This window comes from uncultured Modestobacter sp., from assembly GCF_947486615.1.
Lineage (GTDB): Bacteria > Actinomycetota > Actinomycetes > Mycobacteriales > Geodermatophilaceae > Modestobacter.
On record NZ_CANKUD010000011.1, the window covers coordinates 1 to 162,092 of the forward strand.

Annotated in this window: 151 protein-coding genes, 3 tRNA genes and 1 pseudogene; 31 read left to right on the plus strand and 124 right to left on the minus strand. The window is 74.5% G+C overall.

The annotated features are described in order from the left end of the window. Positions 1-398 precede the first annotated feature (398 nt). The 8 genes from dapB to Q1A09_RS17970 all read right to left on the minus strand — a co-directional run bounded on the left by dapB (position 399) and on the right by Q1A09_RS17970 (position 8,764). Positions 399-1,208 (minus strand): 4-hydroxy-tetrahydrodipicolinate reductase, encoded by an 810-nt coding sequence (gene dapB / locus Q1A09_RS17935; RefSeq protein ID WP_299957991.1) that lies wholly within the window; start codon positions 1,206-1,208, stop codon positions 399-401. A 57-nt stretch (positions 1,209-1,265) separates the two neighbouring features. Further along, positions 1,266-1,646: a VanZ family protein gene (locus Q1A09_RS17940; protein WP_299957994.1), complete on the minus strand. Its 381-nt coding sequence runs from the start codon at positions 1,644-1,646 to the stop codon at positions 1,266-1,268. Between the two features lie 7 nt (positions 1,647-1,653). Next, positions 1,654-3,051, minus strand: coding sequence for a pitrilysin family protein (locus Q1A09_RS17945; protein WP_299957997.1), 1,398 nt, complete (start codon positions 3,049-3,051; stop codon positions 1,654-1,656). Beyond that, positions 3,048-5,306, minus strand: coding sequence for a polyribonucleotide nucleotidyltransferase (locus Q1A09_RS17950; RefSeq protein ID WP_299958000.1), 2,259 nt, complete (start codon positions 5,304-5,306; stop codon positions 3,048-3,050). Before Q1A09_RS17950 ends, Q1A09_RS17945 begins: the two co-directional genes overlap by 4 nt. Positions 5,307-5,564: 258 nt before the next feature. Beyond that, a complete protein-coding gene (gene rpsO, locus Q1A09_RS17955; RefSeq protein WP_029339129.1) occupies positions 5,565-5,834 on the minus strand; it encodes a 30S ribosomal protein S15 in 270 nt (89 codons plus the stop codon). Between the two features lie 248 nt (positions 5,835-6,082). Continuing rightward, on the minus strand, positions 6,083-7,054 hold the full coding sequence (locus Q1A09_RS17960) for a bifunctional riboflavin kinase/FAD synthetase (protein WP_299958007.1): 972 nt from the start codon (positions 7,052-7,054) through the stop codon (positions 6,083-6,085). Between the two features lie 37 nt (positions 7,055-7,091). After that, positions 7,092-8,240 (minus strand): branched-chain amino acid aminotransferase, encoded by a 1,149-nt coding sequence (locus Q1A09_RS17965; protein WP_299958010.1) that lies wholly within the window; start codon positions 8,238-8,240, stop codon positions 7,092-7,094. A 197-nt stretch (positions 8,241-8,437) separates the two neighbouring features. Continuing rightward, positions 8,438-8,764 (minus strand): antibiotic biosynthesis monooxygenase, encoded by a 327-nt coding sequence (locus tag Q1A09_RS17970; protein ID WP_299958013.1) that lies wholly within the window; start codon positions 8,762-8,764, stop codon positions 8,438-8,440. Positions 8,765-8,815: 51 nt separating this feature from the next. On the opposite strand from Q1A09_RS17970, the gene larB reads away from it, so the two are divergent. Continuing rightward, the gene (larB, locus tag Q1A09_RS17975; protein ID WP_299958016.1) at positions 8,816-9,493 is read left to right on the plus strand and encodes a nickel pincer cofactor biosynthesis protein LarB; all 678 of its coding nucleotides are present in this window, start codon (positions 8,816-8,818) and stop codon (positions 9,491-9,493) included. On the opposite strand, the gene Q1A09_RS17980 is transcribed toward larB, so the two are convergent. The 13 genes and pseudogenes from Q1A09_RS17980 to rimP form a co-directional block, all read right to left on the minus strand. Continuing rightward, entirely contained in the window at positions 9,479-10,033 is a 555-nt protein-coding gene (locus Q1A09_RS17980; RefSeq protein ID WP_299958019.1) for a GNAT family N-acetyltransferase, read from the minus strand. The two genes, larB and Q1A09_RS17980, sit on opposite strands and share 15 nt — an antisense overlap. Beyond that, positions 10,030-10,911 carry an ATP-dependent sacrificial sulfur transferase LarE gene (larE, locus tag Q1A09_RS17985; RefSeq protein WP_299958021.1) on the minus strand — a complete coding sequence of 294 codons (882 nt, stop codon included), beginning with the start codon at positions 10,909-10,911 and terminating at the stop codon, positions 10,030-10,032. The genes Q1A09_RS17980 and larE overlap by 4 nt, the downstream gene beginning before the upstream one ends. 21 nt (positions 10,912-10,932) lie before the next feature. Next, positions 10,933-11,853, minus strand: coding sequence for a tRNA pseudouridine(55) synthase TruB (gene truB / locus Q1A09_RS17990; protein ID WP_299958024.1), 921 nt, complete (start codon positions 11,851-11,853; stop codon positions 10,933-10,935). Between the two features lie 73 nt (positions 11,854-11,926). Then, a complete protein-coding gene (locus tag Q1A09_RS17995; protein ID WP_299958027.1) occupies positions 11,927-13,273 on the minus strand; it encodes an MATE family efflux transporter in 1,347 nt (448 codons plus the stop codon). Further along, entirely contained in the window at positions 13,270-14,316 is a 1,047-nt protein-coding gene (locus Q1A09_RS18000; protein ID WP_299958030.1) for a bifunctional oligoribonuclease/PAP phosphatase NrnA, read from the minus strand. Before Q1A09_RS18000 ends, Q1A09_RS17995 begins: the two co-directional genes overlap by 4 nt. Before the next feature lies 1 nt (position 14,317). Beyond that, positions 14,318-14,569, minus strand: a complete 252-nt coding sequence (locus Q1A09_RS18005; protein WP_299958033.1) for a hypothetical protein — start codon at positions 14,567-14,569, stop codon at positions 14,318-14,320. Further along, positions 14,566-15,093, minus strand: coding sequence for a 30S ribosome-binding factor RbfA (gene rbfA / locus Q1A09_RS18010; protein ID WP_299958035.1), 528 nt, complete (start codon positions 15,091-15,093; stop codon positions 14,566-14,568). Before rbfA ends, Q1A09_RS18005 begins: the two co-directional genes overlap by 4 nt. A gap of 90 nt (positions 15,094-15,183) precedes the next feature. Beyond that, a complete protein-coding gene (locus Q1A09_RS18015) occupies positions 15,184-15,564 on the minus strand; it encodes a DUF503 domain-containing protein (protein ID WP_366139806.1) in 381 nt (126 codons plus the stop codon). A 4-nt stretch (positions 15,565-15,568) separates the two neighbouring features. Then, complete coding sequence (infB, locus tag Q1A09_RS18020; RefSeq protein WP_299958452.1) at positions 15,569-17,407, minus strand: translation initiation factor IF-2; 1,839 nt, start codon at positions 17,405-17,407, stop codon at positions 15,569-15,571. Between the two features lie 1,080 nt (positions 17,408-18,487). Next, positions 18,488-18,631 (minus strand): annotated as a pseudogene (locus Q1A09_RS18025) (translation initiation factor IF-2 N-terminal domain-containing protein); the annotation flags it as partial. 74 nt (positions 18,632-18,705) lie between these two features. Beyond that, positions 18,706-19,086, minus strand: coding sequence for a YlxR family protein (locus tag Q1A09_RS18030; protein ID WP_299958045.1), 381 nt, complete (start codon positions 19,084-19,086; stop codon positions 18,706-18,708). Between the two features lie 8 nt (positions 19,087-19,094). Continuing rightward, complete coding sequence (gene nusA, locus Q1A09_RS18035) at positions 19,095-20,219, minus strand: transcription termination factor NusA (protein WP_299958047.1); 1,125 nt, start codon at positions 20,217-20,219, stop codon at positions 19,095-19,097. Next, positions 20,216-21,022, minus strand: coding sequence for a ribosome maturation factor RimP (rimP, locus tag Q1A09_RS18040; protein ID WP_299958050.1), 807 nt, complete (start codon positions 21,020-21,022; stop codon positions 20,216-20,218). The genes nusA and rimP overlap by 4 nt, the downstream gene beginning before the upstream one ends. A 204-nt stretch (positions 21,023-21,226) precedes the next feature. Here rimP and Q1A09_RS18045 point away from each other — a divergent pair, with 204 nt between their 5' ends. Then, positions 21,227-21,721, plus strand: coding sequence for a hypothetical protein (locus Q1A09_RS18045; RefSeq protein ID WP_299958053.1), 495 nt, complete (start codon positions 21,227-21,229; stop codon positions 21,719-21,721). After that, positions 21,718-22,239 carry a ferritin-like domain-containing protein gene (locus Q1A09_RS18050; protein ID WP_299958055.1) on the plus strand — a complete coding sequence of 174 codons (522 nt, stop codon included), beginning with the start codon at positions 21,718-21,720 and terminating at the stop codon, positions 22,237-22,239. The genes Q1A09_RS18045 and Q1A09_RS18050 overlap by 4 nt, the downstream gene beginning before the upstream one ends. A 33-nt stretch (positions 22,240-22,272) precedes the next feature. On the opposite strand, the gene Q1A09_RS18055 is transcribed toward Q1A09_RS18050, so the two are convergent. The 5 genes from Q1A09_RS18055 to dxr all read right to left on the minus strand — a co-directional run bounded on the left by Q1A09_RS18055 (position 22,273) and on the right by dxr (position 28,971). Beyond that, complete coding sequence (locus tag Q1A09_RS18055; RefSeq protein ID WP_299958058.1) at positions 22,273-24,201, minus strand: penicillin-binding transpeptidase domain-containing protein; 1,929 nt, start codon at positions 24,199-24,201, stop codon at positions 22,273-22,275. A gap of 109 nt (positions 24,202-24,310) precedes the next feature. Next, positions 24,311-25,162, minus strand: a complete 852-nt coding sequence (locus tag Q1A09_RS18060; RefSeq protein WP_299958061.1) for a GNAT family N-acetyltransferase — start codon at positions 25,160-25,162, stop codon at positions 24,311-24,313. Between the two features lie 27 nt (positions 25,163-25,189). After that, positions 25,190-26,344, minus strand: a complete 1,155-nt coding sequence (ispG, locus tag Q1A09_RS18065; RefSeq protein WP_299958064.1) for a flavodoxin-dependent (E)-4-hydroxy-3-methylbut-2-enyl-diphosphate synthase — start codon at positions 26,342-26,344, stop codon at positions 25,190-25,192. 18 nt (positions 26,345-26,362) lie between these two features. Beyond that, entirely contained in the window at positions 26,363-27,817 is a 1,455-nt protein-coding gene (locus Q1A09_RS18070; RefSeq protein WP_299958066.1) for an RIP metalloprotease, read from the minus strand. Continuing rightward, complete coding sequence (gene dxr, locus Q1A09_RS18075) at positions 27,754-28,971, minus strand: 1-deoxy-D-xylulose-5-phosphate reductoisomerase (RefSeq protein ID WP_299958069.1); 1,218 nt, start codon at positions 28,969-28,971, stop codon at positions 27,754-27,756. The genes Q1A09_RS18070 and dxr overlap by 64 nt, the downstream gene beginning before the upstream one ends. Before the next feature lie 121 nt (positions 28,972-29,092). On the opposite strand from dxr, the gene Q1A09_RS18080 reads away from it, so the two are divergent. Further along, a complete protein-coding gene (locus tag Q1A09_RS18080; RefSeq protein ID WP_299958072.1) occupies positions 29,093-29,413 on the plus strand; it encodes a DUF2631 domain-containing protein in 321 nt (106 codons plus the stop codon). A gap of 67 nt (positions 29,414-29,480) precedes the next feature. On the opposite strand, the gene Q1A09_RS18085 is transcribed toward Q1A09_RS18080, so the two are convergent. From Q1A09_RS18085 to rpsB, 9 genes are all read right to left on the minus strand, one after another. Next, a complete protein-coding gene (locus tag Q1A09_RS18085) occupies positions 29,481-30,188 on the minus strand; it encodes a VIT1/CCC1 transporter family protein (protein ID WP_299958075.1) in 708 nt (235 codons plus the stop codon). A gap of 5 nt (positions 30,189-30,193) precedes the next feature. Further along, positions 30,194-31,372 (minus strand): 23S rRNA (adenine(2503)-C(2))-methyltransferase RlmN, encoded by a 1,179-nt coding sequence (gene rlmN / locus Q1A09_RS18090; RefSeq protein ID WP_299958078.1) that lies wholly within the window; start codon positions 31,370-31,372, stop codon positions 30,194-30,196. A gap of 79 nt (positions 31,373-31,451) precedes the next feature. Continuing rightward, positions 31,452-33,221 carry a hypothetical protein gene (locus tag Q1A09_RS18095; protein WP_299958081.1) on the minus strand — a complete coding sequence of 590 codons (1,770 nt, stop codon included), beginning with the start codon at positions 33,219-33,221 and terminating at the stop codon, positions 31,452-31,454. 152 nt (positions 33,222-33,373) lie between these two features. Continuing rightward, entirely contained in the window at positions 33,374-34,033 is a 660-nt protein-coding gene (locus Q1A09_RS18100) for a TrmH family RNA methyltransferase (RefSeq protein WP_299958084.1), read from the minus strand. A 64-nt stretch (positions 34,034-34,097) separates the two neighbouring features. Then, a complete protein-coding gene (locus tag Q1A09_RS18105; RefSeq protein ID WP_299958086.1) occupies positions 34,098-35,213 on the minus strand; it encodes a phosphatidate cytidylyltransferase in 1,116 nt (371 codons plus the stop codon). A 150-nt stretch (positions 35,214-35,363) separates the two neighbouring features. Further along, positions 35,364-35,921 (minus strand): ribosome recycling factor, encoded by a 558-nt coding sequence (frr, locus tag Q1A09_RS18110; RefSeq protein ID WP_299958089.1) that lies wholly within the window; start codon positions 35,919-35,921, stop codon positions 35,364-35,366. A 101-nt stretch (positions 35,922-36,022) separates the two neighbouring features. Continuing rightward, positions 36,023-36,745: a UMP kinase gene (gene pyrH / locus Q1A09_RS18115; protein ID WP_299958455.1), complete on the minus strand. Its 723-nt coding sequence runs from the start codon at positions 36,743-36,745 to the stop codon at positions 36,023-36,025. A gap of 211 nt (positions 36,746-36,956) precedes the next feature. After that, positions 36,957-37,772, minus strand: a complete 816-nt coding sequence (tsf, locus tag Q1A09_RS18120; RefSeq protein ID WP_299958092.1) for a translation elongation factor Ts — start codon at positions 37,770-37,772, stop codon at positions 36,957-36,959. A gap of 159 nt (positions 37,773-37,931) precedes the next feature. Further along, positions 37,932-38,918 (minus strand): 30S ribosomal protein S2, encoded by a 987-nt coding sequence (gene rpsB, locus Q1A09_RS18125; RefSeq protein WP_299958095.1) that lies wholly within the window; start codon positions 38,916-38,918, stop codon positions 37,932-37,934. A gap of 334 nt (positions 38,919-39,252) precedes the next feature. Between rpsB and Q1A09_RS18130 the strand changes: the two genes are divergently transcribed. Continuing rightward, entirely contained in the window at positions 39,253-39,780 is a 528-nt protein-coding gene (locus Q1A09_RS18130) for a M23 family metallopeptidase (RefSeq protein ID WP_299958098.1), read from the plus strand. Between the two features lie 199 nt (positions 39,781-39,979). Continuing rightward, complete coding sequence (locus Q1A09_RS18135) at positions 39,980-40,606, plus strand: DUF4262 domain-containing protein (protein ID WP_299958101.1); 627 nt, start codon at positions 39,980-39,982, stop codon at positions 40,604-40,606. Between the two features lie 142 nt (positions 40,607-40,748). On the opposite strand, the gene whiG is transcribed toward Q1A09_RS18135, so the two are convergent. The 14 genes from whiG to rpsP form a co-directional block, all read right to left on the minus strand. Next, positions 40,749-41,546, minus strand: a complete 798-nt coding sequence (gene whiG, locus Q1A09_RS18140; RefSeq protein WP_299958104.1) for an RNA polymerase sigma factor WhiG — start codon at positions 41,544-41,546, stop codon at positions 40,749-40,751. Positions 41,547-41,594: 48 nt separating this feature from the next. Continuing rightward, positions 41,595-42,554: a tyrosine recombinase XerC gene (locus Q1A09_RS18145; RefSeq protein ID WP_299958106.1), complete on the minus strand. Its 960-nt coding sequence runs from the start codon at positions 42,552-42,554 to the stop codon at positions 41,595-41,597. 136 nt (positions 42,555-42,690) lie between these two features. Then, positions 42,691-43,881, minus strand: coding sequence for a DNA-processing protein DprA (gene dprA / locus Q1A09_RS18150; RefSeq protein WP_299958109.1), 1,191 nt, complete (start codon positions 43,879-43,881; stop codon positions 42,691-42,693). Continuing rightward, the gene (locus Q1A09_RS18155; protein ID WP_299958111.1) at positions 43,878-45,398 is read right to left on the minus strand and encodes a YifB family Mg chelatase-like AAA ATPase; all 1,521 of its coding nucleotides are present in this window, start codon (positions 45,396-45,398) and stop codon (positions 43,878-43,880) included. Before Q1A09_RS18155 ends, dprA begins: the two co-directional genes overlap by 4 nt. Then, the gene (locus Q1A09_RS18160; RefSeq protein WP_299958114.1) at positions 45,398-45,781 is read right to left on the minus strand and encodes a YraN family protein; all 384 of its coding nucleotides are present in this window, start codon (positions 45,779-45,781) and stop codon (positions 45,398-45,400) included. The genes Q1A09_RS18155 and Q1A09_RS18160 overlap by 1 nt, the downstream gene beginning before the upstream one ends. Positions 45,782-45,927: 146 nt before the next feature. Then, positions 45,928-46,248, minus strand: coding sequence for a DUF2469 domain-containing protein (locus Q1A09_RS18165; protein ID WP_163612132.1), 321 nt, complete (start codon positions 46,246-46,248; stop codon positions 45,928-45,930). Next, a complete protein-coding gene (locus Q1A09_RS18170) occupies positions 46,245-46,961 on the minus strand; it encodes a ribonuclease HII (RefSeq protein WP_299958121.1) in 717 nt (238 codons plus the stop codon). The genes Q1A09_RS18165 and Q1A09_RS18170 overlap by 4 nt, the downstream gene beginning before the upstream one ends. A gap of 162 nt (positions 46,962-47,123) precedes the next feature. Continuing rightward, positions 47,124-48,185 carry a signal peptidase I gene (lepB, locus tag Q1A09_RS18175; RefSeq protein ID WP_299958124.1) on the minus strand — a complete coding sequence of 354 codons (1,062 nt, stop codon included), beginning with the start codon at positions 48,183-48,185 and terminating at the stop codon, positions 47,124-47,126. Positions 48,186-48,318: 133 nt separating this feature from the next. After that, a complete protein-coding gene (gene rplS / locus Q1A09_RS18180; RefSeq protein WP_299958127.1) occupies positions 48,319-48,675 on the minus strand; it encodes a 50S ribosomal protein L19 in 357 nt (118 codons plus the stop codon). A gap of 159 nt (positions 48,676-48,834) precedes the next feature. After that, entirely contained in the window at positions 48,835-49,335 is a 501-nt protein-coding gene (locus Q1A09_RS18185) for an NUDIX hydrolase (protein ID WP_299958129.1), read from the minus strand. Continuing rightward, complete coding sequence (gene trmD / locus Q1A09_RS18190) at positions 49,332-50,078, minus strand: tRNA (guanosine(37)-N1)-methyltransferase TrmD (RefSeq protein ID WP_299958131.1); 747 nt, start codon at positions 50,076-50,078, stop codon at positions 49,332-49,334. The genes Q1A09_RS18185 and trmD overlap by 4 nt, the downstream gene beginning before the upstream one ends. Further along, on the minus strand, positions 50,075-50,590 hold the full coding sequence (rimM, locus tag Q1A09_RS18195; protein ID WP_299958133.1) for a ribosome maturation factor RimM: 516 nt from the start codon (positions 50,588-50,590) through the stop codon (positions 50,075-50,077). The genes trmD and rimM overlap by 4 nt, the downstream gene beginning before the upstream one ends. 44 nt (positions 50,591-50,634) lie before the next feature. Further along, positions 50,635-50,871 carry an RNA-binding protein gene (locus Q1A09_RS18200; RefSeq protein ID WP_299958160.1) on the minus strand — a complete coding sequence of 79 codons (237 nt, stop codon included), beginning with the start codon at positions 50,869-50,871 and terminating at the stop codon, positions 50,635-50,637. Positions 50,872-50,874: 3 nt separating this feature from the next. Then, the gene (gene rpsP / locus Q1A09_RS18205; protein ID WP_299958163.1) at positions 50,875-51,369 is read right to left on the minus strand and encodes a 30S ribosomal protein S16; all 495 of its coding nucleotides are present in this window, start codon (positions 51,367-51,369) and stop codon (positions 50,875-50,877) included. Between the two features lie 141 nt (positions 51,370-51,510). Between rpsP and Q1A09_RS18210 the strand changes: the two genes are divergently transcribed. After that, complete coding sequence (locus Q1A09_RS18210; RefSeq protein WP_299958166.1) at positions 51,511-51,927, plus strand: VOC family protein; 417 nt, start codon at positions 51,511-51,513, stop codon at positions 51,925-51,927. A 4-nt stretch (positions 51,928-51,931) separates the two neighbouring features. Here Q1A09_RS18210 and Q1A09_RS18215 read toward each other — a convergent pair whose 3' ends face one another. From Q1A09_RS18215 to Q1A09_RS18250, 8 genes are all read right to left on the minus strand, one after another. Beyond that, complete coding sequence (locus Q1A09_RS18215) at positions 51,932-52,303, minus strand: ribonuclease E inhibitor RraB (protein WP_299958169.1); 372 nt, start codon at positions 52,301-52,303, stop codon at positions 51,932-51,934. Positions 52,304-52,355: 52 nt separating this feature from the next. After that, the gene (locus Q1A09_RS18220; RefSeq protein ID WP_299958172.1) at positions 52,356-54,104 is read right to left on the minus strand and encodes a proline--tRNA ligase; all 1,749 of its coding nucleotides are present in this window, start codon (positions 54,102-54,104) and stop codon (positions 52,356-52,358) included. A gap of 46 nt (positions 54,105-54,150) precedes the next feature. Beyond that, positions 54,151-55,245, minus strand: a complete 1,095-nt coding sequence (locus Q1A09_RS18225) for an amidohydrolase family protein (protein WP_299958175.1) — start codon at positions 55,243-55,245, stop codon at positions 54,151-54,153. 4 nt (positions 55,246-55,249) lie between these two features. Continuing rightward, positions 55,250-56,824: a signal recognition particle protein gene (gene ffh / locus Q1A09_RS18230; RefSeq protein ID WP_299958177.1), complete on the minus strand. Its 1,575-nt coding sequence runs from the start codon at positions 56,822-56,824 to the stop codon at positions 55,250-55,252. Positions 56,825-57,022: 198 nt separating this feature from the next. After that, positions 57,023-57,214 carry a hypothetical protein gene (locus tag Q1A09_RS18235; protein WP_299958180.1) on the minus strand — a complete coding sequence of 64 codons (192 nt, stop codon included), beginning with the start codon at positions 57,212-57,214 and terminating at the stop codon, positions 57,023-57,025. Between the two features lie 95 nt (positions 57,215-57,309). Continuing rightward, a complete protein-coding gene (locus Q1A09_RS18240) occupies positions 57,310-59,706 on the minus strand; it encodes a [protein-PII] uridylyltransferase (RefSeq protein WP_299958183.1) in 2,397 nt (798 codons plus the stop codon). A 138-nt stretch (positions 59,707-59,844) separates the two neighbouring features. Continuing rightward, positions 59,845-60,183: a P-II family nitrogen regulator gene (locus Q1A09_RS18245; RefSeq protein WP_299958186.1), complete on the minus strand. Its 339-nt coding sequence runs from the start codon at positions 60,181-60,183 to the stop codon at positions 59,845-59,847. Further along, positions 60,180-61,529 carry an ammonium transporter gene (locus tag Q1A09_RS18250; RefSeq protein WP_299958189.1) on the minus strand — a complete coding sequence of 450 codons (1,350 nt, stop codon included), beginning with the start codon at positions 61,527-61,529 and terminating at the stop codon, positions 60,180-60,182. The genes Q1A09_RS18245 and Q1A09_RS18250 overlap by 4 nt, the downstream gene beginning before the upstream one ends. A gap of 365 nt (positions 61,530-61,894) precedes the next feature. Between Q1A09_RS18250 and Q1A09_RS18255 the strand changes: the two genes are divergently transcribed. The 6 genes from Q1A09_RS18255 to Q1A09_RS18280 all read left to right on the plus strand — a co-directional run bounded on the left by Q1A09_RS18255 (position 61,895) and on the right by Q1A09_RS18280 (position 67,625). Next, positions 61,895-62,617 carry an energy-coupling factor ABC transporter permease gene (locus Q1A09_RS18255; RefSeq protein ID WP_299958192.1) on the plus strand — a complete coding sequence of 241 codons (723 nt, stop codon included), beginning with the start codon at positions 61,895-61,897 and terminating at the stop codon, positions 62,615-62,617. Beyond that, positions 62,614-63,006: a PDGLE domain-containing protein gene (locus Q1A09_RS18260; RefSeq protein ID WP_299958195.1), complete on the plus strand. Its 393-nt coding sequence runs from the start codon at positions 62,614-62,616 to the stop codon at positions 63,004-63,006. Before Q1A09_RS18255 ends, Q1A09_RS18260 begins: the two co-directional genes overlap by 4 nt. 1 nt (position 63,007) lies before the next feature. Beyond that, positions 63,008-63,796 carry a cobalt ECF transporter T component CbiQ gene (gene cbiQ, locus Q1A09_RS18265; protein ID WP_299958198.1) on the plus strand — a complete coding sequence of 263 codons (789 nt, stop codon included), beginning with the start codon at positions 63,008-63,010 and terminating at the stop codon, positions 63,794-63,796. Further along, complete coding sequence (locus tag Q1A09_RS18270) at positions 63,793-64,542, plus strand: energy-coupling factor ABC transporter ATP-binding protein (protein ID WP_299958201.1); 750 nt, start codon at positions 63,793-63,795, stop codon at positions 64,540-64,542. The genes cbiQ and Q1A09_RS18270 overlap by 4 nt, the downstream gene beginning before the upstream one ends. A gap of 98 nt (positions 64,543-64,640) precedes the next feature. Then, on the plus strand, positions 64,641-66,455 hold the full coding sequence (locus Q1A09_RS18275; protein ID WP_299958204.1) for a SpoIIE family protein phosphatase: 1,815 nt from the start codon (positions 64,641-64,643) through the stop codon (positions 66,453-66,455). 321 nt (positions 66,456-66,776) lie between these two features. Continuing rightward, positions 66,777-67,625 carry a hypothetical protein gene (locus Q1A09_RS18280; protein WP_299958207.1) on the plus strand — a complete coding sequence of 283 codons (849 nt, stop codon included), beginning with the start codon at positions 66,777-66,779 and terminating at the stop codon, positions 67,623-67,625. Positions 67,626-67,631: 6 nt separating this feature from the next. Here Q1A09_RS18280 and ftsY read toward each other — a convergent pair whose 3' ends face one another. Further along, complete coding sequence (ftsY, locus tag Q1A09_RS18285; RefSeq protein WP_299958210.1) at positions 67,632-68,816, minus strand: signal recognition particle-docking protein FtsY; 1,185 nt, start codon at positions 68,814-68,816, stop codon at positions 67,632-67,634. A gap of 72 nt (positions 68,817-68,888) precedes the next feature. On the opposite strand from ftsY, the gene Q1A09_RS18290 reads away from it, so the two are divergent. Both Q1A09_RS18290 and Q1A09_RS18295 read left to right on the plus strand, forming a co-directional pair. After that, positions 68,889-70,550: an alkaline phosphatase D family protein gene (locus Q1A09_RS18290; protein WP_299958213.1), complete on the plus strand. Its 1,662-nt coding sequence runs from the start codon at positions 68,889-68,891 to the stop codon at positions 70,548-70,550. Continuing rightward, positions 70,547-71,353 carry an endonuclease/exonuclease/phosphatase family protein gene (locus Q1A09_RS18295; protein ID WP_299958215.1) on the plus strand — a complete coding sequence of 269 codons (807 nt, stop codon included), beginning with the start codon at positions 70,547-70,549 and terminating at the stop codon, positions 71,351-71,353. Before Q1A09_RS18290 ends, Q1A09_RS18295 begins: the two co-directional genes overlap by 4 nt. Here the strand turns inward: Q1A09_RS18295 and Q1A09_RS18300 are convergent. From Q1A09_RS18300 to Q1A09_RS18360, 13 genes are all read right to left on the minus strand, one after another. Further along, positions 71,350-72,222: a MerR family transcriptional regulator gene (locus Q1A09_RS18300; RefSeq protein ID WP_299958218.1), complete on the minus strand. Its 873-nt coding sequence runs from the start codon at positions 72,220-72,222 to the stop codon at positions 71,350-71,352. The two genes, Q1A09_RS18295 and Q1A09_RS18300, sit on opposite strands and share 4 nt — an antisense overlap. Positions 72,223-72,274: 52 nt before the next feature. Further along, positions 72,275-75,841 (minus strand): chromosome segregation protein SMC, encoded by a 3,567-nt coding sequence (gene smc, locus Q1A09_RS18305; RefSeq protein WP_299958221.1) that lies wholly within the window; start codon positions 75,839-75,841, stop codon positions 72,275-72,277. Between the two features lie 153 nt (positions 75,842-75,994). Beyond that, complete coding sequence (locus Q1A09_RS18310; protein ID WP_299958223.1) at positions 75,995-76,186, minus strand: hypothetical protein; 192 nt, start codon at positions 76,184-76,186, stop codon at positions 75,995-75,997. Between the two features lie 148 nt (positions 76,187-76,334). Continuing rightward, a complete protein-coding gene (locus Q1A09_RS18315; protein ID WP_299958226.1) occupies positions 76,335-76,610 on the minus strand; it encodes an acylphosphatase in 276 nt (91 codons plus the stop codon). Next, positions 76,607-77,485 carry a bifunctional DNA-formamidopyrimidine glycosylase/DNA-(apurinic or apyrimidinic site) lyase gene (gene mutM, locus Q1A09_RS18320; protein WP_299958229.1) on the minus strand — a complete coding sequence of 293 codons (879 nt, stop codon included), beginning with the start codon at positions 77,483-77,485 and terminating at the stop codon, positions 76,607-76,609. The genes Q1A09_RS18315 and mutM overlap by 4 nt, the downstream gene beginning before the upstream one ends. Before the next feature lie 3 nt (positions 77,486-77,488). Beyond that, positions 77,489-78,181 carry a ribonuclease III gene (rnc, locus tag Q1A09_RS18325; RefSeq protein ID WP_366139807.1) on the minus strand — a complete coding sequence of 231 codons (693 nt, stop codon included), beginning with the start codon at positions 78,179-78,181 and terminating at the stop codon, positions 77,489-77,491. 137 nt (positions 78,182-78,318) lie between these two features. After that, entirely contained in the window at positions 78,319-78,498 is a 180-nt protein-coding gene (rpmF, locus tag Q1A09_RS18330; protein WP_299958236.1) for a 50S ribosomal protein L32, read from the minus strand. Positions 78,499-78,500: 2 nt separating this feature from the next. Then, complete coding sequence (locus tag Q1A09_RS18335; RefSeq protein WP_299958242.1) at positions 78,501-79,181, minus strand: DUF177 domain-containing protein; 681 nt, start codon at positions 79,179-79,181, stop codon at positions 78,501-78,503. 218 nt (positions 79,182-79,399) lie between these two features. Further along, positions 79,400-80,089: a hypothetical protein gene (locus Q1A09_RS18340; protein WP_299958245.1), complete on the minus strand. Its 690-nt coding sequence runs from the start codon at positions 80,087-80,089 to the stop codon at positions 79,400-79,402. Beyond that, on the minus strand, positions 80,086-80,571 hold the full coding sequence (gene coaD, locus Q1A09_RS18345) for a pantetheine-phosphate adenylyltransferase (RefSeq protein ID WP_299958248.1): 486 nt from the start codon (positions 80,569-80,571) through the stop codon (positions 80,086-80,088). The genes Q1A09_RS18340 and coaD overlap by 4 nt, the downstream gene beginning before the upstream one ends. Then, positions 80,568-81,122, minus strand: coding sequence for a 16S rRNA (guanine(966)-N(2))-methyltransferase RsmD (gene rsmD / locus Q1A09_RS18350; protein WP_299958250.1), 555 nt, complete (start codon positions 81,120-81,122; stop codon positions 80,568-80,570). Before rsmD ends, coaD begins: the two co-directional genes overlap by 4 nt. Positions 81,123-81,255: 133 nt before the next feature. After that, on the minus strand, positions 81,256-83,457 hold the full coding sequence (gene recG / locus Q1A09_RS18355; protein ID WP_299958253.1) for an ATP-dependent DNA helicase RecG: 2,202 nt from the start codon (positions 83,455-83,457) through the stop codon (positions 81,256-81,258). Next, positions 83,457-85,127, minus strand: coding sequence for a DAK2 domain-containing protein (locus Q1A09_RS18360; protein WP_299958256.1), 1,671 nt, complete (start codon positions 85,125-85,127; stop codon positions 83,457-83,459). The genes recG and Q1A09_RS18360 overlap by 1 nt, the downstream gene beginning before the upstream one ends. Positions 85,128-85,355: 228 nt before the next feature. Between Q1A09_RS18360 and rpmB the strand changes: the two genes are divergently transcribed. Continuing rightward, the gene (gene rpmB / locus Q1A09_RS18365) at positions 85,356-85,547 is read left to right on the plus strand and encodes a 50S ribosomal protein L28 (protein ID WP_222193880.1); all 192 of its coding nucleotides are present in this window, start codon (positions 85,356-85,358) and stop codon (positions 85,545-85,547) included. A 135-nt stretch (positions 85,548-85,682) separates the two neighbouring features. Here the strand turns inward: rpmB and Q1A09_RS18370 are convergent, their stop codons facing one another. The 3 genes from Q1A09_RS18370 to Q1A09_RS18380 are packed head-to-tail and all read right to left on the minus strand — an operon-like array spanning position 85,683 to position 87,857. Next, the gene (locus Q1A09_RS18370) at positions 85,683-86,312 is read right to left on the minus strand and encodes an AAA family ATPase (protein ID WP_299958262.1); all 630 of its coding nucleotides are present in this window, start codon (positions 86,310-86,312) and stop codon (positions 85,683-85,685) included. Next, the gene (locus Q1A09_RS18375) at positions 86,300-86,833 is read right to left on the minus strand and encodes a GNAT family N-acetyltransferase (RefSeq protein ID WP_299958265.1); all 534 of its coding nucleotides are present in this window, start codon (positions 86,831-86,833) and stop codon (positions 86,300-86,302) included. Before Q1A09_RS18375 ends, Q1A09_RS18370 begins: the two co-directional genes overlap by 13 nt. Continuing rightward, on the minus strand, positions 86,817-87,857 hold the full coding sequence (locus Q1A09_RS18380; RefSeq protein ID WP_299958268.1) for a thiamine-phosphate kinase: 1,041 nt from the start codon (positions 87,855-87,857) through the stop codon (positions 86,817-86,819). Before Q1A09_RS18380 ends, Q1A09_RS18375 begins: the two co-directional genes overlap by 17 nt. Before the next feature lie 122 nt (positions 87,858-87,979). Here Q1A09_RS18380 and Q1A09_RS18385 point away from each other — a divergent pair, with 122 nt between their 5' ends. Both Q1A09_RS18385 and Q1A09_RS18390 read left to right on the plus strand, forming a co-directional pair. After that, positions 87,980-88,213: an Lrp/AsnC ligand binding domain-containing protein gene (locus Q1A09_RS18385; protein WP_299958271.1), complete on the plus strand. Its 234-nt coding sequence runs from the start codon at positions 87,980-87,982 to the stop codon at positions 88,211-88,213. Between the two features lie 85 nt (positions 88,214-88,298). Further along, positions 88,299-88,835, plus strand: a complete 537-nt coding sequence (locus tag Q1A09_RS18390; RefSeq protein WP_299958274.1) for a DUF3515 family protein — start codon at positions 88,299-88,301, stop codon at positions 88,833-88,835. Between the two features lie 94 nt (positions 88,836-88,929). Here Q1A09_RS18390 and Q1A09_RS18395 read toward each other — a convergent pair whose 3' ends face one another. From Q1A09_RS18395 to Q1A09_RS18455, 13 genes are all read right to left on the minus strand, one after another. Continuing rightward, positions 88,930-89,586 carry a hypothetical protein gene (locus tag Q1A09_RS18395; protein WP_299958277.1) on the minus strand — a complete coding sequence of 219 codons (657 nt, stop codon included), beginning with the start codon at positions 89,584-89,586 and terminating at the stop codon, positions 88,930-88,932. After that, on the minus strand, positions 89,583-90,773 hold the full coding sequence (locus Q1A09_RS18400) for a D-alanine--D-alanine ligase family protein (RefSeq protein WP_299958280.1): 1,191 nt from the start codon (positions 90,771-90,773) through the stop codon (positions 89,583-89,585). Before Q1A09_RS18400 ends, Q1A09_RS18395 begins: the two co-directional genes overlap by 4 nt. 11 nt (positions 90,774-90,784) lie before the next feature. Beyond that, positions 90,785-91,945, minus strand: a complete 1,161-nt coding sequence (locus Q1A09_RS18405; RefSeq protein ID WP_299958283.1) for a cystathionine gamma-lyase — start codon at positions 91,943-91,945, stop codon at positions 90,785-90,787. Between the two features lie 46 nt (positions 91,946-91,991). Next, positions 91,992-92,987 carry an NAD(P)H-dependent glycerol-3-phosphate dehydrogenase gene (locus Q1A09_RS18410; protein WP_299958286.1) on the minus strand — a complete coding sequence of 332 codons (996 nt, stop codon included), beginning with the start codon at positions 92,985-92,987 and terminating at the stop codon, positions 91,992-91,994. Continuing rightward, positions 92,984-93,772: a 1-acyl-sn-glycerol-3-phosphate acyltransferase gene (locus tag Q1A09_RS18415; RefSeq protein WP_299958289.1), complete on the minus strand. Its 789-nt coding sequence runs from the start codon at positions 93,770-93,772 to the stop codon at positions 92,984-92,986. Before Q1A09_RS18415 ends, Q1A09_RS18410 begins: the two co-directional genes overlap by 4 nt. Positions 93,773-93,978: 206 nt before the next feature. Continuing rightward, the gene (locus Q1A09_RS18420) at positions 93,979-95,511 is read right to left on the minus strand and encodes an amidohydrolase (protein ID WP_299958291.1); all 1,533 of its coding nucleotides are present in this window, start codon (positions 95,509-95,511) and stop codon (positions 93,979-93,981) included. Positions 95,512-95,540: 29 nt separating this feature from the next. Further along, positions 95,541-97,226: an ABC transporter ATP-binding protein gene (locus Q1A09_RS18425; protein WP_299958294.1), complete on the minus strand. Its 1,686-nt coding sequence runs from the start codon at positions 97,224-97,226 to the stop codon at positions 95,541-95,543. Further along, complete coding sequence (locus tag Q1A09_RS18430; RefSeq protein WP_299958297.1) at positions 97,223-97,786, minus strand: GbsR/MarR family transcriptional regulator; 564 nt, start codon at positions 97,784-97,786, stop codon at positions 97,223-97,225. Before Q1A09_RS18430 ends, Q1A09_RS18425 begins: the two co-directional genes overlap by 4 nt. Before the next feature lie 5 nt (positions 97,787-97,791). After that, entirely contained in the window at positions 97,792-99,225 is a 1,434-nt protein-coding gene (locus Q1A09_RS18435; protein ID WP_299958300.1) for a serine hydrolase, read from the minus strand. A gap of 37 nt (positions 99,226-99,262) precedes the next feature. Then, on the minus strand, positions 99,263-100,162 hold the full coding sequence (locus Q1A09_RS18440) for an ABC transporter permease (RefSeq protein ID WP_299958302.1): 900 nt from the start codon (positions 100,160-100,162) through the stop codon (positions 99,263-99,265). After that, complete coding sequence (locus tag Q1A09_RS18445; protein ID WP_299958305.1) at positions 100,159-101,097, minus strand: ABC transporter permease; 939 nt, start codon at positions 101,095-101,097, stop codon at positions 100,159-100,161. Before Q1A09_RS18445 ends, Q1A09_RS18440 begins: the two co-directional genes overlap by 4 nt. After that, the gene (locus Q1A09_RS18450; protein WP_299958308.1) at positions 101,094-102,491 is read right to left on the minus strand and encodes a M14 family zinc carboxypeptidase; all 1,398 of its coding nucleotides are present in this window, start codon (positions 102,489-102,491) and stop codon (positions 101,094-101,096) included. The genes Q1A09_RS18445 and Q1A09_RS18450 overlap by 4 nt, the downstream gene beginning before the upstream one ends. A 31-nt stretch (positions 102,492-102,522) precedes the next feature. Beyond that, positions 102,523-104,124 (minus strand): ABC transporter substrate-binding protein, encoded by a 1,602-nt coding sequence (locus Q1A09_RS18455; protein WP_299958311.1) that lies wholly within the window; start codon positions 104,122-104,124, stop codon positions 102,523-102,525. 195 nt (positions 104,125-104,319) lie between these two features. Between Q1A09_RS18455 and cofC the strand changes: the two genes are divergently transcribed. From cofC to Q1A09_RS18470, 3 genes are read left to right on the plus strand one after another with little or no spacing between them, the layout of a single operon-like run. Then, positions 104,320-104,970, plus strand: a complete 651-nt coding sequence (gene cofC / locus Q1A09_RS18460) for a 2-phospho-L-lactate guanylyltransferase (RefSeq protein ID WP_299958315.1) — start codon at positions 104,320-104,322, stop codon at positions 104,968-104,970. A 14-nt stretch (positions 104,971-104,984) separates the two neighbouring features. Next, the gene (locus Q1A09_RS18465; RefSeq protein WP_299958317.1) at positions 104,985-107,060 is read left to right on the plus strand and encodes an RNA degradosome polyphosphate kinase; all 2,076 of its coding nucleotides are present in this window, start codon (positions 104,985-104,987) and stop codon (positions 107,058-107,060) included. Beyond that, positions 107,044-108,009: an NUDIX hydrolase gene (locus Q1A09_RS18470; protein WP_299958320.1), complete on the plus strand. Its 966-nt coding sequence runs from the start codon at positions 107,044-107,046 to the stop codon at positions 108,007-108,009. The genes Q1A09_RS18465 and Q1A09_RS18470 overlap by 17 nt, the downstream gene beginning before the upstream one ends. Positions 108,010-108,036: 27 nt before the next feature. Here the strand turns inward: Q1A09_RS18470 and Q1A09_RS18475 are convergent, their stop codons facing one another. The 8 genes from Q1A09_RS18475 to leuC all read right to left on the minus strand — a co-directional run bounded on the left by Q1A09_RS18475 (position 108,037) and on the right by leuC (position 117,028). Further along, positions 108,037-109,176, minus strand: coding sequence for an MFS transporter (locus Q1A09_RS18475; RefSeq protein ID WP_299958323.1), 1,140 nt, complete (start codon positions 109,174-109,176; stop codon positions 108,037-108,039). Between the two features lie 53 nt (positions 109,177-109,229). Next, the gene (locus tag Q1A09_RS18480) at positions 109,230-110,741 is read right to left on the minus strand and encodes a tripartite tricarboxylate transporter permease (RefSeq protein WP_299958325.1); all 1,512 of its coding nucleotides are present in this window, start codon (positions 110,739-110,741) and stop codon (positions 109,230-109,232) included. Continuing rightward, entirely contained in the window at positions 110,741-111,301 is a 561-nt protein-coding gene (locus Q1A09_RS18485; protein WP_299958328.1) for a tripartite tricarboxylate transporter TctB family protein, read from the minus strand. The genes Q1A09_RS18480 and Q1A09_RS18485 overlap by 1 nt, the downstream gene beginning before the upstream one ends. Before the next feature lie 62 nt (positions 111,302-111,363). Next, positions 111,364-112,389, minus strand: coding sequence for a tripartite tricarboxylate transporter substrate binding protein (locus Q1A09_RS18490; RefSeq protein ID WP_299958331.1), 1,026 nt, complete (start codon positions 112,387-112,389; stop codon positions 111,364-111,366). A 214-nt stretch (positions 112,390-112,603) separates the two neighbouring features. After that, the gene (locus Q1A09_RS18495) at positions 112,604-113,275 is read right to left on the minus strand and encodes a GntR family transcriptional regulator (RefSeq protein ID WP_299958333.1); all 672 of its coding nucleotides are present in this window, start codon (positions 113,273-113,275) and stop codon (positions 112,604-112,606) included. Beyond that, a complete protein-coding gene (tcuA, locus tag Q1A09_RS18500) occupies positions 113,272-114,744 on the minus strand; it encodes an FAD-dependent tricarballylate dehydrogenase TcuA (RefSeq protein ID WP_299958336.1) in 1,473 nt (490 codons plus the stop codon). Before tcuA ends, Q1A09_RS18495 begins: the two co-directional genes overlap by 4 nt. Positions 114,745-114,981: 237 nt before the next feature. After that, complete coding sequence (gene leuD, locus Q1A09_RS18505; protein WP_299958339.1) at positions 114,982-115,587, minus strand: 3-isopropylmalate dehydratase small subunit; 606 nt, start codon at positions 115,585-115,587, stop codon at positions 114,982-114,984. Between the two features lie 19 nt (positions 115,588-115,606). Beyond that, on the minus strand, positions 115,607-117,028 hold the full coding sequence (gene leuC, locus Q1A09_RS18510; protein ID WP_299958342.1) for a 3-isopropylmalate dehydratase large subunit: 1,422 nt from the start codon (positions 117,026-117,028) through the stop codon (positions 115,607-115,609). A gap of 66 nt (positions 117,029-117,094) precedes the next feature. On the opposite strand from leuC, the gene Q1A09_RS18515 reads away from it, so the two are divergent. From Q1A09_RS18515 to Q1A09_RS18525, 3 genes are read left to right on the plus strand one after another with little or no spacing between them, the layout of a single operon-like run. Next, positions 117,095-117,796: an IclR family transcriptional regulator gene (locus Q1A09_RS18515; protein WP_299958345.1), complete on the plus strand. Its 702-nt coding sequence runs from the start codon at positions 117,095-117,097 to the stop codon at positions 117,794-117,796. A 41-nt stretch (positions 117,797-117,837) separates the two neighbouring features. Then, positions 117,838-118,353: a helix-turn-helix transcriptional regulator gene (locus Q1A09_RS18520; RefSeq protein WP_299958348.1), complete on the plus strand. Its 516-nt coding sequence runs from the start codon at positions 117,838-117,840 to the stop codon at positions 118,351-118,353. A 53-nt stretch (positions 118,354-118,406) separates the two neighbouring features. Continuing rightward, positions 118,407-119,399 carry a M23 family metallopeptidase gene (locus tag Q1A09_RS18525; protein WP_299958351.1) on the plus strand — a complete coding sequence of 331 codons (993 nt, stop codon included), beginning with the start codon at positions 118,407-118,409 and terminating at the stop codon, positions 119,397-119,399. Between the two features lie 99 nt (positions 119,400-119,498). On the opposite strand, the gene Q1A09_RS18530 is transcribed toward Q1A09_RS18525, so the two are convergent. The 8 genes from Q1A09_RS18530 to Q1A09_RS18565 form a co-directional block, all read right to left on the minus strand. Beyond that, a complete protein-coding gene (locus tag Q1A09_RS18530; protein ID WP_299958354.1) occupies positions 119,499-119,822 on the minus strand; it encodes a hypothetical protein in 324 nt (107 codons plus the stop codon). A 31-nt stretch (positions 119,823-119,853) separates the two neighbouring features. Beyond that, positions 119,854-121,530, minus strand: a complete 1,677-nt coding sequence (locus Q1A09_RS18535; RefSeq protein ID WP_299958357.1) for a sodium:solute symporter family protein — start codon at positions 121,528-121,530, stop codon at positions 119,854-119,856. Between the two features lie 278 nt (positions 121,531-121,808). Next, positions 121,809-121,881, minus strand: a tRNA-Glu gene (locus Q1A09_RS18540). A gap of 120 nt (positions 121,882-122,001) precedes the next feature. After that, a tRNA-Glu gene (locus tag Q1A09_RS18545) sits at positions 122,002-122,074 on the minus strand. 54 nt (positions 122,075-122,128) lie between these two features. After that, a tRNA-Gln gene (locus Q1A09_RS18550) sits at positions 122,129-122,200 on the minus strand. Positions 122,201-122,284: 84 nt separating this feature from the next. Continuing rightward, positions 122,285-123,412 (minus strand): CPBP family intramembrane glutamic endopeptidase, encoded by a 1,128-nt coding sequence (locus Q1A09_RS18555; protein ID WP_299958360.1) that lies wholly within the window; start codon positions 123,410-123,412, stop codon positions 122,285-122,287. A gap of 374 nt (positions 123,413-123,786) precedes the next feature. Next, positions 123,787-125,271 (minus strand): glutamate--tRNA ligase, encoded by a 1,485-nt coding sequence (gene gltX / locus Q1A09_RS18560; protein ID WP_299958363.1) that lies wholly within the window; start codon positions 125,269-125,271, stop codon positions 123,787-123,789. Continuing rightward, a complete protein-coding gene (locus Q1A09_RS18565; protein WP_299958366.1) occupies positions 125,268-126,077 on the minus strand; it encodes a fumarylacetoacetate hydrolase family protein in 810 nt (269 codons plus the stop codon). Before Q1A09_RS18565 ends, gltX begins: the two co-directional genes overlap by 4 nt. Positions 126,078-126,132: 55 nt before the next feature. Between Q1A09_RS18565 and Q1A09_RS18570 the strand changes: the two genes are divergently transcribed. Beyond that, positions 126,133-126,528 carry a VOC family protein gene (locus Q1A09_RS18570; protein WP_299958368.1) on the plus strand — a complete coding sequence of 132 codons (396 nt, stop codon included), beginning with the start codon at positions 126,133-126,135 and terminating at the stop codon, positions 126,526-126,528. A gap of 194 nt (positions 126,529-126,722) precedes the next feature. Here the strand turns inward: Q1A09_RS18570 and cimA are convergent, their stop codons facing one another. The 4 genes from cimA to serA form a co-directional block, all read right to left on the minus strand. Further along, on the minus strand, positions 126,723-128,345 hold the full coding sequence (cimA, locus tag Q1A09_RS18575) for a citramalate synthase (RefSeq protein WP_299958373.1): 1,623 nt from the start codon (positions 128,343-128,345) through the stop codon (positions 126,723-126,725). Positions 128,346-128,710: 365 nt separating this feature from the next. Next, the gene (locus Q1A09_RS18580) at positions 128,711-129,733 is read right to left on the minus strand and encodes a 3-isopropylmalate dehydrogenase (protein ID WP_299958376.1); all 1,023 of its coding nucleotides are present in this window, start codon (positions 129,731-129,733) and stop codon (positions 128,711-128,713) included. 155 nt (positions 129,734-129,888) lie between these two features. Next, positions 129,889-133,152 (minus strand): S8 family serine peptidase, encoded by a 3,264-nt coding sequence (locus Q1A09_RS18585; RefSeq protein ID WP_299958379.1) that lies wholly within the window; start codon positions 133,150-133,152, stop codon positions 129,889-129,891. A gap of 500 nt (positions 133,153-133,652) precedes the next feature. After that, positions 133,653-135,254 carry a phosphoglycerate dehydrogenase gene (gene serA / locus Q1A09_RS18590; RefSeq protein ID WP_299958382.1) on the minus strand — a complete coding sequence of 534 codons (1,602 nt, stop codon included), beginning with the start codon at positions 135,252-135,254 and terminating at the stop codon, positions 133,653-133,655. A 161-nt stretch (positions 135,255-135,415) separates the two neighbouring features. On the opposite strand from serA, the gene Q1A09_RS18595 reads away from it, so the two are divergent. Then, positions 135,416-136,534, plus strand: a complete 1,119-nt coding sequence (locus tag Q1A09_RS18595) for a hypothetical protein (protein WP_299958385.1) — start codon at positions 135,416-135,418, stop codon at positions 136,532-136,534. 92 nt (positions 136,535-136,626) lie between these two features. On the opposite strand, the gene ilvC is transcribed toward Q1A09_RS18595, so the two are convergent. From ilvC to Q1A09_RS18630, 7 genes are all read right to left on the minus strand, one after another. Next, a complete protein-coding gene (gene ilvC, locus Q1A09_RS18600; protein ID WP_299958388.1) occupies positions 136,627-137,652 on the minus strand; it encodes a ketol-acid reductoisomerase in 1,026 nt (341 codons plus the stop codon). Positions 137,653-137,749: 97 nt separating this feature from the next. Beyond that, positions 137,750-138,274, minus strand: a complete 525-nt coding sequence (gene ilvN / locus Q1A09_RS18605) for an acetolactate synthase small subunit (RefSeq protein ID WP_299958391.1) — start codon at positions 138,272-138,274, stop codon at positions 137,750-137,752. An 84-nt stretch (positions 138,275-138,358) separates the two neighbouring features. After that, positions 138,359-140,305 carry an acetolactate synthase large subunit gene (locus Q1A09_RS18610; protein ID WP_299958393.1) on the minus strand — a complete coding sequence of 649 codons (1,947 nt, stop codon included), beginning with the start codon at positions 140,303-140,305 and terminating at the stop codon, positions 138,359-138,361. A 238-nt stretch (positions 140,306-140,543) separates the two neighbouring features. Beyond that, positions 140,544-143,324, minus strand: a complete 2,781-nt coding sequence (locus Q1A09_RS18615) for a bifunctional diguanylate cyclase/phosphodiesterase (protein WP_299958395.1) — start codon at positions 143,322-143,324, stop codon at positions 140,544-140,546. Then, positions 143,321-145,984: a bifunctional diguanylate cyclase/phosphodiesterase gene (locus tag Q1A09_RS18620; RefSeq protein WP_299958398.1), complete on the minus strand. Its 2,664-nt coding sequence runs from the start codon at positions 145,982-145,984 to the stop codon at positions 143,321-143,323. The genes Q1A09_RS18615 and Q1A09_RS18620 overlap by 4 nt, the downstream gene beginning before the upstream one ends. Before the next feature lie 78 nt (positions 145,985-146,062). After that, positions 146,063-147,772, minus strand: coding sequence for a dihydroxy-acid dehydratase (gene ilvD, locus Q1A09_RS18625; RefSeq protein WP_299958401.1), 1,710 nt, complete (start codon positions 147,770-147,772; stop codon positions 146,063-146,065). Between the two features lie 67 nt (positions 147,773-147,839). After that, entirely contained in the window at positions 147,840-148,811 is a 972-nt protein-coding gene (locus tag Q1A09_RS18630) for a bile acid:sodium symporter family protein (RefSeq protein ID WP_299958404.1), read from the minus strand. A gap of 103 nt (positions 148,812-148,914) precedes the next feature. Here Q1A09_RS18630 and Q1A09_RS18635 point away from each other — a divergent pair, with 103 nt between their 5' ends. Then, entirely contained in the window at positions 148,915-149,742 is an 828-nt protein-coding gene (locus tag Q1A09_RS18635; protein WP_299958406.1) for a helix-turn-helix transcriptional regulator, read from the plus strand. A gap of 29 nt (positions 149,743-149,771) precedes the next feature. Continuing rightward, on the plus strand, positions 149,772-150,134 hold the full coding sequence (locus Q1A09_RS18640) for a PH domain-containing protein (protein ID WP_299958409.1): 363 nt from the start codon (positions 149,772-149,774) through the stop codon (positions 150,132-150,134). A 16-nt stretch (positions 150,135-150,150) separates the two neighbouring features. Here the strand turns inward: Q1A09_RS18640 and Q1A09_RS18645 are convergent, their stop codons facing one another. Both Q1A09_RS18645 and Q1A09_RS18650 read right to left on the minus strand, forming a co-directional pair. Further along, positions 150,151-150,315 (minus strand): hypothetical protein, encoded by a 165-nt coding sequence (locus Q1A09_RS18645; RefSeq protein ID WP_299958411.1) that lies wholly within the window; start codon positions 150,313-150,315, stop codon positions 150,151-150,153. Between the two features lie 392 nt (positions 150,316-150,707). Next, positions 150,708-151,673: a 2-hydroxyacid dehydrogenase gene (locus Q1A09_RS18650; protein WP_299958414.1), complete on the minus strand. Its 966-nt coding sequence runs from the start codon at positions 151,671-151,673 to the stop codon at positions 150,708-150,710. A gap of 81 nt (positions 151,674-151,754) precedes the next feature. On the opposite strand from Q1A09_RS18650, the gene Q1A09_RS18655 reads away from it, so the two are divergent. Continuing rightward, on the plus strand, positions 151,755-152,924 hold the full coding sequence (locus Q1A09_RS18655; protein ID WP_299958417.1) for a sorbosone dehydrogenase family protein: 1,170 nt from the start codon (positions 151,755-151,757) through the stop codon (positions 152,922-152,924). 136 nt (positions 152,925-153,060) lie between these two features. Here the strand turns inward: Q1A09_RS18655 and Q1A09_RS18660 are convergent, their stop codons facing one another. From Q1A09_RS18660 to gatC, 6 genes are all read right to left on the minus strand, one after another. Next, complete coding sequence (locus Q1A09_RS18660) at positions 153,061-153,525, minus strand: hypothetical protein (protein ID WP_299958421.1); 465 nt, start codon at positions 153,523-153,525, stop codon at positions 153,061-153,063. A 591-nt stretch (positions 153,526-154,116) separates the two neighbouring features. Next, positions 154,117-154,671, minus strand: coding sequence for a GNAT family N-acetyltransferase (locus tag Q1A09_RS18665; protein WP_299958424.1), 555 nt, complete (start codon positions 154,669-154,671; stop codon positions 154,117-154,119). A gap of 9 nt (positions 154,672-154,680) precedes the next feature. Beyond that, on the minus strand, positions 154,681-156,180 hold the full coding sequence (gatB, locus tag Q1A09_RS18670) for an Asp-tRNA(Asn)/Glu-tRNA(Gln) amidotransferase subunit GatB (protein WP_366139808.1): 1,500 nt from the start codon (positions 156,178-156,180) through the stop codon (positions 154,681-154,683). A gap of 8 nt (positions 156,181-156,188) precedes the next feature. Then, entirely contained in the window at positions 156,189-156,404 is a 216-nt protein-coding gene (locus tag Q1A09_RS18675) for a hypothetical protein (RefSeq protein ID WP_299958431.1), read from the minus strand. Next, complete coding sequence (gene gatA, locus Q1A09_RS18680) at positions 156,401-157,930, minus strand: Asp-tRNA(Asn)/Glu-tRNA(Gln) amidotransferase subunit GatA (RefSeq protein WP_299958434.1); 1,530 nt, start codon at positions 157,928-157,930, stop codon at positions 156,401-156,403. Before gatA ends, Q1A09_RS18675 begins: the two co-directional genes overlap by 4 nt. Next, on the minus strand, positions 157,927-158,226 hold the full coding sequence (gatC, locus tag Q1A09_RS18685; protein ID WP_299958437.1) for an Asp-tRNA(Asn)/Glu-tRNA(Gln) amidotransferase subunit GatC: 300 nt from the start codon (positions 158,224-158,226) through the stop codon (positions 157,927-157,929). Before gatC ends, gatA begins: the two co-directional genes overlap by 4 nt. Before the next feature lie 190 nt (positions 158,227-158,416). On the opposite strand from gatC, the gene Q1A09_RS18690 reads away from it, so the two are divergent. Beyond that, positions 158,417-159,079 (plus strand): ACT domain-containing protein, encoded by a 663-nt coding sequence (locus tag Q1A09_RS18690; RefSeq protein ID WP_299958440.1) that lies wholly within the window; start codon positions 158,417-158,419, stop codon positions 159,077-159,079. On the opposite strand, the gene ligA is transcribed toward Q1A09_RS18690, so the two are convergent. Further along, the gene (gene ligA / locus Q1A09_RS18695) at positions 159,076-161,259 is read right to left on the minus strand and encodes an NAD-dependent DNA ligase LigA (RefSeq protein WP_299958443.1); all 2,184 of its coding nucleotides are present in this window, start codon (positions 161,257-161,259) and stop codon (positions 159,076-159,078) included. The genes Q1A09_RS18690 and ligA overlap by 4 nt on opposite strands. A gap of 170 nt (positions 161,260-161,429) precedes the next feature. On the opposite strand from ligA, the gene Q1A09_RS18700 reads away from it, so the two are divergent. After that, positions 161,430-161,597: a hypothetical protein gene (locus Q1A09_RS18700; protein ID WP_299958446.1), complete on the plus strand. Its 168-nt coding sequence runs from the start codon at positions 161,430-161,432 to the stop codon at positions 161,595-161,597. Positions 161,598-161,600: 3 nt separating this feature from the next. Here the strand turns inward: Q1A09_RS18700 and Q1A09_RS18705 are convergent. Then, a partial coding sequence (locus Q1A09_RS18705) for an HNH endonuclease signature motif containing protein (protein ID WP_299958449.1) occupies positions 161,601-162,092 on the minus strand: 492 nt, incomplete at its 5' end.

Genomic DNA, 162,092 nt, shown 5'->3' on the forward strand with positions numbered 1-162,092 from the left:
AAGACCGCAGTGCCCAGGGATTTGTTACTTGGCACTGACTTTCGGCACGCTGTTGAGTTCTCAAGGAGCGGACGCGCACGAAACCCGGACCAATTTCTTGGCCTTCGTTCGAGGCGGCTTGTCCTACAGTACGCCGTGCACGGCTCGCTGTCACACCCTGGGGGTCTGACCTCGCGGCTCCCGGCCCTTCCGGCCCGGTCTCGCTCGGCGCAAAGAGAAAGTTACGTGGCTGGAGCGGCCTCGTCAAACCGCCTCGGGGCCATCTCGGGCTTCAGCCGCCCCCACGGGACCGTTGCCACGGAGAAACCGCAGGTCAGCGCCGTCCGATCTGCGCCCGAATGTGAGGCAGGTCGCTGCTGGTGGGTGCCCGGTGGGGCTGCCACGCACCCACCGGCCGCCTAGAGGCCCAGCAGGGACTCGATGCCCACCGTCAGGCCGGGGCGCTTCCCGATCTCCCGGACGGCGAGCAGCACTCCGGGCATGAAGGACGCACGGTCGTAGGAGTCGTGCCGGAGGGTGAGGGTCTCCCCCGCCGCCCCCATGAGCACCTCCTGGTGCGCGACCAGTCCGGCGAGCCGGACCGCGTGCACGGGGACGCCCTCGACGTCGGCGCCCCGGGCCCCCGGCAGCGAGTCGTCCTCCCGGGTGGCGTCCGGGGCGGCGGGCACGCCGGCAGCCCGGCGGGCGGCGGCGACGAGGCGGGCGGTCCGGGCCGCGGTGCCCGAGGGCGCGTCCACCTTGCCGGGGTGGTGCAGCTCCACGATCTCCACGGAGGGGAAGAAGCGCGCGGCCTCCTGGGCGAAGCGCATCAGGAGCACGGCACCGATCCCGAAGTTCGGCGCGATCAGCACGCCCACCTCCGGCTTGGGCTCCAGCCACTCCGCGATCGTGGCCAGCCGCGCCTCGTCGAAGCCCGTCGTCCCGACGACGCAGTGGATGTTCTGGTCGATGCAGAAGCGGATGTTGTCCATGACCGAGTCCGGTCGGGTGAAGTCCACGACCACCTGGGCGCCGGCGTCGGCGACGTTGAACAGCCAGTCGCGCTCGTCGACCATGGCCACGAGCTCCAGGTCGTCGGCGGCGTCCACCGCGCGGCAGACCTCGGTGCCCATCCGGCCACGGGCGCCGAGCACCCCCACCGAGACGAGGGGTGCGTCGCCGGAGGAGGCGGAGGTGGGCTGGAGGTCACTGGCCGGCGGAGTGCTCATGCGGCGATGCTCACCAACCGGGGGCCCGGACGCAAGACGGCCCCCGGCCGCTGCCGGTCAGCGGCCGCGCAGCTCGCGGCGGCGGGCCAGCAGGTCCCACACCAGCAGACCGAGCACCACGCCGGCCACGTCGGCGAGCCAGTCCGCCACCGACGTGGAGCGGTTGAGCACGTCCAGCGACTGGAGCAGTTCACTGAGGGCGGCGTAGACGACCAGCAGCACCGCCAGCACCCCGCGCCGCACCCCCGCCCACCGGCCGGTGAGCGAGAGCGCGGCGAAGAGCGTCAGGTGCACGACCTTGTCCACCCCCGGTGGCGCCGACGGCACGTCGGACGCGGGGGCGAAGAGCACCGCCAGCGACACGAGCACCATGACGGCGAACGCGCCGCGCGCCAGGGCGCCGTGCTCGGCGAAGGTCGAGGTCGTGCGGTCGGTCATGCGGCGCTCAGGCGGCCAGGAGCCGGTCGAGGTCGCGCTCGCGGTAGGGACCGACCACGGCGAGGCACGTCGGGCGGGTGAGCAGGTCGGCCGCGACGGCGCGCACCTGCTGTTCGTCCACCCCGTCCAGCCGGTCGAGCACGGTGCGCACCGGCAGGTACTCCCCGTAGGACAGCTCGCTCTTGCCGAGCCGGCTCATCCGGGAGCCGGTGTCCTCCAGGCCGAGCACCATGCCGCCCTTGAGCTGGCCCCGCGCGCGGGCCACCTCCTCGGCGGTGAGCCCATCCACGGCGACCTCGGACAAGCCGGCGCGGACCAGGCGGAGCACCTCGGGCACCCGCTTGGGCGAGCACCCGGCGTAGACCGAGAAACTGCCGGTGCCGGCGTAGTGCGTCAACGACGACCCCACGCTGTAGACCAGCCCACGCTTCTCCCGGATCTCCTGGAACAGCCGGGAGCTCATCCCCCCGCCGACCGCCGCGTCCAGCACGGCGGCGGCGTACCGGCGCTCGTCGAGCCGGCCCATGCCGAGGCTGCCCAGCAGCAGGTGGGTCTGCTCGGTGCGCCGGTGGATCAGCCCCGAGGGGCGCGCCGGCTCGATCAGGTCGACGTCCTCCCCGCGCCGTAGCGGGTCGGGCCGGGCCGCGCCGGCGAGCCGGTCGCCGAAGGCCGCCGTGACCAGGTCGAGCACCTGCTGGTGGTCGACCCTGCCCGCGGCCGAGACGACGATCGAGGGGACGGCGTAGCGGTCGCGGTACCAGCCGTCGACGTCGTCCCGGGTCAGGGACTCGATCGACTCCACGGTGCCCAGGACCGAGCGTCCGAGCGGGGTGTCCCCGAACAGCGTCTCGGCGTACAGGTCGTGGACCGCGTCGGCGGGCTCGTCGTCGCGCATGGCGATCTCCTCGAGCACCACCGTGCGCTCGGACTCCAGGTCCGGGGCGGTGTTGAGCGCCTCGGTGACCAGGTCACCGAGCAACGTGACGGCGAGCGGGAGGTCGCTGGCGAGCACGTTCGCGTAGTAGCAGGTGTGCTCCTTGGCGGTGAAGGCGTTCATCTCACCGCCGACGGCGTCCATCGCGGTGGCGATCTGCAGCGCCGTGCGGCTCCGCGTGCCCTTGAACAGCAGGTGCTCGAGGAAGTGCGACGAGCCGCCGAGCTCCGGGCTCTCGTCGCGGGAGCCGACGCCGACCCAGATGCCCAGCGTCGCCGACAGCACCCCGGGCATCGTCTCGGTGAGCACCCGCAGCCCACCGGGCAGTTCGGTGCGCTCGACACGGCCGCCGACCTCGTCGACGTCCAGCACGACCGTCTCACCCACCCGGCCCGACCCCGCACCGGCCGGGGCCGGGACGGACGCCGCAGCGCCCGTCCCGGCCCCGGTCAGGTCGTTCGACGTGGTCACGCCTCCGCGGGGGCGGCGTCGTCGGCCGGAGCCGCGTCGCCGGCGGCAGCGGCGTCGCCCTCGGCGACCGGCACCAGGCTGATCTTGCCGCGGGCGTCGATGTCGGTGATCTCCACCTGGAGCTTGTCACCGACGTTCGCGACGTCCTCGACCTTGGCGATCCGCTTGCCGCCACCGAGCTTGCTGATGTGCACCAGGCCGTCGCGGCCGGGCAGCAGCGAGACGAACGCGCCGAAGGCGGTCGTCTTCACCACGGTGCCGAGGAACCGCTCGCCGACCTTGGGCAGCGTCGGGTTGGCGATGGCGTTGATCCGGTCGACCGCGGCCTGGGCCGAGGGGCCGTCGGAGGCGCCGACGTAGATCGTGCCGTCGTCCTCGATGGTGATGTCGGCGCCGGTCTCGTCCTGGATCGCGTTGATCATCTGGCCCTTCGGGCCGATGACCGCGCCGATCTTGTCGACCGGGATGCGCACCGTGGTCACCCGGGGGGCGTACGGGCTCATCTCGTCCGGGCCGTCGATCGCCTCGAGCATGACGTCGAGGATGTGCAGCCGGGCCGCGCGGGCCTGGGTCAGCGCACCGGCGAGGACGTCGGAGGGGATGCCGTCGAGCTTCGTGTCCAGCTGGAGGGCCGTGACGAAGTCCTTGGTGCCGGCGACCTTGAAGTCCATGTCACCGAAGGCGTCCTCGGCACCGAGGATGTCGGTCAGCGCGACGTACTCGGTCTTGCCGTCGACCTCGTCGGAGACCAGGCCCATGGCGATGCCGGCGACCGGGGCCTTCAGCGGCACACCGGCGTTGAGCAGGGCCAGCGTCGAGGCGCAGACCGAGCCCATCGAGGTGGAGCCGTTGGACCCGAGGGCCTCGGAGACCTGGCGGATCGCGTAGGGGAACTCCTCGCGGTCCGGCAGCACCGGCAGCAGCGCCCGCTCGGCCAGCGCGCCGTGGCCGATCTCGCGGCGCTTGGGCGAGCCCACCCGGCCGGTCTCACCGGTGGAGTACGGCGGGAAGTTGTAGTTGTGCATGTAGCGCTTGCGGGTGATCGGGTTCAGCGTGTCCAGCTGCTGCTCCATGCGGAGCATGTTCAGCGTGGTGACGCCCATGATCTGGGTCTCGCCGCGCTCGAACAGCGCCGAACCGTGCACCCGCGGGAGCACCTCGACCTCGGCCGACAGCGGCCGGATGTCGGTGAGGCCACGGCCGTCGATGCGGATCTTGTCGCGCAGGATGCGCTGGCGGACGACCTTCTTGGTCACCGCGCGGAAGGCCCCGGAGATCTCCTTCTCCCGGCCCTCGAACTGGCCGGCCAGTGCGGCCTTGACCTCGTCCTTGAGCGCGTCGGTGGCCTCCTCGCGCTCCTGCTTGCCGGCGATGGCCTGGGCCACGGCGAGCTTCTCGGCGGCCTGGGCCTCGACGGCGGCGTAGACGTCGTCCTGGTAGTCCAGGAAGCGGGGGAAGTGCGCCTCGGGCTTGGCGGCCTTGGCGGCGAGCTCGGACTGGGCCTGGCACAGCGCCTTGATGAACGGCTTGGCGGCCTCGAGGCCCTGGGCCACGACCTCCTCGGTCGGGGCGGTGGCCCCACCGGCGACCATCGCGACGGTCTTCTCGGTGGCCTCGGCCTCGACCATCATGATCGCGACGTCACCGTCGGGCAGCACGCGGCCGGCCACGACCATGTCGAAGACGGCGTCCTCGAGCTCGGCGTGGGTCGGGAAGCCCACCCACTGGCCGTTGATCAGCGCCACCCGGGTGCCACCGATCGGGCCGGAGAACGGCAGGCCGGAGAGCTGGGTGGAGGCCGACGCACCGTTGATGGCGAGCACGTCGTACAGGTGGTCGGGGTCCAGCGACAGCACGGTGATGACGACCTGGACCTCGTTGCGCAGTCCCTTGGCGAAGGTCGGGCGCAGCGGGCGGTCGATCAGCCGGCAGGTGAGGATCGCGTCCTCGGACGGGCGGCCCTCGCGGCGGAAGAACGAGCCGGGGATCTTGCCGATCGAGTACATGCGCTCTTCGACGTCGACCGTCAGCGGGAAGAAGTCGAACTGCTCCTTGGGCTGGCGGCCGGCCGTGGTGGCCGAGAGCAGCGTGGTGTCGCCCATGGTGGCGACGACGGAGCCGGCGGCCTGCTTGGCGAGGCGGCCGGTCTCGAAGGTGACGGTGCGGGAGCCGAGGGCCCCGTTGTCGATCACCGCGGTGGCGGTGAAGACGCCGTCCTCGAAGTCGTTGTCGGTGGTGGTGCTGGGTGCGGACATCGTGTCCTCTTCCTACGTCGCATACGGCGACGTCCTCTTCGCGGCGTTGCGCGCCGACTGCGTCCGGGGCGACCGGTCTTCGATCGAAGCCCTCGGGGGTGCGGGTTCCTGCGGTCAGGCTCGCTGCGTCCCGGGGGCCACTACCGAGGACCGGTCCACGCGGGGCGTGGCGGTGCGGTCAGCCGGTGGTCCCGTGCGGCGGGTGCCGCACGAGTGAGGGGACCGTCCCGGCGTGCCGGAGCGGTCCCCTCGGTGGTGCTAGCGGCGCAGGCCGAGCCGCTCGATGAGCGAGCGGTACCGGTTGATGTCGGTCTTCGCCAGGTAGTTCAGCAGCCGCCGGCGGCGGCCGACCAGCAGGAGCAGGCCCCGCCGGCTGTGGTGGTCGTGCTTGTGCATCTTGAGGTGCTCGGTCAGGTCGCTGATCCGTCGGGTCAGCATCGCGACCTGCACCTCGGGGGAACCGGTGTCGTTCTCGACCGTCGCGTACTCGGTCATGATCTGCTTCTTCGTCGCGCTCTCCAGCGCCATGGTGCCTCCAGGGCAGGTCACGTGTGGCCCCCGGTCTGTGTCACGGGGGCAGCATGCACACACGTCGGTCGCCCGACGTCAGGTCGAGGTTACACGCCTGTGCTGCCGGGCGATCACCCGAAGCCCGGACCTGCGCCGGTCCTGTCGTGAGGAGTGGGGCCCGGAGGGTCCCGCGACCGAGCGACCCAGCGGCTCCGCGAGACGGGGGGACGGCACCTGGCCGCGCTGCGGCCCGTCAGGGCCGCATGTCACAGCCCGAGGACGGCGCGGGTCCGGGTGACGTCGTCGGCCATGGCGACCAGCAGCTCCGGGATGCCGGGGAAGGAGACCATCGGCCGCAGCCGCTCGACGAACTCGACGCCCACGTGCTCGCCGTACAGGTCGCCGTCGAAGTCCAGCAGGTGCGCCTCCACCGTGCGGCGCGCACCGGCGAAGGTGGGGTTGCTGCCGACCGAGATCGCCGCCGGGTGGCTGGCCCGGCTGGCCCCGCTGGGGTCGCGCAGGACCAGGGCGCCGGCGTACACCCCGTCGGCCGGGACGGCGGTGTGGGCGGGGCTCTCCACGTTCGCGGTCGGGTAGCCCAGCTCACGGCCGCGCCGGTCACCGCGCACGACGATGCCGTCGACCCGGTGCGGCCGGCCCAGGGCGAGCGCGGCCGAGGCCATGTCACCGGCCGCCACGCAGGCGCGGATGTAGGTGGAGGAGATGGTGACCTCGCCGTCGCCGGTGAGGTCGGGGGCGGAGCCGACGCTGGTCAGGTCCACGCCCTCGACGCCGAAGCCGAACCGCCGCCCCTCGGCGGTCAGCGTCTCGACCGTGCCGGCCGCCTTGTGCCCGTAGGTGAAGTTGCGCCCGACCACGACCTGGGCGGCGTGCAGGTGCTCGACCAGGACGGTGTGGGTGAACTCCCCCGGCGCCAGCCGGCTGAACTCCGGGGTGAAGGGCAGCACGCACATCGCGTCGACCCCGAGCGCGGCGACCAGCTCGGCCTTGCGGTCGGGTGAGGTGAGGATCGCCGGGTGCGAGCCGGGCCGGACCACCTCGGAGGGGTGCGGGGCGAAGGTGAGCAGCAGCGCGGGCCGGCCCATGGCCCGGGCCCGCGCCACGGCGGCACCGATCAGGTGCTGGTGCCCGCGGTGCACGCCGTCGTACATGCCGACCGTGACCACGGTGCGTCCCAGGTCCGGTGGCGTCGCCTCCAGGCCGCGCCAGCGCAGCACGCCGCTCCCCTCCCCCGCCGACCGTCGCGAGCTGCGCTCAGGAACCGGACTCGACGCGGTGCAGCCAGCCGTGGCCGTCGGCCACCCGGCCGTGCTGCACGTCGAGCAGGTGCTCGCGCAGCTGCATCGTCAGCGGGCCCGGGGTGCCGTCGCCGACGACGAAGTCGCCGGTGCGGGCCTTGACGGTGCCCACCGGGGTGATGACGGCCGCGGTGCCGCAGGCGAAGGTCTCGGTGATCGAGCCGTCGGCCACGCCGGCGCGCCACTCGTCGACGGTGAACTTGCGCTCGGTGACCCGGTGGCCGAGCTCGCGGGCCACGGTGATCAGCGACTCGCGGGTGATGCCGGGCAGCAGGGTGCCGGTGAGCTCGGAGGTGACCAGCTCGGCGTCGGCGCCGGAGCCGAGGACGAAGAACAGGTTCATCCCGCCCATCTCCTCGACGTACCGCTTCTCGGTCGCGTCGAGCCAGACGACCTGGTCGCAGCCGGCGGCGATCGCCTGCTCCTGGGCCAGCAGGCTGGCGGCGTAGTTGCCGGCGCACTTGACGTCGCCGGTGCCACCGGGAGCGGCGCGGATGTAGTCCTCGGAGAGGTAGACCGAGACCGGCTGGACGCCGCGCGGGAAGTAGGCCCCGGCCGGGCTGGCGATCACGATGAACAGGTACTCGTGCGCCGGCCGGACACCCAGGAACGGCTCGACGGCCAGCATGTACGGCCGGACGTACAGCGTCTGGTCCGGGCCGGTGGGCACCCAGTCGCGGTCGGTGTCGACCAGCGCGTCGACGGCGGTGAGGAAGGCGTCGGCAGGCACCTGCGGCATGGCCAGCCGGGCGGCGCTGCGGGCGAAGCGGGCGGCGTTGGCCTCCGGGCGGAAGGTGGCCACGCTGCCGTCGGGCTGGGCGTAGGCCTTGAGGCCCTCGAAGATCGACTGCGCGTAGTGCAGGGCGGCGGCGCTGGGGTCCAGCTGCAGCGGTGCGTACCGGGTCAGCCGCGCGTCGACCCAGCCGGCGCCGACCTGGTACCGGGCCACGAACATCGAGTCGGTGAAGTACCGCCCGAAGCCGGGGTCGGCCAGCTGCTCGGTGCGCTCGGTGGCCGAGCGACGCGGCACGTCCTCCACGACCAGCGGCACGCCCTCGGTGAAGAACCGGGAGGAGGTACGGCTGGGGCTGAGCGTGTCGGTCATGGCTCCCACCTGCTGGTGCTGTGTGCTGGAGCGTCGCCCGGCGGTTGCCAGGCCCGCCGGGTCACCCTAGCCCGGCTACTGCCGGTCACCGGCACCTGCGGACCGGACGAGCGGGGAGCCCCGCGGTGGTGGGCGCGGACCGACCAGTGCCCGCGCCGTCGTCGCGGGGTGCGGCGACGACGGTGCGGGCCGATGGCTCAGCTCCCCTTCGGAGCTGCGGACTCGACGACCTCGTAGCTCCACACGTGCTGCTGGGAGCGCTCGGCGGCCGGGGCCAGGGTGTCGCCACCGCCGTCGTGCGCGCGGTCGAAGTCCTGGCTGGACTGCCAGGACTCGTAGGCCTCCTCGCTGGTCCACCGGGTGTAGACGAGGTAGGAGTCGGTGCCCGCCACCGGGCGCAGCAGCTCGAACCACTCGAAGCCCGGGGTCGTCTCCACCGCACCGGCCCGGCCCTTGAACCGCTCCTCGAACCGGGCGCGCTTGTCCTCGGGCATGGTCACCACGTTGATCTTCACGACGCTCATGCCCCGCATCCTGCCCCGGGAGAGGCCCGGCGACACGGCAGACTGGACGGCGTGAAGGAGCAGCCGCGCACCGCCGACGTCGGCTTCGCCCGGCTGGACCCCGACCGGGCGGCCCGCACCGGCACGCCGGAGGTGGTGTTCGCCGGCGGCAAGACCCCGGCCCACACGGTCGGCTGCCTGGCCGGCCTGGTGGACGCCGGGGTGCCGCTGGCCTGGGCCACCCACGTCGACGAGCCCACCGCCGCCGCGGTGCGCGAACGCTGGCCGGACGCCCACCTCGACCCGGTCGCGCGGGTGGCCTGGGTGGGCACTCCCCCGCCGCCGGTCGGGCAGGTGCTCGTGCTCACCGCCGGCACCTCCGACGACGCCGTCGCCGCCGAGGTCGCCGCCACCCTGACCGCCAGCGGCGTGGGCTGCCGCCGGATCGACGACGTCGGCGTGGCCGGCGTGCACCGGGTGCTGGCCGTGGCACCGGACCTCGCCGCCGCCGACGCCGTGGTCGTGGTCGCCGGGATGGACGGCGCACTGCCCAGCGTCGTCGCCGGGCTCACCGACCGGCTGGTCGTCGCCGTGCCCACCTCGGTCGGCTACGGCGCCGCCTTCGAGGGCCTGGCCGCCCTGCTCACCATGCTCACCGCCTGCGCCCCCGGCGTGCTGGTGGTCAACATCGACAACGGCTTCGGCGCCGGCGTCGCCGCCGCCCGCATCGTCCGCTCAGCTCGTCCCTGACCGCGCGTCGACATCTCGAGACAGGAACACTGCGACCTCACCGTCGTGCCGCGAGGCGTAACGGGACACGTCGACACCGGTCACCCGGAAGCCCAACCGCCGGTAGGCCCGGATGGCCGGCAGGTTGACGTGCTGGGTCTCCACCCAGATCTCGCGCGCCTGGTTCTGGACGGCCTCCTCGTGCACCTGACCGACCAGTGCACCCCCGAGTCCCGATCCCCGGTGCGCCGGCGCCACGTGCAGCTCGTCGAGTCGCTGCCGGCCGTTCCATCCGAGGTGCGTCGTAGCGGCGACCGCGACGATCGCCCCCTTCCTCCGTGCGACGAACAGCTGGCCCCACGGAGGTTGTGCGCCGACCTGCAAGTCGGCGCTCAGCCGGTATCTCTTCTGATATGGCGGATGCACGGCCTCCTCACGGAGCCGGAAGCCCGCACTGTCCTGGTCGACCTTCAGCACGGTGTCGGTGATGAACGACGCGTCTAGACCGCGCAGCTGGGCGACGTCGGCTTCGGTGAGTCGCTCGACCCGCGAGATCGTCACCGCCCGCCGGCCACGGAGCCACCCAGGTCGTCACGCCGCACCGGCCCGTTGTAGCGCACCGGGTCGGGCAGCAGCTCGTTCATCGAACCGGAGCGGAAGCCCCGCGGGTCGACCTCGACCCGGGTGAAGCCACGCACCGCGGCCAGTAGCTCGGGCCCGACGTGCGGCACCAGTGCGGCGTCCACCTCGACCCGGGCGACGTCGTCCCCCAGGTCCCGGACGCGCAGGTCGCGCACGCCGTGCCCGGCCGCGGTGAGCGCCGCGCGCAGCGCCGCCTCGGCTGCCTCGACCCGGGCCAGGCCCTCCGCCGACACCGGCACGCCGTAGGCGATCCGGCTCGCCAGACACGCCGCAGCCGGCTTGTCCGCCAGCGAGAGCCCCCACTGCCGCGCCGCGGCCCGGACGTCGGCCTTGGTCATCCCGGCACGGGCCAACGGCGCCCACGCACCCCGCTCGGCCGCAGCCCGGATCCCCGGCCGGAAACCCGCCCGCAGGTCATCGGCGTTGGTGCCGGTAACCACGTCGGCGATGCCCAGCTCGGCGGCCAGCGGCGTCAGCACGTCGACCAGCTCGCTCTTGCAGAACGCGCACCGGTCACCGGCATTCGCCACGTAACCGGGACGGGACAGCTCCTCGGTGCGCGGCTGCTCGTGCCGCACCCCCAGACCCACCGCGAACTCGTGCGCCGCCACCCGCTCGGCGGCCGGCAGGCTCGCCGACACCGCCGTCGCCGCCACCACCCGGCCGGCCCCCAGCGCCCGCACCGCCGCGGCCAGCACCACCCCCGAGTCGACCCCACCGGAGAAGGCCACCAGCACCCCCGGCAGCGCGGCCAGCTCGGCGTCCAGCACGGCCAGCCGCTGCTCCAGTGCGCTCACCCCCCGCAGGGTGCCACCGGGTCAGCCGGCCGGGAAGCCGACGACGACCTTGGCCAGCGGACCGGCGTCCTCGACCAGCGCGACCAGCCGGCCGTCCGGGGCGATCGCGGCGTGCAGGCCGGGGGCGCCGGTGGCCGGGACCCGCTGGCCGTACCCGAGCGCCACCGCCTCCTCCGCGGTGAGCTCGCGGGCCGGGAAGACCGCCCGCGCCGCCTCGGTCAGGCCCAGCACGCCGGGCCCGGCACCCGCGGCGGAGAGCGCGCCGGCGGCCTCCTCGACCGGCCGGGCCGCGTCGGTGGCGAACGGGCCGGACGAGGTGCGCCGCAGGGCGACCAGGTGGCCGCCGACGCCGAGGGCCGCGCCGACGTCCCGGGCGATCGCCCGGATGTAGGTCCCGGTGCTGCAGCGGACGGTGACGTCCACGTCGACGAGGTCGGCGGTGGGCCGGGTGACCCGGTGCACGTCGATCGAGTGCACGGTCACCGACCGGGCCGCCAGCTCGAACTCCTCACCGGCCCGCACCCGGTCGTAGGAACGGCGGCCGTCGACCTTGACCGCGCTCACCGACGAGGGCACCTGCTGCAGCGGGCCGACCTGGCCGGCCAGCGTCGCCCGCACGGCCTCGTCGGTCACTGCGGCGGCCGAGGCGGTGGCGGTGACGTCGCCCTCCCGGTCGTCGGTGACCGTGGTCTGGCCCAGCCGGACCGTGGCGTCGTAGGTCTTGTCCGACCCCGACAGGTGGCCGAGCAGCCGGGTGGCGGCACCGACACCGAGCACCAGCAGCCCGGTGGCCATCGGGTCCAGCGTCCCGGCATGGCCGACCTTGCGCACCGACAGCACGCGGCGGGCCCGCGCCACGACGTCGTGGGAGGTCATCCCGCCGGGCTTGTCGACCAGCAGCAGGGACGGCGGGACGTCGGCGTCGGGCTTCTTCGGACTCATCCGACCTCCTCGCCGGCGCTCGTCGGGCGGCTTCGCCGGACTGCTGTGCACATCGTTCCGCTCGCAGGCTCGCTCACGCGGACACGCTCTCACCCAGCCACGCGCTCCCCCGCACCCGCACGCCCACGGCGACCAGGCGCAGCACGATGAACAGGGTGAGACCGGTCCAGACGCCGGCCAGCCCCCAGTCCAGCCAGCCGGACAGCAGGGACAGCGGCACGAACCCCAGCAGCGCCGCTCCGACGGTGACGGTGCGCAGGTAGGCGACGTCGCCGGCACCCATGAGCACCCCGTCCAGGGCGAACACCACCCCGGCCAGCGGCTGCATCAGGGCCAGGAACCACCAGACGACCCCGGCCTGGGCGAGCACCGCGGGGTCGTCGGTGAACAGCGCGGGCAGCACCGGGCGCAGCGCCAGCAGAAGCACCGCGACCAGCACCCCGGTGCCCAGCCCCCACCGGATGACCCGCGCCCCGGTGGCCCGGGCGTCGTCCGGCCGGCCGGCGCCCAGCGCGGTGCCGACCAGGGTCTGCGCGGCGATCGCGTAGGCGTCCAGCACCAGGGCGAGGAACAGCCACAGCTGCAGGGCGATCTGGTGGGCGCCCAGCTGTGCGGTGCCCGACCGCGCCACCACCGCGGCCGCAGCGGCGAAGGCCAGTTGGAGGACGGCGGCACGCAGCAGCAGGTCCCGGCCGAGCACCAGCTGCGCGCGCAGCGCGGCCGGCCGGGGCCGCCAGGGCACGTCCGTGCGCGCCAGCTCGCGGGCCAGGGCCCGGACGAACAACGACGCCGAGACGCCCTGCCCGATGACGTTGGCCACCGCGGAACCGACCAGCCCGAGCCCCGCGACGTGCACCAGCAGCGGGCAGAGGACCAGGCTGACCAGGCTGCCGGCGAGCACGTACGCCATCGGACGGCGCAGCTCCTGGACCCCGCGCAGCCACCCGTTGCCGGCCAGCGCGACCAGCAGCAGCGGCAGCCCGGTGCTGGCCACCCGCAGCCACTGCTCGGCGGCCTCGGCGACCGGCCCGGCGCCACCGGCCAGCAGCCGGGTGAGCGGACCGGCCAACAGCTGGAAGGCGACGGCCAACAGCCCGCCGAGGGCCAGCGCCAGCCAGGTGGCCTGCACCCCCTCGCTGACCGCACCGGCCCGGTCGCCGGCTCCTGCCCGGCGGGCGGCGCGGGCGGTGGTGCCGTAGGCGAGGAAGTTCAGCAGCGCGGCGACGTAGGCCAGCAGCCCGCCACCGACGGCGAGGCCGCCGAGGCTGACGGTGCCCAGGTTGCCGACCACCGCGGTGTCCACCAGCAGGTAGAGCGGCTCGGCGGCCAGCACCACGAGCGCCGGTGCCGCCAGCGCCGGGATCGTCGACCGCGCGGGCACGGCCTCGTCACCGCCCTGCCGGCCGCCGGGCGGCGTCACCGGGTGCGGGCCAGCTCCACGCGGAGCTCGTCCATCGTGCCCGGCAGGTCGTGGGCCGAGGTGTACCCGGCCGCGGCCCGGTGCCCGCCCCCACCCAGGGCCATGGCGACCCGGGCGACGTCGGTCGCCCCGCGCGAGCGCATCGAGACCACCCACGAGCCGTCGTCCTGGCCCTTCAGGACGCAGGCGACGTCGGCCTCGGCGGTGGCGCGGACGACGTCCACCAGCGCCTCGAGCTGGTCGGGGGCGAGTCCGTGCGCGCGGGCCTCCGCACCCGTGGACCAGGTCCAGACGACGCCGGCGCCGACCTCGGGTTCCAGCACCGCCCGCCCGGTCACGGCGGAGAGCAGCCCGAGCCACCCGAACGGCGCGGTGTCGAACAGCCGCCGGCTGATCGCAGCGTGGTCGATCCCGGTGCGCAGCAGCCGGGCGGCCAGCTCGTGGGTGCCGGGTGAGGTGTTGCCGAACCGGAAGGACCCGGTGTCGGCGGCCAGCCCGGCGTAGAGGCAGGTCGCCAGCTGCTGGTCCAGCTCGACGTCCAGCTGCTCGAGCAGGTCGGCGACCAGCACCACCGTCGCCGCCGCCTGCGGGTCGACCAGCCGGACGTCGCCGAACCCGGGGTTGCTGACGTGGTGGTCGACGACGATCGAACGGCCGGCGGAGGCCAGCAGCGGTGCCAGGGCACCCAGCCGACCGGTCGACGCGGCGTCCAGGCTGACGAACAGGTCCACCTGGGCCGGCAGGGAGGCGGGGGCGACCAGCTGACCGGCGCCGGGCAGCCAGCCCAGCGACGAGGGCAGCGTGAACGGCTCGGGGAACGTGGCCAGCACCTGGGCACCGCACCGGCGGAGCCCCTCGGCCAGGGCCAGGGTGCTGCCGAGTGCGTCGGCGTCGGGCTGCACGTGTCCGGACAGCACAACGGTGGACCCGGCACGCGCCGCACCGGCCAGCGCCCGCACCGCGTTGTCGCGGGCAGCCAGCAGCGAGCCGGTGGGCATCCGGGCGGTGGGCATGGAGGCGGTGGGCATGGAGGCGGTGGTCACCTCAGCTCGGGTCCTCGGGCCCGGGGGCCGCGTGCGGGACGGCGTTGCTCTCCTCGCCGACCGAGCCGCCGCCCACCGCGTAGTGCGAGCCGTCGTCGGGCTCGTCGGCGGCGATGCTGTCGGTCGTGCCGATGTCGCCGGTCTTGCCCCCGGCGGTGGGGTCGCCGTCGGCGGGCTCGTCGCGGCCGCCGAAGCCGACGCCCGGCTCGGCCGCGGGGTCGGCGTAGGGGTCGGGGTCGACGGCGCCGGTCACGAGGCGCTCCGCTCCGAGGTCGGCGCGTCGGCGGGATCGGTCAGCTCGGCGGCGTCGTCGTCCTCGTCGAGCTCCTCGGCGCCGTCCTCCAGCTGGTCCTCGTCGACGGCGGGCTTGCGGTACGGGTCGGCGTCCCCGGCGTACTGGGCGCCCTCCCGGTTGCGGGCCAGCTCGGCGTCGGCGTGCCGGACTCGTTCCAGCGCCTCCTCCAGCTCGCGGGCGGTGTCGGGCACGGCGTCGGCGACGAAGGTCAGCGTCGGTACGAACTTGATGCCGGTCTGCTTGCCCACGGTCGAGCGCAGCACGCCGGTGGCGCTGGCCAGGGCCCGTGCGGACTCCTCGACCTGCAGCGGGTCGCCGTAGACGGTGTAGAACACCGTTGCCTCCCGCAGGTCACTGGTGACCCGCGAGTCGGTGATGGTGACCATCCCGAGGCGGGGGTCCTTGATCTGCGTCTCGATCGTGGCGGAGACGATCTGACGGATGCGCACCGCCAGTCGGCGTGCGCGCGCCGGGTCGGCCATCGGACCTCCTGAGGTGAGCGGGTGGAACGGCCTCGTCGCAGGGTCCCGTCCCGCGCGGAGCGTGGGACGGGGCGGCGACGAGGTCCTTCATCAGTCTGTGTCGCTGATCAGCTGCCGGTGTGTCGACAGCAGGGTCACCTCCGGCCGCTCGGCCAGCAACCGCTCGCAGGCGTCGAGCACGTCGGTCACCTGGTCGGCCTGGCCCGCCACCGTGGCGACCCCGACCTGCGCACGACGGTGCAGGTCGGGGTCGCCCACCTCGGCGGCGGCCACGGCGAAGCGGCGCCGCAGCTCGGCCACGATCGGCCGCACCACGGAACGCTTCTCCTTGAGCGAGTGGACGTCACCCAGCAACAGGTCCGCGGTGAGCGTGCCCGTGAAGATGAGGACCCTCCTGCCTCCCGCCACTCGCGGGCTCGCGGCGGGCCCCTGCAGGAGAGCCGAAGGACTCTCCTGCAGGGGCCATGTCACCCGACTATGCGCGCGGCTTCTCGCGCAGCTCGAAGGTCTCGATCACGTCCTCGGCCTTGATGTCGTTGAACGACCCCAGGCCGATACCGCACTCGTAGCCCTCGCGGACCTCGGTCGCGTCGTCCTTGAAGCGACGCAGCGACTCGACGGTCAGGTTGTCCGCCACCACGGCGCCGTCCCGGATGAGACGGGCCTTGGAGTTGCGGACGATCGTGCCGCTGCGCACCAGGGAGCCGGCGACGTTGCCGATGCGGGGGACCCGGAAGACCTCGCGGACCTCCGCGGTGCCCAGCTGCACCTCTTCGTACTCGGGCTTGAGCATGCCCTTGAGCGCGGACTCGATCTCCTCGATGGCCTGGTAGATGACCGTGTAGTACCGGACGTCCACGCCCTCGCGGTTGGCGAGCTCGGTGGCCTGACCCTCGGCCCGGACGTTGAAGCCCAGGACGATGACGTCGTCGGCCAGCGCCAGGTCGATGTCGCTCTTGGTGATGCCACCGACGCCGCGGTGGATGACCCGCAGCGAGATGCCGTCGCTCACCTCGATCTTCATCAGCGCCTCTTCGAGCGCCTCGACGGTGCCCGAGTTGTCGCCCTTGATGATCAGGTTGAGCTGACGGTTCTCCTTGAGCGCCGCGTCCAGGTCCTCCAGGCTGATCCGCTTCCGCATCGACGCGTTCTGCGCGTTGCGGATCCGGGCCTGGCGGCGGTCGGCGATCTGGCGGGCGATCCGGTCCTCCTCGACGACGAGGAAGGTGTCCCCGGCGCGCGGCACCGAGGTCAGGCCGACGACCTGGACCGGACGGGCCGGCAGGGCCTCCTTGAGCTTCGTGCCGTGCTCGTCGAGCAGCGACCGGACGCGACCGTAGGCGTCACCGGCCACGATCGAGTCGCCGACGCGGAGCGTGCCGCGCTGGACCAGCACCGTGGCGACGGGGCCACGACCCTTGTCCAGCTTGCCCTCGATGACGACACCCTGGGGGTCCTGGCCGATGTTGGCGCGCAGGTCCAGCGAGGCGTCAGCGGTGAGCAGGACCGCCGCGAGCAGGTCGTCGAGACCCTGACGGGTGGTCGCGGAGACGTCGACGAACATCGTGTCGCCGCCGTACTCCTCGGCCACCAGCCCGTACTCGGTGAGCTGCTGACGGATCTTGGCGGGGTTGGCCCCCTCCTTGTCGATCTTGTTGACCGCGACCACGATCGGCACCTCGGCGGCCTGGGCGTGGTTGAGCGCCTCGACCGTCTGCGGCATGACGCCGTCGTCGGCGGCCACGACCAGGACGACGATGTCGGTGACCTTCGCGCCTCGGGCACGCATCGCGGTGAACGACTCGTGACCCGGGGTGTCGATGAAGGTGACCGGGCGCTCGTTGCCCTCGAGCTCGGTGACGATCTGGTAGGCGCCGATGTGCTGGGTGATCCCACCGGCCTCCTTGCCCGCCACGTTGGCGTGCCGGAGCGCGTCCAGGAGCTTGGTCTTCCCGTGGTCGACGTGACCCATGACGGTCACCACCGGCGGACGGATGTCCCAGTCCTCCTCGTCCCCGCTCTCCTCGTCACCGAAGGTGAGGTCGAAGGTGGAGAGGAGCTCGCGGTCCTCGTCCTCGGGGCTGACGACCTGGATGACCCAGCCGATCTCGGCACCCAGCAGCTGCAGGGTGTCGTCGTTGACCGACTGCGTCGCGGTGATCATCTCGCCCAGGTGGAACATCGCCGTGACCAGCGCGGCCGGCTCGGCGTTGATCCGCTCGGCGAGGTCGGTCAGCGAGGCGCCACGGGGCAGCCGGACGGTCTGCCCGTTGCCACGGGGCAGCGAGACACCGCCCATGCTCGGCGCCGCCATGGAGTCGAACTCCTGACGCCGCTGCTTCTTGCTCTTGCGCCCACGGACCGGACCGCGACCACCCGGACGCCCGAAGGCACCCGCGGTGCCGGCACCGGAACCGCCGCGACCGCGACCACGACCACCGCCGCCACCACCGGGACGGAAACCGCCGGCCGGCGCACCGCCGCCGCCACCGGGGCCACCGCCACCGGGACGGAAGCCACCGCCACCGCCGGGACCACCCGGACGGCCACGGCCGCCGGCGCCACCGGGACCACCGGCGCGACCGCCACCGGCGGGACGCGGCGGCATCATGCCGGGGCTCGGACGCTGCGGCATCATGCCCGGGTTGGGCCTAGGCCCACCGGGACCTGCGGCGGGACGGGGCCCACCGGGGCCGGAGGCCGGACGCGGGCCACCGGGACCGGCACCCGGACGGGCGCCGCCGGGAGCCGGCCGCGGACCACCGGGGCCGGCCTGGTTGCCCGGACCGGACTGGCCGGGGGCACCGCCGGGACGCGGACCGGGGGCACCGGGCCGCGGGGCGCTGCTGAAGGGGTTGTTGCCCGGACGCGGAGCCGGGCGGGGGCCGGGTCGCGGACCAGGCCCGGCCGGACGCGGGGCACCCGCGCCGCCCTGGGTGGGGGCACCACCGGGACGCGCGCCGGGCGCAGCCGGCTGCGCCGGGGTGGCCGGCGGCTGCTGGGTCGGGGCACCGGCCGCCGGGGCCTGCGGAGCACCGGCCGCCGGGGCCTGCGGAGCACTGGCCGCCGGGGCCTGCGGAGCACTGGCCGCCGGGGCCTGCGGAGCACTGGCCGCCGGGGCCTGCGGTGCGGGCCGCGGCGCGGGCCGGGGCCCGGGACGCGGGCCGGCGGCCGCCGGGCGGTCGGGAGCCGACGCCTGGGCCGGGGCGGGGGTCGTGTCCTGGACCGGAGCCGGGGCAGCCGGCGCCGGGGTCGCGGGAGCGGCCGGTGCTGCCGGAGCCTGGGCTGCCGGAGCGGTCGGACGCGGGGCGGGGGCGGCCGGACGCGGGCCGGGACGGGCGCCGGAGGCACCGTTCCCGCGACCGCTGGGCGCACCTTCGCCGGGGAACGCCTCACGCAACCGTCGGGCCACCGGGGCCTCGACGGTGGACGAGGCGGACTTCACGAACTCGCCCTGCTCCTTGAGCTTGGCGAGCACCGTCTTGCTGTCGACACCGAGCTCTTTTGCGAGCTCGTGTACGCGGGCCTTGCCTGGCACGGGTCTCCTCTGGTGAGGCCGGCGGCTGGTCCGCTCGACCTCGGTGTCAGTGGTGCATGGTCATCGTGGCGACTTCACGGGTTGCTCATCCGAGGTCGTCCTGCTCTCGAGGGTGGACCGGCCGGGTGCCGGTCCGACTGGGTCTCGCTCGTGCTGTGCTCTCCGCCCGCGGGCCCGGCCAGGTCCGGGTCTGCGACCCGGCCGAGGACGTGCGCCTCGAGCGCGCCGGTCTCCAGCTGCGTGCTGCTGCGCAGCGCACGCGGGAGGGCCCGGCGCCGGACTGCTGCCTGCAGGCACTCCGGCGTGGGGTGCAGGGACGCACCCCGGCCGGGGAGCCGGCGCCGCGGGTCGGGGGTGAGACCCCCGTCACGGACGACGACACGCAACAGCTCGGTGACCGGAGCGCGACGCCGGCACCCCACACAGGTGCGGACCGGGATCGACGGATCGGCCATCGGTGAGTCTAGCGCGCCGTGCGGCCGGGGTGTTCCGCGCGTCGCACGGGAGCCCGCTGGCCGCCCTGCGGGGGCCGACCGCCGGGTCGCTGCGGCTGCACGCTGGGGCGCAGTGGGCTCCGCCCGACACCCGGGGAGGCGGGTGCGTCACCGTCGGTGGGCTGGGCGTCGCTGCGGATGTCGATCCGGCAACCGGTGAGCCGGGCGGCCAGCCGCGCGTTCTGCCCCTCCTTGCCGATGGCCAGCGACAACTGGTAGTCGGGCACGACGACCTGGACGGCGCGGGCCGCGACGTCGACCACCCGCGCGCTGGTGACCCGGGCCGGGGAGAGCGCGGAGGCGACGAACGTCGCGTCGTCATCGGACCAGTCGACGATGTCGATCTTCTCGCCGTGCAGCTCGCTCATCACGTTGCGCACCCGCTGGCCCATCGGCCCGATGCAGGAGCCCTTGGCGTTCAGCCCCGGCACGCCGGTGCGGACGGCGATCTTGGACCGGTGCCCGGCCTCGCGGGCCACCGCGACGATCTCCACGCTGCCGTCGGCCACCTCGGGGGCCTCCAGCGCGAACAGCTTGCGCACCAGGTTGGGGTGGGTGCGCGACAGCGTCACCTGGGGGCCCCGGAACGTACGCGCCACCGAGACGACGTAGGCCTTCAGCCGGCTGCCGTGCTTGTAGTCCTCGCCGGGGACCTGCTCGGACTGCGGGAGCTGGGCCTCGACCTTGCCGATGTCGACGAGCACGAAGCCCTGGTTGTTGCGGCGTTCGTGCGCCTGCACGATGCCGCTGACGATGTCGCCCTCCGTGCCGGCGTACTCCCCGAAGGTCTGCTCGTTCTCCGCGTCCCGCAGCCGCTGCACGATCACCTGCTTGGCGGTGCTGGCCGCGATCCGGCCGAAGTCGGAGGGGGTGTCGTCCCACTCGTGCACGACCTCGCCGTCCGGGCCGATCTCCTGCGCGAGCACGGCGACCTCGCCGCTCTTGCGGTCGATCTGCACGCGGACGTGCTTGGCCGCCCCGTCGGCGTGCCGGTAGGCCGTCACCAGGGCGGTCTCGATCGCCAGGAGCACCGTGTCCGCCGGGATGCCCTTCTCCCGCTCGACCGCCTTGAGCGCGGTCACGTCGATGTTCACTTCTTGCCTCCTCGTGGCGACCGGGCGTCCCGCGGCGCGCGACCCGGGGCCGGTCGCCCGGGCCTCCCGCTCGCGTCGGCCGTGCTGGTCCCGGTCGGGTGGTGCTCGTCGTCCTGCTCGCCGGTGTCCGGCACGTCGCCGGTCCCGTCGTCGTCCACGTCGTCGAGGTCGTCGTCGTCCTCGGTGTCGTCGTCATCCTCGGTGTCGTCGTCGCCGGTGTCGCCATCGCCGGCCAGGTCGACCAGCGCGGCGTCCCGGTGCCCGGCCGGGCGGGCGAACTCCACCTGCACGCGGGCCTCGCCCAGCTCGGCCCAGCCCACGGTGCGCTCCCCCGCGCTCCTGGGCAGCTGGCCCTTCTTGGTGCCGCCCTTCTGCACGGCGAGCACGACGCCGTCGTCCTCGACCCGCACCACCCGGCCGGTCAGCTGCTCCCGGGCAGCGGCCGGCCCCACGGCCACCGTGACCAGCCGGCCGACGTTGCGCCGCCAGTGCCGCGGCAGCGTCAGCGGGCGGTCGACCCCGGGGCTGGTGACCTCCAGGACGTAGGGCGACCGGCCCAGCGCCTCGTCCTCGGCGTCCAGCACCTCCGACAGGGCGCGGCTGACCTCGGCGACGTCGTCGAGGCTCACGCCCTCGTCCCGGTCGACGACGACCCGCACCACCGACCGCTGGCCGGCCGGGCGGACCACGAGCTCCTCCAGGTCGTAGCCGGCGGCGGTGACCACCGGCTCGACCCAGCCGGTCAACCGCGCGGTGACCGGGTCGGCTGCGGGGCCATCGGTGTGTGCGCCTCGCGTGGACACCGGCTGCCTCCTGTTGTGTGTTCGCCGCTCGCGCCGGACGACGGTCCGGTGGGCCACCGGGCGGACCTCTCCGGGCCCCGGCGTGCTGCGGGTGAGACCTCAGGCTACCGCCCGCACCTCCAGCACCACCGGTCCCGCAGGCCGGCCCCGCCCATCGGTGCGTTCGACGGCCACGGCGGCCCGCGGCTGCCAGGATGGGCGGCGATGTCCGTACCCCCGTCCTCACCGTTGCACGCGGCCACCTTCAGCCGGCGCAGCCTGCTGGCCGCCGCCCTCGCCGGCACCGCCCTGCTGGCCGCGGGGTGCACCGACAGCCCCGGTGACGCCGCCGACGCGGTCACCCCCGCGCAGGTCGACCAGCTGGCCGCCGCCGTGGCCGTCCAGGAGCAGCTGGTGTCGGCCTACGACCGGGCGCTGGGCGCCGACCCCGCCCTGGCCGGCACCGTCACCGTGCTGGCCGACCAGGCCCGCACCCAGCTCGAGCGGCTCCGCGCGGCGGCGCCGGGAGCGGCCGCCTCGACCACGGCCGGCTCCTCGGCCGCACTCGACCCCGCCGGTGTCCGGGGTTGGCTGCGGACCCAGGTGTCCACCGCCGCGGCTGCGCACGCCGCGGCCGCCCCGGACTTCACCGGCGGACGGGCCGCACTGCTGGGCAGCATCGCCGCCGGGCTCCGCGGGCAGGAGGCCGTGCTGGCATGAGCGCGCAGGACGACGGCACCCCCGAGGGACGGGACGGGACGGCGATGGCTGACGACGGCAGCACCACACCCGGTTCGGCGACGGCGGCCGAGGACGCCGCGCTGCAGGAGGCGCTGGCCGCCGCGCACACCGCGATCTGGGGCTACGGCGTCGTCGGTGCCGCGGTGCCGCTGGAGGCCCGCGGGCCGGTGGTCGCCGCCGAGCAGGCGCACCAGGACCTGCGGGAGCAGCTGACCACCCTGCTGGCCTCCCGCCGGGTCGAGCCGGTGGACGACGAGGGCGGCTACGCCCTGCCGTTCCCGGTGCTGTCCCCGGTGGACGCCGCGGCGCTCGCGGTCACCCTGGAGGAGGGTGCGGCCACCGCATGGACCTGGGTGCTCGACCAGGCCACCGAGCACAGCACCCGGGAGCTGGCGGTGGGTGCGCTGACCGGTGCCGAGCTGCGTGCCGTCGGCTGGCGGGCGCAGGCCGGGGTGACCCCGGTGACCACCGCCTTCCCCGGCCTCCCCACCACCTGAGCCCCCGGGGCCCCGCCGCGGGGCCCGGGGGCGTCAGAGAGCGCCGAGGAAGGCGTCGGTGACCGCCACGGCCGCGCTGCTGGACTGACCGGCCTCGACCAGGACGGCGAAGGCCAGGTCACCCTGGGGGCCACCGAGCTGGTAGCCCATGAACCAGCCGTGCGAGTCCGGCGGGGTGTTGGTGCCGAACTCCGCGGTGCCGGTCTTGCCGTACACCTCGCCCCGGTCGGCCAGCTCCGAGGCGGTGCCGCTGAGCACCACCTGGCGCATCATCGGCCGCAGCTGGTCCAGCACCGCCTGGCCGGGACCGGCCGGGGCGGCGCCCGCAGCGTCGGCCCCCACCACCTCGACCGGTGCGGCCGGTGTGCCACTGGCGATGCCGGCGGCGACCAGTGCCAGCTGCGCGGGGCTCATCAGCACCTGCCCCTGGCCGATGGCGTCGGCGGCCTTGGTGGTCCCGGTGCTCGTGGTGGGCACCTCGCCGCTGAAGACGCCCACCGGCAGCTGCCAGTCGGTGCCCACGCCGTAGGAGGCGGCCGCGGCGGCCAGCGCGTCGTCGGGCAGCTGCATCGCCTGCTGGATGAAGGTGGTGTTGCAGGACTGGGCGAACGCCTCGGTGAAGGGCACCGTACCCAGGTCGAACTGGTCCTCGTTCTCGAACTCCCGGCCCTCCACGACCGTCGTCCCGGGGCAGGGCACCGCGGTGTCCGGGGTGAGCGCGCCGGCGGACAGCAGCGCGGTCGCGGTCATCGTCTTCATGCTGGAGCCGGGCGGGAACTGCCCGGACAGCGCGTTGGCGGGGTTGGCGGCCTCGTTGGAGCTCACCGCCAGCAGCTCGCCGGTGCCGGGCCGCACCACGACCAGGTGGGTGGCCAGCGGCTGGGTGGCCACCGCGGCGTCCGCGGCGTTCTGCACCGCGGGCAGCAGCGGGGTCTGCACCGGCGTGCCGGGCACGGGGTCGACCGTGTCGAGCACGCGGCCGGCGTCCTCGAGGCTCTCGTCGGTGCTGGCCACCGACACGGTGAAGCCCGGGGTGCCGGTCAGCTGCTCCTGGCGGGCGCGCTGCAGGCCGGACAGGCCCAGCCGGTCACCGGCGGCGTAGAGCTGCTCGCCGTCCTCCCCCACGGTCTCCTCCAGCACCTCCGCGGTGGCCTCCCCCACCCGGCCCAGCAGCGCCTGGCCGAAGCGGGCGGTGGGCGCCAGCAGCCGGCTGCCGGTCGGGAAGACCGCGCCGGGCAGGTCGAAGACCTGGGCACGGATCGCCTCGAAGTCCGGCCGGCGCAGGGTGATCACCGGCACGAACTGCCCGGCCGGGGCGGCCTGCACGTCGGCGGTGATCTGCTCGGCGGAGACCCCGGTCGCGGCGGCCAGCCCGGCGGCCAGCGCCGGCAGGTCGGTCACCTGGGCCGGGTCGACACCCACGTTGACCACCTCGGTCTCGGTGAACAGCGGCGCCCCGGTGCCGTCGGTGATCGGCGCGCGGTCGGGCAGCGTCCGGGTCAGCTCCAGGTGCTGCCCCTCCGCCAGCTCCGGGTGCACCACGGTCGGCTCGGCGACGACCTGCCAGCCGTCCTCGCCCTCCTGGAGCTCCAACGCGGCGCCGTAGGCCCAGTCGGGGGCGGTCGCGAGGTCCCAGGTGGCCTGCCAGTCGACGGTGGCGGCGCCGTCCTCGGCCACCTGCACGTCGCCGAGCTCGGCGGTCAAGGAGGCCTCGGGCAGGTCGGTGGCGGTCTGCTCCAGCAGCGCGGTGGTGGCCGCCGGGTCGGTGGTGCGGTCGGCCGCGGCCGCGGTGTCGCCACCGGACCAGTCGTCCAGGAAGGCCTGCGCGGCGGCCCGGACGTCGTCGGTGGGGTCGCTGGAGCAGCCGGCGAGCACCGGGACGAGGAGGACGACGGCCGCACCGCCCACCGCCGTCACCCGACGCGTCGTCCTGCTCCTGCTGACCAGCTCTCGGCTCCGCACGCCTCCACCCTGGCAGACGACCGGCGCCGATCCGGAAACGCACGCCGGTGACGTGCTGGAACTCCTCCGCTGCGGATGTCCGCCGCGAGCTCGCGAGCGATGGGGGTCCTCAGAACAGGACGGAGGCGTACGTGCCGACCGGCCGGAACCCCACCCGCTCGTAGGCCGCGCGGGCAGCGGCGTTGTAGTCGTTGACGTAGAGGCTGACCACCGGGGCGATCGCCGTCCGGGCGTACTCGACGACGGCGGCGGTGCCCCGCTGGCCGATGCCCTGCCCGCGGTACCGCGGGGACACCCACACCCCCTGCAGCTGGCACGCCGCCCGGGACACCGCGCCGACGTCGGCCTTGAACAGCACCTCGCCGTCGGAGATCCAGGCCAGCGCCTGACCGGCCCGCACCAGCTCGGCGACCCGCGCGCGGTAGCCGGCGCCACCGTCGGCCCGCAGCGGGCTGACCCCGACCTCCTCGGTGAACATGGCGACCGCCGCCGGCAGCAGGGTGTCCAGCTCGCTCGCGCGGACCGGGCGCACCAGCGGCTCCGCCGGCACGGCCGGCGGGCCCTCGATCGCCATCAGCGGCTGGCGGGCGCGCACCTCCCGCGCCGGCCCCCAGGACGGGGCCAACAGCTCCCACAGCGGCAGCACCGAGGCCGCCGGGCCGACGATGGTGGAGCAGCGGCGTCCGGCCCGGCGGGCGAGCTCGGCGAAGGCGCCGGCCGCCGTCCGTTCACACCCGGGCCGGGCGAACGGGATCAGGTTGGCACCGGACAGGCAGACCGCCTCCAGCCGGCGGCCGGAGTACAGGCCCCACAGTGGGGCGCCCAGCGAGTTGGTCGCCGTCCCGTGCGTCTCGATCCGGCCGGCCAGCATGCAGGCCGCGACCGGGTCGGTGGCCAACAGCTCGAGGACCGCCTCCTCGTCCCCGGCGTCCAGCACCCGGGCAGGCGACGAACGCAGCACGTGGGCCCCCGTCCCCGGCTCAGCCGGTCAGGAGACGGAGACGACCGGCGGGCCGGACGGCGTGCCGTCGGCGACCTGCGCCTCGGCGATCCGCATGGCCTCCTCGATCAGCGTCTCGACGATCAGCGACTCGGGCACGGTCTTGACCACCTCGCCCTTGACGAAGATCTGTCCCTTGCCGTTGCCGGAGGCCACGCCCAGGTCGGCCTCGCGGGCCTCGCCGGGGCCGTTGACGACGCAGCCCATGACGGCGACGCGCAGCGGCACCTCCATGCCCTCCAGGCCCGCGGTCACCTCGTCGGCGAGCTTGTAGACGTCGACCTGGGCCCGGCCGCAGGAGGGGCAGCTGACGATCTCCAGGCCGCGCTGGCGCAGGTTCAGCGACTCCAGGATCTGGTTGCCGACCTTGACCTCCTCCGCCGGCGGGGCGGAGAGGGAGACCCGGATCGTGTCGCCGATGCCCTGGGACAGCAGCGCCCCGAAGGCGACGGCGGACTTGATCGTGCCCTGGAAGGCCGGGCCGGCCTCGGTGACGCCCAGGTGCAGCGGGTAGTCGCACTGGGCGGCCAGCAGCTCGTAGGCACGCACCATGACCACCGGGTCGTTGTGCTTGACCGAGATCTTGATGTCGCGGAAGTCGTGCTCCTCGAACAGCGAGCACTCCCACAGCGCGGACTCGACCAGCGCCTCCGGGGTGGCCTTGCCGTACTTGGCCAGCAGCCGCTTGTCCAGCGAGCCGGCGTTCACGCCGATCCGGATCGGCGTGCCGGCGTCCTTGGCCGCCCGGGCGATCTCGCCGACCTTGTCGTCGAACTTCTTGATGTTGCCCGGGTTGACCCGGACGGCGGCGCAGCCGGCGTCGATCGCGGCGAAGACGTACCGCGGCTGGAAGTGGATGTCGGCGATCACCGGGATCTGCGACTTCTTCGCGATGATCGGCAGCGCCTCGGCGTCGTCGGTGTCGGGCACCGCGACCCGAACGATCTGGCAGCCCGAGGCGGTGAGCTCGGCGATCTGCTGCAGCGTGGCGTTGATGTCGGCGGTCTTGGTGGTGCACATCGACTGCACGCTCACCGGGGAGTCGCTGCCGACGCCGACGCCGCCGACATCGAGCTGGCGGGTCTTCCGGCGCGGGGCCAGGACGGGCGGCGGAGAGGCGGGCATGCCCAGCGAGACGGTCACGAGAAGTCAGTCTCCCACTTACTGGAGGGTGATCGGGTTGACGACATCGGCGATGACGAGCAGCCCGGACAGCAGGATGAACAGCCCGGCCACCACGTAGGCCACCGGCATGAGCCGCGCGATGTCGAACGGGCCGGGGTCCGGCCGCCCGCGCAACCGCGCGACCGTGGCGCGGGCCTTCTCGTAGAGGGCCCCCGCCACGTGACCGCCGTCCAGCGGGTAGATCGGCAGCAGGTTGAACAGGAACAGCACCAGGTTGACGCTGGCCAGCAGGCCGACGAAGAAGCTGATCTTGAAGGTTGTGGTGTAGCCGTCGAAGGCGAAGGCCTCCCCCGACAGCCGGCCCACACCGACCAGCCCGATCGGCCCCATCGGGTCCCGCTCCTCGCCCAGGAAGGCGGCCCGGAACAGCTGCGGGATCCGCTCGGGGATCTCCACCAGCCGCTGGACCGACTCGACGACCACGTCGCCGAAGTAGCCGGGCAGCGAGCTGAGCGGCTGTCGGACGTAGGTCTGGGCCGACTGCACGCCGAGGTAGCCGACCTCCGTGGTCCCGTCGACCTCGCCGTCCTCGTCGTCGTCGACGTAGACGGTGTTCTCGATCGGGGTGACGGTCAGGTCGAACCGCTCGGTGGTCCCCTCGTCGTCTTCCCGGGCGACGGTCAGGGTGAGCGGCTGGCCCGCGCTGGCCTGCACGCTGTCGACCAGCGCCGCCCAGCCCTCGTCGGGTTCGTCGGGCACCGGTTCGCCGTCGATGGCCAGGATGGTGTCCCCCGCCTGCAACCCCGCCTGCTTCGCCGGACCGGCCGCGGGCAGCGCGCAGTCCGCCGACCCGACGGCGCAGAGCTCGCCGGCCGGGGTGATGGGCACCTCGCAGGGGTCGTCCTCCGCCGCGCTGGCGGCGCCGGCGGGCAGCACGCAGTTCGGCACCGCCTGCAGGGTGGTGCTGCTGACCGGCAGGCCGATGCCGACCAGCAGGACGAGGAAGAACAGCACGGCGAGCACCAGGTTGTGCAGCGGGCCGGCGGCCATCACGACCACCCGCTGCCACCAGGGCTTCTTGTAGAAGACCCGGTCCCCGTCGCTGGGCCGGACGTCGTCGAGCGCAGCACCCCGCACCTCGGCGATGAAGCTGCGCATCCGGGTGGCGCGCTTGCTCTCGTCCGGTTCGGCCGGCGGGATCATGCCGACGATCCGGATGAAGCCGCCCAGGGGCACGCCCTTGATCCCGAACTCGGTCTCCCCGTAGCGCCGGGAGAACACCGTCGGGCCGAAGCCGACGAAGAACTGCGGAACCCGCATGCCGAACTTCCGGGCCCAGAAGAAGTGGCCGAACTCGTGGAAGCCGATGCTGAACAGCAGGCCGACGGCGAAGGCGACGATCCCGAAGACCGTCAGGAGGAACCCGCTCAGCTCAAGCTCCGTCTCAGGTCGTCCGCGTCGATGGCGGCGCGAGCGTGCTCCCGGGCCCACTTCTCGGCGGCCAGCACGTCCTCGACGCAGGTTGGTGCGCCGAGGTCCGGCGCGGCGTCGAGGGTACGCGCGATGACCTGCACGATCCCTGGGAACGACAGGTGTCCGGCGGTGAAGGCCGCGACCGCCTCCTCGTTGGCCGCGTTGTACAGCGCCGGGACCACGCCCCCGGCCTCCCCCGCCTCCCGGGCGAGCCGCACCGCGGGGAAGACCGCGGCGTCCAGCGGCTGGAACTCCCAGGTGCTCGCGGTCGACCAGTCCAGCGCCGGCTGCACGTCGGGCAGCCGGTCGGGCCAGGCCAGGGCCAGGGCGATCGGCAGCCGCATGTCCGGCGGGCTGGCCTGGGCGATGGTGGCCCCGTCGGCGAAGGTGACCATCGAGTGCACGATCGACTGCGGGTGCACCACGACGTCGATGTCGGCGTAGGGGACGTCGAAGAGCAGGTGGGCCTCGATGAGCTCCAGGCCCTTGTTGACCAGGGTCGCGGAGTTGATGGTGACCACCGGCCCCATGTCCCAGGTCGGGTGGGCCAGCGCCTGCTCCCGGGTGACCCCGGCCAGCTCCTCGGCGCTCCGACCGCGGAAGGGCCCACCGCTGGCGGTGAGCACCAGCCGGGCCACCTCGCCGCGGGAACCACCGCGCAGGCACTGGGCGAGCGCGGAGTGCTCGGAGTCGACCGGCACCAGCTGACCCGGCGCCGCCGCCGCGGTCACCAGCTCACCGCCGGCGACCAGGGACTCCTTGTTGGCCAGCGCGACGGTGCGCCCGGCCGCGAGCGCCGACAGCGTCGGGCGCAGCCCGATCGACCCGGAGATCCCGTTGAGGACGACGTCGGCGGGGCGGGTGGCCAGCTCCTCGGCGGCCCGCGGGCCGGCCAGGATCTCCGGCAGCGCGTAGTTCCCCTGTGCCCAGCCGCGCTGCTGGGCGGCGGCGTAGAAGGCGAGCTGCAGGTCCTGGGCGGCGGTCGCCCGGGCCACGGCCACGGTGCGCACGCCCAGGGACAGCGCCTGCTCGGCCAGCAGGCCGATGTCCCCGCCGCCGGCGGCCAGCCCGGTGATCCGCAGCCGGTCCGGGTTCTGCTGCGCCACCGCGATCGCCTGCCGGCCGATCGACCCGGTGGACCCCAGCACGGTGACCTCGCGCGGCTCGCTCATCTGCACTCCTCGCTGCGCTCGTCGCGGCGCACCCGGTGCCGTGCCCGCCGGCGGTCATCCTCGCAAGACCCGCCCGAGCCGCCACCAGGTGTGCCACGGACGGGCCTGTCATCATGAGGGGGTGAGCGACGCGACCGGCCGGGGACAGGGCCACCAGACCAGCGCCCAGGTGATCGAGCAGTCCGAGCGCGAGGAGGGCATCGTCCGCGCGGGCGGGACCCCCGTGACGCACGAGCGGCCCGAGGACTGGGGCTGGCACGCCGAGGCGGGCAAGGTCGGCCGGATCGTCGGCTGGCTGTTCGTCCTGGTGATGCTGAGCTTCCTGGTGGGCAACCACGAGGGCCGCGTCGAGGACCTCTGGGTCCTGGGCTTCGCGCTCGCGCTCGTGGTCATGCTGCTGTGGGACGTCCGCCGGCGGAAGAACTCCTGGCGCTCCCGCTGACCCGTCCACGACGAGACCGAGAGGCCCGCACCCCCACCGGGGAGCGGGCCTCTCGTGGGTCGGGAGGTCACCCGGAGATGCTCGCGCCGATCGCGGTGCCGATCAGGTAGGTCGCGCCGGCGGCCACGGCGCCGAACAGCAGCTGGCGCAGTGCCGACCACCACCACGGCCGCGGGGTGAAGCGCGAGGACAGCGCCCCGGCGGCCGCCAGCCCGACGCCGCCGCACACCAGCGCGACCCACAGGGTGCTGAACCCGAACAGGAAGGGCAGCAGCGGCACGACGGCGCCGGCGGAGAAGGTGACGAACGAGGACACCGCCGCCACCTTCGGCGAGGGCGTGTCCTCCGGGCTCAGCCCCATCTCGGCCACCACGTGCAGCCGCAGCGCCGTCTCCGGGTCCCGGGACAGCTGCACCGACACCTGCTCGGCGAGGTCGTCGTCCACCCCACCGCGGCGCAGCAGCGCGACCAGCTCCCGCCGTTCGCCCTCCGGGTTGCGCTGCAGTTCGCCGCGCTCCTTGGCGACCTCGAGCGCGAGCTGCTCGTTCTGGGTGGTCACCGACGTGTACTCACCCAGCGCCATGGAGATCGCACCCGCGACCAGGCTGGCCATCCCGGACAGGACGACGGTCTGCGCAGCCGCCCCACCGGCCCCGACACCGGCGACGAGCGCGGTGTTGGTGACCAGGCCGTCCATGGCACCGAAGACGGCTGCCCGCAGCCACCCGCCGGAGACGTCGGCGTGGCTGTGCTCGTGCAGCTCGACGTCGGTCACGGCGGTCAGCCCTGGTCCGACTCGGCTCCCAGCGGCACGCCGTCCTCGATGCCCGGTACCGGGACCGCGATGCTGGGCAGGCCGTCGACCTGGTCGGCGGCGGCGAGCTGGCCGCAGGCCCCGTCGATGTCCGACCCGCGGGTGTCCCGGACCGTGGTCGGCACCCCGGCGGCGCGCAACCGGGCGACGAACTCCCGCTGCGCCGGCAGCGGGCTGGCGTCCCACTGGCTGCCCGGGGTCGGGTTCAGCGGGATCAGGTTGACGTGGGCGAGCCGCTTGGCCAGCAGGTTCCCGAGCAGATCGGCCCGGAACGGCTGGTCGTTCACGTCCCGGATGAGCGCGTACTCGATCGAGTACCGGCGGCCGGTGCGGCGCGAGTAGTCGTCGGCGGCACCGAGCACCTCCGCGACGTCCCAGCGGGTGTTGATCGGCACCAACGTGTTGCGCAGCTCGTCGTCGGGAGCGTGCAGGCTCACCGCGAGGGTGACGTTGAGGCCCTCCTCGGTGAGCTTGCGGATCGCCGGGACGACGCCGACCGTCGAGACGGTCACCGACCGCTGGGACAGGCCCAGCCCGTGCGGGGTGGGACTGAGCAGCGCGTCCAGGGTCTTGCGGACCCGGGCGTAGTTGGCCAGCGGCTCGCCCATCCCCATGAAGACGACGTTGGACAGCCGCCCGGGCCCGCCCGGGATGTCACCGGCCGCCATCGCCGCGGCGGCGGCGACCGCCTGGCCGATGATCTCGGCGGCGGACAGGTTGCGGGTCAGGCCGTTCTGGCCGGTGGCACAGAACGGGCAGGCCATGCCGCAGCCGGCCTGGCTGGAGATGCAGACCGTGGCCCGGTCGGGGTAGCGCATGAGCACGCTCTCCACCAGGGCGCCGTCGTGCAGCCGCCACAGCGTCTTGCGGGTGCGGCCACCGTCGGCGGACTGGTGCCGCACCGGGGTGAGCAACCCGGGCAGCAGCGCCGCGGCGAGGTCGTCGCGGGCGGCGGCCGGCACGTCGGTCATCAGCGCCGGGTCGGTCACCCCCGCATAGAAGTGCCGGCTCAGCTGGTCGGCGCGGAACGCCGGGTGACCGAGCTCGGTCACCGCGGCCCGGGCCTCCTCACGGGTGAGATCGGCCAGGTGGCGCGGCGGCTTGGTGCGGCGGGGGGCGTCGAAGACCAGGGGCAGGACAGTCATGGCGTCCTCCATGCTCCCACTCCACGGGCGTCCGGGGTGCGGCAGCGAGGGTGAGATGGCTCCCCAGGGGGAGCCGCGCTCAGTTCCGGCCGGCCTGCACGGTGGACGTCGCCTGGACGTCGACCGGCTCGGCGGCGGTCGACACGGGGGCCGTGCCGGTGGGCGCCGGACTGGTCGGCGGCACCGTCGTCGGTGGCGCCGAGGTCGGTGGCGCGGTCGTCGGCGGAGCGCTCGGGTCGCCGGGCACCGGCGCGGTCGGCGTCGGGTCCGTCGGGACTGGGTCCGTCGGGACTGGGTCGACCGGGACTGGGTCGACCGGGTCGGGGTCCGTCGGCTCCGGGTCGGTGGGCGCGCAGGCCGCGGAGAGGGAGACGGTCCCGGTGGCGCCGTCCTCGTCGGGAACCTGGCCCTCCGGGGTCTCGCCGTCCGGCGTCCGGGCGTCCTCGTCGCCCTCGTCCGGGGTCTCGGGGTCCGGGCACTCGGGCTGCTCCGGGAGGTCACCGCCGTGGTCGCCGTCACCGCCGTCGTCGCCGTCACCGCTGTCCTCGCCAACACCGCTGTCGTCGCCGTCACCGCCGACGGGAGCGGGCACGACCGGCACGCGCCCGTCGACCGGCGGAGCGGCCACTGACGCAGACGTCGAGGGCCGGCGGACCGGCGGCACCGTCTGCGGCGATGCGGACGCAGCCGACCGGGTGGCTGCCCTGCTGCGCGCAGTGGGCCGGGCGGGGGTGTCCGCGGCCTCGACCGCGGGATCGGTCCCGGGCACCGGCGCCGTCGTCTGCTCCGCCGCTGGGATCGGCGCCTGTCCCGCCCGGCCGATCGGCGTCCGGGCGGCCGGCGTCGGGGACGAGGCGGCGTCCCGCTGCACGGCGGCCGCCTCGGGCCGCTCACCACCGGAGAGCCCCGGCAGGGCGAAACCGGCGATCACGGCGGCGAGCAGGACGACGGCCAGCGGCAGCAGCACCCGGGCGCGCCGCCTGGTCGCCGGCGGCGTGGCGCCGGCCGGCGTGCTGTCGGACGGCCCGGGAGAGGACGGGCTGGAGGCGGGCGGGCTGGAGGCGTACGCCGACCGCCGGGAGGACGAGGACTGCGAAGCCAGCGCCTCACCTGCCCGGATCGCCTCCTCCCAGGCAGCGAGCTGCGCGGCCGCCTCCTCCTCAGCGGCCCGCTGAGCGGCCAGTTCTGCCTCCTGCAGGTCGGCCAGCGCGGCCTGGATGCGGGGCGGGAGCGGGCGGTGCACGCCGGACGGCGGCACCTCCTCGACGTCGTCCGGCTGCGCCGTGGGGGTCCCGGCGGGCTCGGGCGCGGACTCCTCGCCCGGGGCGGACACGAGGCCAGGCTCAGCTGCCGTCCCGGGGCCGGGAGCGGCGGTCTCGGCGGTGGTCCGGCCCGGGTCGGCCTGCGGGTGCTCGCGCCGCTCGTCTGGGTGGTCGACCTGGTCGATGGCCGGCTGCTCGTCGGGGTGGTCGACCCGGTCGATGGCCGGCTGCTCGTCGGGGTGGTCGGTGCGGTCCGTGACCACCTGCCCGTCCGGGTGCTCGGCCGGGTTCGCGGCCGACTGCTGCGCCGCGGCGCCGGGCAGCGGCGTGGCCGGCAGGTCGCCCGGCTGCTCGACCGCATCGGGCGGCGTGGCGTCTGCCGCGGCCGGAGGGACGTCCGCGCGCAGCCCCGACCCGGACGAGGCGACCCACTGCGGCAGCCACGCCTCGTCCCAGGGGTCCTCGGCCGTCAGCGGCGGAGTGGCGGCCACCACCTCGGTGTCCGCCGCCTCGGTGTCCGCCGCCGTCGGCGCGTCGGTCGGGGCCTCGCCCGGGGTCCCGGGGTCGTGCGCGTCCTCCGACCTCACGACCCCTCCTCCCCGACCGGTCGCCCGCCCGGCCACCGGTCGTGGCCGGGACCCAGCAGCCGAGTCCGAACGATCATGCTGACCGAGGGACCTCCGGCGCGGCGGTAGGCGCGGCGTGATCGGAGCACCACACTGCGCTCAAGACGCGGGGCTCAGTTCGGCAGGTCTGCACCAGTCAGCCGGGCGTGCTGGCGCACCCAGGCGTGCATCGCGATGCCGGCGGCGACCCCGGCGTTCAGCGAGCGGGTCGAGCCGAACTGGGTGATGGACACGGTGAGCGCGGCGCCGTCGCGTGCGGCCGGGGTCAGGCCCGGCCCCTCCTGACCGAACAGCAGCAGCGACCGGAGGGGCAGGTCGGCGGTCTCCAGCGGGACGGCGCCGGGCCCGTTGTCCACCGCCACCACCGACATCGACTCCGCCGCTGCGTGCGCCAGCAGCGCCTCGACGTCCGCGTGGTGCCGCAGGTGCTGGTACCGGTCGGTGACCATCGCCCCGCGTCGGTTCCACCGGCGCCGCCCGACGACGTGCACCTCCGCGGCCAGGAACGCGTTGGCGGTGCGGACGACGGTGCCGATGTTCAGGTCGTGCTCGAAGTTCTCGATCGCGACGTGGAACGGGTGCCGGCGCCGGTCGAGGCCGGCGACGATCGCCTCGAGCGTCCAGTAGCGGTAGCGGTCCACCACGTTGCGCCGGTCGCCGTCGGCGAGCAGCTCGGGGTCGTACCGCTCGTCGGTGGGCCACGGACCGGGCCAGGGGCCGACACCCACCGACCCGCCCCACTCGGTCGGCCCGGTCTCCAGTCCCTCGGTCATCGCCGGGGATGGTGCCACGCCACACCCCTCCGGCGCGGTCACGGGCCGGAGGGCACACCGCCGGTCAGACCGGGGCGACCGCCGAGAGGATCAGCCAGGCGACGGCCGCCGAGGGCAGCAGCGAGTCCATCCGGTCCATCAGCCCGCCGTGCCCGGGCAGGAGGTCGCCCATGTCCTTGATGCCCAGGTCACGCTTGATCAGCGACTCCCCCAGGTCGCCGAGGGTGGCGGTCAGCGCGATCGCCACGCCGTAGAGCACCCCACCCCACCAGGGACCGTGGAAGGTCAGCGTCACCAGCAACGTCCCGACGAGCACGCAGGCCGCGACCGACCCGGCCAGTCCCTCCCAGGACTTCTTAGGGCTGATCGACCTGGCCAGCGGGTGCTTGCCGAACAGCACCCCGGCGGCGAAGCCACCCACGTCGCTGCACACCACCGTCACGATGAAGGCGAGCACCCGGGCAACCCCGTCGTCCGGGGCCAGCAGCAGCACCGCGAAACCGGCGAGCAGCGGGACGTACAGCGCGACGAACACCGCCGCGGAGGCATCCCGCAGGTACCCGACCGGGCCGTCGCCCAGCCGCCACAGCAGCACCGCGACCACGGTCAACAGGAAGCCGACCACCAACCCCGATGGGCCGCGGGTCCACGCCAGCGTGAGCATGGCCAGCCCGCCCACGACCACCGGCGTGCGGGGTGGTCGGTGCCCGCCCTTCACCAGGGCGCCGCTGAGCTCGACGACGCTGATCAGCACGGCCACGCCCAGCACCGCCAGGAACGCCGGCCGCCAGACCAGCAGGGTCGCGATGATCACCGCACCGAGACCGAGTCCGACCCCGACTGCGGCCGCCATGTCCCGGCCGGCCCGACCGGTCGCCCGGGGGGCGCCGCTGGGGGTGTCCTGCGGCGGCTCACCGGTGGCCTCGGCCCCCGGCGCGTCCGGCACGGCGGTCATCGGGGGCGCGTCGTCCCCGACGGCGGTGAGGGCACCGGTCGGGAGCTCGTCCCGCTCATCGGTCCACGCGTCACCGAGCAGGTCAGCGCCGGCGTCCTCCGGTGCCCGGTCCCAGGTCAGCCCGACCGTGCTCGGGCCGGGGACGTCCTCGGGCGCCACCCGTGGCGCGGGCCGACCGGGCAGTGGCGGCCGCGGCGGCACCGGTGGCTGGCTGATCCGGACCACCGGCGCGTCCTCGTCGTCCCGGCGTGGGACGGCGTCGGCAGGACGCGGGACGCCGGGCGGGCCCGTCCGGCTGCGGGCACGCTCGCGCCCCGGGCCGGGCGGCTCGGGGCGGTGCGGGTCGGGGGTCACCAGCGGGTGTCCGGGTTCGACTCAGACGTCGAGGAGCTCGGTCTCCTTGTTCTTCATCGCCTCGTCGATGCTCGCCACGTGGGCGGCGGTGAGGTCGTCGAGCTCCTTCTCGGCACGACGCACCTCGTCCTCACCGGCCTCGCCGTCCTTGCCGATGCGGTCCAGCTCCTCCTTGGCCCGCCGGCGCACGTTCCGGATGGCGACCTTGGCGTCCTCGCCCTTGGACCGGGCGACCTTCACCAGGTCGCGACGGCGCTCCTCGGTCAGCTGCGGGAAGACCACGCGGATCAGTGACCCGTCGTTGGTCGGGTTCACGCCCAGGTCGGAGTTGCGGATCGACTTCTCGATGGCCTGCAGCTGGCTGGCGTCGTAGGGCTTGATGACCGCCATCCGCGCCTCGGGCACCGTGATCGAGGCCATCTGCGGCACGGGGGTCGGCGCACCGTAGTAGTCGACGACGACCTTGTTGAACATGGACGGCGCGGCGCGGCCGGTGCGCACGGAACCGAGGTCCTCGCGGGCGACCGACAAGGCCTTGTCCATCCGCTCCTCGGCGTCGAGCAGGGTGTCGTCGATCACGGGGTCATCTCCTCCTGCGGCTGCTGCCGCCGTGCTGGCCGGGGTCTGGTGCGGGTGGGACGGCGTCCGGCGTGCGCCGTCCGGCGGTCAGGAGCCAGCGGTCAGGCCGGCTCGCTGATCAGGGTGCCGATCCTCTCACCTGCCACTGCCCGCGCGATGTTGCCGTCACGCAGCAGGTTGAACACCACGATCGGCATCTTGTTGTCCATGCACAGGCTGATCGCCGTGGCGTCGGCGACCTTGAGCTGCTTGGCCAGCACCGTGCCGTAGTCCAGGTCGCGGTACATGGTGGCCGCCGGGTTGGTGCGCGGGTCGTCGTCGTAGACGCCGTCCACCCCGTTCTTGGCCATCAGCAGCACCTGGCACTCGATCTCCAGGGCGCGCTGGGCGGCGACGGTGTCGGTGGAGAAGTACGGCATGCCGGCGCCTGCGCCGAAGATGACCAGGCGGCCCTTCTCCATGTGCCGGATCGCCTTGCGCGGGATGTAGGGCTCGGCGACCTGGCCCATGGTGATCGCGGTCTGCACGCGCGTCTCCAGGCCGGCCTTCTCGCAGAAGTCCTGCAGCGCGAGGCAGTTCATCACCGTGCCGAGCATGCCCATGTAGTCGGCGTGGCTGCGGTCCATGCCGGCCTGGGAGAGCTCGGCGCCGCGGAAGAAGTTGCCTCCGCCGACGACCACGGCGACCTGCGTGCCGGCGCCCACCACCGCGGCCAGCTGCTCGGCCATGCTGCGGATGATGACCGGGTCGACGCCGACCTTGCCGCCACCGAAGGCCTCCCCCGAGAGCTTCAGGAGCACCCGGCGGTAGCCGGAGCCGTCCAGCGGGGCGAAGGCGGTGGGGGCGGACTTGAGCGCCCCCTGGGTGGCGGGCTGGGTGTCGGTCACGAGCGTCCCTCGGTTCGGTGTCGGGTGGATCGATCCTGCCCCATCCCGGCGCGGGTCTCCCGCGCTGCCGGGCCTGGACAGGCCACCGGCCCCGTCCTCCTGACGGAGGGAGCGGGGCCGGTGGATGTCACGGGCGTTCAGACCTGGATCAGGCCTGGCCGACCTCGAAGCGGGCGAACCGGTCGACGGTCAGACCGGCGTCGGCGATGACCTGCTTGACGGTGCGCTTCGGCTCGGTGATCGAGGGCTGCTCGAGGAGCACGAAGTCCTTGAAGTAGGCGTTGACCCGACCCTCGACGATCTTGCTGATCGCCTGCTCGGGCTTGCCCTCCTCCTTCGCGGTCTGCTCGGCGACCCGGCGCTCGGTCTCGACCGCCTCGGCCGGGACCTCCTCGCGGGTCAGGTACCGCGGCCGGGCGGCGGCGATGTGCATCGCCAGCGACCGGGCCGCGTCCTCGTCGCCACCGGAGTACTGCACGGCGACACCGATGGCCGGGGGCAGGTCGGTGGCGCGCTTGTGGAGGTACACGGCGGTGGGGCCCTCGAACAGGGCGACCTTGGACAGCACGAGCTTCTCGCCGATGCGGGCCGACTCGCCCTCGATCAGCTTCTCGACGGTCTGGCCGTCGACCTCGGTGGCCAGCAGGCCCGCTGCGTCGGCCGGCTTGGCCTCCAGCGCGAGGCCCAGCAGCCGGTCGGCCAGGGCGACGAAGTCGGCGTTCTTGGCGACGAAGTCGGTCTCGCAGTCGAGCTCGAGCAGCGCGCCGTCGCGGCTGACGACGATGCCGTTGGTGGTGGAGCGCTCCAGGCGCTTGCCCACGTCCTTCGCGCCCTTGACGCGGAGGAACTCGATGGCCTTGTCGTAGTCGCCATCGGCCTCGGTCAGGGCCTTCTTGGAGTCCATCATGCCGGCGCCGGTGGCGTCACGGAGACGCTTCACGTCGGCTGCGGTGAAAGCAGGCATGTCACTTCCTCTGCTCTGGTGGGGAGGGGCACACGGCCCCGAGATCGAGTTGTCAGCGCAAGCCCGCCCTCCCCGTCCGGTGGACGGGGAGGGCGGACCGGCCCCCTCGCAGGGCCCCACCGCGAGCGTGCGTGCGGTGGGGGGCGAGGGGGTCCTTACTCAGCCGTTCTGCGCGCCCTGGGTACCGGTGCTCTGGTCGCCGGTGGCCGGGACGCCCTCGACCGGGGCGACCTCGTCGGCCGTCACGGCCGGCGGGGCGGCCGGGGTCTCGGGCAGCTCGGTGGCGGTGGCCTCGCCGGCGGGGGCCTCGGTGGCCACGGCCGGGACGGCCTCGGCAGCCGGGGCGGCGGCGTCGGCGGTGCCGCCGGTCAGCAGCTCGCGCTCCCAGTCGGCCAGCGGCTCGGCGGCGGCCGGGGCCTCGGCGCCGTCCTCGCTACGACCGGCGTTGGCCTGCGCGGCCGAGCGGGCCATGAGGCCCTCGGCGACCGCGTCGGCGATCACGCGGGTCAGCAGCGCGGTGCTGCGGATGGCGTCGTCGTTGCCCGGGATCTTGTAGTCGACCTCGTCGGGGTCGCAGTTGGTGTCGAGGATCGCGACGACGGGGATGCCCAGCTTCCGGGCCTCACCGACGGCGATGTGCTCCTTCTTGGTGTCGACGATCCAGACGGCGCTGGGCACCTTCTGCATGTCGCGGATGCCGCCGAGGGAGCGCTCGAGCTTGGCCTTCTCGCGGGAGAGGACCAGCTGCTCCTTCTTGGAGAGGCTGACCAGCGCGCCGGTCTGCTCGAGGTCCTCGAGCTCCTTGAGCCGGGCGAGGCGCTTGTAGACGGTCTGGAAGTTGGTGAGCATGCCGCCCAGCCAGCGCTGGTTCACGTAGGGCATGCCGACGCGGGTCGCCTGCTCGGCGATGACCTCCTGCGCCTGGCGCTTCGTGCCGATGAACATGATCGAACCGCCGTGGGCCACGGTCTGCTTGACGAACTCGTAGGCCTGGTCGATGTAACCCAGCGTCTGCTGGATGTCGATGATGTAGATGCCGTTGCGCTCGGTGAAGATGAACCGCTTCATCTTCGGGTTCCAGCGACGGGTCTGGTGCCCGAAGTGGACCCCGCTGTCGAGCAGGTTCTTCATGCTGACGACTGCCACGTGGCGCCGCCTTCCTTCTCGTGCGCGGGCGGCCAGGGGCCGCCGTCGCGCTGCTCGGTTGTCGCGGGCGCACCGGGAGGTGCGCCGCCCTGGTGTCCGGCCGCGCCACCGAACCCGCCGGAGCGGGACCGAGGTGACGACTGCCCCGCGGCGCTCGCCAGGTGCACGAGCAGCGGGAAGAGGACACGCGAAGTCGATCCGCCGGAGGCGGACCGCAGGACGAGCATACGCCGTGTCGAGAGGCCTCTCGACCAGGCCGTCCCCAGGTGCCCCGGGCGTCCACAGCTCCCCTGCCTGGGCCCCTCACCCCGCAGCCGGGCGGCAGGGTCCAGGTGTGCCTCTCCGCCGGCTGCCCATCGTGCTCCTGGTGGCCTGCACCCTGGTCAGCGCACAGCCCGCCCCGACGGCCCGCGCCGCCCCGCCGTCCGTGGACGCCCCGCCGTCCGCCAACGCACTGTGGGACTGGCCGCTGGCGCCGGCCCACACCGTGACCCGGCCGTTCGAACCCCCGCCGGGGCCCTACGCCGCCGGGCACCGCGGCGTCGACCTGGCCGGCGACACCGGCCAGCAGGTGCTGGCGGCCGGGGCCGGCACCGTCGCCTTCGCCGGCATGGTCGCCGGGCGGCCGGTGGTCAGCGTCGACCACCCGAACGGCCTGCGGACGACGTACGAGCCGGTGCGTCCCGGGCTCGCGGCCGGTCAGCCGGTGTCCCGCGGTCAGCCGCTCGGGGTGCTGGACGGCGGCCACGCGGGCTGTCCGGTCGATGCGTGCCTGCACTGGGGGCTGCGACGGGCCGAGATCTACCTCGACCCGCTGTCCCTGCTCCGCCCACCGAGGGTCCGGCTGCTGCCCTGGCCGTGATCGGTGCCGGGTCGGGTTCGCCTCCGGTGCAGACGCCGGCCCAGCGTGAGTGGCCTCGGCCGGGACTCTGCCGGCCCCGACCCCAGCCAGCCGTGACCCGGTGTCGAAGCGGTCGTCCAGGCCATCCGGCACGGGCACTGCACCGGGTGGTGCGGTGCGGCCCCCGTTGGCCGGGCGGTACCGGCGCTACCGTCCTGCTGTGCGATTCCGACGCAAGCGGGCCCCGAAGCCGGGCGACACCGAGCAGAGCGGCGCTGGCCCGGCCGCGGAGCAGGGCGCCACCGGTCCGGCCGGCTCGGCTCTGCCCAGCGCACCGGACGACGTCACCGTGCCGGGCGACCCCGCTCCGGGGGACGCCGCGGAGCAGGACGCCGACCAGGTCCTGGGAGACCTCCGCCGGGTGATCGACCGGTTCGGCTGGGCCGTGCTGCACGGTGGCGGCACCTCCCCCGCCGACCCCCGCTACTCCTACACGGTCGGGCTGTCGGCCTGGCAGCACCCCGAGGTGATCGTCGTCGGGCTGCCGTTCCCGGCCGGCGAGAAGTACCTGAACCTGGTCGGTGAGGCCGTCCGCGCGGGCGCACGGTTCGGTCCGGGCGTGTCCACCACCGCGCTGACCGACCCCGACTCCCCCGTCGTGTTCCTGACCGTCGAGGACACCACCCGGCTGTCGGTGGCCGAGCAGTTCTCCGGTTCGGTCGACGCGCTGCAGCTGATCTGGCCGGACTCCACCGGGCTGCTGCCCTGGCAGGATGGCCACCGCAACCCGCCGGGCGCCCAGCCGCTGCTCGGCCCGCGCCCCGACGAGCGCCCGGCCGGCGACTGAGACAAGGCCGCAGGGCGGGCCCATGGCCGCAGGGCGGGCCCATGGCCGCAGGGCGCACCCGTGGCCGCCGTCCTGTGACGGCACCCGGCCGTCGTCGTCTCCGCGGAGGGGCACCCGGGGCGGCGCAGGGGCCGACCCGAGGTCAGGCGATGTCGGCGAGCTTGGTGCGCAGGTGCAGCACGGCCTTGGTGTGCAGCTGGCAGATCCGGCTCTCGGTGACGCCCAGGACGCGGCCGATGTCGGCCAGGGTCAGGCCCTCGAAGTAGTAGAGGCTGACGACGACCTTCTCCCGGTCCGGGAGCTGCTCCACCGCCCGGGCCAGCAGCTGCCGGGCCTCGCCGTGCTCGGCCATCGCCTGCGGGTCCAGGGCGGCGGTGTCCTTGAGCGTGTCGCCCAGCCGGGGCGCCGAACCGTCGTCGTCGACCAGCAGCTCGTCGAGGGCGACCACGTTGACCAGGGAGAGCTGGCCGAGGAACTTGCGGACGTCCTCGACGTCCATCTCCATCTCGTCGGCGACCTCTTCGTCGGTCGGGCTGCGCTGCAGCCTGGCCTCCAGCGCGGCGACCGTGCGCTCGTACTGCCGGGCCTTCATCCGCACCGAGCGCGGGATCCAGTCGGTGGAGCGCAGCTCGTCGATGATCGCGCCCCGGATGCGGGCCATGGCGTAGCTCTCGAACTTGATCTCCCGCGAGGGTTCGAAGCGGGTGATCGCGTCGATCAGGCCGAAGGTGCCGTAGGAGACCAGGTCGGCCTGCTCGACGTGCGCGGGCAGACCGCTGCCCACCCGGCCGGCGACGTACTTGACCAGGGGTGCGTAGTGCAGGATCAGCCGGTCGCGCAGGCCGGTGTCCCGGTCGGCCACGTACCGCCCCCAGAGGTCGGTGACGAAGGAGTCCGGGTCCTCGCTCGCACCGACCTGCTGGACCGTTGCCTCAGACACCCGCACTCCCCCGTTCGACCGTTGCCGTTCCGTTCATCGGCGCACCTCTCACGCTCGGGGATGGGCCTGGGCGTGGACCGCCCGCAACCGTTCGACCGTCACGTGTGTGTAGACCTGCGTGGTGGCGAGGCTAGCGTGACCCAGCAGCTCCTGGACGCTGCGGAGGTCAGCTCCGCCCTCCAGCACGTGCGTGGCCGCCGAGTGCCGCAGGCCGTGCGGGCCGACGTCGGGGGTGCCCGGCGCCGCGGCCACTGCCGCGTGCACGACGCGGCGGGCCTCCCGGGCGTCCAGCCGGCCACCGCGCACACCGAGGAAGAGCGCCGGCCCGCTGCCGGCGGTCGCGAGCACCGGGCGGCCCCGGGTGAGCCAGTCCTCCAGCGCGGCGGCGGCCGGGGCACCGAAGGGCACGCTGCGCTCCTTGCGGCCCTTGCCGAGCACCCGTAGCAGCCGCCTGCCCCGGTCGACGTCGTCGACGTCCAGGCCGACCAGCTCACCGACGCGCACGCCGCTGGCGTAGAGCAGCTCCACCACCAGCACGTTGCGCAGCCGCAGCGCCGTGTCGGCCGGTTGCTCGTCCTCGGCGGCGGGGCGGGCGGCCTCCTCGAGCACCGCCCGGGCCTGGTCGGCGCCCAGCACGCCGGGCAGGGTGCGGTGCGCGCGTGGGCTGGACAGCCGCAGGCCGACGTCCTCGGCCACCTGGCCACTGCGGCGCAGGTGGGCGGTGAACGAGCGCGCCGAGGCGGCGCGCCGCGCGGTGGTCGACCGGGCGTCACCACGAGTGCGCCCCAGGGCCAGCCAGCTGCGCAGGGTGGCCAGGTCGAGGTCGGCCACGGTGCGGCCACTGCGACGGACCAGGTGGTCCAGCAGCGAGACGACGTCGCCGACGTACCCGCGGACGGTGTGCTCGGAGAGGTCCCGCTGCAGCCGCAGGTGCTCCTCCCAGGCCTCCAGCGACTCGGCCAGCGCAGGCGGCAGCCCTGCGCGCAGCTCTGCGGTCCCGGTGGGCATGGGCGCAGCGTCCGTCGGCGGACCCGGCCGGTCAACCCGCCGCGCCGGGCGATGGGTTGCCCACGATCTCCTGGCGCCAGGCACTGACGACGACCGCGACCGCCGGCGGGAGCCACCGGCGGCCGCGAACGGCTGCTCAGGCCCTCGACGCCGTGGACGTGACCCGCCAGCCGGTGCCGGTCCACTCGACCAGCTCGGCCAGCTCCAGGGCCGGCAGCACCCGCAGCACGTCCACGACGGTGCAGCCGGCGACGGCGGCCAGCCGCTCCGGCGGCACACCGGCGCGCACCGGGCAGGCGTCGAGCACCCGGCGGGCGACGTCCGACAGTGAGTCCCGGGCCCTCGCCGGTGGCTCTGCCGGCAGCTCCAGCCCCTCCCCCATCCGGCCGACCGCCGCCACGACGTCGGTTGCCGAGGTCACCAGGACCGCCGCCCGCTCGGTGTCGCGCAGCAGCTGGTGGCACCCGACGCTCATCGCCGAGGTGACCGGGCCCGGCACCGCCATCACCTGCTTGCCCAGGTCCCTGGCCCTCTTGGCGGTGGCCTGCGCTCCCGACCGCGCAGCGGCCTCGACCACGACCGTGCCGCGGGTGAGCGCGGCGATCAACCGGTTGCGCACCAGGAACCGGTGACGCAGCGGGGCGCACCCCGGGGGCCACTCGCTGATCAGCAGACCGTCGTCCAGCAGGCGGGCGAACAGGGCCGAGTGCGATGCCGGGTAGGCGCGGTCGACCCCGCAGGCGAGCACCGCGACCGTGGGGGCGCCCGCGGCCAGGGCACCGCGGTGCGCGGCGGCGTCGATGCCGAAGGCGCCACCGGAGACCGTCGTCCAGCCCCGCTCCGCCAGCCCGTGCGCGAGCTCCGCGGCGACGTGCTCGCCGTAGGCGGTCGAGGCCCGGGCGCCGACCAGCGCCACCGACCGGTCGACCACCTCGGCCAGCGGACGCTCCCCGCGCACCCACAGGGCCAGCGGCGGCACCAACGACAGCGTCCGGTCCACGGCGGCGTCCGGCGCCTCGCGGGCGGAGGCGACGGTGAGGCAGTGCAGTGCCTGCACCGGCCACTCGTCGTCCTCGGGCACGACCAGCCGGGCGCCGCAGCGCTCCGCACGGGCCAGGTCGTCGATGCTGGTGTCTTCCCCGACGCGGGCACCGGCCAGCGCCTGGACCGCCGGCGGCGCCGCCCCGGCGCGCAGCGCCGCGGCGGCGGCCACCGGCCCGGCCTCCTCGACGAACCGCCACATCGCCACCGACCCCGGCTCCACCGCCCTCGACAGCCACGCCCGGGCCCGCCGCACCTCGTGGGCGACCATCGGGTGCCCGCTCATGCCACCACCCGCTGCAGCCGCATGCCGAGCGCCTCCGCGACGTCGTCGGCGGTCGGGACGGAATGGCCGGCCAGGTCGGCGACCGTCCAGGCGACCCGCAACACCCGGTCGAAGCCGCGCACCGACAGCGATCCACGCTCCAGCGCCCGCTCGGCCAGCGACAGGGCCCTCCGCGGTACCGGCCATCGCTCCCGGAGCAGCCGGCCGGGCACGTCGCTGTTGAGCCCCAGCCCGCTGCCGGCCATCCGCTCCGCCGCGGTGGCCCGGGCTCGGTGCACCCGCGCGGCCACCGTCGCGGTCGGCTCCGGGCTGCCCAGCCCGTCCAGCCAGGCCGCGCGGGTGACCGGCGGCAGGGTGACCCGCAGGTCGATGCGGTCCAGCAGCGGGCCGGAGAGCCGGGACTGGTACCGCCGCCGCTCCAGCGGGCTGCAGGTGCAGGCCGTGTCACCGGCCGCGCTGGCGCACGGGCAGGGGTTGGCCGCCAGCACCAGCTGCGCCCGGCAAGGGAAGGTCGCCGCGCCGCTGGCCCGGTGGATCGTCACCGAGCCCCGCTCCAGCGGCTGGCGCAGCGTGTCCAGCACGGTGCGGGGGAACTCGGGCGCCTCATCCAGGAACAGGACGCCGCGGTGGGCCCGGCACAGGGCGCCCGGGCGGATCTGACCCGAGCCGCCGCCGACCAGCGCGGCCATCGTGGCCGAGTGGTGCGGCGCCTCGAACGTCGGCCGGGTGACCAGTGGCGCCCCCGGGGGCAGCGTGCCGGCGATGGAGGCGATCGCGGTGACCTCGAGCGCGGCCTGCTCGTCCAGCGGTGGGAGCAGCCCGGGCAGCCGCTCGGCGAGCATCGTCTTCCCGGCGCCGGGTGGCCCGTTGAGGAACAGGTGGTGGCCACCGGCCGCGGCGACCTCCACCGCCCGCCGTCCGGCCGCCTGGCCGACCACGTCGGCGAGGTCCGGCCCCGGCGGAGCCGGGACGGTCGCCGCCCGCACGTGCGGCGGCAGCAGTGCCTTGCCCGCCAGGTGCGCCACCACCTCGCCCAGGCTGCCGGCGGCGAGGACCTCGACGCCCTCGACCAGGCCGGCCTCGTCCGCGTTGTCCTGCGGCACGACGACCCGCCGGTGGCCGGCGCGCACCGCGGCCAGCACGGCCGGCAGCACACCGCGTACCGCGCGCAGCGAACCGTCCAGCCCGAGTTCCCCGAGCAGCACCAGGTCGCGGACGGCGGCCCCGGGCACCACCCGGGTGCAGGCCAGGACGGCGACGGCCAGTGCCAGGTCGAACCCGCTGCCCTGCTTGGGCATCGCCGCCGGGGACAGCCCGATCGTGACCCGGCGCAGCGGGAAGTCGTGGCCGCTGTTGACCACCGCGGCGCGCACCCGGTCGACCGACTGCCGCACCACCGCGTCCGGCAGGCCGACGAGCACCACCGTGGGCACGCCGGGCGCGAGGTCCACCTCCACCTCGACCATCGCGCCCTGCACACCGGCCAGCCCCACCGACCAGGTCCGCGCGAGCGCCATCAGAACGCGTTCCGCAGGTGGGTGACCCGGACCGGGCCGCTGGGTGGCACGTGCACGCCGACGACGTCGAAGCGCAGGTCGGGCGCGTGGTGGTCGTGGGCGGCCAGCCAGGCGCTGGCCAGCACCCGCAGTCGTCGGCGCTTGGCGGGGGTGACCGCCTCGGCCGGTGGCCCGAATCCGGTGCCGCGTCGGGTCTTGACCTCGCAGAACACCAGCGCATCGCCGTCCCGGGCGACGACGTCGAGCTCACCGCCGCGGCAGCGCCAGTTCCGGTCGAGGACGAGCAGCCCGGCGTCGGTCAGCGCCCGGACGGCGACGCGCTCGCCGTAGGCGCCGAGGGCGGCACGGTGGTCGGGAGGCTGGGCACGGGGCGGAGTGGGCACCCGTCGACCGTGACGGCCGGTGCCGGCGCCCCACCAGGGGCCGGGCCCCACTGTGGACGACGGCCCCGGCTGTGGACGGCGACGAGCCGCCCGGACTCACCAGCGGTGAACGTGCCCGGGTGCGCGGCAACCGGGCGAGGGACCGATCAGGGCAGCCGGGGGTTGTCCGGCAGCTCGAGGTCGGGCTTGTCCAGCTCCTCGACGTTGACGTCCTTGAACGTCACCACCCGCACGTTCTTCACGAACCGGGCAGGGCGGTACATGTCCCACACCCAGGCGTCGGAGAGCTTCAGCTCGAAGAACACCTCTCCCCCGGCGTCGCGGACCTGGAGGTCGACGCTGTTGGCCAGGTAGAAGCGCCGCTCGGTCTCCACGACGTAGGAGAACTGGCGGACGATGTCCTTGTACTCGCGATAGAGCTGCAGCTCCATCTCGGTCTCGTACTTCTCGAGGTCCTCGGTGCTCATCGCGCGTGCTCCATCGGTGCCGGGGACGTCAGTGCCGCGACCGGGGCCCCGGGCGGCACCGGACCATCATCGTGCATGCCGGTCGCAGTCGGCAGCGGCGGCGTGCGGACGGCGTGTGCATCGCGGGCCCGGGCGACGTTGACGAACCGCATCCGGTGCTCCGGGCACGGCCCGTGATGGTCGAGCGCGGCGCTGTGCGCGTCGGTGATGTAGCCCTTGTGCTCGGCGAACCCGTACTGCGGGAACCGGCCGTCCAGCTCCAGCATCACCCGGTCCCGGGTCACCTTCGCCAGCACCGAGGCGGCCGCGACGCACGCGGCGACCCGGTCGCCCTTCCACACCGCGAGCGAGGGCTGCACCAGGCCGCTGACCGGGAAGCCGTCGGTCAGCACGTACTCGGGCAGCGGGTCCAGGGCGCGGACCGCGCGGCGCAGCGCCTCGATGTTGGTCACGTGCATCCCCCGGGCGTCGAGGTCCCCCACCGGGATGGCCACCACCGACCAGGCCAGCGCCCGGTCGACCACCTCGGCGTAGACGTCCTCGCGGGTGGCGGCGTTGAGCAGCTTGGAGTCGGCCAGGCCCGGCACCTTCCCGCGCCGTCCGGCCGGGAGCACGCACGCCGCGGCGACCAGCGGCCCGGCGCACGCGCCGCGGCCCGCCTCGTCCGCGCCGGCGATCGTGGCGAAGCCGCGCTGCCGCAGGGAGCGTTCCATCGCCCAGAGGTCGTCCGGGACGTCGTCACGAGGAGCCCGGCGCCCCGACGGACGGGGTGCGGCGGGAGCAGGTCGAGCGGCCATCGCCTGCCGACCCTACGTCGGCGCAGCGACGGTGTGCGTGTCGCGGGGCCAGGTCGCGCGCGCCCGCTGCGCGGTCCATCAGCCGGCGTCGGCGTCCCGGCCGGGCCGGGTCTGCGCGGGACGGCGTACCCGCCGCCACCCCGTCCGGGGCGGTCGCCGCGACGGCCCGGTCAGCCGGGCACCGCGTCGCCGCCGTCGCCAGGCGCTCAGCGGCGCGGCACCGGCCAGGCCGAGCGCGTACGGCGCAGCGAGGGCGGCGGTGTCCTGGACCGGGGTGGGCTGGCTGCCGGTCGGGGCGAGCCCCTCCGCCTGCCCCTGCTGGATGTCGGGGCTGTCGAGCACGCCGAACCGGTCCAGCGGCCAGACGATCAGCGCCGCCTTGCCGATCACGTCGTCCACCGCGATGGTGCCGGCGTACTCGTCGTCCATGTGTGCCTTGGAGTCGGCCGAGGCCGAGCGGTGGTCGCCCATGACCCACAGCCGCCCCTCGGGCACGCGGACCTGGCCGAACTCCCGGCCGGTGGAGGTACCGGTGCCCAGCGGGGAGTCCTGGTAGATGTAGGGCTCGTCGAGCGGCTCACCGTCGACCAGCACGCGGCCCTCCGGGTCGCAGCACTCGACCGTCTGACCGCCGACGGCGATGACCCGCTTGACGTAGTCGTCCTCGCTCGGCGGCGCGACGCCGATGGCCCGCCCCAGCGTCAGCAGCGCACCGGACAACCAGTTGCCGGGCTCCTCGACGGCGATCTCCGGCGACCAGGTGTCCGGCCCGCGGAAGACGACGATGTCGCCCGGCTCGGGCTCGCCGAACCAGTAGGGCACCTTGTTGACCAGCACCCGGTCGCCGGTGCAGCCGGTGCAGCCGTGCAGCGTCTGCTCCATCGACCCCGACGGGATGAAGAAGGCCTGCACCAGGAAGGTCTTCACCAGCAGCGCCAGCACGAAGGCGATCACCAGCAGCACCGGCAGCTCGCGCAGCAGCGAGCCCTTCTTCGCCCGGTCCTTCCCGCCCCGGCGACCGGACCCGGTGGGTGCGCCGTCGGCGGTGTCGCGCGCGGGGGACTCGGGGGTCGGCTCGGTGGAGGCGGACTGCCCGGTGGGGCGGGCGTCTGCAGGCTCAGCGGGCCCGTGCGTGCTCATCGCGGCCCAGCGTACGGTCCGCCCGACCACGCGGCCGCCGACCCGCCCGCCGGGCGCCGTCGCCGTGCACACCCCACGAACGCGAACGGACCGGCTGCAGAGTGCAGCCGGTCCGTTCGGGGAGACGCTGGGGTCAGCGCGAGACGACCTCGCGCTTCTCCTTGATCTTGGCGGCCTTGCCGCGCAGCTCGCGGAGGTAGTACAGCTTGGCCCGGCGGACGTCACCGCGGGTCAGCACCTCGATCTTCTCGACGACCGGGGTGTGCACCGGGAAGGTGCGCTCCACGCCGACACCGAAGCTGACCTTGCGGACGGTGAAGGTCTCGCGGATGCCGCCGCCCTGACGCCGGATGATGACGCCCTGGAAGACCTGGACACGCGAGCGGTTGCCCTCGATGACCCGCACGTGCACCTTCACGGTGTCCCCGGGACGGAAGTCGGGGATGTCGTCGCGCAGCGACGCAGAGTCGAGGGCGTCCAGGGTGTTCATCGCAGCAGTCCTCAGTCCTAGCGGGAAAGTCGTCGTGACTCGGGCAGCGGTCTCCCACTGCAGCCGTGCCGGGTGGCTGCGCTCCACCGCCCGGTGGGGGACGGAGCCACCGTCGGCGTGAGCCGACGGCCTGCAGCAGCTCTCTACTGTGCCACATCTTCAGTCCACCACGCGTGGCGGCCCCGTCCACGGGCCGCGCAGCACCTCCGGGAGCGCCGTCGCGAGGTCCCGGGGGGCGAACCGCTCGGCGCTGTCGATGATCTCCGCCGGCGACCACCAGCGGTGCGGTTCGTCCAGCTGCCGCTCGAGCTCGGTGCGGCCGCTGACGTCGACGTCGTGCACCACGTCGCGCAGCACGAAGAAGGTCTCCCGGGCGTCGAGCACGGTGTCGCCCCACTGCCCCTGCCACCGGCGGAGCCAGACCGGCCCCTCCAGCGCGGCCGGCCCGACGACGAGGCCGGTCTCCTCGGCGAGCTCCCGCACCGCCGCCGTCCGCAGGTCCTCGCCGTCCTCGACGCCACCGCCGGGGGTGAACCAGTACTCGACGTGGCCGGGGTCGGTGCGTGGCTGCAGGCCGCGACCGCCGAACAGCAGCACCCGCTGCTGCGGGTCGAGCACCAGCACCCGGGCCGAGGGGCGTACCCAGACCCGGGGCGTCACGCCGAGGGGTCCGCGTCCAGCGCGGCGCGGTCGGCGGCGGTGAGCGCGCCGTCGGGCAGCGCGGCGAGCAGGTCGGGACGCCGGTCGGCGGTGCGGCGCAGCGACTCGGCCCGCCGCCAGCGGGCGATGGCCGCGTGGTCACCGGACAGCAGCACCGGCGGGACCTCGTGCCCGCGCCAGGCCGCCGGCCGGGTGTAGGAGGGCCCCTCGAGCAGCCCGTCGGCGTGCGAGTCGAACTCGACGGAGTCGGCGTTGCCCACCACACCGGGGATCAGCCGGGTGACCGCCTCGACCATGACCAGCACGGCTGACTCGCCGCCGGCCAGCACGTAGTCACCGATCGAGACCTCCGACACCGGTCCGGTCCCGGCGGCCCAGTCGGCCACCCGCTGGTCGATGCCCTCGTAGCGGCCGCAGGCGAACACCAGCCCGGGCTCGGTGGCCCACTGGGCCGCGACCGCCTGGGTGAACGGCCGGCCGGCCGGGGTGGGGACGACGAGCCGGGTGCCGGGCGGGCGGACCGCTTCCAGGGCCCGCGCCCAGGGCTCGGGGCGCATGACCATGCCGGGCCCTCCGCCGTACGGGGAGTCGTCGACGGTGCGGTGGACGTCGTCGGTCCACTGCCGCAGGTCGTGCACCCCGACCGAGACCAGCCCTCGGGCCGCGGCCTTGCCCAGCAGCGACTGGCCCAGCGGGGCGAGGTACTCGGGGAAGATCGTGAGGACGTCGACGCGGAACGTCACAGGTCGAGCAGCCCCTCGGGCGGGTCGATGACCAGCCGGCCGGCGGCGACGTCGACGGTCGGGACGATCGCGGTCACGAACGGCACCAGCAGCTCACCGCCCTCGGGACGGCGCACGACGAGCAGCTCGGTGCCTTCGTGCCGGACGGCGGTGACCTGGCCGACCGGCGTGCCGTCGGGCAGCTCGGCGGCCAGCCCGACCAGCTGGTGGTCGTAGAAGGAGTCGGGGTCCTCCAGCTCCGGCAGGGCCGCGACGGGCACCAGGAGCATGGTGTTGCGCAGCGCGTCGGCCGCCTCGCGGTCGGCGACCACAGTGCCGTCGGGCAGGAGCAGGGTGAGCAGCAAGGTGCCGCTGTGCCAGCGGGCCGCCTCGATGGTCAGCGGCCCCCGCGTGGCGGGCTCGGTGAGCAGCGTGCCGCCCGGGGCGAACCGCAGGTCGGGGTCGTCGGTGCGCACCTCGACGGTCACCTGACCACGGACACCGTGGGGCCGGCCGATGCGGCCGACCACCACGGTGTCGGTGTTCTGCGGGGTGGCGCCGGAGGCGCCGGGAGTGCTCAGCGCCCGTCGGTGTCGACGACGTCGACCCGCAGGCCGCGCCCACCGACACCGGTCATGACCTGGCGCAGCGCCTTGGCGGTGCGCCCGCCGCGGCCGATGACCTTGCCGAGGTCGTCGGGGTGCACCCGGACCTCGAGGGTCTTGCCGCGACGGCCGTTGACCATGTCGACCACGACGTCGTCGGGGTTGTCGACGATGCCCTTGACCAGGTGCTCGAGCGCTTCTTCGAGCACGTCTTACTCGGCGGGCGTCTCGGCCGGGGCGCCGGAGGCGGCGGACCCGGAACCGGCGGCGCCGGCCGCCTCGGCCACTGCCTCGGCCGGAGCGGAGGCGGCGTCGGCCTTGGGAGCGGCCTTCTTCTTCGGCGTGGTGGCGTCGGTGGCCGGCTCGCCCATGGCGGCGCGGGCGGCCTCCTCGTAGACGGCCTTCTTGTCGGCCTTGGGAGCCGCGACCTTCATCGGGGCCGGAGCCGGCTCGCCCTTGAACTTCTGCCAGTCACCGGTGACCCGGAGGATGGCGGCGACGGCCTCGGTCGGCTGGGCGCCGACACCCAGCCAGTAGGCGGCGCGCTCGGCGTCGACCTCGATGAAGGAGGGGTCCTCCTTCGGGTGGTACTTGCCGATCGTCTCGATCGAGCGACCGTCCCGCTTGGTGCGGGCGTCGGCGACGACGATGCGGTAGTACGGCGCGCGCATCTTGCCCAGGCGCATGAGCTTGATCTTGGTGGCCACGGTGTGTGGTGTGCTCCTCGAACGTGTGTGGTTGCTCGCCGGAGAAGACGCGTGGGGGTACGCCGGGGCGGAGCGATGGACACGGGCGGGAAACGGTGAGAGGGCCGTCTCCGCCGTGTTCGACAGACCATGATGCCAGATGTGGCGACTGCTCCTGAACCCCAGCCCGGCGTCGTGCACCACATCGAGCTGTGGGTGCCCCACCTCGGCCGGGCCACCCGGTCATGGGGCTGGCTGCTGGGGTCGCTCGGCGCGCAGCCGTTCCAGTCCTGGGAGCACGGCCGCTCGTGGCGCTGGGCCGACGGGAGCTACCTCGTCGTCGAGCAGTCACCGGCGCTGGTCGGCGACCGGCACGAGCGCTGCGCTCCCGGCCTGAACCACGTGGCGTTCTGGGCCGGCTCCCCGGCGGAGCTGGACGCGCTGGTCGCCGAGGCGCCGGCGCACGGCTGGTCGCTGCTGTTCGGCGACCGGCACCCCTTCGCCGGGGGCCCGGACCACCGGGCGGCCTACCTCGCCGACGCCGACGGCTACGAGGTGGAGCTGGTCGCCCGCCCGTGAGGGCTCACTCCCCGGCGTCGTCCGGGGGCAACACCGGACCGTCCGGGGGCACCAGGAAGCCGCCCCAGCCGTCGTAGTGACCACCGTGCCGGCCGACGATGCCGACGACCTCGCGGGTGAAGGCGGCCGCGGTGTCGTGGTCGACGGCGGTCATCGCGCTGAACTCCAGCCAGACGGTGAGCAGCCGGCGGTACAGCCCGTCGACCCGGTAGCCGGCCGCGGTGAGCTCCTCCCCGGCCGCCGTCGCCGCCGACCGGCTGCGGAACCCGGCCAGGTGGTCGATCGGCCGGGGCGCGTGCACCTGGTCACCGTGGCCGAGGTTGGCCTCGACCGTCTGCGCGGTCGTCCGCAGCTGCTGCTCCAGGTCCTCGGCCACGACAGCAGTGCACCACGCCGGTCCGCCCCCGCCGGGCAGGCGGGGGCGGACCTCAGCTCCGGACGGCGGCGAGCACGGCCTCGCGGGCGTCGGCGACCGGCACCTCGGACCGCTCCCCCGTCGCCCGGTCGCGCACCTCGATGACGCCCTCGGCCAGGCCGCGGCCCACCGTGACGATCGTCGGCATCCCGAGCAGCTCGGCGTCCTTGAACTTCACGCCCGGGGAGACCTTGGGCCGGTCGTCCAGCAGCACGGTCAGCCCGGCGGCGACCAGCTCGCCGGCGAGGGTCTCGGCGTAGGAGAAGACGGCGGCGTCCTTGCCGGTGGCGACCAGGTGGACGTCGGCCGGGGCGACCTCGCGCGGCCAGACCAGCCCGAGCTCGTCGTGCATCGACTCGGCGATCGCGGCGACGGCGCGGGAGACGCCGATGCCGTAGGAGCCCATGGTGACGGTGACGAGCTTGCCGTTCTCGTCGAGCACCTTGAGGTCGAGCGCCTCGGCGTACTTGCGGCCGAGCTGGAAGATGTGGCCCATCTCCACGCCGCGGGCGAGCTCCAGCGGGCCGGAACCGTCCGGCGCCGGGTCGCCGGCCAGCACCTCGGCCGCCTCGATGACGCCGTCCCAGCTGAAGTCACGCCCGGCGACCAGGTCGAAGACGTGCTTGCCGGCCTCGTTGGCGCCGGTGACCCAGCGGGAGCCGGGGACGACGCGGGGGTCGACCAGGTAGCGGATGCCGGCCTTGCCCTCGCTGCCCAGCACCTGCGGGCCGATGTAGCCCTTGACCAGGTCGGGGTGGGCGGCGAAGTCGGTGAACGGCTCGACCTCGGCCGGGGCGACCTGGGCCTCCAGCCGCTTGGTGTCGACCTCCCGGTCACCGGGCAGGCCGACCACCAGCGGCTCGCGCGTGCCGTCGGGGTGCACCAGGGTGACCACGACGTTCTTCAGCGTCTGCGCCGCGGTGTAGCCGGCGTCGGGGAACAGCTCGTTCGCCACCGCCACCAGCGTCTCGATCGTGGGGGTGTCCGGGGTGTCCTCGACGTGCGCCTCGGGCAGCCCGTCGAACGGGACCGACTCCGGGACGACGGTGGAGACCGCCTCCACGTTGGCGGCGTACCCGCCGGGCGAGCGGACGAAGGTGTCCTCGCCGATCGAGGTGGGGTGCAGGAACTCCTCGCTCCTGGAGCCGCCCATCGCCCCGGACATCGCCGAGACGATCACGTACTCCAGGCCCAGCCGGTCGAAGATCTTGATGTAGGCGGCGCGGTGCGCGGCGTAGGAGCGGTCCAGCCCGGCGTCGTCCACGTCGAAGGAGTAGCTGTCCTTCATGGTGAACTCGCGGCCTCGGAACAGCCCGGCCCGGGGCCGCGCCTCGTCCCGGTACTTGGTCTGGATCTGGTACAGCGAGACCGGCAGGTCCTTGTAGGAGCCGTAGAGGTCCTTCACCAGGAGGGTGAACATCTCCTCGTGGGTGGGGCCGAGGAGGAAGTCGTTGCCCCGGCGGTCCTGGAGCCGGAAGAGGTTGTCGCCGTACTCGGTCCAGCGGCCGGTCGCCTCGTAGGGCTCGCGCGGCAGCAGCGCCGGGAAGTGCACCTCCTGCGCGCCCATCGCGTCCATCTCCTCGCGGACGATGCGCTCGACGTTCCGGAACACCCGCCAGCCCAGCGGCAGCCAGGTGAACCCACCCGGGGCGGCGCGGCGGATGTACCCACCGCGGGCCAGCAGCCGGTGGCTGGGGACCTCGGCGTCGGCGGGGTCGTCGCGCAGCGTGCGCAGGAACAGGGAGGACATCCGAAGGAGCACGCCAGGAGTGTCCCAGGCGTCCACCGGACGCCGTCCATCGGTTTGCTCAGCCGACGACGCGGCCGCGCAGCACGGTTCGGTGCGGCCGCTGTAACGAGTCGAGGTCGGCGCGGGGGTCGGTGTCGTAGACGACCAGGTCGGCCGGGGCGCCCTCCTCGATGCCCGGCAGGCCCAGCCACTCCCGCGCCGCCCAGGAGCCGGCGGCCAGGGCGGCCTCGGCGGGCAGCCCGGCGGCGTGCAGCGCGCGGATCTCGTCGGCGATCACCCCGTGGTCGATGCCGCCGCCGGCGTCGGTGCCGGCGAACACCGGCACGCCCGCCTCGAAGGCTGCCCGCACCACCGCGCCGGAGCTCGCGTACAGCCGCCGCATCGTGGAGGCGTAGGCCGGGAACCGCTTCTCCCCCGCGGCCGCGAAGCCGGGGAAGTTCTCCACGTTCACCAGCGTCGGGACGACGGCGGTGCCCCGCCGCGCCATCTCCCCGACCAGCTCCTCGGTCAGCCCGGTGCCGTGCTCGATGCAGTCGATGCCGGCGGCCAGCAGGGCCGGCAGCGCGTCGGTGCCGAAGGTGTGCGCGGTGACCCGGGCGCCCTCGGCGTGGGCGGCCTCGATCGCCGCGGTGAGCACCTCGGCGGGCCACTCGGGGGCCAGGTCGCCGATGCCGCGGTCGATCCAGTCACCCACCAGCTTGACCCAGCCGTCGCCGCGCCGGGCCTGCACCCGCACTGCGTCGACCAGGTCGGCGGGCTCGAGCTCGAGAGCCAGCCCGGGGATGTAGCGGCGGGGCGCGGCCAGGTGGCGGCCGGCCCGGATGACCCGGGGCAGGTCGAGGTGCTCGTCGAGCACCCGGGTGTCGACCGGGGAGCCGCAGTCACGCAGCGCCAGCACCCCGGCGTCCCGCTCGGTGAGCGCCTGGGCACGCAGGTCGTCGACCCCGGGCAGGTGCTCACCTCCCCGGCCGAGCCCGACGTGGCAGTGCGCGTCGACCAGGCCGGGGAGCAGCCAGCCACCGCGGCTGACCGTCTCCGCACCCGGCACCGGCTGATGAGTGATCCGCCCCCCGGTGACCCACAGGTCGCGGTGCTCGCCCTCGGGCAGGACGACGCCGGACAGATGCAGGTCGGGCAGGGCGGGGGCGGTCACCGGATCAGCGGCCCTGCTGGTCCTTGAACCGGCTGAAGTCCAGCTTGCTCAGGTCGGGCATCGCCTGCCCGGGCGGCAGCCCGGGCAGCCCACCCGGCGTGCCGCCGGGCAGCTGACCGGGGAGCCCGCCGCCCATCGCGCCGGGAGCGCCGATCGGCCGGCGGGCCGGGCCGCCCTTCTTGCCGCCCTTGCCCTTCTTGCCCTTGCCACGCGCCTGCACCTGGTTCTGCCGGCCGCGCTGCTTCTTCGACATCGGGCCCATGCCGGGCATGCCCATGCTGCCGGCCATCTGGCCCATCATCTTCTGGGCCTGGGCGAAGCGCTCCAGCAGCTGGTTGACGTCGGTGACGCTCATCCCCGAGCCGTTGGCGATCCGCACCCGGCGCGAGGCGTTGATGATCTTCGGGGTGGCCCGCTCGGCCGGCGTCATCGACCGGATGATCGCCGCGGTGCGGTCCAGGTCGCGCTCGTCGACCTGCGCGAGCTGCTCCTTCATCTGCCCGGCGCCGGGCAGCATGCCGAGCAGGTTGGCGATCGGGCCCATCTTGCGGATGGCCATCATCTGCTCGAGGAAGTCCTCGAGGGTGAAGCCCTCGCGGCTGGCCAGCTTGCCGGCCATCCGCTCGGCCTGGTCGGCGTCGAAGGCCTGCTCGGCCTGCTCGATCAGGGTGAGCACGTCGCCCATGCCGAGGATGCGCGAGGCCATCCGCTCGGGGTGGAAGACGTCGAAGTCGGCCAGCTTCTCACCGGTCGAGGCGAACATGATCGGCTGCCCGGTGACGTGCCGGACCGAGAGCGCGGCACCACCGCGGGCGTCGCCGTCGAGCTTGGTCAGCACGACGCCGGAGAAGCCGACGCCGTCCTGGAACGCCATCGCCGTGTTCACGGCGTCCTGGCCGATCATCGCGTCGACGACGAAGAGGGTCTCGTCCGGTGAGACGGCGTCCCGGATGCCGGCGGCCTGGGCCATCAGCTCGGCGTCGATGCCCAGCCGGCCGGCGGTGTCGACCACGACCACGTCGTGCTGGGTGCGGCGGGCGTGCTCGATCGAGTCGCGCGCGACGGCGATCGGGTCACCCACCCCGCTGCCGGGCTCCGGGGCGAACACGTCGACGCCGGCCTGGCCGGCCACCACCGACAGCTGCTGGACGGCGTTGGGCCGCTGCAGGTCACAGGCGACCAGGAGCGGGGTGTGCCCCTGGGACTTCAGCCAACGGCCGAGCTTGCCGGCCAGGGTGGTCTTACCGGCACCCTGCAGACCGGCCAGCATGATCACCGTCGGCGACTGCTTGGCGAACCGGATCCGGCGGGTCTCCCCGCCCAGGATGTCGATCAGCTCGTCGTTGACGATCTTGATGATCTGCTGCGCCGGGTTCAGCGCCTGGGAGACCTCCGAGCCGCGGGCCCGCTCCTTGACCGCGGCGATGAACGCACGGACGACGGGGAGGGCGACGTCGGCCTCGAGCAGGGCGATCCGGATCTCGCGCGCGGTGGCGTCGATGTCCTCGTCGGAGAGCCGGCCCTTGCCGCGCAGACCGGTGAAGACCTTGTCCAGGCGGTCGGAGAGGGTCTCGAACACAACACGTCCTCAGGCAGTCGGGCGTGCAGCCGGCGGCCGGCCCACGGTGCTGATCAGCGGGCCGGACGGCGCGGCTCGGGCTCCCGGGGCCACCCCGGGGCCGTCACGCCATCTGGCACCAGCGTAATGGCCCGGCGACCACGTCCACCGCCGAGCGCCGTCGGCCCGTTCAGGGTCCTGCGCGGAGCGGGTCCTCGATCAGGCGGCGGAGCGCCAGGCCACCGCGGCCGGCCGGTGCGCGTCCCCGACGACGACGGCGGTGCCGCACTCGACGCAGGCCCACTCCGGGCAGTCGCCGCCGTCCTCGGTGTGCCCGTCGACGCAGGCGGGCTGCTCGAAGTCGGTGTCGCGCTCGCAGGTGGGGCAGGGCCACTGCTGGAGGTCGGTCACGGGTGCGTCCCCTCTCGTCTCGGCGCCGGTCGTCGGGAGCGGGCTCCCGTCCGGCACGGCGAACGTCTCACGGGGGTCCGACAGAACCGCGGACGTCAGCCCGGCGGCGTGTCGCGCTTGACGCCGGGGGCGTCGACCGTCGTCCCGCCCGGTGCGCCCCCCGCCGCGGAGACCAGGGCGGACTCGATGTCCCGCCGCCGGTCGGCATCCATCACCCCGCCGGCCGGGTCGCTGACGTAGAAGGAATCCAGTGCGTCGGCGCCGAGGGTCTCGATCCGCGCGGAGGTGACGTCCAGCCCCTGGTCGGCCAGGGCCGCGGTCAACCGGTAGAGCAGCCCCGCCCGGTCCCCGGCCCGGACCTCGACGATGCTCGACGCCGCACCCGCCACCTCGTGGTCGTACCAGGAGATCCGCGGCGGGGCCGCCCGGTCGCCGTGCTGCCGGTAGTCGATCTCCCGCTGCCGCAGCCGCTCGGCCAGCGGCAGGGTGCCCTCCAGCGCCGCCCGGACCCCGTCGGCCAGGATCTCCGGCACCGGCGCCCGGCCGAACCGCGGCCGGACGTCGAACACCGAGGTCGCCTGGCCCTCGGAGACCGAGGTGCTGGCCGCGCGCACGTCGAGCTGGTTGAGCGCCAGCACGCCCGCGAACCGGCTGAACAGCCCCGGCCGGTCCGGTGCCACGAAGGTCACCTGCTGGCCGTCGGTGACGTCCTGCACGCCGACGGAGACCCGGCCGGCCCCGCCCGGGGCCCCCGGGACAGCGGCGCTGACCTGGGGAGCGGTCGGGGCGAGCACCGGGCCCGGGGCGGGGGCGGCGACCAGCCGGGCCTGCACCCGGGCCACCAGTGCGGCGACCAGATGGGCCTTCCACGGCGACCATGCCGAACTGCTCGTCGCCGCCCCGTCGGCCTGGGCCAGGGCGTGCAGCAGCTCCAGCAGGGCGACGTCACCGCCGATCGTGTCCGCGACCCGGTCGATGGTGGCCAGGTCGTCGATGTCCCGCCGGGTCGCGGTGGCCGGCAGCAGCAGGTGGTGGCGCACCATCGCGGCCAGGGTGGCGACGTCCGGTGGGGAGAAACCCATCCGGGTGGCGACCTCGGCGGCGATCAGCTCACCGACGACGCTGTGGTCACCGGGCCAGCCCTTGCCGATGTCGTGCAGCAGCGCACCGACCAGCAGCAGGTCGGGCCGGTCGACGTCCCGGGTCAGCTCGGCGGCCGCGGCAGCGGCCTCCACCAGGTGCCGGTCGACGGTGAACCGGTGCCACGGGTGACGCTGGGGCAGCGACCGCACCCGGTCCCACTCCGGCAGCATCCGGGACAGCAGCCCCTCCTGGTCCAGCTGCTCCAGCACCGGCACCGCGCTCCGTCCGCTGGCCAGCAGCCGCAGGAAGGACCAGCGGACCTCCGGCGGCCACGGTTCGGGCAGCGCCGGGGCGTGCGCCGCGAGCACCTTGAGCGTGTACGGGGACAGCAGCAGGTCCGCCCGCGCGGCGGCCGCGGCACCGCGCAGCACCAGGCCGGGGTCGGCCGCGGGCCGGGCGTCCCGGGCCAGCACCACCTCGTCGCCCTGCCGCACCAGCCCCTCGGCCAGCGGCTCGCGGCGCACCCGGCGGTAGCGGGCGCGGGGACGGCGCACCAGCGAGGCCTCGACCCGGCGCCACGTCTCGTCCGCGACGAACGCCAGCCGGCGACCGGCCAGGCTCACCCGGCGCAGCAGGACGTCGTCGTCGGCCAGCCCGAGGGCCAAGGCGACCGGCCGCTGCTCCTGGCGCACCAGCGCGTCGGTGGGCCGGCCGGTGCTGGTGCGCAGCGCGTCGCGGACGTCCAGCAGGAAGGCGTAGGCCTCCCCCGCGTCGGCCGGTGGTTCGTCGGCCAGCTGAGCGGCGGCCAGCGCGCGCAGCACCTGCCCCTCCCGCAGCCCGCCGTAGGCCTCCTTGAGGTCGGGCTCGAGCAGGAAGCCCAGCTCGCCGATCCGGCGGCTCCGGTCGCGGCGCAGGTCGCGCAGCTGGGGCAGCAGCCGGCCGGCGTGCTGCCGCCACGAGCCCAGCGTCGCCGTCCGCAGTGCAGCGGTGACGTCGGGGTCGCCGGCGACGTGCCGGGCGTCGAGCAGGCCGAGCCCGGCCTTGACGTCGTCCCCGGCGACCGAGACCGCCTCGGCGACGGTGCGCACGGAGTGGTCCAGCCGCACCCCGGCGTCCCAGACCGGGTACCAGAGCGCGTCGGCCAGCGCCGCGATCTCGGCCCGGCCGTCGTGCACGAGCACCAGGTCGAGGTCGCCGTGCGGCGGGAGCTCGCGGCGTCCGAGGCTGCCCACCGCCACCAGCGCGACGCCGGTCTGCGCCGGCTCGGCCGGCGAGCTCCCCCGCCGCCGGGACGGGCGCGGGGTGCCGGCGAGCGCGTCGGCCAGCAGGCCGGCCAGCCAGTCGTCGAACTCCTGCACGCGCTCGGCGCGGGGCAGGGCCATCACAGCGGCCAGGTCGAGCACGGGCACCTCTCGGTCGGGTCCTCAGCGGGGGAACGACGTCGGCCGGGGCAGCGGGTCTCCCCACCACCCCGGCCGACGTCCGAACCCGGCCCCGTCCCGAGGCTCACCCGAGCGTGCGAGGGATGAGGAGGACGGGGTCCTTTCTCAGAGTGCGTCGGCTCCGCGCTCGCCGGTGCGGACCCGGACGATCTCGTCGATCGTGGTGACCCACACCTTGCCGTCACCGATCTGCCCGGTGGAGGCGGCCTCGACGATCGCGTCGACCACCCGGGCCGCCTCGATCTCGCCGACGACGACCTCGATCCGGACCTTGGGCACGAAGTCCACCTGGTACTCCGCACCGCGGTAGACCTCGGTGTGGCCGCGCTGGCGGCCGAAGCCCTGGACCTCGCTGACGGTGAGCCCGGCGATGCCGATCAGCTCGAGGGCGTTCTTGACGTCGTCGAGCTTGAACGGCTTGACGATGGCGGTGATGAGCTTCATGCCCGGCTCCCTTCGGTGTTGCGCGCCTCGGCGCGTGCCTGGCCGCCCAGGGGCGCGGTGCTGCCACCGCCGCCCAGGGAGGCGAAGTCGTACCCGGACTCAGCGTGCACCACGGTGTCGATGCCGGTCACCTCGTCCTCCTCGGTGAGCCGGAAGCCGATCGTCTTCTGGATGAGGAAGCCGATGACCAGGGTCAGGAGGAAGGAGTAGGCGAGGACGGCGACCGCCCCGACGACCTGCCGCCAGAGCTGGTCGACGCTGCCGCCGTAGAAGAGGCTCTCGACGCCCGCCGGGGCGTCGGGGTCGGCCAGGAAGCCGATCAGGATGGTGCCGACCAGGCCACCGACCAGGTGGACGCCGACCACGTCGAGCGAGTCGTCGTAGCCGAACCGGAACTTCAGCCCGACGGCCAGGGCGCAGAGCGCACCGGCGACGGCGCCGACGATGATCGCGCCGATCGGCGAGACCGCGGAGCAGGCCGGGGTGATGGCGACCAGCCCGGCCACGACGCCGGAGGCGCCGCCCAGGGAGGTGGAGTGCCCGTCGCGGATCTTCTCCACCAGCAGCCAGGCCAGCGTCGCGGCGCCGGTGGCGACCAGGGTGTTCACCCAGGCGACGGCGGCGGTGTTGTTGGCGGCCAGCGCGGAGCCGGCGTTGAAGCCGAACCAGCCGAACCACAGCAGCCCGGCGCCGATCATCACCAGCGGCAGGTTGTGCGGTCGCATCGCGTCCCGGCCGAAGCCGCGCCGCTTGCCGAGCACCAGGGCCAGGGCCAGCCCGGCCGCACCGGCGTTGATGTGCACCGCGGTGCCGCCGGCGAAGTCGATCGCGGCCAGGTTGTTGGCGATCCAGCCACCGGTGTGGGTGACGGCGCCGTCGTCGTCGGTGAGGGTGAAGTCGAAGACCCAGTGCGCGACCGGGAAGTAGACGACGGTCGCCCAGATGCCGGCGAAGACCATCCAGGAGCCGAACTTGGCCCGGTCGGCGATCGCGCCGGAGATCAGCGCGACGGTGATGATGGCGAAGACGGCCTGGAAGCCGACGAAGGCCATGGTGGGCAGCCCGCCCGCCTCGCTGGTGGTGTCCTCCATCAGACCCGCGAGACCGAAGAACTCGGCCGGGTCACCGAGCAGCCCGGCGCCGACGTCGTCGCCGAAGGCCACCGAGTAGCCGTAGAGCACCCAGAGCACGCTGATCAGTGCCAGCGCGCCGAAGCTCATCATCATCATGTTGAGGACGCTCTTCGCGCGGACCATGCCGCCGTAGAAGAGCGCGAGGCCTGGGGTCATCAGCAGCACGAGCGCGGCGCTGGTGAGGATCCAGGCGGTGTCGCCGGTGTTGACCACGGCAACCTCCTGAGGGTGTCGTCGGCCGTCGGCCGCAAGCGGGGGCCCCGAGGGGCCTCGGGCGAGCCACCGCCGGAGCCGGCGGTGTGCAGGAGACGGTGCCGACACCGTGTTTCCGGGGACGGTCTGGACGTGTTTCGCCACCGTGAACTCACGCACGCGTGTCGCCGTCCCGTGTTCCAACGGTGTTGCGCGGACCCCGCCCGGCACTCCTGGTGACCGGTCGCTGCCAGCACCGGTCGTTCACCGGAGCTTCTTGCGACGCATGTGCAGTTGCCAAGGAGCTGCAATAAGGTCGTCCCGAGCGCCGAGCGGCCCGGGCACCGGGTGCGCCGGCACACCACCGACAGGCCCCGGAGGTCCGCGTGCACGTCCCCGATGGCTACCTGGACGCGGCCACCACCGCCGGCACCGCCGCCGTCGCCGCGGCCGGGGTGGCCCTGGCCCTGCGCGGCGCCCGCCGCGAGCTCGACGAGCGCACCGCCCCGATGGCCGGGCTCACCGCGGCCTTCGTCTTCGCGGTGCAGATGATGAACTTCCCGATCGCCTACGGCACCAGCGGCCACCTGATCGGCGGGGCGCTGACCGCGGTGCTCGTCGGCCCCTGGACGGCGGTGCTGTGCATGACCGTCGTGCTGCTCGTCCAGGCCCTGGTCTTCGCCGACGGCGGGCTGACCGCACTGGGCACCAACGTCACGCTGATGGGCCTGGTCGCGGTCGGCGTGGGCTACGGCGCCTTCCGGCTGCTGCGCGCGGTGCTGCCGGCCGGCCGCACCGGCGTGCTCGCCGCCGCAGGGGTCGGCGCCTTCCTCTCCGTCCCGGTGGCCGCGCTGGTCTTCGTCGGGCTCTTCGGCCTGGGCGGGGTCGCCGACGTCTCGCTGACGTCGGTCGCCGCGGCGATGGGCGGGGTGCACCTGCTGATCGGGCTGGGCGAGGCGGCGATCACCGTCGCCGTGCTGGGTGCGGTGCTGGCCGTGCGGCCGGACCTGGTCCGTGGTGCCCGGCACCTGCAGCGGGCCACCACCCTCGCGCCCCGGCCCGCCACCGCCGGCCGCCCGGCCGCCCCCACCGCGGTGGACGCCCGATGACCCGCACCCGCACCTTCGTGCTCGTCGGCGTCGTCGTCGCCCTGCTGATCGCCGGGGTGGGCAGCTGGTACGCCAGCTCCTCCCCCGACGGCCTGGAGGCCACCGCCGCCGAGCAGGGCTTCGGCGACACCGCGGAGGACAGCGCGGCCGCCGACTCGCCGCTGGCCGACTACAGCCTCGCCGGGGTGGACGACGCCCGGCTGTCCGGTGGGCTGGCCGGGGTGGTCGGCGTCCTGCTGGTGCTCGCCCTCGCCGGCGGCCTGACCCTCGTGCTGCGGCGCCGGTCGTCCGGCTCCCGGGACGGCGCCGACACCGGCGCCCACGACACGGCCACCGCCCTCGGCACCAGCACCCGCGACGAGCTCGACGACCCGGCCGGACGGCGCTGACGTGGGCGCCGGGCACGGCCACGGCGCCGGACTGGCCTCGATGTACGTCCCCGGCGCCAGCCCGGTGCACCGCCTGGAACCGCACACCAAGCTGGTCGCCGTGCTGGCCTTCGCGCTGGTCGTGGTGCTGACCCCGGTGCACGCCGGGTGGGCGCCGTGGGCCTACGCCGGGTTCCTGGCGCTGCTGCTCGGCGTCGCCGCGGTGGCCGGCATCCGGCCGGGCCGGCTGCTGCGCGGGCTGGTGGTCGAGGTGCCGTTCGTGTTCTTCGCGCTGCTGCTGCCCGTCGTCTCCCGCGGCCCGCGCACCGAGGTGCTCGGGCTGTCGCTGTCGGAGAGCGGGCTGGCCGCCGGCGGCAGCATCCTGGCCAAGGCGACCCTGTCGGTGCTGGCCGCCACCCTGCTGGCCGCCACCACCGACCCGCGCGCCCTGCTGCGCGGCCTGGACCGGCTGCGGCTGCCCGCGGTGCTGGTGCAGATCCTCACCTTCATGATCCGCTACGCCGACGTCGTCGGGGGCGAGCTGCGCCGGATGAAGGTCGCCCGGGAGTCCCGCGGTTTCCGGGCCCGCCGGGTGGGTGCGCTGAAGGTGCTGGGCCCCGCCGCCGGGTCGCTGTTCATCCGCTCCTACGAGCGGGGCGAGCGGGTGCACCTGGCGATGCTGTCCCGCGGCTACACCGGCCGGCTGCCCACCGGGCCGGTCGCCGTCGTCGGCTCCCGGTCCTGGGCCGCGGCGCTCAGCCTCCCCCTGGCAGCAGTCGCCGTGCTGGGGGCGGGTTCACTGCTGGGGTGAGCACTCCCCCGCCGTCCCTGCTGGTGGACGACCTCGCCTTTGCCTACCCGGACGGGCACCAGGCGCTGTTCGGCGTCGACCTGCGGCTGGAGCAGGGCGAGCGGGTGGCCCTGCTGGGACCCAACGGGGCGGGCAAGACGACGCTGGTGATGCACCTCAACGGCATCCTGCGCGGCGGTCGCGGCCGGGTCGAGGTGGCCGGGCTGCCGGTGGAGGAGCAGCACCTGCAGGAGGTCCGCCGTCGGGTCGGCATCGTGTTCCAGGACCCCGACGACCAGCTGTTCATGCCGACCGTCGCCGACGACGTGGCCTTCGGGCCGCGGAACCTGGGGCTGCCCGAGGCCGAGGTCGCCCGGCGGGTGACCGACGCGCTCGCCGCGGTGGACATGGCCGACGCCGCCGACCGGCCGCCGCACCACCTCTCCTTCGGCCAGCGCCGCCGGGTCGCGGTGGCCACGGTGTTGTCGATGCAGCCGGAGGTGCTCGTGCTCGACGAGCCGAGCAGCAACCTCGACCCGGCCGGACGGCGGGAGCTGGCCGAGGTGCTGGAGGCGCTGCCGGTCACCCTGCTGATGGTCACCCACGACCTGCCCTACGCCCTCCAGCTGTGCCCGCGATCGGTGGTGCTCGACGCCGGCGTGGTGGTGGCCGACGGGGCCACCCGGGAGCTGCTGGCCGACCGTGAGCTGCTGGCCGCGCACCGGCTGGAGCTGCCGTTCGGGTTCGACCCGCGCTCGGTGGGCTGACCCGGCGGGTGTCGGTCGCCACGTTGCCCGGCCGACCGGCGCGGGGTATCCACGACGGGCGTCTGGAGCGGCGCGGACGTCCGGACGGGAGGCATCAGGTGACGAGGGAGCCGGGACCCGTCCCGATCGAGGACCTGCCGGTGCCGGACTTCGCCCGGGTGTTCGACGTCGCACCGACGCCGTTCCTGCTGCTCACGCCCGACCTGGTGATCGTGCACGCGAACCGGGCCCGGCTGGCCGCCACGGAGACCACGCTCGAGCAGAACGTCGGCCACCACCTGTTCGACCTCTTCCCGATGAACCCCGACGACCCCGGGGCCGACGGGCTGGTGAACCTCGCCAGGGCCCTGGCGGAGACCCGGGACACCCGGCGGCCGGTGGTGATGGCCATCCAGAAGTACGACATCCGGATGCCCGACGGCAGCTACGCGGAGCGGTTCTGGAGCCCGCAGAACGTCCCCGTGCTCGACGACGCCGGTGAGGTGGTGCTGCTGCTGCACCGGTCCGACGACATCACCGACTACATCCGCGACCGGGACGACGCCCGGCAGGCGGCCGAGCGGGGCCAGCGCCGGGTCGCGGAGGTGGAGGGCGACCTGTTCCACCGGGCCCGGGAGCTGGCCCGGCTCAACGCCCAGCTGCGCACCGCGAACGACCGGGTACGGCGCACCGCCCGCTCGCTGGCCGGCCTGGCGGCGACCGTCTCCGCGCTGGCCGCCACCGAGACCACCGAGCGGCTGCTGGAGCAGCTGTTCGAGCAGGGCAGGGCGGCCCTGGGCACCGACACCGCCGCGGTGGCCCTGCTGTCGCCGGAGGGCCGGCGGCTGACGCTCACCGAGAGCCACGACGGCCGGCTGCTCTCCGCTCCCCTGCCGGTCGACTCGCCGTTGCCGATGGCCGTGGCCGCCCGCGGCCAGGCGGTGCTCGTGGGCGACGCCGGGCGCGCCGCTGACCGGCCGGCCGGCGACCGGTACCTGTCCGAGGGGCTGGGCGTGCGGTCGTGGGCGGCGCTGCCGCTGCGCGCCGGCGGCCGGCTGCTGGGCTCCTGGACCGTCGGCTGGGCCGCCCCGCGGTCGTTCGAGGACGACGACGTCCAGGTGCTGGAGGCCTACGCCGCGCAGTGCGCCCAGGCGGTCGACCGGGTGGCCCGGCTCGAGGACGAACGCCGCCGGGCCCGCGCCACCCGCAGCATGGCCGAGGCACTGCAGCGGTCACTGCTGACCGAGCCACCGCAGCCGGACCACCTGCGCATCGCGGTGCGCTACCGCCCGGCCGCCGAGGAGGCGACCATCGGCGGTGACTGGTACGACGCCTTCCTCACCCCGGACGGCGAGACCACGCTGGTCGTCGGTGACGTGACCGGGCACGACCGGGAGGCCGCCGCCGTGATGGGGCAGCTGCGCAACCTGCTCCGCGGCGCGGTCCACGCCCTGGCGGCCCCGCCGGCCCAGGTGCTCGCCACCTTGGACCGGGCGCTGGACGGGCTCGGGGTCGGCACCCTGGCCACCGCGGTGCTGGCCCGCGTGGAGCAGAGCCCGGCGCAGGCGGTGACCGGGCAGCGGACGCTGCGGTGGTCCAACGCCGGGCACCCGCCGCCGCTGCTGGTCCGGGCGGACGGGACGGTCGAGCTGCTCGAGCGGCCGGCGTCCCTGCTGCTGGGCGTCGTGCCCGACGCGCCGCGGACCGACCACACCGTCGCGCTGCACCCCGGCGACACGGTGGTGCTGTACACCGACGGGCTGGTGGAGCGCCGGGACGCCACGCTCGACGACGGCCTGGACCGGCTCGCCGGGGTCGCCCCGCAACTGGCCGCCCTGCCGGTGGAGGAGCTGTGCGACGCCCTGCTCTCCCGGCTGGCTCCCGACTGGGCGGACGACGTCGCCCTCGTCGGGCTCCGGGTGCTGCCCGGCTGACCGGACCGGGCCAGGACCCGCCCGGGGGTCGGGAGCCGCCCCGCCGACGTGCGGACGACGGCTGACCGCAGGGCGGCGGGCCCCGGGGCCGGGCCCCGGAGGGCGGCAGCGACCCCGTGACCGCTGCCGCCCTCCGGCTCGACACCCCGGGCCCCTCGGCCCCGGCGCCGGAGGACCGGCCCGGGGTCAGGGGGCCGGGAGCCACTCCACAGGTACCGGGTCCGGCCGTCCGGATCGCGTGGTCCGCGTCGGCCTGCGCTACCTTGCGCCGCGGTGCACGCGCGACCGGACGAGGGGGCGCGCACAGGACGCGGGGGCACGATGACGAGCACGCCAGGACCGGACGCCACGGCGCAGGACCCGTTCGTCCGGCAGGTGACCTGGTTGGTGGACGAGGCCGGTGGCCGCGCCGAGCTGTCCCGGGCGTCGGGTGGGCGGGTGAGCGCCCGGACGCTGGACTACTGGTGCCGAGGCAGCTACCCGCGCAACGCGGTGACCGGTGCGGTGCGCGAGCTCGACGCCTGGGCGCTGGCGTCGGTGCCGGGTTACCCGGGCGCTGCCGGCGCCCCGCGGTTGGTGGAGACCTGCGGCCCCGCCCGGCCGGCTCCGGTCCCGACACCGCAGGCCGACACGACACCGTCGACCGACACGACACCGTCGACCGACACGGGCCGGCCGGACCCGACCGCGGAGCCCGACCCCACCGACCACCCGGTCGCAGCGGCGTCGGTCCCGGCCCGGAGACGGTCCCGGGACCGTCGCACCCGGCTCCTGACCGCCGCGGCCGCGGCGGTGCTGGCCGGCGCCGTGGTCACGGCCATCGTCGCGTTCAGGACCGACGACGGCGTGGACACCCTCCCGCCGCTGCCGAGCACCGGGGACGGCACGCTGCTGCCGGAGACCACCGGGAGCATCGGCGCCAACACCTTCGCCGACCCGCGGACGCTGGTCGACAACTCGCTGCCGATCCCGCCGGACACCACCGTGCAGGTGCGCTGCCGGTACTACGCGCCGAGCATCCCCAGCGTCGTCCCGGACGGGTTCTGGTACCTCGTCGACTCCGGCGAGTGGGCCGGGCGCTGGTCACCGGCGAACTCGTTCATGAACGGCGACGTCCCGGGCGAGCGAACGCTGCACAACACCGACTTCGCCGTCCCGGTCTGCCGGTAGCCGGGCTCAGCCCACGATCGCCTCGGCGAAGGCCTCGGGCTCGAACGGCGCGAGGTCGTCGGGCCCCTCGCCCAGGCCGATCAGCTTCACCGGGATGCCGAGCTCCCGCTGCACCGAGACGACGATCCCGCCCTTGGCGGTGCCGTCGAGCTTGGTGAGCACCACGCCGGTGACGTGCACGGCCTCGGTGAACACCCGGGCCTGCACCACGCCGTTCTGACCGGTGGTGGCGTCGAGGACGAGCAGCACCTCGTCGACCGGGCCGTGCTTCTCCACCACCCGCTTGACCTTGCCCAGCTCGTCCATCAGGCCGGACTTGGTGTGCAGCCGGCCGGCGGTGTCGACCAGCACGGTGTCCACCTCGGCCTCGATGCCGGTGCGCACCGCCTCGAAGGCCACCGACGCGGGGTCACCGCCCTCCCGGCCGCGCACGGTGAGCACACCGACCCGCTCGCCCCAGGTCTCCAGCTGGTCGGCGGCCGCGGCCCGGAACGTGTCGGCGGCGCCGAGCACCACGCTCTTGCCGTCGCCCACCAGGACGCGGGCGATCTTGCCGACGGTGGTCGTCTTGCCCGCGCCGTTGACCCCGACCACGAGGACGACGGCGGGCCGGCCGTCGTGCCGGTCGGTGTGCAGCGTGCGGTCGAGGTCGGGGCCGAGGACGGCGGTCAGCTCCCGCACGAGCAGGCTCTGCAGGTCGGTGCCCGACGCGGTGGCCAGCACCAGGCTCTGGGTGCGCAGCCGCTGCACGATCTGGGTGGTGGCCGCGACCCCGATGTCGGCGGCGAGCAGGGTCTCCTCGACCTCCTCCCAGTCGTCCTCGGTCAGCTTCTCCCGGGACAGCACGGTGAGCAGGCCGCGGCCCAGCGAGGACTGGGAGCGTGCCAGCCGCGAGCGGAGCCGGACCAGCCGGCCGGCCGAGGGCGGCGGGGTCTCGAAGACCAGCCCGGGCTCCGGCTCGGCGGGCGGCAGCTCGACCGGCGGCTGGGCCAGCGTCTCCGGGTCGACGGCGGTCGACCCGGTGTGCACCGGGGGCGGCGCCTCCGTCGTCGGCCGCGGGCGGGTCAGCGTGGTGCCGGCCGCGGCGTCGGAGTCCAGCCGGGTGGTGCGCCGGCCGCGCCCGACGAGCAGGCCGATCCCGGCGATCAGGGCGACGACGAGGATCGCGATCGCGATCAGCACGAACTCCATGCCCAGAGTCTCCCAGCCCCGGCCGGGTGAAGACCGGGCCGGTTGACAGCATCATGGGGCAGGCTGTCCCTCATGCCCGAGACCGCCGGCACCAGTCCGCTCCTGCTGCTGGGCCCACTGCTCCGCCACGTCGACCCGGTGTCGGCGACGATCTGGGTCGAGACCGACCGGCCCTGCGTGGTCGAGGTGCTGGGCCGCCGCGCCCAGACGTTCTGCGTGAACGGCCACCACTACGCACTGGTCGTCGTCGAGGACCTGGAGCCGGGCAGCGTGACGCCCTACGAGGTGCACCTGGACGGCGAGCAGGTGTGGCCGCCGGCGCAGTCGGTGTACCCGCCGAGCCGGATCCGCACCATCGGCCGCGACCGCCCGTTCCGGCTGGCGTTCGGCTCCTGCCGGTACGCCACCCCGACCACCGTGGACGTCGGCGACGGCATCCCGCCGGACGCGCTGGACGGCTACGCACGCCGGCTGGTCAGCATGCCGCCGGACGAGTGGCCCGACGCGCTGGTGCTGCTGGGCGACCAGGTGTACGCCGACGAGGTCACCCCGGCGACGCAGGCGTGGATGGCTGCCCGGCGCGACCTGTCGCAGCCGCCGGGCGCCCAGGCTGCGGACTTCGAGGAGTACACCCGGCTCTACGCGGAGTCCTGGAGCGACTCGGAGGTGCGCTGGCTGCTCTCGACGGTGCCGTCCTCGATGGTGTTCGACGACCACGAGATGATCGACGACTGGAACACCTCGGCCGCGTGGCGCGCAGAGGTGACGCCGAACGACTGGTGGCACCGGCGGATCTGCGGCGGGCTGGTCAGCTACTGGGTGTACCAGCACCTGGGCAACCTCTCCCCCGCCGAGCTGTCGGACAACAAGACCTGGCGGGCGATCCAGGACCTGCCCCCGGGCAGCGACGACGCCGGCCCGATGCTCGACGAGATGGCCCGGGCCGCCGACGTCGAGGCGGAGACGGTGCGCTGGAGCTACGTCCGTCACTGGGGACCGGCCCGGCTGATCATGGTCGACACCCGCGCCGGCCGGGCGTTGGAGGAACACGATCGCAAGATCGTCGACGACTTCGAGTTCGACTGGGTGGACGCCGCGGTGCGCCGCTCGGTCGAGGACGGTGTCGACCACCTGCTGATCGGCACCTCGCTGCCCTGGCTGCTGCCGCACTCGGTGCACGACATCGAGCAGTGGAACGAGACGATGTCGGTCCGCCACCACGGCAAGCCGCTGGGCCGGCTGATGGAGAAGCTGCGGCAGGCGGCGGACCTGGAGCACTGGGCGGCGTTCGGTCAGTCCTTCGAGCGGCTGGGCCGCACGCTGGTGTCGGTGGCGCGCGGTGAGCTCGGCCGCCCCCCGGCGACGGCGCTGGTGCTCTCCGGCGACGTCCACCACGCCTACGCCGCGGAGCTGGTGCAGCCCGGCGGTCTGGAGACCCGGGTGCACCAGCTCACCGTCTCGCCGCTGCACAACGCCGCGCCGCACGCCATCGAGATCGGCTTCCGGCTCGGCTGGAGCCGGTGGGCCCGGGCGTTGACCGGTGGGCTGCGCGCGCTCGCCCGGGTGGAGCGCAGTCCGCTGCAGTGGCAGAAGCAGGCCGGCCCGTTCTTCGGCAACGAGCTCGGCGAGCTGGTGCTCGACGGGCGGGACGCCCGCTTCCTGCTCTGGGCGACCAGCCGGGACGACGACGGGACCGAGCACTTCACCCAGGTGCTGGACACCCGGCTGTCATGACCGCCGCCGCGGCCGATCCCAGCCGTGCCGTGGTGCCGGTGCGGCTGGTCAGCTTCAACGTGCACCACGGCGTGGGCGACGACGGCCGCCACGACCTGCCGCGGCTGGCGCGACTGCTCGCCGACGCCGACCCCGACGTGATCTGCCTGCAGGAGGTCGACCGGCACTTCGGCGACCGCAGCGAGCACGTCGACCAGGCGGAGCTGTTGGCCCGGGCGCTGGACCGGGAGCTCGTCTGGAGCGCCTCGATCGACGAGCCGGGCCGGGCCGGGCGTAGCGAGCGCCGGCAGTACGGCAACGCGGTGCTGTCCCGGCTGCCGGTGCTGACCAGCCACGTCCATCGGCTGCCCGGCGGTGGCGAGCCGCGCAGCGCGCTGCGCTCCCTGGTGCAGCTGGCGGGCGCCACCCTGTGGGTGACGACCACCCACCTGTCCAGCGCGGCGGCCGCCGACCGCGCCGTCCAGGCCGCGGCGGTCGCCGACCTGCACACCGACCCGGCCGAGCCCGCGGTGGTCGTCGGCGACCTCAACGCCGCCCCGGACGCCCCGGAGCTGGCGGCGCTGCGCGTGCACCTGGCCGACGCCTGGGAGCTGGCGGCGCAGCGCAGCGACCAGTCCGGTCGCTTCTCGCTGCACGCCGGTCAGGGGCTGACCCACCCGGCCCGCCGCCCCCGGGTGCGGATCGACCAGGTGTGGGTCTCCGCCGGGGTGGGCGTCCGCGGCGCCCGGGTGCTCGACGGCTCCGGTGCGTCGGACCACCACCCCCTGCTGGTCGACCTGCAGGTGCCGGCCGGCACCCCCTAGCCCGCTGGGTCCGGAGCGAGCTCGAGCTGCAGCTCCACCACCCACTCGGATCGGTCGTCGCCGCCGGCCTGCAGGAACACGGTGCGCTGGGCAGCCGCCGCCGTGTCAGCCGCGCTCCAGCCCGCGCGCTGCGCCCAGCCGGTGAGCGCCTGGACACCCACCCGGACGGCGTCCATGGGGCCGCGGTGCACCACCGACGCCACCCTCGCCGCCGGCAGCCCGATCGTCGCCAACCCGGGGACCGCACCGTCCGCGACCAGACCGTCCGGGATCAGGCCGTCGGGGACCACGTACCCGGTGGTGACCCGCAGCCCCCCGTCCGGGCTCCCGGGGCTGCCCGGCGGGAGCGGGAGGCAGCGGCTCACCGGCGCCAGCCGGGACCGGCCGGCGGCGTCCAGCACCCGCCCCACGTGGTCGAACTGCCCCTCCACGTGCGCGGCCAGGTCGTCGACGTCGGCCGGGACCAGCCGCTCGAGGCCGACCAGCTCGACCGGCGGCACGTCCGTCACCCGCACGTCGTCGGACACGCCTGCTCCCTGTGCGAGCCGGAGCCGCGCGTCGACGTGGGCCAGCCGGTGGCGGGTGTCGTGCAGCTGCTGGGCCATCTCCGCCCGGCGCCGGTGCAGCAGCGCACGCACCCGCGCCTCGTCGACCGGCTCACGCAGCAGCTCGGCGACCTCAGAGAGGCCGAAGCCGAGGTCCTTGAGCGCGACCAGCCGGTTGAGCTGCGCCAGCTGGGCGAGGTCGTAGCTGCGCCGGCCGGTGCGCCCGTCGGTCCGGGCGGGCACCAGGAGGCCGATGGCGTCATAGTGCCGCAGCATCCGGACCGACACGCCACCGAGCCGGGCGAGCTCCCCGATCGTCACCATGGGTGCGAGCCTGCGCCCTGACACCGTGTGAGGAGCAAGCCGGGCACGCCGGTCAGGCCGGCTGGGCCTCACGGAGCCGCTGGCTGATGACCCCGGTGATGCCGTCGCCGCGCATGCTCACCCCGTAGAGGGCGTCGGCGATCTCCATCGTGCGCTTCTGGTGGGTGATCACGATGAGCTGCGAGGTGTCGCGGAGCTGCTCGACGAGGGTGAGCAGCCGGCCGAGGTTCACGTCGTCCAGCGCGGCCTCGACCTCGTCGAGCACGTAGAACGGCGAGGGCCGGGCCCGGAAGATGGCCACCAGCAGCGCGACCGCGGTGAGCGAGCGTTCGCCGCCGGACAGCAGCGACAGCCGCTTGACCTTCTTGCCCGGTGGCCGCGCCTCGATCTCCACGCCGGTGGTGAGCAGGTCCTCGGGGTCGGTGAGGAAGATGCGACCCTCGCCACCCGGGAACAGGGTGGCGAAGACCGTCTCGAACTCGCGCTGGGTGTCGGCGAAGGCCTCGGCGAACACCTCGTGGATGCGGGCGTCGACCTCGCGGACGACGGTGAGCAGGTCCCGGCGGGTGTTCTTCAGGTCCTCCAGCTGGGTGGCCAGGAAGGTGTGCCGCTCTTCCAGGGCCGCGAACTCCTCCAGCGCCAGCGGGTTCACCTTGCCCAGCGCGCCGAGGTCCCGTTCCGCGCGGGCGGCCCGGCGCTCCTGGGCGGCCCGGTCGTAGGGCACCGGCTCGGGCTCGGGCTCCCCCGCCGCCTCGGCCGCGGCCACCTCGGCCTGGGTCGGTGGCACCGGCGCCGCCGGCCCGTACTCGGCCAGCAGGGTGGGCAGGTCGACGCCGTACTCCTCGGCGGCGCGCGCCTCGAGCGCCTCGATCCGCAGCCGCTGCTCCGCCCGCGCCACCTCGTCCCGGTGCACCTCGTCGGTGAGCCGGTCCAGCTCCGCGGTGTGCTCCCGCACCCGGGCCCTGACGACGAGCAGCTCGGCCTCCCGGGCGGTTCGCGCCTCGGCCAGGGCGTCCCGCTCGGCAGCGGCCCGGGCCAGCGAGGTGGCCAGGTGGGTGAGCGCCTCCTCGGCGCCGCTGCGCACGCCCGCGGCCACCCGGGCGCCGCGCTCGCGGGCCAGCCGGGCCGCCGCCGCGCGCTCGCGGGCCGCGCGTTCCTGGCGTGCCTGCCGGCGCAGCGACTCGGCGCGACCGGCCAGCGACCGGGCGCGCTCCTCGGCGGTGCGCACCGCCAGCCGCGCCTCGGTCTCGGCCTGCCGGGCCGCGGCCGCCTCCGCGCGCAGCCGGTCCCGCGCCTCGGTGGAGGGCTCCTCCTCGACCGGTGCGGCCTCCGCGGCGGCCAGCCGTTCCTCCAGCTCGACCAGCCCGGCGACGGCGGCGTCCCGGGCCTGCTCCGCCCGCACCCGCGCCGCGTCGAGCCGCTCGGCCTCGGCCACCGCCGAACGCGCGGCGGCGCCCAGCTCGGCCAGTTCGGCGGCGGCGGCCGACCGCGCCCGGTCCCCGGCCTGCCGCGCGGTGAGCGCGGTGTCGACGTCGGCGGAGCGGGCGGTGGCGACCTCGCGGGCCCGGGCCAGCTCGTCGGCCAGCCGGGCCGCCGTGCTCGCCGCGCGGTCGAGCTCGGCGCCTGCCTCGTCGACCCGGGCGCGCACCTCCAGACCGGAGGGCGCGTTCGCCTGGCCACCGACCGACCAGTCGGCACCGAGCAGGTCACCGGCCTCGGTGACCGCCCGCACCCGTGGATGGGTGCGCACCAGCTCGACCGCCGCCGGCAGGTCGGCGACGACCGCCACCCGCTCCAGCGCCCGGGCCAGCGCGGGCCCGAGCTCGGCGGGTGCGTCGAGCAGGTCGAGCGCCCACCGGGCACCCGGCGGCAGCTCCGGCCAGCCGTCCCGGGGCACCGGCGGCAGCCCGCCGGTCACCAGCAGCCCGGCCCGGCCGCCCTGCGTCTCGGCCAGGTGGGCCAGCACGCCGGCGGCCTCCGCGACCCCGGCGACGACGAGCGCCTCGGCCATCCCGCCCAGCGCCGCGGCCAGCGCCACCTCGGCGCCGGGGTGCACGGTGACCCGGTCGGTCACCGGGCCGAGCACCCCGGGGAGGGCGGCCGTCAGCACGGCCGCCGCACCGTCGGCCGGGGCGAGCCCGAGGGCGAGCGCGTCCCGGCGGGCCTGCCAGCCGGCCCGGTCCCGCTCGGCCGCGCGCTCGGCGGCGGTCAGCTCGGTGACCGCCCGCACCGCCTCGGCGTGCGCCGCGACCGCCGCGGCGTGCGCCGCAGCCAGGTCGGAGTCGTCGCCGGCGTCCTCGCTCAGCTCGTCGCGGCGGGCGGCCAGTCGCTCCTCGGCGACGGCGGCGCGCTCCCCCGCCTCCGTGGCCGCCGTGGCCAGCCGGTCGATCTCCGCTTCGCCGGCAGCAGCCCGCGAGCGACCCGCCGCCACCTGACCGGAGAGGCGGGCCAGCTGCTCCCGGCGGTCGGCCAGCGCCCGGGCCGCGGCGACCAGTTCCCGCTCCGCCGCGGCGAGCGCCTCCTCCACCTCGGTGCGCACGCCGACCGCGCCGCCCAGCCGGGCCCGCTCGGCCTCCAGCGCCGCGGCGATCTCCCGCTCGGTGGTGTCGACCCGGTCTGCCTCGGCGTCCAGCTGGTCGGGGTCGCGCCCGGCCGGGCCGGCCACCGGAGCCGCGGCCAGGTGCCGGTGCCGCTCGGCGGCCAGCTGCCCGACGCTGCGGAACCGCTCCGCCAGCGTGGACAGCCGGAACCAGCTGTCCTGGGCGGCGGCGAGCACCGGCGCGTCGGCGGCCAGCTGCCGCTCCAGCGCCGACTCCTGGCGGGAGGCCGCACCGAGCGCCTCCTCCACCGTGGCGCGCCGGGCGCGGGCGGCGGTCTCGTCGGCGACGTCCTTGTCGAGCGCGTCGCGCAGCTGCACCAGGTCGTCGGCGAGCAACCGCAGCCGGGCGTCGCGCAGGTCGGCCTGCACGCCGGCGGCCCGGCGGGCCACCTCGGCCTGCTTGCCCAGCGGCTTGAGCTGGCGGCGCAGCTCCGCGGTCAGGTCGGCCAGCCGGTCGAGGTTGGCCTGCATCGCGTCGAGCTTGCGGAGCGCCTTCTCCTTGCGCTTGCGGTGCTTGAGCACCCCGGCGGCCTCCTCCACGAAGGCGCGGCGGTCCTCCGGGCGGCCGGACAGCACGGCGTCGAGCTGGCCCTGCCCGACGATGACGTGCATCTCCCGGCCGATGCCGGAGTCGCTGAGCAGCTCCTGGACGTCGAGCAGGCGCACCTTGTCGCCGTTGATCTCGTACTCGCTCTCACCGGAGCGGTACATCCGGCGGGTGATCGAGACCTCGGTGTAGTCGATCGGCAGGGCGCCGTCGGCGTTGTCGATGGTGAGCGTCACCTCGGCCCGGCCCAGCGCTGCCCGGCCGGCGGTGCCGGCGAAGATGACGTCCTCCATCTTGCCGCCGCGCAGGCTCTTGGCGCCCTGCTCGCCGAGCACCCAGGCGATCGCGTCGACGACGTTGGACTTGCCCGAGCCGTTGGGGCCGACGACGGCGGTGATGCCCGGCTCCAGCCGCAGCGTCGTCGGGGACGCGAAGGACTTGAAGCCCTTGAGCGTCAGGCTGGACAGGTGCACGCAACGACCCTAGCTACGAGCGCTGACAGAACCGGCCTGTCGGCCCCCTCGCAGGGCCCCGCGGCGAGCGGAGCGAGTCGTGGGGGGGGCGAGCAGAAGGACCCCGTCCCCCTCATCCCTCGCAGGCTCGGGACGAGCCTCTGGACGGGGCCGTCAGGCGAGGACGGGCGCCGGCGACTCGTGGGCCATCGTGAGCAGCTCGCGGGCGATCGCCGCGTCCCGCTCCTCGCGGAGGGCGGCGAGCTCCGACTCGAGACGGCGGACCCGGGCTCGCAGGGCGGCGTTCTCCTCGGCCACTCGCAGCTCGTGCGGAGCGACGACGGAACCGAACAGGGCCTTGGCCATGGCTCAGCGGCCTTTCGACAGCAGGTGGAGGTCCCGTCGCACCGCCGGAGGCGGTCTGCGCGGGCTGGTGACCTCAGGGTGACACCGGTGTCCACCGCGGTCAACGGCACCACGGACCCCTCACCGTGTCGGGTGGATGTCGCCTTCGTCACCCCACGGTGAAGCCGCGCACCGCCTGCACCTCGTCCTCGCGGTGCTCCACCGCGCGCACCGCGCCCGGCGCGCTGGGGCCGGAGAGCTCGGCGAGCACCGCGCGGACGTCGTCCGCCGGCCCCTCGAGCACGACCTCGACCCGGCCGTCGGGGAGGTTCGTGGCCGACCCCGTCAGTCCGCGGGCCGTCGCCGCCTGCCGCACGAACCACCGGTAGCCCACGCCCTGCACGGTGCCCTCGACCAGCGCAAGGACCCGCAGCGGGGCGCTCACCGGCTCGACCGCACGCGGGGCCGGGGCTGGCAGTGCGGGCAGCTGTAGCTGGAGCGGTTCATGAACTGCTCGCGCACGATCGCCGTCCCGCACCGGGGGCAGGGCCGGTCCTCCTGGCCGTAGACGGCGAGGTGGCGGGAGAAGTAGCCGCTCTGCCCGTTCACGTCGACGTACAGGGAGTCGAAGGAGGTGCCGCCCTGCTCCAGGCTCTCGGTGAGCACGTCGCGCACGCCCTCCAGGAGGTCGGCCACCTGAGCCCGGGTGAGCTTGTCGGTCGGCCGGGCGCCGTGCAGCCGGGCCCGCCACAGCGACTCGTCGGCGTAGATGTTGCCCACCCCGCCGATCAGGGTCTGGTCCAGCAGCGCCCGCTTCACCTCGGTGCGCCGGCGGCGGAGCGCCGCGCTGAAGGTGTCGACGTCGAAGTCGTGGTCCAGCGGGTCGGTGGCGATGTGTGCCAGGCGGCTGGGCAGGCCGTCGTCGGGGGCGTCCTCGACCGCCAGGCCACCGAACGTGCGCTGGTCGACGAAGCGCAGCTCGCGCCCCCGGTCGGTGAACCGGAACCGGGCCCGCAGGTGCACCTCGTCGGGCTCCTCCGGCTTCTCCACCAGCAGCTGCCCGCTCATCCCCAGGTGGGCGACGAGCGCACGCCCCGACGGGGTGCCGTCCGGCTCGGCCATCGGCAGCCAGAGGTACTTGCCCCGCCGGTGGGCGGCGGTGAGCGTGCGGCCGGTCAGCGCCGCGACGAAGTGGTCGGCGCCCTCCAGGTGACGGCGGACGGCGCGCGGGTGGTGCACCTCCACCGCACGGATGGGCCGGCCGGTGACCCAGCGGTCCAGGCCGCGGCGGACGACCTCGACCTCGGGCAGCTCCGGCACCGGTCAGCTCCCCGCAGGTCCGCCGTCGGCCGCGGAGAGCGAACGCCAGGCCGCCTCGGCCGCCTCCTGCTCGGCGGCCTTCTTGGTCCGGCCCGCCCCCGATCCGCGGACCACGCCGGCCATCAGCACGGCAGCGGTGAACGTCTTGGCGTGGTCGGGGCCGTCGTCCTCGACGACGTAGACGGGTGCGCCCAGCCCCTGGGCGGCGCCCAGCTCCTGGAGGCTGGTCTTCCAGTCCAGGCCCGCGCCGCGGGTGGCCGACTCGGCCAGCAGCGGGTCGAACAGCCGGTGCACGATCGCCGAGGCGGTGTCCAGACCCCGCCCGAGGTGGACGGCGCCGATCAGCGCCTCGAGCGCGTCGGCCAGGATCGAGTCCTTCCCCCGCCCGCCGGTGGACTGCTCGCCCCGGCCGAGCAGCAGGTGCGGGCCGATGCCGCCGTCCCCCAGGGAGCGGGAGACCCGGGCCAGCGAGGTCATGTTGACCACCGAGGCACGCAGCTTGGCCAGCTGCCCCTCGGGCAGGTCGGGGTGACTGCGGTAGAGCTCGTCGGTCACCACCAGGCCGAGCACCGAGTCGCCGAGGAACTCCAGGCGCTCGTTGGTGGGCAGCCCACCGTTCTCGTAGGCGTAGGACCGGTGGGTCAGCGCCAGCCGGAGCAGGTCGGGCGGCAGCTCGACGCCGAGGGCGTCGGACAGCCAGCGGGCGGCCTGCTCGAGGTGACCGTCCCCGGACGAACGACGGCCGGCGCCCTCGGCCGCGGGCTCCCCGTGGAGGGAGCCCGCGACCGAGGGCGCCGGTGCGCTGGTCGACTGCGCCACGTCGCGCTACCGGATCAGACCGGGAGGACCTGACGGCCGTCGTGCTGGCCGCAGTGGCCGCAGGCGATGTGCGGCGGCTTGAGCTCGCGGCAGGCCGGGTTCGGGCACGGCGCGAGGGTCGGCGCGGTGGCCTTCCACTGCGAACGGCGGGAGTGGGTGTTGGCGCGCGAGAGGCGCCGCTTCGGGACCGCCATGATCAGTTCTCCTCTGGGTCGGTGGTGCTGTCGGTGGTCGCGGTGAACCGGGCAGCGAGCCCGGCCCACCGTGGGTCGACCACCTCGTGCGTGTGGTCGGGCGGGAGGTCGTCCAGCCGCTCGCCGCAGTCGACGCACAGGCCGGAGCAGTCCGGCGTGCAGGTCGGCGACAGCGGGAGGGTGAGGACGACGGTGTCACGGACCAGGGGCGCCAGGTCGAGCAGCTCGCCGTCGATTCGCCGCACCTCGTCCTCGCCACTGGTGGCCTCGGTGGTGCTGCCGGCGTAGGCGTACAGCTCCTGGACGTCGAGGGTGAGGGTGTCCTCGACCGGCTCGAGGCAGCGGGCGCACTGGCCGGTGACGGGGGCCTCGACCTGGCCGGAGACCAGCACGCCCTCCATGACCGACTCCAGCCGCAGGTGCAGCCCGACCGGTGCGCCCTCCGGGACGCCGATCATCTCCACGCCCCAGCCGGGCAGGGCAGGCAGCGTCTTGTCCCACTCGGTCATCGAGCCGGCCCGGCGGCCCAGCTCGCGGAGCTCGACCTTCCAGGCCTTCTCCGCCGCCTTCTGTGCGGGCGACTTCTCGGAGGCGGCCGTCGCGTCGGGATCCCGGGCGTCGCGAACGGGACGCCGGTCCTCGGTGGACGCGGCGCCTCGGGAACGCGGAGAGGCAGCAGGCATGTCAGTACTCGTCGTCTCGGTGGTGGGTTCGCCGGCGCGGAGACCCGCGCGCGGAGGGCACACGGAACGGCAGCAGCCGGACAGACGGCCAGCCTACCCGATCCCCCACCGGCTCTGTCCGGCGTCAGGAGGGCGGCTGCCCGGTCACGGCGTCCACGGGCCCGCGGCCGGGTCCTCCCGGTCACGGGCTCCGGTGGGTCAGGGGCGGCAGTGCCCCGTCACGGCGTCCGCAGGTTCGTTCGTGCCTTCTCGACCGAACGCGTCATGTGCGCGAGCGTGTTCCCGAAGTCGGCGAGCCGGCTGTCGACGTAGTCGTCGACCTCCGCCCGCATCCGGGCCACCTCGGCCGCGGTCTGGGCACCGAGCTCGTCGGCCCGGGCGACCGCGGTGCGGTAGACCTCGGTCTCGGTCAGCAGCCGCTCGTGCTCGGCCTGGGCCGCGGCGACGATCTCCTCGCGCTGGGCCTGCCCGTCGGCGATCAGCTGGTCGCGCAACCGCCGGGCCTCGGCCAGCAGCTCCTCGGCCTCGGCCTCCGCCTCGGCGATCAGGTCGTCGGCCTGGGCCTGCGCCTCGGTGACGATCTCGTCGCGCTGCCGGCGGGCGGTGCCGATCAGCTCCTCCCGCTGGCGGCGGGCGGTGGCGACCACCTGCTCGCTCTCGCTGCGGGTCCGCCCGGTCAGCCGCTCGGCCTCGGCCTGGGCCTGCTGCAGGATCTCGGTGCGCTGGACGACGATCGCGCCGGCCTGCTGCACCTCGTCGGGGAGGTTCTCCCGCAGGTCGTCCAGCAGGTCGAGCAGGTGGTCGCGCGGCACCATGCAGGAGCTGGACATCGGGACGCTGCGCGCGTTCTCGATGACCGTGGTCAGCTCGTCGACGGTCTCGTAGAGCCGGTAGACCACCTCGGTCATGGCTGCCTGCCCTTCGACTGGGCGACCAGCCGGTCGTTGACCGCCTTGGGCACCAGGGAGGAGACGTCACCGCCGAAGCGGGCGATCTGCTTGACCAGACTGGAGGAGAGGTGACCGACCTGCGGCGCGGTCGGCACGAAGAGCGTCTCGACCGACGCCAGCTCGCGGTTCATCTGCGCCATCTGCAGCTCGTACTCGAAGTCGCCGACCGCACGCAGGCCCTTGACGATCACCGGGATGTCCTGGCTGCGGCAGTAGTCGACCAGCAGGCCCTCGAAGCGGTCGACGGTGACGTTGGGCAGCTCGACGACCGCCTCCCGGAGCAGGGCCATCCGCTCGTCGACGTCGAACAGGCCGGCCTTGCCGGGGTTGACCAGCACCGCCACGACCAGCTCGTCGTAGAGCGCGGCGGCACGCCGGATCACGTCGACATGGCCGTTGGTGACCGGGTCGAACGAACCGGGACAGACCGCTCGCCTCACGATGAGCGACCGTACCGGAGCACCGCCTCCCCGTAGCGCCGATCGCGCAGCCCGACGAGGGGTGTCGGCCACTCGAAGGGGGCCTCCCGGCTCGACCGCTCCACCACGACGACCGCGTCCGGGACCAGCCACCCGCCCTGGACCAGCGAGGTCAGCACGGTGAGCACCTCGTCGACCGGGACGGCGTAGGGCGGGTCGGCCAGCACCAGGTCGAAGGCCGCCGGCGCCGCCCCGGCGACCACGGCCGGCACGCTGCCCTGCACGACGCGGGCGCCGGGCAGGCCGACGGTCTCGATGTTGCTGCGCAGCACCGGCAGCACGCCGGCGCCCAGCTCGACGAAGACCGCCTCGGCCGCACCGCGGCTCAGCGCCTCCAGCCCGAGCGCGCCGGAGCCGGCGTAGAGGTCGAGCACCCGGGCGCCCTCGAGGTCCAGCAGGGACCCCAGGGAGTTGAACAGCCCCTCGCGGGCCCGGTCCCCGGTGGGCCGCACGCCGGCCCGCGGCACCTTCAGCCGCCGCCCACCGGCCACACCCGCGATCACCCTGGTCATGGGGTCATCCTCGTACCGGACCTCGGGACCGGTCCCCTGCAGGGGCCCACCGTGAGTGGGACCCCGTTCTCCGCACCCCTCGCCGGCTCGGGGCGAGCCTCGGGACAGGGACAGGGACAGGGCCGGGGGTCCGTCAGGCTTTCTCCAGGTAGTCGGCGCGCTCGTCCAGGCTCATCGCGGCCACCGCCGCGGCCAGCTCCGGGTGGTCGGCCAGCCCGCGGCCGTGCTCGACCAGCGCGGTGGCCTCCACCCGGGCCTCGGCGATCAGCTGCTCGTCGTCCAGCAGGGACAGCAGTCGCACCCCGGACCGCCGCCCGGACTGCGCGGCGCCCAGCACGTCGCCCTCCCGGCGGGTCTCCAGGTCCAGCCGGGCCAGCTGGAAGCCGTCGGTGGTGGCCGCCACCGACGCCAGCCGCTGCCCGGTGGCCGAGCTGCTGGACACCTCGCTGACCAGGAGGCACAGGCCCGGGTGCCTGCCGCGGGCCACCCGGCCGCGCAGCTGGTGCAGCTGGCTGACGCCGAACCGGTCGGCGTCCATCACCACCATGACGGTGGCGTTGGGCACGTCGACGCCGACCTCGACGACGGTGGTGGCGACCAGCACGTCGACCTCGGCGGCGGCGAAGGCCCGCATCCGGGCCTCCTTCTCCTCCGGCGGCATCCGGCCGTGCAGCACCTCGACCCGCAGCGCCGACAGCGGACCGGCGCGCAGCGCCTCGGCGACGTCCAGCACGGCCAGCGGTGGGCGCCGGTCGCTGCCGGCGCCCTTCTCCTCCGGGGGCGCGCCGTCCTCGCCGTCCGGGCCCTCGTCGGCCTTGCTGCTGCCGTCCTCGAGGTCGCCGATCCGTGGGCAGACGACGTAGGCCTGCCGGCCGGCCGCGACCTCCTCGCGGACCCGGGCCCAGGCGCGGTCCAGCCAGGCGGGCTTCTCCCCCGCCGGCACGACCGAGCTGGAGACCCCGCCGCGGCCGGCCGGCAGCTGGCGCAGCGTGGAGGTCTCCAGGTCGCCGTAGACGGTCATCGCCACGGTGCGCGGGATGGGGGTGGCGGTCATCACCAGCACGTGCGGGGGGCGGTTGCCCTTGGCGCGCAGCGCGTCCCGCTGCTCGACGCCGAACCGGTGCTGCTCGTCGACGACCACCAGCCCCAGGTCGGCGAACTCCACGCCCTCCTGCAGCAGCGCGTGGGTGCCCACGACGATGCCGGCGCTGCCGTCGGCGACCGCGGCCCGGGCCTCCCGCCGGACGGCGGCCTTCTGCGATCCGGTGAGCAGCACCACCCGGGTGCCCGCCGGGTCGCCGTCCAGCTCACCGGCCCGGCCGAGCGGGCCCAGGATCCCCGCCAGGCTGCGGGCGTGCTGGGCGGCGAGCACCTCGGTCGGCGCGAGCAGTGCGGCCTGCCCGCCGGCGTCGACGACCTGGGCCATCGCCCGCAGCGCGACCACCGTCTTGCCCGAGCCCACCTCGCCCTGCAGCAGCCGGTTCATCGGCTGCTCGCGGGCCAGCTCGGCGGCCAACTCCTCGCCGACCTCGCGCTGGCCGTCGGTCAGGGAGAACGGGAGAGCGGCGTCGACGGCGTCCAGCAGTCCGCCGCTGCTCCGCGGGCGGGCGATCCCGGGCTCCAGCGCCGCGGCCCGCCGGCGGGCGGCCAGCGTGGCCTGCAGCACGAGCGCCTCGTCCCACTTGAGCCGCTCGTCGGCCTCGTCGACCTGCTCCTGGCTCTCCGGCCGGTGCTTGTACCGCAGCGCGGTGGGCAGGTCGACCAGGCCGTGACGCTCACGGACCGGTGCCGGGAGCGGGTCGTCGAGCATCTGCTCCAGCGAGCGCGGGTCGTCCAGCAGCAGCTTGACCGACTTCTGGATCACCCAGCTGGAGACGTCCTTGCTGGCCGGGTAGAGCGGCACCAGGGCGCGGGCCCAGTCGTCGTCGCCCCCGGTGATGATGTGGCAGTCGGGATGGGTGAACTGCTTCTCACCCCGCCACAGCCCCACCGTGCCGGCGAACAGCCCCCACTCGCCGACGTCGAGGTGGGCGTGGCGGTTGTTGAAGAAGACCAGCCGCATGCTGCCCGCGCCGTCGCCCACGGTGACCTCGGTGAGCGTGCCGCGGCGCTGCTGCATGCGCCGGGTGCTCACGTTCTTGACCTGGGCGAGGACGGTGACCCGGTCGCCAACCTCCAGGCCGTCGAGCCGGGTCATCTCCCCCCGCTGGGCGTAGCGCCGTGGGTAGTGCCGCAGCAGGTCGCGCACCGTGTGCAGCGCGAGCTGCTCGGCCATCACCTTCGCCGTCTTCGGGCCCAGCACCCGGGTCAGCGGGGTGTCCATGGAGATCGCCATCACTCCACCCCGATCAGCAGCGGGACCGCCCCGGCGCCACCGGCGTAGCGGACCACCTCGACCGTGGGGTGCACCGCGGCCAGGTGGGCGCAGACGGCGTCCCCGAGGGCCAGGTCCGGCGCAGCACCCCCCACCACCTCCGGCGCAGCATCCCCCACCACCTCCGGCGCATCGTCCCCCACCACCACGGTGGCCATCTCGCCACCGGCGGACAGCAGCCGGTCGAGCAGGTCGCGGGCGACGGCGGCCAGGTCGGCGCCGATGACCACGACGTCGCCCTCCGCGCTGCCCAGCACGTCGCCGGGGCGGCACCGGCCGGCCGAGGTGAGCGCCTCCTGCTCGGCGACGGTGACCTCGGCCCAGCGGGTGGCGGCGGCGGCCTCGGCCATCGCGATGACGTCGTCCCCGAAGCGCCGGGCCGGGTCGGCGACGGCGAGGGCGGCCATGCCCTGCACGGCCGAGCGGGTCGGGACGACGACCACGTCGCGCCCGGCCTCCCGCGCCCGGTCGGCGGCCCGGGTGGCCACCGCGGTGACGTCGGTGTGGTTGGGCAGCAGCACGACCTGCTCGGCGCCGGTCGCCAGCACCGTCTGCAGCACGACGTCCTCGTCGACCTGGTCGGCCGCGACGGTGAGCACGGTGACCCCCTCCTCGGCGAAGAGGTCGGCCAGCCCCGTCGAGCAGGCCAGCGCCACGACCGCCCGCATCCCGGGGACGGCGGCCGGCGACCGCACCGGCGCCAGCGGGGTGACCGAGATCCGGTGCGGCCGGCCCGCCTCGATGCCGGCCTCGATGGCCGCACCGACGTCGTGCACGTGGACGTGGACGTTCCACTCCCGGCCTGCCGGGGTGTCGACCCCGACCACGACCAGGCAGTCACCGAGCTCGGCCAGCCGCGCCCGCAGGCCGGCGACGGCCGCGTCGTCGGAGCCGGCGAGCAGGAACTGCACCTCGCTGCCCGGGCCGGCCGGCGGTGCGGCCGGCGGCGGGAGCGGGGACCGCTGCGGCCGCGACGTCCGGGAGCGCAGCGGTGGGCGGACCGGGACGACGCCGGTGACCGTGCCCACCAGCGCGTCGAGCACCACGCACCAGCCCGCGCCGCCGGCGTCCACCACGCCGGCGTCGCGCAGCGCGTCCAGCTGCCCGGTGGTGGCGTGCAACGCGGTGACCGCCCCGTCGGCGGCGGCCCGGACGACGTCGGCCAGGGCCGCCCGGCCGTCGGAGACCGCAGCGGCGGCCGCCTCGGCACCGGCCCGCGCGACGGTGAGGAACGTCCCCTCCTCCGGGTCGGCGACCGCGGTGTAGGCCGTCCGGGACGCACTGGTCATGGCCGCGGCCAGCACCGGGCCGTCCACCGCCCGCCCGTCCGCCGCCGCGGCGACGCCGTCGGCCAGGCCGCTCAGCAGCTGGGCCAGGATCGCCCCGGAGTTGCCCCGGGCGCCGAGCACCGCGCCCCGGGCGAGCAGGACCCACGCCGGCTCGTCCGGGGCGGCGGCCCCGCGCAGGGCCTCGTCACCGGCCTGCGCGGTCATCAGCAGGTTGATCCCGGTGTCGCCGTCGGGCACCGGGAAGACGTTGAGCTCGTCGAGCCGGCCACGGGCGGTGGTCAGCGCAGCCACGACGGCCCGGCTCCATCGCCCGACCGCGGCGTCGTCCAGCGCCTCCAGCACGTGCGGGACGGTACCGGGGGCTCCCGACAGGACGCCGATCCCACCGGCCGACGAGGCAACCGGGACCCCGAGGACCGGGGCGGTCCGACAGCCGGTCCGGCGACGGGTTACAGTGATGCCCAGCGTGTGCCTGGCTGGGCCATGTCCTGGGGTCTTCGAGTCCCCCGGTCGCCCGCCGAGCCCCGCGCCCTGACTTCAGCTGGACCAATTCTCTGGGAGTGATCGACCGTGGCTGCCGTGTGCGACGTGTGTGGCAAGGGCCCCGGTTTCGGCATGTCGGTGTCCCACTCGCACCGCCGTACGCCGCGCCGTTGGAACCCGAACATCCAGTCCGTGCGAGCGGCCCTGACCGGCGGTGGCCGGCAGCGCATCAACGCCTGCACCTCCTGCATCCGCGCGGGCAAGGTCGCCCGGGGCTGACGCTCCGGCGCCTCCCGCGCTGACGCACCACCCCCGCTCCGGCGGGACCCGAAGACCCCGGCGGTCACCCGACCACCGGGGTCTTTCGTGTGCCCGGGCCCGGCGACCGGGTGCCCCTGACCAGCGTCGGAGCGCTCAGGACCCGCCGATCCCCCGCGCGCGGGCGGCGGTGACCACCAGGTCGACCACCGTGTCGTGCGGCAGCACCGTCGAGTCGACCACCAGGTGGTAGTGCCGGGCCTCGGCCGGGTCGCACCGGTAGAAGTGCCGCACGTAGGCCACCCGGGCCCGGTCGGCGGCGTCCCGCTCCCGGCGCACCTCCTCCACCGGCTCGCCCCGGTGCGCCACGGCCGCGGCCAGTCGCCGGTCGGGGGCGGCGTCCAGCCGCACGTGCAGCACGTCGGGCCGGTCGCGCAGCACCATCGCCGCGGCCCGGCCCAGCACCACTCCCCCGGGTCCGGCGGCGATCTCGTCGAGCACCCGCTCGGTCTGGTCGCGGTAGGCCCGCTCGTCGGGCAGCGTCGAGGTGGGCAGCACCCCGCCCACCGGGTCGGGCATGGTGCCCAGCGAGGTGACCAGCCGCCACAGCCCGCGGGTGACGGTCTCGTCGTTGGCCTCCGCCTCGGCGACCGGCACCCCCAGCCGCCCGGCGACCTGGGCCGGGATGACCCGGTCGTGGAACGGCAGCCCCAGCCGCGCGGCCACCGCCGGGGCGATCTCGGCCCCGCCCGCACCGAAGGACGCCGAGACGGTCACGACGCCCATGCGTCCTCCTGCCCCTCGGACGGTTCCCCGTCCACCAGCTCCTTGCCGAGGAAGACCGCCTCGGGAGAGTCCGCGTAGATCCCGTACCCGGGCACCGGTACGTACCCCGCCCGCTCGTAGAGCGCCAGCGCCTCGGGCTGCCGGTCGCCGGAGTTGAGCAGCAGCTGCCGATGGCCGGCGGCCGCGGCCGTGCGCTCCAGCTCGGTCAGCAGCAGGGCGGCCAGGCCCCGGCGGCGGAAGGCCGGCTCGACGTACATCCGCTTCAGCTCGACCGCACTGCCCTCGGCCCGCCGCTCGTGCACCCGCCAGCCGCCGCAGCCGGCCGGCACCCCGTCGACCTCGGCGACCAGGAACAGCCCCTGCGGCGGGGAGAACTCGGCCGGGTCGACGACCGCGGCGTCCCGGCCGCCGTAGCGCACCACGTACTCCTGCTGCACCGCCTCGATCAGGTGCTGGGCCACCGGGTCGGCGTACCCGACCGGGCGCAGGACGGCCGGCGCCGGCTCAGCCGAAGTGGACATGCCCGGTGCCCTCCCCCAGGTCCGCTGCCACCTGCGCGGCCGGCACCCCGTCCACCCGCACCCCCGGTCCCTCGTCGTCGATCTCGCGCACGACGCCGATCGTCGTCCATCCCGTCGGCAGCTGCGCACCCGGTGGGAAGGTCGCCACCAGGGCGTGGTCCTCGCCCCCGGTGAGCACCCACGCCATCGGGTCACCGCCCAGGGCGGCGGCGACCTGGGTCAGCGGGCCGGTGGTGTCGACGAACCCCCGTCCCAGCGCACCGCGGTCCAGGTCGACCAGGACGCCGCTGTCGGCGGCCAGGTGGCCGACGTCGGCCAGCAGGCCGTCGCTGGTGTCGCACATGGCGGTCGCCCCGGCGTCAGCGGCCTGCGGGCCGGCCGCATAGGGCGGCGTGGGCCGGCGATGCGCGGCGACGGCGGCGGCCGGCGCGGTGAACCCGCGGCGCAGCACGGCCAGCCCGCAGGCCGACCAGCCCAGCCGGCCGGCGACCGCGACGACGTCCCCGGGCCGGGCACCGCCGCGGGTCACCGGTGCCCGCCCACCCAGGTCGCCCAGCGCGGTCACCGACAGCACCACGGCGGCGGAGTCGGGGGCGCTCGCCGAGGTGTCCCCGCCGACCACGGCCGCCCCGAACGGGGCGCACTCCTCGGCCATGCCGGTGGCGACGCCCTCCAGCCAGGTCACCGGGGTGTCCGCCGGGCAGGCCAGCCCGACGAGCAGCGCGGTGGGCACCGCGCCCATCGCGGCGATGTCGGCGAGGTTGGCGGCAGCGGCCTTGTGCCCGACGTCCTCGGCCGAGGACCAGTTCCGGCGGAAGTGCCGCCCCTCGACCAGGACGTCGGTGCAGGCCACCACCCGGCCGTCCGGCGTGCGGACCACCGCGGCGTCGTCGCCGGGGCCCACCTCCGCCAGCGCGGCGGAGCCCGAGCGGGCGACCACCCGGGTGATGACACCGAACTCACCGACCGCCGCGACGCTGTCGTCGGGGCCTGCCGGGGGCAGCGGCGGCCGCGCCCGAGTCACGAGCAGCTCCGTGCCGCTGGGGTACGTTGCCGGTCGGTCCGCCGTACGGCAGGCCGGTCGCACCCCCCGCCGTCGCCGACGCGGCCGTCGGCGTCGAGGCACTGCCCGAGGAAGGTCAACCCGTGGTCCACGCCTACATCCTGATCCAGACCGAAGTCGGCAAGGCAGCCGCGGTCGCCGCGAGCATCAGCGAGATCGCCGGCGTGACCAGGGCCGAGGACGTCACCGGCCCCTACGACGTGATCGTGCGGGCCGAGGCCAACAGCGTCGACGAGCTCGGCCGGCTCGTCGTGGCGCGGGTGCAGTCGGTCGACGGCATCACCCGCACGCTGACCTGCCCCGTCGTCAACATCTGAGCCGCTGAGCACCGCACCCCCCGACCAGCCGACCGGCTCACCACCGGCGGACCCGCTGCGGCGCGCAGCCCTGATCACGACCGCGGTGCTGGTGCCGCTGGTCGTGGTCCTGCTCCTGCTGGCCAACGTGCTGGGCCGGGACGACGACGCCGAGGGCGCAGACCAGGTCGCCGACATCGGCGGCGCACCCTCCGCACCGCGCGGCGACCTGCCGCCGGTCGAGGTGGACACCCCGGAGGTCACCCCGGCCGCGGAGCTGGCCTGCCCGGTGCTGATGGCGCAGCTGCCCCTGGAGGTGGCCGGGGAGACCTCCCGGCTGGTCGACTCCGACAGCCTGTTCGCCTACGCCTGGGGCGACCCGCCGGCGGTGTTGGTCTGCGGGGTCGACCCGCCGGCCGGCTTCGTCGTCGGCGGCCCGCAGGCGATCGAGGTGAACGGCGTTCAGTGGTTCATCGACACCACCGACCCCGACGTCTACGTCTGGACGACGGTCGACCGCAACGTGCCGGTGCAGGTGACCGTGCCGTCGTCCGCCGACAGCGCCGTGCCGACAGTGCTCAGCTCCCTCATCGGCACCTCGATCCCCTACGTGGCGCCCACGCCGGCGCCACCCACCGACTGAGGAAGGACCCCCGCGCCCCCCACCACTCGCGAGCTCCCGGCGGGGCCCTGCACGGAGGCCAGGGGCACGGAGGCCAGGGGCACGGGGCCCTCTCTCAGGTGCTCGGCAGCCGGTCCAGCTGGGCGGCGACGACGGCGGCCACCTCGGCCCGTGCGTCGGCCTCGGTGGCTGCCACTGCGGCGACGGAGACGGTGAACGGGCCGGAGGTGCACCAGGCGAACACCGCCGGGCCGGTCAGTCCACGCTCGACGGACGGCTCCTCGCGGACCATCTCGACGCAACCGGAGGGCAGGCCCTCGGGCACGCGGTCCAGCTCACCGCCGTAGTACTCCGCGTCGTTGCGGGCCAGGTCCTCGGCGTAGGACCCCGCCCCCCCGGCGTCGGCGAACTGGTCCAGGAAGACGCTGGTCAGCGCGTCCCCGGTGCGCCAGAACCGCTCCCAGCCACGGGTGTAGCCGTAGTCGGTGAGCACCTCCTGCTGGCGCTCGGCGTCCGTGCCGTACCGGGCGACGTCATCGACGGTCTTCTCCCCGGCCGGCGGGTCGAGCTCGTCGTCGGGCACCCGCGGCAGCCCGGAGGGAACCTGGTCGACCAGCAGCTCCTCGAGCCCGGCGGCGCTGGTGGGCACGGGATCGGCTGCCGCCGTCGACACCACCGGCTCGGGCTCCGGCGAGCTGCACCCGGTGCAGGCCGGCGCGAGCAGGACCAGCAGCGCCGCCGCTCCCCCCGGCAGCCGGCCGCGGCGGGTCACCCGCCGTCCGGCCCCGCCTGGCCCTGGCCCTGGCCCTGGCCCTGGCCCTGGCCCTGGCCCTGGCCCTGGCCGGCAGCGTGCAGCGCACTGGCGACCAGCCGGTCGACCAGCTCCGGGTAGCTGACCCCGGCCGCCGCCCACATCCGGGGGAACATCGAGATGGGTGTGAAGCCGGGCATGGTGTTGACCTCGTTGACCACCCAGCGGTCGGCGCCGGTCTCCGGGTCGGTGGTGAGGAAGAAGTCGACCCGGGCCAGGCCCTGGCAGTCCAGCGCGAAGTAGGCCCGGCGGGACATCTCCTGCACCGCCGCCGTCTGCTCGGGAGTGAGCTGCGCGGGGACGTCGAACTCGACGGCGTCCTCGAGGTACTTGGCGTCGAAGTCGTACCAGTCGGTGCCCGGCCGCAGCCGGATCTCCGCCGGCAGGCTGGTGTCCGGGCGGCCGTCGTCGGTGCGGGCGAGGACGCCGCACTCGATCTCCCGGCCGGGCACGCAGGCCTCCACGAGCACCTTCGGGTCGACCGCGACGGCGGTGGCGACGGCCTCGGGGAACTGTGCCCAGTCGGTGACCTTGGTGATGCCGATGCTGGACCCGGCGCGCGACGGCTTGACGAACACGGGCAGGCCCAGCCGCTCCCGGGCCGCCTCGTCCAGCAGGTCGGGATCGGCGCAGACCGCGCCACCGGCGTCGCGGAGGACGACGTGGTCGCCCTGCGGGATGCCGGCGGCGGTGAGCAGCTTCTTGGTGAACTCCTTGTCCATCGACGCGGCGCTGGCGAACACCCCGGAGCCGACGTAGGGCAGCCCGGACATCTCCAGCAGGCCCTGGATCGTGCCGTCCTCGCCGTAGGCGCCGTGCAGCACGGGGAAGACGACGTCCACCTCGGTCAGCCGGCCCATCGCCTGCCCGGCGTCGAGCACCGCCAGCCCCCGGCCGGCCGGGTCGCCCACCAGGGAGACCGCGGTGCCGGTGGTGACCTCGGGCAGCCGGCCGCCCTCGATGGCCAGTGCGGCGCCGTCGTGCAGCACCCAGCCCCCGTCGCGGGTGATGCCGACCGGCACCACCTCGTAGCGGTCGGGGTCGAGGGCGGCGAGCACGCTCCCGGCCGAGACGCACGAGATCGCGTGTTCCGCGCTCCGTCCGCCGAAGACGACAGCGACCCTGGTCCTGCGCGGCTTGCCGGTCATCGCCGTGGACCCTAGCCGAGCGTCTCGAGCGCCGAGCCGAGGTCGGCCACCAGGTCGGCGGTGTCCTCGATGCCGCAGGAGAAGCGCACGAACCCGGCGGGGACGGCGTCCCCGCCCCACTGCGCCCGCCGGTCGACGGTGGTGTGCACGCCACCGAAGCTGGTCGCGGCCAGGAAGAACCGGGTGGAGCGGATCAGCTGCAGGACCGCGTCGGCGTCGGCGAGCTCGGCCGAGACCACCCCGTTGGGGCGCAGCATCTGCTTGCTCGCCAGCGCGTACGACGGGTCGCCGGCCCGCCACGGCCAGCGCACGTTGCGCACCGCCGGCGAGCTCGCCAGCAGCTCGGCGACCGCGGCGGCGTTGGCCGCCTGCCGGGCCAGCCGCAGGTCGAGGGTGGACATCGACCGGTGGGCCAGCCACGCCTCGAAGGGGCCGGGTGGGTTGCCGGTGGTCTTGCGCCAGGCGGCGATCCGGGTGTGCAGGTCGCGGCCGGCCTCGGTGCGGGCGGTGCTGACGTGCCCGAGCAGGACGTCGCTGTGCCCGGTGAGCGCCTTGGTGTCGGCGGCGACGACCACGTCGGCGCCCAGGGACAGCGGGCGCTGGCCGATGGGGGTGGCGGTGGTGTTGTCCACGACCAGCACCGCCCCGGCGGCCCGGGTGGCCTCGGCGACCGCGGCGATGTCGCAGACGTCCAACTGCGGGTTGCTCGGCGTCTCCAGCATCACCAGCCGGGCGCCGGCCAGGTCGCCGCGGGCGGCGACGGCCTCGATCTCCAGGGTGGGCACCAGCTCGACCTGGACGCCGAGGCGCTCTAGCTCGTCGCGGCCGAGCACCCGGCTGGCGTAGTAGCCGTCGGCCGGCAGCACCACCCGGTCCCCGGGCCGGACGACGGCCAGGACGGCGGAGCTGATCGCGGCCATGCCGGTGGCGAAGGAGAGGCAGTCGCCGCCGTCCAGGTCGCCGACCGCCCGCTCGAAGACCCGCAGGGTCGGGTTGTCCGGCCGGGCGTAGGCGTCGGCGCCGCCGGCGCCCGGGGGCTGGTCGCCCAGGTGGTACGGCGCGGCGAACACCGGGGAAGGCCGCAGCGGGGTGCCCGGGACGACCGGCTCGTCGCCGGCGTGGGCCAGGCGGGTGCCGTCACCCAGCGGGGCGGTCGGGTCAGCGGTGCTCACGGGGTCCTCCTCGGGCTCGGTACCGGCGGCCCGGGGCACGCGTGCGTCACTCGGGCTTGGCCTCGCGGGACATCATCTCCCGCACCATCTGGCCGGCCGACTCCCCCTCGTGGCAGACCCGGACGACGGCCTCGGTGATCGGCACGTCGACCCCGTGCGCGCGGGCCAGGTCGAGCACCGAGCGGCAGCTCTTGACCCCCTCGGCGGTCTGCCGGGTGATCTGCTCGACCTCGGCCACCGACATGCCCTGGCCGAGGTGCTCACCGAAGGTGCGGTTGCGGGACAGCGGGGACGAGCAGGTGGCCACCAGGTCGCCGAGCCCCGCCAGCCCGGCGAAGGTGGCGGCGTCGGCGCCCAGCGCCATGCCCAACCGGGCGGTCTCGGCCAGGCCGCGGGTGATCAGCGAGGCCCGGGTGTTGTCGCCGTAGCCCAGACCCGCCGCGACCCCGCAGGCCAGCGCGATGACGTTCTTGACCGCGCCGCCGAGCTCGCAGCCGACCAGGTCGGGGTTGGTGTACGGGCGGAAGTACCGGGTGTGGCAGGCCGCCTGCAGGGCCGCGGCCCGGGCGGTGTCGGCGCAGGCGATGACGGTGGCCGAGGGCTGCTCCTCGGCGATCTCCCGGGCCAGGTTCGGACCGGAGAGCGCGGCGACCCGGTCGGGACCGGCGCCGGTCACCTCGCAGATGACCTCGCTCATCCGCTTCGTCGTCCCCAGCTCCACGCCCTTCATCAGCGAGAGCAGCGAGGCGTCGGCGGGCAGCAGCGGAGCCCAGTCGGCCAGGTTGGCGCGCAGCGTCTGGCTGGGCACGGCCAGCACGACGACGTCCGCGCCGTCCAGTGCCTCGGCGGGGTCGCCGGTGGCGCGCACCGCGTCGGGCAGCCGCACGCCGGGCAGGTAGTCGGCGTTCTCCCGGCTCGCGGTGATCGCCGCGACCAGCTCCGGACGGCGGGCGTGCAGGGTGACCGCGCACCCGGCGTCGGCCAGCACCTTGGCGAAGGTCGTGCCCCAGGAACCGGCCCCGAGCACGGCGGCGCGGGTCACGCGGCGTTCCCGGGGAGGTCGCCGGGCAGCGCCCGGCCGGCCGGGCGGGGGTGGAACTGCGCCGGCGGCCGTTCACCGCGCAGCTCGCCGAGCTGGTCGCGCACCCGGGTCATCAACAGGTCGGTCACCTCACGGAGAAGTTCGCCGGACAGCGGCGCGCCGGCCCGCACCCGGGCGCGCTGCTCGGACAGGTCGATCGGCTCGCCGACCAGGTGGTCGACGGGGGCCCGCAGCCGCAGGTGCAGCCGCTTGGTGTGGTAGTCGTGCACCCGCTGCGGGCCCCACTGGGCGACCGGCAGCACCAGCGCGTCGGTGGTCAGGGCCAGCCGGGCGACCCCGGAGCGGGCCTGCATCGGCCACCAGTCCGGGTCGCGGGTCACCGAGCCCTCCGGGTAGATGACCACGACGTCCCCGGCGTCCAGCGCGGCCTTCGCGGCGTGCACCGAGGAGCTGGCCGCGCTCGACCCGCGGGAGACCGGGATCTGGCCCGCCGCGCGCAGGATCGTGCCGGCGAGACCGGCGAAGACGGTGTCCTTGGCCAGGAAGTGCGGCACCCGGCCGCTGTCCCAGACCAGCCGGGCGCAGGCCAGCGGGTCGAGCACCGAGACGTGGTTGGCGACCAGCAGCACGCCGCCGGTGGGCGGGATGCGGTCGGCGTGCCGGTAGCGCAGCCGGAAGACCAGCGAGGCCACCGGGTAGACCACGGCGACGCACAGCCCGAGCGCGGGCGGCACCGGTCGCCGGGTGCGCCACCGGGGCGGGCGCGCCTGCTCGACCTGGGACACCGGACACCCCTTCCCTCTCCTCGGGCCGGCCGGCCTGGCGTGCTGGTGACCCGCCCGTGATCGTGCCCCCTGTGCCGTGCCGGCCGGCACGCACCCCCGGTCGCGGCCGGTGTCGACCTGCTCACCCGACGGGTCGGCGCCCATCGTCGCAGCCGACCGGCCGGTGCCGGTGTGGACCGGTGCGCGCCGTCGCCCGGCCGGGGCCGTCAGGTCAGGGCGGGGCCGCGGTGGGTGAACCGGCCGGCGACGAGGGTGCCGAGCACCTCCGTGGCGCGCAGGCCGGCAGCGCCGTGCCGCGCCAGCACGTCCGCCGGCGGGTCGGCGACCACGACCAGGTCGGCCGGGTCGCCGACCCGCACCGCCCGCCGTCCGCCGCTGGCCGCGGCCAGCGCGACGTCCAGGTCCAGGTGGTGCTCCGGGTGCCAGGCGGCGCGGCCGTCCAGTGACCGGTGCACGGCGCTGGCCACGCCGTCCCAGGGGTCCAGCGGGGCGACCGGCGCGTCGGAGCCGAGCACCACCTCGGCGCCGGCGGCGACCAGCGCACCGTAGGGGAAGGCCCGCCCGGTGGCGCCGGCCCAGTGCTGGTCGGCGGCGTCCCGGTCGTCCAGGGCGTGCCGCGGCTGGATGCTGGCCACCACGCCGAGCTCGGCGAAGCGGGGCAGGTCCTCGTCGCACACCTGCTGGGCGTGCTCGATCCGGCCGGTCACGCCCGCGGCGGCGAAGCCGTCGAGCGCGATCGCCGCGGCCCGGTCGCCGATCGCGTGCACCGCCAGGCCCAGACCGGCCGAGCCGGCCCGGCGCAGCAGCCGCTCCAGCTCTGCCGGCGGTGTGCGCAGCAGCCCGTGCGCGTCGGGCCCGGTGACGCCCGGGTAGGGGGTGTGGCAGAACGCCGTCCGGGTGCCCAGCGAACCGTCGACGAAGAGCTTCAGCGGGCCCATCCGCAGCCGCTCCGCGGCGACCGGGTCGACCACCCCGGGCAGCGGGTCCCCGGTGCGCAGCCCGGCGGCGAGGACCTCCTCCAGCCGGTCGGCCCAGACCGCGGCGTGCACCCGCAGCGCCGGCCCGCCGGGCTGCCGGGCGGCCCGGCGGGCCCAGCTGGTCACCAGGTCGCCGTACTCGAAGTCGACGACCGCGGTGACCCCGCGGGCGGCGGCCGCAGTGGTGGCCGCCAGCACCCAGCCGTCGAGCACCTCCGGCGCGGGTGCGGCGGCCCGGGCCATCAGGTCCATCGCCTCCTGCTCCAGCACCACCCCGGTGGGGTCGGCCAGCCCGAACCGGGTCACGGCGGCGGTACTGCACCAGGCGGTGTGCAGGTCGGCGCTGGACACCACGACGGGCACGCCCGGCAGGACGTCGTCGAGCAGGGCCGCCGCGGGGGGCTGGGACCACAGCGCGTCCCGGAAGCCGTGCCCCACCACGACCGCACCCGGGTCGGCCGGGGTGGCCCGCACGGCGGCGGCGAGCAGCGCGGCCGCCTCGGCCGCCGACCGGGCCCCGGAGACGTCGATCCGGCGGCGGGCGGCGGCCCACTGCTCCAGGTGCACGTGCGCGTCGACCAGCCCGGGCAGCAGCACCGCGCCGTCCAGGTCGACGACGGTGGTGCCGGCCTGCAGTTCCGGCAGGCCGGGGGCACCGGCGGACAGGTCGTCGGCGACCGCCCGCACCCGCCCGCCGTCGAGGAGGACGTCGCGCAGCGCCGCGCCCAGCCGGGCCCGGCGGAGCAGCAGCGGCCCGGTCACCGCAGCACCGGTGACGACGCCATCGCCCCTCACGCCATCGCCCCGGCCAGCCGCAGCTCGCGACGGCGGGCCTGCTCGCGCGGGTCCGGCACCGGCGCCGCGGCGACCAGCCGCCGGGTGTAGGGATCGGCCGGGGCGTCGAGCACCTGCTCGAGCCGCCCCTGCTCCACCAGCCGGCCGCCGGCCAGCACCGCCACTCGGTCGCAGAGCCGGCCGACCACGGCCAGGTCGTGGGTGATGAACAGGCAGGCGAAGCCCAGTCGCTGCTGGATGTCGGCCAGCAGGTCCAGGACCGTCGCCTGCACCGAGACGTCCAGTGCAGAGGTCGGCTCGTCGGCGATGAGCAGCTCGGGGTCCAGCGCGATGGCCCGGGCGATGGCCACCCGCTGCCGCTGCCCGCCGGAGAGCTCGTGCGGGTAGCGCCCGCCCCAGCCGCCGGGCAGCTCCACGCTGTCCAGCAGCGCCCCGGTCCGCGCGTGGAGCGCGCCGCCGCGCAGGCCGCTGTGCACGTACAGCGGCTCCCCCACCGAGTCGGCCACGGTGCGCCGCGGGTTCAGCGACGCCATCGGGTTCTGGAACACCACCCCGACCCGCTTGCGGGACTCCCGCACCGCCCGCGGGGTGTCCCGCCCCAGCTGCACGCCGGCGACCTGTACCCGGCCGGCCGTCAGCGGCGCCAGCCCGAGCGCGCACCGGCCGATCGTCGACTTGCCCGAGCCGGACTCCCCGACCAGGGCGAGGATCTCCCCGCGGTCGACGCGCAGGGTGACCCCGTCGACCGCCCGGACGGCGCCGCGGCGCTGCCGGTACTCCACGACCAGCTCCTCGACCAGCAGCACCGGCCGGTCGGCCGCCCCGGTGCCGCCGGGGGCCGGGGCCGCGGCCCGGCGGGCGTCGGCCGGGCGGCGTCGCGGGACGGCGTCGAGCAGGGCGCGGGTGTAGGCCGCGCGCGGTGCGTCGAACAGCTCCTGCACGGGGGCGCACTCGACCACCTCGCCGTGCCGCATGACCACCACCCGGTCGGCGAGGTCGGCGACCACCCCCATGTCGTGGGTGATCAGCACGATCGAGGCCTCCACCCGCCCGCGCAGCGCGCGCAGCACGTCGAGCACCTCCTGCTGCACGGTGACGTCGAGGGCGGTGGTCGGCTCGTCGGCGATCAGCACCGCCGGATCGCAGGCCAGCGCCATCGCGATCATCACCCGCTGGCACTGGCCGCCGGAGAGCTGGTGCGGGTAGAAGCGCAGCCGCGCCTCCGGGTCGGGCAGGTCGACGAGGGTGAACAGCTCGACGGCGCGCGCCCGGGCCTCCGCCCGGGTCATCCCGGGCCGGTGCGCGCGGAGCACCTCCACCACCTGCTGGCCGACGGTGAACACCGGGTCCAGTGCGGCGCTGGGGTCCTGGAAGACGACGGAGATCTGCGCCCCCCGCAGCGCGCGCAGCTCCCGTGGCGCCAGGGTGAGCAGGTCGCGGCCGCCGTGGCGCACGTGCCCGGTCACCCGCGCGTTGCGCGGCAGCAGGCCGAGCACGGCCATGGCGCTCACGCTCTTGCCCGAGCCGGACTCGCCCACCACGGCCAGCACCTCACCTCGGCGCAGCTCCCAGCTGGCCGAGCGGACCGCGGTGTGGCTGCGGCCCTCCACCACGAACTCCACGTGCAGGTCCTCCACCGCGAGCACCACGTCCGGGTCGGTCGTCCGGGTGTCGAGCGTCATCGGGCACCTCCCTCGTCCAGGCCGTGCTCGCGCTTGTAGGCCTGCCAGTCGTCGCGCATCTTGCGGTGGTAGCCGGCCAGCCACTCGTGGTAGGCGCGTCCGGTGTCCAGCCGCCGTCGTGGGCGGTCGGCGTCGTCCCCGAGCCGGGACAGTCCCCGCTCCAGGACGGCCCGCAACCGGTCGAGGTAGGTGTGCTCTCGGGCCAGCCAGCTGCCCCACACGTCGTCCTCCACCCGGAACCGGTGCACCCGCTCGCCGGGGACCACGTGCCGCTGGATGAAGCCGACCTCCTCCAGATGCCGCGTCGCCATCGAGACCGCCCCGGCGCTGGCGTTGAGCTCGCGGATGAGCTCGGCGGTGGTGGCGTCCGGGCCCGGGGTGATCATCAGGTGGGCGAGCACCCGGCCCTCCATCGGCGTGGTGCCCATGGACGCCCAGAGGGTGCCGAACTCCTCGACGAACGCCCGTCTCGCCGCCGCCGCCTCCTCCGCCCCCGAGCCCCCGGTCGGGTCCTCGGCCGGGACGTCGTCGATCGGGCGGGCGGGGTCCTCGAGGGTCACCCGGGTCATCCTGCGGAGCCCGGCGCGACCTGTCGAGCACGGCCGGCCAGGAACGCCTCGGTCGGCCACATGGTCATCCCGCCGGCCCGGATGGACGTCGCGGTGCCGTCGGGCCCCCACTCGTACTCGACGGTCTCCCCCGCCGAGGCGAACCCGGCCACCGACTCGTACCGGAGGGTGCGGTCGTCCTCCACCGTCAGCTCCAGCCACTCCTCCGCCGGTGCGGGGGCGTTGGGGTGGAGCATCACCAGCCGGCCGCCCAGCAGCGCGACGTCCGCCGGGCCCCACAGGTCGGCCCACCGGCCGGTCCAGCGGGACAGCGACGCGGGGTCCGGGGTGTCCTCGTCCCGCTCCGGGGCGTCGAGGGCGAGGTCCAGCAGGGCGAGCAGGCCGCGGGCGAGGGAGTCGGCCGGCCCGTCGATGCTGTTGGTCAGCACGCTGACCACCACCTGCGCCTCGGGGTCGATCCAGGTCCGGGTGATGTGCCCGGGGTAGCCGCCGCTGTGCCCGACCAGCTTCCGGTCCCCGACGGTGTCCAGGTCCAACCCCAGGCCGTAGCGGCGGGCGGGCCGGCCGTGCGCACTGACCTCGGACTCGGGCCGGCGCATCAGCCGCTTGCTCTCGTCGGTCAGCAGCGTCGGGTCCCCGGTGAAGTGGGCCGCCCCGTAGCTCGTCAGGTCGCGGGCGGTGGAGTAGAAGCCGGTGGCCGCGGCCATCGCCCGGGTGTCGACGTGGTCGACCCGCAGCCGGGTCGTCTCCCCGTCGAACAGCCCGGTGTGCCCGGCGGCGTACTCCGCCTCGCGGGCCGGGTCGAGCTCGGGACCGGTGTCGGCGAGCCCGAGCCGCTCGACGACCTCCTGCTGCACGAAGGTGTTGTACGGGCGCCCGGATGCCGCCTCGATCGCCAGCCCCAGCAGCGAGTAGCCGATGTTGGAGTACTTGAAGTGCTCGTTGCGGCCGAAGGTCAGCCCGCCGGGGGCGGCCACGATGTCCAGCAGCGCCGCCGCGTCCGGAAAGGGGTGCAGCAGCTGCCAGTAGTCGGTGTCCGCGCCGTCCCGGACGACCCCGGCCTGGTGGCCCAGCAGCTCCCGGACGGTCACCGCTGCGGCGGCCGGGGCACGGTCGGCCAGCTCTGGCACCCACCGGCCGATCGGGTCGTCCAGCCGCATCCGGCCGGCCTCGACCAGCTGCAGGACGGCGGTGGCGGTGAAGGTCTTTGAGTGCGAGGCGATCCGGAACAGGTGCCGGCCGGTCAGCGGCTCTCCGGTGGTCGCGTCGGCCTGCCCGAGCGCGGTGTCGAGCACGAGCCGGTCGCCGACCCGGATCGCGGCCTGCACACCGGGCACGCGCTGGCGCCGGCGCTGGTGCTCGAGCCAGGACTCCAGGTACGGCGCGGCGGCGGCGGCGACGTCGGCGACCTGCTCGGGGGTGCGGCTCATCGGTGCGGCTCCTCTGGGGTGTGCGGGCCGGCGGGGTTCACCGCTGGCGGGGGTCCAGCGCGTCCCGCAGGACGTCGCCGAGGGTGATCAGGCAGAAGACGGTCACGGCCAGGAAGACGCTGGGGAACAGCAGCATGTGCGGGGCGTTCTGCAGCTGCGCCTGCGCGTTGGACAGCTGCAGCCCCCAGGAGATCGCCGGCGAGCGCAGGCCGAGGCCCAGGAACGTCAGCGTCGACTCCGCGACGATCACCTGGCCGACGGTGATGGTGGCGATCGCCAGCACCGGGCCGATGGCGTTGGGCAGCACGTGCCGGCTCACCACCCGCCAGGTGCCGAATCCCATGGCCCGGGCGGCCTGCACGAACTCGGCGTCCCGGACCGAGCGCACGGAGCTGCGCACCAGCCGGGCCATCGCCGGCCAGACGAACAGTGCCAGCGCCAGCGAGACCGACAGCACCGACCGCTCACCGAAGCTGTTGAGCACCACGATCGCGCCCAGCAGGAACGGGAAGCCGAGGAAGACGTCGGTCACCCGGGACACCACGCGGTCGGCGAGGCCGCCGCGCAGGCCGGCCAGCGTGCCGAGCAGCACCGCGAGGGCGAAGGCGATCAGCGTGCAGGTGAGGCCGACGGTCAGCGAGGCGCGCGTGCCGTGGACCACGTTGGCGTAGACGTCGCAGCCCTGCCGGTCGAAGCCGAACGGGTGGCCGGCGACGGGCCCGTCGGCGCTGGAGGACAGGTCGCACACCCGCGGGTCGCCGTTGCCGAACCAGCCGGCCACCCAGCCGGGGGCGACGGTCAGCACGGTCAGGACGACGATCCCGGCCACCGGCACCCAGAACAGCGCCCGCCGGCGCAGGCCGGGCCAGACCCCCCGGCGCGGCAGGGCACCGGCGTCGGTGGGGTCGAGGTCCGCGGTCACGGCCACGCCGGTCACGAGCGGGCCTCCTCTCTCCGGATGCGTGGGTCGAGGGCGGAGTTGACGAGGTCGACCACCAGGCTGCTGACCAGGAACAGCAGGATCAGCGCGGTCGAGACGCCGACCACGGTGGGGCCCTCGTGCGACCGGATGGCCCCGAACAGCAGCTGGCCGACGCCGGGGAGGTTGAAGATGCCCTCCACCACGATCGTGCCGCCGAGCAGGAAGCCCAGGTCCATGCCCAGGAAGGTGATGACCGGGATCAGCGAGTTGCGCATGACGTGCACCCCGACCACGCGCGTACGGGTCAGCCCCTTGGCGTCCAGGGTGCGCACGAAGTCGGCCTGCAGGACGTCGACCAGGCTGCCGCGCATCAACCGGGCCAGCGCGGCCAGGCTGTAGACGGCGATCACCGAGGCAGGCAGCAGGTAGGCCAGCGGCCAGCCCTCGGAGTCGCCGGCGATCGGCAGCAGGTCCCACCGGACGCCGAGGAACAGCTGCCCGACGATCGCCAGCACGAACACCGGGATCGACGTCGCGACGATCGTGAGGGTGAGCACCGAGCGGTCGATCCAGGTGCCGCGGCGCAGGCCGGCCAGGATGCCCAGGCCGACGCCGACGACGATCTCGATCAGCCACGCGGTGAGGGCCAGCGTGATGGTGGTCGGCCAGCGGGTGGCCATCCGCTCGGTCACCGACCGCCCGTCGAAGTCGGTGCCCAGGTCGCCCTGGAAGAGCCCGCCGAGGTAGCGCAGGTACTGCTGCCACAGCGGCTCGTCCAGGTGGAACCGGTCGCGCAGCTCGTTGACCACGGCGGGTGAGAGCGGTCGGTCCCCGCCGAGCGCCCGGATCGGGTCGCCGGGGAGCGCGTAGACCATCGCGTAGATCGCGAAGGTGACCCCGAGGAAGACCAGGACCAGCTCCACCAGCCGGCGGGTCAGGAAGCGGGTCACCCCGGCCGCCCCGCGGCGAGCAGGCCGGCGGTGGCCAGCACGGCGCCGTACTGCACGCCGACCAGCGTGGCGATCGGCAGCAGCTGCGTGCCGGTGAGCTCGGCGGCCTGCTGCTGCCACTCCTCGTAGAGCCGCGAGGCCTCCTCGTGCAGCGTGCGCAGCGGGGCCGCAGCCGTGCCGGCGACCACCTCGGCGGCCAGCGCCCGCACCAGCATGCCGCCGTACCGCAGCCGGAAGCAGCGCACGTGGTCCGCGGCGCTGAACACTTCGGCGACGGTGGCCGGGCGGTCGTGCCCGGGCTGCTCGGCCCGGGCCCGCTGTTCCTGGGCGATCTGGCCGAGCATCGGCACGAACGCCCGGGAACCGCGCAGGAACGGGGTCTCCACGTGCAGCAGCGGCTCGGCCCGGGCCAGCAGGTCGCTGAGCACCGCCCCGGTCTCGGCCAGGCCGGCCGCCTTCTCCAGCAGGACGTCGGCGTAGGTCCGCCCGCTCGCGCTGGTGTCGTCGGAGTCCGGGTGGGACCAGTACGGCAGCTCGGCGACGAGGCAGAGGGTGCCGTGCCGGCGGGCGTACTCGCTGGAGGACGAGCCACCGATCAGCCCGGCGGGGTCCAGCCCGAGCGCGGCCAGCTGGTCGTAGACCTCCGTCATCGGCTGCATGCCGAAGACCGCCGTGCCGAGCACCGGGGCGAACGGGTCCTCGGGCTCCCCCTTCTCCAGCGGCAGGCCGAGCCGCTCGGGGAGCGCATGCAGCGCCTCGACCAGGCCGGGCAGCGCCCGGGAGACGTAGTAGTAGACGCCGCCCAGCTCGCCGTTGTGCAGGCTGGTGTACAGCTGCGGGCGCACCTCGTCGATGAGCCGCATCAGCGCGAGCGTCTCGGGCATCACCTGGTCGAAGTAGGCGTCCCGGTACGCGAACGGAAACGACCACTCGACCTGCTCGTCGGGCGCGGGCCGGTAGAAGTGCCGGGCGTAGTGGCCCCGGTCGAACGGCCCGTCGAACCAGCCCTCGTTCAGCCGCATGCCGTCGGGGTCGATGCAGGGGACGACGTGCCAGGTCGCCCCCATCGATTCCCGCAGCGCGTCGTCCCGGCAGAGCTCACCGACCAGGTGCAGGGCGGTGTGGCTGCCGATCGGCTCGTTGGGGTGCACACCGGCGACCACCAGGTGCTGGGCCGGGCCGTCGCCCACCGACCAGCAGTGCAGCGGCTCGCCCAGCCGCGAGGTGCCGATCCGGCGGTGCCGGAGCAGCTCGGGGTGGGCCGCGCCCAGCGCCGCGAAGGAGGCGTTGAGGGCGTCGACCGAGGGGAAGCGGGTCAGCGGGGGCACCCGCCCGGCCCGGTCGAGGACGTCCTCGACCGAGCCGGGCGCGTGCGCTGCGGGGGTGGCGGTCATCGCCGTCCCGCGGTCGTGCCGGCCGGCCCGGTCACTCGTCCTCCGCCAGCACGATCTGGGACAGGATCGGCGACCCGACCGCCGCGGGCAGGTCGGCGATCGCCTCCGAGGTGACGAAGTTGTAAGTCTCGAAGAAGGTCGGCACCGCCGGGAAGTCGGCCATGATCAGCTCCTGGGCGGCGACGTAGCCCTCGATCGCGGCGTCCGGGTCGACGGTGGCGTCGGCGGCCGCGATCTGGTCGATGACCTCCTGGTCGGTGTAGGGGACGCACCCCACGCAGCCGCCGGTCGGGGTGAAGAAGGTGCGCAGCGTGTTCTGCTGGCTGGGGTAGAGCGCGCCCCACCGGGAGAAGAACGGCCCGGTCATCTCACCGTTCGTGCGGGCCTCGGCGAACTCGGCCCAGTCGGTGCTGGGCTTGGTCACGACGTCGGCGATGCCGAGGTTCTGCCGCAGCTGGTTGGCGTAGGCCTCGTAGAGGGCGTCCAGCCCGGCGCCGCCGGGGTAGACGATCTCCATCGTGCCCTCGAAGCCGCCGGCCTCGGTGAGCAGCTCCTTCGCCGCGTCGGGGTCGTACTCGCAGAGCTCACCGCACAGCCCCACCGGGGTGCCCTGCTCGGCGGACGGCGTGAAGGCGGTGGCCGGCTCGTACAGCCCGCCGTAGATCACCTCGTTCACCGCGTCCCGGTCGATGGCCATCGAGATCGCCTGGCGCACCCGGACGTCGGCGTAGCGCTCGTCGTACAGCGGCAGCCCGAGGAAGGAGATGCCGGGGGCGTCGAAGCTGTACACCCGGTCACCGAAGTCCCCGGCGGCCGAGGTCATCTTGTCCGCGGTGAGGAACATCAGGTCCGTGTCGCCGGCCTGCACGTCGGTGTAGGCGGTGTTCATGTCCGCGTAGGGCTTGAACACGATCTCGTCGACGGTCGGCGCCTCGCCGGGGTAGTCCGCCCAGGCGGTGACGGTGATCGGCTCGTCGTCCTCCCAGGTCCCCTCCATCCGGAAGGGGCCGTTGCCGACCGGCGCCCGGTCGAAGGCCTCCAGGTCGTCGTAGGCCACGCTGGGCAGCGGGTAGAAGCCGGTCTGGGCCTGGCTCAGCTGCAGCGGGAACTGCCCGTCGGGGGCCGAGAGGGTGACGGTGAAGGTCCGGTCGTCGACGACGGCCAGACCCGACATCTCCTCGGTGGTGGGCTCCCCCTCAGCGGGGTTGAGGTCGGCGTAGCCGGCGATGTTGGCCAGCTGGCCGTTGTTCTCCCAGGCGTTGGGGGCGTAGGCGACGGTGTTCCAGGCCCGCACGTAGCTCTCGGCGGTGACCGGCTCGCCGTCGTGGAAGGTCCAGCCGTCGGCCAGCGTGATCGTCCAGGTGACCGCGTCGTCGGACTCCACCGACTCGGCGACGACCATCTGCAGCTCACCGTCGGAGTCGATCGAGGTCAGGGGCGAGAACAGCGCCATGGTCTGGTCGAAGGCCACCGTCTGGCGCCCGGGGTTGAGGTGGTCGGGCTCGCCCTCGGCGATCGAGACCGAACGCGTGCCGTCCTCGGCGCTGGCGTCGTCGCTGCCGGAGCAGCCGCTCAGCGTGACCACCAGGGCCAGCACCCCGATGGCTGCTGCCCGTCCGTTGTGAACTCCCATGGCTCCTCCAGTGCTGGGGGCCGGTGGCCGCAACGCGACCTGACCGCTGTGTGGACGACACCGTGGCAGCGGGTGAACGGCAGGGGAAGAGGTCGGTGCACGGAGTTTCAGAAGGACATGAACGTTTAACGACGCCGACACAGCTCCCCGGCTGCCGCCCGGCCGACGTCCCGGGCGGTGTGCTGAGGTGGAGGGGTGCAGCCGTGGTCCCTCGTCGTCCCGGCGAAGCTGCTGTCGACGGCGAAGAGCCGGCTGACGCCGCTGACCTCGACCCTCCCCGGCGACCGGCGGTCGGGGCACGACCTGCTGGTGCTCGACCTGCTCGCCGACACCCTCGCCGCCGCGCTGGCGAGCCCCGCCGTCGGCCGGCTGCTGGTGGTCACCGACGAGCCACGGGCCATCGCGCTGGCCACCGAGTTGGGCGCCGGCACCGTCGCCGACGAGCCGGGCAGCGGCCTCAACGCCGCACTGGCCCACGGTGCCGCGCACGCCCGGGCGGACGGCGCCGGCCCGGTCGCCGCCCTCGCCTCGGACCTGCCGGCGCTGCAGCCGGCCGAGCTGACCGCGGCGCTGACCGCGGCGGGCGGCCACCCGCGCAGCCTCGTCGCCGACGCCGCGGGCACCGGCACGACGCTGCTGGCCGTCCGCGACGGCGACCTGGCCCCACGGTTCGGTCCCGGGTCCGCCGCCGCCCACGCCGCCGGCGGGGCGGTTCCGCTGGACGGCGACTGGCCCGGACTGCGGCAGGACGTGGACACCCCCGCCGACCTGCAGACCGCCCGCCGGATCGGCGTCGGGCCACGCACGGCCGGATTCCTCTCGGCCACCCGGTGGTCATCTGGGTGAGGCAGGATCGACCCGTGCCCGCCGCCTCCACGCCGCTGCCCGCCGACCGCTTCCTGAACCGCGAGCTGTCCTGGCTGGACTTCAACGCCCGGGTGCTGGAACTGGCCGAGGACGACGCCCTGCCGCTGCTCGAGCGGGTCAAGTTCCTGTCGATCTTCGCCAGCAACCTGGACGAGTTCTTCATGGTCCGCATCGCCGGCCTCAAGCGCCGGCAGAGCACCGGGCTCACCGTCCGCTCCCCCGACGGCCTCACCATCCGCGAGCAGCTCGCCCGCGTCACCGAGCGCACCCAGAGCCTCGTGCACCGGCACGCCAGCGTCTTCGACAAGGACGTGATGCCGCGGCTGGAGGAGCAGGGCATCCGGATCGTGCACTGGTCGGACCTGGACGACGCCGATGCGATGCGGCTGCGGGAGTACTTCCGCGACCAGGTGTTCCCGGTGCTGACCCCGCTGGCGGTCGACCCGGCGCACCCGTTCCCCTACATCAGCGGGCTGTCGCTGAACCTCGCCGTCTCGGTGCGCGACCCCGACACCGGCGCCCCGCGGTTCGCCCGGGTGAAGGTGCCCAACAACGTGCCGCGGTTCATCTCCGTGGCCACCGCGACCGCCCAGGGGAAGGAGGCGGAGTCGGTCTTCCTGCCGCTGGAGGACCTGATCGCGGCACACTTGACCTCGCTCTTCCCCGGCCTCGACGTGCTGGACCACCACCTGTTCCGGGTCACCCGCAACGCCGACCTGGAGGTGGAGGAGGACCGCGACGAGGACCTGCTGCAGGCCCTGGAGCGCGAGCTGGCCCGGCGCCGGTTCGGTCCGGCCGTGCGGCTGGAGGTCACCGAGACGATGGACCCGCAGATCCTCGACGTCCTGGTGCACGAGCTGGAGATCAGCCCGGCCGACGTCGTCTCGGTGCCCGGGCTGCTCGACCTCGGCTCGCTGATGGCCCTCTACGACCTGGACCGGCCCGAGCTCAAGGACGACCCGTTCGTGCCGGCCACCCACCCACGGCTCAGCGAGGGCGAGACGCCCAAGAGCGTGTTCGCCACCCTGCGCGAGGGCGACGTGCTGGTGCACCACCCCTACGACTCGTTCGCCACCAGCGTGCAGCGGTTCATCGAGCAGGCCGCCGCGGACCCGGACGTGCTGGCGATCAAGCAGACGCTCTACCGCACCTCGGGTGACTCCCCCATCGTCTCGGCGCTGATCGAGGCGGCCCAGGCGGGCAAGCAGGTCGTCGTCCTGGTGGAGATCAAGGCCCGGTTCGACGAGGAGGCCAACATCAGCTGGGCCCGGTCGCTGGAGCGGGCCGGCTGCCACGTGGTCTACGGGCTGGTGGGGCTGAAGACGCACTGCAAGACGGCGCTGGTGGTGCGGATGGAGAACGGGGTGATCCGCCGCTACTGCCACATCGGCACCGGCAACTACAACCCCAAGACCGCCCGGATCTACGAGGACCTGGGCATCCTCACCGCCGACCCGCGGGTGGGCGCCGACCTCACCGACCTGTTCAACACCCTGACCGGGTACTCGCGGCAGACCACCTACCGGTCGCTGATGGTGGCCCCGCACGGGATCCGCACCGGCCTGGTGGAGAAGATCCGCCGGGAGGCCCGGAACGCCGCCGAGGGCAAGCCGGCCGGCATCCGGATAAAGATCAACTCGCTGGTGGACGAGCAGATCATCGATGCGCTCTACGAGGCGTCGCTGGCGGGTGTGCCGGTGGAGCTGGTGATCCGGGGCATCTGCGCGCTGCGCCCGGGCGTGCCGGGGCTGAGCGAGAACATCCGGGTCCGCTCGATCGTCGGCCGGTTCCTGGAGCACTCGCGGGTGGTCAACTTCGCCAACGCCGGTCAACCGGAGTGGTGGCTGGGCAGCGCAGACCTCATGCACCGCAACCTCGACCGCCGGGTGGAGGTGCTGCTGCGGGTCAACGACCCGGCCGCCGCCCGGCAGCTGGAGCGCATCTTCGACGCCGCACTCGCCCCCGACGTGCGCAGCTGGCAGCTGGCCGGCGACGCCAGCTGGACGCGCACCGGGGACCGGGACTCCCAGGCCGACCTGCTCGCGATGCGGGGTGAGAACGCTGGCTGACGACGCGCGGGTGGTCGCCGCCGCCGGCGGCGTGGTCTGGCGCACCGGGGGCATCGGTGCGCTGGAGACCCTGCTGGTGCACCGGCCCAAGTACGACGACTGGTCGCTGCCCAAGGGCAAGCTGGACGCCGGCGAGCACTCGCTCATGGCCGCGGTGCGCGAGGTCGGCGAGGAGACCGGCCTGCACGTCTCGGTCGGCCGGCGCAGCGTGCAGACCCGCTACGACGTCCGGCACGGCGACAAGCGGGTGGACTACTGGCTGATGAAGGCGGTCGGCGGCCGCTTCACCGCCAACGACGAGGTCGACGAGGTGCGCTGGCTGACCGTGCCGGCCGCCCGGGCGCAGGTCACCCACGACCACGACCGGGCGGTGCTGGACGACCTGGCCCGCACCGACGTCCCCCACGCTCCCCGGGTGCTGCTGGTGCGGCACGCCTCGGCCGGTGAGCGCGAGGACTTCGACGGCCCGGACGACGAGCGCCCGCTGGACCGCACCGGCCGGGACCAGGCGGCCACCCTGGCCGCCGTCCTGCCGGTGTTCACCCCGGCCCGGCTGCTGGCGGCGCCCCCGCTGCGCTGCCGGGAGACGGTCGAGCCGCTGTCGGCCGCGCTCGGCATGCCGGTCGACGCCGTGCCGGAGCTCGGTGAGGAGGGGTTCGACGCCGACCCGCAGGCCGGGGTGGACCTGGTCCGGCGCCTGCTGTCCAGCGAGGACGGCGGCCCCACGGTCATCTGCAGCCAGGGCGGGGCGATCCCGTCGGTGCTGCTGGCCCTGGGTGTGCGCTGGCCGGGCACCGCCGGTGCGCTGTGGCCGCCGTCGGCCAAGGGCAGCGTCTGGGCGCTGGGCGGGCGGCCCGGCGCCCTGTCGGCCGACTACTACCGCGACTTCGCCGCCGATCCGGCCGCCCCGGCCGGCGCGCTGGTGCGCAGCAGCGCCGGCCGGAGCTGACCGGCCGCTCCGCCGCGCCCTCCCGGATCACCCTCGTCGTCGCAGCTCCGGCAGCAACGACAGCGCGCTCACCGCCACGATCAACCCCGCGCCGACCACCACCCCGGTGGAGGCGGCCGTCGCGGCGAGCACGCCCGCTCCCGCGGGGACGAGCACCTGCCCCAGCCGGTGGGCCATCAACCGGATCGACAGGGCGGTCGCCCGGGCACCCAGCGGCGCGCGCGCGGCCACCACGGCCATCGAGAGCGGCTGCCCGATGCCGAGGGCGAAACCCGCCACGGCGATCGCCACCCCAGCCAGCCCGACCGGGTGGCTGAGGGCCAGCCAGCCCAGGGCCAGCGCCGAGACCACCAGGCTGGTGCCCAGCAGTCGCTCCCGGCCCAGCGCATGGACCATGCGTCCCAGGCCCAGCCGGGAGACGATCGCCCCCGCCGCCCGCAGGGACAGCAGGGCACCCACCGCCTGCGGCGACCAGCCGCGCTCCTCCCCCAGCGCCGGCAGGTAGACGGTGAGCAGGTCGGTGGCGGAGAGCACCCCGAGGCTGGTGACCATCGCCGGGCCCACACCCGGGGAGCGCAGGATGCGGCGCACCGGCACCACCGGAGGACGGTCGGCGGCCACCGGTGCGCCGCTGGGGCTGCCGCGCAGCAGGGGCACCGCCAGCACGGTGGCCACGGCCACCACGGCTCCACCGGTGAGCGCGACGCGGGTGCCGGCCGGCCCACCGGTCCCGGCGAGCACCCCGGCCAGCGCCGGACCGCACAGCTGGCCGGCCGAGACGACCATGGTGAACCACCCGTAGGACCGGTCGAGCGAGCTCCCGGTGCCGCCCTGGGCGATCAGCGCCTGCATCCCCACCAGGCCGAGCAGGTGCCCGAGGCCGAGCAGCGCCAGGGCGGCGAGCAGGGCCGGCACGCCCCCGACCAGGGGCAGCCAGCACGCCGCCACGGCGGTGACCACCGTTCCCACCCCGGCCACCCTGGCGCCCCCGCCGACGTCGGCCCGCCGCCCGGCCGGCAGGGCCACCAGCACCGGCAGGACGGCGAAGGCCGCACCGACCACCCCCAGCAGGCCCGGGCTCACCCCCAGCTCCAGGGCCCGGTAGGAGCCCATCGGCCGGGCCAGCCCGACGACCGTGTGCAGGCCCAGCCCGATCAGCAGCAGCACCGCCCACACCCGCCGCCGGGAGGGGCCCGCCGGCGTGCCGCCCACCGCCGGGGTCAGCCGACCCGGTCGCGACTGCGAGTGGCCTTGTTCGACGCCGCGATCCGGGCCAGCGGCGGCAGCACGATCGCCGCGACCGCCACCACCAGCAGCGCGATGCACAGCGGGGTGGACCACAGCACCGAGACATCGCCCTGGGAGATGGCCAGCGAACGGCGCAGCTGTTCCTCGGCCAGCGGACCGAGGATCAGTCCCACCACCGCCGGTGCGACCGGCACGTCGGCCGCCCGCAGCAGGAAGCCCAGCGCACCGACCGCGTACAGCACCATCAGGTCGACGGTGCTGCCGCCGATCGCGTAGGTGCCCAGCGTCGCGAACACCGCGATCCCCGCGTACAGGTAGTACGGCGGGATCTGCAGCAGCCGGACCCAGATGCCCACCAGCGGCAGGTTCAGCACCAGCAGCATCACGTTGCCGATGTAGAGGCTGGCGATGAGGGTCCAGACCAACGCGTTGTTCGAGCTGAACAGCAACGGGCCGGGCTGGATGCCGTAGTTCTGGAACCCGGCCAGGATGACCGCCGCGGTCGCCGAGGTCGGCAGGCCGAGCGCCAGCAGTGGCACCAGCACGCCGGCCGCGGCGGCGTTGTTCGCCGCTTCCGGCCCCGCGACGCCCTCGATGGCGCCGTGGCCGAACTCCTCGGGGTGCTTGCTCAGCCGCTTCTCCGCGCTGTAGCTGAGGAAGGTCGGGATCTCCGCCCCACCGGCCGGCAGTGCGCCGATCGGGAAGCCGAGCGCCGTGCCGCGCAGCCAGGGGCGCCAGCTCCGCCGGAAGTCGCTCCGGGACAGCCACCGGGAGCCGGCCGCGGGCGTGACGGTGCTCCGCCGCTCGCCACTGGCGAGCACCGTGATCGCCTCGCCGACCGCGAAGAGCCCCACCACCACGATCACCACGTCGACGCCGTCGAGCAGCTGCGGCACGCCGAGGGTGAGCCTGGCCTGGCCCGACTGCACGTCGATGCCGATCAGCCCGATCGTGACGCCGATGACCAGGCCGACCAGCCCGCGCAGGACCGAGGAGCCGAGCACCGCCGCGACGGTGGTGAACGCCACGACCATCAGGGCGAAGTACTCCGGTGGCCCGAAGCTCAGCGCCAGGTCGACCATGAACGGCGCGACGAAGGACAGCCCGATCGTGGCGATGGTGCCGGCGACGAACGAGCCGATCGCCGCGGTCGCCAGGGCCGCGGCGCCCCGGCCCGACCGGGCCATCTTGTTGCCCTCCAGCGCGGAGATGATCGACGCGCTCTCCCCCGGGGTGTTCAACAGGATCGACGTGGTCGACCCGCCGTACATGCCGCCGTAGTAGATGCCGGCGAACATGATCAGCGAGCTGGTGGCCTCCAGCTTGAAGGTCAGCGGCAGCAGCAGCGCGACGGTCAGCGCCGGGCCGATGCCCGGCAGCACCCCGACGGCCGTGCCCAGGGTGACCCCGATGAGCGCCCAGAGCAGGTTCTCCGGGCTGACCGCGGCCCCGAACCCGCCGATCAGGTCGGCGAAGCCGTCCATCAACGCCCCCCGAGGTCGGGCAGGGCGAGCCCCAGGCCCACGGTGAACGCGTAGAAGATCACCAGGGTCAGGACCAGGCCGACCAGCACGACCCGGACCAGCCGCGGCGCGCCGAAGGCGAGGGCCACGGCGACGAAGAGCACCAGCGCCGCCACCACGTAGCCCGCCGTGTTGACCAGCAGGGCGTGCGCGATCAGCCCGGCGGCGAAGACGGCCACCCGCACGGCCGGGCGGACCCGCAGCAGCGGCGGCCGCTCCTCACCGACCGGCACCGGCTCGGCGACAGGCTCGTCGTCCGGTGCGTCGGCGGACCGCCGGGCCGCCTCGGGCCAGAGCTCCTGGACGCCGGCGTCCGCCGGGTCGGCGGGCTGGTCCGGTCGGCCGCGCAGGGAGACCGCGCCGAGGACGACACCCAGGACGAGCAGCACCCCGGCGACCGCCCACGGGAAGGCGGCCGGGCCGACGCTGCCACCGCCCCGGGGCGCCTCGATCCCGGAGGCGTCCACCGCGAGGACGACGCCCATGACCAGGAGCAGGACGGCGAGCGCGAGCGAGGGCACGTCGACACGGGAGCCCCCGTGCCGACGTGACCCCACCGCGTCCGGCAGCCCGGACGCGGTGCTCACGAACCGACCAGGCCCAGGTCCTCGAGGACGGCGCGGATGCGCTCCTGCTCCTCGTCGAGGAACTGCTCGAACTCCTCGCCGGCCTGGAACTGGTCCTCCCAGCCGCGGTCGGCCAGCACCTGCTGCCACTCCTCGCTCTCGACCATCTCGGCCAGCGCGTCCTCGGCCGCCTGCTCCTGCTCGGGGTCGATCCCGGCCGGAGCGACCATGCCGCGCCAGTTGGCCAGCTCGATGTCCAGCCCCGCCTCGGTCAGGGTGGGTGCGTCGATCCCCTCGATCGGCTCCGGTGAGGAGACGGCCAGCGCCCGGACCTGGCCGGCCTCGATCTGCTCCCGGATCTCGTTGATCCCGGAGATCCCCGCCTGGACCCGGCCGGACAGGATCGTGGCCAGCGCCTCGCCACCGCCGCTGTGCGGGATGTAGTTGACCGCTGCCGGGTCGGCACCGATCTCCTGGGCCATCAGCCCGGCGAGGATCTGCTCGATCCCGCCGGCGGACCCGCCTGCGATGGCGACCGAGCCGAGGTCGGCCTCCATGGCCGCGACCATGTCGTCGATGGTCTGGAACGGGGAGTTCTCCGGCGCGACGATCACCTCGTACTCACCGATCAGCCGGGCCAGCGGCGTGACCTCGTCGAGGGTGACCGGCGAGTTGTTCGTCTCGATCGCCCCGACCATGATCGAGCCCATCGTCATCAGCTCGTCGGCGTCGCCCTCGTTCTGCACGAACTGGGCGATCCCCACCGTGCCGCCGGCGCCGCCGACGTTGTAGACCTCCACCGAGGCGTCGAGCTGGTTGCCCAGGACGTCCTGGATTGCCCGGGAGGTCTGGTCCCAGCCGCCGCCGGGGTCGGCCGGTGCCATGATCCGCACGTCGCCGCTGGGCCAGCCGGCGGCCTCGCCGCTCGCCGAGTTCTCGTCGTCCCCGCTGGACGGGGCGCACGCGGTGACCGTGAGGCCGGCGGCGAGCAGCGCGGCTGCGGCCGACCTCCGCCGTCCGGTGCTGACTGGGTTGTGTGCCATGGGTGGCCTCCCGCTCGTCGATGAGCTCCGGACTACTGCATCCGAATGTATCCAGTCGGATACGACAGTGAGCAGCCTCACTCCTGCGAGTGGCTCCGTCAACCCCCGCCGCCGGCCGTACGGTCACGATCCGGGCACGGCGGCCTGCGCCGGACATGCCGAAGACCCGCAGCCGGTCGACGACTGCGGGCGGGGGTGCACCTCGCCGGCCCGGTCAGGCTCCGGCGGCGTCCAGGCGGCCGGCGGCGGCGGTGCGGAGCAGGCTGAGCCGGATCTGCCGGGCCCGGGTCATGTGCGCTGCCGCGACCTCCGCGGCCAGCTCGACGTCGCCGTCGGTGATGGCCCGCAGGAGCCGCTCGTGCTCGTCGAGCGCCTCGGCCCAGCGACCGTCCACGGACAGGGTCGAGTGCGGCGTGCGGACCAGGTGGACCGTCAGGCGCTGCAGCAGGTCCTGCAGCACCCGGTTGTGGGTCGCCTCCCACACCGCGGCGTGGAACTCGGTGTTCGTCTGCGCCCGGAGCTGGTCGGGCGGGTCGACGAGCGACCGGTCCCGGGCGAGCAGGCCCTCCAGCAGCACCAGGTCTGCCGCAGTGCGGGCCCGGGCGGCCTCCCGGGCCGCCTGCGCCTCGAGGAGGATCCGCATGTCGTAGACCTGGACGACCTCCTGCGGGTCCACCACCCGCACCTGCAGGCCGCGGACGCCGGGCACCAGCAGCCGGTCGTGCTGCAGCCGGCGCAGCGCCTCCCGCACCGGCGTACGGGACACCCCGAAACGGTCGGCCAGGGCGACCTCGCGGACCGGACTGCCCGCCGGCAGCTCACCGGAGGTGATCTCCGCCCGCATGTCCTCGTAGATCGAGTCGGCGTCCGCCCTGGCCGAGGTCACGCCTGGCTCCCGGCACGCCGGCCGAAGACGGCGCCGGACGTCAGACCGGTGCCGCCGGGGTAGTTGCCACTGAACAGTCCACCGAGCATCTCCCCGCAGACGAACAACCCCGGGATCGGGTTCCCGGAGCGGTCCAGGACCCGCGCCCCGGTGTCGGCCCGCAGCCCACCGAAGGTGAACGTGATGCCGCAGGTCACCGGGAAGGCGTAGAACGGCGCGGTCTCCAACGGCACGGCCCAGTTGCTCTTCGGCGGGTCGACGCGGGACGCCCGCCCGTCCTTGACCGCCGGGTCGAACGGGACCGAACGGTCGATGCCCGCGTTGAAGTCGTCGATCGTCCGCCCCAGTGCAGCCGGGTCCACCCCCATCCCGGCCGCGAGCTCGCCCACCGTGTCCGCGACGACGACCGAGGCGCCGGGCATGTCGTACTCCTCGGCCCGCAGCCGGGACCGGGTGGTCGCGTCGAAGACCTGGAACGCCTGCCCGCCCGGCTGCTCGAGTATGGCGGCGCCGTACTTGGCGTAGGTGTAGTTGCGGTAGTCGGCCCCCTCGTCGAGGAACCGCGCACCGTCGGTGTTGACCACGATCCCCAGCGGGTAGCCGCCACGGGTGAGCTGGTTGGTCAGCTCGCGGTTGCTCTCGTTCTCCGGGAACCGGGCGTCCCAGGCGACGCTGTGACAGGTGCTCCAGTCGCCGTGCGGCACCGCACCGATGGCCAGCGCCGAGCGCAGCATGTCCCCGGTGTTCAGCGGGGTCCCCCGCACCTTCGCCCGGGCCCAGCCGGCCCCGAGGTGCTCGGCCCGCATCTCCGCGTCCGCCTCGAACCCGCCGGCGGCCAGCACGACCGAGTCGGCGTACACCGTCCCGGCCGCCCCGGTGGCGTCCTGCCAGGTGACCCCGCGGACCCGGCCGTCCTCGACCACCAGCTCCCCGGCGCGGACCCCGTAGCGGATCTGCACACCGGCCGACTCGGCGGCGGCGGTGTGCTGGGCGATCAGGCCCTTGCCCCCGTCGGTGCTGCCCACGGCCAGCCCACCCCAGAAGGTGTACCGGCCCGTCGCCTCGTCCAGGTACGCCTGGCGCTCGTACATCAGGCGGAACCGGAGCCCGAGACCGTGCAACCAGCGCAGGGCGTCCTGGCTGTCACCGACCAGTGCCGCGGTGAGCTCCGGGTCGTTGTTGCCCGAGGTCACCTTCGCCATGTCGGCGAGGTAGGCCTCGGCGGGGTACGGCGGCAGCTCGGAGACCGGCAGCCGGTCGTCGTCGTCGTCGAGCAGGTCGGCCACGCTGGGGATCCCGTCGTGGGTGATCCGGAAGGCGCCGGCGGTGTAGAAGCTGTTGCCCCCGGCCTCGCCGGCCTGCCCCTTCTCCAGCAGGAGCACGCTGCGCCCCCGCGCCACTGCCGCGTGCGCCGCGCTGAACCCGGCGTTCCCGCCGCCGACCACGACGACGTCCACCTGCTCGTCCATGTCGCCCACCCTCCGCCTGTCCGTCCACCTCGGGCCTCGTCGGCACGGCGGGCCCACTCCCCCGCGCGCGATGGGCGTCGCAGGATGGATGCAACTGTATACAGACGTCGACAGCGCTGTCGAGGACGGCACGACGACGAGCCCGCCGCGCGCCCCCCACCATCTCGGTGGCGGTGCACACGGCGGGCTCCGACCGGGACGCACCGCCTCAGCGGCGGGACCGGCGACGGGCTCCCGTCAGGCCGGGAGAGCCGGCAACGCCCGCGGCAGCCAGGCCGGGCGCCCGGACTCGTAGGCCTCGATGTCCTCGACGTGCCGCTCGGTCAGGCCGACGTCGTCCAGACCCTCGAGCAGCCGCCAGCGGGTGTACGGGTCGGTCTGGAACGGCACGGTGCTGGTGCCGTAGGTGACCTGCTCGGCCTGCAGGTCGACCGTCACCGGCAGCGCCGGGTCGGCCTCGATCGCCGTCCACAGCGCCTCGACGTCGTCCTGCGGCAGGATCACCGTCAGCAGGCCCGCCTTCGTCGAGTTGTTGCGGAAGATGTCGGCGAACCGCGAGCTGATCACCACCCGGAACCCGCCGTCCAGCAGCGCCCAGTTGGCGTGCTCGCGGGACGATCCGGTGCCGAAGTCGGGGCCGGCCACCAGGATCGAGGCGCTCGCGTACTGCGGCTGGTTGAGCACGAACTCCGGCTCGTTGGTGCGCCAGGCGACGAACAGCCCGTCCTCGAAGCCGGTGCGGGTGATCCGCTTGAGGTACTCGGCCGGGATGATCTGGTCGGTGTCGACGTTCGACCGGCGCAGCGGGGCGGCCGTGCCGGTGTGCGTGGTGAAGGCGTCCATGATGCGGCTCTCCAGCGGGTCAGACGGTCGTGGGAACGGCGTCGGGCAGGTCGGCCGGGGCGGTGAGCCGTCCGGTCAGCGCGGTCGCGGCGGCCACCGCCGGGGACACCAGGTGGGTGCGCCCGCCCTTGCCCTGCCGGCCCTGGAAGTTGCGGTTGCTGGTCGACGCCGAGCGCTCGCCGGGCTTCAGCTGGTCGGGGTTCATGCCCAGGCACATCGAGCAGCCTGCGCCGCGCCACTCGGCCCCGGCGTCGGTGAACACCTGGTCCAGCCCTTCGGCCTCGGCCTGCTGCTTGACGCCCACCGAGCCGGGGACGACGAGCATCCGGGTGCCCGCATCCACCTGCTTGCCCTTCAGCAGGGCGGCGGCGACCCGCAGGTCCTCGATCCGGCCGTTGGTGCACGAGCCGAGGAAGACGGTGTCGACGTCGACCTCGCGCAGCGGCGTGCCTGCGGTCAGGCCCATGTACTCCAGCGCCTGCTCGGCGGCGCGGCGCTCGCTCTCGTCGGCGATCTGCGCCGGGTCGGGCACGGCGGCACCGATCGGCAGACCCTGACCCGGGTTGGTGCCCCAGGTGACGTAGGGGGTGAGCGAGGCGGCGTCGATGCGCACCTCGCGGTCGAACACCGCGTCGTCGTCGGTGCGCAGCGTGCGCCATTGCGCGACGGCGGCGTCCCAGTCGGCGCCCTGCGGAGCGTGCGGGCGGCCGGCCAGGAAATCGAAGGTGGTCTGGTCGGGGGCGATGAGCCCCGCGCGGGCGCCGGCCTCGATCGACATGTTGCAGATCGTCATCCGGGCCTCCATGGACAGCGCCTCGATCGCGCTGCCCCGGTACTCGATGACGTGCCCCTGCCCGCCCCCGGTGCCGATCTCGGCGATCACGGCAAGGATCACGTCCTTGGCCGAGACGCCGGGGGGCAGCTCGCCGTCCACGGTGACCGCCATCTGCTTGGCCGGCACCTGCGGCAGCGTCTGGGTGGCCAGCACGTGCTCGACCTCGCTGGTGCCGATGCCGAACGCCAGCGCACCGAAGGCGCCGTGGGTGGAGGTGTGGCTGTCACCGCACACGATGGTCATCCCCGGCTGGGTGAGCCCCAGCTGCGGGCCGATGACGTGCACGATGCCCTGGTCGCGGTCGCCCATCGGCGCGAGCCGGATGCCGAACTCCGCGGTGTTGCGCCGCAGCGCCTCCACCTGGGCGCGGCTGACCGGGTCGGCGATCGGCGACAGGATGTCCAGGGTCGGGACGTTGTGGTCCTCGGTCGCCATGGTCAGGTCCGGACGGCGAACGGTGCGCCCGGCGGCCCGCAGCCCGTCGAAGGCCTGCGGGCTGGTCACCTCGTGCACGAGGTGGAGGTCGATGTACAGCAGGTCGGGTTCCCCCGCCGTCCGCCGGACGACGTGCTGCTCGTACACCTTCTGCGCCAGGGTCTGACCCACGGGTCCGCCTCCTCGTCGTCCACCTGCTGATTGCCATCTCACTGACTGAGATGGCAGTATTGCTGCGTGGGACAGCCTAACCCCGTTGCCGTGCTGGACAAAGCCGTGGCCATCCTCCGCGCGGTCGCCGACGAACCGGCCAGCCTCGCCGAGCTGGTGGCGCGTACCGAGCTGCCCCGGGCCACCGCCCACCGGCTCGCCACCGCCCTGGAGGCACACCGCCTGCTCCGCCGCACACCGGCCGGCACGTGGGCTCCCGGCCCGGCACTGGCCGAGCTCGGTCGCGGCGGCGCCGACCTGGCCGAGCTGGTGGGCCGGCACCTGGCCGCACTGCGCGACGCGACCGGGGAGAGCGCCCAGTTCTACGTCCGCGACGGCGGCAGCCGGATCTGCATCGCCGCGGCCGAGCGGTCCAGCGGCCTGCGCGACACCGTGCCGGTCGGCGCCCGGCTCCCGCTCACCGCGGGGTCGGCGGCACACGCCCTGCTCGCCTTCGGCCCGGCCGAGGAGGGCAGCGCCCTGCTGCCGGCGGCGAGCTTCACCGCCCGCACCCTGCTCGACGTGCGCCGCCGCGGCTGGGCGCACAGCGTCGCCGAGCGGGAGGCCGGCGTCGCCTCGCTGTCCGCCCCGGTCCGGGACGGCGCCGGCGGCCTGCTGGGGGCGGTCTCCATCTCCGGGCCGGTGGAGCGACTGGGCCGTCGTCCGAGCCCCGAGGTGGTCGCCGCCGTCCTCGACTCCGCCGCCGCGATCGCCCGCGCCGTGCGCTGACCTTCCTGCTCGTTCCTACGTAGTTCCGTACCTTCGTACGGGTGGACGACGCACGACTGGACCGGATCGAGCAACGCCTCACCGCCCTCGAGGAGCGACTGGCCCGCGACCCCGGCGCCCCGCCCGGACTGCCGGATCCGGAGCGGTTCTGGCTGCTGCGCGCGCTGGCCGCCGAGGCGGCCGAGCTGCCCGGTGGCGCGATCGCCTACGGCGGGCAGGTCCGCCTGCCCGGCGGTGAGGAGTACGCCTGGCAGCGGACCCACGGCGCCGAGGAGCTGCGCACCGCCGAGCCGGACGACGACGAGGCCCGCGCCGGCTCGCTGTCCGCGCTCGCCCACCCGGTCCGGCTCCGGCTGCTGCGGGAGGTGCTGGACGGGCACACCACGACCGCGGCGCTCGCTGCGCTGCCGGGGCTGGGCACCACCGGTCAGCTGCACCACCACCTGCGGCAGCTGACCGCGGCGGGCTGGCTGCGCACCACGGGCCGCGGGAGCTACGCGGCGCCTCCCGAGCGGGTGGTGCCGCTGCACGTGGTCCTGGCGGCGGTGTCGTCGTGAGCCGCGACCCGGGGAGCCGTGACGTCGACAGGCCTGCGGCGAGGAGGCATGACATGGACAGCGGCCACATCGCGACCGGTCGGGCGGAGGCACCTGACGTGGACGCCCGTGACGGGGAGGACCGTGGCGCGGACAGCCGGGACGCGGACCGTCGCGACCCGGACAGCCGGAGCCGCACGGGCGACGACGTCCGGACCGGTGACGGCGCGCTGGTCGGGCCCCCCGGCCGTGCCGCCGTCCGGCGGCTGGCCGCCCGGGTGCGGCCCCCGCTGCCCGCACTGGGTGTGCTGCTGATCCTGGCCGACGTGGTCGACCTGCTGCCCCATGGCGGGCTGGCAGGCTTCGTCGTCCTGGTGGCCTTCGGGCTGCTGGACCGGGTGCGCCCGCCCGCGGCGCCGCTGCGAGTCGTCGAGTCGCCGGTGCTCGGCCCGTGGCGGGCGCTGAACTCGCCCACCACCAAGGTGCCGTCGCACGGCGTGCACAGCCTGGGCCAGACGTATGCGATCGACCTGGCGTTCGACCCACCCGACGGTGGGCGCCCGGAGTTCGGCTCGGGCCGGCAGTGGCGCCGGCCGGAGGAGCACCCGGCGTTCGGCCGGCCGCTGCTCAGCCCGGTCGAGGGCACCGTGGTGCGCGTGCACCAGCGCCGGCGCGACCACCGGGCCCGCAGCGGCGGCTGGTCGGTGCTCTACCTGCTGGTGGTCGAGGGCTTCGTCCGGCAGGTGGGCGGCACCCGGTGGCTGGTCGGCAACCACGTCGTCGTCCGGACCGACGACGGGGCGCACGCCGCCCTGGCACACCTGCGGCGCGGCTCGGTACGTGTGCGGCCCGGTGAACGGGTGACCACCGGGCAGCAGCTGGCCGAGTGCGGCAACTCCGGCAACAGCAGCGAGCCGCACCTGCACGTCCAACTGTGCGACTCCCCTCGGCTCGCCGCGGCCGGCGGCCTGCCGATGGCCTTCCGCGGCGCCGCCACCGACGGCAGCGACGGCCTCCCCGCCGACGGGGAACTACTGGACGTCCGGGCGGACGCCGGACACAGCTGACCGCAGGAGGACAGACGAGGGCCCGCAGCGGCGTGCGCTGCGGGCCCTCGTGTGTGCTGCCCCCGACCGATCGCGGACGTGGCAGCGGTGGGTCGCGGGTCAGCGACCGGCGGAGTCGGCTCCGCCCGTGGGGTCCTCGACGGCCTCGCCGTCCGCGAGGACGACCGGACGCAGCTTCGTCCAGGCGGCGAAGACCAGGGCGAAGACCAGCATGCCGATGCCGACCCACAGGTTGGCGTTCCAGTCGCCGGTCTTGGCCGCCTCGGCCTCCCCGTAGTCGACGATGCCCAGGACCACCAGGACGACGCCGTAGAACCCGATCAACCCACCGATGACCGTGCGGACGTCGTAGGCACCGGCGGTGTGCTTGCCGCCGGTCGCCTGCGCCTGGCCCGCGTCCTGCCCGTTGTGTGCGGTGCTCATGGAGTGCTCCTCTCGAGAACGCTGGCGACGGTCAGCGGAAGATCAGGTTCAGGACGATGACGAGCACCAGGGAGATGCCGGCCAGCTTGGTCGGCGACTGGTACCAGGGCAGCTTGTGCGCATCGGGGTCGGTGCGCACCTCCTTCGGCGTCTCGGAGTAGACCAGCCCGGCCAGCTCGGAGACCGGCTTCGGGGCGGTCACCATGCTGACCGCGACGCTGACCACGATGTCGACCACGAACGCGGCACCGGCGGCCACGAAGCTGGCGCCCTGCCCCTCCAGGCCGATCACACCGGTCTCGCTGAGCGACCACACCAGCACCGCGGCGAGCGTGCCGGACACCAGCCCGGTCCAGCCGGCGGTCGCGGTCATCCGCTTCCAGAACATGCCCAGGATGAACGTGGCGAACAGCGGGGCGTTGAAGAAGCCGAACAGCGTCTGCAGGTAGTCCATCAGGTTGTCGAAGTTCGCCGCGATCAGCGCGGTGAAGATCGCGACGACCGTGGCGCCGACCGTGGCCACCCGGCCGACCTTCAGGTAGTAGTCGTCGGGGCGGTCCTTCTTCACGTACTGCTGCCACAGGTCGTAGCTGAAGACGGTGTTGAAGGCGGAGATGTTGGCGGCCATGCCGGCCATGAAGGAGGCCAGCAGGCCGGCGATCGCCACGCCCAGCAGTCCGTTGGGCAGCACGTCGCGGATCAGCAGCAGGATCGAGTCGTTGTAGGTGACGCCCGGGTCGCCGCCGGCCTTCAGGTCGCGGGTCTCGTTGACCAGCACCGCCGCGATCATGCCGGGGACGATCACGATGAAGGGGATGAACATCTTCGGGAACGACCCGATGATCGGGGTGCTCCGCGCCGCCGACATGGACTTGGTGGCCATCGCCCGCTGGACCTCGACGAAGTTCGTCGTCCAGTAGCCGAAGGAGAGCACGAAGCCCAGGCCGAACACGATCCCGATCACCGACAGCACCGGGTTGTCGATGCTGGACAGGTCGCTGCCCGGCCAGGAGCTCAGGTCGTTCTCGTTGCCGCTGTCGCGGATCGAGTCGATCAGGCCGCCGACGCCGCCCACCCGGTGCAGGCCGATCAGCGTCAGCGGCAGCAGCGCGGCCACGATGACGAAGAACTGCAGCACCTCGTTGTAGATCGCCGCCGACAGACCGCCGAGGGTGATGTAGCTGAGCACCACCGCGGCGGCGACGATCAGCGAGATCCACTGCGGCCAGCCCAGCAGGGCGTTCACGATGGTGGCCAGCAGGTACAGGTTGATGCCGGCGATGAGCACCTGCGCCAGCGCGAAGCTCAGCGCGTTGACCAGGTGGGCACCCGTGCCGAACCGGCGGCGCATGAACTCCGGCACCGACCGGACCTTCGAGCCGTAGTAGAAGGGCATCATCACGACGCCCAGGAAGAGCATCGCCGGGACGGCGCCGATCCAGAAGTAGTGGAACGTGGCCATGCCGAACTGGGCGCCGTTGGCCGACATGCCGATGATCTCGACGGCGCCGAGGTTGGCCGAGATGAAGGCCAGCCCGGTCACCCAGGCCGGCAGCGACCGACCGGACAGGAAGAAGTCGAGGCTGTCGGACACCCGCCGCCGGGCGGCGAAGCCGATGAGCAGGACGACCGCGAAGTAGGCGGCGACGAGCGCGTAGTCGATGAAGTTCGCGTCGAGCCGCAGAGTTTCGTCCGCTGCGAGGACCACCGGGGTTCCCTCCAGGTTGGGTGAGAGCAGGCCCCGGCGCGGAACGGCCGGGACCTCTGCCTGCCGTTCAGGGCGGGGCACGGTGGTGCGGCGCGATGATCAGCTTCGAGACGCTAACACCGGGTGGGAAGCCCGGCATTTCCTTGGTCACCGCAACGGGTGACGGGTGTGAGCACCCCCACGGAGTGCGTGGACGACCGTCCTCACCCGGGCCGCGCGGCGGCCGGTGGAGACGACGAGAGCCCCCGACCCGGGTGGGTCGGGGGCTCTGCCAGGTGTAGCCCCGAAGGGATTCGAACCCTCGCTACCGCCGTGAGAGGGCGGCGTCCTGGGCCGCTAGACGACGGGGCCAGGTGCAGACCGATTCTGACACAGCCGCCCACCGGGCCGGACCAGGGCCCCACCCGGCCCGACCGGACCCGGAGACGACGAGAGCCCCCGACCCGGGCGGGTCGGGGGCTCTGCCAGGTGTAGCCCCGAAGGGATTCGAACCCTCGCTACCGCCGTGAGAGGGCGGCGTCCTGGGCCGCTAGACGACGGGGCCAGGTGGTGCTCGGTGGTGCTGTGGTGCGGTCGTGCTGAGGAGTCGTGCTCCTCGCTGGGGTACCAGGACTCGAACCTAGACTAACGGAACCAGAAACCGTCGGGCTGCCAATTACCCCATACCCCAAGGGTCGTGCTGCGCCTTGCGGCACGGGAGAGAACTGTACCCGATGCCGGGGAGGGGTGCACAGGCACCCCCTCCCCCGGCGCGTCAGCTCGCCGGCGGCCGGCTCCAGCCACCGGCCGGCGGTGGCGCCGGCGGCCCCCAGCCGGGCCGCGCGACCGGCGAGGGGGCGTTCGGTCCCCACCCGGGCTGCGCGGCCTGCTGGCCCCAGCCGGGCGGGCTCCAGCCCGGCGCCGGCGCACCCCAGGCGGGCGGTCCCGGCGGACCACCGACGAGCGCGGCCCCCGGGCTCCCGCCGGCGCCGAACTCCAGGGCCGGGCTCACCATCTCCAGGGACATCCCACGCCGGGCCACCACGACCCAGGCCACGAAGGCGGCCATCCCGGCGATCCCCAGCAGCGTCGTCGCCCAGCCCAGGACACCGCCGGGGTCGACGGCGGCGGCCCGGTCCCCCAGCGCACCGGCCAGCAGGAAGATCACCACGTTGTTCACCGCGTGCAGCGCGATCGCGGCCTCGAGCCCGCCGGTGAGCCACACCACCGCCGACAGCGCCAGCCCGATGGCGAAGCGGTAGAGGAAGCTCTCGAAGTCCGGCGGCAGGTGCGCCAGGGAGAACAGCACGGCCGTGCTCACCCCGGCGACCAGCGCGCCCGCCTGCGGACGGCCGATCCACCCGGCGATCGCCTGGGTCAGGTACCCGCGGAAGACGTACTCCTCGGCGGCGGCCTGCAGCGGCGTCGTGGTGAGCACCACCAGCAGCATCCAGCCGAAGGACGCGGTGGGCCCCGTGACGTCGACGCCGGAGGCGGCCACGCTGACCAGCAGGCTGATCGCCACGGCCAGTCCGAGCGTGGCCAGCGCCCGCCAGGTCCAGGGGGCGAACAGCCGCCAGCGCAGCCGCCCCCGGACCGAGGACGACCAGCCGATCCGCAGGCCGTGCGGCACCAGCCAGCACAGCCAGACGATCGGGATCGCCACGATCAGCGAGAGGTTGGTGATCAGCAGGACGGCGACGTCGAAGAGGTCCTGCTGGGCCAGGTCCAGCCCGACGCCGCTGAGGTACACGACGACGCCCAGCACCCCGCCGGCGACCAGGTACAGCACGGTGAACAGCAGCAGCCCGAGCACCGGTCGCCACCACGCCCAGTCGCGGGCCCGCATGAGCAGGACATAGGGCCGGGGCATCGCGTGCGGCGGGGCGCCGGGCGGCGTCACCGGCCGGGCGGGCCGCGACGCGGGGCCCGCCACCGGCGGCCCGCCGTACGGGAGCCCGCCGTACTGCGGCCCGCCGTACTGCGGCCCGCCGTACTGCGGCCCGCCGTACGGCGGCCCCCCGTACTGCGGCCCGCCGTATTGGGGCCCCGGGTACTGCGGCGTCCCGTACTGGGGCCCCGGGTACTGCGACGCCCCGTTCGGGGGCCCTGGGTACTGCGACGCCCCGTTCGGGGGCCCTGGGTACCCGCCGGCCCACGGTGGCGGGCCGAGCGGTACGTGGGGCGGAGCACCGTACGGACCGGTCGGCGGGGGGCCGGCGTAGGACGGCTCGCCCTGCGGCTGCCCCGGCGCCGGCCCGCCCCAGCCCCCGGTGGTCATCCGGTCGCGGTCGCGCGAGCAGCCGCCAGCCGGGCGAGCGTGCGGTCGCGGCCGAGCAGCTCCATCGACTCGTACAGCGGCGGGGATACCGTGCGCCCGCTGACCGCCACGCGCACCGGGCCGAAGGCCTGCCGGGGCTTGCGGCCCAGCCCCTCGACGAGGGCCTCCTTGAGCGCGGTCTCGATCGCCGGCGTCGTCCACTCCGGGAGCTCCTGCAGCGCCGCCACGGCGGCGTCCAGCACCTCGCCGGCACCGGCGCCCAGCTGCTTCTCCGCCGCGGCGGGCTCGATCTCGACGTCCTCGGTGAAGAGGAAGCCGAGCAGGCCGACGGCGTCGGAGAGCACGATCATCCGCTCCTGGGCCAGCGGCGCGATCGCCTCGAGCACCCGGGCCTGCTCCTCCGTGGGCGGCTCGGCGACCAGCCCGGCGGTGGCCAGGTACGGCGTCACCCGGGCGAGGAACTCCTCGACCGGCAGCGCCCGCAGGTGGGTGGCGTTGATCGCCTCGGCCTTCTTCAGGTCGAAGCGGGCCGGGTTGGCGCTGACCCGGGTGACGTCGAAGGCCTCGACCAGCTCGGCGGGTGAGAACACGTCCCGGTCGTCGGCGATCGCCCAGCCCAGCAGCGCCAGGTAGTTGATCAGCCCCTCGGGCAGGAAGCCGCGCTCCCGGTAGACGTCGAAGTTCGACTGCGGGTCGCGCTTGGACAGCTTCTTGTTCCCGTCGCCGAACACCAGCGGCAGGTGCCCGAAACGCGGCGTCCCCTGGGCGACCCCGATGTCGGTGAGCGCCCGGTACAGCGCGATCTGGCGCGGGGTGGAAGGCAGCAGGTCCTCACCGCGCAGCACGTCGGTGATGCCCATCAGCGCGTCGTCGACCGGGTTGGTGAACGGGTAGAGCGGCGCGCCGTTGCCGCGCATCAGCACGAAGTCGGGCACCGATCCCGCGGCGAACCGCACCTCCCCGCGGACCAGGTCGGTCCAGACGACGTCCTCGTCGGGCATCGCCAGCCGGAGCACCGGGGCACGCCCCTCGTCGCGGAACGCCTGCTTCTGCGCGTCGGTGAGGTGCCGGTCGGCGTTGTCGTAGCCGAGCTTGGGGTCCTGCCCGGCCGCGCGGCGCCGGGCGTCGACCTCCTCGTTGGTGGAGAACGACTCGTACGCGTGGCCGGAGGCCAGCAGCTTCCCGGCCACATCGCGGTAGACCTCGGCGCGCTCGGACTGCCGGTAGGGGCCGTTCGGCCCGCCGACCTCGGGGCCCTCGTCCCACTCCATGCCGAGCCAGCGCATGCAGTCGAGCAGGTGCCGGTAGGACTCCTCGGAGTCGCGGGCGGCGTCGGTGTCCTCGATCCGGAAGACGAAGGTGCCTCCGGTGTGCCGGGCGTGCGCCCAGTTGAACAGCGCGGTGCGCATCGCGCCGACGTGCACCAGGCCGGTGGGCGAGGGGCAGAACCGGGTCTTGACCGGCCGCGACGGGGCGGTCATCGGGCGCCGGCCGTGGACGTCGGGTCGGCGCCGGCCACCGTGTTGGCCAGGGTCCCGAGCGCCTCGATCGTGCACTCGACCCGCTGCCCGGGCCGGATCGGCCCCACGCCGGAGGGGGTACCGGTCAGGATCACGTCGCCCGGCAGCAGCGTCATCACCTGCGAGATGTAGGAGATCAGCGTGGGCAGGCCGAACAGCAGCTGGCTGGTGCGGCCGGACTGGCGCAGCTCGCCGTCCACGGTGCAGGTGATCTCCAGGTCGGCCGGGTCCTTGCCCAGGCCGGCCAGGTCGGTCTCGATCCACGGGCCGATCGGGCAGAAGGAGTCGAAGCCCTTGGCGCGGGTCCACTGCCCGTCGCTGCGCTGCATGGCCCGCTCGGTGACGTCGTTGCCGATCGTGTAGCCGAAGACGCTGGCCATCGCCTGCTCCGGGCTCACCTGACGGGCGCCGCGCGCACCGATGACGACGGCGAGCTCCACCTCGTGGTGCACGTCGGTGCTGCCGGCCGGGATGCGGATCGCGTCACCTGGGCCGATCACCGAGGTCGACGGCTTGAGGAAGACCAGCGGCTCCTTCGGCGCGTCACCGGTGGCCATCTCCTGCACGTGGTCGGCGTAGTTCTTGCCGACGCCCACCACCTTGCTGGGCAGGATGGGCGAGAGCAGCCGCACGTCGGCGGCGGCGAACCGCTGCCCGGTGAAGGAGATCTGGCCGAACGGGTGGCCCTCGATCTGGGCGACCTGACCGTCCCCGTCGAGGACTCCGAAGGACATGCCGGCTGGGTGGGCGAAACGGACGATGCGCACGACACGAGGCTAGTCGCCACCGCGGGAGTGCTCCCCACGACGGTTACCGTGCGCCATGGCCAGCCGGATCACCGCGATCGCCGTCAACTCCACCGACCCCGCCGCGCTCGCTGCCTGGTGGGCCGAGGTGCTCGGGTACACCGTCCTGGACACCGACGAGGACGGCGTCGTGACGATCAGCGTCCCGGGCCAGGAACCGAAGGGCCCGCAGCCGACGCTGGACTTCGTCCCGGTGCCCGACCCCACGCCCGGCCGGCGCCGGCTGCACCTGGACCTGAACGCCACCGACCGCACCCAGGCCGACGAGCTCCAGCGCCTGCTCGCCCTCGGCGCCACGCAGGTCGACGTCGGCCAGGGCCCGCTCAGCGACACCATGACCTGGCACGTCCTCGCCGACCCCGAGGGCAACGAGTTCTGCCTCCTGCGCAGCACCGTCCACCCCCTGACCTGACCCGGCCGAGCCGGGACCGCCGCAGGCGGTGGCCCGGTCACGGGGCCCGCAGGGTCCCTGACCGGGACACGGGACCACCGGCCGACATGACCGGACCGCCGCAGGCGGTGGCCCGGTCACGGGGCCCGCAGGGTCCCTGACGGGGACACGACAAACGGCTCAGCGCCCGTCGGGAACGTCTCCTGGCCGCGGTGTCATCGCGAGCGATGACGAACGGCATAGGTCAGCGCGTCGACCAGCGCGTGCCAGGAGGCCTCGACGATGTTGTCGTGCACCCCCACGGTGGTCCACTCCCCTGCGCCGTCGGTGCTGTCGACCAGCACGCGGGTGGTTGCGCTGGTGCCGCCGTTCCAGCCCAGGATGCGCACCTTGTAGTCGGCCAGCGAGACCCCGGCCAGGTGCGGGTGCCGGCTGACCAGGGCCTGGCGCAGTGCGTTGTCCAGGGCGTTGACCGGGCCGTTGCCCTCGCCGGTGCTGATCACCCGCTCCGTCGTCCCGTCGTCGTTGGGCAGGTGCACCTTGACCGTCGCCTCGCTGACCACGACGCCGTTGCCCCAGTGCTCGACGGAGGTGCGGTAGCTCTCCAGCTCGAACAGCGGACCGGGGGCGCCGGGCAGCTGGCCGCGCAGCAGCAGCTCGAAGGAGGCGTCGGCGGCCTCGAACGACCAGCCGTCGGCCTCCAGCACCTTGACCTGGTCGACGACCCGGCCGATCGCGTCGCCCTGGCCGGCCAGGTCCACGCCCAGCTCCCGGCCCTTCAACTCGACCGAGGCCCGGCCGGCCATCTCGGTGACCAGGATGCGCATGTCGTTGCCGACGGTCGCCGGGTCGAGGTGGTTGTACAGCTCCGGGCGGACCTTGATCGCGCTGGCGTGCAGGCCCGCCTTGTGGGCGAAGGCGGAGGCGCCGACGAAGGGCTGGTGGTCGTCGGGAGCGATGTTGGCCAGCTCGGCGATGGCGTGGCTGACCCGCTTGAGCTCGGGCAGGCAGCCGGCCGGCACCACGGGCAGGCTCATCTTGGTCACCAGGTTGGCGATCAGGGCGAAGGTGTCGGCGTTGCCGGCCCGCTCGCCGTAGCCGTTGGCGGTGCCCTGCACGTGGGTGACCCCGGCCTCGACGGCGGCCAGGCTGTTGGCCACGGCGCACCCGGTGTCGTCCTGGCAGTGGATACCCAGCCGGCCGGTGGTGCGGGACCGCACGTCGGCGACCACCCGGCCCACGCCCATCGGCAGCATGCCGCCGTTGGTGTCGCACAACACCCCGACCTCCGCACCGGCGGCGAAGGCGGCCTCGAGCACCTGCACGCCGTAGCAGGGGTCGGCGGCGTACCCGTCGAAGAAGTGCTCGCAGTCGACGAACACCCGCCGTCCGTGGGACACCAGGAAGGCGACGGTGTCGGCGACCATCGCCAGGTTCTCCGCCAGCGTGGTGCGCAGCGCCTCGCGCACGTGCCGGACGTCGGACTTGGCGACCAGGCAGACGACCGGGGTCTCCGCGTCCAGCAGGGCGCGGACCTGCGGGTCCTCCTCGACCCGGACGCCGGCCTTCCGGGTGGCACCGAAGGCGACCAGCTGGGCGTGCCGGAGGTGCAGCTCGGTGCGGGCGCGGGCGAAGAACTCGGTGTCCTTGGGCAGTGCACCCGGCCAGCCGCCCTCGATGAAGTCCACCCCGATCTCGTCGAGCAGCCGGGCGACGGCGAGCTTGTCGGCCACCGACCAGCTCACGCCCTCGCGCTGGGCGCCGTCGCGCAGGGTCGTGTCGAAGACGTGGAAGTCGGTCGGGTCGAGATCGAGCTCGGTGGCGGGGCGCGTGGCCACGGTGTCTCCCGGGTCGGTTCGGTACTGGGCCCAGACACGAAAAAACCTCCCGGGGTACGGGAGGTCGCGCGCAGTCCGGGGAGGTGACTGCGCGCTAGCCGATGATGATCGTGCGGGTGGCGTCCATCACCGTCAGTACAGCACGACGGACGGCGGTCCTGGAACCACCGGTCCACTGACTGGGACGCCGGGGACCGGCGGACGGGCGCGGTGCAGCCGACACGACCACGGGCCGACCCCGCGGCGGACCGTGGTCGTGTGCGCGTGGACACCTGGCACCACCCCGAGGACGGCGAGCTCGCCGGCCACCCGGGCACGGCCGCTGCCGACTCGGCCCGGCAGCGGCCGGGCGAGCAGCCCGGGTGTCAGCCGCCGGAGAGCGCAGCCAGCCGGTCGCCGACCTCCGCGGTGCGGATGGTGGCCTTCGGGTCACGGGTGGACAGGTCGAAGGCGACCGCGGCGTTGACCTTCTTGGCCAGCTCGGGCCGGCCCAGGTGCTCCAGCAGCAGGCCCACCGACAGCACCGTGGCCGTCGGGTCGGCGACGCCCTGGCCGGCGATGTCCGGCGCCGACCCGTGCACCGGCTCGAACATGCTCGGGTTGGTGCCCGAGACGTCGAGGTTGCCACTGGCGGCCAGTCCGATGCCGCCGGTGACCGCGGCCGCGACGTCGGTCACGATGTCGCCGAAGAGGTTGTCGGTGACGATCACGTCGTAGCGGCCCGGGTCGGTGATGAAGAACATCGCCGCGGCGTCGACGTGCTGGTAGGCCACGGTGACCTCGGGGAACTCCGCCGCGAGCTCCTCGACGGTGCGCGACCACAGCGAGCCGGCGTGGGTGAGCACGTTGGTCTTGTGGATCAGCGTGAGGTGCTTGCGGGGGCGGGCCACCGCCCGCTCGAAGGCGTAGCGCACGACCCGCTCGACGCCGAAGGCGGTGTTGAGGCTGACCTCGGTGGCCACCTCGTGCGGGGTGTCGCGCCGGAGCACGCCGCCGTTGCCGACGTAGGGCCCCTCGGTGCCCTCGCGCACGCACAGCATGTCGATCTCGCCGGGGTCGGCCAGCGGGCTGCGGACGCCGTCGAACAGCCGGGCCGGGCGCAGGTTGACGTGGTGGTCGAGCTCGAAGCGGAGCTTGAGCAGCAGCCCGCGCTCCAGGATGCCGCTGGGCACGCCCGGGTCGCCCACCGCACCGAGCAGGATCGCGTCGTGCTGACGCAGCTCCTCCAGCACCGTGTCCGGGAGCAGCTCGCCGGTGCGCTGCCAGCGCGCGGCCCCCAGGTCGTAGTGGGTGCTCTCGAGGTCGGGGGCGACCGCGCCCAGGACCTTGAGGCCCTCGGCCACCACCTCGGGACCGATGCCGTCTCCAGGGACCACTGCCAGCCGCATGAGGCCAGAGGTTAGTGGTCGTGGGGTCACCGACCCGCACCCGCACACGCCGACGCCCCCCACGAGGCGTGCTCGAGGGGGGCGTCAGCCGTGCGTGGAGGACGGTCCGGGACCCGGGTGGTGGGGCCGGCGTCGCCGCCGGCCCCACCCTCGGGTCACGGGAGGGCGGGCGCCCCCGGCTTCACCGAGATCGGCACGGTCAGCGTGCGACCGGTCCCGGTGTCGTTGTGCGACACGACGACCATCGCGCCCTTGAACCCACCGACCGAGGTGTCCTGCGCGTAGGACGCCGACTGCTGGACCGCGATCGTCGTGCCGTTCGTGGCCGGGACGAGCACCGCCGGGGCGCCGTCCACGGTGAACGACAGGCCCGGGCGCAGCGGGTCGAAGCTCATCCGCTCCGCCGCCAGCTCGGCCCCACCGGCCGGGCTGACCACGGTGCCCACGTTGTCGACCGTGCCGTAGGCGCTGGCCGACTGGACGCCGAAGGAGATCCGGCCCTGCACCAGCGGCATCACCGAGGTGGGCACGCCCATGAGCTGGACGTCGGAGTCGAACGCGTTGGTGTCCACCGTGCCGTCGGCCAGGTTCATGAAGCCCACGTACGGGTCGCCGGCCGGGAGCAGCTCGTACTCCCGGTCGGTGACGACGACCAGCGGCACGTCGTAGTCCGCGATCCGGGTGGTGGTCACCTGGTAGTCCCACGCGCCGTCACCGGTCGCGTCGACGTAGACGCCGTAGTTCACGGCCGTCTCCGGCGAGGTGTACTTCCCGTGCGCCGAGACCCCGAAGTACAGCCACGGGTCCTCCGGGGTCGCCGCCACGTCGGAGGCCACCCCGACCGTCGCCAGGTCCACCGAACGCTCCAGCTCGGACTTGTAGCAGTCCGCGGCGGCCGCGTCGGTGCACTTGGGCATCTGCGGGCTGCGGCCCAGGCCCTCGAGGGCCGTGACCAGCGACGTGTAGGACGTCGGGCCGAACGCCGGGCCGTTGCTGACGCCCCGGCCGACCAGCGTGATCGAGGTGCCGGCCTTGCGGTCCTGGGCGATCAGGTTGGACGCCGGCTTGGCGTTGGCGTGCACCGGCACCCGCAGGGTCGGGGCGTCGCCCTTGCTCGGGGTCAGCACCACCCGGCCGCTGGCCTCACCCAGGAACTGCCGCCCGTCGTCGGTGACGACCGTCGGGTCGGCCACCTTGCGCAGCTGGTCCCGGGTGACGGTCAGGACGACGTTGACGACCGTCTTGGTGTTCGGTGCGACGTTGACCACCGACGGCTCGACCCGGTAGCTGACCCCGGGCTGCTCGGCCAGCGCCTCGTACTTCAGGCGGTAACCCACCGTCTTGTCGCTCTTGTTCGACACGGTGATCTGCCGGTTCTGCACCACCTTCGGGTCCTTGGCCTCGATGACCCCGAAGGACGCCGAGACGACGCCGCTGCCGGCGTTGGCGTAGGCCAGGACCTGGTTGTCCAGGGCGGCCTTCGCGTCGATCCGGCCGGCGCCCTGCCGGTTCGGGCCGTAGACGACGCCCTCGGCGGTGTGCACGTCGTGGACGGCGGTGTTCATCAGGTCCGCCTTGACCTCCTCCGTCGTCCAGTCCGGGTGCGCCGCGCGGATGAGCGCAGTGACCCCGGAGGTGGTCGGTGCGGCCATCGAGGTACCGGACAGGCTGACGCCCTCGGTGCCGGTGCCGACCGAGGCGGAGTACACCGTCACACCGGGCGCGGAGACGTCCGGCTTGAGGCCGTTCACCTGCCGGCTGCTGCGCGAGGAGAACGACGCGAGCAGGTCGATCTGCTCCGGGACCTCGACGGACGCCGCGTCCTTCAGGCTGGGCCCGAAGGTGACGGTGACCGGGCCGGCCTGCACGGCGGCAGCGAGCGCCGCCCCGTCGGTGGCGGTGATCAGGATGCCCGGGATCTGCGGGACGCCGGTGATGCCGGTCTCCAGCAGGTCGTCGTCGCCGATGATCATGAAGCCGATCGCGCCGTGGTCGCGGGCGTTGCCGCCCTTGGCCACCGAGCCGCAGGCGAAGCCGGCGGCCTCGATGAGCACGATCTCGCCGCTGTAGTCACCGCTCCAGGGAGCACAGCCGGTCGGGTCGTCCCCGGCCTCGGGGAGCACCACCGGGCCGGTGACGTCGGGCTTGACGTTGCCGGCCTCGTCGATGTCGCTGTAGGCGACCGAGCGCAGCCCCGGGCGGACGCCCTCGGGGCCCCCGCCGGAGACGACCTGCCAGCCGTCGAAGACGCCGTAGCCGTCGTTGGAGGCGGCGACGCCGATGCCGCGCGGGGCGTTGCCCGGCGAGCCGCCGATGTCGTAGCTGTCGCCGGAGTTGCCGGCCGACATCACCACGAGCATGCCGTGGGCCATCGCCTCGTTGGCGACCATCGCGTCGGCGTCGTCGGCCAGGCCGTACTCCGAACCGAGGGACAGGTTGACCAGGTCGAGGTGGTCGTCGATGGCCCCGTCACCGTTGGGGTCCATGGCCCACTCGATGGCCTCGATGGTGACGTTGGTGGAGCCCTCGCAGCCGAAGACCTTCAGCGCGTACAGCTCGGCGTCCGGCGCCATGCCGGGGCCGATCCGCAGGGCCGAGGGGTCGAAGGACTCGTCGTAGGCGCCGGTGTAGGTGGCGCCGTCCGCGGTCACCCCGAAGCCGGCGGCGGTGCCGGCCACGTGCGTGCCGTGGCCGTTGCAGTCCAGCGGGTTCTCGTCGGGCATGGCGACCGGCTGGTAGGCCGGGGACGCCGGGTCGGCGTTGTAGCTGTCGCCGACGAAGTCGTGCCCGCCGACGACCTTGGCGTTGGGGTACACGCCGGCCGGGGCGGGCTGCGCCTCGGCCGCCTGGATCGCGTTGAACTGGGCGACGTCACCGCTGCCGCCGAAGTCGGCGTGGGTGTAGTCGATCCCGGTGTCGATGATGCCGACGGAGACGCCCTCACCGGTGTTGCCCAGCGCCTCCCAGGCCTCCACGGCCCGGACGACCTCGGCCGCACCGGTGTTGCTGGTCTCCTTGGGGGTGATCGGCAGCACGGCGGTGACGCCGGGCAGCGTGGTCAGCGCCTCGTAGTCGGCGGCGTCGGCGGAGACCGCGACACCGGAGACGACCGTCGAGGCGGTGTAGAGCACCTCGGCGTCGGCGACGGCACCGGGCAGCTCGGCGACGACCTCCTCGGCCGCGGCCTCCACCCCGGGCTGGGCGGCCCGGGCCGCCTCGGCGGCCTGGGCGGCGCTGCTGGTGGCCAGCGCCTCGGTGTAGACCTCCGAGGTCGCCGGCGTGTCGATCTGCAGGAAGAACGAGGCCGGGCCGCTCTCGGGCAGTCCGGCCGGTCGACCGGAGTCGGCCCGGGCCGCCAGCTGGGAGCGGACCTGCTCCAGCTGGGCGGCGTCGAGCGTGGCCTGTGCCCGGTCGGTCACCGGCGCGGCGGGGGCGGCCAGCGCGCTGCCGGCCCCGGTGCTGGCGAGGGTGGCCGCAACGGCGACGACCCCCGTGCGGAGGAGGACGCGTCGGCGTCCCGCCCGCTGCGAATACGTACTTCTCGGACCCACGTGCACCCCTGTCAGCGAGTTCTGCGACGGCCGTGTCGTCACCGCGCGTGCGGCGCCGAGACGGAACAGTCACACCGTGGTCGTTGCCCTGACTAACGGCCAATAGGCCGTTCGGAGCAGTGCGGACCGTTGTGTGCAGCATCTGCCGCGGCTGTGACACGGCTGGGTTTCGGGCCTGTGCCGACCGTTTGTCTTCCGGCGCGCCGTACGCCGAACGGGTGAACGTGAACGGGCGGTTGACACGATGCAACAGTCCTCAACCACCTCGACCAACGGCAGATGACTGCCCGCGGGACCGGCCGCCGAACGCAGCGAAGCCGCGTCGTCCGGGTGGGACGACGCGGCCTCGGCAGCCGGAGGTGTGGGTGTCAGCTGGCGGTGAGGTCGGCGACCTGGGCCTGGCGGGCACCGATCCGCTGCCCGATCTCCGACAGCAGCTCCCCGCTGACCGGGCTGTCCACGGTGACCGCCATCAGGGCCTCACCGCCCTGGGTGGTCCGGCTGACCTGGGCGCCGGCGATGTTGACCCCGGCCTCGCCCAGCGCGGCGCCCACGGCACCGACCACGCCGGGCCGGTCACCGTAGACGAAGAACAGCAGGTGGCCGTCGGCGGTGAGGTCGAGGTCGAAGCCGCTCACCTCGGTCAGCTTGGGCACCTGGTTCTTGCCGTAGAGCGTGCCGGAGACGGCGACCTCGGTGCCGTCGGCCATCGCGCCACGGACACTGATCAGGTTGCGGTAGTCCGGGCTGTCGGTGTTGCTGGAGAGGCTGACGTCCAGACCGCGCTGGTCGGCCAGCAGCGGCGCGTTCACGTAGGTGACCGCCTCCTCCACCACGTCGGAGAAGACGCCGCGCAGCACCGCCAGCTGCACCACCGAGACGTCGAACTCGGCGATCTTGCCCTGCACCTGGACGTGCACCGACTGGGCCAGCCCGCCGGCCACGGCGGTGAACACCCGGCCCAGCTTCTCCGCCAGCGGCAGCCCCGGCCGCACGTCCTCGGCGACCACGCCACCGGCCTGCACGTTGACCGCATCGGGGACGAAGTCGCCCTGCAGGGCCAGCCGCACGCTGCGGGCCACCGCGGTGCCGGCCTTGTCCTGCGCCTCGGTGGTCGACGCGCCCAGGTGCGGGGTGACCACCACGTTGGGCAGCCCGAACAGCGGGCTGTCGGTGCACGGCTCCTTCGCGTAGACGTCGATGCCGGCGGCGCCGACCTGACCGGACCGGAGCGCATCGGCCAGCGCGGCCTCGTCGACCAGGCCACCGCGGGCGGCGTTCACGATGATCACGCCGCGCTTGGTGGCGGCCAGCTGCTCGGCCCCGATCAGGCCGAGGGTCTCCGGCGTCTTGGGCAGGTGCACGGTGATGAAGTCCGACTCGCGCAGCAGCTCGTCGAGGGAGACCAGCCGGACGCCGAGCTGGGCCGCGCGGCCCGCCTGGATGTAGGGGTCGTAGGCGATCAGCGTGACCCCGAAGGCGGCCAGCCGCTGCGCCACCAGGACGCCGATCCGCCCCAGCCCGACCACGCCGACGGTCTTCTCGGTGACCTCGACGCCGGTGAACTTCGACCGGGCCCACTTCCCGTCCCGGAGCGAGGCGTCGGCGGCCGGGATGTGCCGGGCCGCGGCCAGCAGCAGGGCGATGGCGTGCTCTGCGGCGCTGACGATGTTGGACGTGGGCGCGTTGACCACCAGCACACCGCGCTCGGTGGCGGCGGCGACGTCCACGTTGTCCAGGCCGATGCCGGCGCGGGCGACCACCTTCAGCTGGGGGGCGGCGGCGAGCGCCTCGGCGTCGATCTGGGTGGCCGACCGGATGAGCACCGCGGACGCCTCCGCCAGCGCGGGGAGCAGCGCCGCGCGGTCGGCGCCGTCGACGTGCCGGATCTCGACGTCCTCTCCCAGCACCTCCAGCACACTGGGGGCGAGCTGCTCGGCGATCAGGACGACGGGCGTGGTCGTGGTCACGGGAGCACAGCGTAGGGAGGTCGGCGCGCCCACGGGGCGCCGGTGCCCGGCGGTCCCACTGGATGGACGGCGGCGGGCCGGGGCCGTGCTTGCCCGGCTCCCCGCGCCCGGCCATCCTGACGGCTCAGCGCCGGTGCCACCGGCCTCGTGCGGAGGAGATCATGGACAACGACCGGGACGACGCCCAGGGCCGTCAGGAGACGACCCCGTTCGGCCGGCCACCGGGTCAGCCGGACGCCGAACGCCCCGGCCAGCCCGACGCCGCGCAGGGCACCGGCTCGACCGCCCACGGCCGGTCCCCCTACGAGCAGTCGCCGCACGAGGTGGCCGAGTCCGGGGCGGGTCCGTCCGGACAGCCTCGGTACGGGCAGCCCCAGTACGGGCAGTCGCCCTACGGGCAGTCGCAGTCCGGGCAGTCGCCGTACGAACAGGGCCAGCACGGCCAGCCCCAGTACGGCCAGCACGGACAGGGCCAGTACGGACAGCACGGACACGGCCAGCACGGACAGGGCCAGCACGGACAGGAGCAGTACGGACAGGAGCAGCAGCCGTACGGCCAGCCGCAGTACGGGCAGCCGCAGTACGGGCAGGGCCAATACGGGCAGGGCCAATACGGGCAGGGCCAGTACGGGCAGGCCGTCCAGTACTCGCAGGGGCAGTACGGGCAGGGCCAGTCCGAGGGCCAGTACGGCCAGTACGGGCAGGCGCAGTACGGGCAGGGCCAGTACGTGCCCTCGCCCTACGAGCAGCAGCCCGGGCAGCTCACCGGACAGGAGCGGCCGGCCCGCCCCGGCACGGTGATCACCGCGGCGGTGCTCGCCCTGGTGCACGCGGGCCTCGGACTGCTGGTGACCGTGGGGCTGTTCGCCGGCGGTGCGCTCATCGACGACCTGGCCGACGTGCTGGAGAGCGATCCCGCCCTGGACACCGGCACGACCGCGGAGGTAGGCGACGTGCGCGCCGTCCTGGTCGTCATCGCCCTGCTGGCACTGGCCTGGACGGTGGTGATGGTGTGGGGTGCGGTGCTGGCGCTGCGCGGCCGGAGCCGGGTGCTGCTGCTGGTCGGCTCCTCGATCGCGGTCGCCTGCACCGGGCTGGTCCTGCTCTTCGGCCTCATCGGCATCGCGCTGGAGCCCTCGCAGTCCGGTGACGTCGGCGGCGTCGTCCTGCTGGTGGCGCTGTTCGCCGCGGCCCTCGCGATGCTGGTACTGCTGTGCCTGCGCTCGTCGGGGCAGTTCTTCGCCGCGCACCGCCGCCGCCGGGCGCTGAGCCGGCAGTGACGACGTCCGCCCAGCAGTGACACAGGGCCCCCGCAGCGATCGCTGCGGGGGCCCTGTGGTGTCCAGCCGGCCCCGGGAGTCGGGGCCGTCGGTCAGCGAGCGGCGGTGCCGGTGTAGTCGTCGCTGGCGCTGACCCAGCTCATCAGGCCACGGAGCTGACGGCCGGTCGCCTCGATCGGGTGTGCCTCGGCGGCGGCCCGCTTGGCGGTGAAGTCCGGCGCGCCGGCGTCCTGGTCGGCGATGAAGCCGGCGGCCCAGGAACCGTCCTGGATCGCGGTGAGGACCTCCTTCATCGACTCCTTGACGCGGGCGTCGATGACCTTCGGGCCGGAGGTGTAGTCGCCGTACTCGGCGGTGTCGGAGACCGACCAGCGCTGCTTGGCGATGCCGCCCTCGTACATCAGGTCGACGATCAGCTTGAGCTCGTGCAGGCACTCGAAGTAGGCGATCTCGGGCTGGTAGCCGGCCTCGGTGAGGGTCTCGAACCCGGCGGCGACCAGGGCGGACATGCCGCCGCAGAGCACGGCCTGCTCGCCGAACAGGTCGGTCTCGGTCTCCTCGGCGAACGTCGTCTTGATGACGCCGGCCCGGGAGCCGCCGATGGCCTTGGCGTAGGACAGCGCGAGCGCCTGGGCCGAGCCGGAGGCGTCCTGCTCGACGGCGATCAGGCAGGGCACGCCCTTGCCGTCGCTGAACTCGCGGCGCACCAGGTGGCCGGGGCCCTTCGGGGCGACCATGGCGACGTCGACGCCGGCCGGGGGCTTGATGTAGCCGAAGCGGATGTTGAAGCCGTGGCCGAAGAACAGTGCGTCGCCGTCCTGCAGGTTGGGCTCGACCGACTCGGTGTACAGCTTCCGCTGCACGTGGTCCGGCGCCAGGATCATGATCAGGTCGGCCTCGGCGGACGCCTCGGCGGGGGTGACCACGCGCAGCCCCTCGGCCTCGGCCTTGGCCCGGCTCTTGGAGCCCTCGGGCAGGCCGACGCGGACGTCGACGCCGGAGTCACGCAGCGACAGCGCGTGGGCGTGGCCCTGGCTGCCGTAGCCCAGGACGGCGACGGTGCGCCCCTGGATGATCGAGAGGTCGGCGTCGTCGTCGTAGAAGATCTCGGCGGCCATGCGGGCGGTTCCCTTCGGTTGGTGAGGTGCTGGAACGGCCCCCTCGTAGGGCCCCGCGGGGTGCGGAGCGCCTCGTGGGGGGCGAGGGGGTCCTTCGTCAGGCGCTGCGCTCGACGGGGCGCAAGGTACCGGCGCCGCTCATCGACCGCGGGCCGCGGCCCAGGGCGACGGTGCCGGACTGGGCCATCTCCTTGATGCCCAGCGGAGCGAGGACGGCGAGCAGTGCCTGCAGCTTGTCCGGCGTCCCGGTCGCCTCGAGGGTGACGGTGTCGACGTTGACGTCGATGACCCGGGCCCGGAACAGCTCGGCAGTCTGCAGCACCTGTGCCCGGTCGGCCAGCGGCGCGCGCACCTTGACCAGCAGCAGCTCGCGCTGCACGGCCGCCGTGTCCAGCTCGACGATCTTGATCACCTCGACCAGCTTGTTCAGCTGCTTGGTGATCTGCTCCAGCGGCTGGGCCTCGGCGTCGGCCACGATCGTCATCCGGGACAGGTCCGGGTTCTCGGTCGGGCCGACCGCCAGGGACTCGATGTTGTAGCCGCGCCGGCTGAACAGCGCCGAGACCCGGGCCAGCACACCGGCCTTGTTCTCGACGAGCACCGACAGCGTGTGTCGTGGCATGAGAGGACCTCATTCCGATCTGCGGTTCGGCCCCCTTTCAGGGGCCCGCCGCGAGCCTGCGAGTGGTGGGGGGAAAGGGGGTCCTCAGACCTGTCCGTCGCCGAAGACCGGGCGGACGTCGCGGGCGGCCAGGATCTCGTCGTTGCTGGACCCGGCGGCGACCATCGGCCACACCTGGGCGTCGGAGCCGACGATGAAGTCGATGACCACGGGGGCGTCGTCGATCGCCATGGCCTTCTCGATCACCGCGTCCACGTCGTCCTTGGACTCGCAGCGCAGACCCACGCAGCCCAGCGCCTCGGCGAGGGTGACGAAGTCGGGGATGCGCACCTGCCGCGCCGTCCCCTCCTTCCCGCCGTGGGTGTTCAGGTGGGTGTTGGAGTAGCGGCCCTCGTAGAACAGGGTCTGCCACTGCCGGACCATGCCGAGGTTGCCGTTGTTGATCACGGCGACCTTGATCGGGATGCCCTCGATGGCGCAGGTGGCCAGCTCCTGGTTGGTCATCTGGAAGCAGCCGTCGCCGTCGATGGCCCACACGGTGGTGCCGGGCATCCCGAACTTGGCGCCCATCGCGGCGGGGACGGCGTAGCCCATCGTGCCCAGGCCGCCGCTGTTGAGCCACGTGCCGGGCTTCTCGTACTTGACGAACTGGGCGGCCCACATCTGGTGCTGGCCGACCCCGGAGGCGTAGATCGCGTCCGGACCGGCGATGGCGCCGAGCCGCTCGATCACGTACTGCGGGGAGAGCATCCCGTCCTCGGGCCAGTCGTAGCCCAGCGGGTAGCGGGCGCGCCAGTCCTCCAGCTGCGCCCACCACCCGGTCAGCTGCGGGGTGCGGCCGGCCTCGTGCTCGGCGCGCAGCGCGGTGACCAGCTCGGCGATCGTGGCCTTCGCGTCCCCCACGATCGGCACGTCGGCCCTGCGGTTCTTGCCGATCTCGGCCGGGTCGATGTCGGCGTGGACGACGGCGGCGTGCGGCGCGAAGCTGGACAGCTCGCCGGTGACCCGGTCGTCGAAGCGGGCGCCCAGGGCGACGAGAAGGTCGGCCTTCTGCAGCGCGGTGACCGCGGTGACGTTGCCGTGCATGCCGGGCATGCCCAGGTTCTGCGGGTGGCTGTCCGGGAAGGCGCCGCGGGCCATCAGCGTGGTGACGACGGGGGCGCCGGTCAGCTCGGCGAGCTCGGCCAGCTCGGCGGTGGCGCCGGCCTTGAGCACCCCTCCCCCGACGTAGAGCACCGGCTGGCCGGCGCCGGCGATCAGCGCGGCGGCCTCGCGCACCTGCTTGCCGTGCGGGCGGGTGGTCGGCTTGTAGCCGGGCAGGTCCAGCCGCGGCGGCCAGCTGAAGTCGGTGGTGGCCTGCAGCGCGTCCTTGGAGATGTCGACCAGGACCGGGCCGGGGCGCCCGGTGCCGGCCAGGTGGAAGGCCTCGGCGATCCGCTGCGGGATCTCGTCGGGGTCGGTGACCAGGAAGTTGTGCTTGGTGATCGGCATGGTGATGCCGCGGATGTCGGCCTCCTGGAAGGCGTCGGTCCCGATCGCGGCGCTGGGCACCTGGCCGGTGATGGCGACGATCGGCACCGAGTCCATGTAGGCGTCGGCCAGCGGGGTGACCAGGTTGGTCGCACCCGGCCCGGAGGTGGCCATGCAGACCCCGACCCGGCCGGTGGCCTGGGCGTACCCGGTGGCGGCGTGCCCGGCGCCCTGCTCGTGCCGGACCAGCACGTGCCGCAGCGCGGAGTCGAACAGCGGGTCGTACGCGGGCAGGATCGCCCCGCCCGGGATGCCGAACACCACCTCGACGCCGACCGCCTCCAGCGACCGCACCAGGCTCTGCGCACCGGTGATCCCCGAGACCGGCTCGCTCGCGACCTCGGCGATCGTGCGGGCCGTGGTCTCCACCCCGAGGGTGGACTGCGCGGCCGCCTCGGTGGGCTGCATGGGGGTGGCCGGCGCGGCGCCGGCGCCGGGAGCCGGGCCGGTGGCGGGGCGGGTGGCCGCTGCGGTGCGGCCGGAGCTGCTGGGGGTGCTCATCTGGTCGATCTCCCTGGGCGCGGGGTGGGGTGCTGCGGCGGGTCGCTCGGCGGTCCGGCCGAGCGGTGCCCGGCCAACAAAAAACCCCTCGTGCCGTGGCACGGAGGGGTGGCGCGTCGGTCGGGAGGGACCGGCGCGCTAGTGGATCGCTACGAGGAGACGGGTGCTGGGCACGGGAGACACTGTGCCCCCACCCCGCGCACCCGTCAACCAGAGCGTCCCATTCAATGGGACGCGATCACTCACTGACTGAGACGGCGGGCGCGTCGGTGGGCAGGGTGCCCGGCCCGGCGTCGAGCAGGGCGGCGTCGAAGCCGTCGATCACCGCGGCCAGCGCCTCCGGCCGGGTCGGCCGGCCGAGCAGGAAGCCCTGCAGGAAGCGGCAGCCCAGCTCGCGCAGCGCCGCCAGCTGCCCCGGGGTCTCCACGCCCTCGGCGACCACGTCGATGTCCAGCCGACGGCCCAGCTCGATGACGCTGTGCACCAGGGCGGCGCTGCGCTGGTCGACCTCGATGTCGGCCAGGAACTCCCGGTCCATCTTCAGCACGTCCACCGGCAGCCGGGTCAGGTAGGCGAAGGTCGAGTAGCCCCGGCCGAAGTCGTCCAGGGAGATGACGCAGCCCATGTCGTGCAGCGTCTGCAGGTCCCCGTCGGCCCGGTCGGGCTCACCGATGAACAGCGACTCGGTGACCTCCAGCATCAGCCGGCTCGGCGGCAGCCCGGCCCGGGCCAGCGCGGCGGCGACGTCGGGCACCAGGCTGCCCGACTGCAGGTGCCGCACGCTGATGTTGACGCCCAGCCGCAGGTCCCGGCCCTGGCGCAGCAGCCCCGCCAGCTCCGCGGTCGACTGCTCCAGCACCCACCGCTGCAGCGGCACGATCAGCCCGTCGTCCTCGGCCAGGCCGACGAACTCGTCGGGTGGGACCTCGCCCAGCACCGGGTGGTCCCAGCGCACCAGCGCCTCCAGGCCCAGCACCCGGCGCTCGACCGTGCCGACCACCGGTTGGTAGACCAGCCGCAGCTCGCCGCGGGAGAGGGCGTCGGGCAGGTCGCGGGCCAGCCGCGTGCGGCGCGCGGTGGCGCTGTCGGCCGTCTCGCCGTGCCGTCGGACCCGGCCCTTGCCGGCGGCCTTCGCCGCGCGCAGCGCCAGGTCGGCATGGCGCACCGTCGTCGGGACGTCGTCGGCGGGGTCGACCTCGGTGACCCCGATGCTGCAGGAGACGTCGAAGACCAGGTCCGGGTCGGCCCCCGGCGTGGGCACCGACCGGTGCACCCCGGCCAGCTCGCCGATGATCCGCTCGGCCAGCCCGGTGGCCTCGTCCAGACCGGCGCGCACCAGGACGGCGAACTCGTCGCCGCCCAGCCGGCCGACCAGGTCCCGGTCGCGCACCGTGGCACGCAGCCGGTCGGCCACCTCCACCAGCAGGAGGTCACCAGCCTCGTGCCCGGCCACGTCGTTGACCGCCTTGAACCCGTCCAGGTCCAGCAGCAGCACGCAGGAGACCTCGCCCTCGGCCGCCCGGCTGCGCGCGCCGGTCAGTGCGGCCATCAACCGGGCCCGGTTGGGCAACCCCGTCAGGTAGTCGGTGTAGGCCAGCCGCTCGAGCTCGAGCTCGTGCTGGCGGCGCTCGTCGACGTCCCGGACGTGCAGGACCACGCCGGCGCCATCGCCCCCGTCGCGCACGTCGACGGGCAGCGCCCGCACCTCCCGGGTGGGGACGGCCCGCACGGCCTCGTACCTGCGCCAGCTCCCGTCCCGGGCACGCAGCCGGAAGGTGCGGCTGCGCCCGCGGTCGGGATCGACGCCGGCTGCCAGGACGGTCAGCAGCTCCGCCCGGTCGTCGTCGTGGACGAAGTCGACCAGCGGCCGGCCCTCCAGGTCACGCGCCGTCCAGCCGTGCGGGTGGCTGCCGGCGGTCGAGTCCCAGGTGATCCGGCCGCGGTGGTCCAGCACGATGGTGACGTCGGCGGAGCCGTGCGCGAGCGTGCGGAACCAGGACTCGGTGCGCAGCACCCGCCGGGTCAGCCGCGCCCCGTCCGCCGCCCACAGCAGCGTGCGGACGAAGGTGAGCACCAGCAGCAGGGACGCCGCGGCCGCCTCGAGGGGGTCGATGGCCCGTCCGGCGATCCGGCCGGCCAGCAGCAGGAAGACCACCCCGAACGCCGCGCAGTAGCTGATCACCACGCCCAGCAGCGGCACCCCGACCGCGGCGTCGTCCGGTTCCGCGGAGCCGCCGGGGTCTGCGGCGACGGCCAGCGTGCCCGCGGCCAGCGTGGCCAGCCACGCCACCCCGGTGACCACGTCGGCGCCCGGCGACGGGCTGACCACCGAGATCGACCCGCTCACGGTGACCACCGTGACGGAGGCGAAGCAGCCCAGCAACCAGCCGGCTGCGCCGCGCCGGGGTTCGCTGACGCCGGCGAAGGTGATCAGCCCGAGGGTGCACAGCACGACCCCGAGGGCCGGGTAGCCCAGCGTGAGCAGGTCGTCCACCGCGCCGGGGGCCGCGCCCAGCGTCGCGGTGACGACCAGCTCCAGCAGTGCGGCGAGCGCCACCAGCGCCACCACGGCGTCCAGCACGACCCGGGAGTCCAGGCGGGTGGCTGCCGAGCGGATCAGCCGCGCGCAGCCGAGCACCGCGAAGGGGGCTGCCGCCACCAGCGGGACGTCCTGCAGGCCGGCCTCCACCGGGTTGAGCCCCGCGCCGCGGACCGCGGCGATCGCCTCCCCGACGAAGAGCAGCCCGGCGACCACGGCGAAGGCCCGCCACGGCGCGGCCGAGTCCCCGTCCAGCCGGCCCGCGTGCCGGAGCACCAGCACCCCGATCGCCAGCGAGGCGGCGCTGATGACGGCGGGGCCGGCGTGCACCGAGACCACCGGCCAGCGGTACTCGATGACCGACAACGCGATGGCGACGGCGCCGAGCAGCGACAGCACCTGGTGCTTCGGCCACCGCGCCGGTGCCACCGCGAACCGGGTCCTCGGGAGCGCCGCACCCGGCACCACGGGGGCGGTCACGGTGCTCCCACCCGGCCGGACAGGCCCGGCACGAGCCGCCCGCCGTCGGCCTCGAGCAGCTGCACCAGGGCCGGCAGGCTCACCGGCCGGGAGATCAGGTGCCCCTGGGCGAAGCCGCAGCCCAGGCCGTGCAGCACCGACAGCTGGCTGGTGGTCTCCACGCCCTCGGCGACCACGTCGATCCGCAGCGCCCGGCCGAGCGCGACCACCGCCTCGCAGACCGCCCGGGCGTAGGCGTCGCGGTCCACCCGGGAGAGCAGGGAGCGGTCGAGCTTGATGATGTCCAGCGGCAGCCGGCCCAGCGCCGGCAACGAGGAGCTCGCCCGGCCGAAGTCGTCGAGGGCGAGGTGCACGCCCATCAACCGCAGGGCGGTGATGTCGTCGGCGACGTCACCGCCGGTCAGGGCGGACTCGCTCACCTCCAGCACCAGCTGGTCCGGCGCCATGCCGCTGGCCTGCAGCGCCGCCGACACGTCGCCCACCAGCGTGCCGCCGGCCAGGTGCTGGGCCGACACGTTGACGCCGAGCTTCAGCGGCGCGCCCCGCTGGGGCAGCGTGACCGCGGCCGCGGTCGCCTCCCGCAGCACCCAGCGCTGCAGGTGCCCCACCAGGCCGCCGCGCTCGGCGACCGGCAGGAACTCCTCGGGCGGCACGTCGCCGAGCACCGGGTGCCGCCAGCGCAGCAGCGCCTCGACGCCGGTGACCCGGTGGTCGTCCAGGGCGATCAGCGGCTGCCAGACCAGCGTCAGCTCGCCGCGCTCGCGGGCGCCCACGAGGTCGGCGCGCAGCAGCTCGCGCCGGTCCCGGGCAGCGGTGAGCTCCTCCCGGTGCCGGCGGACCGACCCCGCGCCGGCGCCGCGGGCGTCGGTGACGGCCAGCTCGGCGCGGTCCACCACCTCGCGCTCGGTGAGCCCGCCGGCCAGCGGGACCAGCCCGACGACCGCGGTCAGGTCGACGATCCCCACGTCGGTCGGGATCGGGGCGTCGATGACCGACAGGCAGCGGGCGGCCAGCCGGTCGGCGTCGGCCACCGTGCCGGCGGCGAGCACGCTGAACAGCTCGGCCCCGATCCGGGCCACCTGGTCCTCGGCGCGCACCACGCCGCGCAGCCGGCGGGCCACCTCGGCCAGGGCGACGTCGACGACGTCCCGGCCGGCGTTCTCGTGTGCCTCGCGGAGCCCCTGCACCTCGATCAGCAGCAGCGCCGCCGACTGCTCGGCGTCCTCGTCGTCCGGCGCGCCGCCCTGGGACGGCGCGCCCTCGGACGGGAGCCGGCCGAGCAGCTGGGTCAGGGCGACCCGCTGGGCGGCGCGGTTGGGCAGGCCGGTGAGCGGGTCGGTGAAGGCAAGCGAGCTGAGCTCGTGCTCCCGGTCGCGCCGGGCGGTCACGTCCCGGCAGTGCAGCACCAGCGCCCGCACGTCGGCGTCCGCGCGCAGGTCGCTGGCGCCGGCCTCCAGGACCCGCCAGCTGCCGGTGTGGTCGGGTAGCCGGAAGCTGCACAGTCCCACCGGGCCCGCGTCACCACCGAGCCAGGCGCGCACCTCGGCGGTGTCGTCGGGGTGCACCACCTCCATCAGCGGCCGGCCCAGCAGACCCGGGCCGGAGTCCGCCCGGGCCGGTGCCAGCGAGGGCGCCGCCCAGGTGATCCGCAGGTCGCTGCCGAGGATGACCACGGCGTCGCTGCTGGACCGGACCAGTGACCGGAAGTAGGCCTCGCTGCTGCGCAGCCGGGCGGCGACCCGGGCCTCGTCCCGGGCGGTGACCGCCCGGTGCAGCAGGGTCAGGACCAGGCAGCAGAACAGCGCGGCCCCGGCGGCGAGCGGCGGCTCGGCACCCAGCAGCGGGGCGACCAGGTAGGCCAGCACCGCGGCGACCATGACCAGGTGCGGCACGAGCTGACCGGCCTGGCCCAGCCGGGAGCTGCGCCGGCTGGGCGGGGCGACCACGGCGGCCCCGGGGTCACGCCGCGCCGCCAGGCAGAGCAGCAGCAGGCTGGCCAGCTGGGCCGCCGGCACGCCGGCGGTGAGCACGGCAGGGTGCAGCTCCGGGCCGGCCAGGGTGAGCCCGTGCGCGGTCGCCCAGGTGGCCACGGCCAGCAGCATGAGCGCACCGGTCACCCGGCGCGGGCCGGCGGAGGCCGCGACGAGCACGAGGCCGGCCGAGAGCACCGACGCGGTCGCCAGGCAGGCCAGTTCGAGCACCAGCCGGGAGGAGCCCACCGGCTGGCCGTGCAGCGCGGGACCGACGACCAGCACCTGCGCCAGGACCATCGACGCGCTGAAGAACAACAGGGTCTCGGTGAGCAGCCGGGCACCGCCCTGGCGCAGCTGCCCGGGGGTCAGCAGCCGGAGCACCGCGACCAGCGCGATCAGCACGGCCGGCAGCCCCACCGCCTGACCGGCCTCCGCGAACAGCCCCGCACCCCACAGCCCGGCCCCGAGGTTGCCGAGCAGCCCGAGCAGCACGGCGACCGCCAGCAGCCGCCAGCCGCCCAGCCGTGCGCCGCGCCGGGAGCCGCTGCGCCACAGCACCGCCACGGTGCCGAGCGAGGCGGCCAGCAGCAGCAGGTCGGCAGCCAACGGCGCAGCTCCGCCCGCCGCCCCGGTCAGCACCGGGACGGCGAGCAGCCACCCCAGGGATGCCCGTCGCCTCTGCTCCACCCGAGGACTGTCGACGGGCCGGCACCGCGAGAACAGGTCACCGGCGGTGGGGTCACCCGTTCGAGCAGTGCCCGGAGGTCAGCTGGTGATGGCTCCCTGCGCGGCCGAGCCGACGAGCTTCGCGTACTTGCCCAGGACGCCCCGGGTGTAGCGGGGAGCCGGCGGCGCCCAGCCCTCCCGGCGGCGGGCCAGCTCCTCGTCGTCCACCAGCAGCTCGAGGGTCCGGGCCGCCAGGTCCAGGCGGATGCGGTCACCGTCGCGGACGAACGCGATCGGACCACCGTCGGCCGCCTCCGGCGCGATGTGGCCGACGCACAGGCCGGTGGTGCCGCCGGAGAACCGGCCGTCGGTGAGCAGCAGCACGTCCTTGCCCAGCCCGGCGCCCTTGATCGCCCCGGTCACGGCGAGCATCTCGCGCATGCCCGGGCCACCCCGCGGGCCCTCGTAGCGGATGACCACGACGTCGTCCTTCTGGAGCGTGCCCTCGGTGACGGCGTCCATCGCGCCCTGCTCGCCGTCGAAGACGCGCGCGGTGCCCTCGAAGACGTCGGCGTCGAAGCCGGCGGACTTCACCACGGCGCCCTCCGGGGCGAGCGAGCCGCGCAGGATCGTCAGCCCGCCGGTCTTGTGGATCGGGTCGCCCATCGCCCGGATGATCGCGCCGTCGGGGTCCGGCGGGGAGATCTCGGCGAGGTTCTCCGCCAGCGTCCGGCCGGTCACGGTGAGCACGTCACCGTGCAGCAGGCCGGCGTCCAGCAGGGCGCGCATGACCACCGGGACGCCGCCGATCCGGTCGACGTCGGTCATCACGAACCGGCCGAAGGGCTTCACGTCGGCCAGGTGCGGCGTCCGGTCACCGATCCGGTTGAAGTCGTCGAGGGTGAGGTCGACGTCGGCCTCGTGCGCGATCGCCATCAGGTGCAGGACGGCGTTGGTGGAGCCACCCAGCGCCATGGCCACGGTGATGGCGTTCTCGAACGCCTCCTTGGTCATGATCTGCCGCGCGGTGATGCCCTTGCGCAGCAGCTCGACCACGGCCTCGCCGGAGGCGATCGCGATGGCGTCCCGGCGGGCGTCCGGTGCCGGCGGCGCGGCACTGCCGGGCAGCGCCATGCCGAGGGCCTCGGCGACGCTGGCCATCGTGTTGGCGGTGTACATGCCACCACAGGAGCCCATCCCGGGGCAGGCCGCCTTCTCGATGGCGGTCAGCTCGTCGCGGGTGATCTTGCCGGCGGCGCAGGCGCCGACGCCCTCGAAGACGTCGATCAGGGTGAGGTCCTTGTCCCCCAGCTTCCCCGGCAGGGTGGAGCCGGAGTAGACGAAGACGCTGGCCAGGTCCAGGCGGGCGGCGGCCATCAGCATGCCGGGCAGCGACTTGTCGCAGCCGGCGAGCAGCACCGTGCCGTCCAGCCGCTCGGCGAAGACGACCGTCTCGACCGAGTCGGCGATCACCTCACGGGAGACCAGCGAGGCGCGCATGCCCTCGTGGCCCATGGAGATGCCGTCGGAGACGGAGATGGTGCCGAACTCCAGCGGGTAGCCGCCGGCGGCGAACACGCCCTCCTTGGCCCGCTTGGCCAGCCGGTCCAGCGACAGGTTGCACGGGGTGATCTCGTTCCAGGACGAGGCCACGCCGACCTGGGGCTTGGCGAAGTCGTCGTCGCCCATGCCGACCGCGCGGAGCATTGCGCGGGCCGGGGCCTTGGCGTCGCCGTCGGTCACCTCGCGGCTGCGCGGCTTGACGTCGACGGTGCGGTCGCTGGCGGGGCGGTCTTCCACGGTCGTCACGACCGGCGATGGTAGGCCGGTCGCCGGTGCACTGGCCGGGTCGGTGGTGGTCATCGGGTGCTCCTGATCAGGGACGGGTGCCGGGGGCGCCGGCGGGGAGGGTGGGCTCGGTGGCCGCGCTGCGGCGGGCCCAGTGGCCGGCCAGCAACGAGCCCGAGACGTTGTGCCAGACGGAGAACAGCGCCGCCGGCAGCGCGGCGGCGGGAGAGAAGTGGGCGGTCGCGAGCGCCGCGGCGAGGCCGGAGTTCTGCATGCCGACCTCGATGCTGACCGCCCGCCGGCCCTGCTCGTCGAACCCGCAGGCGCGGGCCACCGCGTAGCCCAGGCCCAGCCCCAGCACGTTGTGCAGGACCACGGCCAGCACCACCAGGAGGCCGACCGACAGCAGGGTGTCCGCGCTGGCCGCGACCACGATCGCGACGACGACGGTGATCCCGGCGACCGAGACCAGCGGCAGCACGTCCAGCAGGCGTTCGATCAGCCGCGGCACCAGCCGGCGCAGCAGCAGCCCGAGCAGCACCGGGACCAGCACGACCTGCACGATCGAGACGAACAGGCCCCCGCCGTCGACCGGGAGGTACTGGCCGGCCAGCCACAGCACCAGCAGCGGGGTGAGCAGCGGGGCGAGCAGGGTGGACACCGACGTCATCGCCACCGACAGCGCGGTGTCACCACGGGCCAGGTAGACGATCACGTTGGACGCGGTGCCGCCGGGCGCGGAGCCGACCAGCACCATCCCCGCCGACAGCGCCGGGGACAGGTCGAGCACCTCGGCGATCCCGAACGCCAGCAACGGCATGACCACGAACTGCGCGGCGACGCCGGCCACCAGGGCCCACGGCCGGCGCGCCACGATCGCGAAGTCCACCGGCCGCAGGGTCATGCCCATGCCGAGCATGATCAGCGCGAGCAGCCAGGGCACCGCCACCGTGCCGCCGGCGAAGGCGCCGGGCACCAGCAGGGCCAGCGCCCCGGCCAGCACCACGATCACCGCGAACCACCGGCCGGCGAAGCCGCTGACCCGTCTGACCGTCTTCACGCCGTTCCCTCCCCGTGCCTGTCGGTCCAGGGTGCGGTCGATCAGCGGGGTGGACAAGGACAGCGATGATGCTGGTACCAGTACCACCACCGAGGAGACGCCCGTGGAGCGGTCACCCAGGACCGAGCTCGCCGCCTTCCTGCGCTCGCGGCGCCGGCAGGTCGACCCCAGCGGCCTGGGTGTCCCGGTCAGCGGCCAGCGGCGCACCCCCGGGCTGCGCCGGGAGGAGGTCGCACTGCTCTCCGGCGTCAGCCACACCTGGTACACGTGGCTGGAGCAGGGGCGGGACATCCGGCCCTCGCGGCAGGTGGTGGACGCCGTCGCCCGCACGCTGCAGCTGTCCCCGGCCGAGCACCAGTACGTGCTGCGGCTGGCCGGGTACGCCGCCGCGGCACCCGCCGAACCCGGCCGGGCGCAGGTGCCGGCACACGCCCAGCGGCTGCTGGACGCCCTCGGCGACTCCCCCGCCTACGTGATCACCCGCAGCTGGTCGATCGTCGCGTGGAACGCCGCGTACGCCCGCTTCTACCCCGGCGTCGCCACCGCCCCGGCCGCCGACCGCAACCTGCTCTGGGTGGTCTTCACCGACCCCTACGTGCGGGAGCTGCTCGGCGACTGGACCACCGACAGCCGGCGGTTCCTCACCCAGTTCCGCGCCGAGGTGGGCGCCCGGCTGCACGACGCCGACGTCGTCGACCTGCTCGCCCGGCTGCAGCAGGCCAGCGCGCACTTCCGGGCCGGCTGGGCCAGCCACGACGTGGACTCCTTCAGCTCCAGCGAGCGGCGCTTCGAGCACCCGGCGGTCGGCACCCTGCTGCTGGAGCACCACCAGCTGACCCTGGCCGACTCCCCCGACCTGCAGCTGGTCGTCTACACCGCGACCGCCGGCTCCGACAGCGCCGCCCGGCTGGCCCGGCTCAGCGCGGGCTGACCGGCGAGACCGTCTGCGACGATGGGCGCGTGCCTGTCGCTCGCTTGCGGATGAGCCGGACGGCGCTCCTCCCGGTCCTGTTCCTGACCGTCTGCGTCCTCCCGCTGGGCGGCGCCTCGCCGTGGCTGCTGGTGCTGTTCGTCGTCCCGGCCGTGCTCGCCGCCTGGGTGCTCCGGGTCGGTGTCGACGTCGGGGACGACGGGGTGACCGTGCGCTCCCTCGTCGGCGCACGCCACGTGGGATGGGCCGAGCTCGCCGGGATCCGGGTGGGTGAGCGCTCGGACCTGTGGCTGGTCACCACTGCCGGCACCCAGGTGCGACTGCCGGTGCTCCGCGCCCGTGACCTGCCGCGCCTGGCCGCCCTCTCCGGCGGCCGCATCCCCACCCCCTGAGGCCCTTTCCGCTCAGTCAGCTCGCCGGCTGCTCGCCGGTCCACGGGGGCGGCTGCTCCGGGCACCCCTCGGCGCTGCGCAGGTAGGTGATGGCATCCGGCGCCGGCGAGGAGTAGGGGCCGTCGGTGTCCACGCCCTCGCTCACCGCGCCCTGCCGGACGTCGTCCGAGTAGATCTGCACCGCCCCCAGAGGCACGGCCGCGGTGAAGGCCGTGCCCGGAGGAACTGATCCTCTGGCGACCACGGCGGCCCCCTGCCGGAACTCCACGTCAAGGGCATCACCATCACCCGAGGCGCCCTGGCAGTAGGCCACCAACTGGACGCGTGGTGCGTCGTCGGATCCGCAGCCGGCCAGGACCGGGAGACCGACCAGGAGCACAGCCAGAGCGGCCACTCCCAGGGCCCTGCCCGACCTGCCCAGCGCCCGGTCGCGGACACCGCCCATCGTCATGACGATCACCTCACCGCGCAGCGTAGAGCTGCCCTGCTGCCTGTCGCACGAACCGCGCGGAGGTGGCGGACGAGCCGGCACCGGCACGGACGTCGTCCGGCGGTGGAGCGGTACGGGACCTCCTAGTACTCGTCGACCACGTTCTGCAGCGGCTCCCCTGCCAGCACCCGCCGGAGCTGATCGGTGACCGCGGCGGCGGCGCGGGCGTTGGTGTCCGGCACCGCCCCTCCCACGTGCGGGGTGAGCAGCAGCCCGGGCGCCGACCACAGCGGGTGGCCCTCCGGCAGCGGCTCGGGCTCGGTCACGTCCAGCGCGGCCCGCAGCCGGCCCGAGGTCAGCTCGGCCAGCAGCGCGTCGGTGTCGACCACCACGCCCCGGGCCGCGTTCACCAGCAGGGCGTCGTCCTTCATCGCGGCCAGGAACGCCGCGTCGACCAGGCCGGTGGTCTGCGGGGTCACCGGGACGATGAGCACCACCACGTCGGCCTCGGGCAGCAGCTGGGGCAGCTCGTCGATGCTGCGGACGCCGTCCCGGGCGGTGCGGGCGACGTAGGTCAGCTCGACGTCGAAGCCGGCCATCATGGCGCCGATGGTGCGGCCGATGTCGCCGGCGCCCACCATCAGCACCTTGGCGCCGACCAGCGAGTGCTCGGTGCGGAAGTCCCAGCGGCCGGCGTCCTGGGCGCGGGTGAAGTGCGGGATGCCGCGCTGCGCGGCCAGCGTCGCGGCGACCGCCCACTCCGCGGTCGCGGGGGTGTGCGCGCCCCGGGCGTTGCACAGGGTGACCCGCTCGGGCAGCCGGCCGACGAACTTCTCCGCCCCGGCGCTCATCAGCTGGACCAGCCGCAGCTCCGGCAGGGCCTCCAGCACCTCCGCGCCGATGTCGCCACCCCCGCGCGGCACCATCACCTGGGCCCGGGCCTCCTCGCCGGTCGGCACGCCGTCGGCCGGGTCGAACCGGTGGGCGCGGACCCGCGGCGAGACCGCCTCGACGGCCTCGGCGAGTGCCCGGGAGGGGACGAGGACGTGCAGCGTCTCCTCCGGACCCAGCGGCAGGACAGGGGCGGCGGGCGCGGTCGTGTCGGGCACGGTCCCCGACCCTAGGCGGCCCCGGGCCGGCCGGCGCGCGGGCCCGGGTGCACCCGGCCCGGCCGCCGTACTGTTGCGCGGGTGGGACGGCGGACGACGGCGCGCGGCACCCGGCGGTGGGCCACGACCCGGCCGGCCCTGACGGTGGCCCTGGGCTGCCTGCTACTGGCCGGCTGCGGCGGCGGCTACGAACCCGCCGGCCCGTTCCGCGAGCAGGCCGAGAACCCGCCCCCGCAGGTCGGCCCGCCGGTGGAGAGCAGCCCCGCCCCGGTGCCGGGCGAGCCGTCGACGCCGGGCTCCCAGGACGAGCAGGAGGGCGACCCGGCGGTGGTGGCCACCGACCTCGCCGTCCCGACCGGGATCGCGCTGCTGCCCGACGGCACGGCCGTGGTCGGCGAGCGGGACACCGGCCGGCTGCTGCAGGTCTTCCCCGACCGCTCGCCGGCCCAGGAGCTGATGACCCTGCCCGGCGTCGACAGCACCGGGGACGGCGGGCTGCTCGGGCTCGCGGTCTCCCCCACCTTCGCCGAGGACGGGCTGCTCTACGCCTACGTCTCGACCGCCACCGACAACCGCGTCGTCCGCTTCCCGCTGGGCGGCACCCCCAACCCGGTGCTCACCGGCATCCCGCGCGGCGAGGTGCACAACGGCGGCGGGCTGCTGTTCGGGCTGGACGGCACCCTCTTCGTCGGCACCGGCGACGCGGGTGACCCGGCGCTGGCCGCCGACCCGGCGTCGCTGGCCGGCAAGGTGCTCGCCGTCGACGTCTTCGGCCAGCCGGCCGGGGCCGGGCCGGTGTACACCAGCGGCCACTCCGACGTCACCGCGCTCTGCACCGGCGACGGGGAGCAGCTCTACGCCACCGACGAGGCGCCGACCGGGGCCGACGAGCTGAACGCCCTGCAGGCGGGCAGCTCCTACGGCAGCGGGGGCACCGCCCCGGTGCTGACCGTGCCGGCCGACGAGGGCGGGCTGGGCGGCTGCGCAGCCGCCGGCCCGTACGTCTTCCTCGGCGCCCTGGACGGGCAGCGGGTGCTGATCGTCGAGCTGGACGGTGCCGGCGTCCCGGTGGAGGAGCCCGAGCCGTTCCTCGCCGAGGAGTACGGCCGGCTGCGCAGCCTCGCCCTCGACGCGCAGGGCGCCCTCTGGGTCACCACGTCCAACCGGGACGGCGTGGGCACCCCGGTCGAGGACGACGACCGGGTGCTCCGGGTCCAGCCGCCGTCCGCCGGGGGCGGCTCCCCGCTCTGACGAAGGGGACCCCCCGCCCCCACCGCTCGCAAGCCCATGGCGGGACCCCGCACCGGGGCCGGCGACTGAGAAGCGGCCGGGGCCGGGCCGGGGGCCGGAGGCGGCTGTGAAGCTCATCTTCTCGGCTTGACTGCTCTCAGGTGAAGGGCACGGCGACGATCCAGTAGTCGACGCCGGGGGGTATGTCGAGATCCACGGTGACTTGCGACTCGCCTGCCGGCACAGGAATCGCGCCGTAGACGAGGAACTGGGAAGAGCATGGACCTGAGTAGAAGGTGCCCATCGTCACAGTGAACTCGCTGTCAGGAGTGCAGGACACGTAGAACCTGAGTTGCGATACGTTCGCGAGCCCCTCCACAGGAATGACTTGTGGACCGGTCCCTCTCTGGTGCAGGACGGTCGACACCTCTGATGAGACGAAGTCCGCCGAGTCCCGGTTCGTGATCTCGTCCAGGGGGTCTTCGAGAAGTGGTTCATCCACTTCAGTGGGCGACGTCGTCGGAGTCTCGGAAGGTGAGTCCGCTACCCGTCCGCCCGCCGCGCTCTCGTCCGTGCATGCCGACAGGTGAAGCACTGCAAGTGCGAGCAGGACGGCACCCACCGAGCTCCGGACGATTCTCAACACCCGGCCTTCCATCTTCCAGGTCGCGAACTGTGGTCGGGAACCGTATGAGCGCCGTCACAAAGTGTCAAGAATGGCGGGCCGATGAGGCGTGCTGCGGGAAGTCGAACCAGTGGGGATCGGTCATCGCCGTGTTCAGCCACTGCCTTCAGTAGGTCGGCCAGTCGCAGGACGGACTGGACGCCCACCTTCCTCGGATGACCGAGATCCGCCGGCCGCCTTCCCGGTGGCTCCAGCGCTTCCAGGAAGGCCGAGCCCGATGGACGTCCTGACGGTTGTCTGGGATGTCGCGGCGCCCCCGGATGTCCAGCTCTCGACCCGGGAATGCCTCTGCACCCGCCGCGTCTTCTCGCTGCGGGCGCGGTCGAGACGCACCGGCCCCCGGCAAGAGCGCCGGCCCTAGCTGGATCTCGCCCCGCAGGTGACCATCGCCGACACCGTCGCGCTGCCGCGGCTCCCCGTCCGTGCTCTGCACTGTCCAACCTGAGAGGAGCCCACCAGTGAGCTCACCGTTCGAGTGCGTCACCAGTTCGACCGACGATGCGGTGGGTCGAGACGCGGGGACTGCGGTCAGCGGGGGTACGGCCGGGTGAACCGGTGGACGAGGTGTGCCGGCGGGTCGATCGGGTTGTCGGGCACCAGGTCACCGGCGACGTACCAGGTGGCGCCGGCCCGGCGGAGTGCACGCCAGGAGGCGGTGTTGCCCAGCGCCACCGGCACCAGCACGTCCTCGGCGTCCGGGTGGTCGGCGAAGCCGCGGGCGACCGCGGCGGCGATCATCGCCGCACCCAGCCCCCGGCCGCGGGCCGCCGGCTCACCGACCAGGTAGTCGATGCTCAGCGCCCCGGCGGGCACCGGGCAGACCGCCGACAGCTCGGCCACCGACCCGGGCTCGTCGGCGAACGCGTACACCTGCACCAGCCCGAACGGCTGACCCTCGTGCACGCCGAGGTACAACGCGGTGGGGTCGGTGCCGTCGATGCCGGGCCCGTACTGCCGCTCGACCGCCGCCGGGCTCGGGTCGTCGTCCCACCACCGGGCGACCAGTGGATCGGTCAGCCAGCGGCAGAGCAGCGGCAGGTCCGCCCTCGTGAGCGGGCGCAGCTCGACGACGGGCAGCCCCACCCGTCCAGGCTAAGAGCCGAGCACCCGCTCCTCCAGCATCCGCTTGACCGTGGGGGCATCCGCCTTGCCGCGGGTGGTCTTCATGACCGCCCCGACCAGCGCGCCCAGCGCGGCCACCTTGCCGGCCTTGACCTTGGCGATCACGTCGGGGGCCCCGGCGATGGCGGCCTCGACGGCGGCGACGAGCTCGTCGGACTCCCCCATCACCGCCAGGCCCTGCGCCTCGACCACCGCGGCCGGGTCGCCCTCGCCGGCGAGCACGCGGTCGAGCACCTGCCGGGCCAGCCCGTCGTTGATGGTGCCGTCGTTGACCAGCCCGACCAGCTCGGCGACCTGCGCCGGGGTGACCGCCAGCTCGGCCAGCTCGACGCCGGCGTCGTTGGCCCGCCGGGCCAGGTCGCCCAGCCACCACTTGCGGGCGTCACCGGGCGCGGCGCCCGCGGCGACGGTCTCCTCGACCAGGCCGAGTGCGCCGGCGTTGGCCAGCCAGGTCATCTCGGTGGCCGAGATGCCCCACTCCTGCTGGAGCCGGACGCGGCGGGCGGCCGGCAGCTCGGGCAGCGCCACCCGCAGCGACTCGATCCAGTCGGCGTCGGGGGCCAGCGGCACCAGGTCGGGCTCGGGGAAGTACCGGTAGTCGGTCGCCTCCTCCTTGCTGCGCCCGGAGGAGGTGCTGCCGGTGTCCTCGTGGAAGTGCCGGGTCTCCTGCCGCACGCGGCCGCCGTCGTCCAGCACGGCCGCCTGCCGGCGCATCTCGAAGCGGACGGCGCGCTCCACCGACCGCAGCGAGTTCACGTTCTTGGTCTCGGTGCGGGTGCCCCACTCCAGGGCGCCGGCCGGGTTGAGCGAGATGTTGACGTCGCAGCGCAGGCTGCCCTGCTCCATCCGGACGTCGGAGGCGCCGAGCGCCTGGACGATCTCGCGCAGCTCGGTGACGTAGGCGCGGGCGACCTCGGGGGCCTTGGCCCCGGCGCCGGGGACCGGGCGGGTGACGATCTCCACCAGCGGGATGCCGGCCCGGTTGAAGTCGATCAGCGAGTGGTCCGCGCCGTGGATCCGCCCGGTGGCGCCACCGACGTGCAGGTTCTTGCCGGTGTCCTCCTCCAGGTGCACCCGCTCGATCTCCACGCGGTACGTCTGCCCGTCGACCTCGACGTCCAGGTGCCCGGCGGTGCACAGCGGCTCGTCGTACTGGCTGGTCTGGAAGCCCTTGGGGATGTCCGGGTAGAAGTAGTTCTTCCGGGCGAAGCGTGACCAGTTGGCGATCCGGCAGCCCAGCGCGAGGCCGATCCGGATGGTCGCCTCGATCGCTGCGGCGTTGGCCACCGGCAGCGAGCCGGGCATGCCGAGGCAGACCGGGCAGGTCTGGGTGTTCGGCTCGGCACCGAAGGTGGTGGCGCAGCCGCAGAACATCTTCGAGGCGGTGCCCAGCTCGACGTGGGTCTCCAGGCCGATCACCGGCTCGTACCGGGTCAGCAGCTCGTCGTAGTCCACCAGCCGATCGCCCATGGTGCTGGTCACTGCTCGTCCTCCAGGTGCGTGCGCTCGCCGGCTGCCCCGGTCTGCTGGGTGGGTGCGGCCGCGCGCCCGGTGAACCAGGCGCCGACCGCGGTGAGCAGGCCCAGGACGATGAAGACGGCGAAGATCGCCTGCCCGGTCACCGCCCAGAGCACGATGCCGGCGACGATCACGAACGCGGTGAGGCCCCAGGCGGCCTTGAGCGGGCCGGTCACGCCGCGGCCCGGCCCGGCAGCTCGTCCAGCAGCCGGTGGCCACGGGCGGCGTCCTGCGCGGCCTCCAGTGCGGCGGCCACCCGGTAGCAGCGGTCGTCGGCCAGCGCCGGGGCCATGACCTGCAGGCCGACCGGCAGCCCGTCGGACAGGCCGCTGGGCACCGAGATCGCCGGCAGGCCGGCCAGGCTCGCCGGCAGGGTGCACAGGTCGGCGGCGTACATCGCGATCGGGTCCTCGACCCGGGCCCCGATCGGGAAGGCCACGGTCGGGGTGGTGGGGCTGACCAGCACGTCGACGTCGGCGAAGGCCGAGGTGAAGTCGCGGGTGATCAGCGTGCGGACCTTCTGCGCCTGGCCGTAGTAGGCCTCGTAGTAGCCGCTGGACAGCGCGTAGGTGCCCAGGATGATCCGCCGCTTGACCTCCGGGCCGAAACCGGCCTCCCGGGTCAGCGCCATCACCTCGTCGAGGTCGTGACTGCCGTCGTCGCCGACCCGCAGGCCGAACCGGACGCCCTCGTAGCGGGCCAGGTTGCTCGACGCCTCGCTCGGCGCGATCAGGTAGTACGCCGGCAGCGCCAGGTCGAAGGACGGGCAGGAGACCTCGGTGACCTCCGCGCCCAGCCCGGCGAGCACCTCGATCGCCTCGCGGGTGCGGGCCAGTACGCCGGGCTCGTAGCCCTCGGTGTGCCCTTCGCCGCCGAGCTCCCGGACGACGCCGATCCGGACGCCGCGCAGGTCCCCGGCCGCGCCGGACCGCGCGGCGTCGGCCAGACCGGCCAGCGGGGAGTCGATGCTGGTGGAGTCGCGGGGGTCGTGGCCGCCGATGACCTCGTGCATGACCGCGGCGTCCAGCACGGTGCGCGCCATCGGGCCGGCCTGGTCGAGGCTGGAGGAGAAGGCGATGAGGCCGTAGCGGGACACCGAGCCGTAGGTGGGCTTGTGGCCCACGAGGCCGGTGACGGCGGCCGGCTGGCGGATCGAGCCGCCGGTGTCGGTGCCGATCGACCAGGGCGCGAGGTCCCCGGCGACGGCGGCGCTGGAGCCACCGGAGGAGCCACCGGGGATGCGGTCGGTGTCCCAGGGGTTGCGGGTGACCTGGTAGGCGGAGTTCTCCGTGGAGGAGCCCATCGCGAACTCGTCCATGTTGGTCTTGCCCAGCAGCACCGTGCCGGCCTCGGCCAGCCGGGTGGCGATGGTGGCGCTGTAGGGCGGAAGCCAGCCCTCGAGGATCTTCGAGCCGCTGGTCGTCGGCACGCCCTCGGTGACCACCAGGTCCTTGAGCGCGACCGGGACGCCGGCCAGCGGGCCCAGCTCGTCGCCGGCGGCACGGGCCTCGTCGACGGCGGTGGCCGCGGCGATCGCGGCGTCGTCCTCGACGTGCAGGTAGGCGCCGAGCCGGCCGTCCTGGGCGGCGATCCGGTCCAGGTGCGCACGGGTCACCTCGACGGCGCTCACCTCACCGGTGGACAGCAGCCGGGAGAGCTCGGCGACGTCGGCAGAGGTCAGGTCGGTGCGGGTGCTGGTCACTCGGCGTCCCCCAGGATGCGCGGCACGCGGATCCGGTCGTCCTCGGCGGCGGGTGCCCCGGCCAGCACCACGTCGCGCGGGAGGCTGGGGGTCACCACGTCGGCGCGCAGCACGTTGGTCAGCGGCACGGCGTGGGACATCGGCGGGACGTCGGCCACGGCGGCTTCACCGACCCGGGCGACGGCGCCGAGCACCTGGTCCAGCTGTCCGGCGAAGCGGTCGAGCTCGTCGTCGGTCACCGCCAGGCGCGCCAGGCGCGCCAGGTGCGCGACGTCCTCTCGGGAGATGCTGCTCATGCTGCCGGGGAACCCCATTCGTCGACCTGCCCGTTGCCACGACTCGCGTCATACGACGTGTCAACTGTACGTGGGCGGCCGCACCGCCCCGACCGCGAGCCGGGCTGGATACCGGGCGCCTGATGGGGGAGGCTGCCCCTGTCCCCGATCGACGGCGATCGGCCCGCGGCGCGAGGCACCGGAGGGATCCGTGTCCTATCTCTTGCGGCTGGTCGTGCCCGACCGGCCCGGCATCCTGGGCGCCGTGGCGAGCGCGCTCGGCGAGGCCGGGATCGACATCGTCTCCGTCGACGTCCTCGAGCGGGGCAACGGCGTGGCCGTCGACGACATCGTGGTCGAGCTGCCGGCCGACCGGGTCGCGGACAGCCTGATCACCGCGGCGACCGCGGTGCCCGGGGTGCAGGTCGAGTCGCTGCGGCCGTTCGCCGGGCCGATGGACACCCACCGCGAGCTGGCCCTGCTGGAGGCCCTAGCCCCGGCCGGCGAGGGCACCGCGAAGGTGCTCGCGACCGAGCTGCCCCGGGTCTTCCGCAGCGGCTGGGCGGTCGTGCTGGCCGGCTCGGCGGAGGCCCCGACCGTGCTCGCCGCCTCCGACGCGGCGCCGTCCCTGGAGGGCATCCGGCCGCCCTGGCTGCCGCTGACCTCTCCCCTGCTGCTGCCCAGCGACGCGGACTGGGTGCCGGTGCGCTGGCAGGAGATGGCCGTGGAGATGATGGCCGCCCCGCTCGGCGTCGAGGGCACCGCGGTACTGCTCGGCCGGTCCGGCGGCCCGGCGTTCCGGCGCTCGGAGCTGCTGCGGTTGGCGCACCTGACCGGACTGGCCGCGACCGTCGCCCGGCTCCCCCCGGTCTAGCCGGCGGCCCCGTCCGCGGGCTCGGCAGGCGCCGAGCCGTCGCCGATGGTGGCGACCTCCCGGGCGGCGTCCGGGCCCTGCTCCAGCAGCACGGCGAAGCCGTCGTCGTCCAGGATCGGCGCCTTCACCGCCACGGCCTTGTCGTACTTGCTGCCCGGGTCGGCACCGACCACGACGAAGCCGGTCTTCTTGGACACCGAGCCGGTGACCTTGCCGCCGCGCTCCTGGATGGCCGCGATCGCCTGGTCGCGGCTGTGGTCACGCAGTGACCCGGTGACGACCACGGTGACGCCGGTCAGCGGCCCGGGGGCGTCGTCGGACTCGGCGTCGGCCATCCGCACGCCGGCGGCCCGCCACTTCTCCACCACGTCGCGGTGCCAGTCGACGGTGAACCAGTCGCGCACCGCCGTGGCGATCGTGGGGCCGACGCCCTCGGCCGCGGCCAGCTCCTCCTCGGTGGCGGCGATCAGCCGGTCGATCGAGCGGAACTCGCGCGCCAGCGCCTGGGCGGCGGTCGGGCCGACATGCCGGATGGAGAGTGCCACCAGCACCCGCCACAGCGGCACGTCCTTGCGGGTCTGCAGGTTGGTGAGCAGCCGCTTGCCGTTGGCGGAGAGGGTGCCGTCCTTCTTCGTGAAGAAGTCGGTGCGGCACAGTGCCTCCTCGTCGAGGGCGAAGACGTCGCCCTCGTCGGCGAGCAGGTGGCTCTCCAGCAGCGCGGCGGCGGCCTCGTAGCCGAGCACCTCGATGTCGAAGGCGCCGCGACCGGCGACGTGGAAGACGCGCTCCCGCAGCTGGGCGGGGCAGGAGCGGGCGTTCGGGCAGCGGATGTCGGCGTCGCCCTCCTTCTCCGGCCGCAGCTCGGTACCGCACTCGGGGCAGTGCGTGGGCATGACGAACTCGCGCTCGTCGCCGGTACGCGCGGCGACCACCGGGCCGAGCACCTCGGGGATGACGTCACCGGCCTTGCGGATGACGACGGTGTCGCCGATCAGCACGCCCTTGCGCTTGACCTCGCTGGCGTTGTGCAGCGTGGCCAGCTGGACGGTGGACCCGGCGACCTTGACCGGCTCCATGAACGCGAACGGGGTGACCCGGCCGGTGCGCCCGACGTTGACCCGGATGTCGTGCAGGGTCGTGGTCGCCTCCTCGGGCGGGTACTTGAAGGCGATCGCCCAGCGCGGGGCGCGGCTGGTCGACCCCAGCCGCCGCTGCAGCGCGACCTGGTCGATCTTGACCACGACGCCGTCGATCTCGTGTTCGACAGCGTGCCGCTGCTCCCGGTAGCGCTCGATGTAGCCCCACACGCCCTCGAGCCCGTCGACCACCTCGTAGCGCTCACTGGTGGGCAGGCCCCAGGCCCGCAGCTGGTCGTAGGCGCCTGACTGCCGGTCGGGCTCGAAGCCGCGGCGGGCACCGATGCCGTGCACCACCATGCTGAGCGGCCGCTTGGCGGTCTCCCGGGCGTCCTTCTGCCGCAGCGACCCGGCTGCGGCGTTGCGCGGGTTGGCGAACGGCGGCTTGCCCGCCTCGACCAGCCCGGCGTTGACCTCGGCGAACGCGGCCACCGGGAAGTAGACCTCGCCCCGGACCTCCAGGAACTCCGGCACGTCGTCGCCGGTGAGCTCCTGCGGGACGACGGCCAGGGTGCGCACGTTGGCGGTGACGTCCTCACCGGTGACGCCGTCGCCGCGGGTGGCGGCCCGGACCAGCCGGCCGCGCTCGTAGACCAGGTCGACGGCCAGGCCGTCGACCTTCAGCTCGCAGAGGTAGCCGGCGCCCGCGGCGCCGTCGCGCTCGGCGCGGGCGGCCCAGGCGGAGAGCTCGTCGGAGGAAAAGGCGTTGTCCAGGCTCTGCATCCGCTCCGGGTGGGTGACCGGGGCGAAGGTGGCGCCGAAGCCGCCGTTGACCTTCTGGCTGGGCGAGTCGGGGGTGACCAGCGCCGGGTGGGCGGCCTCGATGGCCTTCAGCTCGCCCATGAGCTCGTCGTACTGGCCGTCACTGACCAGCGGGGCGTCCTGCACGTAGTAGGCGAAGGCGTACCGGTCGAGCTCCTCGGCCAGGTCGCGGTGCCGGGTGCGCGCGTCGTCGGGGACCTCGGTGACGTCCTCCCGGTCGACGGCCGCTCCCACGCGCGGCTCGCCGACTCCACCCAGCTCCACGTCTGCCTCACTGCTCACGCCGGAACGGTATCCGGACGGTGCGACAGGCACTCGATGCTCGATCGCGGCTCACCCGCCGGGAGCAGAGACGTGCGCCTGCCGCACCGCAGTCGCCGACTGGCACCCTCATCGCTGTGCCGCTGGATGTCGTGTGCGCGTTCTGTGGCGAGACGGCCCGAGGAAGCGACGTGGACCCCTGCGCCCTCGTCGTGGTCGCACGATGGCAGGAGGAGGCCGCGCAGCAGCGAGAGCAGCAGTTCTTCGTCCATGCGGAGTGCCTCCGCGCACGCCTGCACCCGGACGTCGCTGCGCACGCGAGGGTCCTGGACGCCGACTGGGACGGCGACGAGCTCTGAGGGCTACCGGAGGGGTCCGATGAGGATCTCGGTGCCGTCGGGTCGCCAGGTGCGCCATCGGCCATCCGGTTGTCGTTCGACGTGGAAGCCGTGGTGGACCTTGGTGTGGTGCCGTTCGCAGAGCAGGGCTGAGTTCTCCAGGTTGGTCTCGCCGTCGTGCAGCCAGTGGATCAGGTGGTGCACCTCGCACCACCACGTCGGGGCACCGCACCCGGCGAACACACACGACTTGTCCCGCCGCTCGACTGCTCTGCGCAGGCCGGGGGTGACCACCCGGTGGTCCCGGCCCAGGTCCAGCGGCGTCCCATCGGGGCCCATCACGATCCGGGAGATGCTCCCATCACAGGCCAGGTACCGGGCCCGCGCGGCAGAGATCATGGCCCCGAAACCGGTGTCCGCCGCACCAGCGCCCGTGGCCGGGTCGACCAGGTCATCGAGGTCGATGCCGACGACCACGTGCGGCTTGACCGTCCGCAGCATCGGCAGACCGCCGCA

Excerpts from the sequence above, each read along its gene's own strand:
- Q1A09_RS18370 (WP_299958262.1), bottom strand. The coding sequence starts at position 86,312 with ATGGGCGTCGTGACCGTCTCGGCGTCCTTCGGTGCGGGCGGGGCCGAG.
- Q1A09_RS18170 (WP_299958121.1), bottom strand. The coding sequence starts at position 46,961 with ATGGAACGCTCCCTGCGGCAGCGCGGCTTCGCCACGATCGCCGGCGCG.
- Q1A09_RS18155 (WP_299958111.1), bottom strand. The coding sequence starts at position 45,398 with ATGGCGCTCGCGCGGACCTGGTCGGTGGGGCTGGCCGGTGTGCAGGGC.
- Q1A09_RS18165 (WP_163612132.1), bottom strand. The coding sequence starts at position 46,248 with ATGAGCACCGAGGACCTCGAGAAGTACGAGACCGAGATGGAGCTGCAG.
- ftsY (WP_299958210.1), bottom strand. The coding sequence starts at position 68,816 with ATGGAGTTCGTGCTGATCGCGATCGCGATCCTCGTCGTCGCCCTGATC.
- Q1A09_RS18595 (WP_299958385.1), top strand. The coding sequence starts at position 135,416 with ATGGACAACGACCGGGACGACGCCCAGGGCCGTCAGGAGACGACCCCG.
- rsmD (WP_299958250.1), bottom strand. The coding sequence starts at position 81,122 with ATGACCAGGGTGATCGCGGGTGTGGCCGGTGGGCGGCGGCTGAAGGTG.
- rplS (WP_299958127.1), bottom strand. The coding sequence starts at position 48,675 with ATGAACACCCTGGACGCCCTCGACTCTGCGTCGCTGCGCGACGACATC.
- tcuA (WP_299958336.1), bottom strand. The coding sequence starts at position 114,744 with ATGGACGAGCAGGTGGACGTCGTCGTGGTCGGCGGCGGGAACGCCGGG.
- dapB (WP_299957991.1), bottom strand. The coding sequence starts at position 1,208 with ATGAGCACTCCGCCGGCCAGTGACCTCCAGCCCACCTCCGCCTCCTCC.
- Q1A09_RS18290 (WP_299958213.1), top strand. The coding sequence starts at position 68,889 with ATGCCCGAGACCGCCGGCACCAGTCCGCTCCTGCTGCTGGGCCCACTG.
- Q1A09_RS18340 (WP_299958245.1), bottom strand. The coding sequence starts at position 80,089 with ATGACCGAGGTGGTCTACCGGCTCTACGAGACCGTCGACGAGCTGACC.
- Q1A09_RS18310 (WP_299958223.1), bottom strand. The coding sequence starts at position 76,186 with ATGGCCAAGGCCCTGTTCGGTTCCGTCGTCGCTCCGCACGAGCTGCGA.
- tsf (WP_299958092.1), bottom strand. The coding sequence starts at position 37,772 with ATGCCTGCTTTCACCGCAGCCGACGTGAAGCGTCTCCGTGACGCCACC.
- Q1A09_RS18450 (WP_299958308.1), bottom strand. The coding sequence starts at position 102,491 with ATGACCGCCACCCCCGCAGCGCACGCGCCCGGCTCGGTCGAGGACGTC.
- gltX (WP_299958363.1), bottom strand. The coding sequence starts at position 125,271 with ATGACCGCCCCGTCGCGGCCGGTCAAGACCCGGTTCTGCCCCTCGCCC.
- Q1A09_RS18375 (WP_299958265.1), bottom strand. The coding sequence starts at position 86,833 with ATGTCCACTTCGGCTGAGCCGGCGCCGGCCGTCCTGCGCCCGGTCGGG.
- Q1A09_RS18455 (WP_299958311.1), bottom strand. The coding sequence starts at position 104,124 with ATGGGAGTTCACAACGGACGGGCAGCAGCCATCGGGGTGCTGGCCCTG.
- gatB (WP_366139808.1), bottom strand. The coding sequence starts at position 156,180 with ATGGGCGATCGGCTGGTGGACTACGACGAGCTGCTGACCCGGTACGAG.
- Q1A09_RS18570 (WP_299958368.1), top strand. The coding sequence starts at position 126,133 with ATGGCCAGCCGGATCACCGCGATCGCCGTCAACTCCACCGACCCCGCC.
- Q1A09_RS17940 (WP_299957994.1), bottom strand. The coding sequence starts at position 1,646 with ATGACCGACCGCACGACCTCGACCTTCGCCGAGCACGGCGCCCTGGCG.
- Q1A09_RS18335 (WP_299958242.1), bottom strand. The coding sequence starts at position 79,181 with ATGCCTGCTGCCTCTCCGCGTTCCCGAGGCGCCGCGTCCACCGAGGAC.
- Q1A09_RS18300 (WP_299958218.1), bottom strand. The coding sequence starts at position 72,222 with ATGGTGACGATCGGGGAGCTCGCCCGGCTCGGTGGCGTGTCGGTCCGG.
- Q1A09_RS18435 (WP_299958300.1), bottom strand. The coding sequence starts at position 99,225 with ATGAGCCGCACCCCCGAGCAGGTCGCCGACGTCGCCGCCGCCGCCGCG.
- Q1A09_RS18295 (WP_299958215.1), top strand. The coding sequence starts at position 70,547 with ATGACCGCCGCCGCGGCCGATCCCAGCCGTGCCGTGGTGCCGGTGCGG.
- Q1A09_RS18610 (WP_299958393.1), bottom strand. The coding sequence starts at position 140,305 with ATGAGCACCCCCAGCAGCTCCGGCCGCACCGCAGCGGCCACCCGCCCC.
- rlmN (WP_299958078.1), bottom strand. The coding sequence starts at position 31,372 with ATGACTGTCCTGCCCCTGGTCTTCGACGCCCCCCGCCGCACCAAGCCG.
- dxr (WP_299958069.1), bottom strand. The coding sequence starts at position 28,971 with ATGAGCGAGCCGCGCGAGGTCACCGTGCTGGGGTCCACCGGGTCGATC.
- rpsO (WP_029339129.1), bottom strand. The coding sequence starts at position 5,834 with ATGGCGCTGGAGAGCGCGACGAAGAAGCAGATCATGACCGAGTACGCG.
- Q1A09_RS18030 (WP_299958045.1), bottom strand. The coding sequence starts at position 19,086 with ATGGCCGATCCGTCGATCCCGGTCCGCACCTGTGTGGGGTGCCGGCGT.
- dprA (WP_299958109.1), bottom strand. The coding sequence starts at position 43,881 with ATGAGCGGGCACCCGATGGTCGCCCACGAGGTGCGGCGGGCCCGGGCG.
- Q1A09_RS18525 (WP_299958351.1), top strand. The coding sequence starts at position 118,407 with ATGGACAGCGGCCACATCGCGACCGGTCGGGCGGAGGCACCTGACGTG.
- gatC (WP_299958437.1), bottom strand. The coding sequence starts at position 158,226 with ATGAGCAGCATCTCCCGAGAGGACGTCGCGCACCTGGCGCGCCTGGCG.
- Q1A09_RS18045 (WP_299958053.1), top strand. The coding sequence starts at position 21,227 with ATGTCCGTACCCCCGTCCTCACCGTTGCACGCGGCCACCTTCAGCCGG.
- leuD (WP_299958339.1), bottom strand. The coding sequence starts at position 115,587 with ATGGACGCCTTCACCACGCACACCGGCACGGCCGCCCCGCTGCGCCGG.
- Q1A09_RS18490 (WP_299958331.1), bottom strand. The coding sequence starts at position 112,389 with ATGGCACACAACCCAGTCAGCACCGGACGGCGGAGGTCGGCCGCAGCC.
- rbfA (WP_299958035.1), bottom strand. The coding sequence starts at position 15,093 with ATGGCCGACCCGGCGCGCGCACGCCGACTGGCGGTGCGCATCCGTCAG.
- Q1A09_RS17965 (WP_299958010.1), bottom strand. The coding sequence starts at position 8,240 with ATGACCGACACGCTCAGCCCCAGCCGTACCTCCTCCCGGTTCTTCACC.
- Q1A09_RS18245 (WP_299958186.1), bottom strand. The coding sequence starts at position 60,183 with ATGAAGCTCATCACCGCCATCGTCAAGCCGTTCAAGCTCGACGACGTC.
- Q1A09_RS18280 (WP_299958207.1), top strand. The coding sequence starts at position 66,777 with ATGACGAGCACGCCAGGACCGGACGCCACGGCGCAGGACCCGTTCGTC.
- Q1A09_RS17950 (WP_299958000.1), bottom strand. The coding sequence starts at position 5,306 with ATGTCCGCACCCAGCACCACCACCGACAACGACTTCGAGGACGGCGTC.
- infB (WP_299958452.1), bottom strand. The coding sequence starts at position 17,407 with ATGGCGGCGCCGAGCATGGGCGGTGTCTCGCTGCCCCGTGGCAACGGG.
- ilvC (WP_299958388.1), bottom strand. The coding sequence starts at position 137,652 with ATGGCCGCCGAGATCTTCTACGACGACGACGCCGACCTCTCGATCATC.
- Q1A09_RS17970 (WP_299958013.1), bottom strand. The coding sequence starts at position 8,764 with ATGAGCGTCGTGAAGATCAACGTGGTGACCATGCCCGAGGACAAGCGC.
- rpmF (WP_299958236.1), bottom strand. The coding sequence starts at position 78,498 with ATGGCGGTCCCGAAGCGGCGCCTCTCGCGCGCCAACACCCACTCCCGC.
- Q1A09_RS18145 (WP_299958106.1), bottom strand. The coding sequence starts at position 42,554 with ATGCCCACCGGGACCGCAGAGCTGCGCGCAGGGCTGCCGCCTGCGCTG.
- Q1A09_RS18100 (WP_299958084.1), bottom strand. The coding sequence starts at position 34,033 with ATGACCGAGGGACTGGAGACCGGGCCGACCGAGTGGGGCGGGTCGGTG.
- ilvN (WP_299958391.1), bottom strand. The coding sequence starts at position 138,274 with ATGCCACGACACACGCTGTCGGTGCTCGTCGAGAACAAGGCCGGTGTG.
- Q1A09_RS18480 (WP_299958325.1), bottom strand. The coding sequence starts at position 110,741 with ATGGACGGCTTCGCCGACCTGATCGGCGGGTTCGGGGCCGCGGTCAGC.
- lepB (WP_299958124.1), bottom strand. The coding sequence starts at position 48,185 with ATGAGCACGCACGGGCCCGCTGAGCCTGCAGACGCCCGCCCCACCGGG.
- recG (WP_299958253.1), bottom strand. The coding sequence starts at position 83,457 with ATGGCGATCTCCATGGACACCCCGCTGACCCGGGTGCTGGGCCCGAAG.
- Q1A09_RS18425 (WP_299958294.1), bottom strand. The coding sequence starts at position 97,226 with ATGACGCTCGACACCCGGACGACCGACCCGGACGTGGTGCTCGCGGTG.
- truB (WP_299958024.1), bottom strand. The coding sequence starts at position 11,853 with ATGAGTCCGAAGAAGCCCGACGCCGACGTCCCGCCGTCCCTGCTGCTG.
- Q1A09_RS18050 (WP_299958055.1), top strand. The coding sequence starts at position 21,718 with ATGAGCGCGCAGGACGACGGCACCCCCGAGGGACGGGACGGGACGGCG.
- Q1A09_RS18530 (WP_299958354.1), bottom strand. The coding sequence starts at position 119,822 with ATGAGCACCGCACACAACGGGCAGGACGCGGGCCAGGCGCAGGCGACC.
- Q1A09_RS18400 (WP_299958280.1), bottom strand. The coding sequence starts at position 90,773 with ATGACCGGCAAGCCGCGCAGGACCAGGGTCGCTGTCGTCTTCGGCGGA.
- Q1A09_RS18580 (WP_299958376.1), bottom strand. The coding sequence starts at position 129,733 with ATGCGGCTGGCAGTGGTCCCTGGAGACGGCATCGGTCCCGAGGTGGTG.
- Q1A09_RS18260 (WP_299958195.1), top strand. The coding sequence starts at position 62,614 with ATGACCCGCACCCGCACCTTCGTGCTCGTCGGCGTCGTCGTCGCCCTG.